The organism is Variovorax jilinensis, assembly GCF_030316885.1.
Lineage (GTDB): Bacteria > Pseudomonadota > Gammaproteobacteria > Burkholderiales > Burkholderiaceae_C > Variovorax > Variovorax jilinensis.
Genome location: NZ_JASZYQ010000002.1, coordinates 615761 through 836662 on the forward strand (window position 1 = coordinate 615761; position 220902 = coordinate 836662).

Sequence of the window (220902 nt, forward strand, 5' to 3'; positions counted from 1 at the left end):
CGGTCCGCGACCTCGGCGCCGACCACGGCGTCGAACAGTCCGGCAAAGGGCTCGCCCTCGCGCAGCGCGAGCGACTGCCGGTTGCCGTAGCGGAAGCGTTCGAAGTACGCCTTCGTGGTCGCGAGCACCGGGAAGCCGCGGTGCGAGTCGCCGAGCGAGAGAGGCACGACCCAGTCGACGCCCGGGTGCGCGGCCAGCGCCTGCACGCTCTTCCACTGCATGTTGTTGGTGGCGGCGCCGATGCGGAACACCGCGTACAGCAGCAGCTGGGTCGAGCCCGTGCGCGGGCCCACGATCAGGTCGGTGCCCGACACCGACGAAGAGAAGTTGTCCCGCAGCTCGGTGCGGATGCGCTCGACGCCGAGCAGCAGAAAGGTCGCGAGCGCGATCGACAGCACCGTGAGTCCGAGCGTGAAGCGCCGGTTCCAGGCGCTGCGCCAGGCGATGCCGGGAATTGCGTTCACAGGAGTACCTCGAGCAGCAGCGCTTCGGTATTCGCCTTCGGAGCGGCCGTGCGGCTCATGGCGCGGCCTGCGCCGTGGCGCGGTTGATCTCGGGCAGCAGCACCTGGCGCCCGAATCGGTTGGCGATGCGGCGGTCGTGACTCACGAACACCAGCGCGCTGTGGCTCGCTTCGCAGGCCGACAGCAGGACGTCGAGGAAGGCCTCGCGCCGGTCTTCGTCGAGCGCCGAGGTCGGTTCGTCGGCGATCACCAGCTCGGGCTGGCCGATCAATGCACGGGCGGCGGCCACGCGCTGCTGCTGGCCCACCGACAGCTGCATCGCCTGCCGCTGCCAGAGCGCGGGCGCGAGGCCCATGCGTTCCAGCAGGCGCCGCGCCGCCTCGGCGACCGTGCCATCGCGCGAGGCCTGTGCCAGGCGCCGCGACGAGAAGCGGCAAGGCAGCAGCACGTTGTCGAGCACGCTCAGGTAGGGAAGCAGGTTGAATTGCTGGAACACGTAGCCGACATGGGCAACGCGGCTGCGGTCGCGTGCGCTTGCGGACAACTCGGACCAGTCGTGGCCCAGCAACCGCACCTGGCCGGCGTCGGCGACCAGAACGCCGGCCAGCAGCGACAGCAGCGTGCTCTTTCCGCAGCCGCTCGGACCGTGCAGGAACACGGCCTCGCCGGCCGTGACCTCGAAGCGGTCGATGTCGATGCAGGGAGCGGTCGCGCCCGGCCAGCCGAAGCGCAATCCCTGAGCCGAAAGGACCAGGCTCACGGGCGGATCACTTGCTCCAGGCCAGCCGCGTGGCGGGCCGCCGCAGCGTGCGCTTGAACTGCCCCTGCGGCGCGGCGATCTGGGCCTCGATCTGGCGTGCGCCCTTGAAGGCGTCGAACAGGTCGACGTCGATGAACTTGGCGGCCACGGTGTTGGTGCAATTGAAGGCGAAGCTGGCGTCGAGGTCGGCATGGCCTTCGGCCGCGCCTTCCTCGCCCTTGCCGAGCCCGAGCGCGGCCGAATGCAGCGTGACAGGGCCGAGCTTGCAGTTGGCCGCCGGATCGATGCGGAACAGCTCGCCCGCATTGCGCAGCCGCGCGACGGCCTGGTCGACCGTCTGCTTCTCGGCGTCGGTGCGCGGCGCGCGCTCGAAGCCGATCAGGCTGTCGAGCGGCGTTTCCATGGTGATCACGACGGTCGGCCCCTCGATCGCGATGTCGAGCCGGATCTGGCCGTGCACGTGGGCGGCGGCGGCCTGGGCCTGCCCGGCGAACCCGAGGGCCAACCCGAGCGCGAAAGCGGAGGCGAAAAGAACGGAGGTGATCGGCCGTGGTGTCAGGGTCATGCTTGGGCGCCTTGCCGGGTCGGCAGCCCCGGCGTGTTGCTCCACTCGCTCCAGCTGCCGGCATAGAGCGCGGTCGGCCCGAGGCCCGCGATCTGCATGGCGAGCAGGTTGGGCACGGCGCTCACGCCGCTGCCGCACTGGTGGACGACCGTCGCGGGATCCCGGCCCCCCAGCAGCGCCTCGAACTCGGCACGCAGCTGCGCGGCCGGCTTGAACTTGCCGTCGGGGCCGAGGTTCTCGGCGAAGGGCCGGTTCAGGGCCCCGGGAATGTGACCCGCGATCGGGTCCAGAGGTTCCACTTCGCCGCGGTATCTTGCGGCGGCGCGGGCGTCGATCAGGGTCTGGGCCGGTTGTTCGAGGTGCGCGGCCACGGTGCGTGTGTCGACCAGCGCGAGCAGCGGCGGGCCTTCGACGAAATTCGACTGGAAGTGGGTCGGTTCGTCGCGGTCCGTGACGTTGCCGCCCGCGTCCTGCCAGGCCGAAAGCCCGCCGTCGAGCACCGCCACCGCATCGTGGCCCATCCACTTGAGCATCCACCAGAGCCGGCCGCAGTAGTTCGCGCCGTTGCGGTCGTAGACCACGGCCTGCATGTCGTTGGCGAAGCCCACGCTCGACAGCCAGGCGGCGAAGCGCTCGCGGCTCGGCAGCGGGTGGCGTCCGCCCGAGGCCGGCGGGCCGTCGTCCTGTGCCACCACCACGCCGTGCGCGCCCGCGACGCCGTGCTTGGCGCTCAGGTCGGTGTCGAGGTTGGCGTAGACGGCCTCGGGAATGTGGGCGGCGCGGTACTGCCGGGCGCCGGCCTCCGGATTCATGAGGTCGAAGCTGCAGTCGAACAGCATCCGGCGCGAATCAGCGGCCTGCAGGGCCATCAGTTGTTCGGCGGTGATCAGCGTGGTGTACATGGCGCTTCCTTCGTCTTCAGTGTTCTTCGGCCGGGGCCTTGGGCAGCGAACGCTGGCGCAGCACCGTGGCCGCGATGCCGCTGGCCACGATCAGCGTCATGCCGGCCCAGCCGGCGGCATCGATGCGGTCGCCGAACAGCAGCACGCTGTAGATGGCCGCGAACACGATGCCCGAGTATTGGAGATTGGCGACCAGCAGCGTGCCGCTCTGCGTCTTGGCTGTCGAGTAGGCGCGCGTCATGCACAGCTGGCCGAGGGCCGCGAGCACGCCCACCGGCAGCAGCCAGAGCGCATGGCGCCAGGTCCATTCGGACCACGGCGTGGCGTCGCCCAGCAGCGTGGCAGCGCCGCCCGCGACCGCCGACCCGACCGCGAAATAGAAGACGGTGCGCGCCTCCGGCTCGCCGAGCCGCGACAGCGCCACCACCTGCATGTAGGCGAAGGCGGCCGTGAGGCCTGACATCAGGCCCAGCATGCCCGCGAAGCCCTGGTTGTCGGCCACCGTGGGCCTGAGCATGAGCACCACGCCGCCGAAGCCTGCCAGTACCGTGAGCACCAGCGGGCCCTGCAGCGGCGGCCGCGGCAGCTTGCCGTCGCGGCCCGGCACCGGCACCCAGGCGAGCAGCGCGCCGCCGACCAGGAAGGCCGCGATCCAGACGCTGCTCATGTAGTTGAGGGTCATTGCCGTGGCCAGCGGCATGTGGGCGATGGCGTAGAACCACGAGCCCAGCGAGACCACGCCGATCAGGCTGCGCCACGCGTGCATTCCTGGATAGCGGGTGGCCAGCGAGACGCCGCGGTTGCGCGCCAGCAGCCACAGGAACACGATGCCGATCAGGCCGCGGTAGAACACCAGCTCCGCGCTCGTGAACCAGGCCGAGGCAATCTTCACGCAGACGCCCATGGTGGCGAAGATCAGTGCGCCCAGCACCATCCAGAGCGCTTGCATCGTGCGTTCAGGCTTTCCGGAAGTGGCGGCTCAGGGCAGGGGGCGCATCTCGCGCCGGTACCACTCGTGGAACTGCTGCATGCCGTCTTCCATCGGGCTCTGGTAGGGGCCGCTCTCGTCGTCGCCGCGCATCATCAGTGCGCGGCGGCCGGCGTCCATGCGCTCGGCGATCTCGTCGTCCTCGACGCAGGTCTCCATGTAGGCGGCCTGCTGGGCCTCGACGAACTCGCGCTCGAAGGCGACGATCTCCTCGGGGTAGAAGAACTCCACCATGTTGAGCGTCTTCTGCGGCCCGAGCGGATGCAGCGTCGACACCGTGAGCACGTGCGGATACCACTCGACCATGACGTGCGGGAAGTAGCTGAGCCAGATGGCGCCGTACTTGGGCGGCTTGCCGTCGCGGTACGACAGCAGCTGCTCCTGCCAGCGCTGGTAGACCGGGCTGCCGGCGCGGCCCAGCCGGTTGGCGACACCCACGGTCTGGACCGAGAAGTGATGGCCGAATTCCCAGCGCAGGTCCTCGCAGGTCACGAAGCTGCCGAGCCCCGGATGAAACGGCCCGACGTGGTAGTCCTCGAGGTAGACCTCGATGAAGGTCTTCCAGTTGTAGTTGCACTCGTGCAGCTCGACCCGGTCGAGTGCATAGCCTTCGAAATCGAGATCGGCGCGCGGGCCGAGCCGTGCCAGGTCGGAAGCAACATCGCGGCCGCGGCCGTCGGGGCCCTGCTCGAACAGCAGTCCGTTCCATTCGGTGAGCGGGTAGTTGTGAAGGTTGAGGCAGGGGTCCTGCTCGAAGTGCGGTGCGCCGATGAGCGTGCCGGTGGTGCGGTTGTCGGCGGCGGCGTAGGTCCAGCGGTGCAGCGGGCAGACGATGTTGCCGCCCGAGCGCGCGTCGAGCTGGCCGCGGCCCTGGAGGATCAGCGCCTGCCTGTGGCGGCAGACGTTGGAGATCAGCTCGACGCCCTTGGGCGTGTGGACCAGCGCACGGCCGTGCTGTTCCTGCGGCAGGGTGTGGAAGTTGCCGGGCTCGGGCACGGCGAGTCGATGGCCGACATAGCGCGGCCCATGGGCGAAGAGCGTTTGCAGCTCGCGGGCGTAGAGCGCCTCGTCGAAGTACGCGGAAACCGGAAGTTGGCTCGAGGCCTGCTGCAGTTGAAGACTTAAATCAGACATGGGTGACCTGACCAAGCTCCCCACAGGGAGAGAGAAAAGAAAAGAGCGGAGCGAGCCCGTCGAGAGGGCGACGGCGTCGGCAGGGTCCGAAGGAAGGCCGGCGCCTGCCGGTCCGAAAGGGAGTGACGATTGTACCCTTGGGCAGCGATCCGGGCCCCCGCCCTAAAATGGCCGGTTTCACCCACGATCCGTCGAATGTCCAAGCAGCCATCTTCTCCCACGCCCGACACCGGTGCGTTGCCCGCGAGCTACGAAGCGGGGCTGCAGGAACTCGAGCAGCTCGTGACCCAGCTCGAGTCGGGCCAGCTGCCGCTCGACCAGCTGCTCGGCAGCTACCAGCGCGGCGCGGCGCTGCTCGCGTTCTGCCGCGACCGGCTGCAGGCCGTGGAAGACCAGATCAAGGTGCTCGACGCGGGCAGCCTCAAGGTCTGGGCCGCCGAATGAGGGCCGGCGACAGCCTGCGCTGGCCTGCGTCCCGACTGGCCACCTGGAGCGAGCCCCACCTGGCACGGGTCGAGGCGGCGCTGTCGCGCTGGGTCGGCATCGATGCGCCGGTGGCGCTCGGCGACGCGATGCGCTATGCGGTGCTCGACGGCGGCAAGCGGCTGCGGCCGCTGCTGGTGTTGGCGGCTGCCGAGGCGGTCGGCGGCCAGTCCGGGGCCGCGCTGCGCGCCGCCTGCGCGTCCGAGCTGATCCACGCCTATTCGCTGGTGCACGACGACCTGCCCTGCATGGACAACGACGTGCTGCGGCGCGGCAAGCCCACCGTGCACGTGAAGTTCGGAGAAGCCGATGCCCTGCTGGCAGGCGACGCGCTGCAGGCGCTGGCCTTCGAGCTGCTCACGCCCGACGGCGACGAGGTGCCGGCCGCGGTGCAGGCGCGCCTGTGCCGCCTGCTGGCCCGCGCCGCCGGCAGCCAGGGCATGGCGGGCGGCCAGGCCATCGACCTCGCGAGCGTCGGCCGGGCGCTCGACGAGCCGCAGCTGCGCGAGATGCATCGCCTGAAGACCGGCGCGCTGCTGCAGGGCAGCGTCGAGATGGGCGCGGCCTGCAGCGGCGAAGCCACCGCACCCGCGGCGCTGGCGGCGCTGCGCGACTATGGCGCCGCGATCGGCCTCGCATTCCAGGTGGTCGACGACATCCTCGACGTGATCGCCGATTCGGCCACGCTCGGCAAGACCGCCGGCAAGGATGCCGCGAGCGACAAGCCTACCTACGTCTCGCTGCTGGGCCTGGACGGCGCACGCTCGCGGGCCGACGAACTGCTGGGCCAGGCGCTGGCCGCCCTCGATCGCAGCACGCTCGCCGACACGGGTGCGCTGCGCGCACTGGCTTACATGGTCGTGGACCGCGACCGATAACAAGAGACCTCCCTTTCTCCTCTTCATGGCTCCGCTGCTCCCCACCATCCACGACCCCTCCGCGCTGCGCTCGCTCGACCGCCTGCAGCTCAAGCAACTGGCCGACGAGGTGCGCACCTGCGTGCTGGACAACGTCTCGCGCACCGGCGGCCACCTGAGCTCGAACCTCGGCACGGTCGAACTCACGGTCGCGCTGCACCATGTCTTCAACACGCCTCACGACCGCCTGGTGTGGGACGTGGGCCACCAGACCTACCCGCACAAGATCCTCACCGGACGGCGCGAGCGCATGCCGAGCCTGCGCCAGCTCGGCGGCATCTCGGGCTTTCCGCAGCGCAGCGAGAGCGAGTACGACACCTTCGGCACCGCCCATTCGTCGACCAGCATCTCGGCCGCGCTCGGCATGGCGATGGCCGCCAAGCAGAAGGGCGAGGACCGCCATTCGATCGCGATCATCGGCGACGGCGCGCTGACCGCGGGCATGGCCTTCGAGGCCCTGAACAACGCGGGCGTCTGCGATTGCAAGCTGCTCGTGATCCTCAACGACAACGACATGTCGATCAGCCCCCCGGTGGGCGCGCTCAACCGCTACCTCGCGCAGCTGATGAGCGGCAACTTCTATGCGGCTGCCAAGAACGTCGGCAAGAGCGTGCTGCGCGCGGCGCCCCCGCTGTTCGAGCTGGCCAAGCGCTTCGAGCAGCATGCCAAGGGCATGGTGGTGCCGGCGACGCTGTTCGAGCAGTTCGGCTTCAACTACGTCGGCCCGATCGACGGCCACGACCTCGACTCGCTGGTGCCCACGCTCGAGAACCTCAAGCATCTCGACGGCCCTCAGTTCCTGCACGTGGTCACGAAGAAGGGCCAGGGCTACAAGCTGGCCGAGGCCGATCCGGTGGCCTACCACGGCCCCTCGAAGTTCGACCCTGCGGTCGGCCTCGTGAAGCCCGCGACGGCGCCGAAGCAGACCTTCACGCAGGTCTTCGGCCAGTGGCTGTGCGACATGGCGGCGCAGGACGGCCGGCTGGTCGGCATCACGCCCGCCATGCGCGAAGGCTCGGGGCTGGTCGAGTTCGAACAGCGCTTTCCCGATCGCTACTACGACGTCGGCATCGCCGAGCAGCATGCCGTGACCTTTGCCGCGGGCCTGGCCTGCGAGGGCCTGAAGCCGGTGGTTGCCATCTACTCGACCTTCCTGCAGCGCGCCTACGATCAGCTGATCCACGACGTCGCGATCCAGAACCTGCCGGTGGTGTTCGCGCTCGACCGCGCGGGCCTGGTCGGTGCCGACGGCGCGACGCACGCGGGTGCCTACGACATCCCGTTCCTGCGCTGCATCCCGAACATGAGCGTGGCCTGCCCGGCCGACGAGGCCGAATGCCGGCAGCTGCTGTCGACCGCCTATGGGCAGTCGCATCCGGTGGCGGTGCGCTATCCGCGCGGCGCCGGTGCCGGCGTGACGCCGCACCTCACGCTCGACGAACTGCCCTTCGGCAAGGGCGAGATCCGGCGCCAGGGCCAGCGCATCGCGATCTTGGCCTTCGGCACGCTGCTCTATCCGGCGCTCGCGGCGGCCGAGGCGCTCGACGCCACCGTGGTCAACATGCGCTGGGCCAAGCCGCTCGATGTCGAACTGATGTTGAAGGTGGCAGCCACGCACGAGTCGATCGTGACGCTCGAGGAGGGTGCGATCCTGGGCGGCGCGGGCAGTGCGGTGCTCGAGGCCCTGCAGGCGGCGGGCCTGTCGAATCCGGTGCTGCAGCTGGGGCTGCCGGACCGCTTCATCGAACATGGCGATCCGGCCAAGCTGCTTGCGGGCATCGGGCTCGATGCCGCGGGCATCGAGGCATCGATCCGGAAGCGCTTTTCCTGATTCCTGCCCAGGGAGGCCTGGGCATGCCTGGCTGTACAGTCCCGGGCTCGGAGGGAAGACCCTCGCAGAGCCCGGAGCGACGCCATGAATCAAGCACAGGAATCGTCCGCAGATCCTCGCGGAGAAGCGGCCCTCTGCCGCATCGACCCCTCGTCGATCAAGGCGTTGACCTTCGACATGCAGGGCAGCCTGCTCGACTTCTACGCCACGATCGTCGATGCAGGCACGAAGCTGACCGGCAGCCGCGGCGTCGACGTGGATTGGACCGACGTCCTGGACCGGTGGCGCAAGGCCTATCGGGTTCAGCTGGACGGCATCCTGGCCGGTGCGATTCCCTGGACGACCACCGACAGCATCTATCGGCGCACGCTCGATGGCCTTCTGGGCGAGGTCGACTGGGGCAGCGTGCTCTCGCCTGGGGACCGCGACGAATTGAGCGCCGCATGGTCGATCCTGAAACCGTGGCCCGATACGCGGCCCGGACTTCTGCAGCTTCGCGAGCGCTTCAAGTTGTCGACCCTGTCGAACGGTTCGATGGCTTCGATCGTCAACATCGTCAAGACGCACGACCTGCCGTTCGACTGCGTCCTGACTGCGGAACTGGTCAGCTCGTCGAAGCCGGACCCCCGGGTGTACGCATTGGCGCAGAAGTCGCTGGGCTTGCGTGCCGACGAGATCCTCATGGTCGCGTGCCACAAGTACGACCTGGCCGCCGCGAAGAAATTCGGCTTCAAGGTGGCCTTCATTCCGCGGCCCCTGGAGTTCGGACCCCGCGGCCAGGTGGATGTCGGTGCGGAGACCTACTTCGACGTCATGGCCCCGAGCCTGGTCGACCTGGCCCGCCTGCTGGCGGCGGAGTCCGCGCAGGGCGCTATCGGCGAAACCAGATCCTGAACGTCACGTACATCGCATAGCCGAGGCCGAGCACCATCCACGCCATGTAGAACATGTTGGCCCAGTAGTCGCCAGCATGCGCCGCCAGGGTGTAGACCTGCGTCTTGCAACCCCTGCCCAGGCAGGACACCTCACCCTGGATCAGCGCGCGCATCAAGCCGAACAGGAGCACGCACGCGACGACAGCGGACATCAGGAAGCCCACCGGACCCAGCAATCCCTGGGTGAGCTCGCCGCGTTCGTCGCGGTACCCCTTGCGCAGCAGCTTCTGCCCGAACCTGTACCAGGCGAATCCGAGCAGGAGCATCAGGGCGTAGTAGAGGACGCTACGCATTGCGCTGACGCCGTTTCCCGGCCGGCTTGACGACGCGATCGCAGTCGAGCCCCAACGCTGCGCGCGCGAGTGCATCGGCTTCTGCGTTGCGATGGCGCGGTATCCACACCAGGGTCGCCTGGTCGAACGAATCGAGCAGTGCGCGTGCCTCGTCGAACAAGGCGGCGAGCCGGGGGATCGGTCGCGCCGTGCGGCTGCCGACCTGTTCGACGACGACGCTGTTGTCGCAGTGGATGCGCAGCGTGTCTGCCCCGCGCAGCTTCAGCTCGTGGAGCGTCGCGAGCAGGGCGCGCAACTCCGCCTCGTTGTTGCAGCCGCTCTCGCGCGCTGCGTGAGACAGCGTGTGGCGCGTTCCGTCGGGCTCGGTGAACACGGCCCCGAGCCCGATGCGACCGGGGTTGGGCACGGCGCTGCCGTCGCAGTAGGCAAGCCACGGGGTCATGGGCGAGTTCCGCTCGTGGCTGCCATCGATCCTGCGACTGCGCCGGCTCCGGGGCTAGCCGCCCAGGTACGCGTCCTGGACCTTCGGGTCCCCGAGCAGCTCCCGCCCGCTGCCCTCGAGCACGATCTTGCCGGTCTCGATCACGTAGGCGCGGTCGGCGATCTTGAGCGCCTGCCGCACGTTCTGCTCGACCAGGAAGACCGTGAGGCCGGCCTTGTTGATCTCGCGCAGCGTGCGGAAGATGTCCTGCACGATGATGGGCGCGAGGCCCATCGAGGGCTCGTCGAGCAGCAGCACGCGCGGCTTGGCCATCAGGGCGCGGCCGATGGCGAGCATCTGCTGCTCGCCGCCCGACAGGTTGCCCGCCAGGCCGTCGGCGCGTTCCTTGAGCCGTGGGAACAGGGTGTAGACGTTGTCGAGGTCGGCCGCACGGGCGGCGCGGCTGTCGGTGCGGGTGTAGCCGCCGAGCTCGAGGTTCTCGCGCACCGTCAGAGTGGTCAGCGTGGCGCGGCCTTCGGCCACCTGCACCATGCCGGCGGAGACGATCTTGTGCGGCGACAGCGAGCTCAGGTCGCGGCCGTCGAGCACGACGCGGCCCGCCGCCTTGGCGACCAGGCCCGACAGCGCCAGCAGCGTGGTCGACTTGCCCGCGCCGTTGGCGCCGACCAGTGTCGTGATCTGGCCTTCGTGCAGTTCGAGATCGATGCCCTTCACGGCCTCGATGTGGCCGTAGGCAACCTGCAGGCCCTCGACCTTCAGCAGTGGCTTCGCGCTCATGCCGTGGCCTCCTGGCTGCTGGCTTCGTCCTCTTCGCGGCCCAGGTAGGCCTCGATCACCTGCGGGTCGTTCCGGATCTGGTCCGGTCCGCCGCGCGCGATGATGCGGCCGAAGTTCAGCACCGCGATGTGCTCGCACAGGCCCATCACGAAGCGCATGTCGTGTTCGATCATGAAAATGGTGTAGCCACGGCCGCTGATGTTGCGGATCTCGTGCATCAGGTCGGTCTTCTCGCTGCTGTTCATGCCGGCCACCGGTTCGTCGAGCAGCAGCAGCTTGGGGTCGGTGGCGAGCGCGCGCGCCAGTTCGAGCTTGCGCTGGTCGCCGTACGACAGGTTGTCGGCGACGTCGTCCGACTTGTGGTCGAGCCTGACCCACGAGAGCAGCTCGCGCGCCCGGTCGCGCGCGCGCTTTTCCTCGCTGCGGAAAAGGCCCGAGGACGTGATCAGCCCGAGCCCGCCGTAGCGCAGCTTGGCGTGCATGCCCACCATCACGTTCTCGAGCAGCGACATCTCCTTGAAGATGCGGATGTTCTGGAAGGTGCGCGCGATGCCGCCGCGCGTGATCTGGTGCGGCTTCAGGCCTGCGAGGTCGCGGCCCTCGAAGCGGATCGTGCCGCCGGTGGTCGGCAGCAGGCCGGTCGTCAGGTTGAAGACGGTGGTCTTGCCGGCGCCGTTGGGACCGATCAGCCCGAAGATGCCGCCCTGCGGCACCTCGAGATTCACGTCCTGCAGCACCTTGAGGCCACCGAAGTGGCGCGACACGCCGTCCAGCGTCAGCAATGGGGTCGTGCTCATGCCGAGGCTCCCTTGCGTGCGAACCATTGGCGCATGCGCGCCGGGTCCCAGATGCCCTTCGGCAGGAACAGCACGATCAGCACCAGGATCACGCCGTTGACCACCAGCCGGAAGTCGCCGAACGGACGAAGCGCCTCGGGCAGGACGGTGAGGATGAAGCCGCCCAGCACCGGCCCCATGAGGCTGTTGATGCCGCCCAGCACGGTCATGGTCAGGATCTCGACGCCGCGGTCGAAGCCGAACTCGTTCGGGCCGATGAAGAAGGTGTGGTGCGCATTGAGCACGCCCGCCAGGCCCGCGATCGCACCGCCCAGCACGAAGGCCAGCATCTTGTGAGCGCCGACGTCGATGCCCATCAGGCCGGCCGCGGTCTCGTCTTCCTTGATCGCCTCGAAGGCACGGCCGACCTTGGAGCGGCGCAGCCGCCACAGGAACAGCAGCACCAGCACCAGCGCCAGCCCGACGTGCCACCACTCGGTGACGGGCGGAATGCCGTTCAGGCCCAGCGCGCCGCCGGTCACCGATTCGACGTTGAGGATGACGATGCGCACCACTTCGCCGAAGGCCAGCGTGGCCATGGCGAGGTAGACGCCCGACAGCCGCAGGGTCGGCTTGCCGATCACGAAGGCGGTCAGCGCAGGTGCCGCCATGCCGGCCGCGATCGCGATCGGGAACGGCACGCCGTAGGTCATCGTGAGGATCGCCGAGGTGTACGCGCCGATGCCCATGAAGGCGGCGTTGGCCATGGCCAGCATGCCGCACGAGAGCGTGAGCCAGATCGACAGCGCGAGCAGCGCGTTGGTGCCCAGCGTGAGCACCAGGTTGCTGTAGATCTGCCAGAAGTTGTTGAACGCTTCCATGACCGTCAGACCTTGCGCTCTTGCATCGAGCCGAACAGGCCCTTGGGCCGCACCAGCAGCACCAGGAACAGCAGGCCGAAGGCGACCGCGTCACGCATGTTCGAGCCGATGTAGGCCACCGAGAGCACCTCGGCGAAGCCCAGGAACAGGCCGCCCAGCATCGCGCCGCGGATGTCGCCCATGCCGCCCAGGATGATCACCGCGATGCCCTTGTGCAGCATCGGCTGGCCCATCAGCGGGAACACGGCGTTGGAATACAGGCCGATCAGCACGCCCGCGAGGCCGCCGAGCGCGGCGGCCGCGAACGAGGTCAGGAAGAACAGGCCCTCGACGTTGATGCCGAGCAGGTAGGCGGCCTTGGGCGATTCGGCGATGGCGCGCAGCGCGCGGCCGAGCTGGGTGCGCTTGAGCGCCACCATCAGCACCGCCATCAGCACGAAGGACAACAGGATGATGCCGAGCTCGAGCGCGGTCAGGTGCAGGCCCGCGAGGCTCAGCGAATCGCCCGACACCGCGCCGGCCGGGAAGCGGATGTTCTGCGCGCCGAAGATGCCCTGGATGCCGTTGTTGAGGATGATCGCGACGCCGATGGTGGCGATCATGGGAATCAGGTGGGGTGCATTGCGCGCACGCAGCGGCTTGAGCACCAGGAAGTCGATCAGCAGGCCCAGCAGGCCGCAGAACACGCAGGCGAACAGCAGGCCGGCCCACAGCGGCAGCTCGAAGCGCGCCATGGCCTCGACGGCCGCGTACGCGCCGACCATGAAGACCGCGCCGTGCGAAAGATTGATGACGCCGAGCACGCCGAAGATGAGCGTGAAGCCGAGCGCGAAGAGCGCATACACGCACCCGAGTGACAGTGCGTTGACGAGTTGCTGTTCAAGCATGAATTTTCCGTTCAGGAAAGAAAGCGGGGCCGGCGCTTCGCCGGTCCCCGCTGTTCGTGAAACACCGAAGAACCGGCTTTGCCGGGCTTCAGGTGTTGCCCCCGGTGAGGGGGTGGGCGGCTACACGAAGTGAGCCAACCTGGGGGAGAGCCTTACTTCGCGATCACGAACTCGGAGCCCTTGGTCACGCTGACGATCGGCGTCTGCTGGGCGTCGTAGCCGGCCGGCTTGCCGGCCTTGTCGGTGGCGCGGCGGAACTGGAACGGGCCGGTGGCGCCGGTGAACTTGGCTTCGGGCAGCGCGTCGCGCAGTGCGGCGCGGTCCTTCGCCAGGTCGCCGCTGAGCTTGACGTTCTTCAGCGCCTGCGCAGCGATGTACATCGCGTCGTAGGCCTGCGCGGCGAACTGGTCCGGCGCGGTCTTGTACTTCTCGGTGTAGGCCTTGATGAACTTCGTGTTCTCGGGCGTGGCGTTGCTGGACGACCAGGGGCTGCCGACGTACAGGTTGTCGGAGTTGCCCTTGGCGAGCTCGAACACCTTGACCGAGTTCATGCCGTTGCCGCCGATGACCGGCACGTTCAGGCCGAGCTGGCGGGCCTGCACCATGATCGGTGCGCCTTCGGCGAGCAGCGCCGACAGCACGATCGCATCGGCGCCGCTGGCCTTGATCTTGGTCAGCTGGGCCTTGAAGTCGACGTCGCCCTTGGCGAAGGTCTCGGTGGTGGTGACCGGGATCTTCAGGTCTTCGAGGGCCTTCTTGAAGTTGTCGTAGCCGCTCTTGGTGAACACGTCGTCGTTGCCGTAGAGCACCGCGACCTTCTTGATGCCGGCGTTCTTGACCGCGACCTTGATGGTCTCGGGCAGCACGTCGGCCTCGGTCACCGAGTTGCGGAACACGTAGTCGCCGATCGAGGTGATGCCGTCGGCGGTGTTCGAGGTGCCGAAGGCCACGGTCTTGGCGGCCTGGGCGATCGGGTCGGCCGCTTGGGCCGAGTTCGACAGGGTCGGGCCGAAGGTCATCAGGACCTTGTCCTGGAAGATCAGCTTCTTGAAGACGTTGATCGCCTCTTCCTTCTTGCCCTGCTCGTCGGCGACGACCAGCTCGATCTTGTCGCCGTTGATGCCGCCGGCGGCATTGATCTCGGAGGCCGCGAGTTCGAAGCCGTTACGGATCGCCACGCCGTACTGCGCGGCACCGCCGGACAGGGCTTCGGCGACACCGATCTTGAGGTCGGCGGCCTGGGCAGCGATGGCGGCAAAGGCGGCAACGGCCAGCAGGGAGGCCTTGAACGGGAGATGTCTCATTGGTTTGCTCTTTCGAGGAAAGGAAAGGAAGGGGGCGGCTATTTTATAAGCTGCGGCTCGGACGCTTCCTACAATCGCTGGTTCATCCTTGCGGGGTTTCCAGGAGTTTTGTTTCGATGCAGCGTCGTTCACTGATCCGGCGAGGGGGCATGGCGGGCGTGCTGGCCGCTGGCCTCGCGCCGGCCGTGCAGGCCCAGGCGCTCACGCGCTGGCGGCTGGCGTCCAGTTTCTCCAAGCCGCAGGAGCTGCTTTTCGGTGCCGCCACGGCCTTCGCCAGGCAGGTCGGCGAACTGAGCGGCGGCCGCTTCCAGATCGAGGTCCACGGTGCCGGTGAGTTGATGTCGGCGCAGGGCGTCTTCGACGGCGTGCAGCGCGGCGCTGTCGAGGCCTGCCACACGACGGGAGCCTTCGCGCCCGACGCCAACGCCGCCTTCGCACTCGGCGCCGCCATTCCGTTCGGCATGAATGCCCGCCAGCTCTCGGCCTGGATGAGCGCGGGCAACGGCCAGAAGCTGGTGCGGGAGTTCCATGCCGACTTCGGTGCCGTCAGCTTCGCCTGTGGCATCGCGGGCGCGCAGCGTCTCGGCTGGTTCGTGCGCGAGATCCGCAGCCTGCAGGACTTCAAGGGCCTCAGGCTGCGCGTCGACGGCCTTGCCGGCCGCGCCATGGCGCGCTTCGGCGCTCTGCCCCAGGGACCGGCCAGCGGCGTCGACGTCCGCGATGCGCTCGCACGCGGCGCCATCGGCGCGGCCGAAGGCCTGAGCCCGTGGGACGACCAGCGCAGCGGCATGCCCAAGGTGGCGCGCATCTGCCACTACCCGGGCTGGTGGTCGGGCGCGACGCAGCTCGATCTGCTGGTCAACCAGAAGGCCTTCGACGCGCTGAGCGTCGAGAACAAGGCCATCGTGCAGATCGCCAGCGCGGCGGTGCAGGTGCAGTTGCTGGCCAGCTACGACGCACGCAATCCCGCTGCGCTGCGCCAGCTGACTGCCGCGGGCGCGCAGTTCAAGCCGTTCCCGAAGCCGGTGCTGGATGCGCTGTTCAAGGAATCGATGGCGCTCAGCCTCGACTTGGACCGCAGCAATCCGGCATGGAAGAAGCTGCACCAGGACTACCGTGCCTTCCAGCAGGCCAGCCTGCGCACGGACCGCGTCACCGAGGCTGCATTCGACAGCTTCCTGCAGTCCGCAAGGCTCTGATGCCGCTCCGTTCGCCAGGCCTGCCGCACTCGATCGATTCGCCCGACATGCGGCGCGCCGGCCGCGAGCTGCTTTCGCTGGCGTTGATCGACGCCCGCAACCACACGCTGCACCTGCTGTCGCTCTACCAGCAGGCGATGGGCAACGACACGCTCGCGGTGCCGGCCACCGAGGGCCTGGACCCGCCGGTCTGGCTCGCGGGACACATCGGCTGGTTTGCCGAATGGTGGATCGCACGCAACACGCAGCGCGCCTTCGGCGTCGACTGCCCCGTGCGGCCCACGCGCCTGGCCGCCATCGAGCCGCAGGCCGACGACTGGTGGAACCCGACGCAGCGGCCCGCCGCCGAGCGCGCGGCCGCCGGCCTGCCAGACCTTGCGCAGACCAAGGCCTACCTGCTCGACACGCTCGAGAGCACGCTCGAACTGCTGGAGCATGCGGCCGAGACCGATGCCGGGCTCTACTTCTATCGGCTGGCGCTGCTGCACGAGGACCTGCGTGGCGAGCAGCTGCTCGTGATGGCGCAGACGCTCGGGCTCGCGCTCTCGGTCGAGCTGCCGCCGGCCTCGGTGGTGCGGCCGCCGTTGCTGGTGCCGGCCACGGCCTGGGAGCTCGGGCTCCCCGATGCCGGCTTCGCATTCGCGCAAGAGAGCGGCAGCGAGCACACCGACGTGCCGGAATTCGAGATCGACGCCCAGCCCGTGACCTGGAGCCAGTACGTCGAATTCGTCGACGACGGCGGCTACGACCGGACCGAGCTGTGGCGGCCGGAGGGCCTTGCCTGGCTGGCGCGCCAGTCCGAAGGGCGACGCGGCCCGCGCCATGTCGAGCAGATCGGCGCCGCGCGCCACGGCACCGGCGGCTCGGTGCTGCAGCAGCAGTTCGGCCGCACCGTGCGAGCGGCCGGCAACCGGAGCGCGGTGCACGTGAGCTGGTGGGAAGCCGATGCGTGGGCCCGCTGGGCCGGACGCCGCGTGGCGACCGAGGTCGAATGGGAGATCGCGGCCCATACGGTCGCGCGGCGCGGCTTCCGATGGGCCGACGTGCACGAATGGACCGCCGGCACGCTGCAACCCTGGTCCGGCTTTCGTGTCGATCCCTGGAGCCAGGGCGGCGAATTCGATCCGGTGCCAGCCTTCGGCCAGGCCCGCGTCCTGCGCGGAGCCTCGTTCGCGACCCGGGCGCGGCTGCGTTCGATGAAACGGCGCGGCTTCGCGCTGCCCGATCGCGACGACGGCTTCTTCGGCTTTCGCACCTGCGCCCTCTGAGGCGCTTGACCTCCGGGGTCATCGACCCGCGGCGTTCGCGCGGCGACCATTCCTTCACCCCGCGACGTTGCGGGTGCATCCCAACGAAAGGAACTGCCACCATGAACACCGCCCATCCCGATGCCGCCAGCCTCGCCGCGCACTACATTGCCGTCTGGAACGAGACCGATGCCGCGCGCCGGAACGCCCTGCTCGAAAGCCACTGGACCGAGGACGCACGCTACGTCGACCCGGTCATGCAGGGCAGCGGCCGGGCCCAGATCAGCGCCCTGGTCGGCGGCGTGCATCAGCGCTATCCGGGCTTCCGATTCGCACTCAAGGGAAGCCCCGACGCGCACGGCGACCAGCTGCGTTTCTCGTGGACGCTCGGCCCCAGCGGTGCCGAGGACCTGATCGAAGGCACGGATTTCGTGCGCCTCGAAGGCGGCCGGCTGCAGTCGGTCACGGGTTTCCTGGACAAGGTGCCTGCGGGGGCCTGACGCGCCCCGGGCGCGCGGGTGCAGCCTGCACAATCCGTGCATGGCTTCTCCCCGTTTCGGCGACGCGCTCGGCCATGGCACGAGCGACAAGCGCATCGACATCCTGCGCGGCATCGGCCGCACCGGCAGCATCTCGCAGGCCGCACGCGATGCCGGCGTGAGCTACAAGGCCGCCTGGCAGGCCGTCGCGACGCTCACCAACCTGGCCGGCGTGCCGCTGGTCGCGCGCGCGGTCGGCGGCGCCGGCGGCGGCGGCGCGACGCTCACCGCGCATGGCGAGCATCTGCTCGAGCTCGCCGACGCACTGGCCGACGCGCGCCGCACGGTGCAGTCGCGCGCCGGGCCAGCGGCCGGCCTGGCCGGCGCCGGCGACGCCGCGGCGCGGCTGTCGATCCGCACCAGCATGCGCAACCAGTTGCCGGCCACGGTGGCGGCGGTCAGCGTCACCGGGCGCATCGTTCGGATCGGGCTGCGGCTGGGAGAGTCGACGCAGATCTCTGCCCGCATCACGCTGGAAAGCGCCGAGCTGCTCGGGCTCGAGGAGGGCATGGGCGCGATCGCGCTGTGCAAGGCCACGGCGGTGCGCATCGCGCGCGTGGACGGCACGGCGCGTGGCGGTCGGCGCCAGGGCAATCGGCTCGAGGGCGTGGTGGCCAGCGCCACGCGCGGCGCCGACGGTGACGAGGTCGTCGTCGTGCTCGAAGGCGGCCTTCAGCTGGTTGGCTTCGCGGCCAGCGGCAGTGGCCTGCGCACGCGCCAGCGCGTATGCGCGAGCGTCGACGAGGCCGCCGTGGTGGTGGCGCTGCCTGGCTGAAAGGCTTCGTCGGGCAAGGTCCGATGCCGCCTCGACTCCCGGCGGGCCCTTTCAGGCTGCGAGACGGACGAGTTGCTCGCCGATCTGGGCGGCACTGGCCGGCCGCACGACCCGGCCGATCTCCTGGCCGTCGCGCATGAAGACCAGCGTGGGCCACAGCCGGACCTGGAACGAACGTCCCAGCGGCCGGCCACTGCCGTCCTCGATTTTCAGGTGACGCAGGCCGGGTGCCTGCGCGAGCGCCTCGGCGATCAGCGGTTGCGCGGCCTTGCAGAAGCCGCACCAGTCGGTGCCGAACTCGACCAGCGTGGCGCCGGCCAGGGCATCGACTTCGGCGCGCGACGGCGCCTCGGTGGAATAGCTGGATGTCATGCGGGCATTCTGCGCGAGGCGCGCGATGGGCGCTGGCATGCCTTCGCGACCCCCGGACGTCGTGTGAGCAGGCCTTAGCTCAACAGCCTTCCGGTGGAGCTCATCACGGCCACGTCGACGAACTGGTTGCCTTCCCGGTTGCCACGGCCGAAGCTGATCTTGACGCCGCCCAGGTCGAAGGCCTCGATGTGCTCGAGACCCGCGATCACGCCCGCGCGCGTCGGCGACGGGCCGGCGCGGCGCAGTCCTTCGGCCAGCACGGCGGCGTCCATGTAGCCCTCGAGACTGGGCAGCGAGAAGTTCTTGTTCCCGCTGGCCAGCATGTCGGCCTGGTAGCGGCGCACGATCTCGTACTTGGTCGCGAAGGGCGAGGGCACGACGATCGCGAAGCCCAGTCCGTGGGCGAGCTCGCCCATCGCGCCGAGCGAGCCGGCCGTGATGGACAGGCCGTAGGCGCTGCTCTTGCCGCCGGCCTTGCGCAAGGCCTTCACGAAGGCCGGTGCAGTGCCGGCCAGGCCGATGATGACGATCTGCGGCGCGGCCTTGGCGATCTGCTCGGCGGCCGGCTCGACCTCCATGCTGGTCGTGCCGGGCGTGCTCGCGATCACGGCGGGCTCGAGCTTGGCCTTGGCCAGCGCGGCCTTGAAGCCCGCCAGCAGCGACTGTCCGAGCGGGTCGTTCGAGTACACGATGCCGATGCGCGTCTGGCCCAGCACGGCGGCGGTGGCGATCAGGCGATCGATCTCCTGGTCGTAGTTGGCGCGCACCCAGAAGGTGTTGGGCGCGGCCTTCTTGCGCAGCGAGACGGTGCCGGTGTTCGGGCCCACCACGGCCATGCCGGGCACCGCGTCGCTGACCTCCGAAGTCTGGCGCGTGCCGAGCGGGTGGATCATCGCGAGCACCGAGCCGTCGGCGGCGAACGCCTGGGCATTGGCCTTGGCGATGTCGGGCTTGAACTGGTCGTCGGCCATGACCAGCTCGACCTTGGTGCCGTTGATGCCGCCGGCCTTGTTCAGGGCGGCGAAGTAGGCGCTCGAGCCCGTGAACAGTCCGGTTCCGTTGGCCTTTTCGACGCTGCTGTTGTCGAAGGTGGCGCCGATGCGGATGGTGCGCGCCTGTGCGAAGGCAGGCAGGCCCAGGCCTGCAGCGGCACCGGCACCGGCCACCATGGCCAGGCCGTGGATCAGCTGGCGCCGATTGGGCGCAGCAGACGACAAGAGGGCAGGGGCCTGGGAATCGCGCATGGTCAACGTCCGGTCGAGCCCCCGGGCTTCGCACGGCGGGCGGGTTTTAACAGGTGTTTACATTAGCAACAATTTGTAATTTTGTCACGCGCGTAGACCCCTACCCAGCTTGCGATAGACCGTGGCGCGGCTGATTCCCAGCGCACGCGCCGCTTCGGCGACGTTGCCGCGCGCGTCGTCCACGGCCTTGCGGATCAGCGCGGTCTCGACATCGCGCAGGCGCGGCGGCAGCGCCGTCCCGCCCGCGACGGGCCCCGGTGAGGAGCGGCTTGCCAGGCGCGGCCGCGCCTGCACGCGCAGCCCCGACCACAGCGGCACCTCGAGCAGCGCCTCGCCGCGTCGCGCGGCATCGAAAAGCATTTGCGTCGGCAGCGCGAAGAGGTCGTTGCAGTGCAGGGCAGGGCGTCCGCCCAGCGGCTGGTGCAGCATGTGGCGCGCGGCGGCGTTGGCGCCGCTCACCAGGCCCTCGGCGTCGATGCACAACAGGCCCTCCGCGTCGCCGCCCGCGGCGCTGCCGGGCCAGGCGATCTGCAGCAGCAGCGCGCACGGGTGTCCCAAGACCAGCGCGTTCTCGATGCTGCGCGCCGAGGCGGCGGCCAGGTGGCGCAGTTCAGGGCGCTCCGTGACCTGCACGCCGGTCAGGTCCAGCATGCCGATGCAGTCGCCCCCCGGACCGAACAGCGGCGCGCCGGCACAGCTATAGATGCTGGTGTCGTCGAAGAAATGCTCGCCGCGGTGGAGCCAGACCGATTCGCGTTCGGCCAGCGCGGCGCCGATCGCGGTGGTGCCGACCGCGCGCTCCGACAGGTCGACGCCGATGCGTGCGATGTCCCTTGCATGCCGCGCCGCCGGATCGCTGCCCGCGGGCAGCGCGCCCACGTCGACCACGATGCCGTCGGCATCGGTGAGGATCGCGAAATAGCGGGTGTCGGCGATGGCGCGCGAGAGCCGGTCGAGCACCGGCCGGGCCGCAACCTGAAGCGCGTGATGGCGGTCGACGACGCGACGTGCGGCCTCGGCCGATACCGGGTCGAAGCTCACGCGCTGCTGCGGCTGGTGGCCGGCTGCCAGGCAGCGTTGCCAGGAGCGCAACAGCCAGGGCTCGATGCGTGGTGTGGCCGGATCGACTGCCCGCTCGCCGTCGATCCATTGGCGGCGTGCCTTCGCGATGGCGAGCGAGCGCTCGGGCGGTGCGGCCGCGGCCGTGGAGAGAGTCATCGTGTGGTCGTGCCTCGAGGGCGGCGCCTTGTCGTTCGGGGCCTGCCGAACGCAAGCTGTTTCATTTTGAGAATTTCCGGCGCAACGCGCAAGCGCATAGGGTTTTGCCTAGCATGCCCCGCAGGTCGCACGGCCAAGATTCCTTTCGCCTTCCAGCCATCACCTACAACGGAGACAGCCACATGCAGGTTTCATTCACGGTCAACGGCCGCGATGTCACGGTCGACGCGCCCCCCAACACCTTCCTCGTGCACGCAATCCGCGAGCACCTGCACCTGACCGGAACCCACGTCGGCTGCGACACCGCGCAGTGCGGCGCCTGCACCGTCCATGTCGACGGCCGCGCGATCAAGTCCTGCAATGTGCTCGTGGGCCAGGTGGCCGGCGCGCAGGTCACGACCATCGAGGGCATCGCCCAGCCCGACGGCACCATGCACCCGATGCAGGCCGCCTTCAAGGAGTGCCACGGCCTGCAATGCGGCTTCTGCACGCCCGGCATGGTCATGAGCGCGATCGACCTGTGCAACCACCATCCGAAGTCGAGCGAGACCGAGATCCGCGAACTGCTCGATGGCAACCTGTGCCGCTGCACCGGCTACCAGAACATCGTCAAGGCGGTCCAGGTGGGCGGCGCGGCGATGCTTGCGGAGCCCGCCAAGACCACGGCGACGGCCTGAGGAGCACGACATGGGCGCACCAGATTTCGCAAAGCTGCCGCACATCGGCGAGGCCCTCCGGCGCAAGGAGGACTACCGGTTCCTGACCGGCGCCGGCCAGTACGTCGACGACGTGACCATGGGCAACCAGAGCCATGCCGTGTTCGTGCGTTCGCCGCATGCGCACGCCACCATCAAGTCGGTCGACATCGCCGCGGCCATGAAGATGCCCGGCGTGGTCGGCATCTTCAGCGGCAAGGACATCGAGGGCAAGATGGGCGGCCTGCCCTGCGGCTGGCTCATCAACAACCCCGACGGCACGCCCATGAAGGAGCCGATGCACCCGATCCTCGCGATCAACAAGGTGCGCTATGTCGGCGACCATGTCGCGATGGTGGTGGCCGAGACGGTCGAGCAGGCCAAGAACGCCGCCGAGGCGGTCGTGGTCGACTACGACGTGCTGCAGCCGCTGGTCAGCGTGGCCGATGCCGCGAAGAAGCAGAGCGGCGTCACGATCCACGACGAGGCGCCCGACAACCAGTGCTACAAGTGGGCGATCGGCGACAAGGCCGCGGTCGATGCGGCCTTTGCCAACGCGGCCCACGTCACGAAGCTCGACCTGGTCAACAACCGCCTGGTGCCCAACCCGATCGAGCCGCGGGTGGCGATCGGCAACTACAGCCGCGCCACCGAGGAATACGTTCTCTACGTCTCCAACCAGAATCCTCACGTCGAGCGGCTGCTGATGACCGCCTTCGTGCTCGGCCTGCCCGAGCACAAGGTGCGCGTCATTGCCCCCGACGTCGGCGGCGGCTTCGGCTCGAAGATCTTCCTGTACGCCGAGGACGTCTGCCTGACCTGGGCCGCCAAGCAGCTCAACCGCAGCATCAAGTGGACGGCCGAGCGTTCGGAGTGCTTCCTGTCCGACGCCCATGGCCGCGACCACGTGAGCCACGCCGAGATGGCAATGGACGCGCAGGGCAAGTTCCTCGCGATGCGTGTCCACACCGACGCCAACCTGGGCGCCTACCTGTCGACCTTCGCGACCGCGGTGCCGACCATCCTCTACGCCACGCTGCTCGCGGGCCAGTACGCGACGCCGCAGGTCTATGTCGAGGTCGATGCCTGGTTCACCAACACCGCGCCGGTCGATGCCTACCGCGGCGCGGGCCGGCCCGAGGCCACCTACCTGCTCGAGCGCCTGGTGTCGCGCTGCGCCTGGGAGATGAACCTGGGCCAGGACGAGATCCGCAAGCGCAACTTCATCACCACCTTCCCGTATCAGACGCCGGTGGCGCTCCAGTACGACACGGGCGACTTCCACGCCTGCATGGACAAGGCCCGCGTGCTCGCCGACGTCGCCGGCTTCGAGGCCCGCAAGTCGGCCAGCGCCGCCAGGGGCATGCTGCGCGGCATCGGCTATTCGAGCTACATCGAGGCCTGCGGCATCGCACCGTCGAACATCGCGGGTGCCCTCGGTGCCCGCGCCGGCCTGTTCGAGTGCGGCGAGATCCGCGTCCACCCGACCGGCAGCGTGACCGTGTTCACGGGCTCGCACAGCCACGGCCAGGGCCACGAGACCACCTTCGCGCAGGTGGTGGCGGCTCGCCTGGGCATCGCGGTGGAGGCCGTCGACGTGGTGCACGGCGACACCGGCCGCGTGCCCTTCGGCATGGGCACCTACGGCTCGCGATCGATCTCGGTCGGCGGCGCCGCGATCATGAAGGCGCTCGACAAGATCGAGGCCAAGGCCAAGAAGATCGCGGCCCACCTGATGGAGGCCAGCGATGCCGACATCGAGTTCGCCAACGGCGAGTTCACGGTCAAGGGCACCGACAAGAAGATCCCGTTCGGCCAGGTGGCGCTGACGGCCTACGTGCCGCACAACTACCCGCTCGACAAGCTCGAGCCCGGGCTCAACGAGACCGCCTTCTACGACCCGACCAACTTCACCTTCCCGGGCGGCACCTACATCTGCGAGGTCGAGATCGACAGGCAGACCGGCGAGACCCGCGTCGACCGCTTCAGCGCGGTCGACGACTTCGGCACCATCATCAATCCGATGATCGTCGAGGGCCAGGTGCTCGGCGGCCTGGTGCAGGGCATCGGCCAGGCGCTGATGGAGAACTGCGTCTACGACAACGACACGGGCCAGCTGCTCACCGGCAGCTTCATGGACTATGCGATGCCGCGCGCGGCCGACTTCCCGATGTTCAAGCTCGACACCGTCTGCACGCCGTGCACCCACAACCCGCTCGGCACCAAGGGCTGTGGCGAGGCCGGCGCGATCGGCTCGCCACCGGCGGTGATCAACGCCGTGCTCGACGCGCTGGCGCCGCTCGGCGTCAAGGACTTCGACATGCCGGCCTCGCCGCACCGCGTCTGGGAGGCGATGCAGAAGGGCAGCACCACCCCGACGCAGCAGCCCCAGCAACCCTCGCTGGCCGCCAGCACCCAAGGCCGTCCCGCTCCCTGAACACCGAAGGAAATCACACCATGTACGCCTTCACCCTCGAACGTCCCACCACCCTGGCCGATGCGGTCAAGCTCGCAGGCGCGGGCGCCAAGCCCCTGGCCGGCGGCCAGACGCTGCTGGCCTCCATGAAGCTGCGGCTGGCGGCCCACGACCAGCTCGCCGACCTCAGCGGCGTCAAGGAGCTCACGGGCATCACGCGCGAAGGCAATGCCTTCGTGATCGGTGCCATGTCGCGGCATCTCGCGGTCGCCAACCATGCCGACATCAAGGCCGCCTACCCGGCGCTGGCCGACCTGGCCTCGCGCATCGGCGACCGCCAGGTGCGCGCCATGGGCACAATCGGCGGCTCGGTCGCCAACAACGACCCGGCCGCCTGCTATCCGAGCGCGGTGCTCGGCTCGGGCGCGACCGTGATCACCACGCAGCGCGAGATCGCGGCCGACGATTTCTTCCAGGGCCTCTTCACCACCGCGCTCGAGGACGGTGAACTGATCAAGGCGATCCGCTTTCCGATCCCGAAACGTGCGGCCTACGAGAAACTGCGTCAGAAGGCCTCGCACTTTCCGCTGGTCGGCATCTTCCTGGCGCAGTACGACGGCGGCGTGCGCGTGGCCGTCACGGGCGCGGGCAACGGCGTGTTCCGCCACCAGGGTCTCGAGGCCGCGCTGACGAAGGACTTCTCGGTGGCCTCCGCGGCCGCGGTGAAGATCGACGACGGCGCACTCAACAGCGACCTGCATGCCTCGGCGGCCTACCGGGCCAATCTCATCAGCGTCCTGACCCAGCGCGCGGTGGCAAAGGCGCTGGGCTAAGCTGTCGCGATGACCGACCACACGCCTGCGACGATCACCCCGTTCCCCACCATCGACGCAGTCGTGCAGGCGCTTCAGGGCGCCGGCTACTTCGCCGATCGGCGGCTGGCGACCGCCGTGTTCCTCGCGCTCAGGCTGCAGCGGCCGCTGCTGCTCGAGGGCGAGCCGGGCGTCGGCAAGACCGAGCTGGCGAAGGCCCTGTCGACCGCGCTCGGACGCGAACTGCTGCGCCTGCAGTGCTACGACGGGCTCGAGCAGCGAGAAGCGCTCTACGAATGGAACTACGCGGCGCAGCTGCTCCACATGCGCGCAGCCGAAGCGCACGGCGCTTCGAGCGACATCGAATCCGAGGTCTACCAGCCGCGCTACCTGATTCGCCGGCCGCTGCTGCAGGCCCTGCAGGCGCCGGCGCCGGGCGCGGTGCTGCTGATCGACGAGGTCGATCGCGCCGACGAACCCTTCGAGGCCTTCCTGCTCGAGTACCTGGGCGAGTACCAGGTCAGCATTCCCGAGCTCGGCACCGTGAGCGCGCTGGTGCCGCCGGTAACGCTCCTGACCAGCAACCGGACGCGCGAGCTCAACGACGCGGTCAAGCGGCGCTGCCTCTACCACTGGCTCGACTATCCCGAGCGGGATCGCGAGCTGGCCATCGTGCGAGCCCAGGTGCCGCAGGCCGGTGCAGTGCTGTCCGAGCAGGTCGCGGCCTTCGTCGGCCGGCTGCGCAGTGCGCCGTTCGCGAGTGCCTTCCAGCGCGGGCCCGGCATCGCCGAGAGCGTCGAATGGGCCAGGGCGCTGGTGGCGCTCGATACGGTCGAGCTCGATCCCGAGATCGTGGTCGACACCGCCGGCATCCTGTTCAAGCAGCGCGACGACGTGGCCGCCCTCACGCACGAACTCGCGCACGATCTGCTCAAGCCCGAGGAGGAGGGCGCCTCTTGAGCGGCAGCGTGCAGCAGCTCGGCGATGCCCGTCGCGGCAAGCTGGCCGGCAACATGGCGGGCTTCGGACGCGCATTGCGACGAGCAGGCGTGCGTACCGATTCGATGCGCATCGCGCTCGCGGCCGAGGCCGCCACGCTGGTCGGCGTCGACAGCCGGCACGATCTTGCCGCCGCGATGGAAGCCGTGATGATCAGCCGCGAGGAAGACCGCATGGTGTTCCGGGAACTGTTCGACACCTGGTTTCGCGATCCCGAGCTTGCCAACAAGCTGCTGGCCCAGATGCTGCCGAGCGCCGAAGGCAAGGCCGAGCCCTCGAAGCGGCGGCCGCGCGTGCGCGAGGCGCTGGCGGCGCCGCGCGATGCGGTCAAGCCGGCACAGACCGAGCGCGAGATCGACTTCGATGCCGCCATGACCGCGAGCGACCGGCAGCGCCTGCACCATGCCGATTTCAATGCGCTCGGTGCCGCCGAATACCGGCTGGTCGAACGCCTGGCGCGCGACATCGCGCTGCCGGTGCCCACCCTGCCTTCGCGACGGCTGCGTGTGGCCGGCGACAGCGCGGCCCATTCGCGCATGCATTGGCCCGGCGTGCTGCACGAGGCCGCACGCACCGGCGGCGAGCTCATTCGGCTTCCGCGGCTGTCGCGGCGCCGGCAGCCGCTGCCGCTGCTGGTGCTGGTCGACGTGTCGGGCTCGATGGAGCGTTACGCGCGCCTGCTGCTGGCCTTCCTGCATGCGTCGACGCGGCGCGCAGGCCGGCGCGACGTGTTCGCCTTCGGCACCCACCTGACCGACCTCACGCCCGCCTTCCGCATTGCCGACACCGACGCCATGCTCGGCGCCGCGGGTGCGGCGATCGACGACTTCGCGGGCGGCACGCGCCTGGGCGAATCGCTCGCCACGCTGCGGCAGCGGCACGCGCGTCGTCTCACGGGCCGCCGCACGCTGGTGCTGGTGATCAGCGACGGCCTCGACACCGGCGAGCCCGAGACCCTGGAGCGCGAGCTGCAATGGGTAAAGCGCCATTCGCGGCGCCTGCTGTGGCTCAACCCGCTGCTGCGCTACGAAGGCTACGCTCCCCTTGCGCGCGGTGCGGCCATGCTGCACCGCCATGCGGACGCGATGCTCGCGGTCCACAATCTGAGCGCCCTCGAGCAGCTGGCAGCCAGCCTGGCCGCGCTGATGCGCGCCGGCCGCTGACGGCCGCCACCTCCCAACGACAACAAGGAACCCACCATGGAAATGCTCGGCAACCGGCGCCTCGGCGTCACGCAGCAACAGGCCTGGGAAGCGCTCAACGACCCCGAGACGCTGCGCAAATGCATCCCGGGCTGCGACAAGTTCGAGCTCACGGGCGAGAACCAGTACACGGTGGCGCTGGCGCTCAAGATCGGCCCGGTCTCGGCCAAGTTCAACGGCAAGGTGACGCTGGCCGACATCCAGGCGCCCGACAGCTACAAGCTGTCCTTCGAGGGGCAGGGCGGCGTGGCCGGCTTTGCCAAGGGCGCGTCGAGCGTCTCGCTCAAGCCCGTGGCAGATGGCGGCGACGGCTGCGAGCTCGACTACACGGTGCAGGCCCAGGTCGGCGGCAAGATCGCGCAGATGGGCCAGCGCCTCATCGACGGTGCCGCGAAATCGACCGCCGACGATTTCTTCAAGCGATTCGACGCCGAGATGCAGAGCCGATACGGTCCGCCGGCCGGCGCCGACGAGGCGCCCGAGCCCGAGAAGACCGGTGCCGTGGCCGGCTTCATGCAGAAGCTCGGCCTTGGCAAGAAGGCCTCGCCCGGCGGTGAAGAGCCGGCCGACTGAGAATCGCAGGCATGGAAAATCTCGATGTGATGGTGCTGCGCACGCTGCGCGACTGGCGCCTCGCCGGACGCCGCGCGTTGCTGTCGACGGTGGTGCGCACCTGGGGTTCGTCGCCGCGCCCGATTGGCTCGATCATGGCGCTGGCCGAGGACGGCGCGGTGGTCGGGTCGGTCTCGGGCGGCTGCATCGAGGACGATCTCATCGCGCGCTACAGCCGTGCCCATGGCGATGGCGCCATGCCTACGGGCGCACCGGCGCTGGTCAAGTACGGCATCACGGCCGACGAGGCGCATCGCTTCGGCCTGCCCTGCGGCGGAACGCTCGAACTGCTGCTCGAATACGACCCCGACGCCGACGCGCTCCAGACCCTGGTGGCGGCCCTCGAGCAGGGGCGGCTGATGCAGCGCAGCGTGACGCTGGCCGACGGCACGGTGGCACTCTCGGAGGCCGCCGCGCCGCAGGAACTGCGCGTCGACGATCAGGTGCTCGTCAACACCTTCGGCCCCGAATACCGCATGCTGCTGATCGGCGCGGGGCAGCTGGCCGAATACCTCGCGACGATGGCGAAGTTCAGCGGCTTTGCGGTGACGCTGTGCGATCCGCGGGCCGAGTACCGCACCACCTTCGACCAGCCCGGCGTGGCGATGACCACCGAGATGCCCGACGACGCCGTGACCGCGTTCCGGCCGGACCGCCGCACCTGCGTGGTCGCGCTCACTCACGATCCCAAGCTCGACGACCTGGCCCTGCTGGAGGCGCTGCAAAGCGAGGCCTTCTACGTCGGCGCGATCGGCTCGCGCCGCAATGCCGAGGCGCGGCGGCAGCGCATGATCGAGCACTTCGAGCAGACCCCCGATTCGCTCGCCCGCCTGCGCGGACCGATCGGCATCTACATCGGAAGCAAGACGCCGTCCGAGATCGCGGTCAGCGTGATGGCGGAGATCCTGGCGGTGAAGAACGCGGTCACGTTGCCGCGCGAGGCCGACGTGGCGGTGGCCAAGGCGGCCGTACTCAGCGTTTAGTGGGCCCGAACAGCCCCGCGAGGAAGGTGGTGTTGCGACCCATGGCGCGACGCATCTCGCTCGACTCCTGCGAATCGGCGCGTGCCATCGAGAACACGAAGGCGCCCGCGATCAGCGCGAAGCAGACCAGTGCCGCGATCACGAGGCCGGTGATGCCGGCCAGGTAATAAGCGGCGGCAATGACCGCGATGTTGAGCAGAAGGAGGATGGCGCGCATGCATCGCAGGCTAGCAGACATCCGGCCCGCCGGCGCGTGAAAAACTGCCCGCTATGGCCGAGACCTTGCGTCCGGCGGCGCCCGGCTGCCGTTTTCGGGCGCGGCATCGAAGGCCGCGAGCAGCAGCGGCGTCGGGGCGTGCATCGGCAGCGTCGCGGGTTGCATCGGCGCCATCCCCGGCGCGAAGCCTGCCGCCGCGAAGCGCCGCAACAGTGCCGCGTCGTTGCTGACGATGTGCACCGGCACTTCCCAGGAAGCGCCAGGGCCGCTCACGCTGGCCATCGGCTGGTGGTCGCCGATCACGATCGTGAGCATGCGGGGCGGTGCGCGATGCGCCAGCCAGTCGCCCAGCCATTCGAAGCTGCCGGCCAGCGCCTCGAGATAGGCCGGTACCGGCTCGAGCCACGACACCGGCGCATCGAGCGCTTCGGCCAGCTGGTGCGGCGTGTAGGCCTGCGCGGTCAGCAAACGCTCCAGTCGCTCACGTAGGGCGCCAGCGGACGGAAGGGCGCGTGGCTCGCGAGCGTCGGGAACACGATCAGCCGCGGCGCCCGCCGCTCCGGTTGCTCGGCCAGTTCCTGCGCCTGCAGCAGCGCCATCGAGGCCTGGTCAGGAATGCGCCAGTGGCCGAAGGCCGGGCCGGCATAGCCGATGGTGCCGGCGTCGGCCACGCGGTCGAAGCCGTAGAAGCGGCCCTCGGGCCACGGCTTTTGCAGGCCCGGCATCCAGCCCACGGTGCGCCAGCCCCGGGCGGCGAAGTGGCTCACGAGCGTGGGCCTGTGCCGTATCGTCGAGCGTGCTCACGCCGTAGGACTCGGCAAACAGCAGCAGCACGTCGGCGCCCGCAAGGCCGGCCAGCGTGCCGTCGAAGGCCGGGCTCGGCGACAGCTGCCGGTCGCTGCGGCCGGGGGCCAGCTGGCCGGCGATCAACTCGGCCTGGCGCGCCACGATCGGCGCGACAGGCATCGAGAAGAACCAGCGCGTGTTGCGCCCGCCCACGCCCTGCAGCATGAAAGCGGCCAGCAACCCCAGGCCGACCAGCACGAGCAGGGGCAGCGGCTGTCGCCAGGCCAGCTGGCGTGCGATCGACGACCAGCAGCCCTGCGCGAGCCGGTAGAGGGCGACGACCATCGCGACGACTGCCACGGCGCCGAGCGCGATCTGCACGCGCGAGACGTTGCCTATCGCAAGCACCTCGAACAGGTGGCGCCCGTCCCAGTAGAGGTTGATCTGGCGGCCGAACACCGCCGAGGCCGTGACCTCGGCATAGCGCGTGACGACCCAGAAGGTGGTGAGGAGCGCGAGCAGGCGCAGCATGCCGGGGCCGACACCGCCGCGCAGCCGGACCCAGGCCGCGAGCGCGAGCGTTGCCATCGACAGCTCGAAGGACAGCCGCAACGCCGGCACCGCCCATCAGGTCGGCCACAGGTTCTCGAGCGTGAGCAGCCCGTTCAGCAGCGCGAACGGCGGCGCCAGGTGCAGCAGCCAGCGGCCCCAGCCCGGCCATGGCCCGGCGCCCGGCGCCGTGCCTTCGTTCACTTGCGTTGCGCCTCGAACTCGACGATCAGCGGCACCTCGTCGCCGACCCATTCGTTGGCAACGCCATAGTTCATGCCGTGCGCGCTGCGCCCGAAGCTGCCGCGCGCCGACACGCCATCGTGTAGACCTTGTCGATCGGCGACGGGCCGATCCGGTTGAGCGTGGCGGTGAGCGTCAGCGGCTGCGCGGCCGAGCAGCTCGAGCTGGCCCGGGACCTCGAAGCTGCGCTCGCCGGTGCGGCGCGCACCCGCCGCGGTGAAGACCATGCGCGGGAACTGCGACGCGTTGAGGAAGTCGGCGCTCTATCGAAGCGGGCACCGAACGCGCTCGAGATGCCCTGGCTGCGCGCCAGCGGACCGTCGAGCGCATCGAGCAGCGCTGCCGTGGTGGCGATCGCGACCGCACCCCAGGCCAGCGCCTCGGCGTGTTCGCCGAGCGGCTCGCCGACGCCGGCGGCCAGCAGCGCCACCAGCGCGAGTCGGCCCAGCGTCACGCGGTTGGCGGCGCCGAAGCGCGCGTGGGTTCCATGAGCCGGGAGCGCGCGCAGAACGAGTGCGAAGGCGAGGCCGAAGACGATCGCCGCGCGCGCGACGAAAGCAGGTTCGAGCCCCGATGCGAGCGCGACCCCGGCGGCCAGCACCACCAGCAGCGCCAGCACGACGAGGCCTCCGCGCGTGGCATCGCGGCGCAGCGCCGCAGCCCGCGCCGCGGGCTCGACCATCGGACCGGTGGCAGTCTGCGAGGGCATCGCCTTAAGATGGCTTTCCATCGCTTCGAACCTCCATACGCTCGCAGCCGCGAGCATCCATCGAGCATGCCAGCATATTCGCCCCCCGTCATGTCAGCCAATGCCCATGCCCGTGCCTGCTGGATCGAGGCTCCCGGGCGCGCCGCGATCCGCGACGAGCCCGATATCGCCGCGGCCGAAGGCGAAGTGCTGGTGCGCGCGCTGCACAGTGGCGTGAGCCGAGGCACCGAACTGCTGGTGTACCGCGGCGAGGTGCCGCCCAGCGAGTTCGAGCGCATGCGTGCGCCCTTCCAGCGGGGCGATTTTCCGGGGCCGTTGAAGTACGGCTACGCAAGCGTGGGCCTCGTCGAGGAAGGTCCGCCCGCGCTGCTTGGCCGCCATGTCTTCTGCCTGTACCCGCACCAGACCCGCTATGCGGTGCCTGCCGCCGCGGTACACCTGCTGCCCGATGGGCTGCCACCGGCACGTGCCGTGCTGGCCGCCAACATGGAGACGGCAGTCAATGCGCTGTGGGATGCGGCACCGCGGGTCGGCGATCGCATCGCGGTGGTCGGCGGCGGCGTGCTGGGCCTCCTGGTGGCGTGGCTGGCCTCGCGCCTGACGGGCTGCGAGGTCGAGCTGGTCGATGTGCAGGCCTCCCGAGGCGAAGTCGCCGGGCGGCTCGGCCTCGGCTTTGCGCTGCCTGCGGACGCGCGGTCCGACGCCGACGTCGTGCTGCATGCGAGCGGCCAGCCCGAAGGCCTGGTCACGGCCCTGGGCCTGGCCGGATTCGAGTCCGTCGTGACCGAGCTCAGCTGGTACGGCCGGCACTCGGTCTCGCTGCCGCTCGGGGAAGCCTTCCATGCGCGCCGGCTGCACCTGCAGGCCTCGCAGGTGGGCCATGTGGCGGCGGCCCAGCGCGCGCGCTGGTCGCACCAACGCCGCCTGGCGCTGGCGCTCTCGCTGCTGCGCGATCCGGTGCTCGATGCACTGGTCACCGACAGCGCCCCTTTCGAAGAACTGCCGGCCGTGCTCGCGCGGCTTGCGGCCGGCGCGCCCGAAACGCTTTGCCAGCGCATCGACTACACCTGATCCTCCATCGAACCCCAAAGGAAGCGCATGTACAGCGTCAACGTCCGCGATCACTTCATGATCGCCCACAGCTTTCGCGGCGCCGCCTTCGGCCCGGCGCAGCGCCTGCATGGCGCGACCTACGTGGTCGATCTCGAACTGCTCCGCGCCGAGCTCGATGCCGACGGCATGGTGGTCGACATCGCGTTGGCCACCGAGGTGCTGCGCAGCGAGCTGGGCGCACTCAACCTGCGCAACCTCGACGACGAGCCGGCGTTCGCGGGGCGCAACACCACCACCGAATTCATGGCGCGCGTGATCTTCGATCGCATCGCGGCGCGCATCGCGGCAGGCGACCTGGGTCCGCATGCCGGCGGCCTCGCGAGCCTGCGGGTGCGGCTCAACGAGTCGCACGTGGCCTGGGCCGCCTACGAGGGTGCGCTGCCGGCGCGGCCTGCATGAGCGATCGGCACTGCAGCTTCCTGGTGCCGGGCGACATCTACACGCGTACCGGCGGCTACACCTACGACCGCCACATCATCGACGGCCTGCGCGCCGCGGGCTGGCAGGTCGATCTCGCCGCGCTCGGCGACAGCTATCCGGAGCCCGACGCCGCGGCGATCGCGCGAACGCGCGAGCTGATCGAATCGCTGCCCGATGGCACGCTGGTGGTGGTCGACGGCCTGGCCTTCGGCGCCATGGACCGGATCGCGGCTGCTCATGAACGCCGCCTGCGCTGGGTGGCGCTGGTCCACCATCCCCTGGCGCTCGAGACCGGCCTCTCGGCCGATCTGCGGCAGCGGCTGTTCGAGAGCGAGCGGCGCGCGCTGGCCGCGGCGCGGCACGTGATCGTCACCAGCCGTTCGACCGCGCGAGCGCTCGCGGACTTCGATGTCTCGGCCACGCGCGTCACGGTGATCGAGCCCGGTACCGCGCGGTCGGCGCTGGCGGCCGGCTCGGGGGCGCCGGCGCCGTCCTTGCTGTGCGTGGCCACGATCACGCCGCGCAAGGGCCATGCCCTGATGGTCGAGGCGTTGGCCGCACTGCGCGATCGACCGTGGACGCTGCATTGCGCGGGCAGCCTCTCGATGGACCCGGCCTGCGCGACCGGCTTGCGTGCCGCCATCCGGCGCCACGGCCTGGAGGACCGCATCGTGCTGCATGGCGAGCGCGACGAGGCCAGGCTGGAGGCGCTCTATGCCGCGGCCGACGTCTTCGTGCTGCCTTCGTTCCACGAGGGCTACGGCATGGCGCTCGCGGTCGCGCTCGCCCATGGGCTGCCCGTGGTCAGCACGCTCGCGGGCGCCATCCCCGACACCGTGCCGTCCACCGCGGGGCTGCTGGTGCCGCCCGGTGATGTCGAGGCCCTGCGCGACGCCCTTCGGCAGGTGCTCGACGATGCCGGGCTGCGCTCGCGCCTGGCGGCCGGCGCGCGCGAGGCGCGGGGGCAGCTGCCGACCTGGGACGACAGCGCGGCAGCCTTCGCGCGCGCGCTCGAGCAGGTGGCAGGCCAGCCATTCGACGCGACGAAGGCGCCATGACCGGTTTCAGCGCCGACTGGCTCGCCCTGCGCGAACCCTTCGACCGGGAAGCGCGCGCGAACACGGCGCCAGGCCTCGGTCTGCACGCGCTCGGCGACCGGCTGCGCCGCGGGCGCGCCCGGATCGAAGTGCTCGATCTCGCGTGCGGCACCGGCGCCAACCTGCGTGCGCTGGCGCCCGAGCTTCGCGGCGATCAGCGCTGGGTCGCGGTCGACCATGACGCGCAATTGCTCGCGCAACTGCCGGTCTCGATGGCCCGCTGGGCGATGGACTGCGGCTTTGACTTTCGCGGCGGCGGCGGCGCGGAGCCTGCCTCGATCGGTGGCCCCGGGTGGCATGTCGAATTCGAGACGCTGCAGCTCGACCTCGTGCAGTCGCCGGACATGCTGCCGCTGGCGGGCGTCGACCTCGTCACGGCCGCTGCCTTGCTCGACCTGGTTTCCGCGAACTGGCTCGACGATCTGCTGGCGCGGGTCGCAGCATCGCGGCCGGCGCTGCTGTTCGCGCTCAGCGTCGACGGCCGTCTGCACTGGGAGCCGGCGCTCGAAGGCGATGCGGAAGTCGCCCGGCTGTTCGCCGCGCACCAGCAGCGCGACAAGGGCTTCGGTCCGGCCCTCGGTGGCGCGGCGCCGCACTGGGCGGCTGCACGTCTCGACACGCCGGGCCTGGAGTTGCACGCGGCAGACAGCGACTGGCGCATCGACGGCGGCGACGGTCCGGCCGCGCAGGCGATGCTCGCGGCGATGGTCGATGGCATCGCTTCGGCCGCAATCGAACAGGACCCGGCAGCACTATCCCGCGTGCTCGAATGGAAGCTGCAGCGTCTCGACGCGCTCGCACGGAGCCTTCTCGTGGTCGGCCATCGCGACCTGCTCGCGATACCGCTGACTTCCTGATTCGTCCGCCGCTCGCGGCTCAGCCTGCGGCGGCGCGCAGGTCCAGGTCCCACAGCACGTCGGCGCCCATGCGGTAGATGCGGGTCGCGGGCCTCGGGCAGTCGCGCATCGCCGCCTGGCGCGGCAACTGGAGGCCGAGTCTCCCGCTGCCGATCAGCACCGGCGCGATGCTCAGGTGAAGACGGTCCATGCATCCCTCGGCGATGAAGCGCGAGACCGTGACGCCGCCGCCCTCGACGAACAGCAGGTGCAGCCCGAGCTGGCCGAGCGCCGTTTGCAGCGCGCGCAGGTCGGTGCTGCCGTCGGGCCGCATCAGCGCCGTCACGCCGAGCACCTGGTCGGGGCCGATGCGCGATGCGGCCGCATCGGCCCTGCGCGCATCGCAGGCCAGCAGGGTCGGCGCCTGGCGGTCGCTGAGCACACGCAGCGTCGCGGGCAGGCGCAGATCGGGATCGATCACGACGCGCACCGGGTTCGGACCTTCGACACGGCGCGTGGTGAGCTGCGGATCGTCGATGGCCGCGGTGCCTGCGCCCACGATCACCGCGTCGCAGAGGGCGCGCAGCCGGTGCAGGTGCACCAGCATCTCGGGGCCGTTGACGAAGTTGGAGTCGCCGCCGTGCGTGGCGACGCAGCCGTCGAGGCTCTGGCCGAGCTGGCCCAGGGTCCAGGTCGCGCCGGGCCGCGGGCGGTCGAGCAGTGGCTTCAACAGTTCGAACAGCTCGATCGCCTCGTCGCCCCACAGACCCTGCAGCTCGAAGCCCCGGGCTTCGCTCCATGCGATCGGGCCGCCCGCCTCGGCAGGCGGCGGCGCCGCGGGGCCGCGCCGGCGCGCCGCGATGTCGAGGCACAGGGGCCACAGGGCGTCGATGCCGGGGAGGGTTGAGGCAGGTGAGGGCATCATGGGACGGTTTGCCAGCGTGGCGTGTAGTAGGGGTCGTCGCCGGCGGCCGCTGCCTCGGGTCCGCGCCCGTGCAGTGCCAGTGCGATGGCGGCGCCGGCCCAGAGCGCGGCGACCAGCGCCACGATCAGGGGATCGATCGCCGGTCGTGCGGCGCTGCCGCCCGTCCGGCCGCGCCGCGCCGCGCGCAGTGCCCAGCGGACCGGAGGACCGCTGCAGAGTGCCAGGGCCAGCAGCAGCAGCACCTCGGGCGCCACCGGCGTGAGCAGTGCGACGGTCTGCACGAGCGTGAGCCAGGCCATCACCGAGACGACGGCCACGGCCATGCCGAAGCACACCCTCGGACGCGGCCAGAGCCACAGCGCGAATCCGGCCACGGCGGCGGCGATCGACAGGCCGAGTTCGCACAGCAGGGCCGAGCCCGAGACGAAGGCCACGGCTGCGAGCCCGAGGCTGGCCACCATGAGAGCGGCCGGTCCCGTGGCGTCGTCGATCGGTGCGTTGAGTACCGCGGCAATGGCGATCGCGCCGGCGCACCAGATGGCCGCCTGCCAGGCCAGGGGCGCATCGCCGAGACCCAGAAGCACCAGGGCCCACATCACGCAGCCGGCCAGCCAGCTGGTGCGCCGGACGGCGCGCATCCCTTCGAGTCCGAATCCGAGCAGGGCGGCCGCGACGTAGATCCAGGGCAGTTCCTCGGTGATGCTGCCGGGCCAGAGCTGCCATCCGAGCGCCGAGGCCGAGGCCACGATGATGGCCGGCGCGACGCCGGCGCCGGCCCAGCGCCGGCCACGAAGCTCGCCGAGCACGCGGCCGACGAGCCCGAGCAGCAGGCCGCTCGCCGCGAACGAGAGCAGCAGCGGCAGTGCCACGCTCTCGAACAGCGGGTGGTGCAGGTCCATGCCCCTGTTATGCCGGCGAGATGCGGTTGCCGTCAATCAGCCGCGGCAGGCCGCCGGTGTCATCGGGCGGCCTCCGTGGACGGCGGCGTGCGCGTGGACGGCGAGGCTGGCACCCCCTGCGCCACGGCCGCCTCCTGCTGGGCCGCGAGCGCGCGATGGAAGCCCGGGCGCTGCTGCAGCCGTTCCCAGTAGCCGGCCACTGCGGGCGGGAAGCGCGGCACGAGGTCGATCTCGTTGGCGAGCATCAGCGCATAGCCGACCGAGATGTCGGCGGCCGTGAAGCGATCGGCCACGAGGAATTCGTGCCGGGCCAGCACTGCCTCGATGCCCCGCAGGCGCGAGATGAACCACTTGGCATAGTCGTCGGCGGCCTGCGGCAGCTTGCGTTCGGGGGACTCGAAATGGCCGTAGCGCAGCACGATGGTCTGCGGGAAGGTCAGCGTCGCCTCGCCGTGGTGCAGCCAGTTGAGCCAGGCGCCGTAGCCGGGTTCGCCGGGCCGGACCGCGAGGCCGTGCCGGTTGTCGGGATCGCAGCGCTCGGCCAGGTACTGGCAGATCGCCGACGACTCGGTCATGCGCGTGTCGCCGTCCACCATCAGGGGCACGGTGCCGAGCGGGTTGAGCGCCAGATAGCTGCGTTGCAGCACGCGCGGCGGGAAGGGCAGCATGTGCAGCAGGTAGGGCGCGTTCAGCTCCTCGAGCGCCCACAGCGCCCGGAACGAGCGCGCGCTGATGCAGTGATGAAGTTCGATCATCCGACCAGCCTTTCGCGCAGTTCGCGCTTCAGAATCTTGCCCACCGGGCTCACGGGAAACTCGGCCATGACCTCGAGCCGCTCGGGCAGCTTGAAGGAGGCGATCTTCTGCCCGCGCAGGTAGCCGACCAGCTCGTCGAAGCTCAGCGTGGTGCCGGGCTGCAGCACGACGCAGGCGCAGGCCCGTTCGCCGAACACCGGATCGGGCAGCCCGACCAGTGCCACGCCGACCACCTGCGGCAGTCCGAAGATCAGGTTCTCGATCTCGTCGCAGCTGATCTTCTCGCCGCCCCGGTTGATCAGGTCCTTGCGTCGTCCCTCGGTGAAGACATGGCGGCCGCGCTTTCTCACGATGTCGCCCATGCGGTAGAAGCCGTCGGCGGTGAAGGCCTCTGCGTTCTTCTCCGGCGCGCGGTAGTAGCCGCGGATGGTGTACGGCCCGCGCACCACCAGCTCGCCGGCCTCGCCATCGGGCACTTCGCGGTCGTCGTCGTCGAGCACCTTGATTTCGTCGTGCGCGCTGACCGGCGCGCCCGAGCTCTCGAGCAGCAGCGCGTCGGTGTCGTCGAGCCGCGTCATGTTGATCAGGCCCTCGGCGGTGCCGTAGATCTCCTGCGGCGTGCAGCCGAGCTGCCGGCGCATCCGCTGGCGCAGCTCGGGCGCGAGCCGCGCGCCGCCGTTCTGCACCACCCGCAATGACGAGAGATCGAAGCGCCCGGGCACATCGCTGTCGAGCCAGTTCGTGATCAGCGGCACCACGCTCGCGATCACCGTGACGCGCTCGCGCTGCACCGTCGCGAACACCGTCTCGGCATCGGTGCCGGTCGCGATGACGACCGTGCCACCGGCGCTGAAGGTGCCCAGGAGCCCCGGCGATGCGAGGTTGTAGTTGTGGCCGAGCGGCAGGATCGCCATGAACACCGTGCTGCCGTCGAAGCCTGCGGCGTCTGCACAGAGCCGCGCGTTGAGCACGTAGTCGTTGTGGGTGCGCGGGATCAGCTTCGACACCGAGGTGGTTCCGCCCGACAGCAGCATGGTCGAGACCTCGTCGGGCGAGGGACGCACCGCGCGCAGCCGCGCCGCCGATTCGCGGTCGGTGACCTCGTCGCCGGCGATCAGCGGATCGAGTGCGCGCTGCCCCGGTGCCGGCTCGCCGGCCACGATCAGGTGGCGCAGCGAGGAGAACTCGGCCGCCAGCTCGGTCGCCATGGGGCGGTAGTCGAAGCTGCCGATGACGTCGGGCAGCAGGTAGGCGGTCGCGCCCGAGGCGCGCACGAAGTGGCGCACTTCCGCATGCCGGTGGGCGCGCAGCGCCATCACGGGAATGGCGCCGATCCAGTTGAGCGCCAGGTAGGCGATCACGAACTCGGGCACGTTCGGCAACTGCACCACGACGCGATCGAGCGGCTTCAGCCCGAGGTCGAGCAGGTTGACCGCGAGCCGCCGCGCGTCGCGCACCAGTTCCTCGTAGCTGATGCGGCGGTCGCCGAAGACCAGCGCGTCGCGCGTAGGCGCCGCGTGCATGGCGCGCTCGACCATCTCTGGCACCGTGATGTCCTCCCAAAGGCTGAGCCGGCGGAATTCGCCTGCGGCCTCGTCGGGCCAGGGGACGCAGCCTTCGAGCATGGTGGCTCCTCGATTCGGATGGGAAGAGATCAGAACACGCGTTCGGGATGCAGCCGCTCGTAGGCCGCCGCCAGTTCGGGATCGCGCGCGCGCACGTCGGCGTGGTCGACGCGGCCGCTGCGCGTCACGTAGTCGTAGGCGAAGGAAATCGGGTCGAGCGGCAGCCGGGGTGCCAGGTCCTCGTACCACTCACAGCTCTTGATCGCCGCCTTCTGCAGGGAGTCGGAGCCTGGCTGGCGGATACGCACGAAGGCCTCGAGCATCTTCGGTACATCGGCGCCGCATTCCCTGTACGCCTCGAACAGAGCGATCGAATCCTGCATCGCGAGGCGGGTGCCCGAGCCGACCGAGGGATGGCCGGTGCGCAGCGCATCGCCGATCAGCACGATGTTCTTCCAGTGCCAATTGCGGTTCTTGACGATGGTGTAGCGGAACCAGTTCGACTTGTTCGACAGCAGCGCATGGCCCTCGAGATCCTCGGCGAAGACCTTCTCGCACCAGGCCATGCTGCGGGCCTCGTCCATGCGCGCGAGGCCGGCGCGCTCGAAGGTGGCCGGATCGACCTCGACCAGGAAGGTGCTGTGGGTGCGGCTGTAGCGGTAGGTGTGGGCGATCGCGAGGCCATCGGGGTTCTGGCGGAAGATCAGCGACAGCGGATCGAAGAGCCGCGTGGTGCCGTACCAGGCGAGCAGGTTGGGCCGCTCGTCCAGGCTCGGGCCGAACTGCTCGGCGTAGCGGCTGCGGAGCGCGCTGTTGGCGCCGTCCGCGGCGACGATCAGGTCGGCGTCGGCGAAGGCATCGCCGACGTCGTCGACGCGGCGCTCGAACTCGATCGCGACGCCGACCGCGCGGCAGTGCGCATGCAGGGCCCCGAGCAGGTCGATGCGGGACATGCGATGGAAGGTGTTGTGGGCCAGCCTGACCTGAACGCCCCGGTGCACCACGGCCATCTCGTCGAACACTTCCTGGCGCTCGGTCATGGCCTCGTAGAGCTCGGGTGCGATGTCGCGCACGAAGGCCAGGGCGACGTCGGAGAACACCACGCCCCAGCCATAGGTGGCGTCTTCGGCATCGCGTTCGTAGACGCGGATGTCGTGCGACGGGTCGTCGCGCTTCATGAGGTAGGCGTAGAACAGGCCGGCCGGGCCGCCGCCGACGATGCGAATCTTCATCTGCGTTGTCTCTCTGCGTTGTCTTTCCGGCTTGGATCGCCGCCTCCATCCTAAGGCCAGCCGGGCGACGCGACCGCGACAATAGGGGTATCGACGAACCGCACGGGAACTCATGAATTCGAACATCGTCATCATCGGCGGCGGCCATGCAGCCGCCCAGCTGTGTGCCGGCCTGGCCGAGGCCGGGCAGGGCGCGCGCGTCCACCTCGTCTGCGAGGAGGCCGCCGTCCCCTATCACCGGCCGCCGCTCTCCAAGGCCTTCCTCAAGAACGCCGAGGAGCCTCTGCAGCCGCACCGCGCCGAGACCTGGTACGCCGAGGCCGGCATCACGCTGCACCTGGGCGATGCCGCGCTTGCGATCGATCGCGCGGCACGCACGGTCAGCCTGCGCTCGGGCCAGGTGCTGGAATGGGAACGGCTGGTGCTGGCCACCGGCACGCGGGCCCGCCGCCTGCCTGCGCTCGCGGGTCTCTCGAACGTGGCGCTGCTGCGCGCCGCTGACGAGGCCGCGCAGCTGCGCACGCTGCTCGCGGCGACCCGCCACGTGACGGTGCTCGGCGGCGGCTTCATCGGGCTGGAGGTGGCAGCCAGCGCGCTTGCGCTCGGCAAGCAGGTGCAGGTGCTCGAGAGCGCGCCGCGCCTGCTGAGCCGGGCCGTGTCGCCCGAACTGTCGGCGCATGTGCTCGCGACCCATCGCGCGGCCGGCATGGACATCCGGCTCGACGTCCGGGTCGGCGCGCCGCAGATCGACGGCGCGCGGCTCGTGGGGCTCGAGATCGACGGCGAGCCACAGGCCATCGACCTGCTGCTGCTGGGCATCGGCGCGGTGCCGGAGACCGCGCTCGCCGAGGCTGCCGGACTCGAATGCGCCGATGGCATCGTCGTCGATGCCTACATGCAGACCAGCGACGAGACCGTGCTTGCGGTGGGCGACTGCACGCGCTTTCCCGACCGGCGCGCGGCCGAGGCCCTGCGGCTCGAATCGGTACAGAACGCCAACGACCAGGCCCGCACCGCGGTGGCGACGCTCACCGGCGCACCGCGTCCGCACGACGCCGTGCCGTGGTTCTGGTCGGAGCAGGGTGCGCTGCGGCTGCAGATGGCCGGGCTGGTGCCGGCGACCGGCACGACGGGCGCGGCCACGGTGCGGCGGCCGGGCGCCAACGCGGCATCGTTCTCGCTGCTGCACTACGTCGACGGGCAATTGCGCTGCGTGGAATCGGTCAACGCGCCGGTCGATCACATGATGAGCCGCAAGCTGCTCGAGGCCGGGCGCAGCCCAGACCCGGCGGTGGCCGCGGATCCCGCCGTCCCGCTCAAGACCCACCTGGGCTAGGCCGCAGCCGGCCCGGACTCAGGAGGGCACGCCGGCCGGCTTCTCGAGATTCTTGCGAATCTCGGCGTCCATCATGCGGGTGCCGGTCGCCAGCGCGGCCTCGTAGGTGTCGGCGCCGTACTCGGCGGCGCGCATCACCTTGCGGGGGACGCCACCGGCGTCGCATTCGAGCAGTGTCCAGATGAAAGACCCGGGCACCGGCTCGTCGATAACGAGTTTGATCGGATTGGTCATGCCTTCATCGTGGGCGCTTCGGCGCGGCATTTCTGTAGGTGGATGCCTACGTTACGAATGAACCGAACGGCGCAGCCCTGACACGGCCACGGGCGCGGAAATTCAGTCCACCAGAAAGCCGCAGCTCAGATTGGCGACCGTGCCGGTGATCGCGCCGGCATGGTCGGAGGCCAGGAACACCGCGGTGTTGGCGAACTGGTCCAGCGTCGGCAGGCGCTTGAGCAGCGTGCCGTCGGCAGCGCCCGCGAGCATCCGGTCGATCGTGAGCCCGGCGCGCTCGGCCATCGGGCCGAACACCTCGCGCGTGTGCGAGCCGGCTGCGGCGGCCTGCGGGATCGCATGGGGCCGGATGCACACGACGCGCACACCCTGCGACCCCAGTTCGCCGGCCAGGTGGCGCGACATGGCCTCGATCGCGGCGCTGGCCACGCAGTTGCCCAGGTAGCCGGGGCCGGGGAGCCGGGCGCCTGGCGTCGACAGGGTGAGGATCACGCCCGAGCCCTGGGGCGCCATGTGGCGTGCCGCGGCCTTGGCCGTGATGAAGTTGGTCCGCACGGCGGTCGCGACCGGAAACTCGAAGTCGGCCAGCGACAGGTCTGCAAGCGGCGTGCCCTGCACGTGGGCCAGGCCGACGGCGTTGAGCGCGATGTCGATGCGCCCGGCCTGCCGGGCCACCGCGTCGGCGTGGCGCTCCACCGCTTCGGAATCCAGCGCGTCGACTTGCGCGCCTTCCGCAAGGCCGCCCGCCGCACGGATCGCATCCGCCACCGCGGTGACCTTGGCGCCAGTGCGTCCGGCCAGGAAGACCCGGGCGCCGGCTCGGGCGAAGGCATGGGCGGTCGCAGACCCGAGGGCTCCGCCTGCGCCGTGGATCACCGCATTCCGATTTGCCAGCAGCATGGTGCTTTCTCCTGACATGATGTGTACGTCATCCACATCATGTCAGGAGACGTGGACAACGTCCACATCCGCTGCGCAGCAAGTCGTCGCCGCAGGCTTGTGAAAAGCTTGCTTCCTTGGCCTGAGAAAATGTTCCCGGAAGCTCTGGTCAACGATGTAATGTTAGTTAAAATGTATTACATGAACACCGAAAGAGACAACTTCCACGACTGGGCCCGTGACAAGCCGGACTCCACCTCTTTCTCCGGCCTGCACCGCTCGGAAGTGAACCAGTTCAAGGCCCAACCCGTCATCCGATGGGGTCGCATCGGGTTCTGGATCGTGCTTGCGGTGGTGGCCGGTATTGCCGTCCGCTACTTCGTGAAGCTCTGAGTCTTCTTCGCCCGCAGCGCCGCCCGCGCGGCTATTTCACCTGCTGCTTGACCAGCTTGCGCGCCAGCGTCCGGCGGTGCATGCCGAGCCGACGCGCGGTTTCCGAGATGTTGAAGCCGGTCTCGGCCAGGGTCTCGTGGATGCGCTCCCACTCGAGTGTCTTGATCGAGGTCGAGCGGTTCGTGAGCTCCACCTCGGCGTCGCCCTCGGCGCGACCGAAGGCGGCCTCGATGTCGTCGGTGTTGGAGGGTTTCGCGAGGTAGTGGCAGGCACCGAGCTTGATCGCCTCGACCGCGGTCGCGATGCTCGCGAAGCCGGTCAGCACCACGATCAGCATCGCCGGATCGTGGCGGTTGAGGGTCTGCACGCAGGCCAGGCCCGAGGCCTCGCCGCTGAGCTTGAGATCGACCACCGCGTAACGGGGGGAATGGTCCCGCAGCAGCAGCGCGAGCTCGTCCAGGTTGGCCGCCAGCAGCACCGTGTAGCCGCGCCGCTCGAACGAACGCCCGAGCGTGCGCGCGAATGCGGCATCGTCCTCGACGATCAGCAGCAGGCGTTCAGCTTCCATTGCGCTCGTCTCCTTCGTCTTGCTCTTCGAGAATGATCGACGCCAGTGGCAGCGTGATCGTCACCTCGGCACCGCCCTCGGGCCGGTTGCGGGCGCTGACCGCGCCGCCGAGCGTGCGCGCCACGTTGACCACCAGGAACAGGCCGAGCCCGCCCTCGGGCCGGCCCTTGGTCGACAGGTAGGGCTTGCCGAAGTCGGCCAGCATGCCGGGTGCGAAGCCCGGGCCCGCATCGGTCACCGTGAGCCGCAGCGTGTCGCGTTCGTGCGCGGCCTCGAGCCGCACCCAGTCCGGCGACGCCTGCAGCGCATTGTCGAGCACGTTGCAGAGCGTCTGCTTGAGCGTCGAATCGGACACCATCGGCAGGTCGTGGCCGAAGCGGTTGTCGTACTCGAAGATGCGCACCGGCCGCGTGCTGCGCCATTCCAGCGCGAGGTCGTCGAGGAAGGTGCTGACCGTGGTCTCGATCGACGACTCGCCCCGCGCCTCGCCGGCCGACAGCAGGATGCCGGAAAGGGTGGCCTTGCAGCGCTGGACCTGGGCCTGCATCTCGTCGATCTCGGCCAGCAGTTCGGGGTCGGACGTGAAGTGCGGCAGGTGGCGCCAGTCGCCGAGGATGACCGACAGCGTGGCCAGCGGCGTGCCGAGGTCGTGCGCCGCGCCCGAGGCCAGCAGGCCCATGCGCACGATGTGCTCTTCCTCGGCGGCGCGCTCGCGCAGCGCCGCGAGGCGGGCATCGCGCGCACGCAGGTTGCGGCTGATGCGGCTGATGAACACGACCAGCAGCGCCGCGTTGAGCCCGAAGCAGATCAGCAGGCCGAGGATGTAGGGGCTCAGCAGCCCGTGACCCGGCTCGACCGGCAGCGTGAGCGGGCCGCTGAAGATCGCAAGCCCCGCGAAGCACGCGCTCGTGACGCCGACGATGGTCCAGGTCGACCACGATTCCAGCAGCACCGCGCCGAGGATGACCTGCAGCAGGTACAGGAACACGAAGGGGTTGGCGGCGCCGCCGCTCAGGTAGAGCTGCGCGGTCAGCATCGCGACATCGACCAGCAGCGCGACGAACAGCTCGCCGTTGCTGACGTCGCGATGGATGCGCCAGCGCAGCTGGCTTGCCGCATTGAAGGCAGCGAGAAAGGCCAGCACCGTGAGCATGCGGTCGAGCGGCAGCCGGATGCCGAAGCCGTAGTGCACCACCGCGATGGTCGCGACCTGCCCGACCACGGCGATCCAGCGCAGCTGGATCAGCTGCTGCATGTTGTCGAGCCCGGAGGCGTCGCCGCTCTCAGGCTGCTGCGCCATCGGTGCCTCCGTCGTCGTTGCGCCTGCGCTGGTCGCGCACCACGAACCACGCCGCGCCGAGCACCATCAATGCGAGCGCATACCAGGTCAGGGCGTAGCCCAGGTGATTGTTGGGGAAGGCGATCACGGTCAGGCCGCCCACCGGCGGACGCTGGCGCTCACCGGCTGCGGCAGCGTCGGCATCGACGAAGTAGGGCGCCACCCGCTCGAGGCCGCGCGCTGCCGCGATGGCCTGCACGTCGCGCGAATACCAGCGGTTCGCGGCCGGGTCGTTGTCGCGCAGCAGTGCGCCCTTTGGCTCGCTCAATCTCAGCAGTCCGGTGACGGTGACCGGGCCTGTCGCCTCGACCACGCCGCGTGACTCGGGCGTGCGCTGCTGCGGCGTCACGAAGCCGCGGTTCACCAGCAGCAGCGAGCCGTCCGCCAGTTGCAGCGGCGTCAGCACCCAGTAGCCGCCGCCGAGTTCTGTGGAAGCCTGCACCAGCGTCTCGTGGGCGTGCAGGAAGGTGCCGCTCGCGCGCACGTGGCGGTATTCGTCGTCGGCGGCGTTGATGTGCGGCCAGCGCTGCGGCCCCGGCGCCTCGACCGGCGGCGCATGCACGCGCTGGTCGATGCGATCGATCAGCTCGAGCTTCCAGGCGCGCCGCTCGAGCTGCCAGGTGCCGAGCGCGACGAAGCCCGCGAAGGCCAGCAATGCAAGAAGGCCCAGCGCGAGTCGCGCAAGAAGACGTCTCACCGATGCGCCGTGCCGATGCCGGTCAAGGCATCTTGTGGGTCTCGTGCGTCATGCCCGGCATCATGTTGTGGTTCAGGTGGTACATGACCCACAGCGAGCCGGCGAGCGTGATCACCACCAGCACGATCGTGAAGATCAGTGCCAGCAGGGTCCAGCCGTTCTCCGACCTCGCGTTCATGTGCAGGAAATAGATCATGTGGACCACGATCTGCACGGCCGCGAAGGCCAGGATCACGAGCGCGGTGGTGCTGCTCTTGTCGAACACGTTGCCCATCACGAGCCAGAACGGGATCGCGGTCAGGATCACCGACAGGATGAAGCCCGTCATGTAGCTCTTGACCGTGCCATGGGCGTGGCCGCCCTCGTCGTCGTGGTGGTCGTGGTCGTCGTGATGGCCGTGGCCGGCCGCAATCTCGTTGTGTGCGCTCATGGCAGCACTCCCATCAGGTACACGAAGGTGAAGACGCCGATCCAGACCACGTCCAGGAAGTGCCAGAACATCGACAGGCACATCAGCCGGCGGCGGTTCTCGGGGTGGAAGCCGCGCTGCTTGAGCTGCACCATCAGCACCATCAGCCAGATCAGGCCGAACGTGACGTGCAGGCCGTGGGTGCCGACCAGCGCGAAGAAGGACGAGAGGAAGGCGCTGCGCTGGGGCACCGCGCCCTCGTGGATCAGATGCGCGAACTCGTACAGCTCGAGGCCGATGAAGGCGGCGCCGAACAGACCCGTGATCGCCAGCCAGACCAGCGTGGCGCTCATGCGCCGGCGCTGCATCTCGATCATCGCGAAGCCGTAGGTGATCGACGACAGCAGCAGGAAGGCGGTGTTGATCGCCACCAGCTTGAGGTCGAACAGGTCGGCGCCCGAAGGGCCGGCGGCGTAGCTTCGGCCCAGCACGGCGTAGATTGCGAACAGGCAGGCGAAGACCAGGCAGTCGCTCATCAGGTAGAGCCAGAACCCGAGCAGGGTGCCGTTCTCGGGATGATGCTCGCCCGCCACGTGGAAGCGCGGCTGTTCATGAGCGGCGCCCAGGGCGCCGTGGGGAAGGACGGTGGTATCAGACATGGGCGGCGAGCAGGCGGGTACGGGCGTCTTCGGTACGGACGACTTCGGCCGCGGGGATGTAGTAGTCGCGCTTGTAGTTGAAGGTGTGCACGATGACGGCGATCAGCAGGACCGCGAACGAGATGCCCGCGAGCAGCCACATCTGCCAGATCAGCGTGAAGCCGCAGGCCGCTGCCAGCGCCGCGATCACGAAGCCGGCACCGGTGTTTTTGGGCATGTGGATCGGGATGAAGCCATCGAGCGGCCGCACGTAGCCGTGGGACTTCATGTAGGTCCAGGCGTCGTTGTCGTACACGCGCGGCGTGAAGGCGAAGTTGTAGGCCGGCGGCGGCGACGAGGTCGACCATTCCAGCGTGCGGCCGTTCCACGGATCGCCGGTCTCGTCGCGCAGCGAATCGCGGCGCAGGTAGCTCACGAACAGCTGGATCAGGAAGCTGCCGATGCCGAGCGCGATCAGCACCGCGCCGAAGGCCGCGATCTGGAACCAGATCTGGTAGGAGCTGTCCTCGAAGTGGCTCACGCGGCGGGTCACGCCCATCAGGCCCAGCACGTACAGCGGCATGAAGGCGAAGTAGAAGCCGACCACCCAGAACCAGAACGAGCACTTGCCCCAGAACGGATCGAGCTTGTAGCCGAAGGCCTTCGGGTACCAGTAGGTGATGCCGGCCATCAGGCCGAACAGCACGCCGCCGATGATCACGTTGTGGAAGTGGGCGATCAGGAACAGGCTGTTGTGGAGCACGAAGTCGGCCGGCGGAACCGCCAGCAGCACGCCGGTCATGCCGCCGATCACGAAGGTGATCATGAAGGCGATGGTCCACATCATGGGCAGCTCGAAGCGGATGCGGCCCTTGTACATCGTGAACAGCCAGTTGAAGATCTTCGCCCCGGTCGGGATCGAGATGATCATCGTCGTGATGCCGAAGAACGAATTGACGCTGGCACCCGAGCCCATCGTGAAGAAGTGGTGCAGCCACACGAGGTACGAGAGGATGGTGATCACCAGCGTCGCGTAGACCATCGAGGCGTAGCCGAACAGGCGCTTGCCGCTGAAGGTGGCGACGACTTCCGAGAACACGCCGAACAGCGGCAGGATCAGGATGTAGACCTCGGGGTGGCCCCAGATCCAGATCAGGTTCACGTACATCATGGCGTTGCCGCCGAAGTCGTTCGTGAAGAAGTTGGTGCCGACGTAGCGGTCGAGCGACAGCAGGGCCAGCACGGCGGTCAGCACCGGGAAGGCGGCGACGATCAGGATGTTGGTGGCCAGCGCGGTCCACGTGAAGACCGGCATCTTCATGAGCGTCATGCCCGGCGCGCGCATCTTGACGATGGTTGCGATCAGGTTGATGCCCGACAACAAGGTCCCGACCCCCGCGATCTGCAAGGACCATATGTAGTAGTCGACCCCGACGTCCGGACTGAACTCGATCCCCGACAGCGGCGGATAGGCCAACCAGCCGGTGCGCGCGAACTCGCCCACGAACAGCGACGCCATGACCAGGCCGGCGCCGAAGGTGGTCATCCAGAAGCTGAAGTTGTTGAGGAACGGGAAGGCCACGTCGCGGGCGCCGATCTGCAGCGGCACGACGAAGTTCATGAGGCCCGTGACCAGCGGCATCGCGACGAAGAAGATCATGATCACGCCGTGGGCGGTGAAGATCTGGTCGTAGTGGTGCGGCGGCAGGAAGCCCGCGTTGTCGCCGAAGGCGACGGCCTGCTGGGCCCGCATCATGATCGCGTCGGAGAAGCCGCGCAGCAGCATCACCAGACCGAGGATGATGTACATGATCCCGATCTTCTTGTGGTCGATGCTGGTGATCCAGTCGCGCCACAGGGTGCCCCAGACGCGGAAATAGGTGATCGCCGCGATGATCGCCACGCCGCCGAGCGCGACGGCGATGAAGGTCACGAGCAGGATCGGCTCGTGGAAGGGAATGGCTTCCCAGGAAAGGCGCCCCAGGAGGAGCTTCGTGAGGTCGAAGTGGTCGGGCATCGTTATTCTTCTCGGATGCTGGCAGTGGAAAGCGGAAGCGAAAGTCCGGCCGGGTCGTTGACGCTGCACATGGCGGTCACGTAGGTGCGCGGAGCGATGGCGGCGTCGGGCTGCCAGGCGCGCGGCGCGACGTTGTACGCCCCCACCTTGCCCAGCCCGCCGTCGGCGTCGATGGCCATCATCTGGTCCATGCACATCTTGTTGCGGTCGACGCAGCGATTGAGGATCGCGTGGTAAAGGTCGGGCGCGACCGAGGAGAAGTGGCGCACCGGTTCGCGCTCGCTCGGGCGCTCGAGCACCTGATAGCCCGCACGGCTGAGTTCGCCGGCGTTGCTGGTCCTGACCGTCCTCACCCAGGCCTCGAAGTCGGGCTCGCTCACACCGTGGAACTTGAAGCGCATGCCCGAGAAGCCGGCGCCGCTGAAGTTGGCCGAGAAGCCCTCGAATTCACCGGGCTTGTTGATCACGGCGTTGAGCTTGGTCTCCATGCCCGGCATGGCGTAGATCTGGCCCGCCAGCGCCGGGATGAAGAAGGAGTTCATCACCGAGGAAGCCGTGATCTTGAACAGGATCGGACGATCGACCGGCGCCGCCAGCTCGTTGACGGTCGCGATGCCCTGCTCGGGATAGATGAAAAGCCACTTCCAGTCGAGCGCCACCACCTCGACCGTCAGCGGCTTGACGTTCGCGGGCACCGGTCGGCCCGGCTCGATGCGGCGCAGCGGCCGGTAGGGATCGAGCGTGTGGGTGCTGATCCAGGTGATCGCGCCGAGCGCGATGATGATCAGCAGCGGGGCGCCCCAGATCGCGAGCTCGAGTTCCGTGGAGTGGTCCCAGTCGGGCTTGTAGGTCGCTTCCTTGTTCGACTGGCGGTACTTCCAGGCAAAGAAGATGGTGAGACCGATCACCGGCACGATGATCAGCAGCATCAGCACCGTCGAAACGATGATCAGCTGGCCTTGCTGGCGGGCGATGTCGCCCGATGCGTTCAACAGCACCATGTCGCAACCCGCCAGGAGGGCGAGCGGCAGCAGGAGCAGTGCGCGGAAGTACTTGAGGGGAGGCATGCCGGAGAATGGTGAGCGTTTGGTGCGCAAAGGGACCACAATCTACTTTGTTTGGCGTCCGCGGGCTATTGGACGTTTTGTCCTATGGCGGCAATCCCGATTCGGTGCGACCCTCGGAGTATCCAGTTGAACACGACCTGCAAGAAGAAATGACGACGTCCAGCATCAGTCCGCCCGGCGGCGGCACCAATTCGCCGCTGCATGACACCCAGCACGACGGCCCGGATGCCGCGTCCGACCATTCCCCGATCGCGCCGAGCGAGATCGCGGTCGGCGTGATCATCGGCCGCGCCTCCGAGTATTTCGATTTCTTCGTGTACGGCATCGCCTCGGTGCTGGTGTTCCCTGCGGTCTTCTTCCCGAACGAAAACCGCCTCGAAGGCACGCTCTACGCCTTCGTGATCTTCTCCTTCGCCTTCATCGCACGCCCGTTCGGCACCATCGCCTCGATGGCGATGCAGCGGCGTTTCGGGCGCGAGGCCAAGCTGACGGCGGCGCTGTTCCTGCTCGGCATCTCGACCGCCGGCATCGCCTTCCTGCCCGGCTACGCGAGCATGGGCTTCGCTTCCATCGTCGTGCTGTCGCTGCTGCGCGTCGGCCAGGGCCTCGCGCTCGGCGGCTCGTGGGACGGCCTTCCCTCGCTGCTGGCGCTCAACGCGCCGCCCAACAAGCGCGGCTGGTACGCCATGCTCGGCCAGCTCGGCGCCCCGGTCGGCTTCTTCCTGGCCAGCGCGCTGTTCGCGTATCTGTACTCGAGCCTTTCGACCGAGGATTTCCTCGATTGGGGATGGCGTTACACTTTTTACGTGGCATTTGCAATCAACGTCGTGGCGCTGTTTGCGCGCCTGCGTCTCGTGGCCACCAACGAATACGATCGCCTGCTCGAGGAACGCGAACTCGAACCCACCGACGTCGTCGAGCTCACGCGATCGCAGGGCTACAACCTGGTCATCGGCGCCTTCGCGGCACTGGCCAGCTACGCGCTGTTCCACCTGATCACGGTCTTTCCGCTGTCGTGGATCACGCTCTATTCGACCCAGTCGATCGGCGAGTTCCTGGTCATCCAGATGATCGGCGCGGTGCTCGGCGCCGCCGGCATCGTGGCCTCGGGCGTGATCGCCGACCGCATCGGCCGCCGCAACACGCTCGGCAGCCTGGCTGTCCTGATCGCGGTGTTCAGCGGCTTCGCGCCGACGCTGCTCGACGGCGGCAAGCTCGGCCAGGACGTCTTCATCCTCGTGGGCTTCGTGATCCTCGGCCTGTCGTACGGCCAGGCTGCGGGTGCGGTGACGGCCAACTTCGAATCCAAGTACCGCTACACGGGCGCCGCGCTCACCGCCGACCTGGCCTGGCTGGTCGGCGCCGCCTTCGCGCCGCTGGTGGCGCTCGGCCTCTCGGCCAACTTCGGCCTCGGCTATGTGAGCGTCTATCTGCTGTCGGGTGCGGTCTGCACGATCATCGCGCTGCAGATCAATCGCCGGCTCGAGATCCGGGACTGAACCTTCGCCGCGCCTGCTGCGGGATGTGCAGCAGGGGCCGCGAGTATCTCGGCGGAGCGCGCCCTCGCATCAGCGCCGTGCGCGCCACTGGGCGACCAGCCCGACGATCAGCGTGATCACCAGCGCACCCAGGATGAGCGTGTGCTCGTGGGGCCGCAGCTGGCCTATCCAGGCATGCAGCAGGCCGCTGAGCTTGAGGCCGAACACGGCGATCACCGTCGCCCACAGCAACGCCGCCAGCACGTCGAGCGCCGCGTAGACGGTTGCACGCATCGGCCCCATGCCGAGGGTCGCGGGCAGCGCGATGCGCAGGCCCCAGGCAAAACGCATCAGGAAGATGGTCGCCACCGGGTGCCGGCTCACGAAGCCGTTCACGCGGTCGATGTGCGCCTTGAGCTGGGTGCGCCTGGCCAGCAGCTCGCGTCCCTTGCGCCGGCTCAGGTGGAAGTAGAACTGGTCGGTCGCGAAGGCCGAGGCCGCACCGACCGCTATCAGGGGAAGCAGCGACAGGTAGCCCTGGTGCACCGCGAAGGCGCCCAACATGAGGATGGTCTCGCCCTCGAACAATCCGGCCAGGAAGACCACGATGTAGCCGTATTGCGCGAGCAGTTCCGAGAGATGCATGGGGCTATTGTTGCTCGCCACCACGAGCGAGCTAGGCCGGTGGCACGTCGCCCTTCTTCTGGCGCTCGCGGAACAGCGCCGCGCGCATCAGGAAGATGGTCGTGACCGGCGCCGTGAGCGCCACGAACAGCGTGATCAGCACTGCGTGCAGGAACAGGCTGTGCTCCTGCACGGAGAAGTAGATCAGCGTGGCGAGCGACATGCACCACACACCCATCGTCGCGCCCAGCGTGGGCGCATGGATGCGGCGGAAGAAGGTCGGGATGCGCACCAGCCCGAAAGAGCCGATGGCGGCGAAGGCGGCGCCGGTCACCGCGAAGAACGCGGTGAGGATCTCGGCCCACAGCGGCAGATGCGTGGTCATGGCAAAACCTCCGTGCTGCGCACTGGGGTACGAGCCCCTTCGGGCGGCCGGGCGGGGCTCATTCGATCACCTCCCCGCGCAGCAGGAACTTGGCGATCGCGGTCGATCCCACGAAGCCGAACAGCGCGATCAGCATCGCGGCCTCGAAATAGACCGCGCTGGCATAGACGATGCCCAGCACCAGCATCATCAGCATGCCGTTGATGTAGAGGCAGTCGAGCGCCATCACGCGATCCTGCGCAGTGGGACCGATCAGGAGGCGTGCGAGCGCGCACAGCATCGCGACCGCGAGCAGGAACAGCGCGAGCTTGAGCGCCCACAGGAGCACTGGCGTCATGATTCGAAGATCTCCATCAGCGGACGTTCGTAGCGGGACTTGATCATCGCGATGAAGGCCGGCACGTCGTCGGTGTCGAAGACGTGGATCAGCAGCGTGGAGCGATCGAAGGCGATCTCGGCCCAGGCGGTGCCGGGCGTGAGGCAGACGATCATCGCGAGCACCGCGAGCGCGTTCGGGTCACGCATGTCGAGCGGCACGCGCACGAAGCATGGCGACATCTGGTCGCTGCGCCGCGTGAGCAGCAGCCGCGCCACGGTGAGCGCCGACTCCACGAGGTCGTACACCACCACGCCCGCGAGCCGCAGCGCCACGAGCGGCCGGCGCATGCGCGCGGTGGCCGGGCGCAGCGACTGCGTGATCACCGGCACGGCGAGCGCGAGGATGGCCGCCAGCAGCAGCGTGGCGGCGTCGAGCGACGGATTCAGCAGCAGCCAGACGACGAACAGCGCCAGCGACAGCGGTGGCGAGGGCAGCCAGCGTTTCATCACGGAGGACTCCCGGTCTTGGCGGCCGGGGGTGGCACCTGCATGGCGCCGAGCACGGCATTGCGATAGTCGGTGGCCGAGAGCAGGCCCTCGGCGGTGTCGCGGGCGTGCTGCATCACGGGGCCGGCCTCGATGGTGAGCGCGAGGCAGGCGGCCAGCAGCGCCGCCACCGGCAGCACTTCGAGGGCCGGCAGCGCGGGCATCGTGGCGTGCGTCTGGGTCCAGAAATGCCGCACGCCGGTGCGCCCGAGCGCGAGCAGCGCAAAGAAGCCCGAGGTGATCAGCAGGCCCATGAAGATCCAGGCACCGGTCGAAACCACCGGGTGCTCGAGCAGGCCCGAGAGCATCGCGAACTTGCCCACGAATCCCGACAGCGGCGGCATGCCCGCGAGCAGCAGCGTGCAGCAGACGAAGCTCAGGCCCAGGAAGGCGACGCCGGCCGGAATGGCGCGGCCGTAGAGCGCCTGGGCCTCGTCGTCGAGATTGACGTCGTCGGAATGGCTCAGGTCCTCGGACAGGAAGGGCGCGCCATCTGCCGATTCGTGCGGCGCGATGCTCACGCCCTCGTTGCGCCAGCGCTCGATCATGTCGATCAGCAGGAAGAAGGCAGCCACCGCGAGCGTGGAGCTCACCATGTAGTAAAGCGCACCGGTCCAGACGGCGACCTGCCCGAAGCCGATGGCTGTGAGCAGCGTGCCGGCAGAGATCAGCACGCAGAAGCCCGCGAGGTTCGACAGCCGCTGCGTGCCGACGATGCCGATGGCGCTCACGAAGAGCGTCGACATGCCGATCGTGAGCAGCACGCCCTGGCCGAACTGCGCCGAGATGCCGGTGTCGGGCGCGAACAGCACCGACCACAGGCGCAGGATGGTGTAGATGCCGAGCTTGGTCAGCAGCGCGAACACCGCGCCCACCGGCGACACCGCGGCGCTGTAGGCCGGCACGAGCCAGAAATTGAGCGGCCAGGCGCCGGCCTTGGCGAAGAAGGCGGTCGCCAGGATGGCGGCTGCCGCGTGCACGAGGCCGCGGTCGGCCGCCTCCAGGTGGGCGATGCGCAAGCCCAGGTCGGCCATGTTGAGGGTGCCGGTCACGCCGTAGAGCAGCGCCGCGCCGACCAGGAACAGCGACGAGGCCGCGAGATTGATCGCCACGTAGTGCAGCCCGGCCTGCACGCGCAGGCGTCCGGAGCCGTGCAGCAGCAGTCCGTAGGAGGCCGCCAGCATCACCTCGAAGAAGACGAAGAGATTGAACAGATCGCCGGTCAGGAAGGCGCCGTTGAGGCCCATCAGCTGCAGTTGCAGCAGCGGGTGGAAATGCACGCCCGCGCGGTCCCAGCGCGAGGTGGAATAGATCGATGCCGCGAAGGCCACCACGCCCGTGAGCGCGACCATCATGCTGGACAGCCGGTCGGCCACCAGCACGATGCCGAAGGGCGCATGCCAGTTGCCGGGCAGGTAGACGCCGATCGAGCCCGGACCGCTGCCGGTGTCGGGCGCATTGACCCAGCGCAGCAGCGCCAGGGCGGCCAGCAGGCCGATCAGTCCCGAGACCACGCTGAGCGCGGACTTGGTGCGGCGGTGCTGCTCGCCGAGCAGCAGCATCAGCGCGGCAGTCAGCATCGGCACCAGGATCGGCACCGCGATCAGGTGCGGCATGCTGAATTCGAGCAGCCGGTCGAGCAGGCGCAGCAGCTCGTTCATTCGGGCTCCCGCCGTTCCTCGCCGTCCACGTGGTCGGTGCCGGTGAGGCCACGCGAGGCCAGCAGGACGACCAGGAACAGCGCCGTCATCGCGAAGCCGATCACGATCGCGGTCAGCACCAGCGCCTGCGGCATCGGGTCGGCCGTGTTCGCGAGCGTGGCCTGCAGCTTGTCGGCATTGAGCACCGGTTCGCTGTCGACCTTGAGCCGCCCCATGCTGAAGATGAAGAGATTGACTGCGTAGGAGATCAGCGTGAGGCCCATGATCACCTGGAAGGTGCGAGGACGCAGCAGCAGGTAGACACCGGAAGCCGTGAGGATGCCGATCGCGATCGCGAGCACGATTTCCATCAGGCGGCCCCTCCCGCGGTCGATGCGGTGCCGGCCTCGGCCTCTGCGGCAAGCCGCGCGGCTTCCTTTTCTTCCTGTTCCTCGACCCAGCGATGGCTGCGGATCGATTGGTGGGCCAGCGCCGTGAGGATCAGCATGGTGGCGCCGAGCACCATCGCGAATACGCCCATGTCGAAGAACAGCGCACTCGGCACATGCAGCTCGCCCAGGATCGGCAGATGCAGGTGCGCCGTGTGGGTGGTCATGAACGGATAGCCGACGCCGATGGAGCCGGCGCCCGTGGCCAGCGCGAGCAGCAGGCCGGCCGCGATCCAGCGCCGCGGGTAGATGCGCAGGTGCTCCTCCACCCATTCGGTGCCGGAGACCAGGAACTGCAGCACCAGCGCCACCGACATCACGAGGCCGGCCACGAAGCCGCCACCGGGCTGGTTGTGGCCGCGCATGAAGAAGTAGACCGACACCAGCACCGAGAGCGGCAGCAGCAGCCGGACCAGCACCGCGGGCACCATCAGGTAGCCGACCGCGGTGTCCTTGGCGCGGCGCGGGTTCAGCAGGTCGCTGCTCTCGTCGCCCGATTGCAGCTGCTGCTGGATCGGCAGCGCCATCGACTCGGGCGCGGGGCGGAAGCGGCGCAGCAGCGCATAGACCGTGAGCGCGACCACGCCGAGCACGGTGATCTCGCCGAAGGTGTCGAAGGCGCGGAAGTCGACCAGCATCACGTTGACCACGTTGGTGCCGCCGCCCTCGGGCAGCGCATGCTCGAGGAAGAAGGGCGAGATGCTCTGCGGGAAGGGCCGGGTCATCACGGTCCATGCGAGCGCCGCCATGCCGGCGCCGGTGGCGATCGCGACGATCAGGTCACGCCCGCGCCGGCCCCAGGGCAGCAGTCGCGCGCGGATCGGTTCCGGCTTCGCGGTGCGCATCGGCAGCCAGCGCAGGCCCAGCAGGATCAGCACCGTCGTCACCGCCTCGACCACCAGTTGCGTGAGCGCGAGGTCGGGCGCCGAGAACCAGATGTAGGTGATGCAGCACACCAGGCCGGCGCCCGAGGCCAGCATCAGCGAGGCCAGCCGGTGGAACTTGGCCTGCCAGGCGGCGCACACCGCGCAGGTCGTGCCGATCAGCCAGGTCATCGCGAACATCGGCGAGAACGGCAGCAGCTCGCGCGTGCCGCGTTGCGACGGCGTGAACCACAGCGAGGCGGCCGCCCCGGCCACGGCCACCAGCACCAGGAGCAGCAGCTGCATCTGCAGCCGGCGGGTGCCGAGCAGGCGGCGGCTGCGGCGGCCGATCTCGCTGAGGCGGGCCATGAAGTTCTCGAAGATGCGCTGACCGTCGAGGTTGTGCAGGATCGGCGTGCGCTGCAACGCGCCGCGTCGGCGCGCCGCGCGCTCGAGCAGGTACAGCACGGCGCCGCCCGCGAGCGCGATGAAGCTCATGAGCAGCGGCAGGTTGAAGCCGTGCCACACCGCGAGGCTGTATTCGGGCAGCTCGCCGCCCACCACGGGCGTCGCGGCGGTGGCAAGGAAGGCGCCGACCGACCACGCCGGCGCGATGCCGACCACGAGGCAGATCAGCACCAGCAGTTCGACCGGCACGCGCATCCAGTGCGGCGGCTCGTGCGGCGTCTTCGGCACGTCGGGTCCGCAGGGCGGGCCGAAGAAGACGTCGAAGACGAAGCGCGCCGAATAGGCCACGCTGAAGATGCCGGCCAGCGTGGCGATGATCGGCAGGCTGAAGTCGACCCAGGGCTTCGACTGAATGAACACCGTCTCGGCGAAGAACATTTCCTTCGACAGGAAGCCGTTGAGCAGCGGCACGCCGGCCATCGACGCGCTCGCGATGATCGCGAGCGTCCCCGTGATCGGCATCAGCCGGTAGAGGCCGCTGAGCTTGCTGATGTCGCGCGTGCCGGTCTCGTGGTCGATGATGCCGGCCGCCATGAACAGCGAGGCCTTGAAGGTCGCGTGGTTCATGATGTGGAACACCGCCGCCACCGCGGCCAGCGGACTGTTGAGGCCTAGCAGCAGCGTGGTGAGCCCGAGATGCGAGATCGTCGAATAGGCCAGCAGCGCCTTGAGGTCGCGCTGGAACATCGCGATGTAGCCGCCCAGCAGCAGGGTGATGGCGCCGGCGCCGCCCACCAGCCAGAACCACGCTTCGGTGCCCGAAAGCACCGGCCACAGCCGCGCCATCAGGAACACGCCGAGCTTGACCATCGTGGCCGAGTGCAGGTAGGCCGACACCGGCGTCGGCGCCGCCATGGCGCGCGGCAGCCAGAAGTGGAACGGGAACTGCGCGCTCTTGGTGAAGGCGCCGAGCAGCACCAGCACCAGCGCGACCGGATAGAGCGCATGGGCGCGGATCTCGTCGCCCGAGGCCAGCACCACGTCGAGGTCGTAGCTGCCCACGATGCGGCCCAGCAGCAGTACGCCGGCCAAGAGGCAGAGGCCGCCCGCGGCCGTGACCGTGAGCGCCATGCTGGCGCCGCGGCGCGCATCCCGGCGATGGTGCCAATAGCCGATCAGCAGGAAGGAGAACAGGCTGGTGAGCTCCCAGAACATCACCATCTGGATCAGGTTGCCCGACAGCACCACGCCCATCATCGCGCCCATGAAGGCGAGGAAGAACGAGAAGAAGCGCGGCACCGGGTCCGAGGCCGACATGTAGTAGCGCGCGTAGAGCACCACCAGCGTGCCGATGCCCAGCACCAGCATGCAGAACAGCCAGGCGAAGCCGTCCATGCGGAAGCTCAGGTCGAGGCCGAGTGCAGGCAGCCACTCGACCTGCTGGCGGATCACGTTGCCGTCGGCCAGCGAGGGAAAGAACCAGGCGGCCTGGATCGCGCAACCCAGTGCGACCACCCCTGCCAGCGTCGACTCCCGGTTGCGCGCGTTCGATGGCAGCAATGCGGCAAGCACGCTGGCGGCGAAGGGGAGTGCGACGAGAAAGACAAGGGGCATTGCGGCTGATTCTATCGAGCGCCTCTGCGGCCCTGGCCCGAATCAGGACATGAAATGCTGCATCGAGCGAAAGCCCAGCCAGGTCAGGAGCAGCGAGCCGCCGAGGTGCAGCGCCGCCGTGCCCAGCGCCAGACCGGGCCGGCCGCCGAGCAGCATGCCGACCACCTCGGCCGAGAAGCTCGAGAAGGTGGTCAGCGTACCGAGGAAGCCCGTGATGACGAGCAGCCGCCAGGTCGGGTCGATGTCGGGCAGCGCGCCGAAGAACGCGATCGCCACGCCGACCAGGTAGCCCCCGATCAGGTTCACCGCCAGCGTGCCCCAGGGCAGCACGCCGCCGGGGTTGAGCCAGCTCTGGAAGCCCCAGCGCATCAGCGCGCCGACGCAGGCGAAGACGCAGATGACGAGGACGTTGAGCAGCATCGGGCGATGATATTCGCGCCGCCGCCTACTTCTCGACGCCCATCACGACGTCGGGCAGGATCGTCACGATGCTCGGAAACACAGTGATCAGCACGATGCACAGCACGAGGCAGAAGAAGAACGGGATCGCCGCCCGGGCGATCACGTTGCTGTCCTTGCCGGTCATGTTCTGCAGCACGAAGAGGTTGAAGCCGACGGGCGGCGTCACCTCGGCGATCTCGACCAGCAGCACGATGAAGATGCCGAACCAGACCAGGTCGAAGCCGGCCTTCTGGATCATCGGCAGCACCACCGCACTGGTCAGCACGATCATCGAGATGCCGTCGAGCGCGGTGCCCAGCACCAGGTACACGATCACCAGCGCGCTGATCAGCGCGTAGGGCGACAGGTGCATCGAGTCGACCCATTCGGCCAGTTCGCGCGGGATGCCCGTGAACGCCATGGTCTTGGTCAGGAAGGCCGCACCGGCCAGGATGAACATGATCATGCAACTGGTGCGCGTGGCGCCCATGATGCCGTCCTTGAAATTCTTCCACGACAGGCTGCGGCCCCAGGCCGCGATCGCCAGCGAGCCCAGCACGCCGAAGGCCGCGCATTCGGTGGCGGTGGCCCAGCCCGCGATCAGCACCCAGACGATGAAGACGATCAGCAGCGCGCACGGGATCAGGTTGCCGGACAGGCGGATCTTCTCCATGAAGGTGGTCGGCGGATCGGCCGGCGGCACCTGGTCCGGATGGCGCAGGCTCCACCAGCCGATGTAGCCCGAGAACAGCACCATCAGCAGCAGGCCCGGCAGGAAGCCGGCCAGGAAGATGCGGATGATCGAGGCGTCCGCCGCCACCGCGTAGACCACCATCGTGATCGAAGGCGGGATCAGGATGCCGAGCGTGCCCGCGGTGGCCAGCGAGCCGATCGCGAGCTTCTCGTTGTAGCCGCGGCGCACCAGTTCGGGCAGCGCCACCTTGGCGATCGTGGCGCAGGTCGCCGCGGAAGAGCCCGAGACCGAGCCGAACACGCCGCAGCCCAGGATGGTGGTGTGCATGAGCCGCCCGGGCACGCGATTGAGCCAGGGCCGCAGGCCCTCGAACATCTCCTCGCTGAGCTTGGTGCGGAACAGGATCTCGCCCATCCAGATGAAGAGCGGCAGCGCCGCGAGCTCCCACGAGGCGTTCGACTCCCAGAACGACGAGAACAGGTTCTTCGCCGGCAGGGTGTTGGTGAAGAAGGCCTGGCCGACCCAGCCGACGATTGCCAGCGTCATCGCAATCCAGACGCCGCCGGCCAGCAGCACCAGCATGATGGCGAGCAGCAGCGCGCCCATCAGAAGAGTTTCGAGCATGAGCGCCTTAGACGTCCGAAGAGAAATCGCCCGCGGCGTGGCGTTCTTCCACCGCGCGCTGGTAGCTCGGCTTCTCGCCGCGCATGACGCCGACCAGTTCGTCGATCATCGCGATCAGCAACAGCCAGCATCCGAGCACGAAGGTCGACTGCGGGATCCAGATCGGGATCACGACCAGGCCGGTCGCCATCTCGGCGAACTCGTAGCTCTCCCAGGTGAAGCTGGTCGCCGACCAGGTGAGGTAGGCCACTGCGACCGCGGCAATGAGCAGGCAGCCGACGTCGAGCGTGCGCCGCACCCTGGGCGAGACCGCATCGAGCAGCAGCGTGACGCGCACGAAGTCGCCGTGCCGGAAGGCATGGGCCATCGCGAAGAAGGCCGCCGCGGCGCAGAGCCAGGCGACGACGTCATTGAGTCCGCTCACATGCCAGTTCATCTGGCGGCCGACGCCGGCCACGATCATCAGCACGAAGATCAGGAACACGCAGAACGCGCCCAGTGCCCCTGCGCCGTCGTACAGACGGTCGAGCCAGCGACGCATGGCTCAGTCCTTCCGCCGGGCCGCCCCAAGGGAGGCCTGCGCCCCCTCGGAGCGCAGCGGTACGCGAAGCGATGAGCGTGGGGGCTTCATCACTTTTTCTTGTAGGTGTCGACGATCGCGGCGCCGTCGGCGCCTGCGGCCTTGAGCCAGTCGGCCTGCATAATGCCGCCGACCTGGCGCATGTCGGTGTCGAGCTTGGGCGAAGGCTTGTGGATCTTCATGCCGCGCTCGGTCAGCAGGCGCTTGTATTCCTCGTTCTTTTCCTGCGCCACCTTCCACCCGCGCGCCTCTGCATCGGCGGCCGCCTTGGTGACCGCGGCCTTGGTTGCCGGGTCGAGCGCATCGAAGGCCTTCTGGTTCACGAGCACCGCGTTCTTTGGAATCCAGGCCTGCGTGTCGTAGAAATTCTTGATGTTCTCGTAGGTCTTGGTGTCGTAGCCGGTCGAGCCCGAGCTCATGTAGCTCTCGATCACGCCCGTCGCCATCGCCGCGCTCAGTTCGGCCTGCTGGATCTGCACCGGCTGGGCGCCGATCAGCTCCGCGATCTTGGCCGTGGCCGGGCTGTAGGCGCGCCACTTGATGCCGCGCAGGTCGGCCACCGAGCCGATCTCTTTCTTGGTGTAGATGCCCTGCGGCGCCCACGGCACCATGAACAGCACCTTGATGCCCTGGGCCGCGAGCAGCTTTTCCATCGCCGGCTTGGAGGCGTCGTAGAGCTTCTTCGCTTCCGGATAAGTGGTGGCCAGGAAGGGCACGCCGTCCAGTGCGTAGATCGGGTTCTCGTTGGCGAAGTTGGCCAGCAGGATCTCGCCCGCCTGGGCCTGGCCGCTCTGCACCGCACGCTTGATCTCGGGCGCCTTGAAGAGCGACGCATTGGCGTGCACCGTGACCTTGAGTTTGCCGCCCGTGGCCGCGTCGACGTCCTTGGCGAACTGCGTGATGTTCTCGGTGTGGTAGTTGGTGGCCGGATAGGCCGTGGGCAGGTCCCACTTGGCTTGCGCGAATGCGGCTGCGCCGAGGGTGAGGCCGGCGAGTGCGATGCCGAACTTGTGATTCATGGGCTCTCCAGATGCGTGCGGAAATGAAAAAAGGCGCTCGGCAGCATACGTGCAAATATCGGGCCATCGCTCGGGCCTTTCCCTGCCATCGTCCGGCATGCACCAGACAAACGAAAGCCGCCCGGAGGCGGCTCGTGAGCGGCGAGGGCGCCTGCGCGCCGCAGGGCGCGATCAGGGCCTGGCCGGCGGCTTGCTGGCCGGGACGGCGGCCTTCTTGGGCTCGACCCTGGGTTCGTTCTTGGCGACCTGTGTCGGTGCGGGCGCGGCACCGAAGGTCTTGCCGTTCACCGTGAGGCCCTCGGTCGACAACTTGGTCGCAGCCTTCTCCTTCACGCCCTTGACCCGCGCCATGAAGTCGGCCCAGTCCTTGAACGGCGCTTCCTTGCGCGCATCGACGATGCGCTTGGACATCGCGGGGCCGATGCCCTTGAGGGTGCCGAGCTCGGCGTCGGTCGCCTTGTTGGCATCGACGGCCGCTGCCCAGGAGGCGACGGCGAACAGCGTGGCCGCGAGGGCCAGGATCATCTTCTTCATTGTTGAACTCCCTGACTTTTGAATGGGAAGCGCCGAGGCGCTCCACCGGCCGCCGAGTGCGCCCGGCGAAATCATGATAGTCAGGAGGGTGCGTCCGGGGCGCGGCCGACGTCCGGCTCGCGGTGCAGCGAAATCCGCGCCGGGGGGCAGACGCGGCCGAGCTAGAGCTCTTCGACGCGCCGCGGCGGATAGCTGTCCCAGGCCTGGCAGCCCGGGCAGTGCCAGAAGTACTGGTGAGCCTCGAAGCCGCAGGCCGCGCAGCGATAGCGCATCAGCGGCCGCGTGGCCTGGTCGAGCGATCGCTGCACCTGCGGATGGAACTCCTCGTGCTCGAAGCGTTCGCCGGCGAGCCAGCGCGAGGCCGCGACCAGCGACGGATGGTGGGCGAGGTGGGCGATATAGCCGTCGCGGGGCTCGGCCGTCATCGCGGTGTCCGAGGACGCATCCTCCGGCAGCGCCGGCAAGCCGCCCAGCGCGATGATCGCCTCGAGCACGTCGATCGAGGGCGACGCCATGTAGCGGCGCTGTAGCAGGGCGAGCGCTTCGCCCGAGCGCTGCGAAGCCACCGCCGCCTGCTGCAGCGCGGCGGCATAGAGCGGCAGCGCGAGCGGCGCGGTTTCGCTCAGGGCCGACAGCGTCTCGAAGGCAGCCGCGGCTTCGCCGTTGCGCAGCTGCAGCGTGGCGGTATCGATTGCCGGCCGCGGCGCCTCGGGCGCGAGCGCGACGGCCTGCTGCAGAAGGCGCGTCGCCGCGGGCAGATCGCCGGCCGCCACGCGCTCGGCGGCCTGCTCGCACAGGTGGTGTGCGCGGCGCGTGCCGTAGCTGGCCTGGTCGGATTCGTCGAGCTTCTGCGCCACGTCCTCGGCCTGTGCCCATTCGCGCGAACGCTCGTAGATGGCCAGCAGCGAGAGGCGGGCCTCGTTCTCGTAGCGCGTGCCCTCGAGCTTCTGCAGGGCGGCCTCGGCACGATCGAGCAGGCCGGCGCGCAGAAAGTCCTGGGCCAGCGCGTGCTGCGCGCGGTCGCGATCGGCGCGGCTCAGGTCGCCGCGTCCCAGCAGGTGCTCGTGCACCCGCACCGCGCGCTGGTATTCGCCGCGTCGGCGGAACAGGTTGCCGAGCGCGAAGTGCAGTTCCTGCGTGTCGGGGTCGTTCTGCACCGCCTCGATGAAGGCGTCGATGGCCTGGTCCTGCTGCTCGTTGAGCAGGAAATTGAGCCCGCGGAAGTACGCCTTGGGGGCCTGCCGGTTCTCCATCTTGAGTTGCCGCAGGTCGAAGCGCGAGGCCAGCCAGCCGAGCACGAACGCGATCGGCAGGCCCAGCAGCAGCCAGCTGAGATCAAAGTCCATGTTGGCGAACGGCGGGCAGGTCGGTGGCGGGAACGGCGGGCGTGGGCGCCGACGCAGCGGCGGTCGGCTTGCTCGGCGCGGCCGGCAATTGCGAGGCCGCGCTGCGGTGCTTCCACCAGCCCGGCAGCATGCCGAGCGCCCCCACCACGAGGCCGCCCGCGAAGGCGGCCAGCACGACCAGGACGAGCGGCGCTCGCCAAGAGGTGCCGAAGAAGAAGTACACCGTGGCGTCGTGCTGGTTGTTGAGCGCGAAGGCGAAGAGGGTAAAAAAAATGGCTGCCTTGAGCAGCCACAGGAGGTATTTCATGCGGGTCCCCGATGGCCGGGGAATTCTATGCCTCAGCGGGCCTTGTTCTTCTCGGCCTGGAGGATCGTGGTCTGTGCGTCCACCGCTTCGCGCAGCGCCTTGCCGGGCTTGAAGTGCGGCACGCGCTTCTCGGGAATCTGCACGCTCTCGCCCGAACGCGGATTGCGTCCGATGCGGGGTGGTCGGCGGTTCACCGTGAAGCTGCCGAAGCCTCGTATCTCGATGCGGTGTCCGCGCACCAGCGCATCGCCCATCGCATCGAGGATGGTCTTCACGGCGTATTCGGCGTCGCGGTGCGTGAGCTGGGCAAAACGGGCTGCGAGTTCTTCGACGAGATCGGAGCGGGTCATGGCATCACAAAGGAGAAGACGAAAAAAAAGACAGGGCGGCGCCGGGCGCCGACCCTGTCCTCGTGACCCGGATTACTTGTCCGAGTTGTCCAGCTTGGCGCGCAGCAGGGCGCCCAGGCTCGTCGTGCCCGCGTTCTCGCGTGCCGACTGCTGGCTCAGGCTGGCCATGGCGCCTTGTTCGTCGACCATGTCCTTCTGCTTGATCGACAGTTGGATGTTGCGGGTCTTGCGATCCACGTTGACCACCACGGCCGTGACTTCGTCGCCTTCCTTGAGCACGTTGCGTGCATCTTCCACGCGGTCGCGGGAGATTTCGCTGGCGCGCAGGTAGCCGATGATGTCTTCGCCGAGGTCGATCTCGGCGCCGCGGGCGTCAACCGTCTTGACCTTGCCGGTCACGATCTGGCCCTTGTCGTTCACCGTGGTGAAGGTGGTGAACGGATCGCTGTCGAGCTGCTTGATGCCCAGCGAGATGCGTTCGCGGTCGACGTCGACTGCCAGCACGATCGCTTCGACTTCCTGGCCCTTCTTGTAGTTGCGAACGGCGGTTTCGCCGGTTTCGTTCCACGAGAGGTCAGACAGGTGAACCAGGCCGTCGATGCCGGCAGCCAGACCCACGAACACGCCGAAGTCGGTGATCGACTTGATCGGGCCCTTGACGCGGTCGCCGCGCTTGGTGTTCTGCGCGAATTCCTGCCACGGGTTGGCCTTGCACTGCTTCATGCCCAGGCTGATGCGGCGCTTGTCTTCGTCGATCTCGAGGACCATGACTTCGACTTCGTCGCCGAGCGAGACGATCTTGTTCGGCGCGATGTTCTTGTTGGTCCAGTCCATTTCGGAGACGTGCACCAGGCCTTCGATGCCGGGTTCGAGTTCGACGAACGCGCCGTAGTCGGCGATGTTCGTGACCTTGCCGAACAGGCGGGTCGATTGCGGGTAGCGGCGCGAGACGCCCATCCACGGATCGTCACCCATCTGCTTCAGACCCAGCGAGACACGGTTCTTCTCGGTGTCGAACTTGAGGATCTTGGCGGTGATTTCCTGGCCGGCCTGAACGACTTCGCTCGGGTGGCGAACACGGCGCCATGCCATGTCGGTGATGTGCAGCAGGCCGTCGATGCCGCCGAGGTCGACGAACGCACCGTATTCGGTGATGTTCTTGACGACGCCGCGCACGACTGCGCCTTCCTTCAGGGTTTCCATCAGCTTGGCGCGTTCTTCGCCCATGCTGGCTTCGACCACGGCACGGCGCGACAGCACGACGTTGTTGCGCTTGCGGTCGAGCTTGATGACCTTGAATTCGAGGGTCTTGTTCTCGTACGGGGTCAGGTCCTTGATCGGACGCGTGTCGATCAGCGAACCCGGCAGGAAGGCGCGGATGCCGTTGACCAGCACCGTGAGGCCGCCCTTGACCTTGCCGCTCGTGGTGCCGGTGACGAAGTCGCCGGATTCGAGGGCCTTCTCGAGCGCGAGCCACGAAGCGAGGCGCTTGGCGGTGTCACGCGAGAGGATGGTGTCGCCGTAGCCGTTCTCGACGCTGCCGATGGCCACGGAAACGAAATCGCCGGCCTGGACTTCGAGTTCGCCCTTGTCGTTCTTGAACTCTTCGATCGGCACGTAGGCTTCGGACTTGAGGCCAGCGTTGACGACGACGTGGTTGTGTTCGACACGCACGACTTCGGCGGTGATGACCTCACCGGTGCGCATCTCGGAACGCTTCAGGGATTCTTCGAATAGGTCGGCAAAAGATTCAGACATGTGTTTTTCCTTCCGTCAGGCAGGGTTTGCAGCAGCACCATTGCGACTGGCTTGGTCTGGAGACGGCGGTTGGGTGGGCTGAGGGCCCGGTTAGGGTTGAACAACCGGCAAGGCCGATGCGCTGTCGCGCGGCGGGGACCCTGCCGGATCGAAAACACCGCTCAAGCGGACTCGAACGGTTGTGCTTGCTGCCACCAGTCCAGCACCTGCACGACCGATTGCTCGATCGTCTGATGGGAGTTGTCCAGGAGGCGGGCATCAGGCGCCGGCTTGAGTGGCGCGACCGGTCGGGACGAGTCCCGGAGGTCGCGCGCTTCCAGGTCGGCGCGAAGACTGTCGATATTAGCAGGAATTCCCTTTGAAATCAACTGCTTATGCCGCCGTTCGGCGCGGTGCGCGGCGCTCGCGGTCAGGTAGACCTTGAGCGGGGCGTCGGGGAAGATCACGGTGCCCATGTCGCGGCCGTCGGCGACCAGCCCCGGCAGGCGCCGGAAGCTGCGCTGCAGCGCCAGCAGCGCGCTGCGCACAGCCGGCAGGGCCGACACGCGCGAGGCATCCATGCCTGCGGCCTCGCTGCGGATGGTGTCGCTGACGTCCTCGCCCGCGAGCAGGACCTTGCCCTCGCTGAAACGCAGCGGCAGGGTGCGCGCGAGTTCGGCGATGCGAGCTTCGTCGGCGGGCTCGGGCTCGAGGCCGTTGCGGCGCATCACGAGGCCGGTCACGCGGTAGAGCGAGCCCGAATCCAGGTAGTGGTAGCCGAGCCGGCGCGCCACCTCGACCGTCAGCGTGCCCTTGCCCGACGCCGTCGGGCCGTCGATGCAGATCACGGGTACCTCGCGTGCCTCGGCGACCGAGAACAGGGTCTCGAAGTAGTCGGGGAAGGTCTTGGCGACGCAATGCGGCTCGAGGATCCGCACCGGCACCGCGGCGGGATTGAAGGCCGCCAGCGAGAAGCACATCGCCACCCGGTGGTCGTCGTAGGTGCGGATCGAGGCCGGTCGCCAGCCGGTGGCCGCGAGCGGATGCACGCGCAGGAAATCGGGGCCGTCTTCCACCGTGGCGCCGAGCTTGCGCAGCTCGGCCGCCATGGCGTCGATGCGGTCGGTTTCCTTCACGCGCCAGCTCGCGATGTTGCGCAGCGTGCTCGGGGCGTCGGCATAGAGCGCCATCACGGCCAGCGTCATGGCGGCGTCCGGGATGTGATTGGCGTCGATGTCGATCGCCTTCAGGGGCCAGCTTCCGCGCGAGACCGCGAGCCAGTTGGCACCGCTCGTGACCTCGGCGCCCATCCGGCGCGCCGCCTCGACGAAGCGGATGTCGCCCTGGATCGAGTCGGCGCCCACGCCCTCGATGCGGATGCCGTTGCCCTCCGCGATCGCGCCGAGCGCGATGAAGTAGCTCGCAGACGAGGCGTCGGCCTCGACGTGGATGTCGCCGGGCGAGCGGTAGCGGCTGCCGGCCGGGATGGTGAAGCGCTGCCAGCCTTCTCGCACCACCTCGATGCCGAAGCGCGCGAGCAGGTTCAGCGTGATCTCGATGTAGGGCTTGGAGATCAGTTCGCCGACCACTTCGATGACGATGTCGCGTCCTGCCGGCGCCGATGCGCCTGCGCAGAGCGGGAGCGCGAGCAGGAGGGCGGTGAGGAACTGGCTGGAGACGTCGCCGCGCACGCGGATCGGGGCATCGAGCTGCAGCGCCTCGGGCGCCACCGGATGGATGCGCAGCGGCGGATAGCCCGGGTTGCCCAGGTAGTCGATGCGGCAGCCGAGCTGGGTCAGCGCGTCGACCAGGTCGCCGATCGGGCGCTCGTGCATGCGCGGCACGCCGCGCAGCTCGAACTCCCCGCCGAGCAGCGCCAGCGCCGCGGTCAGCGGCCGCATGGCGGTGCCGGCATTGCCGAGGAAAAGCGAGGCCGAGGCGGTGCCGAGTTGGCCGCCGAGTCCGGTGATGCGCAGCCGGTCGCCGTCGCGTTCGATGGCGCAGCCCAGGGCGGCCAGCGCATCGAGCATCACGCGCGTGTCGTCGGAGTCGAGCAGGTCGTGCACCGTGGTCGTGCCGCTGGCCAGCGCGGCGAGCAGCAGCACGCGGTTCGAGATGCTCTTGGAGCCAGGCAGGCGCACCGTGCCGGCGGCGCCCGCGAGCGCCGGCAGATCGAGAAAGGGAGTCGAGAACATGGTCAGTCGGGAGAAGCGGCCGTGCCGGGCTGCCATGCGCCGCGCACCCGGCTGGCGGCCGCAATCGCGTCCTCGAGCGCCTGGCTGTCGCCGGTTCGCATCAGCGCCTCGAGTTCGGCCAGCGCCTCGCGGAAGGCGCGCGACTGCAGCAGCACCTGCTCGCGGTTGGCGAGCAGGACGTCGCGCCACATCGTCGGATCGCTGGCCGCGATGCGGGTGAAATCGCGAAAGCCCGGGCCGGCCAGCTCGAGAAAGCGTTCGCCTTGCGGATCACGCGCCAGCGCGTTGGTGAAGGCGAAGGCCAGCAGGTGGGGCAGGTGGCTGACGGCGGCAAAGGCGCCGTCGTGCGCCTCGGGCGTCATCGTGACCACCTTGGCGCCGATGCCGGTCCAGACCTTGGCCGCGCGCTGCACGTTGGAGCGCAGCGTGGCCTTGATCGGCGTCAGCACCACCTGGCGCCCGGTGTAGAGGTCGACGTCGGCATGCTCGACGCCGGCCACTTCCTTGCCCGCAATAGGGTGCGCGGGGACGAAGGCGCCGATCTGGTCCTGCAGCCCGCGGCGCGCGGCTTCGATGACGTCGCCCTTGGTCGAGCCGACGTCCATCACCAGCGTCTTCGCCGTGATGCCGTGGCGGATCGCCTTGAAGGTCTGCTCGGAAGCTCCCACCGGCACCGCGATCAGCACCAGGTCGGCGCCCGAAATGGCGAGCAGCGCCGATGGCGCCGCGACGTCGATCACACCGAGCTGACGCGCCCGCTCGGTGGTCGACGGCGACTTGCTGTAGCCCACCACGCGCTTCACGAGCCTGGCGCGCTTGAGCGCCAGCGCGAACGATCCGCCCATCAAACCGCAGCCGATCAGGCCCAACTGTTCGAACATCGTCGGGCTGCCTCAGGCTTTGATGGGATAGGCGCCGAGGACCTTGTAGAACGCGCACAGTTTGCGCAGTTCGACCAGCGCGGCGGCGACGTTGGGCTGCGAGGGGTGCCCGTCGAGGTCGATGTAGAAGTAGTACTCCCACTGCCCGGTGCGCGCCGGACGCGACTCGAAGCGGGTCATCGACACGTTGTTGGCCTTGAGCGGCACCAGCAGGTCGTGCACCGCGCCGGGCTGGTTCGGCACCGAGACCACGAGGCTGGTGCAGTCGCGGCCCGAGGCCGGCGGCATCGCGAGCGTCTGCGGCAGGCAGATGACGGCGAAGCGCGTGCGGTTGTAGGAGTCGTCCTGGATCGCGTGGGCCACGATGTGCAGACCGAAGCGGGTCGCGGCGCGTTCGCTCGCGAGCGCGGCCCAGCCCGGGTTGGTGGCTGCCAGGCGGGCGCCCTCGGCGTTGCTCGAGACAGCGCGCCGCTCGGCGTTCGGCAGGTGCTTGGACAGCCAGGTCTGGCACTGGGCCAGCGCCTGCGGATGGGCCAGCACCGCCTCGATGCCTTCGAGCGAATTGCTCGAGCGCAGCAGGTGGTGCCGCACCAGCAGGCTGACCTCGCCGACCACGTGGGTGGGCGAATGCAGGAACAGGTCGAGCGATCGCGTGACCACGCCCTCGGTGGAGTTCTCGACGCCGACCACGCCGTACTGGGCGCTGCCGGCGGCGGTGGCGTGGAAGACCTCGTCGAAGCTCGCGCAATAGACCAGGTCGGCGGCGCCGCCGAAGTATTCGACGGCAGCCTGCTCGCAGAAGGTGCCCTCGGGGCCCAGCACCGCGACCCGCTGCGGCGATTCGAGCGCCAGGCAGGCCGACATGATCTCGCGCCAGATGGCCGCCACGTGCAGCGACTTGAGCGGCCCGCCGTTCGTCTGCTGCATCTTCTCGATCACCTGCGCGACGCGGTCGGGCCGGAAGAAGGGCGTGCCCTCGCGCTTCTTGACCTCGCCCACCTGCTCGGCCACGCGGGCGCGGCGGTTCAGGAGGTCGAGCAGCTGCTGGTCGAGCGAGTCGATCTGCACGCGCAGATCGGCCAGGCCGGCGGAGGGTTCGGGAGTGGAAGGCGGTGGTGCTGAGGCGGTCATTCGGTCGGCTGCACGCGCCTTCTAGGCACGCGAGCGCTCGAATTCTCGCATGTAGCCCACGAGCGCCTGCACGCCGGCCAGCGGCATCGCGTTGTAGATGCTCGCGCGCATGCCGCCCACCGACTTGTGGCCCTTGAGCTGCAGCAGTCCGGCTGCGCGCGCACCGGCCAGGAAGGCCTCGTTGCGTGCCTCGTCGGCCAGGAAGAAGGGCACGTTCATGCGCGACCGGCAACCGGGATCGACCTTGTTGAGGTAGAAGTCCGAGCCGTCGATGAAGTCGTAGAGCAGCTTCGCCTTGGCAACGTTGCGCGCCTGAATCGCGGCCACGCCCGTGAGCGCGCCTTCGGTCTGGGCCTTGAGCCACTGGAAGGTCAGGCCCGCGACGTAGATGCCCCAGGTCGGCGGCGTGTTGTACATCGAGCCGTTGTCGGCGACGGTCTTGTAGTTGAAGGCGCTCGGGCAGATCTCGAGCGCATGGCCCAGCAGGTCGTCGCGCACGATCACGATCGTGAGGCCGGCCGGTCCGAGGTTCTTCTGGGCGCCGCCGAAGGCCAGGCCCACGCGCGACCAGTCGACCGGTCGCGACGCCACGTGCGAGGAAAAGTCGATCACCAGCGGCGCCTTGCTGCCGAGCGCCGCCAGGTCGGGCAGCTGCTGGAACTCGATGCCGTTGATGGTCTCGTTGGTGCACACATGCACGTACGAGGCGTCGGCCGACAGCTTCCAGCCGGCCGGATCGGGGAGCCGCGTGTGGCCGTCTTCGGCATTGCTCGCGACCACCGCCGCCTCGCAATAGCGTCGGGCTTCCTTGTGCGACTTGATGCTCCAGCTGCCCGTGACGACGAAGTCGGCACGGCCGCCGCGCGACAGGTTCATCGGTACGATGGCGTTCTCGCCGAGCCCGCCGCCCTGCATGAACAGGATGTGGAACTGCGACGGCACCGCAAGCAGCTCACGCAGATCGGCTTCGGCCTGCGCGCAGATCGCGCCGAACTCCTTGCCGCGATGGCTCATTTCCATCACGCCCATGCCGCTGCCGTTCCAGTCGAGCATCTCGGCGGCGGCGCGCTGCAGCACCGCCTCCGGCATCGCGGCCGGACCGGCGGAGAAGTTGTACGGGCGCGGACCCGCGGCCGTGGTCACTTCTTCGGCGGCGCCTTGGCAGGCGCTGCGGCCTTTGCCGGCGCGGGACCGGTGGGGGCGCCCAGGGCCTTCGCCACGGCGGCGTCGAGTGCGACCATCTTCGGCTCGATCGAGGCGCGGGTCTCGGCCACGAGCTTCTCGGTCAGCGCGGTCTGCAGCTTGGGGTTCACTTCCTGGTACTTCTTGCTGAGCGGCGAGCTGATCCAGGCCATGAGCTGCTTGAGCTCTTCTTCGCTGAAGTTCTGTTCCATGATCGGCGTCAGGGCACCCGGTGCCAGTTGCAGCGCCTTGTCACGCACGATCGGATAGGACTCCTCGAAGTACTTGCGCAGCTCCGCATCGGCGGCCTTGGCGGCGGCTTCGCGCTTTTCGGCCGGCACCTGGGTCTGCAGGTACTGCGAGCCGGCCTGTGCGATCGGGGCGCTCGACTGTTCGACCAGGCCGCGGGCCAGCGATTCGATGCCGGGACGTTGCAGGTCGATGAAGTTCTTGATCAGAGTCGCCTTGTCCTGCGCCATGGCCAGCGAGCTGCCGGCAAGCGCGACCGTCAGGATCGCGAGTTTGATTTTTTTCACTGGGGATTCTCCGTTGAAGATGGGATGGATGGGTCGTCGGCGCCGGGCTCGTTCTCGAGATTCGCGTCATTTTCGACGATGCGCTGCAGCCCGCTGAGCTTGGCGCCTTCGTCGAGTCCGATCAGGGTGACGCCTTGCGTCGCACGCCCCAGTTCGCGGATTTCGGAGACTCGGGTGCGCACGAGGACACCCTTGTCGGTGATGAGCATGATCTCGTCGTCCGCATGCACGAGAGTCGCAGCCACCACCTTGCCGTTACGTTCACTCTGTTGAATCGCGATCATGCCCTTGGTTCCCCGGCCATGGCGCGTGTACTCGGTAATGCTTGTTCTTTTTCCGTAACCGTTCTCGGTCGCGGTCAGCACGCTCTGGGCTTCGTCCTCGGCCACCAGCATGGCAATCACGCCCTGGCCGTCCTCGAGCGTCATGCCACGCACGCCGCGTGCGTTGCGGCCCATCGGCCGGACGTCGTTCTCGTCGAAGCGCACGGCCTTGCCGCCGTCGGAGAACAGCATCACGTCGTGGGCGCCGTCGGTCAGTGCGGCGCCGATGAGGTAGTCGCCCGGATCGAGGTCGACCGCGATGATGCCGGCCTTGCGCGGGTTGCTGAACTCGTCGAGCGCGGTCTTCTTGACGGTGCCCATCGAGGTCGCCATGAAGACGTACTGGTTGGGCGGGAAGGTGCGCTTCTCGCCGGTGAGCGCCAGCACGACGTTGATCTTCTCGCCTTCCTGCAGCGGGAACATGTTGACGATCGGGCGGCCGCGCGAGCCGCGCGACCCTGCCGGCACTTCCCAGACCTTGAGCCAGTAGAGCCGGCCGCGGTTCGAGAAGCACAGGATGTAGTCGTGCGTGTTCGCGATGAACAGCTGGTCGATCCAGTCGTCTTCCTTGGTCGCCGTGGCCTGCTTGCCCCGGCCGCCGCGCTTCTGGGCCCGGTACTCGCCGAGCGGCTGGCTCTTGATGTAGCCGCTGTGGGACAGCGTCACTACCATGTCGGTGGGCGTGATCAGGTCCTCGGTGGAAAGGTCGAAGGCGCTGTGCTCGACCAGGCTGCGACGGGCGCCGAGCTTGGTCTGGCCGAACTCCTGCTTGATGGCGCCGAGCTCGTCGGCGATGATGACCGACACGCGTTCGGGCTTGGCAAGGATGTCGAGCAGGTCGTCGATCTCGGCCATCACTTCCTTGTATTCGGCGACGATCTTGTCCTGCTCGAGGCCGGTCAGGCGCTGCAGCCGCATCTGCAGGATTTCCTGGGCCTGCGTCTCCGAGAGCTTGTAGAGGCCGTCCGCATGCATGCCGAACTCGCGCTCGAGGCCGTCCGGGCGGTAGTCGTCGGCGTTGATCGTGCCGCCGTCGGCGCGCGTGCGGGTGAGCATCTCGCGCACCAGCTTGCTGTCCCAGGCGCGGGTCATGAGCTCGGCCTTGGCCACCGGCGGCGTCGGCGCGTTGCGGATGATCGCGATGAACTCGTCGATGTTGGCCAGCGCCACCGCCAGGCCTTCCAGCACGTGGCCGCGCTCGCGCGCCTTGCGCAGCGTGAACACGGTGCGGCGCGTCACCACTTCGCGGCGGTGCTGCAGGAAGACCTGGATCAGGTCCTTGAGGTTGCACAGCTTGGGCTGGCCGTCGACCAGCGCCACCATGTTGATGCCGAAGGTGTCCTGCAGCTGCGTCTGCTTGTAGAGGTTGTTGAGCACGACCTCGGGCACCTCGCCGCGCTTGAGCTCGATCACGAGGCGCATGCCCGACTTGTCGGACTCGTCCTGGATGTGGCTGATGCCTTCGATCTTCTTCTCGTGCACCAGCTCGGCCATGCGCTCCTGCAGCGTCTTCTTGTTGACCTGGTAGGGCAGCTCGTCGACGATGATCGCCTGGCGCTGGCCGCGGTCGATGTCCTCGAAGTGGCATTTGGCGCGCATCACGACCTTGCCACGGCCGGTGCGGTAGCCGTCCTTGATGCCGTTGATGCCGTAGATGATGCCGGCGGTGGGGAAGTCGGGCGCCGGCACGATCTCCATCAGATCGTCGATGCTGGCGTCGGGATGGCGCAGCAGGTGCAGGCAGGCGTCGACCACCTCGTTCAGGTTGTGCGGCGGAATATTGGTCGCCATGCCGACCGCGATCCCGCCGGCGCCATTGACCAGCAGATTCGGCAGTTTGCTGGGCAATACCAGCGGTTCTTTTTCCGAGCCGTCGTAATTCGGACCGAAATCGACCGTTTCCTTGTCGATATCGCCGAGCATTTCGTGCGCGATTTTTGCTAGCCGGATTTCGGTATAGCGCATCGCTGCCGCCATATCGCCGTCCACCGAGCCGAAATTGCCCTGGCCGTCGACCAGCATGTGGCGCATCGAGAAGTTCTGCGCCAGCCGGACGATGGTGTCGTAGACCGACTGGTCGCCGTGCGGGTGGTACTTGCCGATGACGTCGCCGACGATACGGGCCGACTTCTTGTAGGGCCGGTTCCAGTCGTTGTTGAGCTCGTGCATGGCGAACAGCACCCGCCGATGCACCGGTTTGAGGCCGTCGCGGGCGTCGGGCAGGGCCCGGCCGACAATCACGCTCATGGCGTAATCGAGGTAGCTGCGGCGCATTTCCTCTTCGAGGCTGATGGGCAGGGTTTCTTTGGCGAACGAGGTCATGGGCGGCACGCTGACGGGCAAGGAGGCGGAATTTTACGCTGCGGAGGGTGTCGCACCGCCGCAACACAAGGCCGCTATTCCGCCTCAGTCCTACGCTTCCGGGGCGTCCGGCGGGGTGTTTGACAAAGACCCTATGGCACAATCGCCTCAACGTTTTGGGTGGTGGTCACTTAAAGCGTCCTTGATTCGCAGCGCGGCTGCGGCTTTTTCCCCAAGAGGAGAACCATGAAGAAACTGAATAAAGTGGCGATGATGTTTGCAGTCGCTGCGCTCGCCACTGCCGCCGGCGCGCAGACCCGTGTCACCGCTGCGAATGGCGGCCCGGTCATCGACAACTGGCAGAACGGCACTGGCGAACTGGTCTGGAAGAACGGCACCAACGAACTGTGCTGGCGCGATGCCAACTGGACGCCCGCAACGGCTGCCGCTGGTTGCGACGGTGCTCTGGTTCCCGCCGCTCCCGTGGCTGCTGCTCCTGCTCCGGCTCCGGTTCCCCCGGCTCCTCCGGCAGTGGCCGCTTCGAAGGTCACCTTCGCTGCTGACACCTTCTTCGACTTCGACAAGTCTGTCCTGAAGCCCGAAGGCCGCGCCAAGCTCGACGACCTGGTGTCGAAGATCAAGGACCTGAACCTGGAAGTCATCATCGCCGTGGGTCACACCGACTGGATCGGTACCGTTGCGTACAACCAGAAGCTGTCGGTTCGCCGCGCTGAAGCCGTGAAGGCCTATCTCGTGTCCAAGGGCATCGAGAAGAACCGCATCTACACCGAAGGCAAGGGCAAGAGCCAGCCGATCGCCGACAACCGCACCGCCGAAGGCCGCGCCAAGAACCGTCGCGTGGAAATCGAAGTGGTCGGCACGCGCCCCAACAAGTGATCCGCAAGGACCGCTGACAAGAACCCCGCCTCGGCGGGGTTTTTTTATGGCCGCGCAGCCGCCTCGGCGCGCGGCTTTCCAATTCGCGACGTTTCATAATCGCTGCATGACAGATACCGTGAATGCCGATCCGGCAGAACTCGCCAAATTCTCAGAACTCGCGCACCGCTGGTGGGATCTCGAAAGCGAATTCCGACCATTGCACGAAATCAATCCGCTGCGCCTCGACTGGATCGACGGCATCTCCTCCCTGTCCGGCCGCAAGGTGCTCGACATCGGATGCGGCGGCGGCATCCTGGCCGACTCGATGGCGCGCAAGGGCGCCGAGGTGCTGGGCATCGACCTGGCCGACAAGGCGCTGAAAGTGGCGCAGTTGCATGCGCTCGAGGCGGGCACGCGCGGCGTGAAGTACCGTTCGGTCAGCGCCGAGGCGCTGGCGGCCGAGCAGCCGGGGAGCTTCGATATCGTCACCTGCATGGAAATGCTCGAACACGTGCCTGAACCGGGCTCGGTCGTCAAGGCCTGCGCCGATCTCGTGAAGCCCGGCGGCTGGGTCTTCTTCTCTACCATCAACCGGAACCTGAAGGCGTTCATGCTCGCGATCGTGGGTGCCGAGTACGTCCTCGGCATGCTGCCGCGCGGCACGCACGAATACCAGAAGCTGATCCGTCCCAGCGAACTGGCCGCCCATTGCCGTGCCGCCGGCCTCGACCTGCGCTTCACGCGGGGCCTCGAGCACAACCCGCTGACCCGGCGCTACTGGCTCAGCGGCGACACCAGCGTGAACTACATGTTCGCGACGCACAAGCCGGTGGCCGGATCGTGAGGCCGTCGCCCACCGATGCCGTCCTGTTCGACCTCGACGGCACGCTGATCGACAGCGCCCCCGACCTCGGCGCCGCCGCCGACCAGATGCGCACCGAGCGCGGCCTGGCCTCGTTGCCGCTGGCGCGCTATCGCCCGATGGCCGGTGCGGGTGCCCGCGGCATGCTCGGCGTGGCCTTCGGCATCACGCCGGATTCGGACGGTTTCGACCTACTGCGGGAGGAGTTCTTCGTCAAGTACGAAACGCGCATGCTGACCCACACGCGCGCCTTCGACGGCGTTGCCGAGCTGATCGAGGCCCTGAATGCGCGCGGCCTGCGCTGGGGCGTGGTGACCAACAAGCCGGAGCGCTTCACGCTGCCGCTCACGGCGGCGATGCCGCTGTTCGCGAGTGCCGGCGCGATCGTGAGCGGCGACACCACGCCGCATGCCAAGCCCCATCCGGAGCCGCTGCGCGAGGCGGCGCGTCGCATTGGCGTGCCGGCCGGGCGATGCATCTACGTCGGTGACGACGAACGCGACATCCAGGCAGGCCGTGCAGCCGGCATGCGGACGGTGGCTGCCAGCTACGGCTACATGGGCGAGAGGGCCGAAGTGGCGCGCTGGGACGCCGATGCGGCGATCGATTCGCCCATGGCGCTCTTGCAGTTGCTCGAACAGGCCTAAAATGGAGCGCTTGGGGCTGCACTGGTTTCGACGTGGGTTCGGAATCGCAGCGGTGCATGTCGAGCTGAATGCGCTCGTAAAACAGATTCAAACAAACTAACTGCAAACGACGAACGTTTCGCACTCGCCGCTTAATTGCCGGTGAGCTTTGCAACAGCAGGCCGATGGGCTGGGCAAGGGGGTGACGGAGCAATCCGGCGCCTCCCGGCTGCAAAGATAATCTACATGGGCTGGTCCTGATCCGGGTACCTTGGGTCGGGACGAGAAAATAGGGTGCTGGCGGCCGGTGTAGCGTGCGACTGCGCGACACCGGTGGCGAGACTCAAATCAGATCGCTAAACATGTAGATCTGCGCGAAGAAGGCTTGCGGACGGGGGTTCAAATCCCCCCAGCTCCACCAAACCACCAAACCCCCAGGGCGGGCAACCCCCTGGGGGTTTTGTTCGTTCGAGGCAGCCTGCGGGCGCGTTTTGCATCGCCGCCGTTTCTGCGCTCCAATCCACCGCGACAGCGATGCGCGAAAGGCCCATGCATTCTTCGACCACGACGACAGCGACAGTTCCCCGCGATGCCGGGGCGGAAGCCCCGCGCGCCTTCCCGCTGGCCAGCGTCGAGCATCTCCAGGCGCTGGCCTTCCTGTTCGGCCTCGACGCGCCGTCGCCGGCCGGGGCCCGCGTGCTCGAACTGGGCTGCGGCGGGGGCGACAACCTGATCCCCTTCGCGGCGCGTCATCCGCAGGCGCGCGCGGTCGGTATCGATCCGGATCCGGCGCGGCTGCGGGCGGGCGCCGGGCTGATCGCCCGGGCGCGGCTCATGAACATCGAATTGCGCGCGATCGCCATCGAGGATATCGATGCCGCCTTCGGCGAGTTCGACTACATCGTCTGCCACGACGTCTACAGCGGCGTCGCGCCCGCGGTGCAACAGGCGATCCTGCGGGTCTGCGCGCGCAACCTGGCGCCCGACGGCGTCGCCTTCGTGAGCTACAAGGTCTATCCGGGCTGGAAGTCGCGCGAGATCGTGCGCGACGCCATGAACCTGCGCGGAGCTCCGCGCGACGAGCCCGACGAGAAGCTCGCCTATGCGCGAGGCATGCTCGACTTCCTCGATCGCCACGCGCCCGCGGGCAGCGTGCTCAAGCGCGCGCTCGAAGCCAACCTGCCGCTGGTGCGCGGCGCGAGCAGCGACTGGCTGCTGCAGGAGTTCCTGCAGCCGGCGCATGCGCCGTGCTACTTCAAGGAATTCGTCGCGCGTGCGGACGCCGAAGGGCTGACCTACCTGGCCGATGCCGAGCCGCAGACCATGTTCGCTCGCAACCACGGCGAGCGACTGCGCGAATCGCTGATGCGCGAATGCGGCGCGAGCCAGATCATGATGGAGCAGACGCTCGACTTCCTGGTCGACCGCACGCACCGCCAGTCGCTGCTCGTGAAGCGCGAACGGGCTCCCGGCATCCGCTGGCGGCTCGATCTCGAACGCATTCGCGGGCTCGACTTCGCGGGCAGTTTCGCGGCCGAGGACGGCAGTCCGCTCGCGATGACGGGCGGCGGGCAGGCCTGCCGCACGCCGGGCGGCCAGAGCCTCGTGCTGCGCCTGCCCGTGCACCGCGCGGTGGCGCTGGCGCTCGAGGAGATCTTCCCGGCCACGATGAAGGTCGATGCGCTGCTGGCCGAAGTCGCGGCCCGCACCGGCGAGAGCCGGACGGCGCTCGAGGCGCCGGTGCTCGCGATGCTCGAGGAACTGCTGATCCTCGGCGCCGTCCGCATCCGCCGCTCGCCGCCGCGCGTGGCGGCCACCGTGTCTGCCCTGCCCGAAGCGCCGGCCGCGCTGCGTACGGCGCGCGCCGTGGCGCTCAGCGCGGGGCCGTCGGCGACCGTGACCAACCAATGGCACGAGCCGGTCGCGCTGTCGCCGCTCGAGCGCGTGCTGCTGCCGCTGCTGGACGGCCGGCATTCTCACGACGACCTCGCGCGCCACCTGGCCGGCGAGGCAACGGCCGGGCGCCTGCGCCTGATCCGTGACGACAAGCCGCTGACCGACGAGGATGCGCTGCTGGCGTTCGCGCGGCAGCAGGTAGGGTTCGCATTGCGCGACTTGCGGCGCAAGGCATTGCTTGCGGGCTGAGGTGCCCGGGCTTCCACAGAAAGAATCGATGATGCAAACCATCCAGTGGACGAAGCTGCTGCGGCTCGGCGTGGCCGCGGTCGTCGCCTGCGCAGGCCTGCACGCGCGGGCCGCGTCGCAGGCGCCGGTCGCGGCCGAGAACGGCATGGTCGTGAGCGCGCAGCACCTGGCGACGCAGATCGGCGTCAACGTGCTCAAGCGCGGCGGCAATGCAATCGATGCGGCGGTGGCTGTGGGCTATGCGCTCGCGGTGGTGTATCCGGCGGCCGGCAACCTGGGAGGTGGCGGGTTCATGACCGTCCAGCTGGCCGATGGTCGCAAGACCTTCCTGGACTTCCGCGAGAAGGCGCCGCTGGCGGCGCGCGCCGACATGTACGTGGGCAAGGACGGCAAGGTGGTGCCGGGGCTCAGCACGGTGGGCCATCTCGCAGTTGCGGTGCCGGGCACGGTGTCGGGCCTGGAGCGCGCGCGCGAGCAGTACGGCACGATGAAGCGCGGCGCGCTGCTCGCGCCGGCCATCGCGCTGGCCGAGCGCGGCTTCGTGCTGGAGCAGGGCGATGTCGACATGCTGGCGACCGCCACTGCGGCCTTCGCCGCCGATCCGGCCTCGGCGGCGATCTTCCTGAACAAGGGCGCGCCTTTCGCAGTCGGCCAGAAGCTGGTGCAGAAGGATCTGGCCAGGACCCTGAAGGCGATCGCGCGGCACGGCTCCGACGGTTTCTACCGAGGACCGGTTGGCAACGCGATCGTGGTGTCGAGCCAGACCGGCCGCGGGCTCATCACGCAGCAGGACCTCGACGACTACCGCACGCGCGAGCTGCTGCCGATCGAGTGCAGCTACCGCGGCTTTCGGGTGATCTCGGCGCCGCCGCCGAGCTCGGGCGGCGTGGTGCTGTGCGAGATGCTCAATATCCTCGAAGGCTATCCGCTCAAGGAGCTGGGCTATCGCTCGGCCCAGGGCGTGCACTACCAGATCGAGGCCATGCGGCATGCCTACGTCGACCGCAACAACTACCTGGGCGATCCCGACTTCGTGAAGAACCCTCTCGACCGCCTGCTCGACAAGGGCTATGCCGCGAAGATCCGCGGCGTGATCGATCCCCAGAAGGCCGGCGTCTCGAGCGATATCAAGCCCGGCGTGGCGCCGCATGAAGGCAGCAACACCACGCACTATTCGATCATCGACCAGTGGGGCAATGCGGTGGCGGTGACCTACACGCTCAACGACTGGTTCGGGGCCAAGGTCACGGCTGCGGGCACCGGCGTGCTGCTCAACAACGAGATGGACGACTTCACCTCGCTGGTCGGCGTGCCGAACATGTACGGTCTGGTGCAGGGCGAAGCCAACGCAATCGCCCCCGGCAAGCGGCCGCTGAGCTCGATGAGCCCGACCATCGTGACCAAGGACGGGCAGCCGGTGCTGGTGCTCGGCACGCCGGGCGGCAGCCGCATCGTGACCGCTGTTCTGCACGGCATTCTCAACGTGGTCGACTACGGCATGAACGTGCAGGAGGCGGTGGATGCGCCGCGCTTTCACCAGCAGTGGCTGCCCGACGTGACCAACGTCGAGGTCTTCGCGCTCTCGCCCGACACCCGCAAGATCCTGGTCGACATGGGCCACAAGCTCGGCGATCCGCAGCCTGCCAATCATGTGGCCGCTATCATCGTCGGCGCGCCGTCGCTCGGCGGCAAGCCGGTCGGCAGCAACCGGTTCTATGGCGCCAACGATCCGCGCCGCAACACGGGCCTCGCGCTCGGCTACTGAAGAATGCATCTCGAGGAAATTCTCTATACCCAGGGCTTCGGCACGCGCCGCGTCTGCGCGGGGCTGATCCAGCAGGGCTTCGTGACGGTCGAGGGACGGCCGCAGACCGATCCCGGCGCCGATTTCGACACCACCGGCGACACGCTGCGGTTCACAGTGCAGGGCACGGCCTGGGAGTACCACGAGAAGGCCTACCTGATGCTGCACAAGCCGGCCGGCACCGAGTGCTCGCAGAAGCCGTCGACCTATCCGAGCATCTATACGCTGCTGCCGTCGCCGTTGCGGCTGCGCCCGAACAAGGGCGCGGTGCAGGGCGTGCAGGCGATCGGCCGCCTCGACCAGGACACGACCGGCCTGCTGCTGCTCACCGACGATGGCCAGTTCATCCACCGCATGGGCTCGCCCAAGCACCACGTGCCCAAGGTCTACGAGGTCACTACCAAGCACCCGGTCGATGCCGGACAGGTCGAGCGCCTGCTGGCGGGCGTGGTGCTCGATGACGATCCGAAGCCGGTGCGCGCCGCAGCCTGCGAGGCCACCGGCGAATTGCAGCTGAGCCTGACCCTGACCGAGGGCAAGTACCACCAGGTCAAGCGCATGCTGGCCGCGGTCGGCAACCGGGTCGAGGCGCTGCATCGCTCGCGCATCGGCGGCCTGTCGCTGTCGGACGGGCTGGCGCCGGGGCAGTGGCGCTGGCTGGCCACCGACGAGGTCGAGGCGTTGCGCAACGCGCGTTCCGGTCAGCCAAAGGTCGGGGTGGGCCGTTAAGATTCGACGTCTTCGTCCGGAATCCTTCCCTTGCGCTCCAAATCATCGCTGACGGGCCGCCTCGCGGCCCTTTTCCTCGTGTGCGCGTCGCTGGCGGCACAGGCCGCCGAGGCACCTCCGGTCTTCGTCCTCAATTCCCTCGATGCGACCGTGAGCGTCATCGACCCCACGGGCTGGACCGAGAAGACCCGCATCCCGACCGGCAAGGAACCGCATCACCTCTACCTGACGCCCGACGAGCAATCGCTGATCGTCGCCAACTCGGCCGGCGATTCGCTGACCTTCCTCGACCCGCGCACGGCCCAGGTGCAGCGCGTGGTCTACGGAATCATCGATCCCTATCACCTGCGCTTCTCGCCCGACATGAAGTGGTTCGTGACCGCGGGCAACCGGCTCAACCACGTCGACATCTACCGCTGGGACGGCAAGGAGCCCAAGCTGGTGAAGCGGATCCCGACCGGCAAGACGCCGAGCCACATCTGGATCGATGGCAAGAGCACCACGGCCTATGTCTCGATGCAGGACAGCGACGAGCTGATCGCTGTCGACCTGCCGTCGCAGACCATCCGCTGGCGCACGCCCACGGGGCCGATGCCGGCCGACATCTTCGGCATCCACGAGGGCAAGACGCTGCTGGTCGGCCTGACCGGCAGCGACGGCGTGCAGGTGTTCGACGTCGCGGGCGCGCAACCCAAGGTGGTGGGCAAGATCCCGACCGGCAAGGGCGCGCATGCCTTCCGTGCGGCCGGCGATGGCGGCCGCAGCGTGTTCGTGAGCAACCGCGTCGCCAACACGATCAGCCGCATCGACCTGCGCACGCTGCAGGTCACCAACACCTACGCCGTGCCCGGAGGCCCCGACTGCATGGAAGTCTCGGCCGACGGCAAGACGCTCTACGTGACCTCGCGCTGGGCCAAGAAGCTCAGCGTGGTCGACCTCGCGAGCGGCAAGGTGGTGCGGCAGGTCAATGTCGGGCGCTCGCCGCACGGCGTCTGGACGCTCGATCATGCGAAGAGCTGAGGCCTTCACGCTCCCCCACTGCGTGTGGGTCGCTGCCCCCCGAGGAGGCCGCAGGCCGCCTTGGAGCGGCCCGGCGCCAGCCTGGAGGCGTGTTGCAGCACTGTTCGCCGCCAGCGCCTTCGTTTCGGGCAGTGCGCTGGCCCAGGCCTGCGCCAAGCCGGTCTACCTGACCTTCGATACCGGCCACATGGGCGTCGCGCCGCTTGTGGCGGACGTGCTCAAGCGCCATGACGTGCGCGTGACCTTCTTCGCGGCCGCCGAGCGCACCCAGACCGATGGCGACAGCCTCGACAACCACTGGGCGCCGTGGTGGAAGGCGAGGGCGGCCGAGGGCCACGAATTCGCCTCGCACACCTACGACCACGCCTACTGGCGCGGCGACGTCAAGGGCGTCGAGCCGCGCTTTCGCATCCGGCCTTCCGCCGGTGCCTTCGCCAACCGCGAGTTCACCTGGGACGCTGCCACCTACTGCGCCAACGTGGCCAAGGCCTCGGACCGCCTGCAGCACATCACAGGCAAGAAGCCGCTGCCGCTGTTCCGCGCCCCGGGCGGCAAGACCTCGCCGAAGCTGCTCGCGGCAGCCAGGGCCTGCGGCTACGCGCACGTTGCCTGGGCGCCCGCGGGCTTCCTGGGCGACGAACTCCCGAGCGAGAAGTTCAGCAACGAACTGCTGCTCGCGCAGGCGCTCGAGAAGATCCAGTCGGGCGACATCCTGCTCGCGCACCTGGGCATCTGGTCGCGCAAGGACCCTTGGGCACCGGCCGACCTGGAGCCGCTGATCGTGGGCCTCAAGGAGAAGGGTTTCTGCTTCGAGACGCTGCGCCAGCATCCGGCCTACCGCGAGTGGATCGCGGCCCATCCCTGAAGCGGCGCAATTCCTGAACCTTCGGGCAGCGCCCCGATCGCACGTCGATGGACTGGCTCACCGATCAATTCGCGAACCTGCAGCAATGGCTCTTCGAGGCCGTGGTGCAGCCGGCGGTGTACGCGGTCGGCCTGGGTGGCTGGGTCGAGGACGCCTTCGACGCCACGGGCTGGCTGCTGGTCGGGCTGATCCAGATCGCGATCCTGCTGATCGTCATCGGACCGCTGCAGCGCTGGCGGCCGGTCGAGCCGGTGGTCGACCGGCGGGCGATCCGCACCGACATCCTCTACACGCTGATCCACCGCCTGGGGCTGTTCCGGCTCGGGCTCTTCTTCGCGGTGCAGCCGCTGTTCGACGACCTGCTGGGCATGGCGCGCGCGGACGGCTGGGGCACGCTGCACCTGGACCAGCTCTGGCCCGGCGTGACCGACGTGCCATGGATCGCCTTCGCGATCTATCTGGTCGTGATAGATTTCGTCGAATACCTGATCCACCGCGGCCAGCATCGCTTCAACTGGTGGTGGGCGCTGCATTCGCTGCACCATTCGCAGCGTCAGATGACCATGTGGAGCGACAACCGCAACCACCTGCTCGACGACCTGATCCACGACGCGATCATCGTGCTCGTGGCGCAGCTGATCGGCGTCGCGCCCGGGCAGTTCATCGCGATCGTCGCCTTCACGCAGCTCAGCGAGAGCCTGCAGCATGCCAACCTGCGGCTCGGCTTCGGCGCCATCGGCGAGCGGCTGTGGATCAGCCCGCGCTTTCATCGCGTGCACCACAGCATCGGCATCGGCCACGAGTCGGCGGGCCCGAGGACGCTCGGCGGCCACAACTTCGGCGTGCTGCTGCCGTGGTGGGACATGCTCTTCCGCACCGTGAACTTCGAGCGGCGCTACGACCCGACCGGCATTCGCGACCAGGTCGAGCCCGATGCCGACGGCCGCCTGCGCGACTACGGCGGAGGTTTCTGGTCGCAGCAGTGGCGCGGACTGAAACGGCTCGCCGGCCGGGGTTGAAGCCACCTGTTCATCCGGGGGCGGTATCCTCGGCGACGATGCGTCTTCTTCTCGATTCCTTCTGGCGCTCGGTCGCCTATTGCCTGCACCCGCGGGTGATCGTGCTGTCGCTGCTGCCGCTGGGCCTCATGGTGCTGCTGGCGACGGTGCTGGGCTATTTCTACTGGGACGCCGCCGTGGCCTGGACCCGCACGTCACTCGACGCCTGGCCGCTGCTGGCCAGCTTCTGGGGCTGGATCGGCCGCTTCTTTCCGGGTGACGTGACGTCTGCGCTGGCGCCGCTGGTGGTGGTCTTCGCGGCCACCCCGCTGATCGTCGTGGTGTCGCTGCTGGTGGTGGCGGGCGTGATGGCGCCCGCGCTCACGCGGCTGGTGGCCGAGCGGCGCTTCCCGATGCTCGAACACAAGAAGGGCGCCTCCTTCTTCGGCAGCATGGCGCGCTCGATCGGCCTCACGGTGCTCGCGCTGCTGGCGCTCGTGGTGTCGATGCCGCTGTGGCTGATCCCCCCGCTGGTGCTGATCTTGCCGCCGCTGATCTGGGGCTGGCTGACCTACCGCGTGATGAGCTTCGATGCGCTGGCCGACCATGCCAGCGCCGAAGAGCGCAGCGCGGTGCTGCGGGCCCACAGGCTGCCCCTGCTCGGGATCGGCGTGCTGTGCGGCTACCTGGGCGCGGCGCCCAGCATCGTCTGGGCCTCGGGCCTGCTGTTCGCGGCCGCCTTCTTCGTGCTGGCGCCGCTCGCGATCTGGATCTACACGCTGGTGTTCGCCTTCTCGGCGCTGTGGTTCGCCCACTACTGCCTCGATGCACTGGCCCGGCTGCGGGCCCAGCGCGCGGCGGCGGCGCTTTCGTCATCCGCGGGCGCGCCGGTCGATGCCGGCGCGGTCGCCAGCCAATGGGGTGCGCCATGAGCTGCAGGGCCGCTCCCAAGGCGATTGCCGTAGCGCGAAGCGCGGAGGTTTCACCATGAGCCGCAGGGCCGCTCCCAAGGCGATTGCCGTAGCGCGAAGCGCGGAGGTTTCACCATGAATCGAAACATCGGGTTGATCATCGTCGGCGACGAGATCCTGTCGGGCAAGCGCGTCGACAAGCACATGCCCAAGGTCATCGAGTTGCTCGCCGCGCGCGGCCTCGAACTCGGTTGGGCCGAATACGTGGGCGACGTGCCGCTGCGCATCTCGGCGGCGCTCGGACGCGCCTTCGCCTCGGGCGACATCGTGTTCTCGACCGGCGGCATCGGCGCCACGCCCGACGACCACACGCGCCAGTGCGCGGCCGCCGCGCTCGGCGTGCCGCTGGCGCTGCATCCCGAAGCCGAGGCGCTGATCCGCGAACGCATGCAGGACACCGCGCGCGAGCAGGGCACGGTCTACGAACCCGACCGCCCCGACAACGTCCACCGCCTCAACATGGGTGTGTTCCCGCTCGGCGCGCGCATCATTCCCAACGGCTACAACAAGATCCCGGGCTTCAGCGTCGGCGACGTGCACTTCGTGCCGGGCTTCCCCGTGATGGCCTGGCCGATGATCGAATGGGTGCTCGACGGCCGCTATGCCGGACTGTTCGCGCCCGGCAGCGCGGCCGAGAAATCGGTGATCGTCTACGGTGCCATGGAAGCCACGCTGACACCCCTGATGGAGGCGATCGAGCGCGACCACCAGGGCATCAAGGTGTTCAGCCTGCCGAGCGTCGACCATCCGCAGCACGGACGCCATATCGAGCTCGGCGTGAAGGGCGACGCGCGCCATGTCGATGCCGCGTATGCCCAGCTGATCGCCGGCCTGCACGGCTTTGAAGCGAAGCTGGGCCCCGAAATGGTGCGTTGAATTTTTGCGCACCAATATGGTTACAACTCGCATCGTTTTGGGCTTCGCCCGCAGGCCCAATCCCTGCGGCATCGAAGTGACAATGGCATAGAAACTGCATTCCCCGTTTCCTGTACTTCCAACCCCAGTCCATTCCAAGGAGAACCTGATGGCAAAGACCGTCGCCGACGTACTCAAACTCGTGAAGGAAAACGAGGTCAAGTTCGTCGATTTCCGCTTCACCGATACCCGCGGCAAGGAACAGCACGTGACCGTGCCGGTTTCGCATTTCGACGAAGACAAGTTCACGTCGGGTCACGCCTTCGACGGCTCGTCGATCGCTGGTTGGAAGGGCATCGAAGCCTCGGACATGCAGCTCATGCCCGACCCGAACACGGCCAACATCGATCCCTTCTTCGAAGAGACGACGATGATCCTGACCTGCGACGTGGTCGACCCCTCGGACGGCAAGCCCTACGAACGCGATCCGCGCTCGCTGGCCAAGCGCGCCGAGGCCTACATGAAGGCATCGGGCCTGGGCGACACCGCCTACTTCGGACCGGAACCCGAATTCTTCGTCTTCGACGGCGTGCGCTGGGCCAACGACATGTCTGGCTGCTTCGTGAAGATCGAATCGGAAGAAGCCGCATGGAACACCGGCAAGGAATTCGAGCACGGCAACACCGGCCACCGTCCGTCGGTCAAGGGCGGTTACTTCCCCGTGCCCCCGGTCGACAGCTTCCAGGACATGCGCTCGGAAATGTGCCTGGTGCTCGAATCGCTCGGCATCCCGGTCGAAGTGCATCACCATGAAGTGGCCAACGCCGGCCAGATGGAACTCGGCACCAAGTTCAGCACGCTGATCGAGCGCGCCGACTGGGTCCAGCTGCAGAAGTACGTGATCCACAACGTGGCCCACGCCTACGGCAAGACCGCCACCTTCATGCCGAAGCCGATCGTCGGCGACAACGGTTCGGGCATGCACGTGCACCAGTCGGTCTGGAAGGACGGCAAGAACCTGTTCGCAGGCGACGGCTACGCCGGCCTGAGCGACTTCGCGCTGCACTACATCGGCGGCATCATCAAGCACGCCCGCGCGCTGAACGCCATCACGAACCCCGGCACCAACAGCTACAAGCGCCTGGTGCCCGGCTTCGAAGCCCCGGTCAAGCTGGCCTACTCGGCCAAGAACCGCTCGGCCTCGATCCGCATCCCGTTCGTGGCCAACCCGAAGGGCCGCCGCGTCGAAGCGCGCTTCCCGGATCCGCTGATGAACCCGTACCTGGGCTTCGCGGCGCTGCTGATGGCCGGCCTCGATGGCGTGGAAAACAAGATCCATCCGGGCGAAGCCGCCAGCAAGGACCTGTACCACCTGCCGCCGGAAGAAGACGCGCTGATCCCGACCGTCTGCCACAGCCTCGACCAGGCGCTCGAGTACCTCGACAAGGACCGTGCCTTCCTGACCAAGGGTGGCGTGTTCACCGATTCGTACATCGACGCCTACATCGACCTCAAGATGCAGGAAGTCACGCGCTTCCGCATGGCGGCACATCCGGTCGAATTCGACATGTACTACTCGCTCTGAGCGAGCGCGATCCGGGCACCTGCCCGGAGCGTTAAAAAAGGACGGCTGCGCGCCGTCCTTTTTCGTTGAAGGGGAACCCCCGCGCCGTATCTGTTTCGAATTGCATGAAAATGCCGGTTTGCGGCGCATCCACCCAAGACCATGAAGACCTTCTCCGTTTTCCTGCTGACTGCCTTCTCGGCGGCCGGCGTGCACGTCCAGGCCCAGGCGCAGCAAGAGCGCGTCTGGCGCTGCGGCAACGAATACACGAACAACGCCACCGTGGCCCAGCAGCGCGGCTGCAAGATCATGGAAGGCGGCAACCTGACCATCGTGCAGGGAAGCCGCCCGGTGGCTTCGGCCGCTCCCTCCAGCAGTGGCAGCGGCGCCGCCTCGGCGGCACGCTCGCCGGCCGGCAGCCCGAAGGTCGACGGCGCCGACCAGCGCTCGCGCGACGGCGAGGCCCGCTCCGTGCTCGAGGCCGAACTGCGCAAGGCGCAGGAGCGCCAGTCCCAGCTGCAACGCGAGTACAACAACGGCGAGCCCGAGAAGCAGGGCAGCGAAAGCAAGAACTACCAGAAGTACCTCGACCGGGTGTCCGACATGAAGGCCGAGATCGCGCGCAACGAGGCGGACATCGCGGGCCTGCAGCGCGAGATCGGTCGCCTGCCGGTGGCCAACCGCTGAAGCGGATGGCCTTCGGAAAATCGGCCGGACCGGGCAGGCGCTTCCAGGCTTTCGACCAGCTGTCGACGCTGATTGCCGTCGTCAGGTTCGACGGTGCCGTGCTGTTCGCCAACTCCGGTCTCGAAGACGCCCTCGGCACCTCGCGCCGCACGCTCGAAGGCTCGCAATTCGGGGCCTGCTTCCACGAGCCGCAGGTGCTGCGCACCGCGATCGATGGCGCCCGCAGCAACGACTTCGCGACCCTGCGCTACGAGGCGCTGCTGCGGCGCGTGAACCACGAGCTGATGCCGGTCCAGGTCACGCTGGCGCAGGGCGAGAAGCCCGGCGAGCTGATCATCGAGATGACGCCGCTCGAGCAGCAGGTGCGTCAGGACCGCGAGGAACGCCTGCTCGACCAGGCGCAGGCCAACAAGGAACTGATCCGCAACCTCGCGCACGAGATCAAGAACCCGCTCGGCGGCATCCGCGGTGCGGCGCAGCTGCTGCAGATGGAGGTCGAGTCGCGCGACCTGATCGAGTACACGCAGGTCATCATCCATGAAGCCGACCGGCTGCAGACGCTGGTCGACCGGCTGCTGGCGCCGCACCGGCGGCCGCATGTAGTCGGTGACGTCAATATTCACGAGGTCTGCGAACGCGTGCGTTCGGTGATCCTGGCCGAGTTCCCGCGGGACCTGCACATCGAGCGCGATTTCGATGTCTCCATTCCCGAGTTCCGCGGCGACCGCGAGCAGCTGATCCAGGCCACGCTCAACATCGTCCACAACGCCGCGCAGGCGCTCGCCGAGCGCCGCGCCGCAGGCGATGCGCAGATCACTTTCAGGACCCGCATCGCGCGGCAGGTCATCTTCAACAAGCAGTGGTATCGACTGGCACTGGAATTGCATGTGATCGACAACGGACCGGGCGTGCCGGACGCGATCAAGGACCGCATTTTTTACCCGCTGGTGTCGGGCAGGGATGGCGGGACGGGACTGGGGCTGACGCTTGCACAAACCTTCGTGCAGCAACATCACGGCGTGATCGAGTGCGACAGCGTCCCGGGCCGGACCGATTTCAAGATACTGATACCGCTGCCCTAGCAGCCAAGCAACAAGGAGCTGCATGAAGCCGATCTGGATAGTGGATGATGACCAATCAATCCGCTTCGTGCTGGAAAAAGCGCTGCTGCGCGAAGACCTGCCGACCCGTAGCTTCACCAATACGCGCGAGGTGCTCGCCGCGCTCGACGCAGCCGCCGACGACGACACGCAGGGCCCCCAGGTGCTCGTGAGCGACATCCGCATGCCCGGTGGCTCGGGCCTCGATCTGCTCGACAAGATCAAGGCGCGGCACCCGGGCCTGCCGGTCATCATCATGACCGCCTTCTCCGATCTCGACAGCGCGGTGTCGGCCTTCCAGGGCGGCGCCTTCGAGTACCTGCCGAAGCCCTTCGACCTGCCCCGTGCGGTCGAACTGATCCGGCGCGCGGTCGACGAGAGCCAGCGCGAGGAAGTGGCCGAGGAACGCATGGTGGCGGCGCCCGAGATGCTGGGCCAGGCGCCTGCGATGCAGGACGTCTTCCGCGCCATCGGCAGGCTGTCGCAAAGCAATGTCACGGTGCTCATCACGGGCGAGTCGGGTTCCGGCAAGGAACTGGTCGCGCGCGCGCTGCACAAGCATTCGCCGCGCGCCACCGGCCCCTTCGTGGCGATCAACACGGCGGCGATCCCCAAGGACCTGCTGGAGAGCGAACTGTTCGGCCACGAGCGCGGCGCCTTCACGGGCGCGCAGACCATGCGCCGCGGCCGCTTCGAACAGGCCGAGGGCGGCACGCTGTTCCTCGACGAGATCGGCGACATGCCCTTCGACCTGCAGACGCGCCTGCTGCGCGTGCTGAGCGATGGCCACTTCTACCGCGTCGGCGGCCACAACTCGGTCAAGGCCAACGTGCGCGTGATCGCCGCCACCCACCAGGACCTCGAGCAGCGCGTGAAGCTCGGCGGCTTCCGCGAAGACCTGTTCCACCGGCTCAACGTGATCCGCCTGCGGCTGCCCGCACTGCGCGAGCGCGGCGAGGACGTGCCGGCGCTCACGCGGCACTTCCTGCAGCAGAGTGCGAAGCAGCTCGGCGTGGAGCCCAAGCGCATCTCCGATGCGGCGCTGGCGCAGCTCGCGACCTTCGGCTTCCCGGGCAACGTGCGCCAGCTCGAGAACATCTGCCATTGGCTGACGGTGATGGCGCCGGCCCAGCTGATCGAAACCAAGGACCTGCCGCCCGAGGTGATGGCGACCGCAGCCGTGGTGCAGGCCGCGGCCCCCGCGGCAATCCAGGCCGGTGCTCCGCAGGTCGACCACCATCGCGAGCCGGTCGTCGTCGGCGCTGCGGTGTCGCTGGCGCCCGCGGTGGCGGCCGCCGCAACACCGGATGCCGCGGCGACGCTGGCCTGGGAGAGCGGCCTCGAGCTCGAGGCGCAGACCATGCTGGCCGCGGGCCGCAACGATGTCTGGGATGCCCTTTCGCGCCGCTTCGAATCGCGGCTGATCCTCACCGCGCTGGCCAGCACGCGCGGGCGTCGCATCGAGGCCGCGCAGAAGCTCGGCATCGGGCGCAACACGATCACGCGCAAGATCCAGGAGCTCGGCCTGGAGTGAACGTGGCCGCTGCTGCCCGAGGGGCCGCAGGCCGCCTTGGGCCGGCCCGCGCCGGCCTGACCGGCCTCAGCGGCTGCGTTGCCCCAGGGTCAGGGTGTCGAGCTGGAACTGCCCGCTCCTGTCCCACAGCCAGGTGTCGACATAGGTGTGCGGGCCGATCTTGCCGGGAGGCGGCAGCGGCGACGCGGCCTTGATCAGCTCGGCGATCATCGGCGCGACCTCGGGCGCATGGCTCGGCGTGCGGCTGAAGTACACGCCCGTGACGTTGCCGTCGGCATCGACGTCGGTCTCGGTCACGACGACGGCATACACGAGCGGCGGAATCTTGCCCTTGTAGATGCGCTTGGGGTACTTCTTGTAGATGTAGGCCGCGCCGATCTTGCGGTAGGTCTTCACGGCCGGCGTCTGCGCCGTGATGAGCCGCACGTTGGCGACCTTGTCCGATGGGCCGTCGTCGCGAGCGCCTTCCGCGGCCGCCGCGGTCGCGCGGTCGACCTTCTTCTCTTCCTTCGGCAGCAGCGAGCAGGCCCCCAGGCTGAGCGCCATCGCGCCCGCCGCCAGGACGAGCGCGGGCCTCATGGCGCGAGCTCCAGGATCACCGGCGCGTGGTCGCTGGGCTTGTCCCACTTGCGCGGCACGCGGTCGATCACGCAGCCTGCGACCTGCGGCACCAGCGGCGCGCTGACCAGGATGTGGTCGATGCGCAGGCCGCGGTTCTTCTGGTAGCCGAGCATGCGGTAGTCCCACCACGAATAGCTCTTCTCGGGCTGCTCGAAGAGCCGGAAGCTGTCGGTCAGGCCCAGCCCCAGCAGGTCCCTGAAGTGATCGCGTTCGGCGGTCGTGTGATGGATGGTCTCGGCCAGGCCCACGGGATCGAAGCTGTCGCGGTCTTCGGGCACGATGTTGAAGTCCCCCAGCAGCACCAGCCGCGGATGGGACGCCAGTTCCTGGCGCAGGTAATCGCGCAGTGCCTCGAGCCAGCGCATCTTGTAGGCGAACTTCTCGCTGCCCGGCTCCTGGCCATTGACGAAGTAGCCGTTGACGATGCGCAGCTCGCCGCCCGGCGTGTCGATGGTCGCGCTGATGACGCGCGAGTGCTCGTCGCTGAAGCCGCCGATGTTGCGCACCACCTCGCGCACCGGCGCCAGGCTCAGGATCGCGACGCCGTTGTAGGTTTTCTGGCCGAAGGCCACGGCGTCGTAGCCGGCCGACTTCAGCACCTCGAGCGGGAACTTGTCGTCGCTCATCTTCAGCTCCTGCAGGCACAGCATGTCCACCGGATTGGCGATCAGCCAGTCAAGCACGTGCTGCAGCCGGGCGGTGAGGGAGTTGACGTTCCAGGTGGCGATTTTCATGTTTGCTTCTGAGTGTTGAATGGCGTTGCCGGATGTTCGAGGCGCCTTTGCGCGGCACAAGCGCGCAGTCTACTTTCGCGTCGGGGCGTCCGTTCGGCTAGTGCTTCCGAGGAATGCCTTTCAGGCCTTCGCGCAGTAGAGTGCGCGGACGACAGGGGATCTGAGTGATGGCAATGCCGACTCGCAGGACTTTCCGCCAGCTTGGCCGATGGGGGCAAGCGGTCCGTGGTCGCGCCACCCGATCATGAACCCCGTCATCACGCTCGACCTGCGCACCGTGCCCGGCACGGCGCCGACGGCCGGCCGGCCCGAGGTGGTGCTGCCCGACCGCTCGACCTTTCCCCGAGACACCCACACGCTGCCCGAGGGGCTGCGCCTGCTCGACTACGAGATCGTCGGCACGATCGGCGAGGGCGGCTTCGGCATCGTCTACCTGGCGTGGGACCACGTGCTCGAGCGCCACGTCGCGATCAAGGAGTTCCTGCCGGCGACGCTCGCCACGCGCGCCACTGCCTCGCCGGCCGTGGTGGTCAGGTCGCAGCGCCATGCCGATGGCTTTCGCGCCGGGATGCGCAGCTTCCTCGCCGAGGCGCGAACGCTCGCGCGCTTCGATCATCCTGCCCTCGTGAAGGTGCTGAGATTCTGGGAAGGCTATGGCACGGCCTACATGGCGATGCCCTACTACGACGGCCCGACGCTCGCGCAGTCGCTCGCCGCGCTCGGACGCGCGCCGTCGGAAAGCGAGATCCTCGGCTGGCTGCATCCGCTGCTCGACGCGCTCGCCACGATGCATGCGATGGACTGCTTCCATCGCGACGTGGCGCCCGACAACATCCTGCTGACCGGCCACGGCCCGGTGCTGCTCGACCTTGGCGCGGCACGGCACGTGATCGAGGGCATGGGACCGGCGCCGACCGTGCTCTACAAGCCGGGCTATGCGCCGATCGAGCAGTACGGCAACGTCGCCTCGATGCAGCAGGGCGCATGGACCGACCTGTATGCGCTGGCGGGCGTGGTCTACCGGGCGGTCACGGGACGCTCGCCGATACCGTCGGTCGAGCGGCTCATGGACGATCGACTGCAGCCGCTGTCCGAGGCCGCGGCCGGGCGTTACAGCGCGCAATTCCTCCAGGCGGTCGATGCCGCGATGGCGTTGCAACCGACGCAGCGGCCGCAGAGCGTGAGGGCGTTCCGCGCGCTGCTCGGCGAGCGTGGCGGCGGTGCCGCTTCCCGGTCGGCGGCGGCCGACGCGCAAGCCGAATCCGAAACGGCTGCCGCTGCTGCTGCCGCTGCTGCGGATGCCGGTGCCGCGGCTGTGGCGTCTGCACCCGTGCCGCTCTCGCTGGCCAACTGGCCGCCGCTCGACACGGCGCCCGATGCGATTCGGCGCCGCGCCGAGCCCTTCGCATGGCCCCGGCTGTGGGCTGCCGCGGTGGTCGCGGTGCTGGCCGTGCTCGTGGTGCTGACCTGGCGCCAGTTCGATACGCGGTCGCCGGCGGTGCCCAGGCTCGCGGCGCCGGCGCAAGCGCCTTCGCCTGCGCCGGTACCGGCGCCGGCAGCGGCGCGGGCGCCCGCACCGGCACGGGCGACCGCACCGACACCGGAATCGGCACCGACACCCGCCCCGGCATCGGCATCGGCATCGACACCTGCCCCGGCACCGGCGACAGCGCCATTGCAGGCCGTGGCGCCCGCGGCCGCTCCGCGCATCGAGTCGCCATCGCCCGTCGTGCCCGATCCGCCGGCATCGACGGTCTCCATGCCGGTTGCCGAATCGGCTCCGCCCGCCGATCCCGAGCCCCCGCCCGGGCTTGGAAGCCCGACCGGGGAAGCGCCCGCCGCCGAACCGTCGATCGCCATCGCGCCTGCCGCTGCGCCGCTTGCGCGGTCCGAGCGCCGCACCGCCGCGCAGCCTGCGGCCGTGGCGAGCGTCGAGAATCCGCGCCCGCGTCGGCGCGAGCCTCGCGCAGCCGTCCCGGCGGCGGAACCGCCGCCCCGCGCCGCTGCCGCCGTCCCGGTGGAAGCGCCGGTGGCAGCCGCGCCGGTCGAAGCGACAATGCACAACGCCAGATGTACCGAAATCCTTCAGAAGGCCTCGCTCGGACCCGTGAGTCCCGCCGAGGCCGCCTTGCTGCGAAAGGGATGCCAATGACGATGACCCCAAGCCTGGTCCGCTGCCTCAGAACACTTGCGGGTGCGGCTGGCGTGCTGCTCGCGCTCGGCCTGGCGGGTTGCGCCACGCCGGCCCCGCCCTCGGCATCCACCACCGAGATGCCCTTCGACGAGGCGGTGGCCCAGGCCACCGACGCCCTGGTCATGCAGACCCAGAAGCAGTCGCTGTTCCCGGCCCGCTTCGGCGCCCGGCGCACCGTGGTGCTCGACCCGATGATCGACGCCGGCAGCGCCCAGCAGACGGCGGCCACGCAGCAGCTGCAGCAGCGCGTGACACAGCGCATGAACACCCAGTTCGACAGCATCGAGATCCTGCCGTTCCAGAAGGACAGCCTCGACAAGGCGCGCTACCTGCTCACGGGCACGATGACACGGATGTCCGTCAACGAGCCGAACGGCCCGATGAAGATCAACCTTGCGCTGACCGAACTCAGCAGCGCCACCGTGGTCGCGCAGTCGTCGGCCGTGGCGCTCGACCAGGGCCTGGATCACACGCCGTTGCGCTACTTCCGCGACACGCCGGTTCCGACCAAGGACCTCGTGATCGAAAGCTACATCCGCACCACCGCCACGCCGCCGGGCCAGAAGGCCGACCCGTACTACATGGAGCGCATCGCGTCGGCGCCTGTCATCAACGAGGCCACCGCGCTCTACAACGCCGAGCGCTACCAGGATGCGCTGGAGCAATACACGCTGGCAGGCGGCACGCCCAGCGGCGAGCAGCTGCGCGTGCTCAACGGCCTCTACCTGACCTCGGCCAAGCTCGGCCGCACGGCCGAGGCCGAGCAGGCCTTCCGCAAGATCGTCGCCTACGGCATCGCGAACCAGCAGCTCGGCGTCAAGTTCCTGTTCAATCCCGGCACCACGGTGTTCTGGTCCGAGCCGCGCATCAGCGGCCCCTACGCGATGTGGCTGCGCGAGATCGCCAAGGCCAGCGCCCATGCCAAGGTCTGCATGAACATCGTGGGCCACACCAGCCACACCGGACCGATGGCCTACAACGATTCGCTTTCGCTGCAGCGCGCGCGCTACGTCCGGCAGCGGCTCACGGTGGAGGAGGCCGTGCTCGGCGATCGCACCACCACCAGCGGCCGGGGCTTCCGCGAGAACATCATCGGCAGCGGCACCGACGACGCGGTCGACGCGCTCGACCGCCGCGTCGAATTCAAGATCGTCAATTGCAGCTGACCGGGGCGCCAGGCGGCACCGGCCGCTCGCTCAGTTGCGCTCGAGCGTGACGAAGCTGAACGGCAGGCCGTTCTGCGCCACGTGCGGGTCGCGCGCGGTCTCGCGCCATGCGGGGCCGAACACCGGCGCCTGGGCGTCGCCCTCGAAATCGCGCGCGATCTCGGTCACGATCGCGCGCTGTGCGATCGGCTCGGCCTCTGCGTAGATCTGGCCGCCGCCCATCACCCAGCACTCGGCGGCGCCGGCGTCGCGGCACAGGGCGATGGCGGCCTGGAGACTCGCGGCGCGCTCGGCGCCCTCCGCCTGCCAGCCGGCATTGCGCGTGATCACGATGTTGCGGCGCCCTGGCAGCGGCCGGAAGCGCGGCGGGATCGAATCCCAGGTCTTGCGCCCCATGACCACCGGCGCGCCCATCGTGCGGGCCTTGAAGTGGGCCATGTCCTCGGGCAGCTGCCAGGGCATGCGGCCCTCGAGGCCGATCACGCCGTTCGAGGCCCGCGCGAGGATCAGGTTGATGCGCATTGCGTCAGACCGCCACGGGCGCCTTGATCGGCGGATGCGGGTCGTAGCCCTCGACCTCGAAGTCCTCGTACTGGTAGTCGAAGATCGATGCCGGCCGGCGCTTGATGACCAGCGTCGGGTAGGGCCTCGGCGCGCGGCTCAGCTGCAGCGCGACCTGCTCGGCGTGGTTGCTGTAGATATGGCAGTCGCCGCCGGTCCAGATGAAGTCGCCGACATCGAGGTCGCACTGCTGCGCCACCATGTGCGTGAGCAGCGCATAGCTCGCGATGTTGAACGGCACGCCGAGGAAGATGTCGGCGCTGCGCTGGTAGAGCTGGCAGCTGAGCTTGCCGCGCCCGCCTGGCGCCTGCGGCGGTGCGACATAGAACTGGAAGAAGGCATGGCAGGGCATCAGTGCCATCTTCGACAGCTCGGCCACGTTCCAGGCGCTCACGATGATGCGGCGCGAATCGGGGTTGCTGCGCAGCGTGTCGATCACCTGCCCGATCTGGTCGATGTGGCCGCCATCGGGGGTCGGCCAGCTGCGCCACTGCACGCCGTACACCGGCCCGAGGTCGCCGTCTTCGCGCGCCCACTCGTCCCAGATCGTGACGCCGCGCTCCTTGAGCCAGTTGTTGTCGCTGGAGCCGGTCAGGAACCAAAGCAGTTCCTGGATGATGGAGCGCAGGTGCACCTTCTTGGTCGTCACCAGCGGGAATCCTTCGTTCAGGTCGAAGCGCATCTGGTAGCCGAACACGCTCTTGGTGCCGGTGCCGGTGCGGTCGCCCTTCTGCACGCCGGTGCGGTCGACGTGGCGCATGAAGTCTTCGTATTGGGAGCGGATGGGGCGGTTCATGGTTGAGTCTTCTCCAGTCGGATCACCCGACCCGGATTCAGGATGTTCTGCGGATCGAGCCCGCGCTTGATGGCGCGCATCATCCCGAGCGCGACCGGCGACTTGTGCTTCTCGAGCTTGTCGACCTTGAGCGAGCCGACGCCGTGTTCGGCCGAGAACGAGCCGTCGAATGCTTCCACCGTGTCGTAGACCAGCGTGTTGATGCGGTCCTCGTGCTCTCGCAGGAAGGCCTGGCTGTCGCCACCCTCCGGGGCCTGCACGTTGTAGTGCAGGTTGCCGTCGCCGAGATGGCCGAAGTTCACGAGGCGCACGCCCGGCACCTCGCGCTCGAGCAGGGCATCGGCGGCGGCCACGAAGGCCGGAATGCGCGACACCGCGATCGAGATGTCGTGCTTGATGTTGAGCCCTTCCTCAGCCTGCGCGAGCGGGATGCTCTCGCGGATGTGCCAGAGCTGGTGCGCCTGCGTGAGGTTCTCGGCCACCACGGCGTCGCTCACGCAGCCGGCCTCGAAGGCGGTCTCGAGCAGTGCCTCGAAGCGCGCGCGGGCGTGGTCCTCGGATTCGTTGTCGGAATTCTCGAGCAGCACGCACCAGGGCACGGCCGCATCGTCGATGAAGGGCACGCGCAACTGCGGGAAGTGCCTGGCCACCAGGCCGAGCGCGAACCTGCCCATGACCTCGAAGCCGGTCAGGCCGGCACCGAGCCGCTGGTGCGCGAGTCCCAGCAGCGTGACCGCATGCTCGAGCGAGGGCACCGCAGCCCATGCGGTGAGCTGCGCGGCCGGCAGCGGGTAGAGCTTCATGGTGGCCGCCGTGATGACGCCCAGCGTGCCTTCGCTGCCGATCAGCAGGTCGCGCAGGTCGTAGCCGGTGTTGTCCTTGCGCAGGCCGCTGGTGCCTTCCCAGACCTCGCCCTGCGGCGTCACGACCTCGAGCCCGAGGCAGAGGTCGCGCGTGTTGCCGTAGCGCACCACCTGCGTGCCGCCGGCGTTGGTCGCGAGGTTGCCGCCGATGGTGCAGCTGCCCTCGGCCGCCAGGCTCAGCGGGAACAGGAAGCCGGCCTCGCGCGCGGCTTCCTGCAGCGTCTGCAGCACGCAGCCGGCCTCGACCGTCATCGTGAGGTTGGCGGCGTCGATGCTGCGGATCGCGTTCATGCGCTGCAGGCTCAGCAGCACCTGGGTGCCGCTCTCGTCGGGGATCGAGCCGACCGCGAGGCCGGTGTTGCCGCCCTGCGGCACGATGGAGGTGCCGGCTGCCGCGCAGGCCTGGACCACCTCCGCGACCTGCCGCGTGTCGCCCGGCCGCACCACGGCCAGCGCCTTGCCGCGCGAACGGCGGCGCCAGTCCTGCTCCCAGGCGCCCAGGTCGCCCTCGGTGAGGACGTTCGCCTCGCCCACGATGGCGCGCAGCCGATCCAACAGAACGCTCATGGCGTCGCTCCTTCGAGTGTGCGTGCGGTCGCCGCATTGCGCAGCCGCAGCCGCACGTGCAGGGCACAGGCCGTGAAGAGCGCCAGGCAGAGCAGCACCTGGATCAGCGCCAGCAGCCGGCCCGTTCCAGAGGTGTCGCTCCAGGCGCGCACCACGCCTTCGGTGAAATAGAGCCAGACCAGCAGGCTGACCCAGCGGTAGGTGTACATGCGGTTCTTCAGCAGGCCCGCCAGCGGCAGCACCAGCGGCAGCACCTTGAGCGCCAGCCAGGAACCGCCCGGACGCAGCGGTGCCAGCCACAGCTCCCAGGCCAGGCCGAGCACGATCAGCCCCACCAGGCTGCCGACGGCAAGCCAGCGGGTGGCGGAAACGGAGGCGGAGACGGGAAGGGGCGCGGTCACGGCAGGGCAGGCGGGCTGGGGCGGGCGGGCTGCGCCGGAGCGGCGAAAAGACCCGGTGGCATGATACCGGCCATGAATCGCCGGCAACTCTGGAGGGATCTTTCGCACTTTCCCTGGGGCAATACCGCCGCGGTGCTCCGGGAACGCTTCCGCGAGGATCGCCTGGGCCTCACGGCCAGCAGCCTGACCTTCACCACCACCATCGCGCTGGTGCCCTTCTTCACCGTGGCGGCCGCGCTGTTCACCGTGTTCCCGATGTTCAGCAAGATGCAGGGCCGGGTGCAGCGCTGGCTGATCGACAGCCTGATCCCCGACAACATCGCGCGCCAGGTGCTCGGCTACCTGAACCAGTTCGCGAGCAAGGCCAGCGGGCTCGGCGTGGCCGGCCTGATCGTGCTGCTGGTGACGGCCGTGGCGCTGATCCTCACGATGGACAAGACGCTCAACAACATCTGGCGCGTGCGCAAGCCGCGGCCGCTGGCGCAGCGGGTGCTCATCTACTGGGCCGCGATCACGCTCGGCCCGCTGGTGCTGGCGCTGAGCCTGAGCACCACGGCGTCCTTCTTCTCGGCCTCGCGCGACCTGGTCGGCAGCGCCATCGTCAAGTTCCTCTTCGACAGCTTCGAGTTCCTGCTGCTGGCAGGCGGTGTCGCATCGCTCTACCGCTTCGTGCCCAACACGCACGTGAAGTGGTCGCATGCGCTGGCCGGTGGCGTCTTCGTCGCGGCGGCGATCGAGGTCGCCAAGCGCGTGCTGGCGTACTACCTGAGCTTCGTGCCCACCTATTCGGTGCTCTACGGTGCCTTCGCGACCGTGCCGATCCTGCTGGTCTGGATCTACGTGGCCTGGTTGATCGTGCTGTTCGGCGCGGTCATCGCGGCCTACCTGCCGAGCCTGCTGACCGGCGTGGCGCGCCGCGGCGGCGCGGCCGGCTGGCCGCTGCAGCTGGCGGCCGAGGCACTGCAGCAGCTGCACGCCGCGCGCTCGACGCCGGCCGGCGGCCTCGGCGCGGCGGAACTGGTGGCGCGGCTGCGGGTCGACGCGCTGCAGCTGGCGCCGGTGCTCGAGACGCTGGTGGCGCTCGACTGGATCGCGCCGCTGGCCGAGGAGCGCGCCAACGACGATCCGCGCTACGTGCTGCTGGCCGAGCCGGCCGCCACCGCGCTGGCGCCGCTGCTGCGCGAGCTGCTCATGCCTCAGACGCCGCCGCTGCAGGCCCTGTGGCGCGACGGGCCGCTCGAGGCGCTCACGCTGCAGGATCTGCTGGCGACTCGATAATGGCGCCGATCCTCCGTTCGACATGCCCCGACCCGCCGTGACCGATTTTTCCACCAGCAGCAGTGCCAGCGTCGCCGACGACCGCCTCTGGGTCGCCTGCCTGTGCGCCGAATGGTGCGGCGCCTGCCGCGAGTACCGCCCGCTGTTCGAGCAGGTGGCGCGCGCGCATCCGCAGCTGCGCTTCGCCTGGGTCGACATCGAGGACCACGCCGAGATCGCGGACGACTTCGACGTCGAGACCTTCCCCACACTGCTGATCGCGGGCGCGGACGGCACCCGCTTCCTGGGCCCCCTGCTGCCGCATGCCGAGACCCTGTCGCGACTGCTCGATGCGCTGCAGCCCGCACAGCCCTCGGCGCCCGAGGTGGCGACCCTGCTCGCGTCGCTGGCGCGCGAGCCGCAGACCTTCACGGTCGGCTGATCCACTCCCACCACCGAAAGCCCGACCGATGAGAATCCTGATCTTCGGCGCCACGGGCATGGTGGGGCAGGGCGTGCTGCGCGAATGCCTGCTCGACGGCGACGTCACCCGCGTGCTGTGCGTGGGCCGGCAGCCCTGCGGCCAGACCCACCCGAAGCTGCGCGACCTGGTGCTGCCGGACCTGGCCGACCTGTCGGCCGTGCGCGACCAGCTCGCGGATTTCGATGCCTGCTTCTTCTGCCTGGGCGTGTCCTCGGTCGGCATGAAGGAAGAGGACTATCGGCGCGTCACCTACGACCTCACGCTCGCGATCGCGGGCACGCTGGCGCCGCTGAGTCCGCAGATGACCTTCGTCTACGTGACCGGTGCCGGCACCGACAGCAGCGAGCGCGGCGCCAGCATGTGGGCGCGGGTCAAGGGTGCGACCGAGAACGCGCTGATGCGCCTGCCTTTCCGCGCCGCCTACATGTTCCGGCCCGGCATGATCCAGCCGATGCACGCGGTGCGCTCGAAGACCGGGCTCTACCGATTGGCCTACGTCGTGGCGGCGCCGATCTTCGGCCTCATGCACCGGATCGCGCCGGACCGCATCACGACCAGCGAGCGGGTCGGCCGCGCCATGCTGGCCGTGGCCAAGCACGGCGCTCCGTCGCCATTGGTGGAGATGGCCGACATCAACGCGCTGGGCCGATAGGGCCCGTACGCCTCAGGCGAGGAAGTCGCGCAGCGCGAACAGCACGGCGTCGGGTGCCTCGGCCATGAGGTCGTGGCCGGCCTCGACAGTCACCACCTTGCCATCCCTGGCCTTCTGCGTCAGCGTGCGCGCGGCGCGCGGCTGCGTCATCTGGTCCGATTCGCCGAGCAGGAACAGCACCGGGCACTGGAGCTGCGCGAGCGCCTGCTCGCCGTTCGCGTAGTCGTTGCAGGCCTTGAAGCCGATGTGGAACACGTTGGCGTCGCGGTTGCTTGCGAGCACGCGGCGCATCAGCGCCCGCGAGCTGCCGTAGAGCCAGGTACCCGGGCCCAGCGTGGAGGGCGGCGGCGCGAGCATCGAGTGCGAGAAGGTGTTGACCATCGCGATCGCGCGCTGCGGATCGTTGAGCGCGGCGTCGAGCAGCGCGGGCGAGACGGTCATCGGGTAGGCGGTGCCGACCATCGCGAGCTTCGTCACGCGCTGCGGCGCGCGCGCCGCGGCCTCGAGCGCGATCAGCGAGCCGAAGCTGTGGCCGACCAGCGCGGCGCGCTCGACGCCCACGGCGTCGAGCAGCGCGACCACGAAGTCCGCGGCCTGCTCGACCGTGGCAGGCGGCGGCCCCGCGCTGCGGCAGTGCCCCGGCAGGTCGACCGCGAGCACGTTCCAGCCGTGGTTGGCGAACCAGCGGCTCTGCAGGATCCAGACGCTGTGGTCGTTGAGCACGCCGTGGATGAAGAGCACCGTGGGCTTGGCCGCATCGAGCGGCTTGCCGCCGGTGTAGCAGTAGGTGGCGTGGCCGTTGACGAGGACTTCCATCACGCACCCGCCTTCTCTGCGGCCTTCAGCGCGCGCTTGAGGTCGTCGATCAGGTCGGCCGGGTCCTCGAGTCCGATCGACAGCCGGATCGTGCCCTGCGAGATGCCGGCGCCCGCGAGCGCCTCGTCGGTCATGCGGAAGTGTGTGGTGCTGGCCGGATGGATCACGAGGCTGCGGCAGTCGCCGACGTTGGCCAGGTGGCTGAAGATGCGCAGCGTCTCGATGAACTTCTTGCCCTGCTCGCGGTTGCCCTTGAGGTCGAAGCTGAACACCGCGCCGGCACCCTTGGCGCCGTGGCGCAGCAGCTTGTTGGCCAGCGCATGGCTCGGATGCGACTCGAGCAGCGGATGGCCCACGCGCGAGACGAAGGGATGCGCGGCCAGGAACTCGACCACCTTCTGCGTGTTGTCGATGTGGCGCTCCATGCGCAGCGGCAGCGTCTCGATGCCCTGCAGGATCAGCCAGGCCGTGTGCGGGCTCATCGAGGCGCCGAAGTCGCGCAGCCCCTCGCGGCGCGCGCGCAGCAGGAAGGCGCCGACCGTGCTCTCCTCGCTGAAGACCATGTTGTGGAAGCCGTCGTAGGCCTGGGTCAGTTCGGCGAACTTGCCCGAGCGCTCCCAGTCGAAGCTGCCCGAATCGACCACCACGCCGCCGATCACGGTGCCGTGGCCCGAGAGGAACTTGGTGGCCGAGTGGTAGACCAGGTCGGCGCCCCAGTCGAAGGGCTTGATGAGGTAGGGCGAGGTCAGCGTCGAATCGACCAGCAGTGGCACGCCGGCCGCGTGCGCGATGTCGCTCACCGCCGGGATGTCGAGCACGTCGAGGCCCGGATTGCCGACGGTCTCGCCGAACAGCAGCTTGGTCTCGGGCCGGATCGCGGCGCGCCAGCCGTCGAGGTCGTCGGGCTTGACAAAGGTGGTGGCGATGCCGAAGCGCCGCATCGTGTAGTGCAGCAGGTTCTGCGAGCCTCCGTAGAGCGCGGTGCTCGCGACGATGTGCGAGCCGGCACCCATCAGGGTGGCGACCGACAGGTGCAGCGCGGCCTGGCCGCTCGCGGTCGCGATCGCGCCGATGCCGCCTTCGAGCGCGGCCACGCGCTGCTCGAGCACCGCGTTGGTCGGATTGCTGATGCGCGAATAGACATGGCCCGCGCGTTCGAGGTTGAACAGCGCGGCCGCATGGTCGCTCGATTCGAAGACGAACGAGGTCGTGAGATGGATCGGCACCGCGCGCGCGCCGGTGACGGGGTCGGGGGCAGCGCCGGCATGCAATGCCAGCGTGTCGAAGCCGGGGTCTGAGTAACCGGACATGAGCGCCTTTCGAAGTCGTTTCTGCAATGCTCCGTTACGCGCGCGGCCTCGGCGGCGCGCGCGCAGCGGTGATTCGGGCGGCCATTGTGGGCTATATTCAAAACGGCACGCCGCCGAGCAAGTGAGGAGCATTTCGATGAAGGTCAGCGACATCCTGCGGGTCAAGGGCAGCACGCTCTACACCGTCATGCCAGACGAACCCCTGGCCCATGCAGTCAACATCATGGCCGAGAAGGACATCGGTTCGCTGGTCGTCATGGAGCATGGCGACCTGGTCGGCATGCTGACCTTCCGCGAGGTGATCCTGGCCATCGTCGCCAATGGCGGGCAGGTCGGCGGCACGCAGGTGCGCAAGGCGATGGACGACCATCCCGTGACCTGCACGCTCGAGACCGACCTCGACGAGATCCGCCGCATCATGCTCGAGCGCCACGCGCGCTACATGCCGGTGATGGACAAGCGGATGCTGATGGGCGTGATCAGCTTCTACGACGTCGCCAAGGCCGTGGTGGACAGCCAGAACTTCGAGAACAAGATGCTCAAGGCCTACATCCGCGACTGGCCCGAAGAGCCGACCGACTCGGCGCCCTGACGCCGACGCCTTCCCCGAAGCCCTGCGGGGCGCCTAGTGCAGTTCCTGCGCCGTGTGGATCATCTCCCGCACGCGCGGATAGATCTGCGTGTTCCACTTGCTGCCGCTGAAGACGCCGTAGTGCCCGACGCCGGCCTGCAGGTGGTGGGTCTTGAGGTACGGACGGACGCCAGTGCAGAGATCCTGCGCGGCGACGGTCTGGCCGACCGCGCAGATGTCGTCGCGTTCGCCCTCTACCGTCATCAGCGCGGTTCGGCGAATGGCGGACGGATCGACCTTCCGCGCGCCGACCGTCAGCTCGCCGCGCGGCAGGTCGTAGGTCTGGAAGACGCGCTCCACGGTCTCCAGATAGAACTCCGCCGGCAGGTCGTTGACCGCGAGGTACTCCTCGTAGAAGTTGCGGATCGTGGCGGCCTGCTCGAACTCGCCCTCCACCAGGTGGTGGTAGAGCTTCTTGAACTGTTCCTTGTGGCGCTCGGGGTTCATGCTCATGAACGCGCTGAGCTGCAGGAAGCCCGGGTAGACGCGCCGCATCATGCCCGCGTGCGGCCACGGCACCCGGCTGATGAGGTTGCGCTCGAACCACCTGATGGGCTTGTCGGTCGCGAGCTTGTTGACCGCGGTCGGGTTGATCCGGCAGTCGACCGGGCCGGCCATCAGCGTGAGGCTCAGCGGCGCGGCCGCGTTGTCGTCCTCCGCCATGAGCGAGGTGGCTGCCAGCGCCGCCACGCAGGGCTGGCACACCGCCACCATGTGCGCCCCCGGCCCGATGGCCTCGAGGAAGCTCACGAGCTGCAGCGTGTAGTCGTCGAGGCCGAAGCCGCCGTTCCACAAGGGCACGTCGCGCGCGTTGTGCCAGTCGGTCAGATAGACGTCGTGGTCGCGCAGCAGCGTGCGCACCGTTTCGCGCAGCAGGGTCGCGAAGTGGCCCGACAACGGTGCGGCCAGGAGCACCTTGGGCTGCACCGCCTTGGTGTCCTTGCGAAAGTGCAGCAGGGTGCCGAAGGGTGCGACGAGGGTCACTTCCTCGTGGACTGCGACTTCCTGGCCTTCCGACTGCACGCTCGTGATGCCGTAGTCGGGCCGCGTGTGCGTCAGCCGCATGTGCGCGTAGACGTCGAGCGCCGCCGCGATCCGGCGCGATGCGCTCCGATCGGGCTTGGAATCCCACGCGCCCTTGCCGAGGAACTGGGCTGCAAGCCGGGACGGCGAAAGCAGGTCGGTATTGGTTTGATAGGCCCGGTACAGCATGTAACGGGTACAGGCAAGTTGCGGGCCAAGCGCTGCGCGCGCCGCAGAGATGCACTGTTCTGGCACAGGGCTTGCACACGTGCAGTTGCCGATCCGGCAGCCCAGGAGTGTCAGCATGGCCAAACCAGTCCTCACCATCAGCAGCAAGAACTACGGCGCATGGTCGCTGCGCGGCTGGCTGATGTGCCGCCTTGCCGGCCTGGACTTCAGCGAGAAGATCATTCCGCCCGACGATCCGGCCATGAAGGCCGAGATGCTGCTGCTGTCGTCCTCGATGCTGGTGCCTTCGCTGCAGCACGGCAGCATCAAGGTGTGGGACACGCTGGCGATCGGCGAATACCTCAACGAGATCAAGCCCAAGGCAGGCCTGCTGCCGGCCGATGCCGCGGCGCGTGCGCACTGCCGCGCGATCAGCGGCGAGATGCACTCGGGCTTCAGCGCGATGCGCAGTTCGCTGCCGATGAACGCCAAGGCCAGGTTCCCGAGCTTCAAGATCTGGTCGCGCGCCCAGACCGACATCGACCGCGTGGTCGCGATCTGGCGCGAATGCCTGAAGGCCTACGGCGGGCCCTATCTGTTCGGCAAGCAGCCCTGCCTGGCCGATGCGATGTACGCGCCCGTGGTCACGCGCTTCATCACCTACGACGTCAAGCTCGACGCCGCCTGCACCAGCTACTGCAAGCGGATCATGGAACTGCCCGCCATGCAGGAATGGTTGAAGGCGGCCAAGCAGGAGCCCGACGAGATCGACGAGCTCGACGCCGAGTTCTGAGCCGCGTCGACGAGTGCTCAGCCGGCCGCCGACCGGCCGAACATGCGCAGGTCGAGCGGCCATTCGTTGCCGAGCCACATGGCGTGCGCCGTGTGATCGAGCAGGTCGTCGCCCGTGAGTCCGTGCACGAACACGTCCATCGATCCTCGGCGCGCCTCGAGCCAGGGAATGACGCGGTCGAACGCCGCAGCGTCGAAGGCGAGCTGGCAGCTCCATTGCGGGTGCGGGCCCACGGGGCGCTCGTGCACGCGGCCGACCGCCACCGGAAGTTCGCGCCCGGCCGCTTCGGCCAGCTCGCGCGCGAGGGCCAGCGTGTCCGGGCCGAAGTAGAGGTGGGCGTGGTAGTGGGGGTAGAGGTTCTCGGGTCGGCGCGGCATGGGGTGGAATGCTTGTGGGGCGACAACGGCATCGCCGCCTCGCATCGACACTATCCCAATTCTTGAACGCTGCAACAACCGCTTTCACCGCTCGGTTTGGAATCGTGAAATACTGTTGTTTCATACAGTATCGAGATCGATGTCATGGCCGATGCCTTCATCCCCCTGCACGCCCTCAAGGGCCGCGGCGCGGCCTCGCGGCTGGCGCATCGTTTCGAGCGCGACCAGCGCGCCGCCTTCGACGACGGCTGGGGCACGCTCGAGGAGAGCGAGGCCGAAGCGCTGCCGCCGCTGCAGACCGAGGTGCGCTTCGAGGATGCCAGGTCGGTGCTGGGCGAGAACGACTCGCCCGACATTCCCTTCGACCGTTCGCTCAATCCCTACCGGGGCTGCGAACACGGCTGCATCTACTGCTTCGCGCGGCCCACGCACAGCTATCTCAACCTCTCGCCGGGCCTCGACTTCGAGACCCGGCTGATCGCCAAGCGCAACATCGCCGAGGTGCTGCGCGTCGAACTCGGCCGCCGCAACTACCGGCCGAGCCAGATCGCGATCGGCACCGCCACCGACTGCTACCAGCCGATCGAGCGCGAGCTGCGGCTCACGCGCTCGGTGATCGAGGTGCTGAAGGAGACCCGCCATCCCTTCGCCCTGGTGACCAAGTCGAGCGCGGTCGAGCACGATCTCGACCTGATCGCGCCGATGGCGGCCGACCGGCTCGCCGCGGTCTACGTCACGATCACCACGCTCGACGGCGAGCTCGCGCGCAAGCTCGAGCCGCGCGCCGCGGCGCCGCACCGGCGGCTGCGCACGCTGCGCACCCTGGCCGATGCCGGCGTGCCGGTCGGCGTCAGCGTGGCGCCGCAGATTCCCTTCGTCACCGAGGACATGGAACAGGTCCTCGAGGCGGCCTGGGAGGCCGGGGCGCGCAGCGCCTTCTACACCGTGATCCGCTTGCCCTGGGAGGTCGCGCCGCTGTTCAAGCAGTGGCTCGAACTGCACTATCCGCAGCGCGCCGGCCGCATCATGGCGCGCATCCGCGAGATGCGCGGCGGCCGCGACTACGACGCCGATTTCGCCACGCGGATGAAGGGCAGCGGGCTGTGGGCCGACCTGATCCGCCAGCGCTTCGAGAAGGCGACCCACCGCATCGGCTTCAACCGGGAGCGCATCGCGCTCGACCTCAGCGCGTTCCGACCACCTGGCGCAGCGGGGCAGGGCAGCCTGTTCTAGCGAGCGCGTCGGCGTTGCCGCTGCCGCCGCGCGGCTCGACGCCGCACCAGTCGCCGCCCAGCGCCTTCACGAGAAACACCGAGCCGAGCATGCGCTGGCCCGAGAGCTGCGCCGACTGTCGCTCGATGTTGAGCAGCGCCTGCTGCGCCGTGATGACGTCGAGGTACGTGGTGGCGCCGCCCTCGTAGCGGCTGGCCGACATCTCGAGCACGCGGCGCGCGCTGGCGACCGCGGCCTGCGATTGCGCGGACGCGCTCTCGAGCGCGGCCAGGCTCGTGATGCCGTCCTCGGCCTCCTGCATCGCGGTCAGCACCACGCGGCGGTAGCTCGCGACCGTGGCGTCGTAGCCGGCGCGCGTGAAGTCGACATTGGCCCGGATGCGCCCGCCGTCGAAGATGCTCTGCGTGGCCGAGACACCGATCGACCACAGCACGCTCTGGGCATCGAACAGGGTCGAGAGGCTGCGGCTGTCGACGCCGCCCGTGGGCAGCAGGTTGACGCTCGGATAGAAGGCCGCCGTGGCGACGCCGATCTGCGCATTGGCCGCGGCCATCGCGCGCTCGGCCGCGGCGACGTCGGGCCGGCGTTCGAGCGCATCAGAGGGCACGCCGAGCGGGATCGGCGGCGGCCTGAGCGGCCTGACGTCGGGCGCGAGCGAGAAGTTGGGCGCGGGCGTCCCCGTGAGCGTGGCGATCGCATGCTCGAACAGCGCGCGCTGGCGCTTGAGCAGCGAGACCTGCGTGAGCGTGTTGTCGAGCAGCGCCTGCTGCTGGGCGACGTCGAGGCCCGACACGGCGCCGCCTTCGTGGCGGTCGGTCACGAACTGCAGGGCCCGCTGCTGCAGCTCGATCGAGCGCGACACCACGTCGAGCTCGAGGTCGATGGCCCGCAGGTTGAAGTAGTTCGACGCCAGGTCCGCGGTCAGCAGCAGCCGGGTGTTCTCGAGGTCGGCGGCCGACTGCTCGGCCGAGGCCGTCGCGCCCTCGACGCTGCGCTGCACGCGGCCCGCGAGATCGAGTTCGTAGCTGGCGTTGAGCAGCAGCGCGAAGTCGTTCTGCACGGTCGAATAGTTGCTCGCCGTGTAGTTGGTGAGCGGCCGGTTGGCCGAGATCTTGAGACGCGAGGCGCGGGCGCCGAGCCCCACCTGCGGGTAGAGCGCCGATTCGGCGCCCGCGAGCGTGGCGCGCGCCTGGTTGAGCCGCGCACTCGCGATCGCGAGCGAGGGGTTGCCCGCCAGCGCCTTCAGCTGAAGTGCATCGAGCGTGGGGTCGCCGAACCGCAGCCACCACGGGCCCTTGGCCTCGGCATCGCTGGGCGAGGCCTGGCGCCAGGGCTGCTCGAGTTGCCAGCTCACGGGCACCTCGACCTCGGGCTTGCGGTAGTCGGGCCCGGCCACGCAACCGGCCAGCAGCGCCGCAGCGAGCGCGACCGACGTCACCCTCGCCAGCGTCACGCGGGCTCCTTGGCTGCCGTGACCACGTCGCCGTCGGCCAGCGAGTCGGAGGGGTTGAGCACCAGCCGATCGGTGGCCGAGATGCCGTCGATCACCTCGACCGTCTCGCCGTAGTTGCGCCCGATGCTGATGCCGCGCAGCCGCACCTTGCCGTCGGCATCGACCACCGCCACGCGCGTGCCCTCGGCGCGGAACAGCAGCGCGTTGGCCGGGATCGAGAGCGCAAGGCTCGGCGTCAGCGGCAGTGCGACCTGCACGTAGGCCCCCGGCAGCAGCTTGCCGTCCGGGTTCGGCAGCGCGACCTCGACCTGCATCATGCGGCTGGCGGCATCGATGGCGCCCGAGGTGCGCGCCACCTGGCCCTTGAAGTTCTGGCCGCGCAGTTCCGATTGCGTCACCACCACCGGCTGGCCGGCCTTCACGAGCTGCGCGTAGGCCTGCGGCACGTTGACGTAGACCCGCAGCGGATCGGTCTGCGCGAGCTGGAACAGCGCGCGTCCGCCGTTGCCGGCACCGGCGTCGATCAGGTCGCCGACGTCGACGTTGCGCCGGGTGATGACGCCCGCGAAGGGCGCGAGCACGCGCTTGAAGCCCTCGGTCTGGCGCAGCCGCTGCACGTTCGCATCGGCGGCTGCGAGATTGGCCGAGGCCGCCGCGAGCGCGCCGCGGCGCTCGTCCAGGTCCTGCTGCGAGACCACGTCCTTCTGGCGCAGGCCTTCCCAGCGCGCCACCGTGCTCTTCGCGAGCTCGAGGCCCGAGGCCGCCTGCTGGCGCGCAGCGACGGCCTGCGAAAGCTGCTGGTCGATCTCGGGCGTCTCGATCTCGGCCAGCAGCTCGCCCTTCTCGACGCGGCTGCCGATGTCCTTGGTCCAGCGCTTGAGGTAGCCGCTCGCACGGGCCGAGATCGGCGACTGCGTGAAGCCCTGCAGCGTGCCCGGCAGCGCCAGCGTCTGGCCCGCGCCCGCGGTCTGGGGCAGGGCGGTCTTCACGTACTGGATGGCGCGCTCGGCGGTGCCGGCCTCGAGCGCACGCGCGTTCGCGATCCGGACGTAGATGGTGCGCGCGGCGCCGATGGCGAGCAGCACGAGCACCACCAGCACCGCGATGCGCATGCTGCGAACGATCTGGCGGCGGCGCGGCAGCTCGCCGGCGGCGCCTTCCTCACCGGCGGCGATCGGATGGATCGCGAGGGCCGCGTGGCGTTGCTCGGTCATGGGTTCAGGTCTCCTGGGGCGCGGCCCCGAGCGGTGGCGGCATCCGGGCGGAAGCGGCATCGCGCGCCGCCTTGCGGTGGGCGCGGCGGTTGTGGATCTCGGCGTAGACCGCCGGCACGAAGAAAAGCGTGGACACGGTCGCGAACAGCAGGCCGCCGATCACGGCGCGGCCCAGCGGCGCGTTCTGCTCGGCGCCTTCGCCGAAGCCGAGCGCCATCGGGATCATGCCGATGATCATCGCCAACGCCGTCATCAGCACCGGGCGGATGCGCGTGGCGCCGGCCTCGAGCGCGGCCGACAGCGGCGGAATGCCCGCGGCCAGCCGTTCGCGTGCGAAGGCCACCAGCAGGATGCTGTTGGCGGTCGCCACGCCCATGGTCATGATCGCGCCCGTGAGCGCCGGCACGCTCAGCGTGGTGCCCGTGATGAACAGCATCCAGGCGATGCCGGCCAGCGCCGCGGGCAGGGCCGTGATGATGATCGCGGCGTCGAGCCAGGATTGGAAGGTGACCACGATCAGCAGGTAGACCAGCACGATCGCCATCGCGAGCCCGACGCCGAGGCCGATGAAGGAGCTCTGCATGGTCTGCACCTGGCCGCGCACCGCCACCTGGCTGCCGCGCGGCAGCGACGGGCGCATCTCGTCGACCAGCTTCTGCACCTTCGAGGCGACGCTCGCGAGGTCGGTGCCCTGCACGCTGACGTAGACGTCGATCACGTTCTGGATGTTGTAGCGCGACACCACCGCCGGCTGCCGGCCCTGTTGCGCCTCGACCAGGTTGCCGAGCAGCTGGGGCGGACCGCTCGCGGCGGCGCCAGGCTGGCCGACCGGGATGTTGAGCAGCGAGTCGAGCGAATCGACCGCGTACTGCGGCGACTGCACCGCGATGTTGTAGACCACGCCGTTGGCCGGGTTGAGCCAGAAGGCGGGCTGCGTCTGCGAACTGCCCGACAGTGCGATCAGCACGTTCTGGCCCACGTTGGCCGCCGTCAGGCCGAACTGCTGCAGGCGGCTGCGGTCCATCTGCAGGTTGAGGCCGGGGCCGTCGAGCCGCTGATGCACGTGGGCGTCGACCGCGCCCGGGATCTTGCGGATCTGCTTCACGAGTTCGGCCGCGCGCGCCGCATTGCCGGCCACGTCGTTGCCGCTGAACTGGACGTCGATCGCCGCGGGCAGGCCAAAGTTGAGGATCTGCGTGACGATGTCGGCCGGCTGGAAGAAGAACTCGATGCCCGGGAAGCGCTTGGGCAGCTCGGCGCGCAGCAGCGTGACGAACTCCTCGGTCGGCCGGTGGCCGTCGCGCAGCGACATGAGGATCTCGCCGTCCAGCGTTCCGATGGTGCCGGCGTTGCTGTACGAGAGGTTGATGCCGCTGTTGGGCACGCCGATGTTGTCCAGGATGGTCTCGAGCTGGTCCTTCGGGATCAGCTCGCGGATCGCGGCCTCGACCTCGTCGGCCAGTCGCGCGGTTTCCTCGATGCGGGTGCCCGTGGGTGCGCGCATGTGCAGCCGGATCTGGCCGGCGTCCACGCCGGGGAAGAAGTCGCGCCCGAGCACCGGATACAGCAGGCACGACAGCAGGCAGAAGCCGAGGAACAGGGCGATGAAGCGACCGCGCCGCGCCAGCAGCGCCGACAGCACCAGCGTGTAGGCGCGCCGCACGCGCTCGAAGCGGCGGTCGAAGCTGCGGTAGACGCGCTGCAGCAGGCTCGGACGGGCGTTGGCATCCGCCTGGGCGTGGGCGCCGCCCATCAGCAGCATCACGAGCGTCGGCACCAGCGTGCGCGACAGCAGGTAGGACGCGAGCATCGCGAACACCACCGCCATCGCGAGCGGCACGAACAGGAACTTGGCCACCCCCGAGAGGAAGAACATCGGCACGAACACGATGCAGATGCACAGCGTCGAGACGAAGGCGGCGGCGCCGATCTCGCCGGCGCCGACCAGGATCGCCTCGTTGAGCTCGGTGCCCATGTGCAGGTGGCGCTCGATGTTCTCGATCGTGACGATCGCCTGGTCGACCAGGATGCCGACCGACAGCGCGAGCCCGCCCAGCGTCATGAGATTGAGCGTCTGGCCGAAGGCGTAGAGCGCGAGGATCGAGGCCAGGATCGACAACGGGATCGTGAGCGCGATGATCAGCGTGCTGCGCCAGTTGCCGAGGAACAGCAGCACCATCGCCGCGGTCAGCGCCGCCGCGAGCACCGCCTCGGCCACCACGCTCGTCACCGCGGCCTTGACGAACAGCGACTGGTCGAACAGCGGCGTGACCTTGATGTCCGAGGGCATGCCCTGCGCCGCCACCGGCAGCAGCGCGCGCAGGTTGGAGACGATGTCTAGCGTCGACGCACCGCCGTTTTTGAGCACCGACAGCAGCACGCCGCGCACCCCGTCCTGGCGCACCACGTTGGTCTGCGGCGAGAAGCCGTCGCGCACGTTGGCGACGTCGCGCAGGTAGGTGGTGGCGCCGGCCGTGGTGCGCACGGGCAGGTCGTTCAGGCCTGCCAGCGCCTCGGGCGAACCGTTGAGCCGCACGCTGTACTCGGTGGCGCCCAGCTTGGCCGTGCCGGAGGGCAGGATCAGGTTCTGGGCATTCACGGCATTCACCACGTCGACCGGCGACAGGCCGCGCGCCTGCAGCGCCTGCGTATCGAGATCGACCGAGATCAGCCGGTTCTTGCCGCCGTAGGGAAAGGGCACCGCGACGCCCGGGATCGTGATGAGCTGCGGCCGAAGCTGGTTGATGGCGGCGTCGAACAGCGCGTTCTCGGGCCGGGTCGGGCTCGACAGCGCGAGCTGGATCACCGGAATGCTCGAGGCCGAATACTTGATGACGAGCGGTGGCGTGATGCCGGGCGGCAGCTGCCGCACCTGGGTCTGCATCGAGGCCACGACCTGGGCAATGGCGGTCTCGATGTTGGCGGTCGGCTGGAAGAAGACCTTGATCACGGTCACGCCGGCCAGCGACTGCGACTCGATGTGCTCGATGTCGCTGACCGTGGTGGTCAGGCTGCGCTCGGTCTGGCCGGCGATGCGCTGGCCCATCTCCTGGGCCGGCAGGCCGCCGTAGTTCCAGATGATGCTGATCACCGGAATGTTGATTTCCGGAAAGATGTCGGTCGCCATCCGCATCAGCACGAACGGCGTTGCCAGCACGATCAGCATCGCCATCACGATGAAGGTGTAGGGGCGACGCAGGGCGAGCTGGACCATGGACACTATCTGTTACTTCTGTGCGAAGAGGCCGCCATCATAAGGAGAGATTTCCAGACAATGGAGCGCATGACTGACATTTACGTTCCCAAGGGCGACGGCATTTTTTCCTGGCTGGTCGTGATGGGCGTCTCGGGTTGCGGCAAGTCCAGCCTGGGCGGTGCGCTCTCGGCGGTCCTGGGGCTGCCCCTGATCGAGGGCGACGACTTTCATTCGCCCGACAACGTGAGCAAGATGCGCGCCGGTATCGCGCTCACGGACGACGATCGCGCCGAGTGGCTCGCCTCGTTGGGCCGCGAGCTGGCAGGCCATCGTGGCGGCGCGGTGCTGACCTGCTCGGCGCTCAAGCGCGCCTACCGGGATAGGCTGCGCGCGGCCGTGCCGGAACTGCGCTTCGTCTTCATGGCCCTGACGCGCGAGGAGGCCGAGCGACGCGTCGCGGCCCGGGCCGGCGCCCACATGTTCCCGGCCAGCCTCGTGGCCAACCAGTTCGCGACGCTCGAGCCGCCGACCGGGGAGCCCGGGGTGCTGGAGGTCGATGCCACCGCGCCGCAGGGCGAGCTGGTGGCGCGGGTGCGGGCCTGGCTCTGAGCCGCGCGGGCTCTCAGTCGCCGGCGCTTCCCAGCCCGAGTGCGTCGTACACCCGGATGGCCGCATAGGCGTCGTTGGCCGCATAGCGCAGTTGCGAATCGCTGAGCTGGCGATTGGCCCAGTTCGATGTGGTGGCCTTGCGCGACTTGATGAAGCGGCGGTCGAACACCAGCGCCACCGCGGTCTTCACACCGACCGACTTGCGATAGCCGCGCTGGCGAAACGCGGTGTCGAGGTCGAACACCGCGCCCGGCTCGATGCCGAAGCGCTGGCGGATCAGGCTCAGGTCGCCCGAAAGCCCGAAGCCCACCTTGAGCAGCCGCGTCGATGCCAGCAGCGCCGCCACTGCATCGACCAGCTCGCCACGGTGCGACTGGAACAGCCAGGCTTCGTCGCGGGTCGCGAACTGGATCACGTGCGGGCCGCCGGAGACCTCGTTCTTGGCGAAGGTCGGCTTCGATTCGGTGTCGAAGCCGACCACGCCGCTGGCCAGCAGCGCCTCGGTCGCGGCCTCGGCATCGCGCCGGGTCTGCACCAGGTGGATGTCGCGCAGTTCCAGCCCTTCGAAGGGCTCGAGCAGCGCGATCTGCTCGCGCTCGGGCAGGGGCGGCGGCGCGGCGTTCATCCGGCCGACCGCCCGTCCGCCAGGCACCGGGCATGGTGCGCGAGGTGGTCGGCGACGAAGCTCTGGATGAAGAAGTAGCCGTGGTCGTAGCCGTCGTGGCGGCGCAGCGTGAGCGGCTGGCCGGCGGCGGCACAGGCGGCCTCGAACAGGTGCGGATGCAGTTGCTCGGCCAGGAATTTGTCGGCCAGGCCCTGGTCGACCAGGATGCCCTGCGGATACGGCGCGGCGGACTGCGATTCCATCAGCACCGTGGCGTCGTGCGCGAGCCAGCGGCCGCGGTCGGCGCCCAGGTAGCCGCCGAAGGCCTTCTCGCCCCACGGGCACCGGGTGGGTGCACAGATCGGCGCCAGCGCCGATAGCGACTTGAAGCGTCCGGGATGGCGCAGCGCGAGCGTGAGCGCACCGTGGCCGCCCATCGAATGGCCGAAGATGCCGAGGCGTTCGGCATCGATCGGCAGTTCCTGCGCGAGCAGCGGCAGCAGTTCCCGCACGAGCCAGCTTTCCATGCGCCAGTGTCCGGCCCACGGTGCTTCGGTGGCGTCGAGGTAGAAGCCGGCGCCGATGCCGAAGTCCCAGCTTGCGGCGGCGCCGTCGAGGGCCTCGACCGCCGGGCCGCGCGGGCTGGTGTCGGGCGCGATCAGCGCGAGGCCGAGCTCGGCCGCCAGCCGCTGGGCGCCGGCCTTGACCATGAAGGTTTCCTCGTTGCAGGTCAGGCCGGCGAGGTACAGCAGGGCCGGAACCGGCCCGTGAGACGCCTGCGGCGGCAGGAACACCGAGAAGCGCATCGGCAGGCCGATCTCGCGCGAGTCGTGTTCGTGGAAGCGCAGCGTGCCGCCGAAGCAGCGGTGTTCGGAAAGAGTCTTGAGTGTCATGGAGTCCGTGCGGAAATGAGTTCGAGCACCGCGTCGGCGAACACGCGCGGCACTTCCTGCGGCATGTTGTGGCCGACGCCCGCCACGATGCGGTGCGAGCGCGGGCCCGTGAAGCGGTGCGCATGCGCCGACGCCTGGCTCGGCGGACGCACGCCGTCGTCGGCACCGTCGAAGGTGATCGCCGGCACCGTGATCGGCGGCTGCGCCGCGAGCCGGGCTTCGATGTCGGCATAGGCCGGATCGCCCGGCACCAGCCCGTAGCGATGCCGGTAGGACTGGATCACCACGTCGACGAAGTCCGGATGGTCGAAGGCGGCCGCGCTGCGCGCGAAGGTGGCATCGTCGAAGGCCCAGGTCGGCGACCACAGGCGCCACAGCAGCCGCGTGATGCCGCGCCTGTCGTTGGCGAGGCCCGCGCGGCCGCGCTCGTTGTGAAAGTAGTACTGGTACCAGAGCCGGTGCTCGTTCTCGGCCGTGTCCGGCTGCATCGCCTTCGCGATGTCCTGGATGTTGTAGCTGTTGAACGAGACCAGTCCGGCGCAGCGTTCGGGCCACAGCGCCGCCACCACGCAGGCCGCGCGCCCGCCCCAGTCGTAGCCCGCGAGCACCGCGCGCGGAATCGAGAGCGCGTCGAGCAGCGCGAGCAGGTCGGCGCCGAGCGCGGCCTGCTCGCCCGAACGCGGCGTGGCATCGCTCAAAAAGCGCGTGGCGCCGTAGCCGCGCAGGTAGGGCACGATCACGCGGCAGCCGGCCTCGGCCAGCATCGGCGCCACCTCGACGTAGCTGTGGATGTCGTAGGGAAAGCCGTGCATCAGCAGCACCGGCGGCCCGTCGGCGGGACCGGTTTCGAAGTACGCGACTTCGAGCGCGCCGGCTTCGATCGTTCGCAAGGGCTGCATCGTTTGCTCGGTCTGCATGGTCTGCATGGTCTGAATCAGATGAACCTTCGCACGAGGGTCGGGAGATACCGCGGAACCGGCTTCGACGGGCCGCTGGTATCGCCCCCGGCCGGGGGTGGGCGGCTACACGAAGTGAGCCAACCTGGGGGCGAGCTCAATACAGAACCACGCCGCGAATCGATTCGCCGCTCTTCATCAGGTCGAAGCCCTTGTTGATGTCTTCCAGCGGCATGGTGTGCGTGATCAGGTCGTCGATGTTGATCTTGTTCTCCATGTACCAGTCGACGATCTTCGGCACGTCGGTGCGGCCGCGCGCGCCGCCGAAGGCCGAGCCTTCCCACTTGCGGCCGGTGACCAGCTGGAACGGCCGCGTGCTGATCTCGGCGCCCGCCTCGGCCACGCCGATGATGATGCTGCGGCCCCAGCCCTTGTGCGTGCACTCGAGCGCCTGGCGCATCACCTGCGTGTTGCCGATGCACTCGAAGCTGTAGTCGGCGCCGCCGTCGGTCAATTGCACGATGGCATCGACCACGTTGGGCACTTCCTTGGGGTTGATGAAGTGCGTCATGCCGAACTTGCGGGCCATTTCCTGGCGCGCCGGGTTGATGTCGACGCCGATGATCTTGTCGGCACCCACCATCTTCGCGCCCTGGATCACGTTGAGGCCGATGCCGCCCAGGCCGAACACCACCACGTTGGCGCCGGCTTCCACCTTGGCCGTGAAGATCACGGCGCCGATGCCGGTCGTGACGCCGCAGCCGATGTAGCAGACCTTGTCGAAGGGCGCGTCCTCGCGGATCTTGGCCAGCGAGATCTCGGGCGCCACCGTGTAGTTGCTGAAGGTGCTGGTGCCCATGTAGTGGAAGATCGGCTTGCCGTCCAGGCTGAAGCGGCTGGTGGCGTCGGGCATCAGGCCCTTGCCCTGGGTGCCGCGGATCAGCTGGCACAGGTTGGTCTTGCGGCTCAGGCAGAACTTGCACTGGCGGCATTCGGGCGTGTAGAGCGGAATGACGTGGTCGCCCTTCTTGAGCGTGGTGACGCCGGGGCCGACATCGACCACGATGCCCGCGCCCTCGTGGCCCAGGATGGCCGGGAAGATGCCTTCGGGATCGGCGCCCGAGAGCGTGTAGTAGTCGGTGTGGCAGATGCCGGTGGCCTTGATCTCGACCAGCACCTCGCCGAACTTCGGGCCTTCGAGGTCGACCGTCTCGATGGTCAGGGGGGCGGCGGCTTTCCAGGCGACGGCGGCTTTGGTTTTCATGGTTCCTGCGGTTTCGTTGCGGTAGCCGGGCACTATAAGATGCCCGGCTCCGGAGTGCGATGTCATGAAGAAAATCCTTGTCCTGAACGGCCCGAACCTCAATCTGCTCGGCACGCGCGAGCCTGCGCAATACGGCTACGAGACCCTGGCCGACGTCGAGCGCATGTGCGCCGAGGCCGGCACCAGGCTCGGCGTCGAGATCGAATGCCGCCAGTCCAACCACGAAGGCTTCCTGATCGACTGGATCCACGAGGCCGGGCGCGAGGTCGCGGCCGGGCGCATGCTCGGGGTGGTGATGAACCCGGGCGCCTACACCCACACCTCGATCGCGCTGCACGACGCCATCAAGGGCGCCAGCGTGCCGCTGATCGAGCTGCACATCTCGAACGTGCATGCGCGCGAGGAATTCCGCCACCATTCGTTCATCTCGCCGGCGGCGCGCGGGATCATCGTCGGCCTTGGCGTCAAGGGCTATCCGCTGGCGATCGAGGCGCTGCTGCGCGTGAGCGAGACGAAGTGAAGATCAGGTCGGTCGAGCCCTTCATCCTGCACGTGCCGGTCACGGGCAGCCAGATCGCCGACAGCACGCACACGATCACGCACTGGGGTGTGGTCGGCGCCCGCATCGAGACCGAGGACGGCCTGGTCGGCCACGGCTTCACGGGCACCCATGCGCACCTGGCCAGCGACCAGCTCGTCACGCGCTGCATCGCCACCTGCCACGCGCCGCTGCTGATCGGCGAGGACGCCGGCGACGTGCACCGCCTCTGGCGCAAGCTGGCGCGCGACCCCGCGCTGCAGTGGGTGGGCCGGGCCGGCATCACGACGCTGTCGCTGGCCGCGATCGATGTCGCGCTCTGGGACCTGAAGGCCAAGGCGGCCGGCGTGCCGCTCTGGAAGCTGCTCGGCGGCCAGGTGCGGCCGAAGGTGAGGGCCTACAACACCGACATCGGCTGGCTCAGCATCGCCGACGACCAGCTGGTCGCGGGTGCCCGGCGTGCGGTCGACGACGGCTTCACGGGCATCAAGATCAAGGTCGGGTCGAGCGTCGACCGCGACCTGCGCCGGCTCGAGGCGGTGCGCGAGGCGATCGGTCCCGGCGTCACGCTCGCGATCGACGGCAACGGCAAGTGGGACCTCGCCACCTGCCTGCGCTTTTGCCGCGGCGCCGAGCCCTTCGACGTCTTCTGGTTCGAGGAGCCGCTCTGGTACGACGACGTCAAGGGCCATGCACAGCTCGCACGTGCCACGCGCATCCCGGTGGCGCTCGGCGAGCAGCTCTACACGGCGGACGCCTTCTCCGAGTTCTTCGCCCAGCAGGCGATCCACTGGGTCCAGCCCGACGTCACGCGGATGGGCGGCATCACCGAGGTGCTGCAGGTCTGCGAGGCCGCGCATGCCTTCCGCCTGCCGGTCGCACCGCATGCGGGCGACATGAGCCAGGTGCACGTGCACCTGAGCTTCGCCCATCCGGCCTGCGAGGTGCTCGAATACATCCCGTGGATCAAGGACTGCTTCACCGAACCGGCCGAGGTGGTCGACGGCCACTTCCGCCTGCCCCAGCAGCCCGGCGCCGGCACCACGCCGACCGCGGCCGCCTGGCAGACGCTGCGGCGCCCGACCGAATGACGGCCAGGGAACGCGCGGGCCTGTTCGCGGGCGAGGACGGCGCCTGGCGCTGCCGCTGGTGCGCCGCCACGCCGACCTACCAGGCCTACCACGACAGCGAATGGGGCTTTCCGGTCACCGACGATCGGCGCCTGTTCGAGAAGCTCTGCCTGGAGGGCTTCCAGGCCGGACTCAGCTGGCTCACGATCCTCAACAAGCGCGAGGCCTTCCGGCGCGGCTTCGCGAACTTCGAGGCCGAGCGCATGGCGCGCTTCGGCCCCGCGGACGTCGAGCGGCTGCTGGCCGACGCCGGCATCGTGCGTCACCGGGGCAAGATCGAATCGGCGATCAACAACGCGAAGCGCGTGATCGAGTTGCGCGCCGAGTTCGGTTCTCTGGCGGCCTATGCCTGGGGCTTCGAGCCTGCGCCGGCCTCGCGGCCGAAGCGCATCACGCATGCGGTGCTGCAGACCTTCACCACCTCGGCCGAATCGGTCGCGATGTCGAAGGACCTCAAGAAGCGCGGCTGGAGCTTCGTCGGCCCGACCACCGTCTATGCCTTCATGCAGGCGATGGGGCTGGTCAACGACCATGTCGAGGGCTGCCAGGCACGCGAACTAGCGCTGGCGGCGCGCGCCAAGCTCGTGCCGCCAGGCCCGAAGCCATCGAAGGGTGCAAAGAGCGGCGGCTAGGGGACGGCTGGGAGCGCCGGCTGAAGAAGTGCGTCGGCGCGGTTCGTCAGGCCGCCTGCGGCCCCGCGACCTTGCGGTGATTCACCCGGCCCTGCGTGTCCACGCTCTCGAGGTGGACGTCGAAGCCCCACAGCCGCGCCACGTGCTTGAGGACCTCGGTCGAATCATCGTGCAGCGGGCGGTTGTTGTGCTGCGTGTGGCGCAGCGTGAGGGAGCGGTCGCCGCGCAGGTTCACGCTCCAGACCTGGATGTTCGGCTCGCGGTGGTTCAGGTCGTACTGGCGCGACAGCGATTCGCGCAGCTGGCGGTAGCCGCTGTCGTCGTGGATGGCCGAGACCTCGAGTTCGGCCTCGCTCTCCTGGTCGCGCACCGTGAAGAGGCGGAAATCGCGCATCAGCTTGGGCGACAGGAACTGCCCGATGAAGCTCTCGTCCTTGAAGTTGCGCATCGCGTAGTCGAGCGACGTGAGCCAGTCGGTGCCTGCCAGGTCGGGGAACCAGCGGCGGTCCTCGTCGGTGGGCTTCTCGCAGATGCGGCGCAGGTCGGTGAACATCGCGAAACCCAGCGCATAGGGGTTGATGCCGCTGTAGGCCCGGTGGCCGACCGGCGGCTGGAACACCACGTTGGTGTGCGACTGCAGCCACTCCATCATGAAGCCGTCGGCCAGCAGGCCCTCGTCGTAGAGCGTGTTGAGCAGGGTGTAGTGCCAGAAGGTGGCCCAGCCCTCGTTCATGACCTGGGTCTGGCGCTGCGGATAGAAGTACTGCCCGATCTTGCGCACGATACGCACCACTTCGCGTTGCCAGGGCTCCAACAATGGTGCATTTTTCTCGATGAAGTAGAGCAGGTTCTCCTGCGGCTCGGCCGGGAAGCGGCGAGAGGCTTCCTCGTCTTCCGCCGTTCGGCCGGCCTTGCGCGGCAGCGTTCGCCAGAGGTCGTTGATCTGCTGCTGCAGGTGGTGCTCGCGCTCTTCGCGCCGCGCCTGCTCCTGGCCCAGCGACAGCCTCTGCGGACGCCGGTAGCGGTCGACGCCGTGGTTCATGAGCGCATGGCAGGAGTCGAGCAGGTCCTCGACCGGGCCGACCCCGTGCCGCTCCTCGCATTCGCTGATGTAGTTCCGCGCGTAGACCAGGTAGTCGATGATGGACGACGCATCGGTCCACATCCGGAACAGGTAGTTGCCCTTGAAGAAGCTGTTGTGGCCGTAGGCCGCGTGCGCGATCACCAGGGCCTGCATGGCCATGGTGTTCTCTTCCATCAGGTAGGCGATGCAGGGATCGGAATTGATCACGATCTCGTAGGCCAGCCCCATGTGGCCGCGCCGGTAGTTCTTCTCGGTCGAGATGAACTGCTTGCCGTAGGACCAGTGGCGGTAGATGACCGGCATGCCGACCGAGGCGTAGGCATCCATCATCTGCTCGGCCGTGATGATCTCGAGCTGGTTGGCGTAGGTGTCGAGCTTGTAGCCGCGGGCCACGCGCGCGATCTCGGTGTGGTACTGCTCGATCAGCTCGAAGGTCCAGTCCGAGGGGCTGGGCAGCGGGCTGCGCGCCTTGACGGGCTTCGTGCTGTCCGGGGCTTCCAGGGGAGTGTCGTTCACGCCGGGCCTCTTTCTTTCTTGAACAGCTCGCGGAACACCGGGTAGATGTCCTGCGCGTCGCTCACCTTGCGCATCGCGAAGTTCTTGTGCGAGCCGGCCAGCTGGGTGTATTCCTCCCACATGTTCTGCTCGGCTTCGGCCACCTGCACGTAGGCGTAGTAGCGCACCAGGGGCAGCAGGTGGTCGGCCAGCAGTTCGCGGCAGCGGCCGCTGTCCTGGTGCCAGTTGTCGCCGTCGCTGGCCTGGGCGCCATAGATGTTCCACTCGTTGCTCGGGTAGCGTGCCCGCACGATGTCGAGCATCAGCGTCAGCGCGCTCGACACCACGGTGCCGCCGGTCTCGGTGGCGTGGAAGAACTCGTCCTCGGTCACTTCGGAGGCCTGCGTGTGGTGGCGGATGAAGACCAGGTCGATCTTCTCGTAGTGCCGCGTGAGGAACAGGTACAGCAGCATGAAGAAGCGCTTGGACATGTCCTTGCGCGCTTCGTCCATCGAGCCCGACACGTCCATCAGGCAGAACATCACGGCCTTGGCCGAGGGCACCGGCACCTTCACGCGGTTGCGGTAGCGCAGGTCGATCGGGTCGAGGAAGGGCACGTGCCGCGCCTTGCCGCGCAGTTCTTCGAGCTTTTCCTCGGTCTCGCGGATCTCGCGCTGCACCAGGGCGTCGGCGTGGCGCGGGCTGCGCTGCAGGTGCAGCAGGTGCGCCTCGAGCTCGCGAATCTCGCGCCGCGAATCGCCGCCGAGCGCGATGCGCCGCGCGAGCGCGCCGCGCATCGAGCGCACCACGTGCAGATTGCTGGGGTTGCCGTCGCTGACGAAGCCGGCCCGGTGGCTCTTCCACTCGGGCACCTCGGCCAGCTGAGTGCGGATCAGGTGGGGCAGGGCGAGGTCCTCGAAGAAGACCCGCATGAACTCTTCCTTGGTCAGGCTGAAGACGAAATCGTCCTCGCCGCCTTCGCCATCGCCGGCCTTGGAGCCCTTGCCGGCGCCGCCGCCGCCCTGCGGCCGTTCGATGCGGTCGCCCTTGACGTACTCGGTGTTGCCGGGGTGCACGTACTCGCGGTCGCCACCCTGGCCGTGCCCGAACACGGGCTCGGACACGTCGCGCTTGGGCAGCGTGATGTCCTCGCCCTGCTCGAGGTTGCGGATGCCGCGGCCGCTGACCGCACGCTTGACCGCTTCGCCGATCTGTTCGCGGTAGCGGCGCAGGAAACGTTCGCGGTTGCCGATGGACTTGTTCTTGCCCGACAACCGGCGGTCGATGATCTGCTGCAGCATGGCCACGGACAGAACTCCTTCAGTTCACTATGAACTCTTGCGAACGCGCAGATACCACTCGCACAGCAGGCGAACCTGCTTGGCCGTATAGCCCTTCTGGACCATGCGGTTGACGAAGTCCTCGTGCTTCTTCATCTCGTCGGCGCTGCTCTTGGCGTTGAAGCTGATCACGGGAAGCAGCTCCTCGGTGTTCGAGAACATCTTCTTCTCGATCACGGTGCGCAGCTTCTCGTAGCTGGTCCACAGCGGATTCTTGCCCGCGTTGCCGGCCCGCGCGCGCAGCACGAAGTTGACGATCTCGTTGCGGAAGTCCTTCGGGTTGCTGATGCCGGCGGGCTTCTCGATCTTCTCGAGCTCGGCGTTGAGCGAGCCGCGGTCGAAGACCTCGCCGGTGTCCTGGTCGCGGTACTCCTGGTCCTGGATCCAGTAATCGGCGTATGTGACGTAGCGGTCGAAGATGTTCTGTCCGTACTCCGAGTAGCTCTCGAGGTAGGCGGTCTGGATTTCCTTGCCGATGAACTCCGCATAGCGCGGCGCCATCTGCTCCTTGATGTAGGACAGGTACTTCTGCTCGGTCTCGGCGGCGAACTGCTCGCGCTCGATCTGCTGCTCGAGCACGTACATGAGGTGCACCGGGTTGGCCGCGACCTCGCTGCTGTCGAAGTTGAAGACCTTCGAGATGATCTTGAACGCAAAGCGCGTGGAGACGCCGCTCATGCCCTCGTCGACGCCCGCGTAGTCGCGGTACTCCTGCATCGACTTGGCCTTCGGGTCGGTGTCCTTGAGGTTCTCGCCGTCGTAGATCTGCATCTTGCTGAAGATGCTCGAGTTCTCGGGTTCCTTCAGCCGCGTCAGCACCGAGAACTGGGCCATCATGCGCAGCGTGCCGGGTGCGCAGGGCGCCGCCGCGAGGGACGAATTGCGCACCAGCTTCTCGTAGATCTTGATCTCTTCCGAGACCCGCAGGCAGTAGGGCACCTTGACGATGTAGATGCGGTCGAGGAAGGCCTCGTTGTTCTTGTTGTTGCGGAAGGCCTTCCATTCGCTCTCGTTGCTGTGGGCCAGCACGATGCCGTCGAACGGGATGGCGCCGAAGCCCTCGGTGCCCTTGAAGTTGCCTTCCTGGGTGGCCGTCAGCAGCGGATGCAGCACCTTGATCGGCGCCTTGAACATCTCGACGAACTCGAGCAGGCCCTGGTTCGCGAGGCACAGGCCGCCCGAGTAGGCGTAGGCGTCGGGATCGTCCTGTGCGTAGTCCTCGAGCTTGCGGATGTCGATCTTGCCGACCAGCGAGGAGATGTCCTGGTTGTTCTCGTCGCCGGGTTCGGTCTTGGCGACCGCGATCTGGCGCAGCACCGAGGGATAGCGCTTGACGACCTGGAACTTGCGGATGTCGCCGCCGTATTCCTCGAGCCGCTTGACGGCCCAGGGCGAGAGGATGCGCTGCAGGTAGCGACGCGGGATGCCGTATTCCTTCTCGAGGATCTCGCCGTCCTCGGTGGCGTCGAACAGGCCCAGCGGCGTCTCGTTCACGGGCGAGCCCTTGATCGAATAGAAGGGCACGTGTTCCATGAGCTGCTTGAGGCGCTCTGCGATCGAGCTCTTGCCGCCGCCCACCGGGCCCAGCAGGTAGAGGATCTGCTTCTTTTCCTCCAGGCCCTGGGCGGCATGGCGGAAGTAGGACACCACCTGCTCGATGGCGTCTTCCATGCCGTAGAACTCCCGGAAGGCCGGGTAGATCTTGATTACCTTGTTGGCGAAGATCCGCGACAGCCGGGTGTCGTTGCGCGTGTCGACCAGTTCGGGTTCGCCGATGGCCTTGAGCATGCGCTCGGCGGCCGTGGCGTAGGCGATCGGTTCGCGTTTGCAGATCTCGAGATAGTCCTGCAGGGAAAGGACCTCTTCGCGCGTGCGCTCATATCGCGCTGCGAAGTTGCTGATGACATCCACCATAGACACCTCCATCGAGTCAGCCGGGCGCTGCCCGGGAAATCCGTGCTGCACACGTCGCATCGTTCGCAGGAATGGTGCCAGGTGAGGTGTGCACGCTTGGAAAAGATCCCTCGGGCATTGACTTGCTCAAAGCATAGAACAAACGACGCTTCGAGCAAATTGCTTTGCATATAAGAATTTCGCGACAGTCGATAAGTTCCAACGGATCGCACAGGCAAGCCACAAAGCTGACGGAAGGCCTTGACCGACGAGTCCATCCTACGAGGATGTCGTCGGTTCTGCACGGAGGCGTCCGGCCGGCCACTGTCGACGCCGCCTGCAGGTCATATGGATGGGCGCGAGTCATCTGTATCGAACTCAACGCGCGGCGCGGCGGCGCCGCCGACGGCCAAAGAAAAAGCGGCCCGCAGGCCGCCCAGGATGTAACACCTCCGAACGTGCAGCCGGCTCAGCCGGCGCGCGCGTTCAGCTGAAGAATTCCTTTGCCTTGTCGAACCAGCCCTTGTCGGTGGGGCTGTGCTTTTCGCCGCCCTTCCTGAGCGATTCGTCGAGTTCCTTCATGAGCTTGCGCTGGTGCTCGGTGAGCTTGACCGGCGTCTCGACGCGCACGTGGCAGTAGAGGTCGCCCGGGTAGGTCGAGCGCACGCCCTTGATGCCCTTGCCGCGCAGGCGAAACTGCTTGCCGCTCTGGGTGCCGTCGGGGATGTCGATCGCCGCCGCGCCCTTGAGCGTGGGCACGTTGATCTCCCCGCCCAGCGCCGCGGTCGTGATGCTGACCGGCACCACGCAGTGCAGGTCGTCGCCTTCGCGCTCGAAGATGTCGTGCTTCTTGAGGCGGATCTCGATGTAGAGGTCGCCCGGCGGGCCGCCGTTGGTGCCGGGCTCGCCGTTGCCGGTGCTGCGGATGCGCATCCCGTCGTCGATGCCGGCCGGGATCTTGACCTCGAGCGTCTTGTTGTTCTTGATCTTGCCCTGGCCGTGGCAGGTCGTGCAGGGCTCGGGGATGATCTTGCCCGAGCCGTGGCAGGTCGGGCAGGTCTGTTGCACGCTGAAGAAGCCCTGGCGCATCTGGACCGCGCCCTGGCCGTGGCAGGTGGTGCAGGTGATCGGCTTGGTGCCGGGCTTGGCGCCCGAGCCCTTGCAGGCCTCGCAGTCGTCCCAGCTCGGAATGCGGATCTGGGCGTCCTTGCCCTCGGCGGCTTCCTCGAGCGTGACTTCCATCGCGTAGCTCAGGTCGCTGCCGCGGAAGACCTGGCGCCCGCCGCCCTGGCGTGCACCGCCGCGGGCACCCCCGAAGACGTCGCCGAAGATGTCGCCGAAGGCCTCCGCAAAGCCGCCAAAGCCTTCCGCGCCGGGGCCGCCGCGCATGTTGGGGTCGACGCCGGCATGGCCGTACTGGTCGTAGGCCGCGCGCTTCTGGCTGTCCGACAGCATCTCGTAGGCTTCCTTGACCTCCTTGAACTTGGCCTCGGCATCCTTGCTGCCCGTGTCGCCGTGATTGCGGTCGGGGTGGTGCTTCATCGCGAGCTTGCGATAAGCCTTCTTGATTTCGTCCTCGCTCGCGTTCTTCGGGACGCCGAGGGTTTCGTAGTAGTCGCGTTTGGTGGCCATGGTCGGGGGTCGGTGGCGGTATCGGGTTCAGGCAGCTGGGGCAGGAAGCGAAAAAGGCTGGACCACCTGCAACGGGGGTCCAGCCTGGGTTCGGGGCGGGGGAATCAGCCCTTCTTGACTTCCTTCACTTCGGCGTCGACCACGTTGTCGTCGGCCGGAGCGCTTGCAGCTTCCGGGCCAGCGCCCGGGCCGCCGGCGGCAGCCGCCGCGCCCTGGGCGTCGGCGTACATCTTCTCGCCGAGCTTCTGGCTCGCGCTCATCAGCGTGTTGGTCTTGTCGTCGATCGCGGACTTGTCCTCGCCCTTGAGGGCTTCCTCGACGTCCTTGATCGCGGCCTCGATCTTTTCCTTCTCGCCTGCGTCGAGGCTCGCGCCGTGCTCGCCGAGCGACTTCTTGACGCTGTGCACCATGGCTTCGCCCTGGTTGCGGGCCTGGGCCAGCTCGACCTTCTTCTTGTCCTCGGCGGCGTTGAGCTCGGCGTCCTTCACCATCTTCTGGATCTCGTCCTCCGAGAGGCCCGAGTTGGCCTTGATGGTGATCTTGTTTTCCTTGCCGGTGCCCTTGTCCTTGGCGCCGACGTGCAGGATGCCGTTGGCGTCGATGTCGAAGCTGACCTCGATCTGGGGCGTGCCGCGCGATGCCGGCGGAATGCCCTCGAGGTTGAACTCGCCGAGCAGCTTGTTGCCCGCGGCGATCTCGCGCTCGCCCTGGAACACCTTGATCGTCACGGCCGGCTGGTTGTCCTCGGCGGTCGAGAAGGTCTGGGCGAACTTGGTCGGGATCGTGGTGTTCTTCGTGATCATCTTGGTCATCACGCCGCCCATGGTCTCGATGCCGAGCGACAGCGGGGTGACGTCGAGCAGCAGCACGTCCTTGCGGTCACCCGAGAGCACCTGGCCCTGGATGGCGGCGCCGACGGCCACGGCCTCGTCGGGGTTGACGTCCTTGCGCGGCTCCTTGCCGAAGAATTCCTTGACCTTGTCCTGCACCTTGGGCATGCGGGTCATGCCGCCGACCAGGATCACGTCGCTGATGTCGGACACGCTGACGCCGGCATCCTTGATGGCGGTGCGGCAGGGCGCGATGGTGCGCTCGATCAGCTCGTCGACCAGGCTCTCGAGCTTGGCGCGCGACAGCTTGATGTTCAGGTGCTTCGGACCCGATGCGTCGGCCGTCACGTAGGGCAGGTTGATGTCGGTGGCGGCGCCGTTCGACAGCTCGATCTTGGCCTTCTCGGCCGCTTCCTTGAGGCGCTGCAGCGCGAGCACGTCCTTGCTCAGGTCGACGCCCTGTTCCTTCTTGAACTCGGAAATGATGTAGTCGATGATGCGCTGGTCGAAGTCTTCGCCGCCCAGGAAGGTGTCGCCATTGGTCGACAGCACCTCGAACTGCTTCTCGCCGTCGACGTCCGCGATCTCGATGATCGAGATGTCGAAGGTGCCGCCGCCCAGGTCATAGACGGCGATCTTGCGGTCGGCCTTGTCGTGCTTGTCGAGGCCGAAGGCCAGCGCTGCGGCGGTCGGCTCGTTGATGATGCGCTTGACGTCCAGGCCGGCGATGCGGCCGGCGTCCTTGGTGGCCTGGCGCTGGCTGTCGTTGAAGTAGGCGGGCACCGTGATGACGGCCTCGGTGACCGGCTCGCCGAGATAGTCCTCGGCGGTCTTCTTCATCTTGCGCAGGATCTCGGCACTGATCTGCTGGGGCGCGAGCTTCTTGCCGCGCACCTCGACCCAGGCGTCGCCGTTGTCGGCCTTGGTGATGCTGTAAGGCATCAGGTCGATGTCCTTCTGCACTTCCTTCTCTTCGAACTTGCGGCCGATCAGGCGCTTGACCGCGTAGATCGTGTTGCGCGGGTTGGTGACCGCCTGGCGCTTGGCCGAGGCACCGACCAGCACTTCGCCGTCTTCCTGGTAGGCGACGATCGAGGGCGTCGTGCGGGCGCCTTCGGAGTTCTCGATCACACGCGTGGTGTTGCCTTCCATGATCGACACGCACGAGTTGGTGGTGCCGAGGTCGATGCCGATGATTTTGGCCATGTTGTTGCTCCTGGACTTCAGAAAATTAAGTTGTTGTGAACTTGTGGATAACCCGCGTCGATTCAAGGGACAGTGCGGGGATTTCCTGTGGATTCGTTGTTGCTCGTCAGTTCGGTGCGCTGACTGTCACGAGCGCCGGGCGCAGCACGCGCTCGGCGATGGTGTAGCCCTTCTGCAGGACGTTCGCGATGGTGTTGGGCTCCTGGCCCGGCGCCGGCACCACCGAGATCGCCTGGTGCTGATGCGGATCGAACCTCGCACCGGCCGGCGGCGCGATCTCGATCACCTTGTTGCGCTCGAGGGCGCTCTTGAGCTGGCGCAGCGTGGCTTCGGTGCCCTCGCGCAGCTGCTCGGCAGTGGCCCCGGGCAGCGCCAGGCCGGCCTCGAGGCTGTCGAGCACCGGCAGCAGGCTCTCGGCGAAGCTCTCGATCGCGAACTTCCGGCCCTTGCTGACTTCTTCGTCGGCGCGGCGGCGGGCGTTCTGGACGTCGGCCTGGGCGCGCAGGAACTGGTCCGACAGTTCGGCGTTCCTGGCCTGCAGTGCCGCGACCTCGGCCTGCGCTGCCGTCAGCGCATCGGCTTCGTTGGCGAACTGCGCCGCCTCAATTTCTTCGGGGCTGGGCGCGCCTTGCAGGGTGTCGGGGTGCTGAGGGGTGTTTTGCGGATCTGACATGCTCAAAAGCCGGCTGCCATGCCGGAAATCAATGAAAAACGAACAATAGCCAGCCATTTGGGGCTCGGCGGGGCGTTTTCAAGAAAAAAATGCGCCGGAAGCGGCGCGTTTCTTGACGTGATTCCTGCTGCGTCTCGGGGGCTGAGTGCCACGCGACGGAAAAGCGTGGCAGGGGATCAGGCCGGCGCCGGCGGCGCCGAGGCGTCCTGCGGCGCCCCTCGGGGGCAGCGAGCCCCACGCAGTGGGAGCGTGGGGGCTCTGTTTCAGTGGGCGTCGAGCAGTTCGACGTCGAACTTCAGGGTCGCGTTGGGCGGAATCACGCCGCCGGCGCCGCGGGCGCCATAGCCGAGGGCGGCCGGGATGATCAGGGTGCGCTTGCCGCCGATCTTCATGCCGGCGACACCTTCGTCCCAGCCCTTGATGACCTGGCCGGCGCCCAGCGAGAAGGCGAAGGGGTCGTTGCGGTCGCGGCTGGAATCGAACTTGGCGCCCTGCACGCCGTCGTTGAAGAGCCAGCCGGTGTAGTGCACGTGCACGTGCTGGCCGGGCTTGGCCTCGCTGCCGTCGCCGACGGTCGTGTCTTCGTATTGCAGGCCGGAAGGGGTGGTGGGCATGGAGCGCTCCTTGGGGGCTTGGATGGGAAACCGCGCAGTTTAACGATGCCGCCTCGGGGTCGGCCGCCGGACGGGGCGCCGTCTGCGCCTACGCGGCAGGCGGAGGGGCGATCTTCTTGACCTGCGCCTGCTGCCACTTGCCCGCGAAGGCCTGCAGATCGGACAGGCGCTTGAGCAGGTCCTGGCCGCTCAGCGTCAGGCTGTAGCCCTCGCTGCCGTGGTTCACGAGGCCGGCTTCGCGCAGTTCCTTGATGCGGGTATTGAGCGTGTTGGGGGTGATGCTGCCGACGCTGTCCTGCAGAAGGCGGAAGGTCTGGGGGTGGCCGTCGCGCAGCGCCCAGAGGACCCGCAGTGCATAGCGGGCTTCCAGCAGCGCGAGCAATTGGCTGACGGCTGCGTTTTCCTTGCTGCTCATCGACTTCATCTCCTCGGATCGCCGCGTGTTCTTGTGAGGGCGGGGGCTGCCCGTGATTGGCCGGCGACTATACCGCGAAAGCCTCTTTGCTACGAGTTTTATAGCTGCGATGTGAGGCCGGGCGCGGTCTGTGGCCCGGTGCCTTAGGCGGATCGATCTTCGGGCAGGCTGCCTTCGGCGTAGTCGGCCATGGCTTCGCCGAGGCGTACCGGACGTGCCGGCGCCCACGTCGGCTCGAAATGCAGCGCCGGGGCCGGGAACAGCATCACGACAGTCGAGCCGAGCAGGAAGCGCCCCATCTCCTCGCCCTGCGCGAGCGCGACCTGACGATCGTCGTAGCGCCATTCGCGCACCTCGCCGCCGCGCGGCGGGTTCACCACACCGTGCCAGACCGTCGCCATGCTGCCGACGATGGTGGCGCCGACCAGCACCAGCACGAAGGGTCCGCGCGCCGACTCGAAGACGCAGACCACGCGCTCGTTGCGCGCGAACAGACCCGGAACGCCGCGCGCCGTGGTGGGGTTCACCGAGAACAGGTCGCCCGGCACGTAGATCATGCGCAGCAGCCGGCCGTCGCAGGGCATGTGGATGCGGTGATAGTCCTTCGGGCTCAGGTAGAGCGTCGCGAAGCTGCCATGTGCAAACTGCGCGGCCAGCGCGGCGTCGCCGCCGACCAGCGCGGTGGTCGAGTAGCTGTGGCCCTTGGCCTGGAAGATCTGGTCGCCTTCGATGGCGCCGAACTGGCTGATCGCGCCGTCGACCGGCGAGATCAGGTCGGCGGGCGCCAGTGGCCGGGCGCCGGGCTTGAGGGCACGCGTGAAGAAGGCGTTGAAGCTCGCATAGCTCGCGATGTCGCTGTCCAGCGCCTCGCCCATGTCGACGCCGTACTTGGCGACGAAGCGGCGGATGATCCAGGTCGTGACCGCGCCGCGCTCCTTGCCCGCGACCCAGCCGGCGAATGTGGTCAGCGCCTGCTTGGGGAACAGGTATTGCGGCAGGACGGGCAGGCGATCGGACAAAGGCAGGCTTCCGGGGAAAAGGGGCAGGCGATTCTATCGATCGCATGCAGGCCGGCTTGTAGGACGAACAGGCCGGCGTGCCGCCCCCTCGGGGGGCAGCGACCCACACGCAGTGGGGGCGTGGGGGCCAGTTATTCAGGCTTGATGTTGGCCGCCTTGATCACCTGCGCCCACTTCTCGACCTCCGCCTTCTGGAAGGCCGCGATCTGCGCGGTCGTCATGTCGGCCGGCTCCATGCCGAAGCCCTTGAGCTTGTCCTGCATCTCGGGCTCGGCGAGGATCTTGCGGATGTCGCCGTGCAGCCGATCGACGATCGGCGCCGGGGTGGCGGCCGGCACGAAGATGGCCTGCCACGACAGCACGGAGTAGTCGTCGAGGCCCTTGATGCCCGATTCGGCCACGGTCGGCACGTCGGGCATGGAGGCCAGGCGCTTGGGCGAGGTGACCGCGATGGCGCGCAGCTTGCCGCTCTGGATGTGAGGGGCCGCCACCACGGTGGTGTCGAACATCATGTCGACCTGGCCGCCGATCACGTCCTGGATCGCCGGGCCGCTGCCCTTGTACGGCACGTGGTTGAACTTCACGCCCGACTTGTAGGCCAGCAGTTCCAGCGACAGGTGCTGCGAGGTGCCGATGCCGGCCGAAGCCGACGACAGGCCGCCCGGCTTGGCCCGGCTGGCCTCGACCACGTCCTTGAGCGTCTTGTAGGGGCTGGCTGCGGGCACCACCAGCACCGTCGGGTTGGTGCCGATCAGCGTCACGGGCGCGAAGGATTTGATCGGGTCGTAGCCGATCTTGGGGTACAGGCTCACGTTGATCGCGTGCGAGCTCACCGTGCCGCCGAGCAGGGTGTAGCCGTCGGGCGCCGCGCGCGAGGCGATCTCAGAGCCCACGCTGCCGCCTGCGCCGCCCTTGTTGTCGACGACCACGCTGGTGCCCAGCGTCGCGCCCAGCTTCTGGCCGATGAGGCGGCCCAGCACGTCGGTCGTGCCGCCGGCGGGGAAGGGCACCATGTAGGTGATGGCCTTGCCGGTGGGCCAGGTGCCCTGCGCAAAGGCGGGCAGGCCGGCGAGGCCGCCGGCCAGCGTGGCGCCGGCGGCGATCGCGCCGAAGGCTGCGGATCGGATCAGGGTGCGTCTTTGCATGTTGCTTGTCTCCTTGGGAATGGGTGGCGGGTTCGGTGTGTTCAGGGCAGGTCGACGATCTCGATCCAGTTCGGGTTCTTGCCCACCGCGATGCGTTGCGGCGCACCCAGCGCGCCGCTGGCCGGATCGATGGCGAAGAGCGCCACGTGATGCGACTCCTGACCGGCCGCGATCAGGAAGCGGCCACTCGGATCGATGGCAAAGCCGCGCGGCGTCTTCTCGGTCGCGGTCTGGCCCAGCGGCTGCAGCCGGCCGGTGGCGGCGTCGACCTTGAAGGCCGAGATCGTGCTCGACGTGCGTTCGGTCGCGTACAGGTAGCGGCCATCGGGCGTCAGGTGCAGGTCGGCTGCCCATGGCTTGCCGGTGAAGCCGGCGGGCAGCGTGGTGGTGCTCTGTTCGAGCGTGAGCGTGCCGCGCGCGGCATCCCAGGCATACACGTGCAGCCCCGCGTCCAGCTCGTTGAGCAGATAGATGCGGCGCTGGCCCTTGTCCCAGACGAAGTGGCGCGGGCCGCCCTTGGCCGCGGTCTGCGTCAGCGGCGGGTCGTTGGGCGACAGCAGGCCCTTGTCGGCGTCGAAGCGCCACACCGACACCTGGTCGGCGCCCAGGCTGGTGGCGAGCACGAAGCGGTTGCCGGCATCGGCGTGGATCGCGTGCGCGTTGGGGCCGGTCTGGATCAGCTGCGTCACCGCGCCGGGCGCGCCGTCCTTGCCGATGGCGTTGACCGAGATCGTGCCGCCGCCGTACGAGGCCGCGAACAGCCAGCGGCCGCTCGCGTCGAGGTCGATGTTGGCCATGCTGTTGGCCAGGGGCGCCTCGCCCAGCTTCTGCAGCTTGCCGCTGGCCGGATCGATCGTCAGGCTGGTCACGCGGAACGGCTGCGAGCGCAGCGCGGCGTAGAGCACGCGCTTGTCCGCGCTCACCACCATCGGCATCACCATGCCGCCCACCGGCACCGTCTGCACCGGCTCGAGAGCGCCACGCTGGCGGTCGAGCGAAAGCACCGAGATGTCCTGGCTGTCGGCATTGGCCACGTACACGTAGGTCGCGGCCGCCGCGGGGGCCGCGACGGCGATCGCGAGCAGGGCGGCCAGGCCCAGGCGGGCGAGGGAAGCGGGAGCTGAAGTTTTCGAGAAGGGCTTCATGTTCGATGTCTCTGGGTTCTTCTTCTGGGGAGCGACGGAAGCGAGCGGGCTCCTAGGGCATGTACTGCCCGCCGTTCACTTCGAGGATCTGCCCGGTCATGTAGCCCGAGAGTGCTTCGGAGGCGAGGAACAGGAAGGCGCCCACGCATTCGTCGGGCGTGCCGATGCGGCCCATCGGGATCGTGCCGCGGAAGGCCTCGAGCATCTGCGGCGTCGAGAACTGGTCGTGGAAGGGCGTCTGGATCACGCCCGGCGCCACCGCGTTGACGCGGATCCTGTCGCCCGTCAGCTCCTTGGCCAGCCCGCGCGTGGCGGTGCTGACGAAGCCCTTGGCGCCTGCATACAGATACGCGCCGGGCCCGCCGCCGTGGCGCGCCGCGACCGAGCTCACGTTGATGATGCTGCCGCCCTGGCCCCTGGTGCGCATCAGTGGCACCACTTCGCGGCAGAAGGCCAGCACCGAGCGTGCGTTGAGGTGCAGCACCTCGTCGAACAGCTCGTCGCGCAGCTCGCCGATGGGAACGCGCTTGACCAGCCCGCCGGCGTTGTTGACCAGCACGTCGATGCTGCCCAGGTGCTGCTGCGTCTCGCGCACCACGCGCGCGATGGCGGCCGTGTCGCGCACGTCGCCCTGAACCGCGAAGGCCGTGCCGCCATCAGCGGTGATGTCGGCCACCACCTTGGCGGCGGCATCGGCCGAGCTGTTGTAGTGCACGGCCACGCGCATGCCCTGCGCCGCGAAGCCGGCGGCGACCGCGGCACCGATGCCGGTGCTCGCGCCGGTCACGAGCGCGGTCTTGTCCTTGAGGTCTTTCATGATGTCCGGTCCCTTCGTGTTCACGTCACCGGCGCCGGATTGAACAGCACCAGTGCGTTGTGCAGCTTCCATTGCTCGGCCCAGGTCTTCTTCCGGCCGCTCGCGACTTCGAGCATCAGCCTGAACAGCTCCCAGCCCACGTCCTCGATGGTGGCGTCGCCATCGGCGATGCGGCCGGCGTTGACGTCCATCAGGTCGTGCCAGCGGCGCGCCAGGTCGCTGCGCGTCGCCACCTTGATCACCGGCACCTCGGCCAGCCCGTAGGGCGTGCCGCGGCCGGTGGTGAACACGTGCAGGTTGATGCCCGCGGCCAGCTGCAGCGTGCCGCAGATGAAGTCGCTGGCCGGCGTCGCGGCATAGATCAGGCCCTTCTGGCGGGCCTTCTCGCCCGGCGAGATCACGCCCGAGATCGGCGCGCTGCCGCTCTTGACGATCGAGCCCATGGCCTTCTCGACGATGTTCGACAGGCCGCCCTTCTTGTTGCCGGGGGTGGTGTTGGCACTGCGGTCGACGCGGCCCTTGTCGAGGTAGGCGTCGTACCAGGCCATCTCGCGGATCATGGCTTCCGCCACCTCGGGCGTGGTGGCGCGCGAGGTCAGCTGGTCGATGCCGTCGCGCACCTCGGTCACCTCCGAGAACATCACGGTGGCGCCGGCGCGCACCAGCAGGTCGGTGCAGAAGCCCACCGCCGGATTGGCCGTGACGCCCGAGAAGGCGTCGCTGCCGCCGCACTGCACGCCCACGACCAGTTCGCTCGCGGGCACGGTCTCGCGCCGGCGCGCGTCGAGGCGCTCCAGATGCTCCTCGGCCTGGCGCAGGATGGAATCGACCATCGACATGAAGCCGACGTGGGCCTCGTCCTGCAGGCAGACCACGTCGAGCTTGGCGTCGGCGCTGTCGCCGACGTCGGCCACGTTGCGCTCGTCGATCAGCGGGATGGTGCCGGGCGGCATCAGGCGCTCGGGCTGCAGCTTCTCGCAGCCCAGGCTCACCACCATCACCTCGCCGCCGAAGTTCGGATTGAGGCTGATGTTGCGCAGCGTTCGGATCGGGATGATGGCGTCGGGCGCGTCGATCGCCACGCCGCAGCCGTAGCTGTGCTCGAGCGCGACCACGTCGTCGACGTTGGGGTACTTGGGCAGCAGCTCGGCCTTGATGCGCTTGACCGCGAAGTCGGTCACGCCGGCCACGCACTGCACGGTCTGGGTGATCGCGAGGATGTTGCGCGAGCCGACCGAGCCGTCCGGATTGCGGTAGCCCTCGAAGGTGTAGCCCTCCAGCGGCGGCATCGCGGGCGGCTTGACCGTGGCGATCGGCAGGCCGACGAGCTCGCGCGCGGCCGGCATCCGCAGCAGCCGCTCGTGCACCCAGCTGCCGGCCGGAATGGCCTTCAGCGCATAGCCGATCACGACGTCGTAGCGGCGCACCTCGCCACCCTCCGGGATGTCGACCAGCGCCACCTTGTGGGCCTGCGGCACCTTGTCGCGCAGCCTGAGGCCGGACGGAAACTCCGTGCCGGCCGCAAGCCCTCCGTCGTTGGCCACGATCGCGACGTTGTCGTTCGCGTGCATGCGGATGGTGAGCGGCGGCTTGGCGGCTTCTGTCATGACGCGCTCCTGCCTACTTCACGACCATGAACAGGCCCGGCAGCCAGGTCGAGAAGGCCGGCACGAAGGTCACGACGCCGAGCGCGAATATCAGCGCGCCGTAGAAGGGCCAGATGGTCTTCATCACGGTGCCGACCGAGACGCCCCCGATCGCGCAGCCGACGAACTGCGTGGTTCCCACGGGCGGCGTGTTGAGGCCGAGCGCGCAGTTGATCAGCATCACGACGCCGAACTGGACCGAGGTCATGCCGTATTGTTGCGCGATCGGCAGGAAGATCGGCGTGCACAGCAGGATGGTGGCCGCCATGTCCAGGAAGGTGCCCAGCACGAACAGGATGATGTTGATCAGCAGGAAGATCATCCACGGCGTGGTCGTGATCTGCGACAGCATCTGGCCCGTGAGCTCGGCCACGCCGTAGAGGCTGATCAGGTAGCCGAAGGTGCTCGAGATGCCGATCAGCAGCAGGATCACGCCGGTCGTGCGAACCGCCTTGGAGGCCGCCTTCACGAAGTGGTCCCACTTGAGCGAGCGGTAGACCAGGATCGTGAGCGCCAGCGCATACAGCACCGCCACCGCGGCCGATTCGGTCGCGGTGAAGACGCCCGACAGGATGCCGCCGAGGATCAGCACGACGATGAACAGCCCCGGCAGCGCGGCCGCGAAGGAGCGCGCCACGATGTGCCAGCCCGGGAAGGTGCCCGCGGGATAGCCGCGCTTGACCGCCACCAGGTAGGCCGCGGCCAGGTTGCTGAGCGTGAGCACCACCGCCGGCAGCAGCGCCGCGAGGATCAGCGCCGCGATCGACACCTTGCCGCCCGCCGCGAGCGAATAGATGATCAGGTTGTGGCTGGTCGGCATCAGCGCGCCGACCAGGGCCGCGTGGGTCGTCACGTTGACTGCGTAGTCCGCGTGATAGCCCTCCTTCTTCATCATCGGGATCATCACGGCGCCCATGGCCGAGACGTCCGCCACGGGCGAGCCCGAGACGCCGCCGAACAGCGTGCAGGCCACCACGTTCGACATGCCGAGGCCGCCGCGCACGTGGCCCACCAGGTTGCGTGCGAAGTCGACGATGCGGTCGGCGATGCCGCCGTACAGCATCAGCTCGCCCGCGAAGATGAAGAACGGGATCGCGAGGAACGAGAAGATGCCCATGCCCGAGGTCATCTGCTGGAAGCCGACTTCCAGTGGCAGGCCTTCGTAGAGCAGGGTGGACAGCGCCGACAGCCCGATCGAGAACGCGACCGGCACCCCCAGCAGCAGGAACACCGTGAAAGAAATGGAAAGAATCAGCAGGGGTACGGTCATCACTGGCCCCACGCAGGTTCGACTTCGCGGCCACGGGCCAGCGCGATGATGTGCTCGATCGAGAACATCACGATGAGCACGCCCGACACAGCGGCCGGCACGTATTTCCAGCCTTCCGAGATCCACAGCGTGGGCAGGCGGTAGTCCCAGACCGATTCGGCCAGGGAGGCGCAGTTCCACGCCATCGCGGCGCCGAACAGCAGGATCAGGAAATGGATCAGGTATTCCATCTTGAGGCGCAGCCAGTCAGGTGCCAGCACGAGGAAGGACTCGAGACCGATGTGGCCCGCATCGCGCACGCCGACCGCGACGCCGAGCATCGTGACGTAGAGCACCAGAAGCAGCGCCAGGCTCTCGGCCCAGGTCGGGGTGTTGTTGAGGACGTAGCGGCCGAACACCTGCCAGCTCACGGCCGCGACCACCGCGACCAGACCGAAGATGCCCAGCCACATGCAGGCGCGAGCCAGCCGGCGGCAGATATTGGTGTACATGTCTTGCGTTTCCAGGGGCTCGGCCGCGACGCGCGCCCGGGCGCGTCGCGGTCCGAGCCCCGGCGGAGAGTTACTTGGTTTCCTGCACCCGCTTGACCAGGTCCTTCAGCTTGGGGTCGACGATGAACTTGTCGTAGACCGGCTTCATCGCGGCCTGGAACGGGGCCTTGTCGATATCGATGATCTCGGCGCCGCCGGCCTTCACGGTGGCGAGCGACTTCACCTCGCGCTCGGCCCACTGCTTGCGCATGAAGGGCACCGATTCCTTGGCGGCCTGGCGCAGCCAGCCCTGCTCCTGCGGCGTCAGCTTGTCCCACGCGCGCTTGGAGAACAGCAGCATCTCGGGGGCCATCGAGTGCTCGGTCTTGGTGTAGTACTTGGCGACCTCGAAGGCGCGCGAGCTCTCGTAGGTGGGGTAGTTGTTCTCGGCCGCGTCGATCAGGCCGGTCTTCAGGCCGGTGTAGACCTCGCCCATGGGCATCGGCGTGGCGTTGGCGCCCATCGCCTCGAGCATCGCGACCCACAGGTCGGACTGCTGCACGCGGACCTTCTGGCCCTTCATGTCGGCAAAGCTGCGCACCGGCTTCTTGGCCGTGAACATCGAGCGTGCGCCGCTGTCGTAGTAGGCCAGGCCGATGAAGCCCTGCTTCTCGCAGGATTTCAGGATCTCCTCGCCGATCGGGCCGTCCAGCACCTTGTGCAGGTGGTCCACCGAGCGGAACAGGAAGGGCATGGTCGGCACCTGCGTCTCGGGGCAGATGTTGTTCATCGGCGCGATGTTCACGCGCACCATCTGCAGCGCGCCGATCTTGGCCTGCTCGATGGTGTCCTTCTCGCTGCCGAGGGCGCTGTTGTTGAAGACCTTGATCGTGTCCTTGCCGCCCGAGAGCTCCTTGAGCCGCTCGCCCATGAACTTGACGGCGGTCACGGTCGGGTAGTCGTCGGGGTGGATGTCGGCCGACCGGAATTCGGTGGCCTGGGCGGCCATCGCGGTCATGCCGGCCGCGATGGCGACGATGAGTGCGTGCTTGTTGAACTTCATTTGTCTTCCTCTTGCTGGTGGTTGTCGTGAAATCTTGTGGAGCCGGTCAGCTGCCGAAGGCCGGCTCGGGGAGGCCCTGCGTGCCGGGACGCAGCGCGAAGAGGCCGCCCGCGAGCGGCTGGTCCGACAGGTCGCCGCCGGGGCGGATCGAGGTGACGAACAGGGTGTCGAGCTTGGGGCCGCCGAAGGCGCACATCGCGGGCTTCTTGACCGGCACCGCGAGCGAGCGGTCGAGCCGTCCGTCGGGCGTGAAGCGGTGCACCAGGCCGGCGTCGTTGCCGCAGATCCAGTAGCAGCCGTCGGCATCGATCGCCGCGCCGTCGGGACGGCCGGGCAGCGGATTCATGTCGACGAACACGCGGCGGCGCGAGGGCGTGCCGGTTGCGGTGTCGTAGTCGAGGGCCCAGACGGTCTGCACGCTCGGGTGCGAGTCCGAGAGGTACATCGTGCGACCGTCGGGGCTGAAGGCCAGGCCGTTGGGAACGATCAGGTCGTCGAGCTGCAGCTTCGGCGCGTCGGCGCCCTTGTCATGGCGATAGAGCCGGCCGACGCGTGCACCGGCCGCCATGTCGAGCAGCATGGTGCCAGCCCAGAACCGGCCTTGGCGGTCGCAGCGGCCGTCGTTGAAGCGCATGCCGGGCCGCGCGTGCGCCACTTCGGCCAGGCGTGTGGCGGTCAGGCGGCCGTCGGCCTGCGGCGCGATCGAGAACAGGCCGCTTTCCATGCCGGCGATCCAGGCGCCGGGGAGATCGGCGCGCGGCGCGATGCAGGCGGGCATCTCTTCGCTGGCCCATTGCGCGTGGCCGTCGGCCGACCAGCGGTGCAGCGCCCGCCCCGGGATGTCGACCCAGTAGAGAGCCTGCTCGGCGATCGACCAGACAGGGCTCTCGCCCGTGCCGCAGCGCGCATCGACCACGAGTTCGGCCTGGCTCGTCATGGCGGTCAGTCTCCGAACGGGCCCTGCGCGGTGAACGCGCCGCCCTGGTAGATCGCGTTCGGGTCGGTGGGCGCCACCGGCGGCTGTGCCTCCACCTTGGCGCGGAACACTTCCGAGCCGTCCTGCGGCACGAAGCCCAGGTGAGCGGCAGCCTCGTTGTCCCACCAGAGGTCGCGGTTGGCCGACATGCCGTACACCACCGTATGGCCGACGCCGGGCGTGAAGAGCGATTTCTGGATCAGCGTCGTGAGGTCGCGAAAGCTGAGCCAGGTGCTCATCATGCGGCGGTTCAGCGGCTCGGGAAACGAGGAGCCGATGCGGATGCTCACGGTCTCGATGCCCCAGCGATCGAAGTAGAACTGGGCCACGTCCTCGCCGAAGGACTTCGACAGGCCGTAGTAGCCGTCCGGACGGCGCTTGACGCCGGCGTCGAGGTGCTCGGTCTGCTTGTAGAAGCCGATCACGTGGTTGGAGCTCGCGAACACCACGCGCTTGACGCCATGCCGGCGCGCCGCCTCGTAGACGTGGAACACGCCCTTGATGTTGGCCTCGAGGATTTCCTCGAACGGCCGTTCGACCGACACGCCGCCGAGGTGCACGATCGCGTCGCAGCCGGCCACCAGGGCATCCACCGCCTGCTTGTCCGAGAGATCGCAAGGCACCACTTCCTCGTGCGTCCCGGCGGCCGGGGTGAGCGGCGTGATGTCGGAGACTCGCAGCACGTCTGCGAAGGGACGCAGGCTGTCGCGCAGCACCTTGCCGAGGCCGCCGGCGGCGCCGGTCAGAAGAAGCCGGCCGAGCCGCGGCGCGGTGGGGGAGGAGGAAGGGGCGGAGGGAACGCTCATTTGTCTCTGTGGTGTTGTAAGTTATCGGTTGTCGTACAACGTCGCGGCGATTATCATCATGCGATGTCGAACCTGTCAACGGGGTCTACCTCCAGCGCCGAAACGGCGGCCGTCAGTGCGCCGCCGCCGCGGCGGCGGGTGCGCGGCCTGGCGCACGGCCTGGTCGACGACCTGGGCGAGAAGATCCGCAGCCAGCAGCTGCGACCGGGCGACAAGCTGCCGACCGAGTCGGCCATCATGCAGACCTACGGCGTCAGCCGCACCGTGGTGCGCGAGGCGCTGTCCCGGCTGCAGGCCGGCGGGCTGGTCGAGACCCACCACGGCATCGGCACCTTCGTGCTGCAGCCGCGCGCCGCCGGCATGTTCCGGCTCGAGGCCTCGGACATCGCGACCTCGGTCGACGTGCTCGCGGTGCTCGAGCTGCGCATCAGCCTCGAGACCGAGTCGGCCGGCCTTGCCGCCACCCGCCGTACAGAAGAGCAACTGGCCGCGCTGCGCCTTGCGCTGGACGACTTCGAGCACAACGTGACGGTGGCCGGCGACACCGTGGCGCCGGACTTCCGCTTCCACCTGCAGATCGCGCAGGCCACGGGAAATCCCTACTTCGCGGACATCATGAGCCACCTCGGCACCACGATCATTCCGCGCACGCGCATCACCGCGATCCGCAACCACGACCGCCGCGGCGAATACCTGAGCCGCGTGAACCGCGAGCACGAGGAAATCTACGCCGCGATCGCGCGCCGCGACCCCGAGTCGGCGCGCGCGGCGATGCGCATCCACCTCACCAACAGCCGCGAGCGGCTGCGCATCGCGCAGGAAGCGGCGCGCATTGATGCCGAGCAGGCTGCGGTCGGCGCTGGCGTGACGACGCCCTGATCTTCTTGCGGGTCAATGCTGGACATCGAGTCATCTGAGTTGTACGATGACTGACGACATCGCAGGCAAGCGATACGGATCAACCAACGACCTGGAGACAACATGACCCTGAATCGTCGCAACCTCGTTCTGGGCGCCCTGGGCGGCAGCCTGCTCGCCGCCGGTGCCGTCCAGGCAGCCGATGCCTGGCCCTCGAAGCCGATCCGCATCGTCGTACCCTATCCGCCCGGCGGGTCGTCGGACATCATCGCACGCTCGATCAGCCAGCCCCTGTCGGAGGCGCTCAAGCAGACCGTGATCGTCGAGAACCGCGCCGGTGCGAACGGCAACCTCGGCGCCGACCTGGTGTCCAAGGCCCAGCCCGACGGCTACACGCTGCTGCTGTGCGATGTCGGCGCGCTCGCGATCAGCCCGTCGGTCTACACCAAGCTCTCGTTCGATCCCGCCAAGGACCTGCGCGGCGTCACGATGCTGGCCTATTCGCCGCACCTGCTGGTGGTGCATCCCTCGGTGCCTGCCAACAACCTGAAGGAACTGGTCGCGCTGTCGAAGAAGTCCGACCTCAATTTCGCGGTCACGGCCACCGGCAGCGCACCACACCTGGCCGGCGTCGCGCTCGAGCGCGCGAGCGGCGCCAAATGGGTCTACGTGCCCTACAAGGGCGGCGTGCAGGCAGTGCAGGACACCGTCGCGGGCCAGACCCAGGTGCTCATGAACGGCATGCTGGCCACGCTGCCGCACGTGCAGAGCGGCAAGCTCAAGGTTCTGGGCGTGTCGAAGGGCACGCGCATGCCGCTTATCGGCGACGTGCCGACCATCGCCGAGCAGGGCGTGCCGGGCTTCGAATCGGGCACCTGGCAGGGCGTGCTGGTGCCGCGCGGCACGCCGGAGGCCGTGGTGCAGCGCCTCAACAAGGAATTGATTTCGATCATCCGTTCGGCCGACATCCGCTCGCGGCTGGCCGGACAGGGTGCCGAGGTCGTGACCATGACCCCGGTCGAGCAGGACCAGTTTTTCGACAAGGAACGCGCACGCTGGGCGAAGGTCGTCAACGCGGCCCAGATCAAGCTCGACTGAATGGCCCCCACGCTCCCTCACTGTGTGTGGTCGCTGCCCCCCGAGGGGGCCGCAGGCCGCCTTGGGGCGGCCCGGCGCCGGCTTTGGCCCCCACGCTCCCTCACTGTGTGTGGTCGCTGCCCCCCGAGGGGGCCGCAGGCCGGCTTGGGGCGGCCCGGCGCCGGCCTTGGCCCCCACGCTCCCTCACTGCGTGTGGTTGCTGACCCGAGCCTGGTTCCCGTCTCATCCTTCTTCTCTCAACCCAACCCGTTCTTCACATGACCCCCCAAGAACTCAAGACCATCATGGGCTCCGGCCTGCTGTCCTTTCCGCTGACCGACTTCGACGCCAACGGCGACTTCGACAAGAAGAGCTACGAGAAGCGCCTCGAATGGCTGGCGCCCTACGGCGCGAGCGCGCTGTTCGCGGCCGGCGGCACCGGCGAATTCTTCTCGCTGACCGGCGACGAATACCCCGGCATCATCCAGGCCGCGGTCGACACCTGCCGCGGCGTGGTGCCGATCATCGCGGGCGCGGGCGGCCCGACGCGATTCGCGATCCAGTGCGCGCAGGCCGCGGAAAAGGCCGGCGCGCACGGCGTGCTGCTGCTGCCGCACTACCTCACCGAAGCCGGCCAGGAAGGCCTGGCAGCGCATGTCGAGGCGGTCTGCAAGAGCGTGAAGTTCGGCGTCATCGTCTACAACCGCGGCCAGAGCAAGCTCTACCCGTCCACGCTCGAGAAGCTGGCCGAGCGCTGCCCGAACCTGGTGGGCTTCAAGGACGGCATCGGCGACATCGAACTCATGAGCGCGATCCACCTGCGCATGGGCGATCGCTTCGCCTACCTGGGTGGCCTGCCGACCGCGGAGGTCTATGCCGCGGCCTACAAGGCGCTCGGCACGCCCGTGTATTCGTCGGCGGTGTTCAACTTCATCCCGAAGACCGCAATGGACTTCTATCACGCGGTGGCCAAGGACGACATGGCGACCCAGCATCGGCTGCTGAAGGACTTCTTCATGCCCTACCTCGCGATCCGCAACCAGGGCCAGGGCTACGCCGTGAGCATCGTGAAGGCCGGCGCGAAGATCGTCGGCCACGACGCCGGACCGGTGCGCACGCCCCTCACGGAACTCAAGCCCGACCAGTACCAGGCGCTGGCGGCGCTGATCGACAAGCTCGGCCCGCAGTAAGGCAGCGCGCGCGGGCCGCTGCGGCGCCGTGCCCGACCGGATTCATGCATGCATTCATTCACAACAACAGGAGACAAGCACATGCTCAAGAAACTGATCCTCATCGCCGCCGTGACCGTGGCCTTTGCCGGCTGCACCACGATGCGCGGCAACGATGCTGCCAAGGCGCCCGCGGTCGCGGCTGCAGCCGAGAAGCTGCGCGTCGCGATGATCGACCCGACGCCCGCCGCGCTCAATGCGCTGGTGGCCGATGACCTGAGCTACGGCCATTCGGGCGGCAAGGTCGACACCAAGGCCAGCTTCATCAGCGACCTGATGGACGGCAAGTCGGACTTCGTGACCATCGCGATCACCGAGCAGACCATCAAGGTCGTCGACAACGTCGCGATCGTGCGCCACACGCTCACGGCCGACACCAACGATTCGGGCAAGCCCGGCAAGGTCAGCATCAAGATCCTCGGTGTCTGGCAGCAGCAGGGCCCGGGCGGCGACTGGAAGCTGATCGCGCGCCAGGCCGTGCGTCCGCCGCAATAACTTCCTTCTTCGATACCCCAGGATTGCCACCCATGCAGAACTTCGACAACCTCATCAACGGCGAATGGCGCCCCGGTGCCAGCTACAGCCCCAACGTGAACCCGAGCAACCTCGGCGACGTGCTGGGCCAGTACACGCAGGGCGACGCGGCCCAGGTCGACGCCGCGGTCGCGGCCGCCACGGCGGCCTTTCCCGCGTGGTCGACGGGCGGCATCCAGGCACGCTCCGAGGCGCTCGAGAAGATCGGCACCGAGATCCTCGCCCGCAAGGAAGAACTCGGCACGCTGCTCGCGCGCGAGGAAGGCAAGACGAAGGCCGAAGGCATCGGGGAGGCGACACGCGCGGCCCAGATCTTCAAGTTCTTCGCCGGCGAATGCCTGCGCCTGTCCGGTGAGGTCCTGCCCTCGGTGCGGCCCGGCATCGGCATCGAGATCACGCGCGAACCGGTCGGCGTGGTGGGCCTGATCACGCCGTGGAACTTCCCGATCGCGATTCCGGCCTGGAAGATCGCGCCGGCGCTGGCCTTCGGCAACTGCGTCGTCATGAAGCCGGCCGACCTGGTGCCGGGCTGTGCCTGGGCGCTGGCCGAGATCATCAGCCGCTCGGGCATTCCGCCGGGCGTATTCAATCTCGTGATGGGTCGCGGCAGCGTGATCGGCAATGCGCTGGTCGACCATCCGGGCGTGCACGCGATCAGCTTCACGGGTTCGGTGGGCGTGGGCCGCAACATCGCGATCCAGTGCGCGACGAACCACAAGAAGGTGCAGCTCGAGATGGGCGGCAAGAACCCGCAGGTGGTGCTCGACGATGCCGACCTGAACCAGGCGGTGGAGCTCAGCGTGCAGAGCGCGTTCTATTCGACCGGCCAGCGCTGCACCGCATCGAGCCGGCTGATCGTGACCGAAGGCATCTACCCGAAGTTCATCGAGGCGATGAAGGCGCGCATGGCCAAGATCAAGGTCGGCGATGCGCTCGCGCAGGGCACCGACATCGGGCCGGTGTCGTCGCAGTCGCAGCTCGACCAGGACCTGGAATACATCGCGATCGGCAAGGGCGAGGGCGCCACGCTCGCGGCCGGCGGCGAGCGCCTGAAGCTCGAGACCGACGGCTACTACCTGTCGCCCGCGCTGTTCAGCGAATCGGCGGCCTCGATGCGCATTAACCGCGAGGAGATCTTCGGCCCGGTGGCGAGCGTGATCCGCGTCAAGAACTACGAGGAAGCGCTGGCCACGGCCAACGACACCGAGTTCGGCCTCTCGGCCGGCATCGCGACCACGTCGCTCAAGTACGCCACGCACTTCAAGCGCCACAGCCAGGCCGGCATGGTGATGGTCAACCTGCCGACCGCGGGCGTGGACTACCACGTACCCTTCGGCGGCCGCAAGGGTTCGAGCTACGGGCCGCGCGAGCAGGGGCGCTATGCGCAGGAGTTCTTCACGGTGGTGAAGACCGCCTATACCTTCGCGTAGGGACTGGGCGGGCGGTCAGGCCGGCCGGATGGCCGACTTCGGCCTGAAGGCCTTGCACACCGCCTCGTCGGTCTCGAGGTACGGCCCGCCGATCAGGTCGATGCAGTAGGGCACGGCCGCGAAGATGCCGGGCACCAGCTGCTGGCCGTCGGCATCGCGCAGGCCTTCGAGCGTCTCGGCGATCGCCTTGGGCTGGCCCGGCAGATTGATGATCAGGCTGCGTTCGCGGATCACCGCGACCTGGCGCGACAGGATCGCGGTCGGCACGAAGCGCAGGCTGATCTGGCGCATCTGCTCGCCGAAGCCCGGCATCTGCCTGTGGGCCACGGCCAGCGTGGCCTCGGGCGTCACGTCGCGCAGCGCGGGGCCGGTGCCGCCGGTGGTGAGCACCAGCGAGCAGCCGGCGTCGACGAGCGCGATCAGCGCGCTGCTGATGCCGGCTTGCTCGTCCGGGATCAGGCGTTGATCGAAGGTGATCGGATTGCGCACTGCGCGGCACAGCCACTCCTGCAGTGCGGGCAGGCCCTTGTCCTCGTAGACGCCGCTGGAGGCGCGGTCGCTGACCGAGACGATGCCGATGCGAACCGGCTCCATCGGCGAGGCGGCGCTCATGCGTCTTCTTCGCGCGACTGGGCTGCGGCCTCGTCCGCGTGGTCGGCCGTGCCATGCACCGCGAGCTGCGCACGCACGATCTGGAACACCTCGCGGTAGGCCTTGGCCTGGCGTGGCGCCTCGCCGGGCGGACCGGCCTTGATGTCCTTGCGGGCCTGGCGCACCAGCGCGCGCAGCTGTTGCGCGTCGGTGCCCGGATGGGTCTCGATCCAGCCACCGAGCGCGTCGTCGTCGGCGATCAGGCGGTCGCGCCAGCGTTCGGCCTCGTGCAGCACGGCGGTCTCGGCGGCCGGTGTGCGGTTCTGCTCCTCGAGCGCGACGCGCACGGCGTCGAGCACCTCGGTGTCGAGGCCGCGCATGAGCTTGCCGATGAACTGCATCTGGCGCCGCTTGCCCTCGAAGTTGGTGATGCGCCTGGCGTCCTCGATCGCATCGCGCAGCTTGTCGCCGAGCGGCAGCTTGTCGAACAGGCCGGAGCGCAGTTCGAGCAGGGCGACGCCGAGCGCCTGCAGTTCGGCGCTCTCGCGCTTGAGGTCGGTCTTGCTGGCGTCGGTGCCCTTGAGCTCGCGTTTGAGCTCCAGGTCGAGTTCGCTGCCTTCGGCCACGAATTCGCCACGGACGAAGTAGCCTTTTTTGGGTTTGCGGGACATAGAGTCAATCGTTGGCCGCACCATCGGGAACAGGGGGCGCAAGTATCATAGCCAACACATGACCACATCCTCCTCGCGTGCCGACTCCGGCTTCGCCTACAGCCGTCCTTTCTTCGAAAACCTGGTCGACTCGGCCCTGGCGCATGCCAGGAAGCTCGGCGCCACCGACGCCGGCGCCGAGGCCTCCGAAGGCTGCGGCCTCAGCGTCTCGGTGCGCAAGGGCGAACTGGAAAACGTCGAGCGCAACCGCGACAAGTCGCTCGGCATCACGGTCTACGTCGGCCATCGCCGCGGCAATGCCAGCACCTCCGACTTCTCCGAGGCCGCCGTCGCCCAGACGGTGCAGGCCGCCTACGACATCGCGCGCTTCACGGCCGAGGACCCGGTCAGCGGCCTGCCCGACGAGGCCGACATCGCCAAGGAGCATCCCGACCTCGACCTGTTCCATCCGTGGGCCGTCACGAGCGAGCAGGCCGCGGAACTGGCCCTCGAATGCGAGGCGGCGGCCCTGTCGACCGACAAGCGCATCACCAACAGCGAAGGCGCGGGCGTGTCGGCCCAGCAGAGCCACTTCTTCAGCGCCCATACGCACGGCTTCCGCGGCGGCTATGCGAGCTCGCGCCATTCGATCTCGGTGGCGCCGATCGCCGGCCGCGGCGACGACATGCAGCGCGACGCCTGGTACAGCTCGATGCGCTCGGCCGACGAGCTCGCCAGCCCGCAAGCGGTCGGGCGCTATGCCGCCGAGCGGGCGCTGAGCCGGCTCAAGTCGCGCAAGATCAAGACCACCGAGTGCCCGGTGCTGTTCGAGTCGCCGCTGGCGGCCGGCCTGCTGGGCGGCCTCGTGCAGGCCACCAGCGGCGGCGCGCTCTATCGCAAGAGCACGTTCCTGCTCGATTCGCTCGGCAAGAAGGTGCTGCCCAAGCACATCGACGTGCTCGAGGACCCGCACGTGCTGCGCGGCAAGGGCAGTTCGCCCTTCGACGACGAGGGCGTGGTCACGCGCCAGCGCCGCGTGGTCGACGGCGGCCGGCTCGAGGGCTATTTCCTCAGCACGTACTCGGCCCGCAAGCTCGGCATGAAGACCACCGGCAACGCCGGCGGCTCGCACAACCTCACGCTGAGCTCGCGCCTCACGAAGCCCGGCGACGACCTCGACGCCATGCTGCAGAAGCTCGGCACCGGCCTGCTGGTCATCGAGCTGATGGGCCAGGGGGTCAACTACGTGACCGGCGACTATTCGCGCGGTGCCAGCGGTTTCTGGGTCGAGAAGGGCCGCATCGCCTTTCCGGTGCAAGAGATCACGATCGCCGGCAACCTCAAGGATATGCTGCTCGGCATCGAGGCGGTGGGTGCAGATACCTACAATTACGGCGCGAAGACGACAGGTTCGCTGCTGATCAACAAGATGAAGATCGCCGGATCCTGAGCGGTCAGCGAGCCAGCGCGGCTCGCACCCGCTCGATCACGCGCACGTAGGGTGCGGTGAATCCGTCCAGCGGCGCGTCCGGCGCCAGCCAGCCGAAGCTGAACACCAGGCCTTCTTCCTCGGGGCTGCCCACGGCCACATGGTCGAAGCGTTCGGGCAGGGCGGCCTCGGTGCGCATCAGGAACAGGTGCCACAGCTGTGCGTGGCGATGCACGTTGCCTTCGATCCCGGCCTCGCATTCCCGATCGAGCGTGCCGAGGGGCTGCAGCGGGCCGTCGTGGCGGATGCCCGACTCCTCGAGCAGTTCGCGCCGCACGGCGTCCTCCGGCGCTTCGCCGGGCTCGACCGTGCCCTTGGGCAGCTGCATGCCGCCGTCGCCGGGGTGATGGAACACCAGCAGCCGGCCGCGAGCGTCCACCAGGCAGGCGCAGGCCTTGGGGACCGGATGGGCCTCCATGTGGCTCAGGCGCCCGAGAGCGCGGCTTTCACGGCGGCGCTGACCTGGCCCATGTCGGCCTTGCCCGCCAGGCGGGTCTTGACCGCACCCATGACGCGACCCATGTCGCCGGGGCCCTTGGCGCCGAGTTCGGCGACGATCGCCTTGACCTCGACAGCCACCTCGTCGGCGCTCATGCGCTGCGGCAGGTAGACCTCGAGCACCTTGATCTCGGCCGCTTCCTTGTCGGCCAGGTCGGTGCGGCCGCCCTGGGTGAAGGCCGCCACCGAATCCTTGCGCTGCTTGACCAGCTTGTCGACGATCGCCACGACCATCGCGTCGTCGAGCTCGATCCTTTCGTCGACTTCCTTCTGCTTGAGCGCGGCGAGCAGCAGGCGGATGGTGCCCAGGCGCTCGGAATCCTTGGCGCGCATCGCGGTCTTCATGTCTTCGGTGATCTGTTCCTTGAGGCTCATGGCGGGCTTTCGGTGGGCGACGATGAAATAAAAAGCCGCGGCAGGTGTCCCTGGCGCGGCTCGATCCGGTTGAACCGGGCGGCGTTGGCGCGGGGCCAACGCGAGCGGGTGCTTAGTACAGCTTCTTGGGCAGCTGCATGCTGCGCACGCGCTTGTAGTGGCGCTTGACGGCCGCGGCCTTCTTGCGCTTGCGCTCGGCGGTCGGCTTTTCGTAGAACTCGCGGGCACGCAGGTCGGTCAGCAGGCCGAGCTTTTCGATGGTGCGCTTGAAACGGCGCAGGGCGACGTCGAAGGGCTCGTTTTCTTTTACGCGGATGGTGGTCATTGATAGATCGGTTGGTTCATTTGGCCGGGAGAGATCGAGGCTCCCGGCCGGGGGTCCTCAACTGAAAACTGGGTGGGCCGTTGAGGGGAGGCCGAAGTTAGCCCGACATTATAGCGTCAGCTTGGCGGTCCTGCGCCAGTGCCTGCGCACAGGCGTGCGCGCTGGCCCAGGCCCACTGGAAGTTGTAGCCGCCGAGCCAGCCCGTGACGTCGACCACTTCGCCGATGAAGAACAGGCCCGGCTGCTTCGATTCCAGCGTCTGCGAGGACAGTTCGCGGGTGTCGACACCGCCCGCGGTGACCTCGGCCTTCCTGTAGCCCTCGGTGCCGCCGGGCGTGATCTGCCAGCGCGCGATGCGCTCGGCCAGGGTGGCCAGCGCGCGGTCGGCCGCCTCGTTGATGGGCCGCTGCAGGGCCGGATCCTGGCCCACCCAGGCGTCGGCCAGGCGCGACGGCACCAGCGTCGCCAGTTCGTTGCCGATGCGCTTGCGCGAACGCTGCTTGGCCTCGCCGAGCGCGGCGCCGACGTCGGTGCCGGGGGCGAAATCGATCGTCAGTGCTGCGCCGGGCTTCCAGTAGCTCGAGATCTGCAGCACCGCGGGCCCCGAGAGGCCGCGGTGCGTGAACAGCAGGTCTTCGAGGAAGCTCATCCGTTCCTTCTTCGCCCCGGTCTCGATCTGCACCGGCAGCGAGAGTCCGGCCAGGCCGGCGTAGGGCGCCCAGGCATCGCCGCCGAAGGTCAGCGGCACGAGGGCCGGGCGCGGCGCCACCACGCGCAGGCCGAACTGGGTGGCGATGCGGTAGCCGAAGTCGCTGGCGCCGATCTGCGGGATCGACAGGCCGCCCGTGGCGACCACCAGTTGCGGTGCCCGCACCGGGCCGCGGGCGGTGTCGATGCGATAGCCGCCGTCTTCCGACCAGGCGATCTCGCCCACGCCGCAGGGCTGCCAGTGCGCGACGCCACCGGCGGTGCATTCCGCCAGCAGCATGTCGATGATCTGCTGCGAAGGGCCGTCGCAGAACAGCTGGCCCTTGTGCTTCTCGTGGAAGGCGATGCCGTGGCGCTGCACGAGGTCGATGAAGTGCTGCGGCGTGTAGCGCGACAGCGCCGAGCGGCAGAAGTTCGGGTTGTCGCCGATGAAGTGGCGCTGCGGCGCGCGCACGTCGAGGTCGCGGTTGGTGAAGTTGGCGCGCCCGCCGCCCGAGATGCGGATCTTCTCGGCAATGCGGTCGTTGTGGTCCAGGAGCAGAACGCGCAGGCCGCGCTGCCCCGCGACGCCGGCGCAGAAGAGGCCGGCGGCGCCCGCGCCGATGACGACGACGTCGAAGGAATTCAACGCAAGGCGCCGTCAGGTGCCGAAGCGGCTCGCCGCCACGCCCGCTGCGGCCAGGCCCCGCAGCACGTCGCCGATCACGATCACCGAGGGGCTGGCCATGGCGGCCTCCGCGACGTCGGCGCGCAGCCGGGCGAGCGTGGTGACGATGTGGCGCTGCTGCGGCAGGCTGGCGTGCTGGATCACCGCCACCGGCGTCTGGCCGTCGAGGCCGTGCAGCAGTTCGTCCTGGATGTGGGCGACACCGGCGACGCCCATGTAGACGACCAGCGTCAGGCGGGCATCGCGCGCGGTCGCGGCCAGCTGGCGCCAGTCGGTCGGATGCTGGTCGGCCGCGTGGCCGGTCTTGGCATGGCCGGTGACGAACACCACGCCCTGGGCATGGTCGCGGTGGGTGAGCGGCACGCCGAGCGCGGTGACGGCGGCCAGGCCGGCCGTGATGCCGCTGACCACCTGCACCTCGATGCCGGCCTCGCGCAGGTGCTCGACCTCCTCGCCGCCGCGGCCGAAGATGAAGGGGTCGCCGCCCTTGAGCCGAACCACGGTCTCGCCTTCCTGCACCGCGGTGATCATCAGGCGCTCGATGAAGGACTGCGGCGTGCTGCGGCAGCCGCCGCGCTTGCCGACATGGACGATGCGCGCGCCCGGCTGCGCATGGGCCAGGATCTCGTCGTTGACGAGGTCGTCGACCAGCAGCACGGTCGCCGCCCGGATCGCCTTGACGGCCTTGAGCGTGAGCAGTTCGGGGTCGCCGGGGCCGGCGCCGACCAGGGTGCAGCTGCCGAGAGCGGAAAGTCGGGTCATGGGTGGGTCTCGGTGGTGGACGCCGTCGGCGTCCGTTGGGTCAGGTTCGCGAGCTGGACGATCTGCGCCACCTGCTGCGCGATCGCCTCCGGCAGCGGCGCTTCGCCGGCCAGCACGCGCCGGGTGTAGGCGGCGGTGGTCTCGATGTCGATTTCCTCCGGCAGGCCGGGGACCTCGGATTCGGTGCCCGGCTGCCGCGCCTGCAGCGCGATGCGCTGTCCGCGAACGAAGCCGTCGACCTGCGCCGTGCGGCGCGGATCGGCAGCGCTCTCGCCCTCGAGGCCGCGCGACAGCAGTGCGGTCATGCCGGTCAGCTCGAAGGTCGCTGCCATCGACTGCGCATATTCGGGATGGGTGTAGCTGCCCACCACCACGCAGTCGCCGGCGCCCGGTTGCATCAGCTTGACCACGCTGTGGCCCGGGTTGCGCAGGCCGACCACGCGCCGGACGTCGAGCAGCCGCTTGAGCCCCGGGCTCAGCAATTCGGTCGGAGCGAACACCACTTGACCCGCGCCGATGGGCCGCAGGGCCGTCAGCGGCGCGATGTCCAGCGCGGCCAGCACGCCGGAGGACAGCACGCGCGTCGATTCGGTGGCGGCGCCGTGCACCAGCACCGGCAGTCCCTCGCGCGCCAGCAGCAGTGCCAGCAGCGGCGTGAGCACGGGCAGGCGGCGCGCGCCGTTGTAGCTCGGCAGCACCACCAGCGGCCGCTCGGTGGCCGGGAAGCGCGCGAGCCGCGCATGCGTGGCATCGAGGAAGCCGGCCATCTCCTCGGGCGTCTCGCCCTTGATCCGCATCGCGAGGCAGAAGGCACCCATCTCGAGATCGGTGATGCTGCCGTCCAGCACCTGGCCGAACAGGTCCGCGGCCTGCTCGCGAGCGAGCGGCTTCGCGCCGCGCGCACCGCGGCCGATTTCCTTGATGTAGTGGCTGATTCCCATGGGTGCCGGATTGTCCCGCATGCCTTATGCCGGTTGGGCAGTGAGCTTATGCACTTCGACCGCACGAACCATGCGCTTGAGCTCGGGCAGGCAGGAGCCGCAGTTGGTGCCGCACCTGAGCGCGCCCTGCAGCGCGGCCAGGCGCTGGCTCTCGTCGCCCGCACAAGTTGCCAGCTGTGCCTCGATGTCGGTCTGGGTGACGCCGAAGCAGCTGCAGATGACCTTGCCGCGGGCCGCCACCCCGGCCGGCGCGGCGGCGCCCGGGCGCAGCAGCTGGCGGCCGTAGGCCTGGGCCGGCAGGCGGTCCTGCAGCAGTGCCTTGATCCAGGCCTCGGCGCGGGTGTCGCCGCCGAGCAGGAAGCCCTCGAGCCGGGCTTCCTCGCCCTCGCGAACCAGGCGCACCGCGCGCCGCTGGCCGCGCCGCGCATCCGCGTAGCGCAGCGTGTCGCTGCCACCCAGCGCCAGCAGTCCTTCGATGCGGGCCAGCAGGTCGTCGGGCGGGGCCTCGTAGGCCGCGGCGCGAAACAGGATGCCGGTGCGCTCGGCGGCGCCGCCTTCGAGCGCACCGCCGGCCCCGAAGGGCACGCAGCTGGCAAAGGGGAAGGCCTGCATCAGGGCGCGCAACTCGCCCGCCACGTCCAGCGCCGCGTCCTGCGGCAGCCAGGCGGCGGCCAGCAGCGACCAGGGCAGTTCGGCCTTGAGGATCTTGACCGCCGCGTGCTTGAGCTCGGGTTGCTTGGAGTCGGGGCAGTAGCTGGGCGTGGTCAGCGCGTTGATGCCCGCGAGGCGCTCACCGGTGCTCGAGCGGCCGCTCAGGTATTCGCCACCCCAGTGCATGGCGATGAAGGCCTGTGACAGGCCGACCTCGGTGCTGGCCGCGAGCGGCAGCACGATCGAGCCGCGCCGCGAAGTCACGTGGACCAGGTCGCCCTCGACCAGCTGGCGGCGCGCGATGTCCTGCGGGTGCAGCTGTACGTTCGGCTCGCCCGCGTGGCCGAACAGGCGGCCCAGCGTGCCGGTGCGGCTCATGCCATGCCACTGGTCGCGCAGCCGGCCCGTGTTGAGGGAGAAGGGGTAGCGCGCCTCGCGGGCCTCGGCCACCGGCTTGTAGGGCGTGTCGACGAACCGGGCGCGGCCATCGGGCGTCGGGAACACGCCGTCTTCGTAGAGCCGTGCCCGCCCGGTGGCTTCGCCTTCGCGCAGTGGCCATTGCTGCGGCGCCGCCTCGAGCATCGCGTAGCTCATGCCGGTGATGTCGAGGTCGCGCCCGCGGGTGCTCTCGCGATGCTCGATCCAGACCGATTCGGCGTTGGCATAGGGGAACAGCGTGCTCGGATGGCCGGGCCGCGCCAGCCGCGCCTCCAGCTTGTGCGCGAAGGCCACGCCGATCGCCCAGTCGTCGCGGGCCTGGCCCGGCGCCGGCACGGCCGGCCGCACGCGCGAGACGCGGCGCTCGCTGTTGGTGACCGTGCCTTCCTTCTCGCCCCAGGTGGTGGCCGGCAGCAGGAGGTCGGCGAAGTCGCAGGTCGAGGTGGTCGAGAAGGCCTCCTGCACCACCACGAACTCGCAGCGCTCGAGCGCGCGGCGCACTGTGGCCTGGTCGGGCATCGATTGCGCCGGGTTGGTGCAGGCGATCCACAGCGCGCGGATCTCGCCGTCGGCGGCGGCCTGGAACATCTCGACCGCGGTCTTGCCGGGCTTCGGCGGGACGTCGGGCACACGCCAAAGGGCAGCGACTTCGGCGCGGTGCTCGGGGTTCGCGAGATCGCGGTGGGCCGACAGCAGGTTGGCCAGGCCACCGACCTCGCGGCCGCCCATGGCGTTGGGCTGGCCGGTCAGCGAGAACGGCCCGGCGCCGGGCTTGCCGATCTGCGCGGTTGCCAGGTGCAGGTTGATCAGCGCGGCATTCTTCGCCGTGCCGGATGAGGACTGGTTGAGCCCCTGGCAGTACAGGCTCAGGGTGGCCGTCGAGGTCGCGAACAGGCGCGCGGCCTGCAGCAGGTCGTCCTTGTCGATGCCGCAGACCTGAGCCACGCGTTCGGGCGTGCAGTCGCGCACCGTGGTCTTGAGCGCATCGAAGCCGCTGGTATGCCGGGCGATGTAGCCTGCGTCGGTCCAGCCTTCCCAGAGCATCAGGTGCAGCATGCCGTTGAACAGCATGACGTCGGTGCCGGGCTGGATCGGCAGGAACAGGTCGGCGATCTCGACCGTGTCGGTGCGGCGCGGATCGGCCACGATGATCTTCAGCGCCGGGTTGGCCGCCTTGGCATCCTCGATGCGCCGGAAAAGGATCGGGTGCGCCCAGGCCGTGTTGCTGCCGACGATGAACAGGCAGTCGGCGAACTTGAGGTCGTCGTAGCAGGCCGGCGGTGCATCGGCGCCCAGCGTCTTCTTGTAGCCGGCCACCGCGCTGCTCATGCACAGGCGCGAGTTGGTGTCGATGTTGTTGGTGCCGACCAGGCCCTTGGCCAGCTTGTTGAAGACGTAGTAGTCCTCGGTCAGCAGCTGGCCCGAGACGTAGAAGCCGACTGCGTCCGGCCCATGGTCGCGGATGACGCGGGCGAAGCTGTCGGCGGCCAGGTCGAGCGCCGGCTCCCAGGCCATGGGCTCGGGCGTGGCGTGGCGCTCGGCCCGCCGCAGCGGCTGCAGCAGCCGCGTCTGCCGCGTGACTGCCGCGCTGGCCGTCAGGTGCAGGGTCGAGCCCTTGGTGCAGAGCCGGCCGAAGTTGGCCGGGTGGTCGGGGTCGCCGCGCACGCCGATGATCTGCGTGCCATCGGATTCGATGATCACGCCGCAGCCCACGCCGCAATAGGGGCAGGTGGAACGTGTCTGGTTCATGTCGTCCTTCAGGCTGCGACGGATCGCTTCGGGCCGGCAACCGGCCGTTCCAGTTCGGTGGCGTGGCCCGCCAGCTCCTCGTCGTCGAGGTGCACCACGCCGTGCGCCACCTTGACTGCGAAGCGTGGCGTGCAGCCCTCGTCGGGCGACTTCGCGCAGCCATCGTCGAGGCCGATGGTCCAGTTGTGCAGCGGGCAGGCCACGCTGGTGCCGAAGACGATGCCCTGGCTCAGCGGCCCGCCCTTGTGCGGGCAGCGGTCGAGCAGCGCGAAGACCTGGTCCTCGGCATTGCGGAACACCGCGACATCGATGCCCGAGGGCCGCGCCACGCGCCGCGCGCCCAGCACCGGGATGTCGTCGACGCGGCAGATGGCTTTCCACTGGTTCATGGCCGTGTGCTCCTCAGGCGGTCTGCGATGCGGCCATCACGGCCACGGGGGTGAACTGGCGGACGTCGACCGCCGCCTGGCTCGACTCGAACCACGGATCGGGTTCGCCATCGAGCGCGAACTGCAGCCGCTCCCACAGGGCCTTGCGGCCCTCGGCGTCCTCGAGGATCTTCCTCTTGACGTGGTCCAGGCCCGCGCGACCGATGTAGTGCACGGTGCGTTCCAGGTACCAGCCTTCCTCGCGATAGAGCTGCAGGAAGGCCCCTGCGTGCTCCATCACCTCCTCGGCGGTCTTCACCTTGACCAGGAAGTGCGCCACCTCGGTCTTGATGCCGCCGTTGCCGCCGACATAGATCTCCCAGCCCGAGTCGACGCCGATCACGCCGACATCCTTGATGCCCGATTCGGCGCAGTTGCGCGGGCAGCCCGAGACCGCCAGCTTGACCTTGTGCGGCGAGTACATGGCCCACAGTGCGCGCTCCAGGTCCTTGCCCATCTGGGTGGAGTCCTGCGTGCCGAAGCGGCACCACTCGCTGCCGACGCAGGTCTTCACGGTGCGCAGCGACTTCGCGTAGGCGAAGCCCGAGGGCATGCCGATGTCCTTCCACACGTTCTCGAGGTCTTCCTTCTTCACGCCCAGCAGGTCGATGCGCTGGCCGCCCGTGACCTTGACGGTCGGGATCTTGTACTTGTCGGCAGCGTCCGCGATGCGGCGCAGCTCGTCGGGCGTGGTGTGCCCGCCCCACATGCGCGGGATCACGGAATAGGTGCCGTCCTTCTGGATGTTGGCGTGGCTGCGCTCGTTGACGAAGCGGCTCTGCGGATCGTCCCTGGCCTCCTTGGGCCAGGTCGAGATCAGGTAGTAGTTGACCGCCGGACGGCAGCTCGAGCAGCCGTCGGGCGTGCGCCAGCCGAGGTTTCGATACACCTCGTCGTGCGTCAGGTAGTGGGCCTTGCGGATCGCATCGCGCACGTCCTGGTGGCTGGCGTCGGTGCAGCCGCAGACAGCCTTCTTCTTCGGTGTCGCGGAATAGTCGCCGCCGGCCGTGAACATCAGGATCTGCTCGACCAGTCCGGTGCACGAGCCGCAGGATGCGCTGGCCTTGGTGTGCTTCTTGACCTCTTCGAGCGTGAACAGGCCGCGGTCCTTGATGGCCTTGCAGATCGTGCCCTTGCTGACGCCGTTGCAGCCGCAGACCTCGGCCTCGTCGGGCATGGTCGCGGCCTTGCTGTGGCCTTCGTGTCCGGTGTCGCCGATGTTCGATTCGCCGAACATCAGCTTGTCGCGGATGTCGTGCACGCTGCGGCCGTCGCGCAGCAGCTTGAAGTACCAGCTGCCGTCGACCGTGTCGCCGTAGAGGCAGGCACCGACCAGCTTGTCGTCCTTGATCACCAGCTTCTTGTAGACGCCGCCGAAGGGGTCGCTCATCACGATCTCCTCGGTGCCTTCGCCACCCATGAACTCGCCGGCCGAGAACAGGTCGATACCCGTCACCTTGAGCTTGGTCGAGGTCAGCGAGCCGAGGTAGCGGCCGATGCCGAACTGCGCCAGGTGGTTGGCCGCCACCTTGGCCTGCTCGAACAGCGGTGCCACCAGGCCGTAGGCGATGCCGCGGTGTGCCGCGCATTCGCCGACCGAGTAGATGCGCGCGTCGGTCACGGTCTGCATGGTGTCGCTGACCACGATGCCGCGGTTGACGTGCAGGTTCATCTTCTCGGCCAGTCCGGTGTTGGGCCGGATGCCGACCGCCATCACGACCAGGTCGGCCGCCACCTCGGTGCCGTCCTTGAAGCGGATCGCAGTGACGCGGCCTTCGGGTCCGCCGACCAGCTCCTGCGTCTGCGCGCCGATGCGGAACTGCAGGCCGCGTTCCTCGAGCGACTTCTGCAGCAGCTTGCCGGCGACGTCGTCGAGCTGGCGCTCCATCAGCCACTGGTTGACGTGCACCACGGTCACGTTCATGCCGCGCAGCATCAGGCCGTTGGCGGCCTCGAGGCCCAGCAGGCCGCCGCCGATCACGACCGCGTTCTTGTGCGTGCGCGCGGTCTCGATCATGTATTCGGTGTCGGCGATGTCGCGGTATGCGATCACGCCCTTCAGGTCCTTTCCGGGCACCGGCAGCATGAAGGGGTTGGAGCCGGTGCACAGCAGCAGGCGGTCGTATTCGGCCTCGGTGCCGTCATCGGCGCGCACCACGCGCTTCACGCGGTCGACCTCGACCACCGTCCTGCCGGCGTGCAGCGTGATGTGGTTCTCGGTGTACCACTCCCAGCTGTTGAGCACGATCTCGTCCACGGTCTGCTCGCCCGCCAGCACCGGCGACAGCAGGATGCGGTTGTAGTTCGGGTGCGGCTCGGCGCCGAACACGGTGACGTCGTAGAGATCGGGTTCGATCTTCAGCAGCTCTTCGAGCGTGCGCACGCCGGCCATGCCGTTGCCGACCATCACGAGCTTCATCTTCTTCATGGGGTGGGACCTTTCGTGGGAACTCAAGCAGACGGATGCGCACGGTGCGCGGCGAGAGGCACATGGACAATGGCGCCATGAGCTTCGAAGTGGACATCGGCTACAGCAGCCAGCGCGGGCCCCGCGAGGTCAACGAGGACTTCGCGGGCACCGTTCGCGCGCCTGCCGGCGAGGAGGCGCGCGGACTGATCGCCGCCATCGCCGACGGCGTGGCCACCGGCGGCCGCGGACTTGAAGCGGCGCAGACCACCGTCATGGGCCTGCTGGCCGACTATTTCGCGACGCCCGAGACATGGGAGCCGACGGCCGCGCTGGACCGTCTCATCGGCGCCCAGAACGCCTGGCTGGCCGACCACAACCGCCGCCGGCAGGGCGGTGGCGGCACGGCGCTCACCACGCTGACCGCTCTGGTGCTGCATGGCCAGAGCTACACGCTGGCCCATGTCGGCGACACCCGCGGCTGGCGTGTTCGCGAGGATGGCGACGCTGCCGTGGCGCTGACCCAGGACCATGCCTTCGAGCACCCGGACCTGCGCAGCCGGCTGACCCGCGCGATTGGCCTCGACGACCAGGTGCGGGTCGACTACGTGCAGGGCGACATGCGCGTCGGCGACTGCTTCGTGCTGACCTCCGACGGCGTGCACGGGGTGCTCAAGGCGCCGCTGCTGGCGCGCCTGGCGCTGCAGGGCACGGCGCGCGAGGGCAGCGAGGCGCTGGTGAACGCAGCGCTGGCGGCCGGCACGCGCGACAACGCCACGGCGCTGGTGATCCGCGTCATCGGCCTCGATGCGCGCCGGCTCGACGACGAGCTCGGCGACGTCCGTCGGCTGGCACCGCCTGCGGCGCTGAAGGTCGGCGACCTGCTCGACGGCTACGTCGTCACCGCGCGGGTCGCCGACACCGGCGTGCACCTGCTCTACCAGGCGCGTGATCCGGACACGCGCGAACTGGTCGCGATCAAGACGCTGCATCCCTCGCGCGCCGGCGATCCCGAAGAGCGCGCCATGCTGGCGCACGAGGCCTGGCTCGGTCTGCACGTCAGCGCGCGTGCCGACAGCGGCTTCGTGCGCGTGCACGAACGGGCCGGCAACGCCAGCGCCCTCTACATCGTGTTCGACTGGCACGGCGGGCGCACGCTCGAGCAGCTGCAGAAATCCGGGCCGCGCGGCAACACGGCCGAGGTGGTCGCCGCTGCCATCGCGGTCGCCCGGGCCCTGGGGCGGCTGCACCGGCACGGCGTGGTGCATCGCGATATCAAGCCGGGCAACCTGCACCTGGGCGACGACGGCCGCTGGCGCGTCCTCGACCTCGGCGTCGCGCTGTCCGGCCGCGAAGGCGATGCGCAGCGCGAGCTGCATGCGGGCACGCCGAGCTACATCAATCCCGAGCAGTGGGAGGGTGCCGGCGCCGATGCGGGCAGCGACCTGTTCGCGCTCGGCGTCACGCTCTACCAATGGCTTGCGGGGCGACTGCCCTATGGCGAGATCGAGCCCTACCAGCTGGCGCGCTACCGGCGCGACCCGGTCGCACTGTCGCGCATCCGCCCCGATGTGCCGGTCTGGCTCGACCATCTGGTGTGCAAGGCTGTGGCGCGCGACCCGCGCCTGCGTTTCGAGACCGCCGAGGAACTGCTGCTGGCGCTCGAGCGCGGTGCTTCGCGCCCCGTCGGGTCGCCGGGCGCCACGCCGCTGATCCATCGCGATCCGGCTGCCCTCGTGAAGATCGGGCTGGCCGTGTCGCTGCTGTTCAACGCACTGCTGGTGCTGTGGCTGCTCTTCCTGCCGAAGTAGGCACTCCCGCGGGCTCGCGCACTGCGTGTCGCGCTCCACCCCCTCGCCGGGGGCGATAACAGCGGCCCGGCGAAGCCGGTTCCGCGGCATCCCTGGCATTGGCATGGTGTGGTTCATGCGTTTCGAGCCCTGGGTGACTTCGCGGCATTTGCAGGCGCCGAGTGGTGCGCCGCGATCCGCGCGCGGCCGCCCTTTTCGGCCCAGGTGCGGGTCCAGCGGATCTGCATGATGCGCATCACGCCGAGCATCACCAGCGACAGCAGCGCGAAGAAGACGAAGCCCCAGGCATAGCTGCCCAGGTACTGCTTGGACAGGCCCATCGCGTTCGGAACCAGGCCGCCGCCGAGCGCGCCGATCTCGCCGATCATCGAACCCGCCACCGCGGTGCTGGCCGGCCAGCGCAGCGGCACGAGCTGGAAGAGGGCGCCGTTGCCGGCGCCGAGCGCCGCGAAGCAGACGATCAGCAGCAGCGTGGTGAGGACCAGCGAGAAGGACGAGAAGCCCACCAGCACCAGCCCGACCGCCACGACCGCCAGCACCAGCGTCAGCGTGTTGACGCCGCCCCAGCGGTCGGAGATCCAGCCGCCGACGATGCGCACCGCGGCGCCCATGAAGGCCGCCAGCATCGTCAGCTGGCCGGCCTGCACCTTGCTCACGCCGAACTGGTCGTAGTAGTAGGAGGGCAGGAAGGTCGTGAGGCCGATGAAGCCGCCGAAGGTCACGCCGTAGATCAGGCTGAAGACCCAGCCGTCCTTCTCGAACAGGCAGGCGATGTGCTCGCGAAAGCTGGCGTGGCTGTCGACGTCCGGCGGCTCCTTGGCGAACACGATCATCACGACCATGGGCAGCAGGATCGCGCCGGCGGCGACGCCGTACACCGCCTGCCAGCCCAGCCACTGCGCGAGCGGCGGCGCCACCAGCACCGACACCGCCGTGCCGACGTTGCCGGCGCCCACCAGGCCCATCGCGAGCCCCTTGTGCTGCGGCGGGAACCAGCCCGAGCCCAGCGACAGCGCGACACCGAAGCTGGCGCCCGCGATGCCGAGCAGCACGCCCATCGCGAGCAGGTCGTTGAAGCTCTTGACGAAGAAGAAGCCGAACAGCATCGCCACCGCGATCAGGGCCATCTCGACCAGCGTCGCGTTCTTGCGGCCGATGTACTGCGACAGGATGCCGAGCGGGAAGCGCATCAGTGCGCCGGCGATGATCGGCACCGACAGCATCAGGCCCTTCTGTGCCGGCGAGAGATCGAAGGTCTCGCCGATGAAGGGCGCCATGGCACCGTTGAGCACCCAGATGCAGCACGAGAACGAGAAGTACAGGAAGGCCGAGAACAGCGTCGGGCCGTGGCCTGTTTGCAGAAACGTCTTGAAGCTGGACATGGCGGTCAATGCGAAATGCCGCGGCGCGGCCGCAAGCAGGCCGTGTCGTCGGACGGGGTTGGAGAGGGGTGGCAGCGGCGACAGCCGGCGGCCTGAGGGGTGGGCCCGGCGATGGATTCGCCGGGTTGCGGGCAGTGGTCTGCCGCTTCACCAATGCGGTGCTTCGTTACACCGCCCCTCGAATCACGCAAGAGGCATGCCAGTGAGTGGAGGCCCGCCTGGCCTATGCTTCGCATCACTTCCAGCCCGTTCCCGTGACCTCTCTGCTCGTCGCTCTTCCCTCTGAAAACCCCGATGCCGCGCTGCCTCCCGCGCTCGCGCGGGCCCTGGCCGGCCGCGCCATCGAGTCGATCGCCTGCAGCGATCTGGTGCGCCGGGTCGCGGCCTCGGCACCAGACGAGGTCCTGCTCTGGCTGCCACTGCCAGCGCCCGAGGCCCTGTACGAGGCCCTGCGTGCCTGGTCGGGTGCGCCGCCCTGCGCCCTGGGCCTGGTCAGCGCGCCGCTCGACGCCGGCGCGCACGAGCGGCTGGTGGCGCTCGGCGTGCATGCCTGGGCGCCGATGGACGGGCTCGACGCACCGTCGCTCGATGCCTTGCTGGCCCGCGCCCGCGCGCGCCGGCAACGCGAGGCTGCGCTGCGCACCGAACTGGAGGCCTCCCGCACCCGCCTGGACGAGCGCAAGTGGATCGACCGCGCCAAGGGGCTGCTGATGGCGGCCCGCGGCATCGACGAGGACGAGGCCTTCGGCCTGCTGCGCGGGGCCGCGATGCACGCCAACCTCCGGCTCGGCGAGGTCTCGCGCTCGGTGCTCGAGGCCGCGCAGTGGGCCGATGCCATCAACCGCGCAGGCCAGTTGCGCATGCTGTCGCAGCGGCTGGTGCGGCTCGCCGCGCAGGGCCTGGCCGGCATCGATGCGCGGCGCGCCCGGGTGCTGCACACCGAATCCGCCGAGCGGGTGCAGCACAACCTGGATCATCTCGCGACCCTGGCGCTGGGCCAGCCCGGCATCGCGGCGCTGGCTAGGTCGCGCAGTGCGTGGCAGGAACTGAAGGCGGCGCTGGCCGTGCGGCCGATGGCCCTGGCGGCGATCGACGCCCGCGCCGAAGCCCTTCTGGCCACCGCCGAGGCGCTGACCGAAGCGCTCGAGGCCTCCGGTGGCCGCCGGGCGCTGCGCATCGTCAACATCTGCGGCCGGCAGCGCATGCGCGCGCAGCGGCTGGCCAAGGATGCCCTGCTGGCATCGATGCTGCCGGCCCCCGACTCGCAGCAGCGCCTGGCGGCCACGATGGACGAGTTCGAGGCCGCGCTGACGGAACTCGAGGCGACGCCGCTGAGATCGCCCGAGATCCGCGCCGCGCTCGCGGTTGCGCGCGACGAATGGCTGCGCCTGATGGGCGGCGTGCGCGGCCTCGACAGCGCCGACGGCCGGACTTCGCTGGTGCGTTCCAGCGATGCACTGGTCGACACCTTCGAGCGCCTCACCGCCTCGTACGAACACAGCCTGCAGGTCATCATGTCCTGACTCACGGTTCACGCGAGGGCGGCACCGGCGGCTCAGGCCGCGGTCTTCTCGACGTGGGCCTGGCGCGTGTAGAGAAAATCGATCACCGCCTTGCGCGCATGCACGTAGGTCGGGTCCTCGGCGAGTTCCACGCGGTTGCGCGGCCGCGCGATGTCGACGGTGAGCACTTCGCCGATGGTGGCGGCCGGGCCGTTGGTCAGCATCACGATGCGGTCCGACAGCAGCACCGCCTCGTCGACGTCGTGCGTCACCATGACCACGGTGCTGCGGGTCTTCTGCACGATCGCCAGCAGTTCGTCCTGCAGCTTGGCGCGCGTGAGCGCGTCGAGGGCGCCGAAGGGCTCGTCCATCAGCAGCACCTTGGGCTCCATCGACAGCGCGCGTGCGATGCCCACGCGCTGCTTCATGCCGCCCGATATCTCGCCCGGCCGCTTCTGGGCCGCGGCGGTCAGCCCGACCATGGCCAGCGCGGCCTCGGTGCGCGCCTTGACCTGTGCCTTGCTCTCGGTGGCCGCGAACACGCGCTCCACCGCGAGGTGGACGTTTTCGTAGCAGGTGAGCCAGGGCAGCAGCGAATGGTTCTGGAACACCACGGCGCGCTCGGGGCCCGGGCCCTTGATCTCGCGGTTGGCGCACAGCAGCACGCCCTGGGTCGGCACGGTCAGGCCGGCGATCAGGTTCAGCAGCGTCGACTTGCCGCAGCCAGAGTGGCCGATCAGCGTGATGAACTCGCCCTTGGCCACCCGCAGGTCGATGTCGCGCAGCGCGAGGAAGCTGCCGCGGGCGGTCTTGAAACGCTGCTCGACGCCCTGGATCTCGATGTACTTGCTGTCGTCGTTCATTGGAAACCTCCGCGCAGCAGCGCTGCGGCATTCGTGCTGGGAAAGGCGGTGCGACTCATGACTTCACCTCTTCGAAGGTGAACGCGGTGGCGATGCGGATCAGCGCGAACTCGAGCAGCAGTCCGACGATGCCGATCACGAAGATCGCGATGATGATGTTGGAGACGTTGAGGTTGTTCCACTCGTCCCAGACCCAGAAGCCGATGCCGACGCCGCCGGTCAGCATCTCGGCCGCGACGATCACGAGCCACGCGGTGCCGACCGCGAGCCGCACGCCGGTCAGCATGTAGGGCAGCACGGCGGGAAAAAGGATGCGCGTGAAGATCTTCCATTCGCTCAGGTTCAGCACGCGCGCGACGTTCATGTAGTCGCTCGGCACGCGCTGCACGCCCACCGCCGTGTTGATGATCATGGGCCAGATCGAGCAGATGAAGATGGTCCAGATGGCGGCCGGATGCGCGCCCTTGAAGACCAGCAGGCCGATCGGCAGCCAGGCCAGCGGAGACACCGGACGCAGCAGGCTGATCAGCGGATTGAACATGCGCGAGAGGAACTTGAAGCGGCCGATCGCGAAGCCGGCCGGGATGCCGACGGCAGCGGCGAGGCCGAAGCCCAGCGCCACGCGCTGCAGCGACGAGAGCACGTTCCAGCCCACGCCCTGGTCGTTCGGGCCCTTGCTGTAGAAGGGATCGCTGAAGACGTCGAGGGCCTGCTTCCAGGTCGCGAGCGGCGACGGGAAGCCGGTGGTGCTGCTGAGCGCCACCAGTTCCCAGATCAGGATGAGCAGCCCGAAGCCCAGCAGCGGCGGCATGCCGTGCCGCCAGATTGCGCCGAAGTCGCGCGGCGGACGTTCGGGGGCGGGCGGCGTGACCGGCGTGACCTGCGTGACGGATGCGGCGGGCACGGCAGTCGGGGTCGACGTGGCGCCCGCTGCGGCGACCCGCATCGGCACCGGGGTGGCGAGGGCCGGACCGGTGTCCAGCGGGGAATGAAAGACGGCGCTGACCATGTTTGTGCTCCTCAGGCCTGGACCTTGAACGACTCGGCGTACTTCTTCGGGTCCTTGCCGTCCCAGACCGTGCCGTCGAACAGCTTGCTGCTGCGCATCACGTCCTTCGGCACTGAAGTCTTGGTCGCGGCGGCGGCCTGCTTGTAGATGTCGATGCGGTTGATCTGCGAGGCCACCTGCAGGTAGTCCGGATGCTCCTTGAGCAGGCCCCAGCGCTTGTGCTGGGTGAGGAACCACATGCCGTCGGAGAGGTAGGGGAAGTTCACCGCGCCGTCGGCGTAGAACTTCATGTAGTTGGGGTCGTCCCAGCTCTTGCCGAGGCCGTTGGTGTAGCGCCCGAGGATGCGCTGGTTGATCGCGTCGACGTTGGTGTTGACGTAGCTCTTGTCGGCGATGGTCTCGGCCATCTTGTTCTTGTTCTGCAGGCCGGCGTCGATCCACTTGCCCGCCTCGAGGATCGCGGCGGTCACGGCGCGCGCGGTGTTGGGGTACTTCTTCACGAAGTCGCCCGTGGTGCCGAGCACCTTCTCGGGGTGGTCCTTCCAGATGTCCTGCGTGGTGATGGCCGTGATGCCGATGCCGTCCATGATCGCGCGCTGGCCCCAGGGCTCGCCGACGCAGTAGCCGTCCATGTTGCCCACGCGCATGTTGGCCACCATCTGCGGCGGCGGCACGGTGATCACCTTGGCGTCCTTCTGCGGATCGATGCCGTTGGCCGCCATCCAGTAGTAGAGCCACATCGCATGGGTGCCGGTCGGGAAGGTCTGGGCGAAGGTGTACTCGGCCTTCTCCTTGCTCATCAGCTTGGCCAGCGAGGCGCCGTCGACCGCTCCCTTGTCGGCCAGCTTCTTCGACAGCGTGATGGCCTGGCCGTTGTTGTTCAGGGTCATGAGCACCGCCATGTCCTTCTTCGGGCCGCCGATGCCGACGTGCACGCCGTAGACCAGGCCGTAGAGCACGTGGGCGAAGTCGAGCTCGCCGTTCACAAGCTTGTCGCGCACGCCGGCCCAGCTGGCTTCCTTGCTCGGGACGATCTTGACGCCGTACTTCTTGTCGATGCCCAGCACCGAAGCCATCACGACGCTGGCGCAGTCGGTCAGCGGAATGAAGCCGATCCGGACTTCCTCCTTCTCGGGCTTGTCCGAGCCCTGGGCCCAGACGGCGGCGCGCAACGCGGGATCGAGGCCGATCGCGCCGGCGGCAGCGACCTGCAGCACGCGGCGACGACTCAGTTTGGAAGGCAGCAGGGAATCGGTCATGGGGCGAACTCCGATGAAAGAGGAAAAGGCGGATCGAAAAACAAAAAAGGCGTCCTCGTCGCGCAGGGGCTGCTCGAAAACGAGCCCCTTGCGGATGAGGACGCCTTTGTCCGTGTCGGCCGACTGCACCCGCCGTTGGATGCCGTCTGCCTGTAGACCTACGTCGGTCTGTACCTGGGAGGATTGCAAGCGCCGTGCCAACGTCGATTCACGGCCGATTGCTATCAAAACCGTAGCAACAATCCTTGTCCCGGCTTGAGGAAATCGCCGTCAGCGCGGATCAGCTGCCGGCTGCCCGGAATTTGTGCGTCGCACCATTCCGGGCCTCGATGCACTCAGCGCGACGGCTCGGCGGGCAGGTACTCGGCCATGGCGAGCACCGATTCGGCAACGTCGATGAGCCGCCGGTTCTGGTTCATGGCGGTCTGCCGCAGCATCTTGTGCGCCTCTTCCTCGCTCAGGCGCCGGTGCGCCATCAGCAGGCCCTTCGCGCGTTCGACCAGCTTGCGTTCGTTCAGGGCCGCGCGCACGGTGTCGAGTTCGTCGCCCATGGCCTGAAGCCGGCGCGACTGGTCGCGCACCATCTCGAGGATCGAGCGCTCGAGCTGCGGGCCGTAGGCCGCCGCGCCGGCCGAGGGCTCGGGCGTGCCGCCGTCGTCGTCGAGGAACAGCGCGGCCGGCGTGGCGGCGATGCCATCGTCGGCCGCGAGCGTCTCGAGCAGCGCCTGGTGGCCGGCGAGCTGGTGGCGCGCCTCGGCGGTCCTGGCGTCGCACAGGGCGCGCAGCTCGGCGGCCAGTCGCTCCTCGATCGCCTGCATGGCGTCGATGCGGCGCGTGCAGCCGTCGAACCAGGTCTGGCTCAGGTTGGTGTCGAGCACCACGCCGGCCGGCGCCGCGCAGGCGATGCGGCGCAGCCGCTCCTGCTCGGCCAGCTGCGCCGGCTGCTGGCTGGCGCGCCACAGCCCGGCGACGCCGGCTTCCGAGAAATCGACGAAACGCTCGAAGCAGTGCTCCTGCGAGGCGATCAGGTGCAGCCACTGCTGCTGGCGCGCGCTGTCGTTCTGACCCGACGCGAAGGCGGCCGCACCGCAGGCCCGTTCCTGGCCCGCGAATTCCTTGCCCTGCATGAAATTGAACATCGCCACCAGCCGGCGCGATATCTCCGGGTCGGTGGCGCCGTCGGCGGCCTCGAAGACCACCGCGAGCAGGCCGGCGATCAGCTTGACGAAGGCAGCGGTCGAGCGGTCGGCATCGATCTCGAAGGCGCCGATGCGACGCCGCAGCTCCGGCAGCGCATTCAAGCCCGGCAGCACCCAGGCGATGCGGCTGAACAGGCGGGCGCCGTTGCCGATCGACCCGCCATCGGCATCGAGCTGCTCGAACGCCTGCCGGACCGCGGCCTCGAGCAGCTCGCACTGCGCGAGCTGCTCGACACGCTCGCGGGCGAAACGCTGGCCGCGCGAAGCCAGCAGCACGTTCGAGATGCCGCGTTCGCGCTGCAGGCCGTGCACCAGCCGCGCGATGGTGCCCACCAGCTCGCTGGTGCGGGCCAGCTGCTCGAGGGCGTCGATCTCGCAACGCAGGGCGGCGACAAGAAAGCTCAGTCCGGATTTCATGGGGTCACGACATCGAGCAACATCCATGCCTCGAAGTCAAGGTGCGCCGTCGGGCCATGGGGCCGGCCCTACACTCGTCGCATGCTTGTATTGGGAATCGAGTCCTCCTGCGACGAAACCGGCGTGGCGCTGGTCGAAGCCGGCGCCGGCGGCCTGCCGCGGCTCGCGGCGCACGCGCTGCACAGCCAGATCACGATGCACCAGGCCTATGGCGGCGTGGTGCCCGAACTCGCGAGCCGCGATCACATCCGGCGCGTTCTGCCGCTGACCGAGGCCGTCTTCGCCCAGGCCGGCCGCAGCCTGTCGGAGGTCGACGTGATCGGCTACACGCGCGGACCAGGGCTCGCGGGGGCGCTGCTGGTCGGCGCCGGCGTGGCCTGCGCGCTGGCGGCGGCGCTCGGCCGGCCGGTGCTCGGCGTGCACCATCTCGAGGGCCACCTGCTGTCGCCCTTCCTGAGCGCCGATCCGCCGGAGTTCCCCTTCGTCGCGTTGCTGGTCTCCGGCGGCCACACCCAGCTCATGCGGGTCGACGGGGTAGGGCGCTATGCGCTGCTCGGCGAGACCATCGACGACGCCGCAGGCGAGGCCTTCGACAAGAGCGCCAAGCTCATGGGGCTGCCTTACCCGGGCGGGCCATGGCTGGCCAGGCTGGCGGAGCAGGGCGATCCCGAGGCCTTCAAGCTGCCGCGCCCGCTGCTGCACAGCGGCAACCTGGACTTTTCGTTCGCCGGCCTCAAGACCGCGGTCCTGACCCAGGCGCGCAAGCTCGGCGACCAGCTGGAGGCGCGCAAGCCCGACCTGGCGGCCTCGACCCAGGCCGCGATCGTCGAGGTATTGCTGAAGAAATCGATGGCGGCGCTCGAGCAGACCGGCCTCGACCGTTTCGTGGTCGCGGGGGGCGTCGGCGCCAACCGCATGCTGCGCGAGCAGCTCGATGCGGCCTGCGCCCGGCGCGGCGTGCGGGTGCACTACCCGGAGCTCGCGCTATGCACCGACAACGGCGCCATGATCGCGATGGCCGCTGCGATGCGGCTCGAGGCCGGCATCCAGCCGCCGACCGAGCGCTATGCCTTCGACGTCAAGCCGCGCTGGCCCCTGGCCTCGCTCGGCGAGCCCCAGCAGGCCTGAGCGGGCTCGGGGCCGCCGGGTGCGCGCTCGCAGGATCAGTTGATCGTCAGCTGCGCGACGTTGCTGACCGGCACCAGCTTGCCGAGCTTCAGCGTCAGGACGCCGTTCTCGAGCCTGGCTTCGCTGGTCGCGACATCGATGTCCTGCGGCAGCTCGTAGGCGGCCTTGAACTGGCGCTTGGCTTCGGCCTTGCTCTCGATGCGGACGACGGCGCCTTCGATGCCGATCGTCAGGTCGTCGCGCGAGAGGCCGGGCACGTCGAGCGTGAGGGTCCAGGTCTTGTCGTCCTGCTCGACATTGAGCGAGCGCTGGGCGCCGACGAAGGCTTCGTTGACGAAGCGCTCGAGGCTGCGGTCATGGGCGCGCGGGACGAAACGGGCGGTGCGGACTGCGGGTGCGAAGAACATGATGAGACTCCTGGGCTGAGGATGAGCAACGGGACAAGGAATGTGTGTCCCTTACACTGCGCGGCCGTTCACAAGACATCTGCCGCATGGCTCCCATCTAGGCGCGGTGTGGTGCGTTTCAAGACAATGATCTCCAGCTTTATTTGGCGCCGCAGGGCCTTGAAATTGGCGGCCCTGGCGCTATGCGCTCCGGCTCTCGGATTCGCGCAGGCCCCGTCGCCGGCCTCCACGCAGCCGATCCGTCTCGCCATGATCGAGAGCATGAGCGGCCCCTTCGCCAACACCGGCGAGGCCGTGTTCCGCAACCTGCTGTGGGCTGTCGAGCGCGTCAACGCGCGTGGCGGCGTCAAGCTGCCGGGCGGTGCCCGCATGCTGCAGCTCGACCGCTACGACAGCAAGGGCCAGAACGAGGAAGCGCTGTCGGCGCTGCGTGCGGCCATGGACGACGGCGCACGCATCGTGCTGCAGGGCAACTCGTCGGCCACCGCGGCGGCGCTCATCGACGCCATCGACAAGAACAACGAGCGCGACCCGTCGCGGCGCGTGCTGTTCCTCAACTACTCGGCGGTCGACCCGGTGCTCACCAACGAGCGCTGCAGCTTCTGGCACTTCCGCTTCGACGCTCATGCCGACATGCGCGTCAGCGCGCTCATGCAGGTGCTGCAGGACGACAAGTCGCTGCAGCGCGTCTACCTGATCGGCCAGGACTACAGCTTCGGCCAGTCGGTGCTGCGTGAATCGCGCCGCCAGCTCGCGGGACTCAGGCCCGACGTGCAGGTGGTCGGCGACGAGTTGCATCCGATGGGCCGCGTGAAGGACTTCGCGCCCTATGCGACCAAGATCATGGCCAGCGGCGCGCAGGGTGTCATCACCGGCAACTGGGGCAACGACCTCACGCTGCTCGTGAAGGCCGCGCGCGAGGCCGGCTTCAACGGCACCTTCTACACCTTCTACGGCAATGCGCTCGGTGCGCCGGCCGCCATCGGCGATGCCGGCATCGGCCGCGTGGTGGCGGTGGCCGACTGGCTGCCGAACGTGCAGACTCCGCAGAGCGAGGCCTTCTACCGCGACTTCCGAACCCGCTTCCCCAAGCCCTCCGACGACTACGTCCACATGCGCATGCAGCTGCTGGTCGAGGCGCTCGCACAGGCCATCGAGCGCGCCGGCAGCGTCGACACGGCAGCCGTGGCGCGCGCGCTCGAGAAGGCGGACGTCACGCTCGCCGGCCAGCGCGGCCACATGCGCGCCGAGGACCATCAGTTCCAGCAGCCGCTGGTGGTCGGCGTCATGGACAGGCAGGGCGCGCAGGGCGTCAGGTTCGACGTCGAGGGCTCCGGCTACGGTTTCCGGGTCGTGAAGATGATTCCGGCCAGCCGTGCCGAGATGCCGACCACTTGCAAGATGCAGCGCCCCTGAGGCGCAGGCCAGGAAGACATCGATGAGACAAGCCATCCACGACCTCGAAGCCTCGAAGATCCGCGAGGTCGCCAATGCCGGGCTCGGCCGCAGCGACGTGCTCGCCTTCTGGTTCGGCGAGAGCGACGAAGTCACGCCCGAGGTGATCCGCCAGGCCGCGATCGAATCGCTGCAGCGCGGCGAGACCTTCTACGCCCACAACCTGGGCCTGCCCGAGCTGCGCGAGGCGGTCGCCGGCTACATGAGCGAGCTGCATCCGCGGATTGACGCCTCGCGCATCGCGATCACCTCGGGCGGCGTCAGCGCGCTGATGCTCGCGGTGCAGGCGCTGGTCGACGCCGGCGATGAAGTGGTGGCGATCACGCCCGTGTGGCCCAACCTCACGGCCCAGCCGGCGATCCTCGGCGCCCGCGTGCGCTGCCTGTCGCTGGTGCCCCAGGCCGGCCAGTGGACGCTCGACCTCGACGCGCTGCGGGCGGCCGTGACGCCGGCCACGAAGCTGCTGATCGTCAATGCGCCCAACAACCCGACCGGCTGGACGCTCACGCGCGACGAGCAGCAGACGATCCTCGACCACTGCCGCACCACCGGCACCTGGATCCTGGCCGACGAGGTCTACGAGCGGCTCTATTACGAGCCCTCGCCCAAGGGCTGCGCGCCGAGCTTCCTCGACCTGGCTGCCCCGGACGACCGCCTGGTGGTCGCGCACAGCTTCAGCAAGAGCTTCCTGATGACCGGCTGGCGCCTGGGCTGGCTGGTGCTGCCCCCGGCGCTGATGGAGGGCATGGGCAAGCTGATCGAGTTCAACACCTCGTGCGCCAGCGTCTTCACGCAGCGCGCCGGCATCGCGGCGCTCGCGCACGGCGCCGAGATCACGCCGCGGGTCGTGGCCCACCTCAAGGCCTGCCGCGACACGCTGGTGCCGCTGCTGGCCGCGATCCCCGGCGTCGAGGTCGCGCCGGCGAGCGGCGGCATGTACGCCTTCTTCCAGCTCCAGGGCTTCGGCGATTCGCTCGATGTCGCCAAGAGGCTGGTCGTGGAAGCCGGCCTCGGCCTGGCGCCCGGCAATGCCTTCGCTCCCGAGGCCCAGGGCTGGCTGCGCTGGTGCTTTGCCTCGAAGGACAGGCAGCGGCTGGTGGAGGGCGTTTCCCGCCTCGAGCGCTGGCTCGCCAAGCAGCGCTGAATCACCGCCGGAGCGCCTGCACCGAGCCGGGACGCGCTCGGTATATAATCCCAAAGCTTTGCATGTTGCAAGCGCACGGTGGGTGCAGTTCCAGCGCACACCGCAAGTCAAACATCCCGACGGTTCAAGCCCCGGGATCGGAACGAAGGAAACACACATGATCGCCGCCTCCATCAAGGCCGAAGTCGTCAAGGACAACGCCCGCGCCGCCAACGACACCGGCAGCCCCGAAGTCCAGGTCGCACTGCTGACCGCCCGCATCAACGAGCTCACGCCTCACTTCAAGACGCATGCCAAGGACCACCATGGTCGCCGTGGCCTGCTGCGCATGGTGAGCCGCCGCCGCAAGCTGCTGGACTACCTCAAGTCCAAGGACGCCGACCGCTACACCGCGCTGATCGCCAAGCTGGGCCTGCGCAAGTAAGTCGAATCGCATGCAAAAACGCCTGGGTTAGTCCGCTAGCTCAGGCGTTTTTTACTTCGGAGCCGCAAAAACAGAGCGAAGCTGTGTCATTCCAGAGAGGTTCTGCCCGAATTTCCCTGGAATGGCATCGTGTTCTGAGATGCGCTCCGGCCCCCGGCGGGCCCCGTGGTCGTCACGAGGCAGAACCACCGCCAAACAATCAGGAGCACAACATGAGCCTCTTCAACAAAGTCACCAAGTCCTTCCAGTGGGGCGACAAGACCGTCGTCCTCTCGACCGGCGAAATCGCTCGCCAGGCCAGCGGTGCCGTGACCGTGGACATCGACGGCACCGTGGTGCTGGCCACCGTGGTCGCCTCCAAGTCGGCCAAACCGGGCCAGGACTTCTTCCCGCTGACCGTCGACTACATCGAGAAGACCTACGCCGCGGGCAAGATCCCCGGCAGCTTCTTCAAGCGCGAAGCCAAGCCCAGCGAGCACGAGACGCTCACCAGCCGGCTGATCGACCGCCCGATCCGTCCGCTGTTCCCCGAAGGCTTCCTCAACGAAGTGCACGTGGTCATCCACACGCTGTCGCTGAACCCCGAGGTCGATGCCGACATCGCCGCCATGATCGGCGTCAGCGCCGCGCTGTCGATCTCCGGCATCCCGTTCAGCGGCCCGATCGGCGCCGCCCGCGTGGGCTACATCAACGGCCAGTATGTGCTGAATCCGGGCCAGACCGCCCGCAAGGATTCGCAGATGGACCTGGTCGTTGCCGGCACCGAAGCCGCCGTGCTGATGGTCGAGTCCGAAGCCCTGCAGCTGAGCGAAGAGATCATGCTCGGCGGCGTGGTGTTCGGCCATGAGCAGGCCAACGTCGCGATCAACGCGATTCACGAACTCGTGCGCGACGCCGGCAAGCCGGTGTGGGACTGGGTCGCTCCGGCCGAAGACGAAGCCTTCGTCGCCAAGGTCAAGGGCCTGGCCGAGGAAAAGCTGCGCGCGGTCTACCAGATCCGCAGCAAGCAGGCCCGCACGCAGGCCCTGCGCGAAGCCAACGCCAGCGTCATGGCCTCGCTCAAGGAAAGCGGCGAGCCCTTCGACGCCGGCAAGGTCAACGACCTGCTGTTCTCGATCGAATCGAAGATCGTGCGCAGCCAGATCCTGTCGGGCGAACCGCGCATCGACGGCCGCGACACGCGCACCGTGCGCCCGATCGAGATCCGCAATGGCGTGCTGCCGCGCACCCACGGCTCGGCGCTGTTCACGCGCGGCGAGACGCAGGCGCTGGTCATCACCACGCTCGGCACCGAACGCGACGCACAGCGCATCGACGCGCTGATGGGCGAATACGAAGACCGCTTCCTGTTCCACTACAACATGCCTCCGTTCGCCACCGGCGAAGTCGGCCGCATGGGCTCGACCAAGCGCCGCGAAGTCGGCCACGGCCGTCTCGCCAAGCGCGCGCTGGTCGCCGTGCTGCCGAACAAGGAAGAGTTCCCGTACACGATCCGCGTCGTTTCGGAAATCACCGAATCGAATGGCTCGTCGTCGATGGCTTCGGTCTGCGGCGGCTGCCTGTCGATGATGGACGCCGGCGTGCCGATGAAGGCCCACGTGGCCGGTATCGCCATGGGCCTGATCAAGGAAGACAACCGCTTCGCCGTGCTGACCGACATCCTCGGCGATGAAGATCACCTGGGCGACATGGACTTCAAGGTGGCCGGCACGACCAACGGCATCACCGCCCTGCAGATGGACATCAAGATCCAGGGCATCACGAAGGAAATCATGCAGGTCGCCCTGGCCCAGGCCAAGGAAGCGCGCATGCACATCCTCGGCAAGATGCAGGAAGCCATGGGCGAGGCCAAGGCCGAGGTGTCGAGCTTCGCGCCGCGCCTGACCACGCTCAAGATCAACCCCGAGAAGATCCGCGACGTGATCGGCAAGGGCGGCGCGGTCATCCGCGGCCTGCAGGAAGAAACCGGTACGACGATCAACATCGACGAGGACGGCACCATCACCATCGCCTCGACCGATCCGGAGAAGGCCGAGTTCGCCAAGAAGCGCATCGAGCAGATCACGGCCGAAGTGGAAATCGGCAAGGTCTACGAAGGTCCGGTCACCAAGATCCTCGACTTCGGCGCACTGATCAACCTGCTGCCCGGCAAGGACGGCCTGCTGCACATCAGCCAGATCGCGCACGAGCGCGTCGAGAAGGTCACCGACTACCTGAGCGAAGGCCAGATCGTGAAGGTCAAGGTGCTCGAGACCGACGAGAAGGGTCGCGTCAAGCTGTCGATGAAGGCTTTGGCCGAGCGTCCGGCCGGCATGGAATTCCAGGAACGCGCGCCGCGCGAGGACCGTGGCGATCGCGGCGACCGTCGCGAGCGTTCGGACCGCGGCGGCGACCGTGGCGACCGTGCCCCGCGTGCCGATCGCGCACCGCGCTTCGACAACAACAACGAGCGCGGCGGCGAGCAGCCTGAAGCGGTGGTCGAGCAGCAGCAGCAACCGGGTCAGGAAACGAACCGCGGCGGCGACCACTCGGCCTGACGGGCCGCGGTGGCGGCGACGCCACCGCAGCCTGCGGGCCGGCCGGCGTGCGCGAGAGCGCGCGCCGTACCCAGGAACACAGCATGAAAGCCATTGAGATCTCATCGTTCGGCGCCCCCGAGGTGCTGCGCGTGGCGGAACGCCCGGCCCCCGTGGCGGGCGAGGGCGAACTGCTGATCCGTGTCGCCGCCAGCGGCGTCAACCGGCCCGACGTGCTGCAGCGCACGGGCAACTATCCGGTACCGCCGGGTGCATCCGATCTGCCGGGCCTCGAGGTCGCGGGCGAGATCGTCGCGGGCGACGCGAAGGCGCTGGCCGCGGCGGGCTTCGCCATCGGCGACCACGTCTGCGCGCTGGTCGCGGGCGGTGGCTACGCAGAGCTCTGCACGGCCCCGGTCGCGCAGTGCCTGCCGGTGCCCAGGGGCTGGAGCGATGTCGACGCCGCCACCTTGCCCGAGACCTTCTTCACGGTCTGGAGCAACGTGTTCGAGCGCGGCCGGCTGCAGAAGGGCGAGACCCTGCTGATCCAGGGCGGCTCCAGCGGCATCGGCGTGACCGCGATCCAGATCGCCAAGGCGCTCGGCGCCACGGTGATCGTGACCGCGGGCAGCGACGACAAGTGCGAGGCCTGCCTGAAGCTGGGCGCCGACCACGCGATCAACTACAGGACGGCCGATTTCGCCGAGGAGGCCAGGCGCCTCACGGGCGGCAAGGGCGTCGACGTGATCCTCGACATGGTGGCCGGCAGCTACGTGGCGCGCGAGCTCGATTGCCTGGCCGAGGACGGCCGGCTCGTGATCATCGCGGTGCAGGGCGGCGTCAAGGCCGAGATCAACGCCGGCCTCGTGCTGCGCCGCCGCCTCACGATCACCGGCTCGACACTGCGTCCCCGGCCGGTGGCGTTCAAGGGCGCGATTGCCAAGGCGCTGCGCGAGAAGGTCTGGCCGCTGCTCGAAAGCGGCGCGATCAAGCCGATCGTCCACAGCCGCTTCGCGGCCGCGGGCGAACCGAGCGGCGCGGCCCAGGCCCACACCCTGATGGAATCGAACCAGCACATCGGCAAGATCGTGCTGACCTGGTGAACAGAAACGACATGACAACCAAGAAGAAGCTGATCGCCGGCAACTGGAAGATGAACGGCAGCCTCGCGGCCAACGAGGCGCTGCTGAAGGCCCTGCTGGCCGGAGTCGGCACACCCGCGTGCGAGGTGGCGGTCTGCGTGCCGGCGCCTTACCTCGCGCAGGTGCAGTCGCTGGTGGCGGCATCGCCGATCGCGCTCGGTGCACAGGACATCTCGGCCCAGCCGCAGGGCGCCTTCACGGGCGAACAATCGGCCGCCATGCTGAAGGAGTTCGGCGTGCGCTATGCGCTGGTGGGCCATTCGGAGCGTCGCCAGTACCACGGCGAGACCGACGAGGGAGTGGCAGCGAAGGCTGCGTCGGCGCTCGCCAACGGCATCACGCCGATCGTGTGCGTGGGCGAGACGCTGGCCGAGCGCGAGGCCGGTCATACGGCCGAGGTGGTCAAGCGGCAACTGGCCGCCGTGATCCACGTCAACGGCCATTGCATCAGCGAGATCGTGGTCGCCTACGAACCCGTGTGGGCCATCGGCACCGGCAAGACCGCCACGCCCGAGCAGGCGCAGGCCGTGCACGCACTGCTGCGCGCCCAGCTGCACCATGCGGCGAGCGAACACGCGGCCGGCATCCGCATCCTCTACGGCGGCAGCATGAATGCCGCCAACGCCGCCGAGCTGCTGGCCCAGGCCGACATCGACGGCGGCCTGATCGGCGGTGCTTCGCTGAAGGCGCCCGATTTCCTGCAGATCATTGCCGCGGCCCGCTGAAACGCGATCCGCAACCAGACAAAATTTTGGAGTTAGAACGAATGAACGTGGTCCTCAACATCCTCGTGGGCGTGCAGATGCTCACCGCACTCGCGATGATCGGCCTGATCCTGATCCAGCACGGCAAGGGCGCCGACATGGGCGCGGCCTTCGGCAGCGGCAGCGCGGGCAGCCTCTTCGGTGCCAGCGGCAGTGCCAACTTCCTCTCTCGCACCACCGCGGTGCTGGCGGCGGTCTTCTTCGCCTGCACGCTGCTGCTGGCCTACTTCAGCCATGCGCGTCCCACGGGCGGTGGCAGCCTGCTCGAACGCGCCGCCGTCGGTGCTCCGGCCGCCGCGCCGACGCCTGCACCTGCGGTGCCCGAATCGGCCGCGCAGATCCCGAGCGGCGGCAGCGCTCCCGCTGCACCGGCGGGCGCCGCATCCGCGCCGGCTGCACCGGCTGCACCCGCACCGGGGGCCGGCCAGATCCCGGCCAAGTAATCCAGTCATCTTCTCTGAGGGTGGCGACCGAAAACGACGTTTTTTCAGGGTAAACTACTAGCTGTTCCGGAAAGCCAAAACCCTTCGTGGTTCCTCATGCCATCCGGACGATAAAAACCGCGGTCGTGGTGAAATTGGTAGACACGCTATCTTGAGGGGGTAGTGGCGAAAGCTGTGCGAGTTCGAGTCTCGCCGACCGCACCAAATCTCACCGGCAGGGAATTTCTTTCCTGCCGGTGTCAAGCGGTGATAGAACCCCCTGATGAACCTCGATAGCTATCTCCCCGTCCTGTTGTTCATCCTGGTCGGTGTCGGTGTCGGCATCGCCCCCATGGTTCTGGGTTACATCCTCGGCCCCAACCGGCCCGACGCGGCAAAAAACTCCCCTTACGAATGCGGCTTCGAAGCCTTCGAAGACGCGCGCATGAAGTTCGACGTCCGGTACTACCTGGTCGCGATTCTCTTCATCCTGTTCGACCTCGAGATCGCTTTTCTCTTTCCCTGGGCCATCGCGCTCAAGGAGATCGGTGCCGTCGGCTTCTGGGCCATGATGATTTTCCTGGGCATCCTCGTCGTGGGCTTTGCCTACGAGTGGAAAAAGGGCGCACTCGATTGGGAATGACAGGGAATCCAAGGAATCCGAAAAATGGCCATTGAAGGCGTCATGAAGGAAGGCTTCGTCACCACCACCTACGACTCGGTGGTGAACTGGGCCAAGACCGGATCACTGTGGCCCATGACCTTCGGTCTGGCCTGCTGTGCCGTGGAGATGATGCACGCGGGTGCTGCCCGCTACGACATCGACCGCTTCGGCATGCTGTTCCGCCCCAGCCCGCGCCAGTCCGATCTGATGATCGTGGCCGGCACGCTGTGCAACAAGATGGCGCCGGCGCTGCGCAAGGTCTACGACCAGATGCCCGAGCCGCGCTGGGTGCTCTCGATGGGTTCGTGCGCCAATGGCGGTGGCTACTACCACTACAGCTATTCGGTGGTGCGCGGCTGCGACCGCATCGTGCCGGTCGACGTCTACGTGCCGGGCTGCCCGCCGACCGCCGAGGCGCTCCTCTACGGGATCATCCAGCTGCAGCAGAAGATCCGCCGCACCAACACCATCGCGCGCGCCTGAAGGCGAGAGACATGACCGACTTCGCCATTTCTCCCGAGGCACTTCAGACCCAGATCACCGAAACCCTTGGCGCCAAGGCAAAGAGCGTGACGCTCGCGCTCGGCGAGGTGACGGTGATCGTGGCTGCGCCCGACTACCTGGAAGTCGCGACCATGCTGCGCGACGCTCCGGGCTGCCGCTTCGAGCAGCTCATCGACCTCTGCGGCATGGACTACGTCGACTACCGCGAAGGCGAGTGGCAGGGCGAGCGTTTCTGCGTCGTCACCCACCTGCTGTCGGTGAGCCTCAACCAGCGCGTGCGCCTCAAGGTCTTCGTGCCCAACGAAGACCTGCCGGTCATCGATTCGCTGACCGGCATCTGGAATGCCGCCGGCTGGTTCGAGCGCGAGGCCTTCGACCTCTACGGCATCGTGTTCGAAGGCCACGACGACCTGCGTCGCCTCCTGACCGACTATGGCTTCATCGGCCATCCGTTCCGCAAGGACTTCCCGGTGTCGGGCCATGTCGAGATGCGCTACGACGCCGAACAGAAGCGCGTGATCTACCAGCCGGTATCGATCGAGCCGCGAGAGATCACGCCGCGCGTGATACGTGAAGACAACTACGGTGGCGGACTGCACTGATGGCCGAAATCAAGAACTACACGCTGAACTTCGGTCCCCAGCATCCCGCGGCCCACGGCGTGTTGCGCCTGGTGCTCGAGCTCGACGGCGAAGTCATCCAGCGCGCCGATCCGCACATCGGCCTGCTGCATCGCGCCACCGAGAAGCTCGCCGAATCGCGCACCTTCATCCAGTCGCTGCCCTACATGGACCGTCTCGACTACGTGTCGATGATGAGCAACGAGCACGCCTACTGCCTGGCGATCGAGCGCCTCATGGGCCTCGACGTGCCCGAGCGTGCGCAGTACATCCGCGTCATGTTCTCGGAGATCACGCGGCTGCTGAATCACCTGCTGTGGCTCGGCGCGCACGGCCTGGACTGCGGTGCGATGAACATGCTCATCTACTGCTTCCGCGAGCGTGAAGACCTGTTCGACATGTACGAGGCGGTGTCGGGTGCGCGCATGCATGCGGCCTACTTCCGTCCCGGCGGCGTCTATCGCGACCTGCCCGACGCAATGCCGCAGTACAAGGCCAGCAAGATCAGGAACGCGAAGGCGATCGAGCGGCTCAACGAGAACCGCCAGGGCTCGCTGCTCGACTTCGTAGACGACTTCTGCAAGCGCTTCCCGAAGATGGTCGACGAGTACGAGACCCTGCTCACCGACAACCGCATCTGGAAACAGCGCACGGTCGGCATCGGCGTGGTCACGCCGGAGCGCGCGCTCAACCTCGGCTTCACCGGCCCCATGCTGCGCGGCTCGGGCATCGAGTGGGACCTGCGCAAGAAGCAGCCCTACGACGTCTACGACCGCATGGATTTCGACATCGCGGTCGGCAAGACCGGCGACTGCTACGACCGCTACCTCGTGCGTGTCGAAGAGATGCGCCAGGCCAACCGGATCATCCAGCAGTGCTCCAAATGGCTGCGCGCCAACCCGGGGCCGGTGATCACTTCCAACCACAAGGTGGCGGCGCCCGCGCGCGAATCGATGAAGGCGAACATGGAGGAGCTGATCCACCATTTCAAGCTCTTCACCGAAGGCTTCCACGTGCCAGAGGGCGAAGCCTATGCCGCCGTCGAGCATCCGAAGGGCGAGTTCGGCATCTACCTCGTGAGCGACGGCGCCAACAAGCCCTATCGCCTGAAGATCCGCGCGCCGGGCTTTCCGCACCTTGCGGCGCTCGACGAGATGGCGCGCGGCCACATGATCGCCGACGCCGTGGCCGTGATCGGCACCATGGACATCGTGTTCGGCGAGATCGATCGATGAGCCAACCCATGCATTCCGATTCCTCCTCCCAGAGCACCCAGGCGCCCCTGTCGGACGCCGTGCTCGAGCGCTTCGCGCGCGAAGCCGCCAAGTACCCGCCGGCCGGCAGGCAGTCGGCCGTGATGGCCTGCCTGGCGATCGTGCAGCAGGGCGAGGGCTTCGTGAGCGAGCAGCGCGAACGCGAGATCGCGGAGTACCTCGGCATGGCGCCGATCGCGGTGCACGAGGTCACGACCTTCTACAACATGTACAACCAGCGGCCGCTGGGCGCCTACAAGCTCAACGTCTGCACCAACCTGCCGTGCCAGCTGCGCGACGGTGCCGTGGCGCTGGCCCATCTCGAGCAGAAGCTCGGCATCCGCATGGGCGAGACCACGCCGGACGGCATGTTCACGCTGCAGCAGAGCGAGTGCCTGGGTGCCTGCGCCGACTCGCCCGTGATGCTGGTGAACGACCGCACCATGTGCAGCTTCATGAGCAACGAGAAGCTCGACCAGTTGATCGACGGCTTGCGCGGCTCGACCGCGAAGGGAGCTTGATGATGTCGCCCGAGCAAGTGCTTGCGCAGTTCCAGGCCACCGGGGTCCAGACCTGCTTCCACGACCGCCACATCGAGCCGCAGATCTATGCCGGCCTCGACGGCACCAACTGGCGCCTGGCCGACTACGAGGCGCGCGGCGGCTACAAGGCGCTGCGCAAGATCCTCACCGAGGGCCTGACGCCCGACCAGGTGATCGCCGAGGTCAAGGCCTCGGGCCTGCGCGGCCGCGGCGGCGCCGGTTTCCCGACCGGCCTCAAGTGGAGCTTCATGCCGCGCCAGTTCCCGGGCCAGAAGTACCTGGTCTGCAACTCGGACGAAGGCGAGCCCGGCACCTGCAAGGACCGCGACATCCTGCAGTTCAACCCGCACATCGTGATCGAGGGCATGGCCATCGCCGCCTATGCGATGGGCATCAGCGTGGGCTACAACTACATCCACGGCGAGATCTTCCAGACCTACGACCGTTTCGAGGAGGCGCTGGAGGAAGCGCGTGCTGCCGGCTATCTCGGCGACGCGATCATGGGCAGCACCTACAACTTCCAGCTGCATGCGGCGCACGGCTTCGGCGCCTACATCTGCGGCGAGGAAACCGCGCTGCTCGAATCGCTCGAAGGCAAGAAGGGCCAGCCGCGCTTCAAGCCGCCGTTCCCGGCCAGCTTCGGCCTCTACGGCAAGCCGACCACGATCAACAACACCGAGACCTTCGCCGCGGTGCCGTGGATCATCAACAACGGCGGCGTGGCCTACCTCGAGTGCGGCAAGCCCAACAACGGCGGCACCAAGATCTACTCGGTCAGCGGCGACGTCGAGCTGCCGGGCAACTACGAGGTGCCGATGGGCACGCCCTTCGCCAAGCTGCTCGAACTCGCCGGCGGCGTGCGCAAGGGCCGCCAGCTCAAGGCCGTGATTCCGGGCGGATCGTCGTCGCCGGTGCTGCCGGCCGACATCATGATGCAGTGCACGATGGACTACGACTCCATCGCCAAGGCCGGCTCGATGCTGGGCTCGGGCGCAGTCATCGTGATGGACGATTCGCGCTCGATGGTCGAGTCGCTCAAGCGCCTCTCGTACTTCTACATGCACGAATCCTGCGGCCAGTGCACGCCGTGCCGCGAAGGCACGGGCTGGCTCTGGCGCGTGGTCGACCGCATCGACACCGGTCGTGGCAAGGCCTCCGACATGGACCTGCTCAACTCGGTCGCCGACAACATCCAGGGCCGCACCATCTGCGCACTGGGCGACGCCGCCGCGATGCCGGTGCGCGCCATGATCAAGCATTTCCGCCACGAGTTCGAGGCGCTGATTCCGGGACACGTCCCGCAGACGGCGGCCAAGGCCTGAGGGACGCGAGAAAAGAACATATGGTTGAAATCGAACTCGACGGCAAGAAGGTCGACATCGTCGAAGGCAGCATGATCATGCATGCGGCCGACAAGGCGGGCACCTACATCCCGCACTTCTGCTATCACAAGAAGCTCAGCATCGCGGCCAACTGCCGCATGTGCCTGGTCGACGTCGAGAAGGCGCCCAAGCCGATGCCGGCCTGCGCCACGCCGGTCACCCAGGGCATGATCGTCCGCACCAAGAGCGACAAGGCGATCAAGGCCCAGCAGTCGGTGATGGAGTTCCTGCTGATCAACCATCCGCTCGACTGCCCGATCTGCGACCAGGGCGGCGAATGCCAGCTGCAGGATCTGGCGGTGGGCTATGGCGGCTCATCCTCGCGCTACGAGGAAGAAAAGCGCGTCGTCTTCCACAAGGACGTCGGTCCGCTCATCAGCATGGAAGAGATGAGCCGCTGCATCCATTGCACGCGCTGCGTGCGCTTCGGCCAGGAAGTGGCCGGCGTGATGGAACTCGGGATGACGCAACGTGGCGAGCATTCCGAGATCGAGACCTTCCTCGGCGACTCGGTCGACTCCGAGCTGTCGGGCAACATGATCGACATCTGCCCGGTCGGCGCGCTCACGAGCAAGCCCTTCCGCTACAGCGCCCGCACCTGGGAACTGTCGCGCCGCAAGTCGGTCAGCCCGCACGACTCCACCGGCGCCAACCTGATTGTCCAGGTCAAGAACAACCGCGTGATGCGCGTGGTTCCGCTCGAGAACGAAGACGTCAACGAATGCTGGATCGCCGACCGCGATCGCTTCTCCTACGAAGCGCTCAACGGCCCGGAACGGCTCACCCAGCCGATGCTCAAGCAGGGCGGCCAGTGGCAGCAGGTCGACTGGCAGACTGCGCTCGAGTACGTGGCCAACGGCCTGAAGCAGATCAAGGCCGACCACGGCGCGCAGAGCATCGGCACGCTCGTGAGCCCGCACAGCACGCTCGAGGAGCTGCAACTCGCCAAGCTGCTCACGCACGGCCTGGGCAGCGACAACATCGACTACCGCCTGCGCCACGCCGAGTTCGGCGCCGCCGAAGGCGTGCGCTGGCTGGGCACCAGCATCGCCTCGCTGTCGCAGTTGCAGCGCGTGCTGGTGATCGGCTCGAACCTGCGCAAGGACCATCCGCTGTTCGCGCAACGCATTCGCCAGTCGGTGCGCAAGGGTGGGGCGCTGAGCGTCATCACCGCGCCCGAACTGCTGACCGACGCCGATGCCTGGGCGATCCCGATCGCCAATGCCTCGCGGGTGGCAGCCGACCAATGGCTGGACACCCTGGCCGAGCTGGCTTCGGCCATTGCCGAAAGCACCGGCGCCGCCGCGCCCGTGGCGCGCAACGGCGCACCCGGCGACGCCGCCAAGACGCTGGCCGCCTCGCTGCTCGGCGGCGAGCGCAAGGCAATCCTGCTCGGCAATGCCGCAGCCCACCACGCCCAGGCAGGCAGCCTGCTCGCGCTGGCCAACTGGATCGGCGCCCAGACCGGCGCCAGCGTCGGCTACCTGACCGAAGCCGCCAACACGGTCGGCGCGCAGCTGGTCGGCGCCGTGCCCCGCAACGGCGGCCTCGATGCCGGCCGCATGCTCGCGGGCGGCCTCAAGGGCGCGCTGCTGCTCAACTGCGAACCGGTGTTCGACTCGGCCGCCGGTGCCGCCGCGATCGAAGGCCTCACGCATGCGCAGATGGTCGTCACGCTGAGCCCCTTCAAGGCCAACCTCGAATTCAGCGACGTGCTGCTGCCGATCGCCCCCTTCACCGAGACCCCTGGCAGCTTCGTCAACGCCGAAGGCCGTGTGCAGGGCTTCCACGCGGTCGTGAAGCCGCAGGGTGAAGCGCGCCCGGCCTGGAAGGTGCTGCGCGTGCTGGCCAACCTGCTGGGCCTGCCGGGCTTCGCCTTCGAATCGACCGCGGACGTGCTGGCCGATCTCGACACCCCGGCCCAGGTCGCCGCCGACCGGCTCTCGAACGCCACCGGCGCGCGCATCGATGCCGCTGCCCCGGGTGCCGCCGCGCCTGTCGTCGCCAGCATCTACCAGCTCGATTCGATCGTGCGCCGCGCGCCCTCGCTGCAGCTCACGGCCGATGCGCGCCGCGCCGCGGCACTGTCCGAAGGCCAGGAGGTGCTCGCATGATCGACACCGTGCACGGCTTCGGCCAGGGCCTGATCGCCTCGGGCTGGTGGAGCGGCTTCCTTTGGCCCGTGATCTGGACGCTGGTCAAGATCATCGTCGTCGTGATCCCGCTCATGCTCGCGGTCGCCTACCTCACGCTGTGGGAACGCAAGGCCATCGGCTTCACGCAGATCCGCATCGGTCCCAACCGCATCGGCCCGCTGGGCCTGCTGCAGCCGATCGCCGACGCGCTCAAGCTGATGACCAAGGAGATCATCCTGCCGACGGTGGCCAACAAGGGCCTGTTCCTGCTCGGCCCGATCATGACCATCATGCCGGCGCTGGCGGCCTGGGCGGTCATCCCCTTCGGTCCCGACGTCGCGCTCGCCAACATCAATGCGGGCCTGCTGTTCGTGATGGCGATCACCTCGCTCGAGGTCTACGGCGTGATCATCGCCGGCTGGGCGTCGAACTCGAAGTACGCCTTCCTGGGTGCGCTGCGCGCCTCGGCACAGATGGTCAGCTACGAAATCGCCATGGGCTTCTGCTTCGTGGTCGTGCTGATGGTGTCGGCCAGCCTGAACATGACCGACATCGTGATGGGGCAGGGCAAGGGCCACTTCGCCTCGATGGGCGTCGGATTCCTGTCGTGGAACTGGCTGTCGCTGCTGCCGATCTTCGTCGTCTACTTCATCTCGGGTCTGGCCGAGACCAACCGCCACCCCTTCGACGTCGTCGAAGGCGAATCGGAAATCGTCGCCGGTCACATGATCGAGTACTCGGGCATGAGCTTCGCGATGTTCTTCCTGGCCGAGTACGCCAACATGTGGCTGGTCTCGATCCTCTGCGTGGTGCTGTTCCTCGGCGGATGGCTTCCTCCGTTCGAGTTCCTGGCCTTCATTCCGGGCTGGATCTGGCTCGGCATCAAGACCTTCTGCGTGGTCACGATGTTCCTCTGGGTCCGCTCGACCTTCCCGCGCTTCCGCTATGACCAGATCATGCGACTGGGCTGGAAGATCTTCATTCCGGTCACGCTCGTGTGGCTGGTGGTGGTCGGCGCCTGGATGCAGACCCCCTTCAACATCTGGAAGTAATCGCCATGCCTGCGTCTACTGCCAGCGCGACCGCGCGCTCCAACACCTCCGCGGCGTCCCAGCCGTTCTCGCTCAAGGACTTCTTGGGCAGCTTCATGCTGCTGGAACTGTTCAAGGGTCTGGCCGTCACGGGCAAATACGCCTTCAGCCGCAAGATCACGATCCAGTTCCCCGAAGAGAAGACGCCGCTGTCGCCGCGTTTTCGCGGACTGCACGCGCTGCGCCGCTACGAGAACGGCGAAGAGCGTTGCATCGCCTGCAAGCTCTGCGAGGCCGTGTGCCCGGCGCTCGCGATCACGATCGAATCCGACGTGCGCGACGACGGCTCGCGCCGCACCACGCGCTACGACATCGACCTGACCAAGTGCATCTTCTGCGGCTTCTGCGAGGAAAGCTGCCCGGTCGATTCCATCGTCGAGACCCACATCTTCGAATACCACGGCGAGAAGCGCGGCGACCTGTACTTCACCAAGGACATGCTGCTGGCCGTGGGCGACCGCTACGAAAAAGAAATCGCGGCCAACAAGGCGGCCGACGCCAAGTACCGCTGAGAAAAAAAGAACTCGATCCATGGACGCCACGACCGGCCTTTTCTATCTGTTTGCCGCGGTGCTGCTGTTTGCAGCCTTCCGCGTCATCACCTCGAGCAACCCCGTGTATGCGGCGCTCTATCTGGTGCTGGCGTTCTTCCAGGCTTCGGCCATCTGGCTGCTGCTGCGCGCCGAATTCCTCGCGATCGTGCTCGTGCTCGTCTACGTCGGCGCGGTGATGGTGCTGTTCCTTTTCGTCGTGATGATGCTGGACATCAACGTCGAGCGCCTGCGAGAGGGCTTCTGGAAGCACTTCCCGCTGGCGGCAGGCGCCGGCGCATTGATCGCCCTCGAGATGGCCGCGGTGCTGATGGGCGGCTTCCGCCTGACGGTGCCCAAGGCGCCGATGGCGACCGGTCCCGACACCTCGAACACGCTCGAGCTCGGCAAGCTGCTGTATTCCGAGTACCTCTATCCGGTCGAGATCGCGGCCGTGATCCTGCTGGTGGCGATCATCGCGGCCATCGCGCTGACCCTGCGCACCCGCAAGGACAGCAAGCACATGAACCCGGCCGATCAGGTGCGCGTGAAGGCGCGCGACCGCGTGCGCATCGTCCAGATGCCGGTCACGCGCCAGGCCGAACCGGTGGCGGAACAGGCCGCCCCCGCGGCGGAGACCAAGGCATGACGCTCACGCTCGGACACTTCCTCTCGCTCGGCGCGATGCTGTTCGCGCTGTCGGTGATCGGCATCTTCCTGAACCGCAAGAACCTCATCGTGCTGCTGATGTGCGTGGAGCTGATGCTGCTCGCGGTCAACATGAATTTCGTCGCCTTCTCGTACTTCCTCGGCGACATGCACGGCCAGATCTTCGTCTTCTTCATCCTGACGGTGGCGGCGGCAGAGTCGGCCATCGGGCTTGCGCTGCTGGTGCTGCTGTTCCGCAACAAGTCGAACATCAACGTCGACGAACTGAATGCGCTGAAGGGCTGAAGAAGGTTTACTCATGAGCGCAACACTTTCCGCATCCACATTGCTGGCCGTGCCGCTGGCGCCGCTGGTCTGCTCCATCGTCGCCGGCCTGTTCGGCACCAAGTTCGGTGGCAACCACATCGGTCGCCGCATCACGCATTCGCTGACCATCCTCGGCGTGCTGATCGCCTTCATCCTGTCGGCCATGACGCTCAAGAGCGTGGTGAGCGACGGCGCGCACTTCAACGCCACGATCTACGAGTGGATGAACATCGGCGGCCTCAAGATGGAGGTCGGCTTCCTGGTCGACGGCCTGACCGCGATGATGATGTGCGTCGTCACCTTCGTCTCGCTGATGGTTCACATCTACACCATCGGCTACATGAAGGAAGACGAGGGCTACAACCGCTTCTTCGCCTACATCTCGCTGTTCACCTTCGCCATGCTGATGCTCGTGATGAGCAACAACATGCTCCAGCTGTTCTTCGGCTGGGAGGCGGTGGGCCTGGTGTCGTATCTGCTGATCGGCTTCTGGTACAACCGGCCGACTGCCATTTTCGCCAACATGAAGGCCTTCCTGGTGAACCGGGTCGGCGACTTCGGCTTCATCCTCGGCATCGGCCTGCTCGCGGCGTACGCGGGCACGCTGAACTACGGCGAGACCTTTGCCAAGGCCGACGAGCTCGCCAAGCTGAGCTTCCCGGGCACCGACTGGATGCTGATCACGGTGGCCTGCATCTGCCTGTTCATCGGCGCGATGGGCAAGAGCGCGCAGTTCCCGCTGCACGTCTGGCTGCCCGACTCGATGGAAGGCCCGACCCCGATCTCGGCGCTGATCCACGCCGCGACCATGGTCACGGCCGGCATCTTCATGGTGGCGCGCATGTCGCCGCTGTTCGAACTGAGCGACACGGCGCTGAGCTTCATCCTCGTGATCGGCGGCATCACGGCGCTGTTCATGGGCTTCCTGGGCATCATCCAGAACGACATCAAGCGCGTCGTGGCCTATTCGACGCTGTCCCAGCTCGGCTACATGACAGTGGCGCTCGGTGCCTCGGCCTATTCGGCCGCGGTGTTCCACCTGATGACCCACGCCTTCTTCAAGGCGCTGCTGTTCCTCGGTGCGGGCTCCGTGATCATCGGCATGCACCACAACCAGGACATCCGCTGGATGGGCAACGTGCGCAAGTACATGCCGATCACCTGGATCACCTCGCTGATCGGTTCGCTGGCGCTGATCGGCACGCCGTTCTTCTCGGGCTTCTACTCGAAGGACACAATCATCGAGGCGGTGCACGAGAGCCACCTGTGGGGCGCCAGCTTCGCCTACTTCGCGGTTCTGGCGGGCGTGTTCGTCACCTCCTTCTACTCGTTCCGCATGTACTTCCTGGTCTTCCACGGCAAGGAGCGCTTCGACCAGAATCCGGACGCGCACCACGACGACCATGGCCACGGCCATGACGACCACCACGAGCCGCACGAGTCGCCGTGGGTGGTCTGGCTGCCGCTGGTGCTGCTGGCCATTCCGTCGGTCGTGATCGGCTACATGACGATCCAGCCGATGCTCTACGGCGACTTTTTCAAGGGCGCGATCCTGATCAACGCCGTCGAGCATCCCGCGATGAAGGAACTGGCCGAGGCCTTCCACGGTCCGTTCGCCATGGCATTGCACGGCTTCACGGCGGCGCCTTTCTGGCTCGCACTGGCCGGCGTGGTGGCAGCCTGGTACATGTACCTGATCAACCCGGCAGTGCCCGCCGCGATCAAGCGTGCCTGCGGCCCGATCTACCGCCTGCTCGAGAACAAGTACTACATGGACTGGTTCAACGAGAACGTGCTGGCACGCGGCACCCGCGCGCTCGGCAACGGTCTCTGGAAGGTCGGCGACCAGGGGATCATCGACGGCGGCATCGTCAACGGCTCCTGGAAGCTGGTCGGACGCATCGCCGGTGCGGTGCGCTGGCTGCAGACCGGTTTCATCTATCACTACGCGTTCTCGATGCTGATCGGCGTCTTCGTTCTGATGTCGTACTTCGTCTGGTTCAAGCGCTGAGCGGCTCTCTGGAGAAAAATAAAAATGGGTTTGTTGAGCCTTGCCATCTGGATGCCGATCGTCTGCGGCGTCGTGCTGCTGGCCTTCGGTCGTGAAGACCATGCCAGGGGCGTTCGCTGGTTCGCGCTGGTCGCATCCGTCGCGAGCTTCCTGGTCACCCTGCCGCTCTGGTCGCGTTTCCAGAACGGCACCGCGGCGATGCAGTTCGTCGAGAAGGAGCGCTGGATCGAGCGCTTCAACATCCACTACCACGTGGGCCTCGACGGGATCTCGTTCTGGCTGGTGCTGCTGACCGCCTTCATCACCGTGATCGTCGTGATCTCGGCCTGGCAGGTGATCACCGAGCGCGTGAACCAGTACATGGGCGCGTTCCTGATCCTCTCGGGCCTGATGATCGGCACCTTCTCGGCGCTCGACGGCCTGCTGTTCTACGTCTTCTTCGAAGCCACGCTGATCCCGATGTATCTCATCATCGGCATCTGGGGCGGCCCGAACAAGATCTACGCGGCCTTCAAGTTCTTCCTCTACACGCTGCTCGGCTCGCTGCTGATGCTGGTCGCGCTGATCTACCTGTACAACCAGTCGGGCGGCAGCTTCGACATCCTGACCTGGCACAAGCTGCCGCTGTCGGGCACGGCCCAGACATTCCTGTTCTTCGCCTTCTTCGCGGCCTTCGCGGTCAAGGTGCCGATGTGGCCGGTGCACACCTGGCTGCCGGACGTGCACGTCGAGGCGCCCACCGGCGGTTCGGCAGTGCTGGCCGCGATCATGCTGAAGCTCGGCGCCTACGGTTTCCTGCGCTTCTCGATGCCGATCGCGCCCGACGCCTCGCACGAATGGGCCTGGCTCATGATCGCGCTGTCGCTGATCGCGGTGATCTACGTCGGCCTGGTGGCGCTGGTCCAGCAGGACATGAAGAAGCTCGTGGCCTATTCGTCGGTCGCCCACATGGGCTTCGTGACGCTCGGCTTCTTCATCTTCAACGAACTCGGCGTCGCCGGCGGCATCGTGCAGATGATCGCCCACGGTTTCGTCTCGGGTGCCATGTTCCTGTGCATCGGCGTGCTCTACGACCGCGTGCATTCGCGCCAGATCGCCGACTACGGCGGCGTGGTGAACACCATGCCCAAGTTCGCGGCCTTCGCGCTGCTGTTCGCGATGGCCAACTGCGGTCTGCCCGCCACCGCCGGCTTCGTCGGCGAATGGATGGTGATCATCGGCGCGGTCAAGGCCAACTTCTGGCTCGGCTTCGGCGCCGCCACCGCCCTGATCTTCGGCGCGGCCTACACGCTGTGGATGTACAAGCGGGTCTACCTGGGCCCGGTGGGCAACGACCATGTGAAGGAACTCAGCGACATCAACGCGCGCGAGTTCCTCATGCTCTCGCTGCTCGCGATCGCGGTGCTCTGGATGGGGCTCTATCCGAAGCCCTTCACCGATGTGATGAATGCCTCCGTGGATGGGCTGCTGCAGCACATGTCCGTGTCAAAGCTGCCCTGAGAGAACAAGATGATCGACAAACTCAGCTGGATGACCATCTACCCCGAGGTGGTGCTGCTCATCATGGCATGCCTCATTTCGCTGGTGGACCTGGCGACGACCAGCCCGCGCCGCACCGGCACCTACATCCTGACCCTGCTCACGCTCGCGATCGTTGCGGTGCTCACGGGCTTCAACGCCGCGCTCGGCAAGACCCTCTTCGGCTTCGGCGGCATGGTCGTGAGCGACCCGATGGGCAACTGGCTCAAGTGCTTCGCCACCGTGGCGCTGATGGTCACGCTGGTCTATGGCCGGCCCTACGCGGCCGATCGCGGCATGCTGCGCGGCGGCGAGATGTTCACGCTGAGCCTGTTCGCGCTGCTCGGCATGTTCGTGATGATGTCGGGCAGCAACTTCCTGCTGATCTACCTCGGCCTGGAACTGCTGACGCTCTCGAGCTACGCGCTGGTCGCGCTGCGCCGCGACAACGCGGTGGCCAGCGAGGCCGCGATGAAGTACTTCGTGCTCGGCGCCATGGCCAGCGGCTTCCTGCTGTACGGCCTGTCGATGATGTACGGCGCCACCGGTTCGCTCGACATCAACGCGGTCTTCAAGGCCATCGCGAGCCGGCAGGTGAATCACCAGGTGCTGGTGTTTGGCCTCGTCTTCATCGTCGCCGGCCTGGCATTCAAGGTCGGTGCCGCGCCATTCCACATGTGGGTGCCGGACGTCTACCAGGGCGCGCCGACCGCGGTCACGCTGCTGATCGGCGCCGCGCCCGAGCTGGCGGCCTTCGCGATCATCATCCGCCTGCTGGTGGAGGGCCTGCTGCCGCTCGCGATCGACTGGCAGCAGATGCTCGCGGTGCTGGCCATCGCGTCGCTGGTGGTGGGCAACCTGGCGGCGATCGCGCAGACCAACCTCAAGCGCATGCTGGCCTATTCGACCATCGCGCAGATGGGCTTCATGCTGCTGGGCCTGGTGGCCGGCGTGGTCAACGGCAACACGTACAACGCCCAGTTCGCCTACAGCGCCGCGATGTTCTACATCGTGACCTACGTGCTGACCACGCTCGCGAGCTTCGGGATCATCCTGCTGCTCGCGCGTGAAGGCTTCGAGAGCGAGGAGATCACCGACCTGGCCGGCCTGAACCAGCGCAGCCCGCTCTATGCCGGCGTGATGGCAATCGCGATGTTCTCGCTGGCGGGCATCCCGCCGCTGGTGGGCTTCTACGCCAAGCTGGCCGTGCTGCAGGCGCTGATCGCCTCGGGCCAGGGTCTCTACATCGCGCTCGCCGTGTTCGCGGTCGTCATGTCGCTCATCGGCGCCTTCTATTACCTGCGCGTGGTCAAGGTCATGTACTTCGATGCGCCGGTGACGGCCAGCACGGTGTCGGCACCGGGCGACGTGCGCGCCGTGCTGACGCTCAACGGCGCGCTGATCCTGATCCTCGGCATCCTGCCGGGCGGCCTCATGACGCTGTGCGCCAACGCGATCGTGGCCACGCTGGCCACCTGAGGCGACTTCGATGTCGCAGAGCGCGTCGGTGTGGCTGGTGCTCGGGGTCGCACTGCTCGCGGCCAACCTGCCGTTCCTGAATGAGCGCCTGCTCGGCCTGGTTCCGCTCTCGACGCGCACCAAGTCACTCGCCATCCGGCTGGCCGAGCTGGTCCTGCTGTATTTCGTCGCCGGTGGCATCGGCCTGCTGTTCGAGCGCAGGGTGGGGCAGATCGCGCCACAGGGCTGGGAGTTCTACACGGTCACGGGCGCGCTCTTCGTGGTGCTCGCCTTCCCGGGCTTTACCTGGCGCTACCTCATGAAGCACCGCCACGCGCCGGTCATGGCGGAGCCTGCATGAGCCGCCCGGTGATCGAAAAGCACCTCGAGGAAGAACGCACCGCCAGCGATCTGGTGTTCGAAGGCAATTTCCTGCGCGTCCGGCGCGACACCGTGCGCCTGCCCGACGGGCACAGCGCGACGCGCGAATACGTGGTGCATCCGGGAGCCGTGGTCGTGGTGCCGCTGCTCGACGACGGCCGCGTCGTGCTCGAGCGCCAGTTCCGCTATCCGGTGGGCCTCGTGATGACCGAGTTCCCGGCAGGCAAGCTCGATGCCGGCGAAGACCCGCTGGGCTGCGGCCAGCGCGAACTGCTCGAGGAGACCGGCTACTCCGCGCGCGAATGGGCGCTCGCCGGCGCGATGCATCTCGCCGTCGGCTATTCGACCGAGATCATCCATGTGTACTTCGCGCGCGGGCTGACGCTCGGCGACCGCCGCCTCGACCACGGCGAATTCCTCGACGTCATCAGCGCCACGCCGGCACAGCTTCTCGACTGGTGCCGCGACGGCACCGCGACCGACGCCAAGACCCTGACCTGCGCGCTGTGGCTGCAGAACGTCCTGTCTGGCGCATGGACGCTCGACTGGCAGCCTGCGCAAGTGGACGGCGGCGGCACATAATCGGGCCATGAAGGTCCTCAACCTCCAATGTGCCCACGGGCACGGCTTCGAAGGCTGGTTTGCGTCGCAGGACGCATTCGAGTCGCAGCTCGCCGGTGGGCTGGTCGAATGCCCGATGTGCGGCGATACCACGATCGTCAAGCTGCTGACCGCGCCGCGCCTGAACCTCGGCAGCCCGCGGCCGCCCGAGGCCGAGGCGCAGCCAGTCCGCCTGCCGGCTGCTGCATCCAACGACACGCCCGACGCGCGGTGGATGCGCGCGGTGCGCGAGGTGATGGCCAGGACCGAGGATGTCGGCGAGCGTTTCGTCGACGAGGCCCGCAAGATGCACTACGGCGAGGCCGAGGAGCGCGGCATTCGTGGCCGTGCCACGCCCGAGCAGGCGCAGTCGCTGGCCGAGGAGGGCATCCCGGTGTTCGCGCTGCCCTTGCCCGCAGCGCTCAAGGAAACCCTGCAGTAGCCCTGCGGTGCTTCGTCAGCCGGCCTCGACCGCAGCGGTGAACTGCAGTGCGGCCAGCCTCGCGTAGACGCCGTTCTGCGCCACCAGCGCCGCGTGGGTGCCCTGTTCGACGATGCCCCCATGGTCCAGCACCACGATGCGGTCGGCCTTCTGGACCGTCGCCAGGCGGTGGGCGATGACCAGCGTGGTGCGCCCGCTCATTGCCGATTCGAGGGCCGCCTGCACCATGCGCTCGCTCTCGGCATCGAGTGCACTCGTGGCCTCGTCGAGCAGCAGCAGCGGCGGGTTCTTGAGCATGGCGCGCGCGATCGCGATGCGTTGGCGCTGGCCGCCCGACAGCCGCACGCCGCGTTCGCCGAGAAAAGTGTCGTAGCCCTCCGGCAGGGCGCGCAGGAAGCCGTCGGCGAAGGCCGCGCGGGCCGCTGCATGGACTTCTACCACGCTGGCCTCGGGCCGGCCGTAGCGGATGTTCTCGAGCGCGCTGGCGGAGAAGATCACGGCGTCCTGGGGCACCAGGCCGATGCGCGTGCGCAGCGCTTCGAGCGACAGCGACGCCAGTGGCGCGCCGTCGAGCGTGATGCTTCCTGACTGCGGGTCGTAGTAGCGCAGCAGCAGCTGGAACACGGTGCTCTTGCCGGCGCCGCTCGAGCCGACCAGGGCCACGGTCTCGCCCGAGGCCACGTCGAGGCTGAAGTCGCGCAGCGCGGGCGTGCCGGGCCGCGACGGATAGTGGAAGCCGACGCTCTCGAGTCGAAGCGTGCTGCCGGCCGCGGGCACGGGCGCTTCGGCCGGGTGGGCGGGCGAGACGATCGCGGGCTCGGCGTGCAGCAGTTCCATGAGGCGCTCGGTGGCGCCGGCGGCGCGCAGCAGGTCGCCGTAGACCTCGCCGAGCACTGCCGCAGCGCTCGCGAGGATGATCACGTAGACCACGGTCTGCCCCAGGTGGCCGGCCGTGATATCGCCGTGCAGCACCGCCTGCGTGCCCTGGTAGAGGCCCCAGAGCAGTGCGGCCGAGGTGGCGATGATGATGAAGGCGACCAGCACCGAGCGCGCGCGCGTGCGGCGCACCGCGGTACGGAAGGCGCTGTCGGTCGAGGCATCGAAGCGGGCCGCCTCGCGCGCTTCGGCCACGTGGCTCTGCACCACGGGAATCGCGTTGAGCACCTCGGCCGCGATTGCGCTCGAATCGGCCACGCGGTCCTGGCTGGCGCGCGAGAGCTTGCGCACGCGGCGTCCGAACCACATGCTCGGCAGCACGACCAGCACCAGGATCCCGAGCACCTGCACCATCACGTAGGGGTTGGTCCAGACCAGGATCGCGAGCGCTCCCACGCCCATCACGGCGTTGCGCAGCCCCATGCTGAGCGAGGAGCCGACGACGGTCTGGACCAGCGTGGTGTCGGCCGTGAGGCGCGACAGCACCTCGCCGGTCTGCGTGGTCTCGAAGAAGGCCGGGCTCTGGCGCAGGACGTGGGCGTAGACCGCATTGCGCAGGTCGGCCGTGATGCGCTCGCCGAGCCAGCTCACGGTGTAGAAGCGGGCCGCCGAGAACAGCCCGAGCGCCACGGCGACCGCGAACAGGGCGACGAAGTGCTCGCGCAGCGCCATGGTCTGCGCGCCCTTGTCGTCGGCCACGAGGCCGCTGTCGATCAGGCTGCGCAGCGCCAGCGGAAAGACCAGCGTGGTGCCGGCGGCAAGGATCAGGAACACCGCTGCCAGGACGATCTGGGTGCGGTAAGGGCGCAGGAAGGGTGCCAGGCCCGACAGGGATCTCGGCGATCCCTTGGCGGGCGAAGGGGAGGAGGAGGCCATAAGCCATCCATTCTAGTCAAGCGCTTGCCTCACCAAAGACGGCCTTGACAGTAATTGCCGAGGCAATTAATATTCACCCATGCCCGAATCCCAGATTCCAGAAATTCCGGCCGCGAAAGCGGCGCCGGAGGCCGTGGCCTTCTACGACGCCGAGAACTATCGCTCGGAGGAGAGCATCGGCTACATGATGCGCCGCATCATCACGGCGGTCGGCCAGTCGGTCGAAGCCCGGATGTGCGACCCCGGGAGCCCCACCTATCCGCAATGGGTGCCGCTGCACAAGCTGCACATGGGCGAGGTCAAGACCGTGGCCGAACTCGCGCGCGTCTGCGAACTCGACACCGGCGCCATGACCCGCCTGCTCGATCGACTCGAGGCCAAGGGCCTCTGCCGGCGCGTGCGTTCGGTGGCCGATCGCCGGGTGGTCAACATCGAGCTCACCGATGAAGGCCTGGCCGCGGCGCGCGAAGTGCCCAAGATCCTGAGCCGCGTCCAGAACGAACACCTGGCGGGCTTCACCCACGCGGAATGGGAGCAGCTCAAGAGCTACCTGCGCCGCATCCTGGACAACGCACAGGCCCTCGCGGCCCGTGGAGACAAGAATGACCCGACTTCTTCCTGAGCGCGCCGCGCATCGCGTCGGCGCCGTTGCCGCCGCCGTGCTGGCGCTGGCCCTCGCGGGCTGCGCCGACATGGGCGCGATCCCTGCCAATCCCGCGCTGCAGACTGCCGAGACCCTGGGGCTGGCCACGCCCGCCGCCGCCGTGTCGGCTGTCCCGGCCGCGCCTGCACTCGACAGCCAGTGGTGGCTGGCCTTCGGCGATCCGCAACTCGACGCACTGGTGGCCCAGGCCGTCGAAGGCAACCCGAACCTGCAGATCGCGCGGGCCCGTCTCGCGCGGGCGCAGGCTTCGGTCTCGATCGCCCAGGCCGCCGACAAGCCGCAAGTCAACGGGTCGCTCGACCTCACGCGGCAGAAGTTCAGCGAGAACTACATCTACCCCGCGCCGCTCGGTGGCTCGGTACAGGAGACCGGCACGCTGCAGCTCGGCGCCAGCTGGGAGCTCGACTTCTTCGGCAAGAACCGCACGGCGCTCGAGGCCGCGCTCGGCACCGCCAATGCAGCGGCTGCCGAGGCCGATGCCGCGCGCGTCATGCTGTCCGGCAACGTGGCGCGTGGCTACGTGCAGTGGGCGCGCCTGAACGACCGCCTGGTGGTTGCCGAGCGTGCGCTGGCGCAGCGCGAAGAACTGCTCCGGCTGGTGCGCGACCGGGTCTCGGCGGGGCTCGACACCCGGCTGCAGCTGAAGCAGAGCGAAAGCAGCGTGCCCGAGGCACGCCAGCAGATCGAAGCGCTGCAGGAGCAGATCGAGATCGCCCGCCATGCGCTCGACGCGCTGGTCGCCAAGCCGAACGCGACACAGTCGCTGGCGCCGCCCCGGCTCGAGAAGCTGAAGGCGATGGCGCTTCAGCAGACCATTCCGGCCGACCTGCTGGGCCGCCGAGCCGACATCGCTGCCGCCCGCTGGCGTGTCGAGGCCGCGACCAGCGACGTCGCGAATGCCAAGACCCAGTTCTATCCCAACGTGAACCTGGTGGCCTTCGCCGGCCTGCAGAGCATCGGCTTCGACAACCTGCTCAAGTCGAGCAGCCAGATGTGGGGCGTGGGCCCTGCGATCCGGCTGCCGATCTTCGAAGGCGGCAAGCTGCGCGCCAACCTGCGCGGCAAGTCGGCCGACCTCGATGCCGCGATCGAGAGCTACAACGCGACCGTCTTCGACGCCGTGCGCGAAGTGGCCGACCAGCTCTCGAGCGTGCAGTCGGTGGCGCGCCAGCAGGTGCAGCAGCGCGAGGCGCAGGCTGCGGCCGAAGCCGCCTACGACATCGGCCTGCAGCGCTACAGCGCGGGCCTGGGCAACTACCTCGACGTGCTGACCGCCGAAGTCACGGTGCTCGCGCAGCGGCGCGACGGCGTCGACCTCGCGGCCCGTGCGCTCGAGAGCCAGGTCGGCCTGGCGCGCGCGCTGGGCGGCGGCTGGCAGCCGCCCGACAGCATCCACGCCGCCGCCACGCCCGCGGCCCGGCAGCCCTGAACAACCTCACATCCCCGAACACGCTTCGAATCCGAAGGAAACCGCCATGGACAACAGCAACAACACGCCCGCCGCCGCATCGGCGGCTCCCGTCGACGAGACACCCGCTGCAAGCAACAAGCGCCGCCGCGCGCTGACCGCGCTGGCCTCGGTCGTGGTGGTCGCCGGCCTCGGCTGGGGCGCCTACGAATGGCTGGTCGCGAGCCACTACGAATCGACCGACAACGCCTACGTGCAGGGCAACGTGATCCAGATCACCCCGCAGATCGGCGGCACCGTGATGGCCATCATGGCCGACGACACCGACCTCGTGAAGGCCGGCCAGCCGCTGGTGCAGCTCGATCCGTCGGACGCCAAGGTGGCGCTCGAGCAGGCCGAGGCCGCGCTCGCGCAGGCGGTGCGCCAGGCGCGCACGCTCTACGCCAACAACGGCTCGCTCGCGGCCCAGGTGACGCTGCGCCAGGCTGACATCGCGCGCGCGCAAAGCGACATCGCACGTGCCCAGGACGACCTCAAGCGCCGCCAGGCGCTGGCCGGCAACGGCGCGGTGTCGAAGGAAGAGCTCAACCACTCCGAGACCGCGCTGGCCAACGCCAAGAGCGCACTGGCCTCGGCGCAGGCCGGCGTGCTGTCGGCGCGCGAACAGCTGCAGAGCAACCAGTCGCTGACCGACGGCACGCCCGTGGAGCGCCATCCGAGCGTGCTCGCGGCCGCGGCCAAGGTGCGCGAGGCCTACCTCGCGACCCAGCGCGTCGCCATGCCGGCGCCGGTCGAGGGCTATGTCGCCAAGCGCACCGTGCAGCTCGGCCAGCGCGTGGCCGCCGGCACGCCGATGATGTCGATCGTGCCGCTCAACCAGCTGTGGGTCGACGCCAACTTCAAGGAAGTGCAGCTGCGCAACATCCGCATCGACCAGCCCGTGAAGCTCACGGCCGACCTGTACGGCAAGAAGGTCGAGTATGACGGCCGCGTGGCAGGCCTCGGCGTCGGCACCGGCTCGGCCTTTGCGCTGCTGCCGGCGCAGAACGCCACCGGCAACTGGATCAAGGTCGTGCAGCGGGTGCCGGTGCGGATCGCGCTGGACCCCGCGCAGCTCAAGGCCAACCCGCTGCGCGTGGGTCTCTCGATGGATGCCGAGATCGACGTCTCGAAGAAGGACGGCAAGGCGCTGGCCGATGCGCCGCGCAGCAGCGCGCTGATCCAGACTGCGGTCTACAGCCAGCTCGACCGCGGCGCCGATGCCGAGGTCGACCGCATCATCGCGGCCAACCTGGGCCGTGATGCGGGCACCAAGGCGCCCGCGGCCCCGGCACCGGCCGCCACGCCGGCCGCCGCCGCCAAGCACGGCGTTCCCATGACGCCGATCGCCTCGCAAGGCCATCCGGGCTGATCGGGCGAACGCGCACCATGTCGTCGTCGAACGCCGCCGCCTACCAGCCACCGCCGCCGCTCGAGGGCTCGGCCCGCGTGTGGGGCACGATCGCGCTGTCGGCCGCGACCTTCATGAACGTGCTCGACACGTCGATCGCGAACGTGTCGCTGCCGGCAATCGCGGGCGACCTCGGTGTCAGCTCGACGCAGGGGACCTGGGTCATCACGAGCTTCGCGGTCGCCAACGCGATCGCGGTGCCGCTGACCGGCTGGCTTACCCAGCGCTTCGGCCAGGTGCGCCTCTTCATGACCAGCGTGCTGCTGTTCATCATCAGCTCCTGGCTCTGCGGGCTGGCGCCCAACATGACGATGCTGATCGCGTTCCGCGCGCTGCAGGGCTTCGTCGCCGGCCCGATGATCCCGCTGTCGCAGACCCTGCTGCTGTCGAGCTACCCGCGCGCGAAGGCAGGCCTCGCGATGGCGATGTGGTCGATGACCACGCTGGTGGCGCCGGTGATGGGGCCGCTGCTGGGCGGATGGATCACCGACAACATCTCGTGGCCCTGGATCTTCTACATCAACATCCCGGTGGGACTGGCGGCTGCAGCCATCACCTGGACCATCTATCGCAAGCGCGAGAGCGTGGTGCGCAAGGTGCCGATCGACGGCATCGGGCTTGCCCTGCTGGTGCTGTGGGTGGGCTCGATGCAGCTCATGCTCGACAAGGGCAAGGAGCTCGACTGGTTCCACTCGGCCCTCATCATGACGCTGGCGGTGGTGGCGGTGGTCGGCTTCGCGTTCTTCCTGATCTGGGAGCTGACCGACAAGCATCCGGTGGTCGACCTGTCGCTGTTCAAGCGCCGCAACTTCTGGTCGGGCGCGCTCGCGACCGCGGTCGCCTACGGGCTCTTCTTCGGCAACGTCGTGATCCTGCCGCTGTGGCTGCAGCAGTTCATGGGCTACACCGCGACCCAGGCCGGCATGATCATGGCGCCGGTCGGCATGCTGGCGATCATCTTCTCGCCGATCGTCGGGCTCACGGTCGGCAAGGTCGATCCGCGTCGCTATGCGACCTTCTCGTTCCTGGTGTTCGCGCTGGTGCTGTGGATGCGCTCGAACTTCAACACCCAGGCCGACTTCTGGACGATCATGATCCCGACCATCATCCAGGGCGTGGCGATGGCCTTCTTCTTCATTCCGCTCGTGACCATCACGCTGTCGGGCCTGCCGCCCGATCGCATTCCTGCCGCATCGGGCCTGTCGAACTTCCTGCGCATCACGGCGGGCGCGATCGGTACCTCGGCCGCCACCACGCTGTGGGAGAACCGGGCCGCGCTGCACCACGCGCAGCTGGTCGAGTCGGTGAACCAGGGCAGCGCCGCAGCCAGCAGCGCGATCTCGAACTTCGGCGCCAGCGGCTTCAGCGCCGACCAGGTGCTGGGGCAGATCAATCGCCTGGTCGACCAGCAGTCGTTCATGCTGGCCTCGAACGACGTCTTCTATGGCTCGGCGATCCTGTTCCTGCTGCTGATCCCGCTGGTGTGGCTGTCGAAGCCATCGAAGAGTGCGGGGGCGTCGGACGCCGCGGCGGGGGCGCACTGAGCAGTACCAACGCCCGGATTTGGTGCGACGCGTGCATCGCGGCACGGCGTGTGGGGCACGGGCTCCTGCCGTAGCGGTCGGCGCGCAGCGCCGACTTCGTTGCGGTGCTCGACCGGGAGCGGCGCCGCAGAACTCGCTTCGTGCTCCTTCGGCGCACTGCGCTCAGACAGCTGCGGCGAGTCAGTCAACAAAGCGCGTGTCTTCGCACGCGCCCCGCTCCCGGGCTGTGCTCCTCACCGCCCCGGAAGTTGCCCGTGTCCCACACGCCGTGCCGCGACGCATGGATACGTTGCGCCTGATTGAAGAGTAGAAGCGCGTGGAGCGGAACGGGTAAACCCCCGGACTGCAGCGCCACGAGCCGACTACTTCAGTCGAACCTCCACATGCACAAAGCCTGTGACATCAGGCTGATCGATCACGTCGAGGTACGGCTGTGCGCGAACCAGCTCGCTGAGCTTCTTGAAGCCGTAGTTTCTCGGATCGAATGAAGTGTGCGTCTTGCCCACCAGACTTCCTACGTTCGCCAGTCGGGACCAGCCACCGTCCCGAGCGGTTTCCCGGACCGCATGTGTGAGCAATTCCTCGAGGTCAGGCACATTCGGTACTTGGACCGGTGGAGCGGCTTCAGCCGGTCGCTTCAAGACCTCGAAGAAGATGAACTTGTCGCAAGCGGCGATGAAGGGTTCCGGGGTCTTGCGCTCTCCCAGGCCATAGACGACCTTTCCCGCCTCGCGCAGCCGCGTGGCGAGCCGAGTGAAGTCGCTGTCGCTCGACACCAGGCAGAAGCCGTCGACGGTCCCGGCGTAGAGGAGATCCATGGCATCGATGATGAAAGCGGAGTCGGTGGAATTCTTTCCCTGTGTGTACGCGAACTGCTGGATGGGCTGGATCGCATGCCGGTGCAGATGGGCTTTCCAGCCGACCAGGTTCTGAGTCGTCCAGTCGCCGAAGGCGCGCTTGACGGTCGCGGTCCCGTATTTGGCGACCTCCTCGAGCAACTCCTTGGCCACGGAGGCGGAAGCGTTGTCGGCATCGATGAGGACTGCCAGGCGAGTGATTTCAGTGGTTGCCAAGTTCTTGCCCTGAAGTCGAAGTGGGATGAATGCTGCCACAGTGGCTGGTCGCGCCGTTGGTTCAGCGCCCTTCGCCTGGTTGCATTGCAGCATAGGCATTTGCCCCAGTAGGCAATTGCAGCCGCCCCCGCAAACAATGCGGTCCGCGCAGCCATGGTGGCTGGCGCTCAGATGGACCGCATGACTGATTTTTCCTGCCAGCACCCGGGTGACCGCGCGAGATGAGCGACATCATTCTCGAAACACGCCAGCTCACCAAGGAATTCAAGGGTTTCACCGCGGTCAGCAAGGTCGATCTGTCAGTCGTTCGCGGCTCGATCCACGCGCTGATCGGGCCGAACGGGGCGGGCAAGACCACCTGCTTCAACCTGCTCACCAAGTTCCTCGAGCCGACCGCGGGCACCATCCTCTTCAACGGCGAGGACATCACGGGCGAGCGCCCGGCGCAGATCGCGCGCCGCGGCATCATCCGCTCGTTCCAGATCTCGGCCGTGTTCCCGCACCTCACCTTGCTGGAGAACGTGCGCCTGGGCCTGCAGCGCGCGCTCGGCACCAGCTTTCATTTCTGGAAGAGCGAGAAGTCGCTCAAGCCGCTCGATGCCCGCGCCCGCGTGCTGCTGGCCGAGGTCGGCCTGGAAGACCTGGCCGACGAGCTGACCGTGAACCTGCCCTATGGCCGCAAGCGCGCGCTCGAGATCGCCACCACGCTGGCGATGGAGCCCGAGCTGATGCTGCTCGACGAGCCCACGCAGGGCATGGGCCACGAAGACGTGCATCGCGTGGCCGAGCTCATCAAGCGTGTCTCGGCCGGCCGCACCATCCTCATGGTGGAGCACAACATGAGCGTGGTCTCGACCATCGCCGACACGATCACGGTGCTGCAGCGCGGCGCCGTGCTGGCTGAAGGCCCGTATGCCGAGGTGTCGCGCAATCCGCAGGTGATGGAGGCCTACATGGGCACCACCGACGGCGCGCTTCAAGGGGCACACTGATGGCAGTCCCCGCACTCGAAATCAAGGACCTCCAGGCCTGGTACGGCGAATCGCACGTGCTGCACGGCGTCGACATGGTGGTGCAGCCCGGCGAGGTGGTGACGCTTCTCGGGCGCAACGGCGCGGGGCGCACCACGACGATGCGCGCGGTGCTGGGCCTCACGGGCGCCCGCAAGGGCAGCATCAAGGTCAACGGCACCGAGACCATCGGCATGGCCACGCACCGCATCGCGCACCACGGCATCGGCTACTGCCCGGAGGAGCGCGGCATCTTCGCGAGCCTCTCGTGCGAGGAGAACCTGATGCTGCCGCCGGTGCTGAAGGGCGCGGGGCAGGGCATGTCGGTGGAGGAGATCTACGAGATGTTCCCGAACCTGGCCGAGCGGCGCCACAGCCAGGGCACGCGGCTGTCGGGCGGCGAGCAGCAGATGCTGGCGGTGGCGCGCATCCTGCGCACGGGCGCCAGGCTGCTGCTGCTGGACGAGATCTCCGAGGGGCTGGCGCCGGTGATCGTGCAGGCGCTGGCGCGAATGATCCACATGCTGCGCAGCAAGGGCTACACGGTGGTGATGGTGGAGCAGAACTTCCGCTTCGCAGCCCCCCTGGCCGACCGCTTCTACGTGATGGAGCACGGACGCATCGTCGAGAAGTTCGGCGCCGCCGAGCTCGAATCGAAGATGCCGGTGCTCAACGAACTGCTCGGCGTCTGAGTTCGTCTTTCCGTTCCCTTTCCTTTCCCAACCCGTTGACCACCTGATGGAGACACTCATGAAGATCCGCTTCAGCGCAATGACCGTCGCGATCGCCGCCCTGACGCTCGCGGCCGGCGCCGCCCAGGCTCAGGAAAAGGTCAAGATCGGCTTCGTGACCGACATGTCGAGCCTGTACGCCGACGTCGAGGGCAAGAACGGCGCGCTCGCGATCCAGATGGCGATCGACGACTTCGGCGGCAAGGTGCTGGGCCAGCCGATCGAGCTGCTCACCGCGGACCACCAGAACAAGGCCGACATCGCGGCGTCGAAGGCGCGCGAGTGGATCGACACCGACGGCGTGACCATGGTCTTCGGCGGCACGAACTCGGGCACCGCGCTGGCCACTGCCAAGGTGGCGCAGGAGAAGAAGCGGGTCTACTTCAACAACGGCGCCGCCACCTCGGCACTGACCAACGAACAGTGCAGCCCCTACACCGTGCACTACGCCTACGACACCGTGGCGCTGGCCAAGGGCACGGGCGGCGCGGTGGTCGACCGCGGCGGCAAGAGCTGGTTCTTCCTGACCGCCGACTACGCCTTCGGTCACGCACTCGAGGCCGACACCACGGCCGTGGTCAAGGCCAAGGGCGGCACCGTGGTGGGCGCCGTGCGCGCGCCGCTCAATGCTTCGGACTTCTCTTCCTTCCTGCTGCAGGCGCAGAACTCCAAGGCACAGATCCTGGGCCTGGCGAACGCGGGCGGCGACACCATCAACTCGATCAAGGCAGCGAAGGAATTCGGCATCGGCAAGAACATGAAGCTGGCCGGCCTGCTGATCTTCCTGAGCGACGTCCACAGCCTGGGCCTCAAGAACACCGAAGGCCTGCTGCACACCACCAGCTGGTACTGGGACCTGAACGACGACACGCGCAAGTTCGCCAAGCGCTTCTTCGAGAAGACCAAGCGCATGCCGACCGACATCCAGGCGGCCGACTACTCGGCCACGGCGACCTACCTGAAGGCCGTGCAGGCGGCCAAGAGCACCGACGCCGACAAGGTGATGGCCGAGCTCAAGAAGACCCCGATCAACGACTTCTACGCCAAGGGCGTGATCCGCCCCGACGGCCGCATGGTGCACGACATGTACCTGGTCGAGGTCAAGTCGCCGGCCGATTCGAAGCAGCCCTGGGACTACCTCAAGGTGAATGCCAAGCTGCCCGGCGATCAGGTCTTCACGACCAAGGCCGAATCCAAGTGCGCCCTCTGGAAGTGACGTCCACTTCCCCCCCTTTCCCGTTTGACAGCCATCCTCGAATCGACACCATGAAAAAAACCATTGCGCTTTCCGCCGTCTCCGTTGCCATCGCCCTCGCCACCGGCGCCGTCCAGGCCCAGGAGAAGGTGAAGATCGGCTTCATCACCGACATGTCGAGCCTGTACGCCGACGTCGAGGGCAAGGGCGGTGCGACCGCGATCCAGATGGCCATCGACGACTTCGGGGGCAAGGTCAACGGCATGCCGATCGAGCTGGTCACCGCCGATCACCAGAACAAGGCCGACATCGCCGCCTCGAAGGCGCGCGAATGGATCGACACCGACAACCTCACGATGCTGTTCGGCGGCACCAACTCCGGCACCGGCCTCGCGATGGCCAAGGTGGCGCAGGAGAAGAAGCGCGTCTTCATGGTCAACGGCGCCGGTGCCTCGGCACTGACCAACGAGCAGTGCAGCCCCTACACCGTGCACTACGCCTACGACACCGTGGCGCTGGCCAAGGGCACGGGCGGCGCGGTGGTCGCCAACGGCGGCAAGAACTGGTTCTTCCTGACCGCCGACTACGCCTTCGGCGCGGCGCTCGAGGCCGACACGTCCAAGGTCGTGAAGGAGAAGGGCGGCACCGTGGTCGGCGGCGTCAAGCATCCGCTCAATGCCTCGGACTTCTCGTCCTTCCTGCTGCAGGCGCAGAACTCGAAGGCGCAGATCCTGGGCCTGGCCAACGCGGGTGGCGACACCATCAACGCCATCAAGGCGGCGAAGGAGTTCGGCATCAACAAGTCGATGAAGCTGGCCGGCCTGCTGGTCTTCATCACCGACATCCACAGCCTGGGTCTCAAGAACACCGAAGGCCTGCTGCTCACGACCAGCTGGGACTGGAACCTGAACCAGGAAACCCGCGCCTTCGGCAAGAAGTTCTTCGAGAAGACCAAGCGCATGCCGACCGACATCCAGGCGGCCGACTACTCGGCCACGACGACCTACCTGAAGGCCGTGCAGGCGGCCAAGAGCACGGACGCCGACAAGGTGATGGCCGAGCTCAAGAAGATGCCGATCAACGACTTCTACGCCAAGGGCGTGATCCGTCCCGACGGCCGCATGGTGCACGACATGTACCTGATGCAGGTCAAGTCGCCGAGCGAATCGACCCAGCCCTGGGACTACTACAAGGTCGTTGCCAAGCTGCCCGGCGAAGAAGTCTTCACGACCAAGGCCGAGAGCAAGTGCGCCCTCTGGAAATAAGCTGAACTCTTGAACGCATTCATCGCCTTTCTCCCGTCATGCAAATCTCACTGCCAGCCCTGCTGAGCCAGCTCCTCCTCGGGCTGGTCAACGGGTCGTTCTACGCGATCCTGAGCCTCGGGCTCGCAGTGATCTTCGGCCTGCTCAACGTGATCAACTTCGCCCACGGCGCGTTGTTCATGCTGGGCGCGGTGCTGACCTGGATGGCGATGAACTACTTCGACGTCAACTACTGGGTCATGCTCGCCGTGGCCCCGGTGCTCGTCGGCCTGTTCGGCATCGTGATCGAGCGCCTGCTGCTGCGCTGGATCTACAAGCTCGACCACCTCTACGGCCTTTTGCTCACGCTCGGCCTCACGCTGCTCATCGAGGGCGTGTTCCGCTCCATCTACGGCGTCTCGGGCCTGGCCTACGACGCGCCCGAGGCGCTCTCCAGCGCCACCGACCTCGGCTTCATGATCCTGCCCAACTACCGGGCCTGGGTGGTGGTGGCATCGCTGGTGGTGTGCTTCGCCACCTGGTTCGTGATCGAGAAGACCCGCCTGGGCGCCTACCTGCGCGCGGGCACCGAGAACCCGCGACTGGTCGAGGCCTTCGGCGTCAACGTGCCGCTGATGATCACGCTCACCTACGGCTTCGGCGTGGCGCTGGCCGCCTTCGCCGGCGTGCTCGCCGCGCCCGTGATCCAGGTCTCGCCGCTGATGGGCCAGAACCTCATCATCGTCGTCTTCGCGGTGGTGGTGATCGGCGGCATGGGCTCGATCATGGGCGCCATCCTCACCGGCCTGGGCCTGGGCGTCATCGAGGGCCTGACCAAGGTGTTCTATCCCGAGGCATCGTCCACCGTGGTCTTCGTGATCATGGTCATCGTGCTGCTCATCCGTCCGGCCGGTCTCTTCGGCAAAGAGAAGTAAGACCGCAGCAGCCCCATGAAAAAGCTCTCCACCGTCATCTACCTGCTGCTGCTCGCGGCACTGCTCGTCGCGCCCTTCGTGGGTGCCTACCCGGTGTTCGTGATGAAGCTGATGTGCTTCGCGCTGTTCGCATCGGCCTTCAACCTGCTGCTGGGCTACACCGGCCTCCTGTCCTTCGGCCATGCGGCCTTCCTCGGCGGCTCCGCCTACGTGGCCGGCCATGCGATGAAGGTCTGGGGCCTGACACCCGAGCTGGGCCTGCTCGCGGGCACCGCGACCGGGGCCTTCCTGGGCTGGATCTTCGGCATGCTGGCGATCCGCCGCCAGGGCATCTACTTCGCGATGATCACGCTGGCGCTCGCGCAGATGGTGTTCTTCGTCGCGCTGCAGGCCAAGTTCACGGGCGGCGAGGACGGCCTGCAGGGTGTGCCGCGCGGCAAGCTCTTCGGCGTCGTCGACCTGCAGAGCGACCTCACGATGTACTACGTCACGCTGGTGGTCGTGGTGGCCGCCTTCCTGCTGATCGTGCGCACCATCCACTCGCCCTTCGGCCAGGTGCTGAAGGGCATCAAGGAGAACGAGCCGCGTGCGCTCTCGCTGGGCTACGACGTGAGCCGCTTCAAGCTGCTGGCCTTCGTGATCTCGGCCGCGCTGTCGGGTCTCGCGGGCTCGCTCAAGACGCTGGTGCTGGGCTTCGCGACGCTGTCGGACGTGCACTGGAGCGCCTCGGGCCAGGTCATCCTGATGACGCTGGTGGGCGGCCTGGGCACGCTGTCGGGGCCGCTGGTCGGCTCGGCCGTGGTGGTGCTGCTGGAGAACAAGATCGGCGAGTTCGGCCACCTGCTGGCGCGTCTGACGACCATCGAGTGGTTCAACACGCTCGGCGAATCCGTCACCATGGTCACCGGCCTGATCTTCGTGATCTGCGTGCTCGCCTTCCGCAAGGGGATCATGGGCGAGATCATCGCCTTCATCGATCGACGGCGCGGCACCGCCAAGGGCTGAAAGGCCTGAGGCCCCCACGCTCCCCCACTGCGTGTGGGTCGTTGCCCCCCGTGGGGGAAACAGCAGGCCGCCCGTGCGTGCAAAGCGCGGACTTCGCCGCGCTGGCGGTCCGGCCCCGGCCTGACATCAAACCCCGAGATAGTCGCGCCAGACGCTGCGGTCGCTCTCGAGCGCAGCCGAGTCGCCGCGCCACACCACGCGGCCGCGCTCGAGCACCACGTGGCTGTCGGCCAGCGCGAGCAGGCGGTCGACGTACTTGTCGACCACGAGGATGGTCTGGCCGGCTTCCTTGAGCTGCCTGAGGCAGCGCCAGATCTCCTCGCGGATCACCGGGGCCAGCCCCTCGGTGGCCTCGTCGAGGATCAGCAGGCGTGGATTGGTCGACAGCGCCCGCGCGATCGCGAGCATCTGCTGCTCGCCACCCGAGAGCTGGTTGCCCATGTGGCCGCTGCGCTCCCGCAGGCGCGGGAACAGCTTCCAGAGCCGCTCGAGCGACCAGCCGTCGCGCAGGCCGTTGCGGTTGTCGGCGAAGGCCACCAGGTGCTCGCGCACGCTGAGGTTCGGAAAGCACTGCCGGCCCTCGGGCACGATCGCGACGCCCAGGCGCGCGATCGCGTCGGGTGCCATGCCGCGCAGCGTGCTGTCGTCGAAGCGGATCTCGCCCGCACGCGGCGCCAGGGCACCGATCAGCGTCTTGATCGTCGTGCTCTTGCCCATGCCGTTGCGACCCAGCAGCGTGGTCACGGTGCCGGGCAGGATGTCGAGATCGATGCCGAACAACACCTGGCTCGCGCCGTAGCCGGCCTCGATGCCACGCGCGCGCAGCAGCGCATGTGGTGCAGTCGTCGTGCTCATGCTGCGGCCTCCTCGATCGCGATGTCCTCGGTGCCCAGGTAGACCGCCTGCACCTGCGGATGGCCCTTGATGGTGGCGGCGTCGCCGGCCACCAGCACGCGGCCGTAGACCAGCACCGAGATGCGGTCGGCGAGCGCGAACACGGCCTTCATGTCGTGCTCGATGAGCAGGATCGCCATCTCGCTGCGCAGGCTGTGGATCAGCTCGGTCATGCGTTCCGAATCCTCGGGCCCCATGCCGGCCATCGGCTCGTCGAGCAGCAGCAGCTTGGGACGCGCGGCCAGGGCGAGTGCAACGTCGAGCTTGCGCTGCGCGCCGTGGGGCAGGGTGCCCGCGACACGACCGAGCTGCCCCGAGAGGCCCACGCGCGCGGCCAGCGCCTCGGCTGTCGCGTCGAGCGCCGGCTCGCGATCGCGCGGGCGCAGGAAGCGCAGCGAACTGCCCGCATGCGCCTGCGCCGCGAGCAGCAGGTTGTCGCGCACCGTGGCCGCCGGGAAGATGCTGGTGATCTGGAAGCAGCGCGACAGCCCGGCCTCGACGCGCCTGTGCATGGGCAGCCCCGCGAGCGGCACGCCGTCGAGCACGATGCTGCCGGCGTCGGGCGCGTGCAGTCCGGAGATGAGATTGACCAGCGTCGACTTGCCGGCGCCGTTGGGGCCGATCAGCGCATGGATCTCGCCGGCCTCCACGTCCAGGTCGACGTGATCGGTGGCAACCAGTGCGCCGAAATGCTTGACCAGGCCCTCGACCTTGAACAGGCTCATTCGGCGGCTCCTGCAGGCGCTGCGGCCATCTGCGCGCGCGGCTTGCGCTGCATCACCGCGACCACGCCGCGCGGCGCGAAGAAGACGATCACGAGCAGCAGCACGCCCAGCGGCAGGTGCCAGTAGTCGGTGTACTGCCTGGTGACCTCCTCGAGCAGGATCCACACCGCCGCGCCGACCGGTCCGCCCCAGCGCCGGCCGACGCCGCCGATCACCACCATCACGACCAGCGTGGCCGACTGGGTCCAGTGCATCATGGCCGGGCTCACGAAGCTGTTGTTCGTGACCAGCAGGGCGCCGGCCAGCCCGGCGACCGCACCCGCGATCGCGAAGGCCACCAGCCGCAGCCGGAACACGGGGTAGCCCATCGCCTGCATGCGGGTCTCGTTGTCGCGGATGCCGGTCAGGGCATGGCCGAAGCGCGAGAGCGTGGCGCGGTTGAGGAGCGCCATCACGGCCGCAAGCAGCAGCAGCACGACCCAGTACAGCGTCGGCTCGTGCGCCAGGTCCAGACCCATGTCCAGCGTGGGCCGCTGCGGCAGGTTGTAGCCGTCGTCGCCGCCGTAGATGCGCAGCGACACCGCGATGAAGTAGAGCATCTGCGCGAAGGCCAGCGTGATCATGATGAAGTAGACGCCGCGCGTGCGCAGCGCGACCAGGCCGATCAGCGCCGCCACGCCCGCGGCGACGGCTGCCGCGGCCGGCCACAGGAACCAGGCCGAGCCGAAACCGGCGTGCGACAGCGCCACCAGGGTGTAGGCACCGACGCCGATGAAGCCGGCATGCCCGAGCGCCGCCATGCCGCCGAAGCCCAGGATGAAGTTGAGCCCCGCAGCGGCCAGCGCGAAGATCAGCGCGCGGCGGACGAAGCCGACGTAGAAGTCCAGGCCCAGGGCCGGCGCCACGAGCGGGAAGGCGGCGAGCAGCCCGAGCGCGAGCCACGGTGCCCAGCGCGCGATGCCGGAGTTTTCGGAAGGGCTTGTCGTCGTCATGAGATCAACCCCGCGCCGGGAACAGCCCGGCCGGCTTGAAGACCAGCACGCCGGCCATCAGCGCGTAGGTCGCGAGGCCCGCGATCGCGGGCGCGAGGTCGGACACCACGGTCGGCGGCAGCGCGGTCGCGAGCGCCATCGGCACGAAGGCGCGGCCGATGGTGTCGACCAGGCCGACCAGCAATGCCGCCACCAGCGCGCCGCGGATCGAGCCGATGCCGCCGATCACGAGCACCACGAGCGAAGGAATCAGGATGTCCTCCCCCATGCCGATCTGCACCGCCGTGATCGGCCCCATCAGCGCGCCGGCCAGCGCCGCCAGCGCGGCACCGAGCAGGAAGACGAGCGAGAACACGCGTCCCACGCGCACGCCCATGAACTCGGCCATCGCGCGGTTCGACGCGCCTGCGCGCACCACCATGCCGACGCGTGTGCGATTGACCAGCAGGTAGAGACCCAGCGCCACAAGCGCGCCTGCGGCCAGCAGCACGATGCGGTAGGAAGGATAGAAGAGGCCCGGCAGCAGCTCGACCGGGCCCGAGAGTGCGGCGGGCGCCGAGGCCATGACTGGTGACGGGCCCCAGATCATCTTGACCACGTCGTCGGCGATCAGGATCAGGCCGAAGGTCGCGAGCACCTGCGACAGGTGGTCGCGGCCATAGAGGCGTCGCACCAGGAAGACTTCGAGCGCCAGCGCCACCACCACGATCACCGCGATCGCCACCGCCACCGCCGCGACGAAGGAGCCGTGGTGCGTGTGCACCTCGGCCGCGACGTAGGCCCCGCCCATGAAGAGCGAACCGTGCGCGAGGTTCATCACGTCCATGATGCCGAACACCAGCGTGAGGCCCGCTGCGAGCAGGAACAGCATCAGCCCGTAGCCCAGGCCATTCAGCAGCTGCTCGGTGAGGAGGATCGCCGTCATGCGTTCAGGACTTCAGCGGGCACTGCTCGAAGTAGGCATCGCGATAGCCCTTGAGCGGCGTCGAGAGCGTGCGGTTGGTGATCTTGCCCTCGGCGTTCTTGCCGATCACGCGCAGGTAGTAGTCCTGCACCGGGAAGTTGTTGTTGCCGTACTTGAAGGGGCCGCGCACCGACTCGAACTTCGCGGCCTTGAGGGCCTTGAGCACCGCGGCCTTGTCCTTCACGTCGCCCTTCACGTCGCGTACCGCAGCGTCCATGGCCATGATCGCGTCGTAGGCCTGTGCGGCATAGAAGGTGGGGTAGCGGTTGTAGGCGCGGCGGAACTCGGCGACGAACTTTTCGTTGGCCGCGTTCGGCAGGTCGTGCGACCACTGCGAGGTGCTGAACAGGCCCAGCATCGGCTCTCCCACCGCGGCGATCGTGTCCTCGTCGGCCGATGCCGGCGTGGTCACGAGCGTGATGTCCTTCGACAGGCCCGAGCCCACGAACTGCTTGATGAAGTTGATGCCCATCGCGCCGGGCAGGAAGAAGAACACCGCCTCAGGCTTTGCAGCGCGCATCTGCGCGAGTTCCGCCGAGTAGTCGAGCTGGCCGACCTTGCTGTAGATCTCGCCCGAGACCGCGCCGTTGAAGCGGCGCTTGAACCCCGTGAGGTGGTCGCGTCCGGCGGGGTAGTTGGGCGCGATGAGGACTGCGCTCTTGAATCCCTTCTCGGCCGCGTACTTCCCGGCGGCCTCGTCCCAGGTGTCGTTCTGGTAGGTCGAGCCGAAGAAGTAGGGATTGCACTGCGCACCCGCGTACTGGCTCGGGCCCGGGTTGCTCGTGATGTAGGGCACCTTGGCGGCGAACAGCGTCGGCCCCACCGCGAGCGCGACGTTCGAAGGGGTCGGTCCGGTGAAGAAGTCGATCTTGTCGCGCTGGATCATGCGGTCGACCACCTGCTTGGCCTGGTCCGGGCTGCCGGCCGTGTCGGCCTGCACGAACTCCGCGGGCTGGCCGCCAAGCTTGTTGCCGAGCAGCTTGATGGCGAGGTTGATGCCGTCGCGCGCCTCGGCGCCACCGGCAGCGAAGGGGCCCGAGATGTCGAGCGCGAGCCCGACCTTGACGGGATCGGCCGCGAGCGCACCGCCGCACAGCGTGAGGGCCGCGAGCGCGATGGCGCTGCAACGGAGGAAGGGCATCGGAAGTTTGGCGTTCATGGCAGTGGGATGAAGAGAGGAAATGAAAGATCAATCGGCGGCGGGGACGCCGACCTCGACGCGGCCTGCACGCACCTGCACCGGGAAGCTGCGTACCGCCTCGGTCACCGGGCCGCCGCGCGTCTCGCCGGTGCAGATGTCGAACAGGCCCTGGTGCAGCGGGCATTCGATGCAGCCGTTCTCGACCCAGCCGTCCGACAGCCGCGCGTTGCCGTGCGTGCACAGGTCGTGCAGCGCATGCAGCGCCTCGCCTTGCCTGAACACAGCAATCGGCGTGCCTGCTGCGATCACGGGCCAGACGGCGCCATCGGGAAAGTCGTCGGGTTCGCCGACGTCGTGCCAGGCGAGCGCCTGCTCGGCTGCGATCTCGGTGCTTGGATTCATGGCGGGTTCCGCGTCGTTGTGGGGTCAGATGGGCGTGGCGAGCAGCGTCTGCACGCGCGAGGTGTCGTAGATCACGCGGCGCTTCTGGTAGCGCCAGCCTTCGGGCGTGCGCACGACGCGGTCGAGGTAGCGGCCGGCCTGGTAGACGAAGGATTCGCCATTGGTGCGCGTCTGCACCACGACGTAGCTGGACTGGGCATCGACCGTGTCCTCGTCGACGTGCGTGAGCTGCAGCCCCGAGGTCATGTGGCGCGAGGCGTGTTCCTCGTAGATGTTGGCGTGCCGCAGCGACAGCACGCGGTCGCGCAGCATGCGCTGGTTGTCGCAGTAGATGACGCCGATCGGCAGGCCCATGTCGGCGTTCTCCTTGGGCACGATCTCGTACAGGCAGTCGGCCGTGAAGAGGGCGGCCCATTCCTCGAGGCGGTCGTTGTCGAGGGCGGCGCAGTAGCGTTCCTGCAGCTGCTGGATCTCGAACCACAGCAGCACCGATTCGAGCGAGGTGGCGGTGGGCTTCTCGCGGGTCATCATGTTCATGGCGCGTGCTCCTTCAATAGCCCATGAGCTTCTGGTAGCCCATCCAGAACTTGCGGATCAGGCTCTCGGTGATCAGCGTGTCGATCTGGTCGGGCTTGGCCAGGCCCATGTCCATCACCGAGGTGGTCTCGCCGTCGCGCACGGTGCCGCGCTGCACAAGCTCGGTCGCCTCGGTGTCCTCCATCGAGATGTAGCCCGCGGGGCCCACCAGATTGGCCTGCTTGATGCGCAGCGCACGCAGCTCGGGCGTGTCGTCCGCGTAGCCGAAGAAATGGAACACCAGCTCGAACTGATCCGGCCCCTTGGGCAGCACCTGGCGCGCCACCAGCGTGTTGTGGATCTGCTGGATCACGAGCTGCGGGAAGATGGTCTGGATGTGGTTGGTGCAGTCCTCCTCGAACTCGCTCACGAAGCCCAGCACCGAGTCGTCCTCGAGGTGGAAGCCGTCGTCCATCGAGCGGATGGTCTGCTGCTTGTAGGCGCTCGCGGTGTCGCCGTCGTCCTTCTTCGTCGCAGTGATGATGCTGTGCAGCCCGTGCGTGGCATCGGGCAGCGAGCGGGCCTGCATGCCGACGCGGAAGATGTTGAAGGTCGTATGGAACAAGTGCAGCATGCTCGCGTGGTACGGGTCCTTCACGTTCTCGTAGTAGAGCTTCCAGTTCGAGTGCGCGTACTGCCGCGTGCAGCCGAGATACACGATCGGCTTGTGGAAGATGCGGTCCACCCAGGGCCGCATCTCGGCGCCGATGTAGTCGAAGAGCGGCGGCGCCTCGTCGCTGAAGCTCGCGAAAACCAGCCCCTTGTAGCTCTCCACGCGAAGCTGCCGCAGGCTGTGGTTCTTCGGGTCGAAGTCGGCCGGCATGCCCGCGATCTCCTTCTGGCCGCGCCGGAAGGGCACGCCTTCGAGGTTGCCGGCCGCGTCGTAGCTCCACTGGTGGTAGACGCAGGTGTGCGACTTCGCATTGCCGCGCGCATGGCGGCACACCGTGGCGCCGCGGTGCGCACAGCGATTGACCCAGGCCGCGAGAGTGCCTTCGGGCGTGCGCGTCACCACCACCGGCGTGTCGCCGACGAAGGTGCTCTTGTAGTCGCCGGGCTCGGGAATCTCGGCCTCGAGCGCGACGAAGTTCCACACCGGCCCGCGGAAGATGCGCTCCTGCTCGCGCTCGTACACCTCCTGCGCGCTGAAGACCTTGTAGGGAACACGGGAACCATCGGCGCGCGGGAAATGCACCGAACTGGTTGGCGGCAGGCGGTCCGGCGAAGGACGCAGCGCGCTGATGTCGACGATCTGGTTCATGGCGGGGCTTTCGAAGTCGGTGCTGTCCGATGCAGCGTTCAGGCCATTCTTCGCGGGCCCGCCGGGCGCCGCTATCCGATTCGCGCAGCGTGCGCGGCCGCCTGTCCGGATCGCGCGAAAAGCATGCGGTGCCGTGGCTCGCTTCTTGCTGAAACCGGTTCATGACGCCCGCCTTCGCCACGCCTGCCGCCCAACCGGCGCACCGGATGGGCGCCTTCGAGCCCAGCGTGCTGCGGTCGAACCGGCTGTTCGAGTCGCGCGACCTCGACGAGGCGCGCGAGCGCATCTCGCGCGTCATGCAGCCGCACGAGGTGTGGCGCGTGGGGGGCTGCGCCGACGGCGGCGCCGGCTCGCACATGGACTTCGTGCGCGTCGGCGGCATCGGCCTCGGCACCATCGATTTCGGCGAGGCCGTGCAACTCGAGGTCGATGCGATCGACGACTACCACCTGCTGATGTTCTGCCTGCGCGGACGCGCCGAGACCCGCGTCGACGGCCGCCCGATCGCCGCCAGCACGCACGAGGGCATCGTGTGCGCGCCCGGGCGCGACTTCAGTGCGGCGCTGTCGCCCGATTGCGAGCAGTTCGTGGTGCGGCTCGACCGCGCCATGGTGCAGGGGCATGCGGGCGCCGAGGTGCACTTCAACGAATCGCTCGATCTGCGCCGTCCCGAGCTTCAGCCCTGGCTCGAACAGGTGCGCGCGATGGCGACCTCGCCCTTCCTGCTCGCCTCGGCGCAGCGCAATCCGCTGATTGCGGTCGAGCTCGAACGGCTGCTGGTGCTGCTGCTGCTCGAAGGGCAGGGTCGCCATGTCGCGCCCGAGCCGCGTGCGTCGCGCGGTGCCGGGCCCGGGATCGCACCGGCCTGCGTGCACCGGGCCGAGGCGTACATGCAGGCCCACGTCGACGAGCCGCTCTGCCTGGCGGATATCGCGCAGGCCGCGCAGGTGCCGGTGCGCACGCTGCTCGATGCCTTCAAGCGCTTTCGCGACCACGCGCCGATGCAGTACCTGAAGGAACTGCGCCTCGAGCTCGCGCGCCGCCGGCTGCAGCGGCCGGACGCCGCGACCCGCGTCTCGAGCGTGGCGCTCGATTGCGGCTTCCTGCACCTGGGCCGCTTCTCGCAGGCCTACAGCCGCCGCTTCGGCGAGTCGCCTTCGGTGACGTTGCAGGCGAATCTCTAGCGCCCGCCGACAGGTCTCAGAGCTTCAAGGCCTGCGCGTAACCCGTGAGCTCGAGATAGCCGCGGCCCACGGGCTTGCCGTCGGCGTCGAGCAGCTCGCTGAGGCCTTCCCAATACACCGTGCCGGTCGAGCTGTCGCCGTCGAGTTCCTGGTCGTCGAGCAGCGCGCGCACCCTGAAAACGCCGGCCGGCGTCTCGATGCGCCAGCGCGTCGGATACACGGCGCGCGTGCGCGGGCTGGTCCAGTGGGCCTCGGCCTCGAAGCGCAGCGCATCGGGTCCGAAGACCTGCAAACGGCCGTCCGCCGTTCGCATCGAGCCACCGAACCACAGCGCAGTGCCGTCGCGGCGCCGCAGCCGGAAGGCGGTCAGCGCGCCGCCGTCGAACAGGTTCATGCCGATCCAGTCCCAGCCCACCGCATCGGGGTGCAGGATCGCCTCGCTCCATTCGTGGTCGAGCCAGGCGCGGCCCTGCACCTCGAAGCGCCGCCCCTGCAGCGTGAGGCTGCCGCTGGCCGCAAGCTGAGGCTCGCTGTAGTAGTAGCTGGCCTGTTCCGCATCGGGGCCCTTGCGCGACAGCCCCGCATCGCCCTGCAGCAGCAGGGGTTGCGTCGGCGCGAAGCGCAGGTCGATCGCGAAGCCGGAGGCCGGCAGCCGCGCCGCGTAGTCGTCGCCCTCGCGCCGCAGCGACCAGTCGCGCAGCCGGATGTCGGTATCGGTCTCCGAGGCCGAGGCGATGCCGAAGCCCGCGCGCGCGATGCGCTGGTCGTGCCACAGCCGCCGGCCTTCGAGGTCGGTGATCGCCGCGTGCGCGAAGATCAGCTGCTTCGCCGCGAAGGCCGAGCGCATCGATTGCGTGTCGTCGATGCGCGAGCGGAAGAAGGTCAGCTGGAAGCCGAACTCGCGCGCGCCGGAGGTCGCATGGCCCGTGATGTACCACCATTCGGTGCGCAGGTCGGGATGGCTGCCGAAGTCGCGCGGAAAAGCCAGTCGGCGCGGCGGCAGGGCACCGGCCGGCGTGGCCCACGCAGCGGCCGCGAGCGCAGCCATCAGCAGGGCGCGACGCGAAGGCGATACCGCCGAGTTCATCGCCTACGCGAGCAACGCGCCGATGCGCCGCTCGGCTTCGTCGATGTCGCCGAAGGCCTGCCGCACCCAGCCGGCGTCGTGGTAGGTCGGCAGGTAGCGTTCGCCCGCATCGCACAGCAATGAGAGGATCGAGCCCTGGCGTCCGGCCGCGCGCATCTCGTGCGCGAGCGCCAGCATGCCGACGAAGTTGGTGCCGGTCGATGGGCCCACCTTGCGGCCCAGGAGTGCCGAGAGCGCATGCATGGCGGCAATCGAGTCCACGTTGGGCACCTCGATCATGCGGTCGACCAGCGTGCGCACGAAGCTCGGCTCCACGCGTGGGCGGCCGATGCCCTCGATGCGCGAGCCCGGCGCGGTCATCGAGGCGTCGCCGCTCGCGTGGTAGGCCGCGAACACCGAACCCTCGGGATCGACCACGCAGACCTCGGTGGCGTGGCGGCGAAAGCGCAGGTAGCGGCCGATGGTCGCGCTGGTGCCGCCCGTGCCGGCGCCGACCACGATCCAGGCCGGCACCGGATGCCGTTCGCGCGCCATCTGCTGGAACATGCTCTCGGCGATGTTGTTGTTGCCGCGCCAGTCGGTGGCCCGCTCGGCATAGGTGAACTGGTCCATGTAGTGGCCGTTGGTGCGCTCGGCCAGCGCGCGCGCCTCCTCGTAGACCTCGCCCGCGTGCGCGACGAAATGGCAGCTGCCGCCGTGGAAGGCGATCTGCGCCACCTTCTCGGGCGAGGTGCTGCGCGGCATCACGGCGATGAAGGGCAGGCCCAGCAGCTGCGCGAAATAGGCTTCGCTCACGGCGGTCGAGCCGCTCGAGGCCTCGACGATGGTGGTGCCCTCGCGCACCCAGCCGTTGCACAGCGCGTAGAGGAACAGCGAGCGCGCGAGCCGGTGCTTGAGGCTGCCGGTCGGGTGGGTCGATTCGTCCTTCAGGTACAGATCGATGCCGGCGGCCGAGAAGGCGGGCAGGCGCAGCGGAATGAGATGGGTGTCGGCGCTGCGCAGGTAGTCGGCCTCGATGCGCAGGATCGCCTGGCCGAGCCAGCCGGTGGGGCAGGAAGGAAATGCATGCATGGCCATGATTGTCACCAGTCCTCCTTGACCGCCATCACCGCGTCGTGGCCGGCCGCGGCACGGCCCGCGAGCCAGGCCGTGAGCGTGCCGGCCACCACCACGGCCGCGCACAGCAGGCCGAGCCGCAGCCACGGCACCAGCAGGTCCATGGTCCAGTGGAAGCTCTGCGGGTTGACCACGTGCACCAGCACCACCGACACCGCCAGTCCGAGCAGCAGCCCGGCGACCGCGCCGATCGCGGTCCAGGCCGCGCCTTCGCCGGCCACGATCGCGAGCACCTGGCCGCGCGTGAAGCCGAGGTGCGCGAGCAGCCCGAATTCCTTGCGCCGCGCGAGCACCTGGGCGCTGAAGCTGGCCGCGATGCCGAACAGCCCGATCGCGATCGCCACCGCCTGCAGCCAGTAGGTGACCGCGAAGCTCCGATCGAAGATGCGCAGCGAGTTGGCCCGGATCTGCCCGACCGAGGCGATCTCGACCGGCTCGCTGGCGCCGAGCGTGCGCGCCGCCTGCGCCCGCACGGCCTCTTGCACCGAAGCCTCGGTCGCGCCGGGTGCGAGCCACAGCGCGACGTCGCTGGCGCCCGATTCGCCCGTGAGGCGCTCGAAGTCGCGCGCGTCCATCGTGATGGCGCCGAACTGCCGCACGTAGTCGCGCCAGACACCGGCGACGAAGAAGACCGGCGCCGGTCGTGCGGCGCTGCTGCTGTTGCCGGCATCGCCTTGGTTGCCGCGCACCGGTCCCCAGGCGCGCGCGAGCGGTTCGAAGGTGCTGCCGGGACGCGCGCCGTGGAGCTCGACCATCGCCTCGCTCACGTAGATGCCGATCTGCCCCGCGGGCACCGGCAGCGCGGCGCCAAGCAGGGGCAGGGAGCGCGCGGCATCCTCGTCGAGGCTGCGCGCGATTAGCGTCACCGCCGGCCGCGCCGGATCGATCAGCAGCGCGCGCGTGCGCAAGGTGCCGGTGCGCGCCACGCCCGGCAGCTGCGCGAGCGACTGCACGAAGGCTGGCGTGAAGACGGCCTGCTCGCTGCCCGATGAAGCGCCGCTCGCACTGCGCAGGTAGAGGTCGGCCGGCAGCACGACGTCGAGCCAGCGCGTCACGGAGTCGCGGAAGCTCGCGACCATCACGGTCAGTGCGACCGCAAGGCTCAGGCTCGCGACCACGCCGCTGACCGCCACCGCGGCCGTGCCGCGCATGCGGCGGGCGCGCTCGATCGCGAGCAGCGGCAGCAGGCGGTGCGAGAAGGCCGGCGCGAGCCGGTCGTAGACCTGCGCGATCAGCCACGGCAGCGCGCTGATGCCGCCGACCAGCAGGAAGCCCACCGACAGGTAGGCTCCGATCGGGATGCCGAACACCGCGGGCGCCATCGCCAGTGCGACCCCCGCCACGATCAGCGCGAGCGCGACGCGGTGCCCGCCGCCGCCGGTGGGCGCGGCGCCGAGGCCCTTGAGCGTCTGGGCCTCGGGCAGCGCCTGCGCCGCGCGCGCGGGCCACCAGCCGCCGACCCCCGCGGCCAGCACGCCGAGCGCGCCGTAGACCAGGGCCGCGCTCGAGCTCCAGCGCAGCGTCGGCGCGACACCGTCGAAGTAGCCGCCACCGAGATCTCCACCGAGCAGCCTGAGTGCCAGCTCGGCCAGCGCGGCGCCGAGCGCGATGCCGGCGGCGCTGCCGATCACGCCGAGCGCCAGCGATTCGGCCAGCACCAGCCGCAGCCGCTCGCGCGGCGTGAGCCCGAGCACGCCGAGCAGTGCGAACTGCTGCGCGCGCTTGGCGACGCTGAGCGCGAGCACCGAGAAGACCAGGAAGGCGCCCGTGAACAGCGCCACCAGCGCGAGCACCGTGAGGTTCACGCGGTAGGCACGCGAGAGATTGCTCACGCGCTCGGCGGCATCGCCGGGCTCGGCGATCTGGATGCCGTCCGGCCAGCCCGGGAGCGCCTGCAGCGAGCGCCGGAACGCCGCCGGGTCGCTGCCCGGCGCGAGCCGGAGGTCGATGCGGGTGAGCCGTCCGCCACGGTCGAACAGATCCTGTGCGGCGCCGATGTCCATCACCGCGAGCGGCGTGCCGCCGGCCGCGACCTCGCCGGCCACCAGCACGGGCTGCCAGCCGTTGCCGGCACGCAGTCGCAGCGGCCCGGGCTCGCTGCTGAGCGCCTGCCGTGCGGCGGCATTGAGGAACAGCCGGCCGGGTGCGAAAAGCGCGAAGCGCCCGGCGCCTTCGGCCGGCCGCGGCATCAGCGCCGGCGCGATGCCCGGCAGCACCAAGGCGTCGACGCCGATGACACGCAGGGGCAGTCGCCGTTCTCCGGCCTGCAGCGCGCTCTGCAACTCGAGCACCGGGCTCGCGAGCAGCACCTGCGGCTGACGTGCGACCTGCTCGTACAGCGCCTCGTCGAAGGCGCCCTGGGCCGCCCTCAGTTCGAGGTCGGGCTGGCCGTTGACCGAGCGCACCGCGCTCGAGAACTCGTCGAGCGCCGAGGCGTTGATCAGCTGCACCGAGAACGCCAGCGCGACGCCGAGCATCACCGCGACGACCGCGGCCGCGTTGCGCCAGGGATGGTGGCGCAATTCCTGCCAGGAAAAGGTGAGGAGGAGGGCCTTCATGTCGGCCCATTCTGCGCGTTGGCCCAGCGCCGAGCGTCACGGCCCAGCTCGGCTGAAGCGGCCGCCAGCCAAGCCCGCACCGGCGCGCTCGCACTGAGCCCCATCGCCCGCCCGTAAGCCTCGCGCGCCGCCTCGACCTGTCCGGCCTGGCCCAGCAGGTGCGCGCGCGCGGCCCAGTAGGGCTGATAGCCCGCGAGCTGCGCGCGGGGCAACGCATCGAGCGCCTCCAGCCCCGCCGCGGGGCCCTCGGCCTCGGCCAGCGCGCAGGCCCGACCCACGAGCGCCGCGGTGCCGGGCCGCAGCGCGATCAGGCCGTCATAGAGCGCCACCAGCGCCGCCGGCGGCACGGGCGCGCCGAGCCGCCGCGCGCAATGCGCGGACTGGATCGCGGCCTCGATCTGGTAGGGCCCGAGCGCCGCGAGCGCGGCTGCTCGCTGCAGCGCCTCCTCGGCCCTTGCGCGCAGCGCGGCATCCCAACGCCCCAGATCCTGCTCGGCCAGCGGCACGTAGGCGCCTCGCGCATCGCGCCGCGCGCCCGCTCGGCTCTCGCAGAACAGCATCAGTGCCAGCAGGCCCAGCGGTTCGGGCTCGCGCGGCATCAGGCCGCAGAGGATGCGGCAGAGGTCGATCGCCTCGGCCGTGAGGCCGCGCTGCGTCGAGCCGTCGGCGCCGTCGAGCTCGTCCCAGCCGGTGCCGTAGGCGGCGTAGATGCCGTCGAGCACGTCCTGCAGCCGGCGCGGCAGATCGGCCGCCTGCGGAAATTCGAAGGGAATGCCGGCGGCGCGGATGCGCGCCTTGGCCCGCACCAGGCGCTGGCCCAAGGTGGCCGGCGCACTGAG

General features: G+C 68.3%; 217 protein-coding genes, 1 tRNA gene, 1 other RNA gene and 1 pseudogene (2 of these 220 only partly in view). 95 read left to right on the plus strand and 125 right to left on the minus strand.

Annotation, left to right across the window (positions count from 1 at the left end):
• The 6 genes in view from QTH87_RS09985 to QTH87_RS10010 are tightly spaced (at most 55 nt apart) and all read right to left on the minus strand, a layout consistent with a single transcriptional unit that may run on beyond the window.
• Window positions 1-464, minus strand: the 5' end (the start) of a protein-coding gene (locus QTH87_RS09985) for an ABC transporter permease (protein ID WP_286608755.1). The gene continues 799 nt to the left of window position 1, outside the view; the window shows 464 of its 1263 coding nt (coding positions 1-464); it begins with the start codon at window positions 462-464; the stop codon falls past the left edge of the window.
• Between the two features lie 55 nt (window positions 465-519).
• On the minus strand, window positions 520-1224 hold the full coding sequence (locus QTH87_RS09990; RefSeq protein ID WP_286608756.1) for an ABC transporter ATP-binding protein: 705 nt from the start codon (window positions 1222-1224) through the stop codon (window positions 520-522).
• Window positions 1225-1231: 7 nt separating this feature from the next.
• Window positions 1232-1789, minus strand: a complete 558-nt coding sequence (locus QTH87_RS09995; RefSeq protein ID WP_286608757.1) for a DUF2796 domain-containing protein — start codon at window positions 1787-1789, stop codon at window positions 1232-1234.
• Window positions 1786-2691 (minus strand): sulfurtransferase, encoded by a 906-nt coding sequence (locus QTH87_RS10000; protein WP_286608758.1) that lies wholly within the window; start codon window positions 2689-2691, stop codon window positions 1786-1788. Before QTH87_RS10000 ends, QTH87_RS09995 begins: the two co-directional genes overlap by 4 nt.
• A 16-nt stretch (window positions 2692-2707) precedes the next feature.
• Window positions 2708-3640 carry a DMT family transporter gene (locus QTH87_RS10005; RefSeq protein ID WP_286608759.1) on the minus strand — a complete coding sequence of 311 codons (933 nt, stop codon included), beginning with the start codon at window positions 3638-3640 and terminating at the stop codon, window positions 2708-2710.
• Window positions 3641-3670: 30 nt separating this feature from the next.
• Complete coding sequence (locus tag QTH87_RS10010) at window positions 3671-4813, minus strand: aromatic ring-hydroxylating oxygenase subunit alpha (RefSeq protein WP_286608760.1); 1143 nt, start codon at window positions 4811-4813, stop codon at window positions 3671-3673.
• 195 nt (window positions 4814-5008) lie between these two features.
• Here QTH87_RS10010 and xseB point away from each other — a divergent pair, with 195 nt between their 5' ends.
• The 4 genes from xseB (at window position 5009) to QTH87_RS10030 (ending at window position 8938) form a co-directional block, all read left to right on the plus strand.
• Window positions 5009-5257, plus strand: a complete 249-nt coding sequence (xseB, locus tag QTH87_RS10015) for an exodeoxyribonuclease VII small subunit (protein WP_286608761.1) — start codon at window positions 5009-5011, stop codon at window positions 5255-5257.
• Window positions 5254-6174, plus strand: coding sequence for a polyprenyl synthetase family protein (locus QTH87_RS10020; protein ID WP_286608762.1), 921 nt, complete (start codon window positions 5254-5256; stop codon window positions 6172-6174). The genes xseB and QTH87_RS10020 overlap by 4 nt, the downstream gene beginning before the upstream one ends.
• Before the next feature lie 25 nt (window positions 6175-6199).
• Window positions 6200-8044, plus strand: a complete 1845-nt coding sequence (gene dxs / locus QTH87_RS10025; RefSeq protein ID WP_286608763.1) for a 1-deoxy-D-xylulose-5-phosphate synthase — start codon at window positions 6200-6202, stop codon at window positions 8042-8044.
• Window positions 8045-8128: 84 nt separating this feature from the next.
• Entirely contained in the window at window positions 8129-8938 is an 810-nt protein-coding gene (locus QTH87_RS10030) for a haloacid dehalogenase type II (protein ID WP_286608764.1), read from the plus strand.
• Here QTH87_RS10030 and QTH87_RS10035 read toward each other — a convergent pair.
• From QTH87_RS10035 to QTH87_RS10065, 7 genes are all read right to left on the minus strand, one after another.
• Window positions 8916-9272 (minus strand): hypothetical protein, encoded by a 357-nt coding sequence (locus QTH87_RS10035; protein ID WP_286608765.1) that lies wholly within the window; start codon window positions 9270-9272, stop codon window positions 8916-8918. The genes QTH87_RS10030 and QTH87_RS10035 overlap by 23 nt on opposite strands.
• The gene (locus QTH87_RS10040) at window positions 9265-9714 is read right to left on the minus strand and encodes a ribonuclease HI family protein (RefSeq protein ID WP_286608766.1); all 450 of its coding nucleotides are present in this window, start codon (window positions 9712-9714) and stop codon (window positions 9265-9267) included. Before QTH87_RS10040 ends, QTH87_RS10035 begins: the two co-directional genes overlap by 8 nt.
• 54 nt (window positions 9715-9768) lie before the next feature.
• Complete coding sequence (locus tag QTH87_RS10045; protein ID WP_286608767.1) at window positions 9769-10491, minus strand: ABC transporter ATP-binding protein; 723 nt, start codon at window positions 10489-10491, stop codon at window positions 9769-9771.
• Window positions 10488-11288 carry an ABC transporter ATP-binding protein gene (locus tag QTH87_RS10050; RefSeq protein WP_444812765.1) on the minus strand — a complete coding sequence of 267 codons (801 nt, stop codon included), beginning with the start codon at window positions 11286-11288 and terminating at the stop codon, window positions 10488-10490. The genes QTH87_RS10045 and QTH87_RS10050 overlap by 4 nt, the downstream gene beginning before the upstream one ends.
• Window positions 11285-12148, minus strand: a complete 864-nt coding sequence (locus QTH87_RS10055) for a branched-chain amino acid ABC transporter permease (RefSeq protein ID WP_286608768.1) — start codon at window positions 12146-12148, stop codon at window positions 11285-11287. Before QTH87_RS10055 ends, QTH87_RS10050 begins: the two co-directional genes overlap by 4 nt.
• A gap of 5 nt (window positions 12149-12153) precedes the next feature.
• Window positions 12154-13035: a branched-chain amino acid ABC transporter permease gene (locus tag QTH87_RS10060; RefSeq protein ID WP_286608769.1), complete on the minus strand. Its 882-nt coding sequence runs from the start codon at window positions 13033-13035 to the stop codon at window positions 12154-12156.
• 152 nt (window positions 13036-13187) lie between these two features.
• On the minus strand, window positions 13188-14339 hold the full coding sequence (locus QTH87_RS10065) for an ABC transporter substrate-binding protein (RefSeq protein ID WP_286608770.1): 1152 nt from the start codon (window positions 14337-14339) through the stop codon (window positions 13188-13190).
• A gap of 116 nt (window positions 14340-14455) precedes the next feature.
• Here QTH87_RS10065 and QTH87_RS10070 point away from each other — a divergent pair, with 116 nt between their 5' ends.
• The 4 genes from QTH87_RS10070 (at window position 14456) to QTH87_RS10085 (ending at window position 18099) form a co-directional block, all read left to right on the plus strand.
• On the plus strand, window positions 14456-15538 hold the full coding sequence (locus tag QTH87_RS10070; protein ID WP_286608771.1) for a TRAP transporter substrate-binding protein: 1083 nt from the start codon (window positions 14456-14458) through the stop codon (window positions 15536-15538).
• The gene (locus tag QTH87_RS10075) at window positions 15538-16806 is read left to right on the plus strand and encodes an SUMF1/EgtB/PvdO family nonheme iron enzyme (RefSeq protein ID WP_286608772.1); all 1269 of its coding nucleotides are present in this window, start codon (window positions 15538-15540) and stop codon (window positions 16804-16806) included. Before QTH87_RS10070 ends, QTH87_RS10075 begins: the two co-directional genes overlap by 1 nt.
• 101 nt (window positions 16807-16907) lie before the next feature.
• Entirely contained in the window at window positions 16908-17285 is a 378-nt protein-coding gene (locus QTH87_RS10080) for a nuclear transport factor 2 family protein (protein WP_286608773.1), read from the plus strand.
• 40 nt (window positions 17286-17325) lie between these two features.
• A complete protein-coding gene (locus QTH87_RS10085; RefSeq protein WP_286608774.1) occupies window positions 17326-18099 on the plus strand; it encodes a TOBE domain-containing protein in 774 nt (257 codons plus the stop codon).
• A 51-nt stretch (window positions 18100-18150) separates the two neighbouring features.
• Here QTH87_RS10085 and QTH87_RS10090 read toward each other — a convergent pair whose 3' ends face one another.
• From QTH87_RS10090 to QTH87_RS10100, 3 genes are all read right to left on the minus strand, one after another.
• Window positions 18151-18471 (minus strand): thioredoxin family protein, encoded by a 321-nt coding sequence (locus QTH87_RS10090; RefSeq protein WP_286608775.1) that lies wholly within the window; start codon window positions 18469-18471, stop codon window positions 18151-18153.
• 74 nt (window positions 18472-18545) lie between these two features.
• Window positions 18546-19715 carry an ABC transporter substrate-binding protein gene (locus QTH87_RS10095; RefSeq protein ID WP_286608776.1) on the minus strand — a complete coding sequence of 390 codons (1170 nt, stop codon included), beginning with the start codon at window positions 19713-19715 and terminating at the stop codon, window positions 18546-18548.
• Between the two features lie 84 nt (window positions 19716-19799).
• Entirely contained in the window at window positions 19800-20933 is a 1134-nt protein-coding gene (locus QTH87_RS10100; RefSeq protein ID WP_286608777.1) for a helix-turn-helix domain-containing protein, read from the minus strand.
• Window positions 20934-21115: 182 nt separating this feature from the next.
• On the opposite strand from QTH87_RS10100, the gene QTH87_RS10105 reads away from it, so the two are divergent.
• The 7 genes from QTH87_RS10105 to QTH87_RS10135 are packed head-to-tail and all read left to right on the plus strand — an operon-like array spanning window position 21116 to window position 28652.
• Window positions 21116-21610: a (2Fe-2S)-binding protein gene (locus QTH87_RS10105; protein WP_286608778.1), complete on the plus strand. Its 495-nt coding sequence runs from the start codon at window positions 21116-21118 to the stop codon at window positions 21608-21610.
• 10 nt (window positions 21611-21620) lie between these two features.
• Window positions 21621-24065 (plus strand): xanthine dehydrogenase family protein molybdopterin-binding subunit, encoded by a 2445-nt coding sequence (locus tag QTH87_RS10110; protein WP_286608779.1) that lies wholly within the window; start codon window positions 21621-21623, stop codon window positions 24063-24065.
• Between the two features lie 20 nt (window positions 24066-24085).
• Window positions 24086-24877: an FAD binding domain-containing protein gene (locus QTH87_RS10115; RefSeq protein WP_286608780.1), complete on the plus strand. Its 792-nt coding sequence runs from the start codon at window positions 24086-24088 to the stop codon at window positions 24875-24877.
• 9 nt (window positions 24878-24886) lie between these two features.
• Complete coding sequence (locus QTH87_RS10120; protein WP_286608781.1) at window positions 24887-25816, plus strand: AAA family ATPase; 930 nt, start codon at window positions 24887-24889, stop codon at window positions 25814-25816.
• A gap of 53 nt (window positions 25817-25869) precedes the next feature.
• Window positions 25870-27018, plus strand: a complete 1149-nt coding sequence (locus tag QTH87_RS10125) for a vWA domain-containing protein (protein ID WP_286609064.1) — start codon at window positions 25870-25872, stop codon at window positions 27016-27018.
• 36 nt (window positions 27019-27054) lie between these two features.
• Window positions 27055-27630, plus strand: coding sequence for an SRPBCC family protein (locus QTH87_RS10130; protein WP_286608782.1), 576 nt, complete (start codon window positions 27055-27057; stop codon window positions 27628-27630).
• Window positions 27631-27641: 11 nt separating this feature from the next.
• Complete coding sequence (locus QTH87_RS10135) at window positions 27642-28652, plus strand: XdhC family protein (protein ID WP_286608783.1); 1011 nt, start codon at window positions 27642-27644, stop codon at window positions 28650-28652.
• Here QTH87_RS10135 and QTH87_RS10140 read toward each other — a convergent pair.
• The 7 genes and pseudogenes from QTH87_RS10140 to QTH87_RS10170 form a co-directional block, all read right to left on the minus strand.
• Window positions 28642-28869, minus strand: a complete 228-nt coding sequence (locus tag QTH87_RS10140) for a hypothetical protein (protein ID WP_286608784.1) — start codon at window positions 28867-28869, stop codon at window positions 28642-28644. The two genes, QTH87_RS10135 and QTH87_RS10140, sit on opposite strands and share 11 nt — an antisense overlap.
• Before the next feature lie 51 nt (window positions 28870-28920).
• The gene (locus QTH87_RS10145) at window positions 28921-29337 is read right to left on the minus strand and encodes a hypothetical protein (protein WP_286608785.1); all 417 of its coding nucleotides are present in this window, start codon (window positions 29335-29337) and stop codon (window positions 28921-28923) included.
• Window positions 29331-29540: a hypothetical protein gene (locus QTH87_RS10150; protein WP_286608786.1), complete on the minus strand. Its 210-nt coding sequence runs from the start codon at window positions 29538-29540 to the stop codon at window positions 29331-29333. The genes QTH87_RS10145 and QTH87_RS10150 overlap by 7 nt, the downstream gene beginning before the upstream one ends.
• The gene (locus tag QTH87_RS10155) at window positions 29479-30267 is read right to left on the minus strand and encodes a hypothetical protein (protein WP_286608787.1); all 789 of its coding nucleotides are present in this window, start codon (window positions 30265-30267) and stop codon (window positions 29479-29481) included. The genes QTH87_RS10150 and QTH87_RS10155 overlap by 62 nt, the downstream gene beginning before the upstream one ends.
• 15 nt (window positions 30268-30282) lie before the next feature.
• Window positions 30283-30408 (minus strand): hypothetical protein, encoded by a 126-nt coding sequence (locus tag QTH87_RS10160; RefSeq protein ID WP_286608788.1) that lies wholly within the window; start codon window positions 30406-30408, stop codon window positions 30283-30285.
• Window positions 30405-30674 carry a YceI family protein gene (locus QTH87_RS10165; protein WP_286608789.1) on the minus strand — a complete coding sequence of 90 codons (270 nt, stop codon included), beginning with the start codon at window positions 30672-30674 and terminating at the stop codon, window positions 30405-30407. The genes QTH87_RS10160 and QTH87_RS10165 overlap by 4 nt, the downstream gene beginning before the upstream one ends.
• A 95-nt stretch (window positions 30675-30769) precedes the next feature.
• Window positions 30770-31213: pseudogene (locus tag QTH87_RS10170) on the minus strand (hypothetical protein); the annotation flags it as partial.
• Window positions 31214-31246: 33 nt separating this feature from the next.
• Between QTH87_RS10170 and QTH87_RS10175 the strand changes: the two are divergent.
• From QTH87_RS10175 to QTH87_RS10190, 4 genes are read left to right on the plus strand one after another with little or no spacing between them, the layout of a single operon-like run.
• Entirely contained in the window at window positions 31247-32227 is a 981-nt protein-coding gene (locus QTH87_RS10175) for a zinc-dependent alcohol dehydrogenase (protein WP_286608790.1), read from the plus strand.
• A gap of 27 nt (window positions 32228-32254) precedes the next feature.
• Window positions 32255-32668 (plus strand): 6-pyruvoyl trahydropterin synthase family protein, encoded by a 414-nt coding sequence (locus QTH87_RS10180; RefSeq protein WP_286608791.1) that lies wholly within the window; start codon window positions 32255-32257, stop codon window positions 32666-32668.
• The gene (locus QTH87_RS10185; protein WP_286608792.1) at window positions 32665-33747 is read left to right on the plus strand and encodes a glycosyltransferase family 4 protein; all 1083 of its coding nucleotides are present in this window, start codon (window positions 32665-32667) and stop codon (window positions 33745-33747) included. The genes QTH87_RS10180 and QTH87_RS10185 overlap by 4 nt, the downstream gene beginning before the upstream one ends.
• Window positions 33744-34643 (plus strand): class I SAM-dependent methyltransferase, encoded by a 900-nt coding sequence (locus QTH87_RS10190; protein WP_286608793.1) that lies wholly within the window; start codon window positions 33744-33746, stop codon window positions 34641-34643. The genes QTH87_RS10185 and QTH87_RS10190 overlap by 4 nt, the downstream gene beginning before the upstream one ends.
• A gap of 19 nt (window positions 34644-34662) precedes the next feature.
• Here the strand turns inward: QTH87_RS10190 and QTH87_RS10195 are convergent, their stop codons facing one another.
• Genes QTH87_RS10195 through QTH87_RS10215 form a run of 5 tightly spaced genes read right to left on the minus strand, consistent with a single transcriptional unit; the run spans window position 34663 to window position 39998 of the window.
• On the minus strand, window positions 34663-35547 hold the full coding sequence (locus tag QTH87_RS10195) for a RibD family protein (protein ID WP_286608794.1): 885 nt from the start codon (window positions 35545-35547) through the stop codon (window positions 34663-34665).
• Window positions 35544-36446, minus strand: a complete 903-nt coding sequence (locus QTH87_RS10200; RefSeq protein WP_286608795.1) for an MraY family glycosyltransferase — start codon at window positions 36444-36446, stop codon at window positions 35544-35546. The genes QTH87_RS10195 and QTH87_RS10200 overlap by 4 nt, the downstream gene beginning before the upstream one ends.
• 59 nt (window positions 36447-36505) lie before the next feature.
• On the minus strand, window positions 36506-37201 hold the full coding sequence (locus QTH87_RS10205; protein ID WP_286608796.1) for a glutathione S-transferase family protein: 696 nt from the start codon (window positions 37199-37201) through the stop codon (window positions 36506-36508).
• Window positions 37198-38826: a (2,3-dihydroxybenzoyl)adenylate synthase gene (locus tag QTH87_RS10210; RefSeq protein WP_286608797.1), complete on the minus strand. Its 1629-nt coding sequence runs from the start codon at window positions 38824-38826 to the stop codon at window positions 37198-37200. Before QTH87_RS10210 ends, QTH87_RS10205 begins: the two co-directional genes overlap by 4 nt.
• 29 nt (window positions 38827-38855) lie before the next feature.
• Complete coding sequence (locus QTH87_RS10215; protein ID WP_286608798.1) at window positions 38856-39998, minus strand: FAD-dependent monooxygenase; 1143 nt, start codon at window positions 39996-39998, stop codon at window positions 38856-38858.
• A 112-nt stretch (window positions 39999-40110) separates the two neighbouring features.
• Between QTH87_RS10215 and QTH87_RS10220 the strand changes: the two genes are divergently transcribed.
• A complete protein-coding gene (locus tag QTH87_RS10220) occupies window positions 40111-41334 on the plus strand; it encodes an NAD(P)/FAD-dependent oxidoreductase (protein WP_286608799.1) in 1224 nt (407 codons plus the stop codon).
• A gap of 18 nt (window positions 41335-41352) precedes the next feature.
• On the opposite strand, the gene QTH87_RS10225 is transcribed toward QTH87_RS10220, so the two are convergent.
• Together QTH87_RS10225 and QTH87_RS10230 are read right to left on the minus strand one after the other, a co-directional pair.
• Window positions 41353-41568, minus strand: coding sequence for a hypothetical protein (locus tag QTH87_RS10225; RefSeq protein ID WP_286608800.1), 216 nt, complete (start codon window positions 41566-41568; stop codon window positions 41353-41355).
• A gap of 102 nt (window positions 41569-41670) precedes the next feature.
• A complete protein-coding gene (locus QTH87_RS10230; RefSeq protein ID WP_286608801.1) occupies window positions 41671-42468 on the minus strand; it encodes an SDR family NAD(P)-dependent oxidoreductase in 798 nt (265 codons plus the stop codon).
• A gap of 51 nt (window positions 42469-42519) precedes the next feature.
• Here QTH87_RS10230 and QTH87_RS10235 point away from each other — a divergent pair, with 51 nt between their 5' ends.
• Window positions 42520-42840 carry a hypothetical protein gene (locus QTH87_RS10235; protein WP_286608802.1) on the plus strand — a complete coding sequence of 107 codons (321 nt, stop codon included), beginning with the start codon at window positions 42520-42522 and terminating at the stop codon, window positions 42838-42840.
• A gap of 31 nt (window positions 42841-42871) precedes the next feature.
• Here the strand turns inward: QTH87_RS10235 and QTH87_RS10240 are convergent, their stop codons facing one another.
• Genes QTH87_RS10240 through cyoA form a run of 7 tightly spaced genes read right to left on the minus strand, consistent with a single transcriptional unit; the run spans window position 42872 to window position 49575 of the window.
• Window positions 42872-43408: a response regulator transcription factor gene (locus QTH87_RS10240; RefSeq protein WP_286608803.1), complete on the minus strand. Its 537-nt coding sequence runs from the start codon at window positions 43406-43408 to the stop codon at window positions 42872-42874.
• Entirely contained in the window at window positions 43398-44708 is a 1311-nt protein-coding gene (locus tag QTH87_RS10245) for an ATP-binding protein (RefSeq protein WP_286608804.1), read from the minus strand. Before QTH87_RS10245 ends, QTH87_RS10240 begins: the two co-directional genes overlap by 11 nt.
• Window positions 44692-45444 carry an SURF1 family protein gene (locus QTH87_RS10250; RefSeq protein ID WP_286608805.1) on the minus strand — a complete coding sequence of 251 codons (753 nt, stop codon included), beginning with the start codon at window positions 45442-45444 and terminating at the stop codon, window positions 44692-44694. The genes QTH87_RS10245 and QTH87_RS10250 overlap by 17 nt, the downstream gene beginning before the upstream one ends.
• Window positions 45445-45466: 22 nt before the next feature.
• A complete protein-coding gene (gene cyoD, locus QTH87_RS10255; protein WP_286608806.1) occupies window positions 45467-45874 on the minus strand; it encodes a cytochrome o ubiquinol oxidase subunit IV in 408 nt (135 codons plus the stop codon).
• Window positions 45871-46512 (minus strand): cytochrome o ubiquinol oxidase subunit III, encoded by a 642-nt coding sequence (cyoC, locus tag QTH87_RS10260; RefSeq protein ID WP_286608807.1) that lies wholly within the window; start codon window positions 46510-46512, stop codon window positions 45871-45873. Before cyoC ends, cyoD begins: the two co-directional genes overlap by 4 nt.
• Window positions 46505-48508, minus strand: a complete 2004-nt coding sequence (cyoB, locus tag QTH87_RS10265; protein ID WP_286608808.1) for a cytochrome o ubiquinol oxidase subunit I — start codon at window positions 48506-48508, stop codon at window positions 46505-46507. Before cyoB ends, cyoC begins: the two co-directional genes overlap by 8 nt.
• Window positions 48509-48510: 2 nt before the next feature.
• Entirely contained in the window at window positions 48511-49575 is a 1065-nt protein-coding gene (cyoA, locus tag QTH87_RS10270) for a ubiquinol oxidase subunit II (protein WP_286608809.1), read from the minus strand.
• A 149-nt stretch (window positions 49576-49724) separates the two neighbouring features.
• Here cyoA and QTH87_RS10275 point away from each other — a divergent pair, with 149 nt between their 5' ends.
• Complete coding sequence (locus QTH87_RS10275; protein WP_286608810.1) at window positions 49725-51074, plus strand: MFS transporter; 1350 nt, start codon at window positions 49725-49727, stop codon at window positions 51072-51074.
• A gap of 69 nt (window positions 51075-51143) precedes the next feature.
• Here QTH87_RS10275 and QTH87_RS10280 read toward each other — a convergent pair whose 3' ends face one another.
• The 22 genes from QTH87_RS10280 to gyrA form a co-directional block, all read right to left on the minus strand.
• Window positions 51144-51698: a DedA family protein gene (locus QTH87_RS10280; RefSeq protein ID WP_286608811.1), complete on the minus strand. Its 555-nt coding sequence runs from the start codon at window positions 51696-51698 to the stop codon at window positions 51144-51146.
• Between the two features lie 31 nt (window positions 51699-51729).
• Entirely contained in the window at window positions 51730-52062 is a 333-nt protein-coding gene (gene mnhG, locus QTH87_RS10285; RefSeq protein ID WP_286608812.1) for a monovalent cation/H(+) antiporter subunit G, read from the minus strand.
• Between the two features lie 58 nt (window positions 52063-52120).
• Window positions 52121-52399, minus strand: coding sequence for a K+/H+ antiporter subunit F (locus tag QTH87_RS10290; protein WP_286608813.1), 279 nt, complete (start codon window positions 52397-52399; stop codon window positions 52121-52123).
• A complete protein-coding gene (locus tag QTH87_RS10295; RefSeq protein ID WP_286608814.1) occupies window positions 52396-52887 on the minus strand; it encodes a Na+/H+ antiporter subunit E in 492 nt (163 codons plus the stop codon). The genes QTH87_RS10290 and QTH87_RS10295 overlap by 4 nt, the downstream gene beginning before the upstream one ends.
• Entirely contained in the window at window positions 52887-54587 is a 1701-nt protein-coding gene (locus QTH87_RS10300) for a monovalent cation/H+ antiporter subunit D (RefSeq protein WP_286608815.1), read from the minus strand. The genes QTH87_RS10295 and QTH87_RS10300 overlap by 1 nt, the downstream gene beginning before the upstream one ends.
• Window positions 54584-54937, minus strand: a complete 354-nt coding sequence (locus QTH87_RS10305; protein ID WP_286608816.1) for a Na+/H+ antiporter subunit C — start codon at window positions 54935-54937, stop codon at window positions 54584-54586. The genes QTH87_RS10300 and QTH87_RS10305 overlap by 4 nt, the downstream gene beginning before the upstream one ends.
• Complete coding sequence (locus QTH87_RS10310) at window positions 54937-57900, minus strand: monovalent cation/H+ antiporter subunit A (protein WP_286608817.1); 2964 nt, start codon at window positions 57898-57900, stop codon at window positions 54937-54939. Before QTH87_RS10310 ends, QTH87_RS10305 begins: the two co-directional genes overlap by 1 nt.
• Window positions 57901-57942: 42 nt before the next feature.
• On the minus strand, window positions 57943-58320 hold the full coding sequence (crcB, locus tag QTH87_RS10315) for a fluoride efflux transporter CrcB (protein ID WP_286608818.1): 378 nt from the start codon (window positions 58318-58320) through the stop codon (window positions 57943-57945).
• Window positions 58321-58345: 25 nt separating this feature from the next.
• Window positions 58346-59659, minus strand: coding sequence for a TRAP transporter large permease (locus tag QTH87_RS10320; RefSeq protein ID WP_286608819.1), 1314 nt, complete (start codon window positions 59657-59659; stop codon window positions 58346-58348).
• A 7-nt stretch (window positions 59660-59666) separates the two neighbouring features.
• Complete coding sequence (locus QTH87_RS10325) at window positions 59667-60200, minus strand: TRAP transporter small permease (RefSeq protein WP_286608820.1); 534 nt, start codon at window positions 60198-60200, stop codon at window positions 59667-59669.
• Window positions 60201-60289: 89 nt separating this feature from the next.
• Window positions 60290-61258 (minus strand): TRAP transporter substrate-binding protein, encoded by a 969-nt coding sequence (locus tag QTH87_RS10330; protein WP_286608821.1) that lies wholly within the window; start codon window positions 61256-61258, stop codon window positions 60290-60292.
• A gap of 171 nt (window positions 61259-61429) precedes the next feature.
• Window positions 61430-61792: a ComEA family DNA-binding protein gene (locus QTH87_RS10335; protein WP_286608822.1), complete on the minus strand. Its 363-nt coding sequence runs from the start codon at window positions 61790-61792 to the stop codon at window positions 61430-61432.
• 161 nt (window positions 61793-61953) lie between these two features.
• A complete protein-coding gene (gene lapB / locus QTH87_RS10340) occupies window positions 61954-63138 on the minus strand; it encodes a lipopolysaccharide assembly protein LapB (RefSeq protein WP_286608823.1) in 1185 nt (394 codons plus the stop codon).
• Window positions 63128-63445, minus strand: a complete 318-nt coding sequence (locus QTH87_RS10345) for a LapA family protein (protein WP_286608824.1) — start codon at window positions 63443-63445, stop codon at window positions 63128-63130. The genes lapB and QTH87_RS10345 overlap by 11 nt, the downstream gene beginning before the upstream one ends.
• A 32-nt stretch (window positions 63446-63477) precedes the next feature.
• On the minus strand, window positions 63478-63795 hold the full coding sequence (locus QTH87_RS10350; RefSeq protein WP_286608825.1) for an integration host factor subunit beta: 318 nt from the start codon (window positions 63793-63795) through the stop codon (window positions 63478-63480).
• Window positions 63796-63867: 72 nt separating this feature from the next.
• Window positions 63868-65553: a 30S ribosomal protein S1 gene (gene rpsA / locus QTH87_RS10355; RefSeq protein ID WP_286371265.1), complete on the minus strand. Its 1686-nt coding sequence runs from the start codon at window positions 65551-65553 to the stop codon at window positions 63868-63870.
• Window positions 65554-65714: 161 nt separating this feature from the next.
• The gene (locus tag QTH87_RS10360; RefSeq protein WP_286608826.1) at window positions 65715-67727 is read right to left on the minus strand and encodes a bifunctional 3-phosphoshikimate 1-carboxyvinyltransferase/cytidylate kinase; all 2013 of its coding nucleotides are present in this window, start codon (window positions 67725-67727) and stop codon (window positions 65715-65717) included.
• Window positions 67728-67729: 2 nt separating this feature from the next.
• Window positions 67730-68608, minus strand: coding sequence for a prephenate dehydrogenase (locus tag QTH87_RS10365; RefSeq protein ID WP_286608827.1), 879 nt, complete (start codon window positions 68606-68608; stop codon window positions 67730-67732).
• Window positions 68609-68620: 12 nt separating this feature from the next.
• Window positions 68621-69739: a prephenate dehydratase gene (gene pheA / locus QTH87_RS10370; protein ID WP_286608828.1), complete on the minus strand. Its 1119-nt coding sequence runs from the start codon at window positions 69737-69739 to the stop codon at window positions 68621-68623.
• 21 nt (window positions 69740-69760) lie between these two features.
• The gene (gene serC / locus QTH87_RS10375) at window positions 69761-70828 is read right to left on the minus strand and encodes a 3-phosphoserine/phosphohydroxythreonine transaminase (RefSeq protein WP_286609065.1); all 1068 of its coding nucleotides are present in this window, start codon (window positions 70826-70828) and stop codon (window positions 69761-69763) included.
• Window positions 70829-70878: 50 nt separating this feature from the next.
• Window positions 70879-71457 carry a DUF2059 domain-containing protein gene (locus QTH87_RS10380; RefSeq protein ID WP_286608829.1) on the minus strand — a complete coding sequence of 193 codons (579 nt, stop codon included), beginning with the start codon at window positions 71455-71457 and terminating at the stop codon, window positions 70879-70881.
• Window positions 71454-74102, minus strand: coding sequence for a DNA gyrase subunit A (gene gyrA / locus QTH87_RS10385; protein ID WP_286608830.1), 2649 nt, complete (start codon window positions 74100-74102; stop codon window positions 71454-71456). The genes QTH87_RS10380 and gyrA overlap by 4 nt, the downstream gene beginning before the upstream one ends.
• A 225-nt stretch (window positions 74103-74327) precedes the next feature.
• On the opposite strand from gyrA, the gene ompA reads away from it, so the two are divergent.
• The 16 genes from ompA to ntrC all read left to right on the plus strand — a co-directional run bounded on the left by ompA (window position 74328) and on the right by ntrC (window position 90720).
• Window positions 74328-74978 carry an outer membrane protein OmpA gene (gene ompA, locus QTH87_RS10390; protein ID WP_286608831.1) on the plus strand — a complete coding sequence of 217 codons (651 nt, stop codon included), beginning with the start codon at window positions 74328-74330 and terminating at the stop codon, window positions 74976-74978.
• A gap of 106 nt (window positions 74979-75084) precedes the next feature.
• A complete protein-coding gene (ubiG, locus tag QTH87_RS10395) occupies window positions 75085-75804 on the plus strand; it encodes a bifunctional 2-polyprenyl-6-hydroxyphenol methylase/3-demethylubiquinol 3-O-methyltransferase UbiG (RefSeq protein ID WP_286609066.1) in 720 nt (239 codons plus the stop codon).
• Window positions 75801-76469, plus strand: coding sequence for a phosphoglycolate phosphatase (gph, locus tag QTH87_RS10400; protein WP_286608832.1), 669 nt, complete (start codon window positions 75801-75803; stop codon window positions 76467-76469). Before ubiG ends, gph begins: the two co-directional genes overlap by 4 nt.
• Before the next feature lie 12 nt (window positions 76470-76481).
• Window positions 76482-76869: a transfer-messenger RNA gene (ssrA, locus tag QTH87_RS10405) on the plus strand.
• Between the two features lie 128 nt (window positions 76870-76997).
• Window positions 76998-78593, plus strand: a complete 1596-nt coding sequence (locus QTH87_RS10410; RefSeq protein WP_286608833.1) for a class I SAM-dependent methyltransferase — start codon at window positions 76998-77000, stop codon at window positions 78591-78593.
• Between the two features lie 31 nt (window positions 78594-78624).
• Window positions 78625-80358, plus strand: coding sequence for a gamma-glutamyltransferase (ggt, locus tag QTH87_RS10415; protein WP_286609067.1), 1734 nt, complete (start codon window positions 78625-78627; stop codon window positions 80356-80358).
• Window positions 80359-80361: 3 nt separating this feature from the next.
• Window positions 80362-81126: a pseudouridine synthase gene (locus QTH87_RS10420; protein ID WP_286608834.1), complete on the plus strand. Its 765-nt coding sequence runs from the start codon at window positions 80362-80364 to the stop codon at window positions 81124-81126.
• A gap of 30 nt (window positions 81127-81156) precedes the next feature.
• On the plus strand, window positions 81157-82146 hold the full coding sequence (locus QTH87_RS10425; RefSeq protein ID WP_444812766.1) for a YncE family protein: 990 nt from the start codon (window positions 81157-81159) through the stop codon (window positions 82144-82146).
• Complete coding sequence (locus QTH87_RS10430; protein ID WP_286608835.1) at window positions 82133-83011, plus strand: polysaccharide deacetylase family protein; 879 nt, start codon at window positions 82133-82135, stop codon at window positions 83009-83011. The genes QTH87_RS10425 and QTH87_RS10430 overlap by 14 nt, the downstream gene beginning before the upstream one ends.
• 47 nt (window positions 83012-83058) lie before the next feature.
• The gene (locus tag QTH87_RS10435) at window positions 83059-84030 is read left to right on the plus strand and encodes a sterol desaturase family protein (protein ID WP_286608836.1); all 972 of its coding nucleotides are present in this window, start codon (window positions 83059-83061) and stop codon (window positions 84028-84030) included.
• Window positions 84031-84068: 38 nt separating this feature from the next.
• Complete coding sequence (locus tag QTH87_RS10440; RefSeq protein WP_286608837.1) at window positions 84069-84941, plus strand: EI24 domain-containing protein; 873 nt, start codon at window positions 84069-84071, stop codon at window positions 84939-84941.
• A 114-nt stretch (window positions 84942-85055) separates the two neighbouring features.
• Window positions 85056-85856: a competence/damage-inducible protein A gene (locus QTH87_RS10445; RefSeq protein WP_286608838.1), complete on the plus strand. Its 801-nt coding sequence runs from the start codon at window positions 85056-85058 to the stop codon at window positions 85854-85856.
• 148 nt (window positions 85857-86004) lie between these two features.
• Window positions 86005-87420: a type I glutamate--ammonia ligase gene (gene glnA / locus QTH87_RS10450; protein WP_286608839.1), complete on the plus strand. Its 1416-nt coding sequence runs from the start codon at window positions 86005-86007 to the stop codon at window positions 87418-87420.
• A 141-nt stretch (window positions 87421-87561) separates the two neighbouring features.
• Window positions 87562-88086, plus strand: coding sequence for a hypothetical protein (locus QTH87_RS10455; RefSeq protein ID WP_286608840.1), 525 nt, complete (start codon window positions 87562-87564; stop codon window positions 88084-88086).
• A gap of 5 nt (window positions 88087-88091) precedes the next feature.
• Window positions 88092-89168, plus strand: a complete 1077-nt coding sequence (gene glnL / locus QTH87_RS10460) for a nitrogen regulation protein NR(II) (protein ID WP_286608841.1) — start codon at window positions 88092-88094, stop codon at window positions 89166-89168.
• Window positions 89169-89190: 22 nt separating this feature from the next.
• A complete protein-coding gene (gene ntrC, locus QTH87_RS10465; RefSeq protein ID WP_286608842.1) occupies window positions 89191-90720 on the plus strand; it encodes a nitrogen regulation protein NR(I) in 1530 nt (509 codons plus the stop codon).
• Window positions 90721-90786: 66 nt separating this feature from the next.
• Here ntrC and QTH87_RS10470 read toward each other — a convergent pair whose 3' ends face one another.
• A complete protein-coding gene (locus QTH87_RS10470; RefSeq protein WP_286608843.1) occupies window positions 90787-91299 on the minus strand; it encodes a hypothetical protein in 513 nt (170 codons plus the stop codon).
• Window positions 91296-92075, minus strand: coding sequence for an exodeoxyribonuclease III (gene xth / locus QTH87_RS10475; RefSeq protein ID WP_286608844.1), 780 nt, complete (start codon window positions 92073-92075; stop codon window positions 91296-91298). Before xth ends, QTH87_RS10470 begins: the two co-directional genes overlap by 4 nt.
• A gap of 244 nt (window positions 92076-92319) precedes the next feature.
• Here xth and QTH87_RS10480 point away from each other — a divergent pair, with 244 nt between their 5' ends.
• Window positions 92320-94227 carry a serine/threonine-protein kinase gene (locus QTH87_RS10480; RefSeq protein ID WP_286608845.1) on the plus strand — a complete coding sequence of 636 codons (1908 nt, stop codon included), beginning with the start codon at window positions 92320-92322 and terminating at the stop codon, window positions 94225-94227.
• Window positions 94224-95435 carry an OmpA family protein gene (locus tag QTH87_RS10485; protein WP_286608846.1) on the plus strand — a complete coding sequence of 404 codons (1212 nt, stop codon included), beginning with the start codon at window positions 94224-94226 and terminating at the stop codon, window positions 95433-95435. The genes QTH87_RS10480 and QTH87_RS10485 overlap by 4 nt, the downstream gene beginning before the upstream one ends.
• Before the next feature lie 30 nt (window positions 95436-95465).
• On the opposite strand, the gene QTH87_RS10490 is transcribed toward QTH87_RS10485, so the two are convergent.
• The 4 genes from QTH87_RS10490 to QTH87_RS10505 are packed head-to-tail and all read right to left on the minus strand — an operon-like array spanning window position 95466 to window position 98623.
• Window positions 95466-95957, minus strand: a complete 492-nt coding sequence (locus QTH87_RS10490; protein WP_286608847.1) for a dihydrofolate reductase — start codon at window positions 95955-95957, stop codon at window positions 95466-95468.
• Between the two features lie 4 nt (window positions 95958-95961).
• A complete protein-coding gene (locus tag QTH87_RS10495; RefSeq protein WP_286608848.1) occupies window positions 95962-96792 on the minus strand; it encodes a thymidylate synthase in 831 nt (276 codons plus the stop codon).
• The gene (locus QTH87_RS10500) at window positions 96789-98222 is read right to left on the minus strand and encodes an FAD-binding oxidoreductase (protein WP_286608849.1); all 1434 of its coding nucleotides are present in this window, start codon (window positions 98220-98222) and stop codon (window positions 96789-96791) included. Before QTH87_RS10500 ends, QTH87_RS10495 begins: the two co-directional genes overlap by 4 nt.
• Window positions 98219-98623: a DUF2069 domain-containing protein gene (locus QTH87_RS10505; protein WP_286608850.1), complete on the minus strand. Its 405-nt coding sequence runs from the start codon at window positions 98621-98623 to the stop codon at window positions 98219-98221. The genes QTH87_RS10500 and QTH87_RS10505 overlap by 4 nt, the downstream gene beginning before the upstream one ends.
• A gap of 60 nt (window positions 98624-98683) precedes the next feature.
• Here QTH87_RS10505 and QTH87_RS10510 point away from each other — a divergent pair, with 60 nt between their 5' ends.
• The 3 genes from QTH87_RS10510 to QTH87_RS10520 are packed head-to-tail and all read left to right on the plus strand — an operon-like array spanning window position 98684 to window position 101016.
• Window positions 98684-99901: a YihY family inner membrane protein gene (locus QTH87_RS10510; RefSeq protein WP_286608851.1), complete on the plus strand. Its 1218-nt coding sequence runs from the start codon at window positions 98684-98686 to the stop codon at window positions 99899-99901.
• A 22-nt stretch (window positions 99902-99923) separates the two neighbouring features.
• Entirely contained in the window at window positions 99924-100322 is a 399-nt protein-coding gene (locus tag QTH87_RS10515) for a thioredoxin family protein (RefSeq protein ID WP_286608852.1), read from the plus strand.
• A gap of 28 nt (window positions 100323-100350) precedes the next feature.
• A complete protein-coding gene (locus tag QTH87_RS10520; protein WP_286608853.1) occupies window positions 100351-101016 on the plus strand; it encodes an NAD-dependent epimerase/dehydratase family protein in 666 nt (221 codons plus the stop codon).
• A gap of 12 nt (window positions 101017-101028) precedes the next feature.
• Here QTH87_RS10520 and QTH87_RS10525 read toward each other — a convergent pair whose 3' ends face one another.
• Complete coding sequence (locus QTH87_RS10525; RefSeq protein WP_286608854.1) at window positions 101029-101832, minus strand: alpha/beta fold hydrolase; 804 nt, start codon at window positions 101830-101832, stop codon at window positions 101029-101031.
• Window positions 101832-103142 (minus strand): O-acetylhomoserine aminocarboxypropyltransferase, encoded by a 1311-nt coding sequence (locus tag QTH87_RS10530; protein ID WP_286608855.1) that lies wholly within the window; start codon window positions 103140-103142, stop codon window positions 101832-101834. Before QTH87_RS10530 ends, QTH87_RS10525 begins: the two co-directional genes overlap by 1 nt.
• Window positions 103143-103278: 136 nt before the next feature.
• On the opposite strand from QTH87_RS10530, the gene QTH87_RS10535 reads away from it, so the two are divergent.
• Window positions 103279-103734 (plus strand): CBS domain-containing protein, encoded by a 456-nt coding sequence (locus tag QTH87_RS10535; protein ID WP_286608856.1) that lies wholly within the window; start codon window positions 103279-103281, stop codon window positions 103732-103734.
• 33 nt (window positions 103735-103767) lie between these two features.
• On the opposite strand, the gene QTH87_RS10540 is transcribed toward QTH87_RS10535, so the two are convergent.
• Window positions 103768-104985 carry a polyhydroxyalkanoate depolymerase gene (locus QTH87_RS10540; RefSeq protein WP_286608857.1) on the minus strand — a complete coding sequence of 406 codons (1218 nt, stop codon included), beginning with the start codon at window positions 104983-104985 and terminating at the stop codon, window positions 103768-103770.
• 115 nt (window positions 104986-105100) lie between these two features.
• Here QTH87_RS10540 and QTH87_RS10545 point away from each other — a divergent pair, with 115 nt between their 5' ends.
• Window positions 105101-105757, plus strand: a complete 657-nt coding sequence (locus tag QTH87_RS10545; protein ID WP_286608858.1) for a glutathione S-transferase — start codon at window positions 105101-105103, stop codon at window positions 105755-105757.
• 17 nt (window positions 105758-105774) lie between these two features.
• On the opposite strand, the gene QTH87_RS10550 is transcribed toward QTH87_RS10545, so the two are convergent.
• Window positions 105775-106134, minus strand: a complete 360-nt coding sequence (locus QTH87_RS10550; RefSeq protein WP_286608859.1) for a DOPA 4,5-dioxygenase family protein — start codon at window positions 106132-106134, stop codon at window positions 105775-105777.
• 144 nt (window positions 106135-106278) lie between these two features.
• Between QTH87_RS10550 and QTH87_RS10555 the strand changes: the two genes are divergently transcribed.
• Window positions 106279-107367 carry a PA0069 family radical SAM protein gene (locus QTH87_RS10555; protein ID WP_286608860.1) on the plus strand — a complete coding sequence of 363 codons (1089 nt, stop codon included), beginning with the start codon at window positions 106279-106281 and terminating at the stop codon, window positions 107365-107367.
• Here QTH87_RS10555 and QTH87_RS10560 read toward each other — a convergent pair.
• Genes QTH87_RS10560 through QTH87_RS10570 form a run of 3 tightly spaced genes read right to left on the minus strand, consistent with a single transcriptional unit; the run spans window position 107318 to window position 113254 of the window.
• The gene (locus QTH87_RS10560; protein WP_286608861.1) at window positions 107318-108820 is read right to left on the minus strand and encodes an efflux transporter outer membrane subunit; all 1503 of its coding nucleotides are present in this window, start codon (window positions 108818-108820) and stop codon (window positions 107318-107320) included. The genes QTH87_RS10555 and QTH87_RS10560 overlap by 50 nt on opposite strands.
• Window positions 108817-110034, minus strand: a complete 1218-nt coding sequence (locus tag QTH87_RS10565) for an efflux RND transporter periplasmic adaptor subunit (protein WP_286608862.1) — start codon at window positions 110032-110034, stop codon at window positions 108817-108819. The genes QTH87_RS10560 and QTH87_RS10565 overlap by 4 nt, the downstream gene beginning before the upstream one ends.
• A 4-nt stretch (window positions 110035-110038) precedes the next feature.
• Window positions 110039-113254, minus strand: coding sequence for an efflux RND transporter permease subunit (locus tag QTH87_RS10570; protein WP_286608863.1), 3216 nt, complete (start codon window positions 113252-113254; stop codon window positions 110039-110041).
• Between the two features lie 63 nt (window positions 113255-113317).
• On the opposite strand from QTH87_RS10570, the gene QTH87_RS10575 reads away from it, so the two are divergent.
• Window positions 113318-113839, plus strand: coding sequence for a gluconokinase (locus QTH87_RS10575; protein WP_286608864.1), 522 nt, complete (start codon window positions 113318-113320; stop codon window positions 113837-113839).
• A gap of 13 nt (window positions 113840-113852) precedes the next feature.
• On the opposite strand, the gene QTH87_RS10580 is transcribed toward QTH87_RS10575, so the two are convergent.
• The 4 genes from QTH87_RS10580 to QTH87_RS10595 all read right to left on the minus strand — a co-directional run bounded on the left by QTH87_RS10580 (window position 113853) and on the right by QTH87_RS10595 (window position 117496).
• Window positions 113853-114464: a 3'-5' exonuclease gene (locus QTH87_RS10580; protein WP_286608865.1), complete on the minus strand. Its 612-nt coding sequence runs from the start codon at window positions 114462-114464 to the stop codon at window positions 113853-113855.
• Window positions 114461-115336 carry an S-formylglutathione hydrolase gene (gene fghA, locus QTH87_RS10585; RefSeq protein ID WP_286608866.1) on the minus strand — a complete coding sequence of 292 codons (876 nt, stop codon included), beginning with the start codon at window positions 115334-115336 and terminating at the stop codon, window positions 114461-114463. Before fghA ends, QTH87_RS10580 begins: the two co-directional genes overlap by 4 nt.
• Window positions 115333-116253 (minus strand): alpha/beta fold hydrolase, encoded by a 921-nt coding sequence (locus QTH87_RS10590; RefSeq protein ID WP_286608867.1) that lies wholly within the window; start codon window positions 116251-116253, stop codon window positions 115333-115335. The genes fghA and QTH87_RS10590 overlap by 4 nt, the downstream gene beginning before the upstream one ends.
• A gap of 136 nt (window positions 116254-116389) precedes the next feature.
• Window positions 116390-117496, minus strand: a complete 1107-nt coding sequence (locus tag QTH87_RS10595) for an S-(hydroxymethyl)glutathione dehydrogenase/class III alcohol dehydrogenase (RefSeq protein ID WP_286608868.1) — start codon at window positions 117494-117496, stop codon at window positions 116390-116392.
• 64 nt (window positions 117497-117560) lie between these two features.
• Here QTH87_RS10595 and aroQ point away from each other — a divergent pair, with 64 nt between their 5' ends.
• Genes aroQ through QTH87_RS10610 form a run of 3 tightly spaced genes read left to right on the plus strand, consistent with a single transcriptional unit; the run spans window position 117561 to window position 119796 of the window.
• Window positions 117561-118016 (plus strand): type II 3-dehydroquinate dehydratase, encoded by a 456-nt coding sequence (gene aroQ / locus QTH87_RS10600; protein ID WP_286608869.1) that lies wholly within the window; start codon window positions 117561-117563, stop codon window positions 118014-118016.
• Window positions 118013-119125 (plus strand): mandelate racemase/muconate lactonizing enzyme family protein, encoded by a 1113-nt coding sequence (locus tag QTH87_RS10605; RefSeq protein ID WP_286608870.1) that lies wholly within the window; start codon window positions 118013-118015, stop codon window positions 119123-119125. Before aroQ ends, QTH87_RS10605 begins: the two co-directional genes overlap by 4 nt.
• Window positions 119122-119796 (plus strand): DNA-3-methyladenine glycosylase I, encoded by a 675-nt coding sequence (locus QTH87_RS10610; RefSeq protein ID WP_286608871.1) that lies wholly within the window; start codon window positions 119122-119124, stop codon window positions 119794-119796. Before QTH87_RS10605 ends, QTH87_RS10610 begins: the two co-directional genes overlap by 4 nt.
• 46 nt (window positions 119797-119842) lie before the next feature.
• On the opposite strand, the gene QTH87_RS10615 is transcribed toward QTH87_RS10610, so the two are convergent.
• From QTH87_RS10615 to QTH87_RS10700, 18 genes are all read right to left on the minus strand, one after another.
• Window positions 119843-121381, minus strand: coding sequence for a SpoVR family protein (locus QTH87_RS10615; RefSeq protein ID WP_444812776.1), 1539 nt, complete (start codon window positions 121379-121381; stop codon window positions 119843-119845).
• Between the two features lie 11 nt (window positions 121382-121392).
• Window positions 121393-122676 (minus strand): YeaH/YhbH family protein, encoded by a 1284-nt coding sequence (locus QTH87_RS10620; RefSeq protein ID WP_444812777.1) that lies wholly within the window; start codon window positions 122674-122676, stop codon window positions 121393-121395.
• 27 nt (window positions 122677-122703) lie between these two features.
• A complete protein-coding gene (locus tag QTH87_RS10625) occupies window positions 122704-124626 on the minus strand; it encodes a PrkA family serine protein kinase (protein ID WP_286609069.1) in 1923 nt (640 codons plus the stop codon).
• A 468-nt stretch (window positions 124627-125094) separates the two neighbouring features.
• Window positions 125095-126240 carry a molecular chaperone DnaJ gene (gene dnaJ / locus QTH87_RS10630; RefSeq protein WP_286608874.1) on the minus strand — a complete coding sequence of 382 codons (1146 nt, stop codon included), beginning with the start codon at window positions 126238-126240 and terminating at the stop codon, window positions 125095-125097.
• 104 nt (window positions 126241-126344) lie between these two features.
• Window positions 126345-128276 carry a molecular chaperone DnaK gene (dnaK, locus tag QTH87_RS10635; protein WP_286608875.1) on the minus strand — a complete coding sequence of 644 codons (1932 nt, stop codon included), beginning with the start codon at window positions 128274-128276 and terminating at the stop codon, window positions 126345-126347.
• A 106-nt stretch (window positions 128277-128382) separates the two neighbouring features.
• Window positions 128383-128949, minus strand: a complete 567-nt coding sequence (gene grpE, locus QTH87_RS10640; protein WP_286608876.1) for a nucleotide exchange factor GrpE — start codon at window positions 128947-128949, stop codon at window positions 128383-128385.
• A 263-nt stretch (window positions 128950-129212) separates the two neighbouring features.
• Complete coding sequence (locus QTH87_RS10645; RefSeq protein WP_286608877.1) at window positions 129213-129563, minus strand: FKBP-type peptidyl-prolyl cis-trans isomerase; 351 nt, start codon at window positions 129561-129563, stop codon at window positions 129213-129215.
• Window positions 129564-129651: 88 nt separating this feature from the next.
• Window positions 129652-129978 carry a winged helix-turn-helix transcriptional regulator gene (locus QTH87_RS10650; protein ID WP_286608878.1) on the minus strand — a complete coding sequence of 109 codons (327 nt, stop codon included), beginning with the start codon at window positions 129976-129978 and terminating at the stop codon, window positions 129652-129654.
• Window positions 129979-130121: 143 nt separating this feature from the next.
• A complete protein-coding gene (gene asd / locus QTH87_RS10655) occupies window positions 130122-130997 on the minus strand; it encodes an archaetidylserine decarboxylase (RefSeq protein WP_286608879.1) in 876 nt (291 codons plus the stop codon).
• A 131-nt stretch (window positions 130998-131128) separates the two neighbouring features.
• Window positions 131129-132142, minus strand: a complete 1014-nt coding sequence (locus QTH87_RS10660) for a Bug family tripartite tricarboxylate transporter substrate binding protein (RefSeq protein WP_286608880.1) — start codon at window positions 132140-132142, stop codon at window positions 131129-131131.
• 41 nt (window positions 132143-132183) lie between these two features.
• The gene (locus tag QTH87_RS10665; protein WP_286608881.1) at window positions 132184-133287 is read right to left on the minus strand and encodes a lactonase family protein; all 1104 of its coding nucleotides are present in this window, start codon (window positions 133285-133287) and stop codon (window positions 132184-132186) included.
• 52 nt (window positions 133288-133339) lie between these two features.
• Window positions 133340-134104 (minus strand): SDR family NAD(P)-dependent oxidoreductase, encoded by a 765-nt coding sequence (locus QTH87_RS10670; protein ID WP_286608882.1) that lies wholly within the window; start codon window positions 134102-134104, stop codon window positions 133340-133342.
• Window positions 134105-134124: 20 nt separating this feature from the next.
• On the minus strand, window positions 134125-135711 hold the full coding sequence (gene garD / locus QTH87_RS10675) for a galactarate dehydratase (protein ID WP_286608883.1): 1587 nt from the start codon (window positions 135709-135711) through the stop codon (window positions 134125-134127).
• Between the two features lie 13 nt (window positions 135712-135724).
• On the minus strand, window positions 135725-137020 hold the full coding sequence (locus QTH87_RS10680; protein WP_286608884.1) for a TRAP transporter large permease: 1296 nt from the start codon (window positions 137018-137020) through the stop codon (window positions 135725-135727).
• Complete coding sequence (locus tag QTH87_RS10685) at window positions 137020-137511, minus strand: TRAP transporter small permease (RefSeq protein ID WP_286608885.1); 492 nt, start codon at window positions 137509-137511, stop codon at window positions 137020-137022. The genes QTH87_RS10680 and QTH87_RS10685 overlap by 1 nt, the downstream gene beginning before the upstream one ends.
• A gap of 70 nt (window positions 137512-137581) precedes the next feature.
• Window positions 137582-138553 (minus strand): TRAP transporter substrate-binding protein, encoded by a 972-nt coding sequence (locus QTH87_RS10690; protein WP_286608886.1) that lies wholly within the window; start codon window positions 138551-138553, stop codon window positions 137582-137584.
• 46 nt (window positions 138554-138599) lie between these two features.
• The gene (locus tag QTH87_RS10695) at window positions 138600-139490 is read right to left on the minus strand and encodes an SMP-30/gluconolactonase/LRE family protein (protein WP_286608887.1); all 891 of its coding nucleotides are present in this window, start codon (window positions 139488-139490) and stop codon (window positions 138600-138602) included.
• A gap of 5 nt (window positions 139491-139495) precedes the next feature.
• A complete protein-coding gene (locus tag QTH87_RS10700; RefSeq protein ID WP_286608888.1) occupies window positions 139496-140335 on the minus strand; it encodes an NAD-dependent epimerase/dehydratase family protein in 840 nt (279 codons plus the stop codon).
• Window positions 140336-140398: 63 nt separating this feature from the next.
• Here QTH87_RS10700 and QTH87_RS10705 point away from each other — a divergent pair, with 63 nt between their 5' ends.
• The 5 genes from QTH87_RS10705 to QTH87_RS10725 all read left to right on the plus strand — a co-directional run bounded on the left by QTH87_RS10705 (window position 140399) and on the right by QTH87_RS10725 (window position 145463).
• Window positions 140399-141214, plus strand: a complete 816-nt coding sequence (locus QTH87_RS10705) for a FadR/GntR family transcriptional regulator (RefSeq protein WP_286608889.1) — start codon at window positions 140399-140401, stop codon at window positions 141212-141214.
• 102 nt (window positions 141215-141316) lie between these two features.
• Complete coding sequence (locus QTH87_RS10710; protein WP_286608890.1) at window positions 141317-142291, plus strand: Bug family tripartite tricarboxylate transporter substrate binding protein; 975 nt, start codon at window positions 141317-141319, stop codon at window positions 142289-142291.
• Between the two features lie 257 nt (window positions 142292-142548).
• Window positions 142549-143460 carry a 5-dehydro-4-deoxyglucarate dehydratase gene (kdgD, locus tag QTH87_RS10715; protein WP_286608891.1) on the plus strand — a complete coding sequence of 304 codons (912 nt, stop codon included), beginning with the start codon at window positions 142549-142551 and terminating at the stop codon, window positions 143458-143460.
• A gap of 81 nt (window positions 143461-143541) precedes the next feature.
• On the plus strand, window positions 143542-143994 hold the full coding sequence (locus tag QTH87_RS10720; RefSeq protein ID WP_286608892.1) for a nuclear transport factor 2 family protein: 453 nt from the start codon (window positions 143542-143544) through the stop codon (window positions 143992-143994).
• A gap of 32 nt (window positions 143995-144026) precedes the next feature.
• Window positions 144027-145463, plus strand: coding sequence for an aldehyde dehydrogenase family protein (locus QTH87_RS10725; RefSeq protein ID WP_286608893.1), 1437 nt, complete (start codon window positions 144027-144029; stop codon window positions 145461-145463).
• A gap of 15 nt (window positions 145464-145478) precedes the next feature.
• On the opposite strand, the gene mog is transcribed toward QTH87_RS10725, so the two are convergent.
• Together mog and yjgA are read right to left on the minus strand one after the other, a co-directional pair.
• A complete protein-coding gene (mog, locus tag QTH87_RS10730; RefSeq protein ID WP_286608894.1) occupies window positions 145479-146075 on the minus strand; it encodes a molybdopterin adenylyltransferase in 597 nt (198 codons plus the stop codon).
• The gene (gene yjgA / locus QTH87_RS10735) at window positions 146072-146725 is read right to left on the minus strand and encodes a ribosome biogenesis factor YjgA (RefSeq protein WP_286608895.1); all 654 of its coding nucleotides are present in this window, start codon (window positions 146723-146725) and stop codon (window positions 146072-146074) included. The genes mog and yjgA overlap by 4 nt, the downstream gene beginning before the upstream one ends.
• Window positions 146726-146783: 58 nt before the next feature.
• On the opposite strand from yjgA, the gene pmbA reads away from it, so the two are divergent.
• Window positions 146784-148154: a metalloprotease PmbA gene (gene pmbA / locus QTH87_RS10740; protein ID WP_286608896.1), complete on the plus strand. Its 1371-nt coding sequence runs from the start codon at window positions 146784-146786 to the stop codon at window positions 148152-148154.
• Between the two features lie 4 nt (window positions 148155-148158).
• On the opposite strand, the gene QTH87_RS10745 is transcribed toward pmbA, so the two are convergent.
• From QTH87_RS10745 to nirB, 9 genes are all read right to left on the minus strand, one after another.
• Complete coding sequence (locus QTH87_RS10745) at window positions 148159-148611, minus strand: NUDIX domain-containing protein (protein ID WP_286608897.1); 453 nt, start codon at window positions 148609-148611, stop codon at window positions 148159-148161.
• 5 nt (window positions 148612-148616) lie between these two features.
• Window positions 148617-149066, minus strand: coding sequence for a GatB/YqeY domain-containing protein (locus QTH87_RS10750; protein WP_286608898.1), 450 nt, complete (start codon window positions 149064-149066; stop codon window positions 148617-148619).
• A gap of 112 nt (window positions 149067-149178) precedes the next feature.
• A complete protein-coding gene (gene rpsU / locus QTH87_RS10755; protein WP_007833691.1) occupies window positions 149179-149391 on the minus strand; it encodes a 30S ribosomal protein S21 in 213 nt (70 codons plus the stop codon).
• Window positions 149392-149488: 97 nt separating this feature from the next.
• Window positions 149489-150727 carry a BaiN/RdsA family NAD(P)/FAD-dependent oxidoreductase gene (locus QTH87_RS10760; RefSeq protein WP_286608899.1) on the minus strand — a complete coding sequence of 413 codons (1239 nt, stop codon included), beginning with the start codon at window positions 150725-150727 and terminating at the stop codon, window positions 149489-149491.
• 12 nt (window positions 150728-150739) lie between these two features.
• The gene (cobA, locus tag QTH87_RS10765; RefSeq protein ID WP_286608900.1) at window positions 150740-151528 is read right to left on the minus strand and encodes a uroporphyrinogen-III C-methyltransferase; all 789 of its coding nucleotides are present in this window, start codon (window positions 151526-151528) and stop codon (window positions 150740-150742) included.
• Entirely contained in the window at window positions 151525-152469 is a 945-nt protein-coding gene (ybiB, locus tag QTH87_RS10770; protein WP_286608901.1) for a DNA-binding protein YbiB, read from the minus strand. Before ybiB ends, cobA begins: the two co-directional genes overlap by 4 nt.
• 24 nt (window positions 152470-152493) lie before the next feature.
• Complete coding sequence (locus QTH87_RS10775; RefSeq protein WP_286608902.1) at window positions 152494-155307, minus strand: nitrate reductase; 2814 nt, start codon at window positions 155305-155307, stop codon at window positions 152494-152496.
• A gap of 8 nt (window positions 155308-155315) precedes the next feature.
• Window positions 155316-155696 carry a nitrite reductase small subunit NirD gene (gene nirD / locus QTH87_RS10780; protein WP_286608903.1) on the minus strand — a complete coding sequence of 127 codons (381 nt, stop codon included), beginning with the start codon at window positions 155694-155696 and terminating at the stop codon, window positions 155316-155318.
• 13 nt (window positions 155697-155709) lie between these two features.
• Window positions 155710-158163 carry a nitrite reductase large subunit NirB gene (nirB, locus tag QTH87_RS10785; RefSeq protein WP_286608904.1) on the minus strand — a complete coding sequence of 818 codons (2454 nt, stop codon included), beginning with the start codon at window positions 158161-158163 and terminating at the stop codon, window positions 155710-155712.
• Window positions 158164-158240: 77 nt separating this feature from the next.
• Here nirB and QTH87_RS10790 point away from each other — a divergent pair, with 77 nt between their 5' ends.
• Window positions 158241-159953, plus strand: a complete 1713-nt coding sequence (locus QTH87_RS10790; RefSeq protein WP_286608905.1) for a bifunctional protein-serine/threonine kinase/phosphatase — start codon at window positions 158241-158243, stop codon at window positions 159951-159953.
• A gap of 113 nt (window positions 159954-160066) precedes the next feature.
• Here QTH87_RS10790 and QTH87_RS10795 read toward each other — a convergent pair whose 3' ends face one another.
• A complete protein-coding gene (locus QTH87_RS10795) occupies window positions 160067-161335 on the minus strand; it encodes an MFS transporter (protein ID WP_286608906.1) in 1269 nt (422 codons plus the stop codon).
• A gap of 254 nt (window positions 161336-161589) precedes the next feature.
• On the opposite strand from QTH87_RS10795, the gene QTH87_RS10800 reads away from it, so the two are divergent.
• Window positions 161590-162858 carry an ANTAR domain-containing protein gene (locus QTH87_RS10800; protein WP_286608907.1) on the plus strand — a complete coding sequence of 423 codons (1269 nt, stop codon included), beginning with the start codon at window positions 161590-161592 and terminating at the stop codon, window positions 162856-162858.
• 32 nt (window positions 162859-162890) lie between these two features.
• Here the strand turns inward: QTH87_RS10800 and QTH87_RS10805 are convergent, their stop codons facing one another.
• The 4 genes from QTH87_RS10805 to QTH87_RS10820 all read right to left on the minus strand — a co-directional run bounded on the left by QTH87_RS10805 (window position 162891) and on the right by QTH87_RS10820 (window position 167584).
• Window positions 162891-163700: an ABC transporter ATP-binding protein gene (locus QTH87_RS10805; protein ID WP_286608908.1), complete on the minus strand. Its 810-nt coding sequence runs from the start codon at window positions 163698-163700 to the stop codon at window positions 162891-162893.
• Window positions 163701-163755: 55 nt separating this feature from the next.
• The gene (ntrB, locus tag QTH87_RS10810) at window positions 163756-164709 is read right to left on the minus strand and encodes a nitrate ABC transporter permease (protein WP_286608909.1); all 954 of its coding nucleotides are present in this window, start codon (window positions 164707-164709) and stop codon (window positions 163756-163758) included.
• 11 nt (window positions 164710-164720) lie between these two features.
• On the minus strand, window positions 164721-165968 hold the full coding sequence (locus QTH87_RS10815) for a CmpA/NrtA family ABC transporter substrate-binding protein (protein ID WP_286608910.1): 1248 nt from the start codon (window positions 165966-165968) through the stop codon (window positions 164721-164723).
• Window positions 165969-166303: 335 nt separating this feature from the next.
• Window positions 166304-167584, minus strand: a complete 1281-nt coding sequence (locus QTH87_RS10820; protein WP_286608911.1) for a nitrate regulatory protein — start codon at window positions 167582-167584, stop codon at window positions 166304-166306.
• A gap of 81 nt (window positions 167585-167665) precedes the next feature.
• On the opposite strand from QTH87_RS10820, the gene tsaD reads away from it, so the two are divergent.
• Window positions 167666-168712 (plus strand): tRNA (adenosine(37)-N6)-threonylcarbamoyltransferase complex transferase subunit TsaD, encoded by a 1047-nt coding sequence (gene tsaD, locus QTH87_RS10825; protein ID WP_286608912.1) that lies wholly within the window; start codon window positions 167666-167668, stop codon window positions 168710-168712.
• Between the two features lie 35 nt (window positions 168713-168747).
• Here tsaD and QTH87_RS10830 read toward each other — a convergent pair whose 3' ends face one another.
• Window positions 168748-169119, minus strand: coding sequence for an Hsp20/alpha crystallin family protein (locus QTH87_RS10830; protein WP_286608913.1), 372 nt, complete (start codon window positions 169117-169119; stop codon window positions 168748-168750).
• Between the two features lie 126 nt (window positions 169120-169245).
• Here QTH87_RS10830 and QTH87_RS10835 point away from each other — a divergent pair, with 126 nt between their 5' ends.
• From QTH87_RS10835 to QTH87_RS10955, 25 genes are all read left to right on the plus strand, one after another.
• The gene (locus QTH87_RS10835; protein ID WP_286609070.1) at window positions 169246-170535 is read left to right on the plus strand and encodes a branched-chain amino acid ABC transporter substrate-binding protein; all 1290 of its coding nucleotides are present in this window, start codon (window positions 169246-169248) and stop codon (window positions 170533-170535) included.
• Window positions 170495-171718 (plus strand): pyridoxal phosphate-dependent aminotransferase, encoded by a 1224-nt coding sequence (locus QTH87_RS10840; protein WP_286608914.1) that lies wholly within the window; start codon window positions 170495-170497, stop codon window positions 171716-171718. Before QTH87_RS10835 ends, QTH87_RS10840 begins: the two co-directional genes overlap by 41 nt.
• A gap of 157 nt (window positions 171719-171875) precedes the next feature.
• Window positions 171876-172142 (plus strand): 30S ribosomal protein S15, encoded by a 267-nt coding sequence (rpsO, locus tag QTH87_RS10845; RefSeq protein ID WP_007837783.1) that lies wholly within the window; start codon window positions 171876-171878, stop codon window positions 172140-172142.
• Between the two features lie 212 nt (window positions 172143-172354).
• On the plus strand, window positions 172355-174679 hold the full coding sequence (gene pnp, locus QTH87_RS10850; RefSeq protein ID WP_286608915.1) for a polyribonucleotide nucleotidyltransferase: 2325 nt from the start codon (window positions 172355-172357) through the stop codon (window positions 174677-174679).
• Window positions 174680-174762: 83 nt separating this feature from the next.
• The gene (locus tag QTH87_RS10855; RefSeq protein ID WP_286608916.1) at window positions 174763-175761 is read left to right on the plus strand and encodes an NAD(P)H-quinone oxidoreductase; all 999 of its coding nucleotides are present in this window, start codon (window positions 174763-174765) and stop codon (window positions 175759-175761) included.
• 11 nt (window positions 175762-175772) lie between these two features.
• Entirely contained in the window at window positions 175773-176525 is a 753-nt protein-coding gene (gene tpiA, locus QTH87_RS10860; RefSeq protein WP_286608917.1) for a triose-phosphate isomerase, read from the plus strand.
• 41 nt (window positions 176526-176566) lie between these two features.
• Window positions 176567-177007: a preprotein translocase subunit SecG gene (gene secG, locus QTH87_RS10865; RefSeq protein ID WP_286608918.1), complete on the plus strand. Its 441-nt coding sequence runs from the start codon at window positions 176567-176569 to the stop codon at window positions 177005-177007.
• Window positions 177008-177126: 119 nt separating this feature from the next.
• Window positions 177127-177211, plus strand: a tRNA-Leu gene (locus QTH87_RS10870).
• A gap of 58 nt (window positions 177212-177269) precedes the next feature.
• Window positions 177270-177629 (plus strand): NADH-quinone oxidoreductase subunit A, encoded by a 360-nt coding sequence (locus tag QTH87_RS10875; RefSeq protein ID WP_286608919.1) that lies wholly within the window; start codon window positions 177270-177272, stop codon window positions 177627-177629.
• A 24-nt stretch (window positions 177630-177653) separates the two neighbouring features.
• A complete protein-coding gene (locus QTH87_RS10880; RefSeq protein WP_021008163.1) occupies window positions 177654-178133 on the plus strand; it encodes a NuoB/complex I 20 kDa subunit family protein in 480 nt (159 codons plus the stop codon).
• Window positions 178134-178144: 11 nt separating this feature from the next.
• A complete protein-coding gene (locus tag QTH87_RS10885; RefSeq protein WP_286608920.1) occupies window positions 178145-178756 on the plus strand; it encodes an NADH-quinone oxidoreductase subunit C in 612 nt (203 codons plus the stop codon).
• Window positions 178756-180009 carry an NADH-quinone oxidoreductase subunit D gene (locus tag QTH87_RS10890; protein ID WP_286608921.1) on the plus strand — a complete coding sequence of 418 codons (1254 nt, stop codon included), beginning with the start codon at window positions 178756-178758 and terminating at the stop codon, window positions 180007-180009. The genes QTH87_RS10885 and QTH87_RS10890 overlap by 1 nt, the downstream gene beginning before the upstream one ends.
• A gap of 8 nt (window positions 180010-180017) precedes the next feature.
• Window positions 180018-180548 carry an NADH-quinone oxidoreductase subunit NuoE family protein gene (locus tag QTH87_RS10895; RefSeq protein WP_286608922.1) on the plus strand — a complete coding sequence of 177 codons (531 nt, stop codon included), beginning with the start codon at window positions 180018-180020 and terminating at the stop codon, window positions 180546-180548.
• A 2-nt stretch (window positions 180549-180550) separates the two neighbouring features.
• Complete coding sequence (gene nuoF, locus QTH87_RS10900; RefSeq protein ID WP_444812767.1) at window positions 180551-181891, plus strand: NADH-quinone oxidoreductase subunit NuoF; 1341 nt, start codon at window positions 180551-180553, stop codon at window positions 181889-181891.
• Between the two features lie 20 nt (window positions 181892-181911).
• Complete coding sequence (gene nuoG / locus QTH87_RS10905; RefSeq protein WP_286608924.1) at window positions 181912-184065, plus strand: NADH-quinone oxidoreductase subunit NuoG; 2154 nt, start codon at window positions 181912-181914, stop codon at window positions 184063-184065.
• On the plus strand, window positions 184062-185138 hold the full coding sequence (nuoH, locus tag QTH87_RS10910) for an NADH-quinone oxidoreductase subunit NuoH (RefSeq protein WP_286608925.1): 1077 nt from the start codon (window positions 184062-184064) through the stop codon (window positions 185136-185138). Before nuoG ends, nuoH begins: the two co-directional genes overlap by 4 nt.
• A 5-nt stretch (window positions 185139-185143) precedes the next feature.
• Entirely contained in the window at window positions 185144-185689 is a 546-nt protein-coding gene (nuoI, locus tag QTH87_RS10915) for an NADH-quinone oxidoreductase subunit NuoI (RefSeq protein ID WP_286608926.1), read from the plus strand.
• Between the two features lie 19 nt (window positions 185690-185708).
• A complete protein-coding gene (locus QTH87_RS10920) occupies window positions 185709-186356 on the plus strand; it encodes an NADH-quinone oxidoreductase subunit J (protein ID WP_286608927.1) in 648 nt (215 codons plus the stop codon).
• Entirely contained in the window at window positions 186353-186661 is a 309-nt protein-coding gene (gene nuoK, locus QTH87_RS10925; protein ID WP_286371385.1) for an NADH-quinone oxidoreductase subunit NuoK, read from the plus strand. Before QTH87_RS10920 ends, nuoK begins: the two co-directional genes overlap by 4 nt.
• Before the next feature lie 13 nt (window positions 186662-186674).
• On the plus strand, window positions 186675-188693 hold the full coding sequence (nuoL, locus tag QTH87_RS10930) for an NADH-quinone oxidoreductase subunit L (protein ID WP_286608928.1): 2019 nt from the start codon (window positions 186675-186677) through the stop codon (window positions 188691-188693).
• Window positions 188694-188717: 24 nt separating this feature from the next.
• On the plus strand, window positions 188718-190193 hold the full coding sequence (locus QTH87_RS10935; RefSeq protein WP_286608929.1) for an NADH-quinone oxidoreductase subunit M: 1476 nt from the start codon (window positions 188718-188720) through the stop codon (window positions 190191-190193).
• Window positions 190194-190202: 9 nt separating this feature from the next.
• Window positions 190203-191690 carry an NADH-quinone oxidoreductase subunit NuoN gene (gene nuoN / locus QTH87_RS10940; protein ID WP_286608930.1) on the plus strand — a complete coding sequence of 496 codons (1488 nt, stop codon included), beginning with the start codon at window positions 190203-190205 and terminating at the stop codon, window positions 191688-191690.
• Window positions 191691-191700: 10 nt separating this feature from the next.
• The gene (locus QTH87_RS10945; protein WP_286608931.1) at window positions 191701-192030 is read left to right on the plus strand and encodes a DUF2818 family protein; all 330 of its coding nucleotides are present in this window, start codon (window positions 191701-191703) and stop codon (window positions 192028-192030) included.
• A complete protein-coding gene (locus QTH87_RS10950) occupies window positions 192027-192632 on the plus strand; it encodes an NUDIX domain-containing protein (RefSeq protein ID WP_286608932.1) in 606 nt (201 codons plus the stop codon). Before QTH87_RS10945 ends, QTH87_RS10950 begins: the two co-directional genes overlap by 4 nt.
• Before the next feature lie 7 nt (window positions 192633-192639).
• Complete coding sequence (locus QTH87_RS10955) at window positions 192640-193092, plus strand: DUF1178 family protein (protein WP_286608933.1); 453 nt, start codon at window positions 192640-192642, stop codon at window positions 193090-193092.
• A 15-nt stretch (window positions 193093-193107) separates the two neighbouring features.
• Here the strand turns inward: QTH87_RS10955 and QTH87_RS10960 are convergent, their stop codons facing one another.
• Window positions 193108-194904: an ABC transporter transmembrane domain-containing protein gene (locus tag QTH87_RS10960; protein ID WP_286608934.1), complete on the minus strand. Its 1797-nt coding sequence runs from the start codon at window positions 194902-194904 to the stop codon at window positions 193108-193110.
• A gap of 79 nt (window positions 194905-194983) precedes the next feature.
• On the opposite strand from QTH87_RS10960, the gene QTH87_RS10965 reads away from it, so the two are divergent.
• Genes QTH87_RS10965 through QTH87_RS10980 form a run of 4 tightly spaced genes read left to right on the plus strand, consistent with a single transcriptional unit; the run spans window position 194984 to window position 199970 of the window.
• Window positions 194984-195526 (plus strand): MarR family winged helix-turn-helix transcriptional regulator, encoded by a 543-nt coding sequence (locus tag QTH87_RS10965; RefSeq protein WP_286608935.1) that lies wholly within the window; start codon window positions 194984-194986, stop codon window positions 195524-195526.
• A complete protein-coding gene (locus QTH87_RS10970; protein WP_286608936.1) occupies window positions 195507-196997 on the plus strand; it encodes an efflux transporter outer membrane subunit in 1491 nt (496 codons plus the stop codon). Before QTH87_RS10965 ends, QTH87_RS10970 begins: the two co-directional genes overlap by 20 nt.
• 46 nt (window positions 196998-197043) lie before the next feature.
• Window positions 197044-198387, plus strand: a complete 1344-nt coding sequence (locus tag QTH87_RS10975) for an HlyD family secretion protein (protein WP_286608937.1) — start codon at window positions 197044-197046, stop codon at window positions 198385-198387.
• Window positions 198388-198404: 17 nt separating this feature from the next.
• A complete protein-coding gene (locus QTH87_RS10980; RefSeq protein WP_286608938.1) occupies window positions 198405-199970 on the plus strand; it encodes a DHA2 family efflux MFS transporter permease subunit in 1566 nt (521 codons plus the stop codon).
• A 362-nt stretch (window positions 199971-200332) separates the two neighbouring features.
• Here QTH87_RS10980 and QTH87_RS10985 read toward each other — a convergent pair whose 3' ends face one another.
• A complete protein-coding gene (locus QTH87_RS10985) occupies window positions 200333-201142 on the minus strand; it encodes an NYN domain-containing protein (RefSeq protein ID WP_286608939.1) in 810 nt (269 codons plus the stop codon).
• A gap of 122 nt (window positions 201143-201264) precedes the next feature.
• Between QTH87_RS10985 and QTH87_RS10990 the strand changes: the two genes are divergently transcribed.
• Genes QTH87_RS10990 through QTH87_RS11015 form a run of 6 tightly spaced genes read left to right on the plus strand, consistent with a single transcriptional unit; the run spans window position 201265 to window position 207163 of the window.
• Complete coding sequence (locus tag QTH87_RS10990; RefSeq protein ID WP_286608940.1) at window positions 201265-202035, plus strand: ABC transporter ATP-binding protein; 771 nt, start codon at window positions 201265-201267, stop codon at window positions 202033-202035.
• Window positions 202035-202745: an ABC transporter ATP-binding protein gene (locus tag QTH87_RS10995; RefSeq protein ID WP_286608941.1), complete on the plus strand. Its 711-nt coding sequence runs from the start codon at window positions 202035-202037 to the stop codon at window positions 202743-202745. Before QTH87_RS10990 ends, QTH87_RS10995 begins: the two co-directional genes overlap by 1 nt.
• A gap of 58 nt (window positions 202746-202803) precedes the next feature.
• Complete coding sequence (locus tag QTH87_RS11000) at window positions 202804-204000, plus strand: ABC transporter substrate-binding protein (protein WP_286608942.1); 1197 nt, start codon at window positions 202804-202806, stop codon at window positions 203998-204000.
• Between the two features lie 50 nt (window positions 204001-204050).
• On the plus strand, window positions 204051-205244 hold the full coding sequence (locus QTH87_RS11005; protein WP_286608943.1) for an ABC transporter substrate-binding protein: 1194 nt from the start codon (window positions 204051-204053) through the stop codon (window positions 205242-205244).
• Between the two features lie 38 nt (window positions 205245-205282).
• A complete protein-coding gene (locus tag QTH87_RS11010) occupies window positions 205283-206158 on the plus strand; it encodes a branched-chain amino acid ABC transporter permease (protein WP_286608944.1) in 876 nt (291 codons plus the stop codon).
• A gap of 15 nt (window positions 206159-206173) precedes the next feature.
• Window positions 206174-207163: a branched-chain amino acid ABC transporter permease gene (locus tag QTH87_RS11015; RefSeq protein WP_286608945.1), complete on the plus strand. Its 990-nt coding sequence runs from the start codon at window positions 206174-206176 to the stop codon at window positions 207161-207163.
• 126 nt (window positions 207164-207289) lie between these two features.
• On the opposite strand, the gene QTH87_RS11020 is transcribed toward QTH87_RS11015, so the two are convergent.
• Genes QTH87_RS11020 through andAc form a run of 8 tightly spaced genes read right to left on the minus strand, consistent with a single transcriptional unit; the run spans window position 207290 to window position 214118 of the window.
• Window positions 207290-208018, minus strand: coding sequence for an ABC transporter ATP-binding protein (locus tag QTH87_RS11020; RefSeq protein WP_286608946.1), 729 nt, complete (start codon window positions 208016-208018; stop codon window positions 207290-207292).
• Window positions 208015-208782: an ABC transporter ATP-binding protein gene (locus QTH87_RS11025; RefSeq protein WP_286608947.1), complete on the minus strand. Its 768-nt coding sequence runs from the start codon at window positions 208780-208782 to the stop codon at window positions 208015-208017. The genes QTH87_RS11020 and QTH87_RS11025 overlap by 4 nt, the downstream gene beginning before the upstream one ends.
• Entirely contained in the window at window positions 208779-209774 is a 996-nt protein-coding gene (locus tag QTH87_RS11030; protein WP_286608948.1) for a branched-chain amino acid ABC transporter permease, read from the minus strand. The genes QTH87_RS11025 and QTH87_RS11030 overlap by 4 nt, the downstream gene beginning before the upstream one ends.
• A 4-nt stretch (window positions 209775-209778) precedes the next feature.
• On the minus strand, window positions 209779-210699 hold the full coding sequence (locus QTH87_RS11035; RefSeq protein WP_286608949.1) for a branched-chain amino acid ABC transporter permease: 921 nt from the start codon (window positions 210697-210699) through the stop codon (window positions 209779-209781).
• 4 nt (window positions 210700-210703) lie between these two features.
• Window positions 210704-211879: an ABC transporter substrate-binding protein gene (locus QTH87_RS11040; RefSeq protein ID WP_444812778.1), complete on the minus strand. Its 1176-nt coding sequence runs from the start codon at window positions 211877-211879 to the stop codon at window positions 210704-210706.
• A gap of 48 nt (window positions 211880-211927) precedes the next feature.
• The gene (locus QTH87_RS11045) at window positions 211928-212263 is read right to left on the minus strand and encodes a non-heme iron oxygenase ferredoxin subunit (RefSeq protein WP_286609071.1); all 336 of its coding nucleotides are present in this window, start codon (window positions 212261-212263) and stop codon (window positions 211928-211930) included.
• A 42-nt stretch (window positions 212264-212305) separates the two neighbouring features.
• Entirely contained in the window at window positions 212306-212818 is a 513-nt protein-coding gene (gene andAd / locus QTH87_RS11050; protein WP_286608951.1) for an anthranilate 1,2-dioxygenase small subunit AndAd, read from the minus strand.
• A 13-nt stretch (window positions 212819-212831) separates the two neighbouring features.
• Entirely contained in the window at window positions 212832-214118 is a 1287-nt protein-coding gene (gene andAc, locus QTH87_RS11055; RefSeq protein WP_286608952.1) for an anthranilate 1,2-dioxygenase large subunit AndAc, read from the minus strand.
• 161 nt (window positions 214119-214279) lie between these two features.
• Here andAc and andR point away from each other — a divergent pair, with 161 nt between their 5' ends.
• The gene (andR, locus tag QTH87_RS11060) at window positions 214280-215302 is read left to right on the plus strand and encodes an anthranilate 1,2-dioxygenase regulatory protein AndR (protein WP_286608953.1); all 1023 of its coding nucleotides are present in this window, start codon (window positions 214280-214282) and stop codon (window positions 215300-215302) included.
• Between the two features lie 16 nt (window positions 215303-215318).
• On the opposite strand, the gene QTH87_RS11065 is transcribed toward andR, so the two are convergent.
• The 4 genes in view from QTH87_RS11065 to QTH87_RS11080 are tightly spaced (at most 11 nt apart) and all read right to left on the minus strand, a layout consistent with a single transcriptional unit that may run on beyond the window.
• The gene (locus QTH87_RS11065; RefSeq protein ID WP_286608954.1) at window positions 215319-216389 is read right to left on the minus strand and encodes a lipocalin-like domain-containing protein; all 1071 of its coding nucleotides are present in this window, start codon (window positions 216387-216389) and stop codon (window positions 215319-215321) included.
• A gap of 3 nt (window positions 216390-216392) precedes the next feature.
• The gene (locus QTH87_RS11070; protein ID WP_286608955.1) at window positions 216393-217460 is read right to left on the minus strand and encodes a PLP-dependent cysteine synthase family protein; all 1068 of its coding nucleotides are present in this window, start codon (window positions 217458-217460) and stop codon (window positions 216393-216395) included.
• Window positions 217461-217471: 11 nt separating this feature from the next.
• Entirely contained in the window at window positions 217472-220063 is a 2592-nt protein-coding gene (locus QTH87_RS11075; RefSeq protein ID WP_286608956.1) for an FtsX-like permease family protein, read from the minus strand.
• Window positions 220060-220902, minus strand: the 3' portion of a protein-coding gene (locus tag QTH87_RS11080; protein WP_286608957.1) for an RNA polymerase sigma factor. The gene runs 450 nt beyond the window's last position; 843 of the gene's 1293 nt are visible here — the last part of the coding sequence; its start codon lies off the right edge, out of view — the gene reads right to left on this strand; its stop codon occupies window positions 220060-220062. Before QTH87_RS11080 ends, QTH87_RS11075 begins: the two co-directional genes overlap by 4 nt.

Excerpts from the sequence above, each read along its gene's own strand:
- QTH87_RS09995 (WP_286608757.1), bottom strand. The coding sequence starts at position 1,789 with ATGACCCTGACACCACGGCCGATCACCTCCGTTCTTTTCGCCTCCGCT.
- QTH87_RS10000 (WP_286608758.1), bottom strand. The coding sequence starts at position 2,691 with ATGTACACCACGCTGATCACCGCCGAACAACTGATGGCCCTGCAGGCC.
- QTH87_RS10005 (WP_286608759.1), bottom strand. The coding sequence starts at position 3,640 with ATGCAAGCGCTCTGGATGGTGCTGGGCGCACTGATCTTCGCCACCATG.
- QTH87_RS10010 (WP_286608760.1), bottom strand. The coding sequence starts at position 4,813 with ATGTCTGATTTAAGTCTTCAACTGCAGCAGGCCTCGAGCCAACTTCCG.
- xseB (WP_286608761.1), top strand. The coding sequence starts at position 5,009 with ATGTCCAAGCAGCCATCTTCTCCCACGCCCGACACCGGTGCGTTGCCC.
- QTH87_RS10020 (WP_286608762.1), top strand. The coding sequence starts at position 5,254 with ATGAGGGCCGGCGACAGCCTGCGCTGGCCTGCGTCCCGACTGGCCACC.
- dxs (WP_286608763.1), top strand. The coding sequence starts at position 6,200 with ATGGCTCCGCTGCTCCCCACCATCCACGACCCCTCCGCGCTGCGCTCG.
- QTH87_RS10030 (WP_286608764.1), top strand. The coding sequence starts at position 8,129 with ATGAATCAAGCACAGGAATCGTCCGCAGATCCTCGCGGAGAAGCGGCC.
- QTH87_RS10035 (WP_286608765.1), bottom strand. The coding sequence starts at position 9,272 with ATGCGTAGCGTCCTCTACTACGCCCTGATGCTCCTGCTCGGATTCGCC.
- QTH87_RS10040 (WP_286608766.1), bottom strand. The coding sequence starts at position 9,714 with ATGACCCCGTGGCTTGCCTACTGCGACGGCAGCGCCGTGCCCAACCCC.
- QTH87_RS10045 (WP_286608767.1), bottom strand. The coding sequence starts at position 10,491 with ATGAGCGCGAAGCCACTGCTGAAGGTCGAGGGCCTGCAGGTTGCCTAC.
- QTH87_RS10050 (WP_444812765.1), bottom strand. The coding sequence starts at position 11,288 with ATGAGCACGACCCCATTGCTGACGCTGGACGGCGTGTCGCGCCACTTC.
- QTH87_RS10055 (WP_286608768.1), bottom strand. The coding sequence starts at position 12,148 with ATGGAAGCGTTCAACAACTTCTGGCAGATCTACAGCAACCTGGTGCTC.
- QTH87_RS10060 (WP_286608769.1), bottom strand. The coding sequence starts at position 13,035 with ATGCTTGAACAGCAACTCGTCAACGCACTGTCACTCGGGTGCGTGTAT.
- QTH87_RS10065 (WP_286608770.1), bottom strand. The coding sequence starts at position 14,339 with ATGAGACATCTCCCGTTCAAGGCCTCCCTGCTGGCCGTTGCCGCCTTT.
- QTH87_RS10070 (WP_286608771.1), top strand. The coding sequence starts at position 14,456 with ATGCAGCGTCGTTCACTGATCCGGCGAGGGGGCATGGCGGGCGTGCTG.
- QTH87_RS10075 (WP_286608772.1), top strand. The coding sequence starts at position 15,538 with ATGCCGCTCCGTTCGCCAGGCCTGCCGCACTCGATCGATTCGCCCGAC.
- QTH87_RS10080 (WP_286608773.1), top strand. The coding sequence starts at position 16,908 with ATGAACACCGCCCATCCCGATGCCGCCAGCCTCGCCGCGCACTACATT.
- QTH87_RS10085 (WP_286608774.1), top strand. The coding sequence starts at position 17,326 with ATGGCTTCTCCCCGTTTCGGCGACGCGCTCGGCCATGGCACGAGCGAC.
- QTH87_RS10090 (WP_286608775.1), bottom strand. The coding sequence starts at position 18,471 with ATGACATCCAGCTATTCCACCGAGGCGCCGTCGCGCGCCGAAGTCGAT.
- QTH87_RS10095 (WP_286608776.1), bottom strand. The coding sequence starts at position 19,715 with ATGCGCGATTCCCAGGCCCCTGCCCTCTTGTCGTCTGCTGCGCCCAAT.
- QTH87_RS10100 (WP_286608777.1), bottom strand. The coding sequence starts at position 20,933 with ATGACTCTCTCCACGGCCGCGGCCGCACCGCCCGAGCGCTCGCTCGCC.
- QTH87_RS10105 (WP_286608778.1), top strand. The coding sequence starts at position 21,116 with ATGCAGGTTTCATTCACGGTCAACGGCCGCGATGTCACGGTCGACGCG.
- QTH87_RS10110 (WP_286608779.1), top strand. The coding sequence starts at position 21,621 with ATGGGCGCACCAGATTTCGCAAAGCTGCCGCACATCGGCGAGGCCCTC.
- QTH87_RS10115 (WP_286608780.1), top strand. The coding sequence starts at position 24,086 with ATGTACGCCTTCACCCTCGAACGTCCCACCACCCTGGCCGATGCGGTC.
- QTH87_RS10120 (WP_286608781.1), top strand. The coding sequence starts at position 24,887 with ATGACCGACCACACGCCTGCGACGATCACCCCGTTCCCCACCATCGAC.
- QTH87_RS10125 (WP_286609064.1), top strand. The coding sequence starts at position 25,870 with ATGGCGGGCTTCGGACGCGCATTGCGACGAGCAGGCGTGCGTACCGAT.
- QTH87_RS10130 (WP_286608782.1), top strand. The coding sequence starts at position 27,055 with ATGGAAATGCTCGGCAACCGGCGCCTCGGCGTCACGCAGCAACAGGCC.
- QTH87_RS10135 (WP_286608783.1), top strand. The coding sequence starts at position 27,642 with ATGGAAAATCTCGATGTGATGGTGCTGCGCACGCTGCGCGACTGGCGC.
- QTH87_RS10140 (WP_286608784.1), bottom strand. The coding sequence starts at position 28,869 with ATGCGCGCCATCCTCCTTCTGCTCAACATCGCGGTCATTGCCGCCGCT.
- QTH87_RS10165 (WP_286608789.1), bottom strand. The coding sequence starts at position 30,674 with ATGGTCTTCACCGCGGCGGGTGCGCGCCGCACCGGCGAGCGCAGCTTC.
- QTH87_RS10175 (WP_286608790.1), top strand. The coding sequence starts at position 31,247 with ATGTCAGCCAATGCCCATGCCCGTGCCTGCTGGATCGAGGCTCCCGGG.
- QTH87_RS10180 (WP_286608791.1), top strand. The coding sequence starts at position 32,255 with ATGTACAGCGTCAACGTCCGCGATCACTTCATGATCGCCCACAGCTTT.
- QTH87_RS10185 (WP_286608792.1), top strand. The coding sequence starts at position 32,665 with ATGAGCGATCGGCACTGCAGCTTCCTGGTGCCGGGCGACATCTACACG.
- QTH87_RS10190 (WP_286608793.1), top strand. The coding sequence starts at position 33,744 with ATGACCGGTTTCAGCGCCGACTGGCTCGCCCTGCGCGAACCCTTCGAC.
- QTH87_RS10195 (WP_286608794.1), bottom strand. The coding sequence starts at position 35,547 with ATGATGCCCTCACCTGCCTCAACCCTCCCCGGCATCGACGCCCTGTGG.
- QTH87_RS10200 (WP_286608795.1), bottom strand. The coding sequence starts at position 36,446 with ATGGACCTGCACCACCCGCTGTTCGAGAGCGTGGCACTGCCGCTGCTG.
- QTH87_RS10205 (WP_286608796.1), bottom strand. The coding sequence starts at position 37,201 with ATGATCGAACTTCATCACTGCATCAGCGCGCGCTCGTTCCGGGCGCTG.
- QTH87_RS10210 (WP_286608797.1), bottom strand. The coding sequence starts at position 38,826 with ATGCTCGAAGGCTGCGTCCCCTGGCCCGACGAGGCCGCAGGCGAATTC.
- QTH87_RS10215 (WP_286608798.1), bottom strand. The coding sequence starts at position 39,998 with ATGAAGATTCGCATCGTCGGCGGCGGCCCGGCCGGCCTGTTCTACGCC.
- QTH87_RS10220 (WP_286608799.1), top strand. The coding sequence starts at position 40,111 with ATGAATTCGAACATCGTCATCATCGGCGGCGGCCATGCAGCCGCCCAG.
- QTH87_RS10225 (WP_286608800.1), bottom strand. The coding sequence starts at position 41,568 with ATGACCAATCCGATCAAACTCGTTATCGACGAGCCGGTGCCCGGGTCT.
- QTH87_RS10230 (WP_286608801.1), bottom strand. The coding sequence starts at position 42,468 with ATGCTGCTGGCAAATCGGAATGCGGTGATCCACGGCGCAGGCGGAGCC.
- QTH87_RS10240 (WP_286608803.1), bottom strand. The coding sequence starts at position 43,408 with ATGGAAGCTGAACGCCTGCTGCTGATCGTCGAGGACGATGCCGCATTC.
- QTH87_RS10245 (WP_286608804.1), bottom strand. The coding sequence starts at position 44,708 with ATGGCGCAGCAGCCTGAGAGCGGCGACGCCTCCGGGCTCGACAACATG.
- cyoD (WP_286608806.1), bottom strand. The coding sequence starts at position 45,874 with ATGAGCGCACACAACGAGATTGCGGCCGGCCACGGCCATCACGACGAC.
- cyoC (WP_286608807.1), bottom strand. The coding sequence starts at position 46,512 with ATGTCTGATACCACCGTCCTTCCCCACGGCGCCCTGGGCGCCGCTCAT.
- cyoB (WP_286608808.1), bottom strand. The coding sequence starts at position 48,508 with ATGCCCGACCACTTCGACCTCACGAAGCTCCTCCTGGGGCGCCTTTCC.
- cyoA (WP_286608809.1), bottom strand. The coding sequence starts at position 49,575 with ATGCCTCCCCTCAAGTACTTCCGCGCACTGCTCCTGCTGCCGCTCGCC.
- QTH87_RS10275 (WP_286608810.1), top strand. The coding sequence starts at position 49,725 with ATGACGACGTCCAGCATCAGTCCGCCCGGCGGCGGCACCAATTCGCCG.
- QTH87_RS10280 (WP_286608811.1), bottom strand. The coding sequence starts at position 51,698 with ATGCATCTCTCGGAACTGCTCGCGCAATACGGCTACATCGTGGTCTTC.
- mnhG (WP_286608812.1), bottom strand. The coding sequence starts at position 52,062 with ATGACCACGCATCTGCCGCTGTGGGCCGAGATCCTCACCGCGTTCTTC.
- QTH87_RS10290 (WP_286608813.1), bottom strand. The coding sequence starts at position 52,399 with ATGACGCCAGTGCTCCTGTGGGCGCTCAAGCTCGCGCTGTTCCTGCTC.
- QTH87_RS10295 (WP_286608814.1), bottom strand. The coding sequence starts at position 52,887 with ATGAAACGCTGGCTGCCCTCGCCACCGCTGTCGCTGGCGCTGTTCGTC.
- QTH87_RS10300 (WP_286608815.1), bottom strand. The coding sequence starts at position 54,587 with ATGAACGAGCTGCTGCGCCTGCTCGACCGGCTGCTCGAATTCAGCATG.
- QTH87_RS10305 (WP_286608816.1), bottom strand. The coding sequence starts at position 54,937 with ATGGAAATCGTGCTCGCGATCGCGATCGGCATCCTCACGGCTTCCGGT.
- QTH87_RS10310 (WP_286608817.1), bottom strand. The coding sequence starts at position 57,900 with ATGCCCCTTGTCTTTCTCGTCGCACTCCCCTTCGCCGCCAGCGTGCTT.
- crcB (WP_286608818.1), bottom strand. The coding sequence starts at position 58,320 with ATGCTGCTCAACGTCCTCGTCATCTGCGTCTTCGCCTGCGTCGGCGCG.
- QTH87_RS10320 (WP_286608819.1), bottom strand. The coding sequence starts at position 59,659 with ATGCTCGAAACTCTTCTGATGGGCGCGCTGCTGCTCGCCATCATGCTG.
- QTH87_RS10325 (WP_286608820.1), bottom strand. The coding sequence starts at position 60,200 with ATGCGTCGCTGGCTCGACCGTCTGTACGACGGCGCAGGGGCACTGGGC.
- QTH87_RS10330 (WP_286608821.1), bottom strand. The coding sequence starts at position 61,258 with ATGAATCACAAGTTCGGCATCGCACTCGCCGGCCTCACCCTCGGCGCA.
- QTH87_RS10335 (WP_286608822.1), bottom strand. The coding sequence starts at position 61,792 with ATGAAGAAGATGATCCTGGCCCTCGCGGCCACGCTGTTCGCCGTCGCC.
- lapB (WP_286608823.1), bottom strand. The coding sequence starts at position 63,138 with ATGGACTTTGATCTCAGCTGGCTGCTGCTGGGCCTGCCGATCGCGTTC.
- QTH87_RS10345 (WP_286608824.1), bottom strand. The coding sequence starts at position 63,445 with ATGAAATACCTCCTGTGGCTGCTCAAGGCAGCCATTTTTTTTACCCTC.
- QTH87_RS10350 (WP_286608825.1), bottom strand. The coding sequence starts at position 63,795 with ATGACCCGCTCCGATCTCGTCGAAGAACTCGCAGCCCGTTTTGCCCAG.
- rpsA (WP_286371265.1), bottom strand. The coding sequence starts at position 65,553 with ATGTCTGAATCTTTTGCCGACCTATTCGAAGAATCCCTGAAGCGTTCC.
- QTH87_RS10360 (WP_286608826.1), bottom strand. The coding sequence starts at position 67,727 with ATGTTCTCGACTCCCTTTCTCGATCTGCCGGCGCTCGCGGGCGCCGCC.
- QTH87_RS10365 (WP_286608827.1), bottom strand. The coding sequence starts at position 68,608 with ATGTTCGAACAGTTGGGCCTGATCGGCTGCGGTTTGATGGGCGGATCG.
- pheA (WP_286608828.1), bottom strand. The coding sequence starts at position 69,739 with ATGACCGCCTCAGCACCACCGCCTTCCACTCCCGAACCCTCCGCCGGC.
- serC (WP_286609065.1), bottom strand. The coding sequence starts at position 70,828 with ATGCCGGAGGCGGTGCTGCAGCGCGCCGCCGCCGAGATGCTCGACTGG.
- gyrA (WP_286608830.1), bottom strand. The coding sequence starts at position 74,102 with ATGACCTCGTTCGCCAAAGAAACCCTGCCCATCAGCCTCGAAGAGGAA.
- ompA (WP_286608831.1), top strand. The coding sequence starts at position 74,328 with ATGAAGAAACTGAATAAAGTGGCGATGATGTTTGCAGTCGCTGCGCTC.
- ubiG (WP_286609066.1), top strand. The coding sequence starts at position 75,085 with ATGACAGATACCGTGAATGCCGATCCGGCAGAACTCGCCAAATTCTCA.
- QTH87_RS10410 (WP_286608833.1), top strand. The coding sequence starts at position 76,998 with ATGCATTCTTCGACCACGACGACAGCGACAGTTCCCCGCGATGCCGGG.
- ggt (WP_286609067.1), top strand. The coding sequence starts at position 78,625 with ATGCAAACCATCCAGTGGACGAAGCTGCTGCGGCTCGGCGTGGCCGCG.
- QTH87_RS10420 (WP_286608834.1), top strand. The coding sequence starts at position 80,362 with ATGCATCTCGAGGAAATTCTCTATACCCAGGGCTTCGGCACGCGCCGC.
- QTH87_RS10430 (WP_286608835.1), top strand. The coding sequence starts at position 82,133 with ATGCGAAGAGCTGAGGCCTTCACGCTCCCCCACTGCGTGTGGGTCGCT.
- QTH87_RS10435 (WP_286608836.1), top strand. The coding sequence starts at position 83,059 with ATGGACTGGCTCACCGATCAATTCGCGAACCTGCAGCAATGGCTCTTC.
- QTH87_RS10440 (WP_286608837.1), top strand. The coding sequence starts at position 84,069 with ATGCGTCTTCTTCTCGATTCCTTCTGGCGCTCGGTCGCCTATTGCCTG.
- QTH87_RS10445 (WP_286608838.1), top strand. The coding sequence starts at position 85,056 with ATGAATCGAAACATCGGGTTGATCATCGTCGGCGACGAGATCCTGTCG.
- glnA (WP_286608839.1), top strand. The coding sequence starts at position 86,005 with ATGGCAAAGACCGTCGCCGACGTACTCAAACTCGTGAAGGAAAACGAG.
- QTH87_RS10455 (WP_286608840.1), top strand. The coding sequence starts at position 87,562 with ATGAAGACCTTCTCCGTTTTCCTGCTGACTGCCTTCTCGGCGGCCGGC.
- glnL (WP_286608841.1), top strand. The coding sequence starts at position 88,092 with ATGGCCTTCGGAAAATCGGCCGGACCGGGCAGGCGCTTCCAGGCTTTC.
- ntrC (WP_286608842.1), top strand. The coding sequence starts at position 89,191 with ATGAAGCCGATCTGGATAGTGGATGATGACCAATCAATCCGCTTCGTG.
- QTH87_RS10470 (WP_286608843.1), bottom strand. The coding sequence starts at position 91,299 with ATGAGGCCCGCGCTCGTCCTGGCGGCGGGCGCGATGGCGCTCAGCCTG.
- xth (WP_286608844.1), bottom strand. The coding sequence starts at position 92,075 with ATGAAAATCGCCACCTGGAACGTCAACTCCCTCACCGCCCGGCTGCAG.
- QTH87_RS10480 (WP_286608845.1), top strand. The coding sequence starts at position 92,320 with ATGAACCCCGTCATCACGCTCGACCTGCGCACCGTGCCCGGCACGGCG.
- QTH87_RS10485 (WP_286608846.1), top strand. The coding sequence starts at position 94,224 with ATGACGATGACCCCAAGCCTGGTCCGCTGCCTCAGAACACTTGCGGGT.
- QTH87_RS10490 (WP_286608847.1), bottom strand. The coding sequence starts at position 95,957 with ATGCGCATCAACCTGATCCTCGCGCGGGCCTCGAACGGCGTGATCGGC.
- QTH87_RS10495 (WP_286608848.1), bottom strand. The coding sequence starts at position 96,792 with ATGAACCGCCCCATCCGCTCCCAATACGAAGACTTCATGCGCCACGTC.
- QTH87_RS10500 (WP_286608849.1), bottom strand. The coding sequence starts at position 98,222 with ATGAGCGTTCTGTTGGATCGGCTGCGCGCCATCGTGGGCGAGGCGAAC.
- QTH87_RS10510 (WP_286608851.1), top strand. The coding sequence starts at position 98,684 with ATGATACCGGCCATGAATCGCCGGCAACTCTGGAGGGATCTTTCGCAC.
- QTH87_RS10515 (WP_286608852.1), top strand. The coding sequence starts at position 99,924 with ATGCCCCGACCCGCCGTGACCGATTTTTCCACCAGCAGCAGTGCCAGC.
- QTH87_RS10520 (WP_286608853.1), top strand. The coding sequence starts at position 100,351 with ATGAGAATCCTGATCTTCGGCGCCACGGGCATGGTGGGGCAGGGCGTG.
- QTH87_RS10525 (WP_286608854.1), bottom strand. The coding sequence starts at position 101,832 with ATGGAAGTCCTCGTCAACGGCCACGCCACCTACTGCTACACCGGCGGC.
- QTH87_RS10530 (WP_286608855.1), bottom strand. The coding sequence starts at position 103,142 with ATGTCCGGTTACTCAGACCCCGGCTTCGACACGCTGGCATTGCATGCC.
- QTH87_RS10535 (WP_286608856.1), top strand. The coding sequence starts at position 103,279 with ATGAAGGTCAGCGACATCCTGCGGGTCAAGGGCAGCACGCTCTACACC.
- QTH87_RS10540 (WP_286608857.1), bottom strand. The coding sequence starts at position 104,985 with ATGCTGTACCGGGCCTATCAAACCAATACCGACCTGCTTTCGCCGTCC.
- QTH87_RS10545 (WP_286608858.1), top strand. The coding sequence starts at position 105,101 with ATGGCCAAACCAGTCCTCACCATCAGCAGCAAGAACTACGGCGCATGG.
- QTH87_RS10550 (WP_286608859.1), bottom strand. The coding sequence starts at position 106,134 with ATGCCGCGCCGACCCGAGAACCTCTACCCCCACTACCACGCCCACCTC.
- QTH87_RS10555 (WP_286608860.1), top strand. The coding sequence starts at position 106,279 with ATGGCCGATGCCTTCATCCCCCTGCACGCCCTCAAGGGCCGCGGCGCG.
- QTH87_RS10565 (WP_286608862.1), bottom strand. The coding sequence starts at position 110,034 with ATGACCGAGCAACGCCACGCGGCCCTCGCGATCCATCCGATCGCCGCC.
- QTH87_RS10575 (WP_286608864.1), top strand. The coding sequence starts at position 113,318 with ATGACTGACATTTACGTTCCCAAGGGCGACGGCATTTTTTCCTGGCTG.
- QTH87_RS10580 (WP_286608865.1), bottom strand. The coding sequence starts at position 114,464 with ATGAACGCCGCGCCGCCGCCCCTGCCCGAGCGCGAGCAGATCGCGCTG.
- fghA (WP_286608866.1), bottom strand. The coding sequence starts at position 115,336 with ATGACACTCAAGACTCTTTCCGAACACCGCTGCTTCGGCGGCACGCTG.
- QTH87_RS10590 (WP_286608867.1), bottom strand. The coding sequence starts at position 116,253 with ATGCAGACCGAGCAAACGATGCAGCCCTTGCGAACGATCGAAGCCGGC.
- QTH87_RS10595 (WP_286608868.1), bottom strand. The coding sequence starts at position 117,496 with ATGAAAACCAAAGCCGCCGTCGCCTGGAAAGCCGCCGCCCCCCTGACC.
- aroQ (WP_286608869.1), top strand. The coding sequence starts at position 117,561 with ATGAAGAAAATCCTTGTCCTGAACGGCCCGAACCTCAATCTGCTCGGC.
- QTH87_RS10610 (WP_286608871.1), top strand. The coding sequence starts at position 119,122 with ATGACGGCCAGGGAACGCGCGGGCCTGTTCGCGGGCGAGGACGGCGCC.
- QTH87_RS10620 (WP_444812777.1), bottom strand. The coding sequence starts at position 122,676 with ATGCTGCAGCAGATCATCGACCGCCGGTTGTCGGGCAAGAACAAGTCC.
- dnaJ (WP_286608874.1), bottom strand. The coding sequence starts at position 126,240 with ATGGCCACCAAACGCGACTACTACGAAACCCTCGGCGTCCCGAAGAAC.
- dnaK (WP_286608875.1), bottom strand. The coding sequence starts at position 128,276 with ATGGCCAAAATCATCGGCATCGACCTCGGCACCACCAACTCGTGCGTG.
- grpE (WP_286608876.1), bottom strand. The coding sequence starts at position 128,949 with ATGTCAGATCCGCAAAACACCCCTCAGCACCCCGACACCCTGCAAGGC.
- QTH87_RS10645 (WP_286608877.1), bottom strand. The coding sequence starts at position 129,563 with ATGCCCACCACCCCTTCCGGCCTGCAATACGAAGACACGACCGTCGGC.
- QTH87_RS10650 (WP_286608878.1), bottom strand. The coding sequence starts at position 129,978 with ATGAGCAGCAAGGAAAACGCAGCCGTCAGCCAATTGCTCGCGCTGCTG.
- QTH87_RS10660 (WP_286608880.1), bottom strand. The coding sequence starts at position 132,142 with ATGCAAAGACGCACCCTGATCCGATCCGCAGCCTTCGGCGCGATCGCC.
- QTH87_RS10665 (WP_286608881.1), bottom strand. The coding sequence starts at position 133,287 with ATGAAGCCCTTCTCGAAAACTTCAGCTCCCGCTTCCCTCGCCCGCCTG.
- QTH87_RS10670 (WP_286608882.1), bottom strand. The coding sequence starts at position 134,104 with ATGAAAGACCTCAAGGACAAGACCGCGCTCGTGACCGGCGCGAGCACC.
- garD (WP_286608883.1), bottom strand. The coding sequence starts at position 135,711 with ATGACAGAAGCCGCCAAGCCGCCGCTCACCATCCGCATGCACGCGAAC.
- QTH87_RS10680 (WP_286608884.1), bottom strand. The coding sequence starts at position 137,020 with ATGACCGTACCCCTGCTGATTCTTTCCATTTCTTTCACGGTGTTCCTG.
- QTH87_RS10685 (WP_286608885.1), bottom strand. The coding sequence starts at position 137,511 with ATGTACACCAATATCTGCCGCCGGCTGGCTCGCGCCTGCATGTGGCTG.
- QTH87_RS10690 (WP_286608886.1), bottom strand. The coding sequence starts at position 138,553 with ATGAAGTTCAACAAGCACGCACTCATCGTCGCCATCGCGGCCGGCATG.
- QTH87_RS10695 (WP_286608887.1), bottom strand. The coding sequence starts at position 139,490 with ATGACGAGCCAGGCCGAACTCGTGGTCGATGCGCGCTGCGGCACGGGC.
- QTH87_RS10700 (WP_286608888.1), bottom strand. The coding sequence starts at position 140,335 with ATGAGCGTTCCCTCCGCCCCTTCCTCCTCCCCCACCGCGCCGCGGCTC.
- QTH87_RS10705 (WP_286608889.1), top strand. The coding sequence starts at position 140,399 with ATGTCGAACCTGTCAACGGGGTCTACCTCCAGCGCCGAAACGGCGGCC.
- QTH87_RS10710 (WP_286608890.1), top strand. The coding sequence starts at position 141,317 with ATGACCCTGAATCGTCGCAACCTCGTTCTGGGCGCCCTGGGCGGCAGC.
- kdgD (WP_286608891.1), top strand. The coding sequence starts at position 142,549 with ATGACCCCCCAAGAACTCAAGACCATCATGGGCTCCGGCCTGCTGTCC.
- QTH87_RS10720 (WP_286608892.1), top strand. The coding sequence starts at position 143,542 with ATGCTCAAGAAACTGATCCTCATCGCCGCCGTGACCGTGGCCTTTGCC.
- QTH87_RS10725 (WP_286608893.1), top strand. The coding sequence starts at position 144,027 with ATGCAGAACTTCGACAACCTCATCAACGGCGAATGGCGCCCCGGTGCC.
- mog (WP_286608894.1), bottom strand. The coding sequence starts at position 146,075 with ATGAGCGCCGCCTCGCCGATGGAGCCGGTTCGCATCGGCATCGTCTCG.
- yjgA (WP_286608895.1), bottom strand. The coding sequence starts at position 146,725 with ATGTCCCGCAAACCCAAAAAAGGCTACTTCGTCCGTGGCGAATTCGTG.
- pmbA (WP_286608896.1), top strand. The coding sequence starts at position 146,784 with ATGACCACATCCTCCTCGCGTGCCGACTCCGGCTTCGCCTACAGCCGT.
- QTH87_RS10745 (WP_286608897.1), bottom strand. The coding sequence starts at position 148,611 with ATGGAGGCCCATCCGGTCCCCAAGGCCTGCGCCTGCCTGGTGGACGCT.
- QTH87_RS10750 (WP_286608898.1), bottom strand. The coding sequence starts at position 149,066 with ATGAGCCTCAAGGAACAGATCACCGAAGACATGAAGACCGCGATGCGC.
- rpsU (WP_007833691.1), bottom strand. The coding sequence starts at position 149,391 with ATGACCACCATCCGCGTAAAAGAAAACGAGCCCTTCGACGTCGCCCTG.
- cobA (WP_286608900.1), bottom strand. The coding sequence starts at position 151,528 with ATGACCCGACTTTCCGCTCTCGGCAGCTGCACCCTGGTCGGCGCCGGC.
- ybiB (WP_286608901.1), bottom strand. The coding sequence starts at position 152,469 with ATGGGAATCAGCCACTACATCAAGGAAATCGGCCGCGGTGCGCGCGGC.
- QTH87_RS10775 (WP_286608902.1), bottom strand. The coding sequence starts at position 155,307 with ATGAACCAGACACGTTCCACCTGCCCCTATTGCGGCGTGGGCTGCGGC.
- nirD (WP_286608903.1), bottom strand. The coding sequence starts at position 155,696 with ATGAACCAGTGGAAAGCCATCTGCCGCGTCGACGACATCCCGGTGCTG.
- nirB (WP_286608904.1), bottom strand. The coding sequence starts at position 158,163 with ATGAAGAAGATGAAGCTCGTGATGGTCGGCAACGGCATGGCCGGCGTG.
- QTH87_RS10790 (WP_286608905.1), top strand. The coding sequence starts at position 158,241 with ATGAGCTTCGAAGTGGACATCGGCTACAGCAGCCAGCGCGGGCCCCGC.
- QTH87_RS10795 (WP_286608906.1), bottom strand. The coding sequence starts at position 161,335 with ATGTCCAGCTTCAAGACGTTTCTGCAAACAGGCCACGGCCCGACGCTG.
- QTH87_RS10805 (WP_286608908.1), bottom strand. The coding sequence starts at position 163,700 with ATGAACGACGACAGCAAGTACATCGAGATCCAGGGCGTCGAGCAGCGT.
- ntrB (WP_286608909.1), bottom strand. The coding sequence starts at position 164,709 with ATGGTCAGCGCCGTCTTTCATTCCCCGCTGGACACCGGTCCGGCCCTC.
- QTH87_RS10815 (WP_286608910.1), bottom strand. The coding sequence starts at position 165,968 with ATGACCGATTCCCTGCTGCCTTCCAAACTGAGTCGTCGCCGCGTGCTG.
- QTH87_RS10820 (WP_286608911.1), bottom strand. The coding sequence starts at position 167,584 with ATGAAATCCGGACTGAGCTTTCTTGTCGCCGCCCTGCGTTGCGAGATC.
- tsaD (WP_286608912.1), top strand. The coding sequence starts at position 167,666 with ATGCTTGTATTGGGAATCGAGTCCTCCTGCGACGAAACCGGCGTGGCG.
- QTH87_RS10830 (WP_286608913.1), bottom strand. The coding sequence starts at position 169,119 with ATGTTCTTCGCACCCGCAGTCCGCACCGCCCGTTTCGTCCCGCGCGCC.
- QTH87_RS10835 (WP_286609070.1), top strand. The coding sequence starts at position 169,246 with ATGATCTCCAGCTTTATTTGGCGCCGCAGGGCCTTGAAATTGGCGGCC.
- rpsO (WP_007837783.1), top strand. The coding sequence starts at position 171,876 with ATGATCGCCGCCTCCATCAAGGCCGAAGTCGTCAAGGACAACGCCCGC.
- pnp (WP_286608915.1), top strand. The coding sequence starts at position 172,355 with ATGAGCCTCTTCAACAAAGTCACCAAGTCCTTCCAGTGGGGCGACAAG.
- QTH87_RS10855 (WP_286608916.1), top strand. The coding sequence starts at position 174,763 with ATGAAAGCCATTGAGATCTCATCGTTCGGCGCCCCCGAGGTGCTGCGC.
- tpiA (WP_286608917.1), top strand. The coding sequence starts at position 175,773 with ATGACAACCAAGAAGAAGCTGATCGCCGGCAACTGGAAGATGAACGGC.
- secG (WP_286608918.1), top strand. The coding sequence starts at position 176,567 with ATGAACGTGGTCCTCAACATCCTCGTGGGCGTGCAGATGCTCACCGCA.
- QTH87_RS10875 (WP_286608919.1), top strand. The coding sequence starts at position 177,270 with ATGAACCTCGATAGCTATCTCCCCGTCCTGTTGTTCATCCTGGTCGGT.
- QTH87_RS10880 (WP_021008163.1), top strand. The coding sequence starts at position 177,654 with ATGGCCATTGAAGGCGTCATGAAGGAAGGCTTCGTCACCACCACCTAC.
- QTH87_RS10885 (WP_286608920.1), top strand. The coding sequence starts at position 178,145 with ATGACCGACTTCGCCATTTCTCCCGAGGCACTTCAGACCCAGATCACC.
- QTH87_RS10890 (WP_286608921.1), top strand. The coding sequence starts at position 178,756 with ATGGCCGAAATCAAGAACTACACGCTGAACTTCGGTCCCCAGCATCCC.
- QTH87_RS10895 (WP_286608922.1), top strand. The coding sequence starts at position 180,018 with ATGCATTCCGATTCCTCCTCCCAGAGCACCCAGGCGCCCCTGTCGGAC.
- nuoF (WP_444812767.1), top strand. The coding sequence starts at position 180,551 with ATGTCGCCCGAGCAAGTGCTTGCGCAGTTCCAGGCCACCGGGGTCCAG.
- nuoG (WP_286608924.1), top strand. The coding sequence starts at position 181,912 with ATGGTTGAAATCGAACTCGACGGCAAGAAGGTCGACATCGTCGAAGGC.
- nuoH (WP_286608925.1), top strand. The coding sequence starts at position 184,062 with ATGATCGACACCGTGCACGGCTTCGGCCAGGGCCTGATCGCCTCGGGC.
- nuoI (WP_286608926.1), top strand. The coding sequence starts at position 185,144 with ATGCCTGCGTCTACTGCCAGCGCGACCGCGCGCTCCAACACCTCCGCG.
- QTH87_RS10920 (WP_286608927.1), top strand. The coding sequence starts at position 185,709 with ATGGACGCCACGACCGGCCTTTTCTATCTGTTTGCCGCGGTGCTGCTG.
- nuoK (WP_286371385.1), top strand. The coding sequence starts at position 186,353 with ATGACGCTCACGCTCGGACACTTCCTCTCGCTCGGCGCGATGCTGTTC.
- nuoL (WP_286608928.1), top strand. The coding sequence starts at position 186,675 with ATGAGCGCAACACTTTCCGCATCCACATTGCTGGCCGTGCCGCTGGCG.
- QTH87_RS10935 (WP_286608929.1), top strand. The coding sequence starts at position 188,718 with ATGGGTTTGTTGAGCCTTGCCATCTGGATGCCGATCGTCTGCGGCGTC.
- nuoN (WP_286608930.1), top strand. The coding sequence starts at position 190,203 with ATGATCGACAAACTCAGCTGGATGACCATCTACCCCGAGGTGGTGCTG.
- QTH87_RS10945 (WP_286608931.1), top strand. The coding sequence starts at position 191,701 with ATGTCGCAGAGCGCGTCGGTGTGGCTGGTGCTCGGGGTCGCACTGCTC.
- QTH87_RS10950 (WP_286608932.1), top strand. The coding sequence starts at position 192,027 with ATGAGCCGCCCGGTGATCGAAAAGCACCTCGAGGAAGAACGCACCGCC.
- QTH87_RS10955 (WP_286608933.1), top strand. The coding sequence starts at position 192,640 with ATGAAGGTCCTCAACCTCCAATGTGCCCACGGGCACGGCTTCGAAGGC.
- QTH87_RS10960 (WP_286608934.1), bottom strand. The coding sequence starts at position 194,904 with ATGGCCTCCTCCTCCCCTTCGCCCGCCAAGGGATCGCCGAGATCCCTG.
- QTH87_RS10965 (WP_286608935.1), top strand. The coding sequence starts at position 194,984 with ATGCCCGAATCCCAGATTCCAGAAATTCCGGCCGCGAAAGCGGCGCCG.
- QTH87_RS10970 (WP_286608936.1), top strand. The coding sequence starts at position 195,507 with ATGACCCGACTTCTTCCTGAGCGCGCCGCGCATCGCGTCGGCGCCGTT.
- QTH87_RS10975 (WP_286608937.1), top strand. The coding sequence starts at position 197,044 with ATGGACAACAGCAACAACACGCCCGCCGCCGCATCGGCGGCTCCCGTC.
- QTH87_RS10980 (WP_286608938.1), top strand. The coding sequence starts at position 198,405 with ATGTCGTCGTCGAACGCCGCCGCCTACCAGCCACCGCCGCCGCTCGAG.
- QTH87_RS10985 (WP_286608939.1), bottom strand. The coding sequence starts at position 201,142 with ATGCCTATGCTGCAATGCAACCAGGCGAAGGGCGCTGAACCAACGGCG.
- QTH87_RS10990 (WP_286608940.1), top strand. The coding sequence starts at position 201,265 with ATGAGCGACATCATTCTCGAAACACGCCAGCTCACCAAGGAATTCAAG.
- QTH87_RS10995 (WP_286608941.1), top strand. The coding sequence starts at position 202,035 with ATGGCAGTCCCCGCACTCGAAATCAAGGACCTCCAGGCCTGGTACGGC.
- QTH87_RS11000 (WP_286608942.1), top strand. The coding sequence starts at position 202,804 with ATGAAGATCCGCTTCAGCGCAATGACCGTCGCGATCGCCGCCCTGACG.
- QTH87_RS11005 (WP_286608943.1), top strand. The coding sequence starts at position 204,051 with ATGAAAAAAACCATTGCGCTTTCCGCCGTCTCCGTTGCCATCGCCCTC.
- QTH87_RS11010 (WP_286608944.1), top strand. The coding sequence starts at position 205,283 with ATGCAAATCTCACTGCCAGCCCTGCTGAGCCAGCTCCTCCTCGGGCTG.
- QTH87_RS11015 (WP_286608945.1), top strand. The coding sequence starts at position 206,174 with ATGAAAAAGCTCTCCACCGTCATCTACCTGCTGCTGCTCGCGGCACTG.
- QTH87_RS11020 (WP_286608946.1), bottom strand. The coding sequence starts at position 208,018 with ATGAGCACGACGACTGCACCACATGCGCTGCTGCGCGCGCGTGGCATC.
- QTH87_RS11025 (WP_286608947.1), bottom strand. The coding sequence starts at position 208,782 with ATGAGCCTGTTCAAGGTCGAGGGCCTGGTCAAGCATTTCGGCGCACTG.
- QTH87_RS11030 (WP_286608948.1), bottom strand. The coding sequence starts at position 209,774 with ATGACGACGACAAGCCCTTCCGAAAACTCCGGCATCGCGCGCTGGGCA.
- QTH87_RS11035 (WP_286608949.1), bottom strand. The coding sequence starts at position 210,699 with ATGACGGCGATCCTCCTCACCGAGCAGCTGCTGAATGGCCTGGGCTAC.
- QTH87_RS11040 (WP_444812778.1), bottom strand. The coding sequence starts at position 211,879 with ATGCCCTTCCTCCGTTGCAGCGCCATCGCGCTCGCGGCCCTCACGCTG.
- andAd (WP_286608951.1), bottom strand. The coding sequence starts at position 212,818 with ATGAACATGATGACCCGCGAGAAGCCCACCGCCACCTCGCTCGAATCG.
- andAc (WP_286608952.1), bottom strand. The coding sequence starts at position 214,118 with ATGAACCAGATCGTCGACATCAGCGCGCTGCGTCCTTCGCCGGACCGC.
- andR (WP_286608953.1), top strand. The coding sequence starts at position 214,280 with ATGACGCCCGCCTTCGCCACGCCTGCCGCCCAACCGGCGCACCGGATG.
- QTH87_RS11065 (WP_286608954.1), bottom strand. The coding sequence starts at position 216,389 with ATGAACTCGGCGGTATCGCCTTCGCGTCGCGCCCTGCTGATGGCTGCG.
- QTH87_RS11070 (WP_286608955.1), bottom strand. The coding sequence starts at position 217,460 with ATGCATGCATTTCCTTCCTGCCCCACCGGCTGGCTCGGCCAGGCGATC.
- QTH87_RS11075 (WP_286608956.1), bottom strand. The coding sequence starts at position 220,063 with ATGAAGGCCCTCCTCCTCACCTTTTCCTGGCAGGAATTGCGCCACCAT.